The following is a 226149-nucleotide window of genomic DNA, read 5'->3' on the forward strand; positions in this document are numbered from 1 at the left end:
GCGACAGCGCCACCGCGGCGAGCGTACCGATCAGCGTGGCGATCGTCGCGGACGCAACCGCGACCCGCAGGCTCATCCAGGACGCCTCGATCATGGCCCGGTCGCCAAAGAACTCGTGATACCAGCGCAGCGACCAGCCGCCCCACACGGTCACCAGTCGCGAGGCGTTGAAGGAATAGATGACGAGAATGAGGATCGGCAGGTAGAGGAAGGCGAGCCCGAGCGCGAGCGAGGCGATGTTGAAGCGGGACAGGCGAGAGATTTTGCGCATCTCACCGCTCCTCCAGCTGCCGCCGCTGCAGCCGCTCATAGAGCAGGAGCGGCAGCAGCAGCACCACGAGCAACACGATCGCCGCGGCAGACGCAACCGGCCAATCCTTGTTGGTGAAGAATTCGAGCCATAGCGTCTGGCCGATCATCAGCGAATTGGAGCCGGCGAGAAGATCCGGGATCACGAACTCGCCGACGATCGGGATGAAGCACAAGAGCACGCCGGCGCCGACGCCCGGCAGCGACAGCGGGAAAGTCACCAGCCAGAACACCTGCCATGGCGGTGCGCCGAGATCGCTGGCCGCCTCCTCCAGCGCCGGCTCCATCTTGGCGAGCGTGGCGTAGAGCGGCAGGATCATGAACGGCAGATAGGAATAGACGATGCCGATATACATCGCAGTGTCGGTGGACAGCCACACCACCGGCTCACTGACCAGATGCAGCGCCAGCAGGATCCGGTTGAGCAGGCCGTCGTGCTGGAGGATGTTGATCCAGGCATAGATGCGGATCAGGAACGAGGTCCAGAACGGCACGATCACCAGCACCATCGCGACCGCCTGCCGGCGCTTCGGCAGCCGCGCCATGCCGTACGCGATGGGATAGCCGATCAGCAGCAGCAACGCGGTCGCCGTCACCGCAACGGTGAGGCTGCGCAGATAGGCGAACACATAAAGGTCGTCGGAAGAGAGCAGCTTGAAATTGTCGATCCCCAGTGCGGCAAAGGCCGCCCGGATCGCCGTCCACCCGGCCGTCAGGTCGAACACCGGCTCGTAAGGCGGCTGCGCGATTGCCGTCTGCGACAGGCTGATCTTCAGCACGAAGCCGAACGGCACCAGGAAGAACAGCAGCATCCAGATGTAGGGCGCGATCGCGGCGAAGCGCGCCGGGCGCGCGAATATCCGGCGCGCGCTCATGACGGCAGCACCACGCAGTCGTCCGGCGAGAACCAGGCGACGATTTGCTGGTTCAGGCTATAGGCATCGACATCGAGGCGCGCGCTGTTGGCGACGGACGCCTGCACCACGCCGCCGGCATCGAGCTTCACCTTGTAGGTGGTGGTGCCGCCGAGATAGCAGATGTCGGCGATCACACCGTCCAGCCGGTTGATCGCGGTTTCATGGCCGGCCTCGCTCGCGGGACCACGACGCGACAGCTTGACCTTCTCGGGCCGGATCGCGACTGAAAACCTGCTCTCGCCGACGGGCTGGCGCGGCTCGGCCACCACCAGCGTGCCTGCATCGCGCGTGCCAATGACCAGGCGATGACCGTCGCGCAATTTGGACTCGGCGTCGAACAGATTGATGTCGCCGACGAACTGCGCGATCCAGCGCGAACGCGGCGCCTCGTAGAGCTCGCGGGGGCCAGCGACCTGGACGAGCTTGCCGGCATTCATCACGCCGATTCTATCAGCCATCGTCATCGCTTCTTCCTGGTCGTGGGTGACGATGATGAAGGTCATGCCGAGCCGGCGCTGCAGCTCCATCAGCTCGCCCTGCGTATTTTCGCGCAATTTCTTGTCGAGGGCTGCGAGCGGCTCGTCGAGCAGCAACAATTGCGGCCGCCGCGCCAGCGCGCGGGCCAGCGCGACACGCTGCCGCTGGCCGCCGGAGAGCTGGTCGGGCTTGCGCTTCTCGAGCCCGTCGAGCTTCACCAGCGCAACCATCTCCGCGACGCGCGTTGCGATGTCGGCACGCGCCATGCCGGCGCGCTTGAGGCCAAAGGCGATGTTGTCGCGCACCGAAAGATGCGGAAACAGCGCGTAGTTCTGGAACATCATGTTGATGGGGCGCTGATGCGGCAGCGCCTGCGCGATGTCCTTGCCGCCGAGCAGGATGCGCCCCTCGTCCGGCGCCTCGAAGCCCGCGAGCATGCGCAACAGCGTGGTCTTGCCGCAACCACTGGGGCCAAGCAGCGCCAAAAACTCACCGGCCTTGATGTCGAGCGATACGCCGTCGACCGCGCGGAACGTCCCGAACGTCTTGGCCACGCCCTCGATGCGCAGCAGCGGTTCGCCCGCGGCCGGATGCGCATCTCCAGCCGCATTGGCCGCGGTATCCGTCCTGGGCAACTCGTCAGTCATCGTCCCTGCCAACCCCAATGCCGCCGCACGCTAGCGGCGGATCGGCCTTTGCTCAACCGGTTCGATGCGGATCCACCATGAACGCAGCCAGCGCCTCACGGTCCGCGGCCGGCATGGTCAGGCCGAGCTTGGAGCGGCGCCACAGGACGTCCTCCGGGAAGCGCGCCCATTCGCGGCCCATGAGATAGCGTACCTCGGCGCCGGTCAGGTCGGGGCCAAAGGCCGGTCCCAGCTCATCGCGCGTCTTCGCCTCGCCCAGCACGGCCGGCAATCGCGAGCCATAGGCCGCAACCAAGCGCCGGGCCTGCGGCTCGGAGAGAAACCGCCAGCGGTGGCGCGCGAGGTCGATTTCGGTCTCGAAACGATCCCAGGCAAAATCTCCGCCGGGCAGCGCTGCTCTGGCGGTCCAACGCGGCGACATCGGATAGAACGGCGTCAGCCGCGTCACCGCCAGCTCGGCGCGCAGCCGCGCGGTGGTGACGTCGCCGCCGAACATCGTGAGCAGCGGCGCCTTGCGCCGGCGTGCGTGGAACAGCGTCGTGCCGTCGCGTCGCCGAGCGGAAGCGGGCGTCAAATTGACGCCCGAGACCGTGCGCACCACGTCGGTCGGAGCAACGCGCTCGCGGAAATAGCGGCTCACGGCCTCGCAGAGATAGCTGACATCGGCGCCCGACATCGCGACGATTGCGGGATCGCCGGTGAAATCGTGCGTGACCGTGCCGACCAGCGTGAAATCACGCTCGAACGGGCCGACAAAAATCAGCCGTCCGTCGCTGTTCTGGAACACATAGACGTTATCGGACTCGAACAGCCTGGGCACGACGATCTGGCTCATCTGCATGGCCGCCATGGCCGGCTGCGGCTGCCGCAGCACGGTCTCTGCGACCATCGACGTCCAGCCGCCGGTGGCATTGGCCAGCGCGCGTGCCGTGACGACGCGGCGATGCCCGCGATCAATCAGCGCGAGCCGCCAGATGTCGGTCCTGTCGGCGCGCACGCAACGTGCCCCGGTCCGGATCGCGGCGCCGCGCTCGGCGGCATCCAGCGCCGTGAGCACCACCAGGCGTGAATCGTCGACGACGCAGTCGGAATATTCGAACGCGACGCCGAACGGCCGTTTCAGCGCGTTGCCGACCGGATGATGCGTGATGTCGAGGGTGGTCGATCCGGGCAGGCCGCCGCGGTTCGTGAGAGCGTCATAAACATACAAGCCCGCGCGCAACAGCCATGGCGGGCGTTCGTCAGAATGGGCGGGGATCACAAAACTCATCGGCCGCACCAGATGCGGCGCGATCCGGAGCCAGGTCGCCCGCTCTGCCAATGCCCGGCGCACCCGCCAGAAGCGACGCCGCTCCAGCACAGACAAATCGCCATGGATCAATCGCGGTGTCGCCGACGAGGCAGCACCGGCGAGATCGCCCTGCTCGACCAGGATCACCCGCAGCCCCCGGCCTGCGGCATCGCGCGCGAGGCTGACACCGTTCAGGCCGCCACCAATGATCGCGAGGTCGTAATCCGCCATGAAGCCGTCGAGTGGAAGCGAAGCAAACGCGCCACATCACTAGCCGGTCTTGAGCGCAAGCTCCATGGCCTCGACGCGGCCGACGAGGCCGGCATATTTCCCGATGGGCAACGGCTTGCCGAGCAAATAGCCCTGCACGCCGTCACAGCCTTCCCTGGCAAGGAAAGCGAGCTGATCGATGGTCTCGACGCCCTCGGCGATGATCGACATTTCGAGGCCGTGACCGAGGTCGATCACGGCGCGAACGATCGCGGCCGATTGCGGATTGCGACCGAGATTGATGATGAAGGCGCGGTCGATCTTGATCTTGTCGAACGGGAACGCCTGGAGATAGCTCAGCGAGGAATAGCCGCTGCCGAAATCGTCCATCGAGATACGGACGCCCAGCGCCTTCAGGCGGCGCAGCAGTGCCAGGCCGCGATCGAAGTCCTCGATCAGCACGCCCTCGGTGATTTCGAGCTCGAGCCGGCCGGGGGCAAGCCCGGTCTCGATCAGGATCGCATGGACGAGCCCGACCACGTCGCCGTGCATGAACTGCGCCGGCGACAGATTGACCGCAACCTGCATCGGCTTCGGCCACGACGCAGCCTCGCGGCAGGCCTCGCGCAGGATCCATTCGCCCATCTCGACGATCAGGCCGCTTTCTTCCGCGATCGGGATGAATTCGGCCGGCGAGACCTGGCCACGCACCGGATGCGCCCAGCGCGCCAGGGCCTCGAAGCCGATGATCTCGCTCTCGGCGACGCTGTTGCGCGCGATGCCCTGGGGCTGGAAGGCCAGCGACAGCTCGCCGTTCTTGATCGCCTTCGACAGATCCTGGTGCAGCACGCGGCGGTCGCGGATCTGCTGGTCCATCTCGGGCTGATAGAGGCTGATCGTGCCGCGCGATTTCTGCTTGGCGCGGAACAGGGCGGCGCCGGCATTGGCGAGCAGCGAGGCACCGTCGGGGCCGTTGTGCGGGAAGATCGACATGCCGGTGGTGATGCCGGCGCGGACCGCGCGGCCGTCGATGTGGAATTCGGGCGCGAGCGCCTCTCCGAGCTGCTGCGCCAGCGCGAGGCCGGCGTCGGGCTGCTTGCCGTCGATGATCAGGCCGAATTCGTCGCCGGAGAGGCGCGCCACCAGGCCGCCACGCGCGGTGTCCTGGAACCGCTGGGCCACCTCGATCAGCAGCTTGTCGCCAAGCGCATGGCCGAACACGTCGTTGACTTCCTTGAGGCCGTCGAGATCGACGCAAAGGACCGCAAATTCCTCGTCGGTCCCCTCGCAGGCCTCGATCATCTGGTTCAGCGCCTGAAGGAAGGCGGCGCGGTTCGGCAAATCGGTGAGGCCGTCATGATAGGCCATGTGCGCCATCCGCGACTCGGTCTGCCGGCGGTTGGTGACGTCCTCGTGGGTCTTGATCAGATATTGCGGCTCGCCGGCGTCGTTGAGCACCGTGGCGCGCCGGGTCAGGAACAGGCGCAGGCCGTCCTTGGTGGAGATCGGATGCTCCTCGGTGATCATCCCGCGCTTCTTGATCGCGGCCTCGTCGCGCGCGATGATCAGCTTTGCTTCCTTGGCATTGAAGATGTCGGAGGCGGTCAGGCCGGTGGCTTCCTCCCGCCTGCGGTTGAGGATCGTCTCGGCACTGCGGTTGGCGAGCAGATAGCGGCCATCCTTGACCTGCTCCACGATCAGCGCCACCGGGATGTTGTCGACCACGAGCTCGAGGAATTTCTTGGTGCTTTCCAGCTCCATCGACAGCGATTGCCGATCGGTGATGTCCTCGAACACCACCAGCAGGAATTCCGGCTTGTTGCTCTCGTTGCGGACCACGATGCGGATCGAGGCCACCATGCGCCGGGCCTGATCGCGCTGGACGTCGACCTCGAATTCGTTGCGATACTGTCCTTCCGGCGCCAGCAGCGCGGCCCGGTCGGTCGCCTCGATGCTCGCCGCCGATTTCGGGCCGAACAGCTCGCGCGCATTCTTGCCGACGACCTGGTCGCGCGAAAAGCCCCAGAACCGCTCATAGGCGCGATTGGCGAAGATGTAGCGGCCGTCCTCGATGTTCTTCGCGGCCACGCAGGCCGGCACGTTGTCCAGCACCGTTTCCAGGAATTGCTTGGTCGAGGCCAGCTGCCGCGACAGCTTGCGCTGCTCGCTGACGTCGAGGTGGGTCGCCACCGAGCCGCCGTTCGGCAGAATGAAATATTTGACCAGGATGGCGCGGCCGTCCGGCAGTTCGCTGATCAGGCCGTTGGAGCTTGACGCCTTCTCGTAGAAGTCGTCGTCGGAGACGGCGAGGACGCCGCGCTGGCGCCGCAGCTCGAGGATGTCGTAGCCGGTCATGCCGGTCCACAGGTCCGAGCGCGTCAAGCCGTAGATCTCAAGATAGCGGTCGTTGCAGAAGATGATGCGCCGCTGCGCATCCGTCATCACCACGCCCTGGTTGAGATTGTTCATGGCGGAGGAGACGAAGGCGTTGCGCCGCAACTGCGAACGCTTGCTCCGGCGCAGCGCGGAATGGATCCACAGCGCGATGGCGGCCAGGAACGCGCAGACGACAATGCCGCCGATCAGGACTTCCCAGATCAGATTGGGGTCGAGATTGCCAAGATAGCTCGGCGGAATAAGGCTGTCCGCGTGGGCACGCGAAGGCGCGACCGCGCTGGCCAGGCACACGACGGCCTGCACAGCAATCGGAAGCATGCTGCCTTCGTGCCAGTTCTTCTCAGCCATCAGCCACCCGCGATTTCAACTGCGGATTGTCTGGCTTCGTGGGTTTGGATCGAGTAAACGCCTGTACGCCCAACAGAAAAATGTGATGCGAAATACGGCAATTGCCCTGACATGATAAATGCTTCCTTAACGGACAACGACTGCGCGACGCGTTTCCCAGGCAAACCGGCCCCCTCTGCAACTTCAACGGGACGTCTGCACGACCATGGATAGGGTCGACTGCGTCGTCATCGGAGCCGGCGTGGTCGGGCTCGCGGTGGCCCGGAAGCTGGCCCAGGCCGGGCGCGAGGTGATCGTGCTCGAGGAAGCCGAGGCCATCGGCACCATCACCTCCTCGCGCAACAGCGAGGTGATTCATGCCGGGATCTACTACCGCGCCGGAAGCTGGATGGCGCGCATGTGCGTCAGCGGCAAGCACGCGCTCTACCGCTATTGCGGCGAGCGCGGCATCCCGCACAAGAATTGCGGCAAGCTGATCGTCGCGACCAATGCCAGGGAAACCGAGAAGCTGCAATCGATCAAGGCGCACGCCGAGGCCAACGGCGTACTCGACATGCAGTTGCTCTCGGGCGAAGCCGCGCGCGCGCTGGAGCCGGCGCTGGCCTGCGACGCCGCGCTGCTCTCGCCGTCGACCGGCATCATCGACAGCCATGCCTACATGCTCTCGCTGCGCGGCGAGGCCGAGGCAGCCGGCGCAGCCTTTGCGTTTCACACGCCGCTGATCCGCGCCAAGGCAGAAACCGGAATGATCGAGATCGAAGCCGGCGGCGAAGCGCCGATGACGCTGCAATGCGGCCTGCTCGTCAACGCTGCCGGGCTGTCGGCGACGACCGTGGCGCGGCACATCGACGGCATGCCGATCGACCGGATTCCACCGGCCTATCTCGCCAAGGGAAACTATTTCAGCTGCAACGCGCGCGCGCCGTTCTCGCGCCTGATCTATCCCGTGCCCGAGCCCGGCGGGCTCGGCGTGCATCTCACGTTGGACATGGCAGGACAGGCGCGCTTCGGCCCCGACGTCGAATGGATCGAGACGATCGACTATGAGGTCGATCCGTCGCGCGCCGAGCGCTTCTATCCCGCGATCCGCAAATACTGGCCAACGCTTCCCGACGGCGCGTTGATGCCGAGCTATTCGGGCATCCGCCCGAAGATCGTGCCGCCGGCCGTGGCAACGCAGGATTTCTTGATGCAGGGTCCGCGCGACCATGGCGTCGCGGGTTTGATCAATCTGTTCGGTATCGAATCGCCGGGACTGACATCGTCGCTCGCGATCGCAGACCACGTCGCGGAGCTCGCAGAAATCTAGATCGTTTTCGAGCGACGTGGATATCGGTTCGCGTCAAGCAAACGCGTCCAAGCAAAAGCTGACGCCCGCGCAATTGCGCGGCGGACACCTGACAGCAGGGATGAGCGCAAAGGCTCTCATCCCTGGCTGAAAGGATACGATCAAACTCTACACTGTTACGGGGTTTACTAGTGAAGCGTGTCGCCGGTGTGCTTCAGTCGCTCGATCTGGTCCTTGACCAGCAACTTCCGGCGCTTCAACTCAACAATTTGCAGGTCGTCTGTTGAAAGGTGCACGAGAGCTTCGTGCAATTCGTGTTCGAGAGTTTTGTGCTTCCGTTCCAATTCAACCAGATGTGCCTGAATTGTCATTCGAAACCTCCTCGGTAGGGGTAAACCTTGGATTCGATCCGGGCGACGAAGTCTACATCACCGATTCGTTCTGTCGATGGGTATCCGTCGTCGCACCGTCATTTTTGAAAATTCATATGTAACGAAGCGTGAGTAAGGAACCACGCGGTGAAAAATCCATGATATCAATGTGATTGCGCTACACCGCTGCGAATCGTTCACATATCTTGCGAGAGAGCGGTGCGCGAAGGTCGCAGATCGCTTGCGATCACGCCGCGCAAGGACGATAATTTCCACAGGGCATCCACAGCCTTAATCTCAGCCTATCGGTTTTCGGCCACCGCAAACATGACCAATGAAGACGAGCGTGAGCTCGAAGCCGAGCTCACCCGGTTGCAGCAGGAACACCGAGATCTCGATGCGGCGATCGATGCACTGCATCAATCGCCCGCCCCCGACCTGTTGCGGTTACAGCGGTTGAAGAAACGCAAGCTGTTGTTGCGCGACCGTATCGCCTTCATCGAAGACCAGATCACGCCCGACATCATCGCCTGACCCGCGAGCAGTCGCGGGTCGCCGCGCATGAATCCGCTTGACTCAAAAAGAACAAAAGAGGAACATTAGTCCCGCCGCCGACGCCCCCCAGGAAACGTCCAGGGAAACGCCCAAGGACAACCCGCAAGGACACCGCAGATGTCAGTCCCCACCCTTCTCGACAACAGCCATTATGAACAGGCCTGCGATCAGGCGATCGCGATGTGCGACGGCAATCTGCGCAGCACCATCAAGGCGCTGATCATGGCCAACGAATATCTCGAAGCCGAGCTGGAAGAATTGAAGGCGGCGATTTCGGCCGGCTGCATTCCCGAGACCTCGCGCAGCAAGATGCGGAGCAAAAGTAGCGCCGCTTGAGCTCAACACTGGAGCAACGCCATGTCGGACGTGACCTACTACGTTGCAATGCCCTTCCTGATCGATGCCGACGGATCGCCTGTCGCGGGCGCCGCCGAGGAATGCCAGAGCTCGACAGCCGCACTGCGGCGCGCCGAGGCGCTGGCGCATGGTGCCGGCCATATCGGCGCGGTCGCATTCAGCCGCAGCGGCGATCCCATGACCGGCGAATTCGGTGACGCTACGCTGCTGTGCAAATTCGGCAACGTGCCGGAAGATCTCGCCACGCTCTAAGTCAGCTGCTGACAAGCCTGATTCCGCGGCTCGTGCCGCCGGTGCGCCTTGCGCACATACATGGCAGCGTCGGCTTCCTCCAGCGCGCGGACCGCATCGGACTGCGCACCGAGCAGCGCGACACCGGCGGAGGCGCCGGCGCTCACCTGCTGGCCGCGAAAGACGAACGACAAATCGTCGATCGCCTGCTCGAAGATAACAGCCTTCGCCTTGGCATCGGTCTCGCTGAGATTCCACAACAGCAGGGCAAACTCGTCACCGCCGAGACGGCCGACCACGTCGGAGGCGCGGATCTGCCGTGTCAGCGTCGCGGCGATCACCTTCAGCACCTCGTCGCCGGCGCCATGACCGAAGGAATCGTTGATCGGCTTCAACCGGTCGACGTCGAGCACGATCAGCGCGCCGCTGGCGCGGTAGCGTTTCATGTAGGCGATGGCGCGCTGGAGCTCGCGCTCGAAGCCGCGCCGGTTGGGTATGTCCAGCAGGAAATCGGTGTCGGCCGCCGCCTCGAGCTCGGCGACGCGCCGCAGCGCCTGCGTGAGCTTGGTCCGCAGGCCGCGGATGGTCGCCTTGCTGTCCTTGCTCGTTTCTTTGGCGGCGCGAACTGCGGGCGCGCGGCGCGGCGGCGCAGCCGCCGCCCGCTTGGGTGCAGTTTTCGTTCGGCGCCCGCTGGCTTTTCGGCCTTTTTTGGCCTTCGCAGCGGTCGCCCTTCTTGGTTTCTTCATGGGCATCCTGCTCAATGAAGGCTTGCGGGGATTCACCAAGACAGGATAGTGCATTCGCTTCTCCTTGCCACCGCCTTGCGAGCCGCCGGCCGGAACCGTTAATCTGGCCTATCCTTCTGTTTTCCGAGCACAATTGACGTCATGACCGCGCCGATCGCCATCATCATGGGAAGCCAGTCGGACTGGGAGACGATGCGGCACGCCGCCGACACGCTCACAGCGCTTGGTGTCACCTTCGACGCCCGCATCATTTCGGCCCACCGCACCCCCGACCGGCTCTTTAGCTTCGCCAAGGGCGCCAAGGCGGCCGGTTTCAAGGTCATCATCGCCGGCGCCGGGGGCGCCGCACATCTGCCCGGCATGGCCGCGGCGCTGACGGAACTGCCGGTGTTCGGCGTGCCCGTCGAGTCCAGGACGCTGAAGGGCATCGATTCGCTCTATTCGATCGTTCAGATGCCCGCCGGCATTCCGGTCGGCACGCTCGCGATCGGCAAGGCCGGCGCGATCAACGCGGCTCTGCTCGCGGCGTCCGTGCTGGCGCTGTCCGATCCAGCCCTGTCCGACCGCCTGGCGACCTGGCGCAAGGCTCAGACCGAGGCGGTTGCCGAGCGCCCGGAGGACAAGGCGTGACTGACGCAAAGCAGGTGAAGCTGAAGCCCGGCGACACCATCGGAATCCTCGGCGGCGGACAACTCGGACGGATGCTGGCCATGGCAGCGGCGCGGCTCGGCCTGCGTTGCCAGGTGTTCTCGCCCGATCCGGATTCGCCGGCCTTCGACGTCGTGCTGAACGCAACCTGCGCTGAATATGCCGACGTCGAGGCGCTCGAGCTGTTCGCCCACGACGTCGACGTCATCACCTACGAATTCGAGAACGTGCCGGCCGCGGCCGCCATGGTGCTTGACGCGCGCCGTCCGGTGCTGCCCAACCGCAAGGTCCTCGAGACCACCCAGGACCGACTGGCCGAGAAGGATTTCGTGACGCGGCTCGGCATCGGCACCGCGGCTTACGCCGACGTCACCTCGGTCGCATCGCTGCGCGAGGCGATCGCCAGGATCGGCCTCCCCGCCGTGCTGAAGACCCGCCGCTTCGGCTATGACGGCAAGGGCCAGGTCATGATCCGCGATGGCGACGACATCGCGAAGATCTGGACCAGCCTCGCAACCAAATCGGCGATTCTGGAAGCCTTCGTGCCGTTCGAGCGCGAGATCTCCGTGATCGCCGCACGCTCGGCCGCCGGCCAGGTCGAATGCTTCGACGTCACCGAAAACGAGCATCGCGACCACATTCTGAAGATTTCCCGCGCGCCTGCGCCGATCCCGGACGCGCTGGCCGAAGAGGCGCGCAGCATCGCCGGCAAGATCGCGACTGCGCTCGACTATGTCGGCGTGCTCGCCGTCGAGATGTTCGTGCTTGCCAACGGCACCGGGCCGAAGGTGCTGGTCAACGAGATCGCTCCGCGCGTGCACAATTCCGGACACTGGACGCTCGACGGCGCGTCGGTCTCCCAGTTCGAGCAGCACATCCGCGCCATTGCCGGCTGGCCCCTCGGCAAGCCGGTGCGCCACGGCGAAATCGTCACCATGACCAATCTGATCGGCGACGAGATCAACGATTACGAGAGCTGGCTGAGCGTGCCGGGCGCGACCGTCCACATCTACGGCAAGGGCGCACCGCGCCCCGGCCGCAAGATGGGCCACGTCACAGAAGTCAGATCTTCAAGAAGCAAGTGAAGGGACCGCAGCAAAGCTGCGATCCCGTTTTTTGGTTAGGCCGTCTTCACGCCCGCGACGGTGCCTGAGGGCTCCTCGCTGAGCCAGCGATAGATCACCCCGCCGAGCGCGCCACCGATCAACGGTGCGACCCAGAACAGCCAGAGCTGCGAAAGCGCCCAGCCGCCGACGAACAGCGCGGGGCCGGTGCTGCGCGCCGGATTCACCGACGTGTTGGTGACGGGGATGCTGACGAGATGGATCATCACCAGCGCAAGTCCGATCGCGAGCGGCGCAAAGCCAGCGGGCGCGCGGCCGTGAGTCGAGCCCATGATGACGAACAGGAACATCATGGTCATCACCACCTCGGTGACGAAGCAGACGACCATGCTGTACTGGCCGGGCGAATGCGCGCCATAGCCGTTGGAGGCGAAGCCCTTGGCGAGGTCGAATCCGGGCGCGCCGCTGGCGATCACATAGAGCAGTTCGGCGGCGACAATCGCTCCGCAGACCTGCGCGATCACGTAAGGCAGGATCTGGCCTGGCGGAAAGCGTCCTCCGGCGGCAAGGCCGACCGTGACGGCCGGATTGAGATGGCAGCCCGAGATATGGCCGATCGCATAGGCCATGGTGACGACGCTCAAGCCGAAGGCCAGGGACACGCCGACCAGGCCGATGCCGACTTGCGGAAAGCCGGCCGCGATGACCGCGCTGCCGCAGCCTGCGAATGTGAGCCAGAACGTGCCGATGGCCTCGGCAGCGTATTTCTTCATATCCATGTAGCGTCTCCCCTGATTTCCAAAGATTCCGGAACTATGTCCGTCGCGGCCCCCGTCCTGGCGCCGAATCTCCCAAATCGGGGCCGCGAGAGAGCATTTTCGCCGCATTTAGTGGCTGAACTTGGCCCGAAATCCCGCTTGGCCGGTGGACATCGTGGGTTTTGTCTGATACATCCGCGCGCTCAAGGTTAAGGGCTTGCGCTTTTTGCCGTCCCCCATGGCCTACCAGAATTCAAATCCGATCCACTGAAGAGGATGCCGCGTGCAGGTTCTCGTTCGCGATAACAATGTCGACCAAGCCCTCAAGGCGCTGAAGAAGAAGATGCAGCGCGAGGGTATTTTCCGCGAGATGAAGCTCCGCGGTCACTACGAGAAGCCCTCCGAGAAGAAGGCTCGCGAAAAGGCCGAAGCCGTGCGCCGTGCGCGCAAGCTGGCCCGCAAGAAGCTGCAGCGTGAAGGCCTGTTGCCGATGAAGCCGAAGCCGGTGTTCGGCGCCGGCCCCGGCGGCGATCGTGGCGGCCGCAGCGGCCCGGGTGCAGGTGCAGGTCCGCGCGGACCGCGCTGATCTTGCCGAAGTTGCAGGACTGAGTTTTCAATGACGCGGGCCCCCGGCCCGCGTTATTATTTTGTGAGCAGTGCCTTTCTGGGATGGGGCACTACAGATGCGGCACCAGCGCGAGCGAACCGTAGATGGCCTCCCCTTTCCCCGAGCCCGGCTTGGCGCGGTTGCGCCGGATCTGGCGCCAGCCGCTTGCGCTGACCTTGGTGGGGATCGCATTATGCGGCTGCTCCTTCGACCTGGGCTCGCTGATGCCCGAGAAGGACAAGCCACAGGAAGCGCCCACGGCGGCGGCCACCCCGGATAGCGCAGTCAGCGCCGCCAACGTCACCGAAGCCCAGACCCACACGACAAAAGCCCAGGCACTGGCCAAGTCGGGCGAGACGCAGGCAGCGCTCGACGAGTTCAATCGCGCGGTCGCACTCGATCCCTACAATGCCCAGGCCCTTTATGGCCGCGCCCTGCTCTATCAGAGCAACAATGAGCACGACTTCGCGATCGCCGATTTCGGTGCCGCAAGTGGGCTCAATCCGCAGAAGGCCGAACCGCTGCTCGGCCGCGCCGTCAGCTATCTTGCCATCGGCAAGGTCAAGGAGGCGGCGGCCGATCTCGACGAGGCCTCCGAGGCCGATCCGCACAACGCCCAGGTCTGGACGATTCGGGGGCAGGCCTATGAACGGCTAGGCGACAAGACCAAGGCGGCGACGTCCTACAACAAGGCAGTCAGCCTGCGCCCACACGATGACGCCGCTCGCAGCGGCTTGGCCCGCGTCGGCGGCTGACGGTCTCTTGGAGCTAATCGGGCGTGGCGCTCTTCGGCAGAACGGCGTGGAACATCGACTTCATGCCCGAGAGCATTTCGTCGGCGACATTGGTCTTCGGCCGTGGCGTGGTCGCGCCGGCATCGGCGCGCAGATCGAGCGGCGGCGCGATCATCGGGACCGGAATATCGGCCGGCGGCGTCAGCCGATTCGGGTCGTCATTGCCGACCGAGGCCGTGTAAGAGGGATTCGCCTGCGACGCGCCGCCATTGCCATAGGCCTCAGGTGACGGCGTCGACACATTGATCGGCGGCGGCAACGGGCGCACCATCGACGGCACCGCAGTCACAACGCGGGGCGCTTCCGGCGTGCGGGAGGCTTCCTGGACGGCAGGCTCTGGCGTCCTCTCGGTCGCCTTGGTTTCAGAAGCCTTGGTTTCAGAAGACTTGGTTTCAGAAGACCTGGTTTCAGAAGACCTGGCCTCGACGGGCTTGATTTCGGAAGATTTGGCCTCTGCGGCCTTCTCAGCAGCCTTGCCCTCAGGCGACTTGCGCAGGCGCTCGATGGCGGCCCGTGCCAGATCGTTGGCATCGGGAGTCGCTGCCGGGGAAGCCGCAGCCGGCGCCGAATTGGCCTCGACCACCGGCGCGGCGGTCGGCGCAGCCGGGGTGGACTTGGCCACTGCCTTCTCATGGGCCGCGGTACGGCTGTGCGAAGCGGTCTCGCCGGGCGCCACGTCCGCAGCCTTGGACTCGGCAGGTTTGGTCTCGGCAGGCTTCTCTGCCGCCGGCTTGTCCGACGCGCCCTTGTCGGAAATGCTCTTCTCGGAGACGCCCTTGGCCTTGACGCCGGGGGCCGGGAGGTTGGCCACATCGGCGGGTTTGCCGCTCTTGCCGGCATCGGCAGGCGCCATCACCGAGGCTGGCGTATCCGCCGCCGGCCTGGCGTTGATGTAATGATTGACGATGTAGGCCCCGATGATCGTCGCGAGCACCGAGGGGAAAATATCCATCGAAATTTTAGCGAGGTATTTCAACATTTCTCGGCCACTCCCCGCGCGATCTGATGCGGGAACTTTGGGGCATTGTAAGGGATCAACTGCGACGGATCGATGGCAAAGGTTACGCGTACCTTGGCTTCAGCTCAATCTCAAGAAACACGATCTCGGTTGCGGTTTCGTTAAGCACGTCGTGTTGGACGCCGGCCTTGCGGAAATAGGATTTTCCGGCCGCAAGCTGCGCCTTGGAGCGCTCCCCATTGGGCGCCACGATGGTCATTTCGCCGGCCACGACGGGAACGATCACGTAGTCCATTCCGTGGGTGTGATGCCCGGTCGCACTGCCAGGGGCAAGCCGCCATTCGGTCACCCGGACCTCGTCATTGTCGACCTGAACCTCGGACTTGGCCTCGGACTTGGCGGCAAGCATCGGAACCCTCCTGGGGAATCGGGTCAGGGTACGAAAACCATGAACACGTAGACCGCAAATACCACCATATGGACCAGCCCGAACAGGACATTGGTCCTGCCGGTGCCGAAGGTCAGCATGCTCAACAGGAATGTCAGGAACAGCAGCGCCGTGTTCGCGGGGTTCAAGCCCAGCACGAGTTGCTTGTCGAGCGCGTAGGTGGCGATCCCGACCGCCGGGATGGTCAGGCCGATCGTGGCCAGCGAAGAACCGAGCGCCAGGTTAATGCTCTTCTGGAGGTCGTTCTTGCGGGCCGCGGCGATCGCGGAGACGCCCTCCGGCATCAAGATCAGAAGCGCGACCAGAAGGCCCGCAAACGCCGGCGGCGCGCCGATCCTGTCGGCGACGGCGTCCACCACCAGCGAAAACTTCTTGGCGAGGAGAACGACGGCCAGCAGCGAGATCAGCAGCAGCGCGATGCTGAGGGCCAGCATCTTGCCCGACAGATGGGCGGTCCCGCTCTCGCCGTCCACCCGCTCGTGAACGAAGTAGTCCTTGTGCAGGACGGTCTGGGTATAGAGAAACACGCCATACAGCACGATCGTGACGACATCGACAAAGCCGAGCTGAAGCGCCGAATAGACCGGGCCGGGCGTCGTGAGCGTGTAATTGGGCATGACCAGTGTGATGGTCGCCAGTGCAATCAGCCCACTGAGATAGACGTTGGCGCCGGAGACCTGAAAGCCCTGCTCGCGGTAGCGAAGTCCGCCGATGAAGACGCAGAGGCCGACGAGGCCGTTGCAGACGATCATCACCACCGCGAAGACGGTGTCGCGCGCAAGCTCCGGCGCCGGCTTGTCGCCCAGCATGATGGTGGTGATCAGCGCGACCTCGATGATGGTGACCGCGAGCGTGAGCAGCAGCGTGCCGAACGGCTCGCCGATCCGCTCGGCGATCACCTCGGAATGATGCACGGCCGCGAACACGGTGCCGAACAGGATCACCAGCAGGACGATCGCGAACAGGCCGCCGCCGGCCGTCAGGGTGAAGCCGTAGCCGGTGGCGGTGACGATCAGGAATAGCAGCACCGCGAGGGCGGGGAAGATCCAGGACGACCGCGGCATCGGTCCGTGTGCGCTCATGCCAACAATTCCTTCAAGCAATTGGGGGCAGAGTATGCGCGAGAAGATCGCGCGCGTCAGCCCTCAACCGCCGTTGACGAATTGCCGCGCCGTTTCCAACGCCCCGAAATCATCGAGATTTTCGTGTCCCCCGCCGGGAAACCGCACCAGCTGCTTGGGGCCGCGGGCGAGCGCAAACAATTGCTCTCCGAATCTGATGGGAATCACCTGATCGCTGGTGCCATGCATGATCAGAAGCGGCACCGCGACGCGTGCGATGCGCTCATCGGAGTGAAACTGATCGCGCATCAGGAGACGAACCGGGATGAAGCGAAACAGCGGCGCGGCGATGTCGACCGTCGAGGTGTAGGGCGCCTCCAGGATCAATTTGCCGACTGGATGCTCAGATGCGATTGCGACCGCAACGCCGGTCCCGAGCGAGAACCCCCACGCCACGATCCGCGCTGCGTCATAGCGCTCTGTCGCAAAGGCATAGGCGGCCGCGGCGTCCCGCAGCAGGCCCTGCTCGCTCGGCGCGCCGGTCGAGCCGGCATAACCGCGATAGGACAGCGCGACGAGACCGGTGCCGTCGGCAATGATGCCCTTGAAGCGGCTGACGCGTCCGGCGAGGAAATCGCCGTTGCCGGGAAAGAACAGCACCACGCGACGGCCAGACCTGGCCGGCGCGTGCCAGACGATGACCTTCTCGCCGTCGGATGTGGTAAGAACGTGCTCCTCAGCCTCCGGAAGCCCCGCAGCGGCCGGCGCCTTGCGCTCGGTCGTCGCGATCGGAAACAGCATGTCGCGCTGCTTCACGTAGAGCAGGACGAGACCTGCGAGATAGCCGGCGGCAACGACGATGGCGATCCATTTCAGGACTGTCATCGCTGCGCCGGCTCTCCGGCTTACATCGCCTTGACGATGTTCTCGGTAACCTTCTTGGCGTCGCCGAGCAGCATCATGGTGTTGTCGCGGTAGAACAGCGGATTGTCGATACCGGCATAACCCGACGCCAGTGACCGCTTGATGAACATCACCGTGCCGGCCTTCCAGACCTGGAGCACGGGCATGCCGTAGATCGGCGAGGTCTTGTCCTCTTCGGCCGCCGGGTTGGTGACGTCGTTGGCGCCGATCACGAAGGCGATATCGGCCTGCGCGAATTCGGAGTTGATGTCCTCGAGCTCGAACACCTCGTCATAGGGCACGTTGGCCTCGGCCAGCAGCACGTTCATGTGGCCGGGCATGCGGCCCGCGACGGGATGAATGGCGTACTTCACCTCAACGCCTTCCTTCTTCAGGATGTCGCCCATTTCCCGCAGCGCATGCTGGGCCTGCGCCACCGCCATGCCATAGCCGGGCACGATGATGACCTTCTGCGCGTTCTTCATGATGAAGGCCGCGTCATCCGCCGAGCCGAGCTTGGCGGGCTTCTGCTCGCCCGAGCCACCGCCACCAGCGGCTGCCGTCTCGCCGCCAAAACCACCAAGGATGACCGAGATGAAGGAGCGGTTCATCGCGTGGCACATGATGTAGGACAGGATCGCGCCGGAGGAACCCACAAGCGCGCCGGTGATGATCAGCGCGGAGTTGCCCAGCGTGAAGCCGATGCCGGCCGCGGCCCAGCCCGAGTAGGAGTTCAGCATCGAGATCACGACCGGCATGTCGGCGCCGCCAATCGGGATGATCATGAGCACGCCGAGCGCCAGCGCCAGGATGACGATCATCCAGAAGTCGAACGCGCTGCCGGTTAAGACCAGACCGACGATGAAGAACACCAGCGCCGCGGCGAGCGCGATGTTGATGATGTGGCGGAACGGCAGGATGATCGGGGCGCCGCTCATACGCGCGGACAGCTTCAGGAACGCGATCACCGAGCCGGTGAAGGTCAGCGCACCGATGGCGACGCCGAGCGACATTTCGACCAGGCTCTGCGCATGGATGTTGCCGGGCGTGCCGATGTCGAAGGCCTCGGGCGCGTAGAATGCGCCGGCGGCGACCAGCACCGCCGCCATGCCGACCAGCGAGTGGAAGGCTGCGACCAGTTCCGGCATCGACGTCATCGGCACGCGACGCGCGATCACCGCGCCGATCGCACCACCGATGGCGATGCCGACGATGACGAGTACCCAGGCGAGACCGTCCGCGGGCGGATGGTTGGCCAGCGTGGTGGCGACCGCGATCGCCATGCCGATCATGCCGAACAGATTGCCCTGGCGCGACGAAGCGGGGCTCGACAGCCCGCGCAGCGACAGGATGAACAGCACTCCCGCCACGAGATACAAAAATGCAGAGAGGTTAGCGCTCATCTCAGGTCCCCATTGATCCCATCAGCCCGAGGTGGCCGCTTACTTCGACTTCTTCTTGTACATCGCCAGCATGCGCTGGGTGACAAGGAAGCCGCCGAAGATGTTGATGCAGGCAAAGATCAGCGCGACGAAGCCGAAGGCGCGCGCCCAGCCCGAACCGCTCGATACGTTGGCGACGCCGCCGGCAAGCAGCGCGCCGACCACGATCACCGAGGAGATCGCATTGGTCACGCTCATCAGCGGCGTGTGCAGCGCCGGTGTCACCGACCACACCACGAAATAGCCGACGAAGACGGCGAGGACGAAAATCGACAGCCGGAAGACGAAGGGGTCGACGACCTGTGCAACATGCTCCATGGCGGCTCTCCTTAAACCCGATTAAGATGATTTGGGCTGGAAGTTCGGGTGGATCACGGCGCCGTCCTTGGTCAGCGCGGTGGCCTTGACGAGCTCGTCGTCCCAGTTCACGGCCAGGGCCTTGCTACCCTTGTCGACCATGGTTTCGATGAAATTGAACAAATTTCGCGCATAGAGACTGGAAGCGGACGCCGCCACGCGCCCGGCGACGTTGGTGTAGCCGACGATCTTGATGCCATCGAGGTCGACGACCTCGCCGGCCTTGGCACCTTCGACATTGCCGCCGCGCTCGACGGCGAGATCGACCAGCACCGAACCCGGTTTCATCGACTTGACCATCTCGGCCGAGACGAGCCTCGGCGCGGGCCGGCCCGGGATCAGGGCGGTGGTGATGACGATGTCCTGCTTCTTGATGTGCTCGGCGGTCAGTGCGGCCTGCTTGGCCTGGTACTCTTTCGACATTTCCTTGGCATAGCCGCCGGCGGTCTGTGCGTTCTTGAACTCCTCGTCCTCGACGGCGAGGAATTTTGCGCCGAGCGATTCGACCTGCTCCTTGGTCGCGGGCCGCACGTCGGTGGCCGTGACGATGGCGCCGAGACGGCGCGCGGTCGCGATCGCCTGGAGACCGGCGACGCCGACGCCCATCACGAACACCTTGGCAGCAGGCACGGTGCCGGCGGCGGTCATCATCATCGGGAAGGCGCGGCCGAAGGCCTCGGCGCCCTCGATCACGGCGCGGTAGCCGGCGAGGTTGGCCTGCGACGACAGCACGTCCATCACCTGCGCGCGGGTGATGCGCGGCATCAATTCCATCGCGAAAGCGGACACGCCGGCATCGGCGATCGTCTTCAGCGCGGCCTCGTTGCCATAGGGATCCATGATGGCGATGACGAGCGCGCCGCGCTTGTACTGCGAAAGCTCGGACGCCTCGGGGCGCTTCACCTTGATGATGATGTCGGCGTCAACAAGCGCATCGGCGCTGACCGTGGCGCCCACGGCGGTGAACTCGGAATCCGGCAGGCCCGATTTGAGGCCGGCGCCCGGCTCGACGGCGATCTCGGCGCCTAGCGCCTTAAACTTCTTCACCGTATCAGGCGAAGCGGCAACACGCGGCTCCGACGGATCGATTTCCTTGGCAACGGCGATCTTCATAGGCCCTCCGGCGACGCGTGAAAAAGCGCGCGCGCAAACTTAGCGTTACTCCCGCAACGTTGGATACCGGTTTTGGGACCGGCTTGGATGCAAATTTTATGGGCACCGGCAACGCTGGCGATGCGGCAGGCGGTGGATCAGGTCAGGAAGATCGCCATCAGGATGACGATGAGCGCGACCGAAGCCGTGCCGTACTTCACCAGCTTGATGAAGCCCTCATAGGTCTGCTCGTGGGCAACATAGTCGTTGCCGTCGGCCGTGGTGTAGGCCACTTCGCTATGGTCAGCCATGGATCGTCCCCAGTCGAAAGTCGAATTCAAGGCTGGCAATAGCGCAAACAATCGGGCAGGGCAACGGCACGGAAGAGCGGTTTTCCCGCAAATCAGGTCATTTGGAATCCAGATTGTCGCGGATCCAGCGCGCAAGACTCTGCTCGCTGACCTCGCCGGCGGCGAGGGAGAGGATGATGGTCGTCGCTTGCGCTGGATCGGGACCGAAGGCCACTCCATTCTTGTGAAGGAAGACCATCATCGCCATGAAGGCGATGCGCTTGTTTCCATCGACGAATGCATGATTTTTCGCGAGGCCGAATGCGTAGGCGGCAGCGATCTCATCAAGCGGCGCCTTCTCATAGCCCCATTTGTTGATGGGCCGCTCCAACGCCGAGCGCAGCATGCCCTCATCACGCAGTCCCGGCGCACCGCCAAAACGACGCAGTTGCCGGCTGTGAATTGCGATAGCCTGCTCGTACGTGACCCAGAGCGGCTCTTGGGGCTCGCTCATTACTTCGCGAGCGTGGCAAGCGTGTCGCGGTACTTGTCCATGATCTCGTCGGCGATCTCCATCGTCCGCTCGAAGTCAGGATCGTATGGCAGCGCCTGAAAGCCGCCGCCCGGCAATTCCACGATGTGCAATTGCTGTCCGCGCTTGAGATCGAGCCGCTGCATCAACTCACGCGGCAGCAGCACACCATCCGAATTGCCAATCTTCTTGATCTCAATCTTCATGGCCCACCCACCGAACGGTCATCCAATGATCTGCGTTGTACATATGTATAACACAGATCGGATGGCAGTTCAACGGATGTTTTACATCGATTCATCCGCAAAAACGGCGTTCCGCCGCCTCAGCCCATTGCCTCCAGCTCGTCGATCATCCCGGCGATGACCGAAAGCCCGCCGTCCCAGAACTTCGGGTCCTTGGCGTCGAGCCCGAACGGGCGCAGCAGCTCGGAGTAGTGCTTGGTGCCGCCGGCGGCGAGCATGTCGAGATAGCGCTCGGCAAAACCTTCGGCCGCGTTCTCGTAAACGGCATAGAGCGAGTTCACGAGGCAGTCGCCGAAGGCATAGGCGTAGACATAGAACGGCGAGTGAATGAAGTGCGGGATGTACATCCAATAGTTCTCGTAGCCCGCCTTGATCTCGATCGCCGGCCCCAGGCTCTCGCCCTGCACCGATAGCCAGAGCTCGCCGAGCCGCGTCGCCGTGAGTTCGCCGTTCTTGCGCTCGGTGTGGACCGCGCGCTCGAACGAATAGAACGCGATTTGCCGCACCACAGTATTGATCATGTCCTCGACCTTGCCGGCGAGCAGCGCCTGGCGCTGCTTTGCGCTCTTGGTCTGCGCCAGCAGCCGCCGGAAGGTCAGCATCTCGCCAAACACGCTGGCGGTCTCGGCCAGTGTCAGCGGCGTCGGCGCCATCAGCGCGCCGTTCTTCGCCGCCAGCACCTGGTGCACGCCGTGGCCGAGCTCGTGGGCGAGCGTCATCACGTCGCGCGGCTTGCCCTGGTAGTTCATCAGCACGTAAGGGTGTGCCGACGGCGTGGTCGGATGCGAGAACGCGCCCGGCGCCTTGCCCGGGCGCACCGGCGCGTCGATCCAGCGGTCGGTGAAGAAGCGCTCGGCGATATCGGCCATTTTTGGCGAGAAGCCGCGATAGGCCGACAGCACCATGTTGCGCGCATCGGGCCAGCCGATGGTATCGGTCGCGGCGAACGGCAGCGGCGCGTTGCGGTCCCAATAAGCCAGTCGCTTCTTGCCGAACCACTTCGCCTTCAGCGCGTAGTAGCGATGCGACAGTTTTGGATAGGCCGCGCGGACCGAGGCGACCAGCGCATCCACCACCTCGCGCTCGACGCGGTTGTTCAAGTGGCGGGAGTCCGCGACATCCTTGAAGCCGCGCCAGCGGTCGGAGATGTCCTTGTCCTTGGTGAGCGTGTTGGTGATCAGCGCGAATGTGCGCTCATTGGCCTTGAAGGTTTTCGCAAGCGCTTCCGCCGCCGCCTTGCGCTTGGCACCGTCGCGGTCCTGCAGGAGGTTCAGCGTCGGCTCGATCGCGAGCTCCTTGGGCCCGACCTTGAAGCGCAGGCTGGAGATGGTCTGGTCGAACAGCCGGTTGAAGGCCGAATAGCCGGTTTGCGCCTTCTCGAGGAAGAGCTGCTCGAGCTTGTCGTCGAGCTGATACGGCTTCTCCTTGCGCAGATCCTCGATCCACGGACGGTAGTGCGCGAGCTCGGCGGCTTGCATCGCGCGGTTCAAAATATCGTCATCGACGCGGTTGAGCTCGAGCGCGAAGAACAGAAGATGCGTCGATGCCGCCGTCAGCCGCTCGGAAACGTCGCCGTAAAACTTTGAAATCGCAGGGTCCACGCTGTCGCCGGCGTGGACGAGGCCGGCATAGGAGCCGAGACGGCCGGCGAGATCGTCGATCGCCTCATAGCGTCGCACGGCTTCCGCGAGCCATTTTCCGCCATCTTCGTTTGCTGTGCCTGTTGCGAGCTTGCCTTTGTAGTCCGTCTCGAAGGCGACGCAATCGGCATCCATCGTTTCGAGATCGCGCGCCACTTCCGGCGCATCGATCCCGGAATAGAGATCGGCAAGGTTCCACTCCGGAAGCTTGCCGGTCTTGCCCGCAGACTTTGCGGGCGAAGATTTGGAGGGCTTTGCCTTGACGGCAGATTTCTTGGCAGCGGATTGCTTGGTGGCTGGTTTGCGAAGAGCAGTCTTTTTAAGAGCGGTCTTGCTAAGGGCGGTCTTGTTAAGGGCGGTCTTGGAGCGCGAAGTCATTGTGTGGGAAACCTGTGTTCAACAAACGCTGCGGCGGGCGAGGGCATCAAGGTTTAAGAGTGCGTTAATCGGCTTCGGCCAGAGTGACCCGATTCGAGACAGATAGTAGTAGCGTGCGGGGAGCACCATGGCTGCCAGTATTTTGATCGCCGACGACGACGCCGTGGCCCGCCGTCTGGTCGAGAACATGGTGCAGAAATGCGGCTATGAGACGATCGTCGTCGAGTCCGGCGACGCCGCGATCGCAGCCCTCACCGCGCCCGATGCACCCGTTATCGACGCCGTGATCCTCGATCTCGTCATGCCCGGCCTCGATGGCATGGGCGTACTGGCGAAAATCCGCGAGGCGGGCCTCAGCGTCCCTGTCGTCGTGCAGACCGCCCATGGCGGCATTGACAACGTGATCTCGGCGATGCGCGCCGGCGCTGCCGATTTCGTGGTCAAGCCCGTCGGCCTCGAGCGGCTTCAGGTCTCGTTGCGCAACGCGCTCAACGCCTCCGCACTCAAGGGCGAATTGCAACGCATCCGTCACAGCCGCGAGGGCCGGCTGACCTTCTCCGACATCATCACGCGCGCCGAAGCGATGGCGAGCGTGATGCGCGCGGCCCAGAAGGCGGCGAACTCCTCGATCCCGGTGCTGATCGAAGGCGAGTCCGGCGTCGGCAAGGAGATGTTCGCACGCGCCATTCACGGCAGCGGCGAGCGCAAGGCAAAGCCGTTCGTCGCAGTCAATTGCGGCGCGATCCCCGACAACCTCGTCGAGTCCATCCTGTTCGGCCACGAGAAGGGCGCGTTCACCGGCGCGACCGAGCGGCATACCGGCAAATTCCTCGAGGCCCATGGCGGCACGCTGTTCCTGGACGAGGTCAGCGAGCTGCCGCTGACCGCACAGGTCAAATTGCTCCGCGCACTGCAGGAAGGCGCAGTCGAGGCGGTCGGCGGCCGCAAGCCCGTGAAGGTCGACGTCCGCATCATCTCCGCGACCAATCGCAAGCTTCTGGACCGGGTGAAGCAGGGACATTTCCGGGAGGATTTGTTCTACCGCCTGCATGTGCTGCCGCTGACGATCCCTTCACTCAGGGCCCGGCGCGAGGACATCCCGCATCTGCTGCGGCATTTCCTGGCGCGCTTTGCCGCCGAGGAGAACCGCCCCATCTCCGGCGTTAGCGGCGAGGCCATGGCGCATCTCGCCCAGCTCGACTGGCCTGGCAACATCCGCCAGCTCGAAAATGCGGTCTACCGCGCGGTGGTGATGAGCGAGAGCGACCAGCTCGGTCTCGACGATTTCCCGTTGCTAGCCTCGCATCCGCCCACCGCAACGGAAATTCCGACCGCGCCGCTGATGATCGAGCCGACCGCAGCGCCCTCGCTGGTCTCGGGTAATGAAATACCGATCGTGCCGCTGCCGCTGGCGGGGTCTCTCTCGATGTTGACCCCCACCGGCGATGTCCGACCATTGGAGGACATGGAGAACGAGATCATCCGCTTCGCGATCTCGCACTACCGCGGACAGATGTCCGAGGTGGCGCGTCGTCTCAAAATCGGCAGGTCCACGCTCTACCGCAAACTCGACGAAGCCGGGGTTCCCGGCCATGGCGGAAAAAGCGGCGAGGAGACGCACTGAACCTCATGCGAACGGAGGTTCGCGCGGCCAGACATTGTGTCCGCAACCCGTTGAATTACGGCAAAATTCGGCAGCAAGCCAAACCGTGACTTGGAAGTGACAGAGACCGGGAAAAGCACGCGATGAAGCCGCACAATCCGTTGCAAACAGGCTTCCTTGACGTCAGTTTGTCGTGAGTTGTCCCGGGTAGCGCTGGCCGCAAAAACGGGGCCCGTATATCGTCTGCGTAGGAATCGTTGCGTGCAGGCGTGCGACTTTCGAGAGGCCGGCGCGATTCAGCCGAAACTCAATCAGGCGATAACGAAAGCTGTTCCACGAGGGGCAGTTCACCCAAGGGGTGCGACACAATGCGTGACTGTTTGAACCACCGTGCAGGCTTCGACCGTGTCTTGATGACGGTCGCGGCGACCTTCTTCACGGTATCGGCCGGCTCGGCGCTGGCACAGGATCAGGCGCGCAGCAGCGCCGCCGAGCTCGCGATCGAAGCCGCGATCCCGCGCCCCGAGCCTGCAAACGTGCCGCCCCCGACCGCATCCGACATCAAGCTCGACGCCACCGCCACCGTCCAGGACGCGCCGAAGGAAGCCACCAAGGAAACTGCGAAGGAGCCCGCGAAGGCCGAAGCCGCTCCGGCCCCCGGGAAGGTCGAGACCAAGCCGTCCGACGTCGCCACGACGCCCGCAGCCGACGCTCCGAAGAGCGAGACGGCCAAGACCGAATCCGCAAAGACCGAATCCGTAAAGACCGAACCCGCGAAGGCCGAGCCCGCCAAATCTGAAGCCGCCCAATCCGAGCCGGCCAAATCTGAACCTGCCGAACCTGAATCTGCCAAACCTGAATCTGCCAAGTCTGATACCGCAGCAGCACCGGCGGCCACCCCCGCTGCACCTGCGGCGGCAGCAGCGACCCCGGCCGCCGAGCCCGTGAAGGCCGCGAGCAACATTCCCGCTGCCGACCAGCCGGTCGCCGACAAGCTCAAGGACGCCTTGGGCGCCAAGACTTCGCGCTATCTCGACCGCAAGAACGAGCGCGCCGCCGTCGAGAAGTTCTACGGCGCCCGTGACTTCGCGCCGGTCTGGACCCAAGCCGGCAACCTCACTGCTGCGGCCAAGGGCGTGATCGCACGGCTGAAGGATGCAGCCTCCGACGGTCTTAATCCCGCCGACTATCCGGTGCCGGATTTCGCCGCCGCCACGACGCCCGATGCGCTCGCCGATGCCGAGCTGAAGCTCACCGCCAGCATGTTCGACTATGCGCGCCAGGCGCAGAGCGGCCGCATGCACTGGTCCCAGGTCAGCGCCGACATCCTCTATCCCGAGCATCCGGTCGATCCGAACGAAGTGCTGACCAGGGTTTCGACGGCAGCCGACGCCTCCGCCGCGCTCGACAGCTACAACCCGCCGCAAAAGCTCTACAAGGAGCTGAAGGCGAAGCTCGCGCAGCTGCGTGGCCAGGGCGACGGCCCGGTGATCGAGATCACCGACGGCCCGGCGCTGAAGTACACGCCCGCCAAGGGCAAGAAGCAGGCGGAAGCCGTGATGCAGGATCCGCGCGTGCCGCAGCTGCGCGCCAAGCTCGGTATCAGCGAGAACGCCAACGACGATCACTACGACGCCACGGTCGCCGAAGCCGTGCGAAAGTTCCAGGACGGCGCCGAGATCAAGGCCACCGGCGTGCTCGATGCGCCGACCGTGAAGGCGATGAACAGCCCGAAGCGCGACAAGCAGATCGACACCGTGCTGGTGAACATGGAGCGCTGGCGCTGGCTGCCGCGCGACCTCGGCGCGCCCTCGCTGGGCGATGCCTATGTCATCCTCAACATTCCCGACTACACGCTGAAGGTGATGCAGCGCGGCCAGCAGCTCTGGACCACCCGCGTCGTCACCGGCAAGCCGGGCCAGCACGCGACGCCGCTGCTGACCGAGACGATGAAGTACATCACGGTCAACCCGACCTGGAACGTCCCGCCGTCGATCGTCTATGGCGAATATCTGCCGGCGCTGCAGCAGGACCCGACCGTGCTACAGCGCATGGGCCTGAAGCTCGAGCAGAACCGTGACGGCTCGGTGCACATTTCGCAGCCGCCCGGTGAAGCCAACGCGCTCGGCCGCATCCGCTTCAACTTCCCGAACAAGTTCCTGGTCTATCAGCACGACACGCCGGACAAGAACCTGTTCGCCAGGGAAGATCGCGCCTTCAGCCATGGCTGCATGCGCGTGCAGAATCCGGATCAGTACGCCTCCGTGCTGCTCAACATCACCATGCCGGGCGAGAAGTACACGCCGGAGCGCGTGCGCAGCATGTACGGCTCGGGTGAGGTGGACCTGAAATTCCCGACCCCGATCCCGGTCAACATCACCTACCAGACCGCCTTCGTGGATGACGGCGGCAAGCTGCAATTCCGCAAGGACGTCTATGGCCGCGACGCGACCATGATCAACATCTTGAAGAACGGCCGCGGCAAGGACCTCGAAAACGTCGTGGCGCACTCGCAGCCGAGCTATTCGCGCCCGGCGACGACGCTGCCGGCCGGCGTGGCGGTGGCCAATAATGGCGGCGGGTTCGGCTCGTCCGGTCCGAACTTCTTCGAGCGGCTGTTCGGGGCCCCGACCCCGCCGCCGGCTCCGGTCGGCCGCCGGCCCCAGCAACAGCGGGTGTTCACCCGCTGAGCTGCCTCAGCACATAAAATTCTTCAATGAGATCAACGACCCCGTCCCCTGGATGGGGTCGTTTAACGTTAACCATTCGCCACCCGGGTTCGGGCAGCGGGCGTTTTTTCGCCACACTGAGCCGGTTAGGATCGCAACCTGACTTGGTTTTGGGGGCGGGAAGGTCAACCTCGAATTAACCTTCTCGCTTTAACAAAGCGTTCATCCTCTTTCGCGCGCTAACGGGGTTGGCGGGAGAGTCCATTTTGAACGCTCGTCGACTGGGTGGGCTCATACGTGCTGGCTGGTTTCGCACGCCAATTCGCTGCGGTGTCGTTGTCCCATGCGGGAGTGAAGGTCGGATCTCGGATCGGCCTCGCCTCGCTGGTGCTGCTTGCGGCTGCCGGTTCGGTCCATAACGCCGCCGCGCTGAACGAGACCAAGACGCTCTCCTTCCACCACACCCACTCCGGCGAAGATCTCACCGTCACCTTCAAGCGCGATGGCCGCTATGACGAAGCCGCGCTGAAGACGCTCAACCATTTCCTGCGCGACTGGCGCACCCAGGACGAGACGGTCATGGACCGTCACCTCTTCGATATCCTCTGGGAAGTCTATCGCGACGTCGACGGCAAGCAGCCGATCCAGATCATCTCCTCCTATCGCTCCCCCGCCACCAACGCCATGCTCCGCCGGCGCTCCTCGGGCGTGGCGCGCTTCAGCCAGCACATGCTGGGCCATGCGATGGACTTCTACATTCCGGGCGTGCCGCTGGAGCAGATCCGCTTTGCCGGCCTGCGCCTCCAGCGCGGCGGCGTCGGCTTCTATCCGACCTCCGGCTCGCCCTTCGTGCATCTCGACACCGGCAGCATCCGGCACTGGCCGCGCATGACGCATGACCAGCTCGCCCGCGTCTTCCCGGACGGCCGTACGGTCCACGTCCCGACCGACGGCAGCCCGCTGAAGGGTTACGAGCTCGCCAAGGCCGACATCGAGCGGCGCGGCAGCGGTGACAACGCCGCGACCATCGGCAAGCCCAGCTTCCTCGCCGCCTTGTTCAAGGGCAAGTCGGCCCCCGCCAGCAGCGACGAGGACGACGAGGGCGCGGCCGAGAAGCCCGCGGCACCCACCGTGGTCGCAGCCGCCGCCAAGCCGGCCGATCCGGTCCCGACGCCCCGCGCCAAGCCGTCAGTCGCCGCCACGATCCAGCTCGCTTCGGCCGATGCGCAGCTCGTTGCGCCGCCCAAGCCGAAGCCCGCGCCCGTCGCTGACAAGCCGGCTGCCGGCAAATCTTCTGACGGAAAGCCCGAGACTCCGGCCGACATCATCAATGCCCGCGGCTTCTGGGATGCACCCGCCACGCCGCAGCAGGCGACGCCCGCCCAGGTCGCAGCCCTGAGGGCGCGCCAGGCGCTTGCCGCCGCCACCGATCCGCAGCCGACCGCGAGCGTCTCCAACGCCGCCTATCAGGCACTGGCCTATGCGCCGGCTTTCGCCTCCCCGGTCGACCGCGCCAACGTCGTCGCCGCCTCTGCGCCGATCCCGCGGGGCGTGCGCCCGGTGTCCGCGGCCCGCAACGCCGCGCCGGCCACCGAGATCAACACGGTCGTCGGCAAGAGCACCGGCGGCATGATCGCCACCGCGACCCGGCTCTCCGCCGCCAAGGGCGAGAGCATCTGGCTCAAGATCGTGATGCTGTCGCCAAGCGCCAGCCGCGCGATGTCGGTGACGCTGATGGGCGAGCTCGATACGGTTGCGTTGCGCGGTTATTTCGTGAAGCCGCAGGCCGTGATCGCGATGGGTTTCAGCGACGATCCCATGCAGGGCCTGTCCAGCGACAGTTTCTCGGGCAGCGCCACCGCCAAGCTCGAGACGACGTCCTTCGTCGTCCGCACCGCCGCGTTGCGCTGAGACTGACAGCCTAGCGCGCCTTCTTTTTTCCTCGCCGATCCAGATGATAGGTCAGCGCCAGCGACAGGCAGGCTGATAGTTCCTGCTTCGGCAGCTTGCCGGACAATGGCAGCAACAGCGCCCGGGTCTGCCGATATTCGAACTGATCGGGAAAACGCTCGCGAAACGTATCGACCAGCGTCGTCTTGCAGTTGAACAGAATCGCGGCGTGGTCGGAGTCCTTGAGGCGGCCAAGCCGGATCGTGGAGCCGCTGCCGGTCTGCTCCGTGAGATAGGCAGGCTCGCCCCATTTCAGCGTTTCGGTGAGCCGGCCGACTTCGGCATGCGCCTTGGCCGTCGCCAAGATGAGCTTGCGCACGTCGAGAAGGCGCCGGCGGATCGGCGGCGGAAAAGCCTCGAAGACTCGGCTCACCTCGCGCGGCAACGGCGGTTCGCTCACGGATTCCTCCTGGATGGATCGAGGATCAGGCGGGCAGGCTTGCTCCCAGAAGGCCTGCCTCGTAGCGCTGACGGTCGACGTCGCGCTTATAATGCTGGGTGGAGAGATGATTGGCCACCGAAAATGCCGGCTCGCGCTTGAGAACCTCGGCTGCATGAGCGCGGGCCGCAATCGCGTTGCCCATCTGCGCAAAGATCGCGGCGAGGAACGCGTGATGGGTGTGATCGGGGCGCGTGATCCGTGAGATGGCCTCGGCAGCTTCGGCGTATTTCTCGGCACAATAATAGGCACGTCCGAGATGGCTCCAGAAGCGTTCGGGGTGATACGGGTTGAGCCGCATCGCCTTCCTGATCCAGTCGATGCCCTCTTCAGGCCGGCCCAGCCAGGTCAGCAGTTCGCCCTGCTGCACCACCACGAGGTCGTAGTTCGGGTTGAGCGCGAGCGCCCGCTCCTGATGGTAGGTGGCCTTGTCATGGTCGTCGCGGTTCAGATTGAGCGCCGCGAGAATACGGTGAACGTCGCTGTCATTGTCGTCGAGGGCCAGCGCGGTCTCCAGCTCCGAAGCCACCTGCTGGAAGGTGGCATCGCGATCCGCGCACCAGCCATAGACCCAGGTCTGGCCCAGGACGCACGCCTTCCACGCGTGCGCGTGAGCATAGTTCGCATCGAGTTCGACCGCCCGGTCGAGCAGAAGTTGCGCCCGCGCATTGTCTTCGCGATTGGAGCGATGGTGCAAGACCTTTGCGGCCAGCACGCATTCATAAGCCGCCATGTTGTCCGTGGGCTTGCGGTTCGCCCGATCGTGCGTGGCCGCCTCGACGCGGCCGGGCAACGTGGCCGCGATCGCCCGGGTCATCTCGTCCTGGATGGCGAAGATGTCCTTGAGCTCGCCGTCGTAGCGTTCGGCCCAAATGTGCCGGTCGGTTTCCGCATCGATCAGCTGCACGGTGACGCGGACGCGATCTCCGGCCTTTCGCACACTGCCCTCGATGACATAATCGACGCCGAATTCGCGGCCGACGTCCTGCACCTTGACCGCCTTGCCCTTGTACACAAAGGTGGAGTTGCGGGAGATCACCAACAGGTCGTGGAAACGAGAAAGCTCGGTGATGATGTCTTCGGTCAGGCCATCCGCAAAGAACTCCTGCTCCGGGTCGCCGCTCATGTTGGCGAAGGGCAGCACGGCGATGGACGGCTTCTTCGACTTGCCGGTCGCCTTCGCAGCGCCCCTCGTGCCGTCAGATGCGCTTGCCGGACTCTCCTCCAGTCGTATCCGGTAGACGCGGATCGCACGGACGATGTTCTTGACGTTCTGCTCGCCGATATCCTCGAATGCAACGCCATCAAGGCGCTCGCCGAGCTGGTCGCGCACCGCGCTCGAGATGCAGATGCCTCCAGGCTCGGCCAGAGCCTCCAGCCGTGCCGCGACGTTGACGCCGTCGCCGAAAATATCGTTCTGGTCGACGATCACGTCGCCCAGATTGATGCCGATGCGGAATTGTATCCATCGCGGCGGCGGGACGTCGGCATTGCGTCGCCCCATCCGGTTCTGAATTTCCGCAGCGCACAGCACCGCGTCGACGACGCTATGGAATTCGACGAGCATGCCGTCGCCCGTCGTCTTGATGATGCGGCCGCGATTTTTGGCAATGGCCGGATCGATCAGCTCGATCCGGTGGGTCTTGAGGCGCGCAAGCGTGCCAGCCTCATCGGCCTCCATGAGCCGACTAAAGCCGACCATGTCAGCCGCGAGGACCGCTGCGAGCCTGCGCTCAGGTCCAGGCACATCCATTGCTCGGTCCCTTCACCGAGCACTCTAGCAGACGAGCGGACTTTGCCCAAGCTCGGTGCCCTGCAAATTGCGGCGGGACGAGGTACTCCTACCGCCGACCGGCGGCCTCATCTCCTCAGATCATCCCAAGCGCCTGCATATAGGTCTCGAGAATCGTCTCGGCCTCTGCGCGCTCGTTCGGGTCCTGCTTGCGCATGCGTACGATGGTGCGCAGCGCCTTGACGTCGTAGCCGTTGCCCTTGGCTTCGGCGAAGACGTCGCGGATGTCGTCGGAGATCGCCTTCTTCTCTTCCTCCAGCCGCTCGATGCGCTCGATGATGGATTTGAGCTGGTCCTTGGCAAATTTCGTCGCGGGCTCGTCGTCGCGGACGGCGGCGGAGGTGGCCATCTTGGTACTCCCAATGGAACTGGCAAAACGAGGTGACGCCGGCATCCTCACCGCGCGTGCTGGTGAGACCCTTAGGGTTGGCGCCGATTGCGTTCAAGCGAGCATCGCGCTCGTCCACAGCGCGCCCACACCTTCCTGCGGGGAGGCGAAGAAAGCTGTTGTGTGGTGCGACTCAAGCCGCGGGCCCCGGACAGTCCGCTCAATGGCTGTTGGAATGGACTTTCTTCATCGCCTCGAGCTGCTCAGGGCTGGTCGTGCCCTGGTGCTTCGCCTTCCAGGTCTCGTAGGGCATGCCGTAGACGGCCTCGCGGCTCTCGTCCTTGCTTAAGCTTACGCCCTGGGCGTCGGCAGCGTCCTTGAGCCAGTTGGACAGGCAGTTGCGGCAGAAGCCGGCCAGATTCATCAGATCGATGTTCTGGACGTCCGTCCGCGTCTTCAGATGGTCGACCAGGCGCCGGAAAGCGGCCGCCTCGAGCTCCGTTCTGGTTTTGTCGTCGATTGCCATGGCTGAATCCCCTTGGCCTTTCTCTTGGCTCTGATCTTGATGGTGGTCACCCTTTACGGGATCAGGTGGGGTCCCGTCACAGATTTTGCCATATCGCGGCGCAAACGGCCTCGAAGCAGCCCAGGGGCAGTTCCCCGGCTCTACGCCAAATCGTCAATCATCTGGTATACGTTCCGCGACAATGATCGCCGAATCTCCCCGCTCCGCCCTTCGCCTGCTCGCCCGGTTGGTCCCGGCGCTGGCGGTTGCTTTGCTGTGCCTCTGGGCCAGCCCGGCCTCGGCCGATTTCCGGCTTTGCAACAACACCTCGAGCCGGGTCGGCATTACGCTTGGCTACAAGGACGCCGACGGCTGGACCACGGAAGGCTGGTGGAACATCTCGTCCCGCTCCTGCGAGACCCTGCTGCGGGGAACGCTGGTCGCCCGCTACTATTACATCTACGCGATCGACTATGACCGCGGCGGCGAATGGTCGGGGCAGGCCTTCATGTGCTCGCGCGACAAGGAATTCACAATTCGCGGCACCGAGGACTGCCTGGCGCGCGGCTATGACCGGACCGGCTATTTCGAGGTCGATACCGGCGAGCAGCGGGCCTGGACGGTACAGCTCACCGATGCCAACGAGCAGCCCGCCCAGCAACGTGTCCCCGGGATGCCCGGCCCTGTTGGCCCTGGTGGCGGCGTTCCAGGTTTGCCCAATAGCCCGCCCGGTGGTACGCCCCCCGCCGCGCCTGGCCTTCCGCCAGCCCCCTCACCACCGTCTGGAAATAAGCCATGAGGCGTCTTCGCCGTATCAAGATTCTCGCGACGCTCGGACCCGCTTCTTCTGACCTCGCGATGATCCGCCGCCTGTTCGAGGCCGGCGCCGACGTTTTCCGCATCAATATGAGCCACACCCCGCATGACAAGATGCGGGAGCTGGTGGCGACGATCCGCAATGTCGAGAGCAGCTACGGCCGCCCGATCGGCATCCTGGTCGACCTGCAGGGCCCGAAGCTCCGGCTTGGCGCCTTCGCGGAAGGCGCGGTCCAGCTCCAGAACGGCCAGATCTTCACGCTGGATTCCGACAAGAGCCCGGGCGATACCACCCGCGTCAATCTCCCGCATCCGGAGATACTTGCTGCGCTGCGGCCCGGCCATGCCCTGCTGCTCGACGACGGCAAGGTACGTCTGATTGCAGAGGAGACCACGAAGGAGCACGCGGTGACGCGCGTCGTGGTCGGCGGCAAGATGTCCGATCGCAAGGGCGTCAGCCTTCCGGATACGGACCTGCCGGTCTCGGCGATGACGCCGAAGGACCGCGCCGACCTCGAGGCCGCGCTGGTTACCGGCGTCGACTGGATTGCGCTCTCCTTCGTGCAGCGCGCCGACGACGTGATCGAGGCCAAGAAGATGATCCGCGGCCGGGCCGCGGTCATGGCCAAGATCGAGAAGCCGCAGGCGATCGACCGCCTCGCCGACATCATCGAGGCCTCCGACGCCCTGATGGTGGCGCGCGGCGACCTCGGCGTCGAGCTGCCGCTGGAGCGCGTGCCGAGCCTTCAAAAGCAAATGACGCGCATGGCGCGCCGCGCCGGCAAGCCGGTGGTGATCGCGACCCAGATGCTGGAATCGATGATCCAATCGCCGGTGCCGACCCGCGCCGAAGTCTCCGACGTCGCCACCGCGGTCTACGAGGGCGCCGACGCCATCATGCTGTCGGCGGAATCGGCGGCCGGCAAATTCCCGGTTGAGGCGGTCTCGACCATGAACCGCATCGGCGAGGAGGTCGAGCGCGACCCGATTTACCGCTCCGTGTTGACGGCCCAGCGCCCCGCACCGGAATCCACCGCCGGCGACGCCATCGCCGATGCCGCACGGCAGATCGCCGAAACGCTCGACCTGCCCGCCCTGATCTGCTGGACCAGCTCGGGCTCGACCGCGGTGCGCGTGGCGCGCGAGCGGCCGAAGCCGCCGGTCGTGGCGATCACGCCGAACATCCAGGCCGGACGGCGGCTCGCGGTCGTGTGGGGCGTGCATTGCGTGGTGGCGGAAGACGCGCGCGACCAGGACGACATGGTCAGCCGCGCCGGCCAGATCGCCTTCCGCGACGGTTTCGTCCGCGCCGGCCAGCGCGTGATCATCGTTGCCGGCGTGCCGCTCGGCATTCCCGGCACCACCAACATGGTGCGCATCGCCTCGGTCGGCCCCGAGGGCAATTCGGATATCTAGGTCCGCCATCGCCGGACCAACAAAAACGCCGAAAACAACCCCATGCACAGTAGCCGGCCGATCCGGCGGGCGTGCTCGGGTTTCTCGAAAAAGCGTGCTCAGGCAATGGCTTGGGTACGATCAGGTCGCAGCCCCGATCGCACCGGCATTTCAGGCCCCGACCAGCGCCTTGGCCGTCGGCAGCAGCGTCTGCTGCACCACCAGACCGCGGGCGCGGGCGTCCATGACGCCGACGGCGCGCAGCGCAAGCAGCGTCACGGTCTGCACCGCATCGCGCATCTTGACGGGATCTTCGAGATTGTCGGGCGCAAGCGGCCCGACCAGCGCCTCGTGCAGCGCACCCAGCAGCGCGGTCGCGGCCAGCGCGGTGTCCTGTGCCGGCAGATGACCGGCGCGCACGGCAGCGTCGATCCGGGCAGCGATCTCGCCGGCAATCTCACGGCGGCTGGCAAGCCTGGAGGCGCTGACATCGACATCGACAGGCTCGGCCAGGATGCCCCAGGCGAGGCGCCGCTGCGACAGCGTATGGACGGCCACCGTAGTCACGGCCGCCGCCAGCGCGGAGGACGGGCCAGGCGCGGCATCGGCCGCGCGCCGGATCGCCGCGAGCTCGTCGCGGGAGACCTCGGAGATCAATTCGGAGATCAGCTCGGCCTTGGAGGGGAAGTAGCGATAGACGGTGCCGGCCGCGACATTGGCCCGGACCGCGACCGGTGCGATCTGCACCGCCGCCATGCCCCCTTCGGCTGCGGCTTCCCTTGCCGCCGCCAGGATGGCGCTGCGCCGAGCCGCAAGGCGCTTAACCACTTGATGCGTTCGCCGATAAACCATGGCGCGCTTCCTGTCCCACACGCTTGCCGCACGCCCGCGGCCGAACGCTTCGTCACTGCAATTGCAAATCGCCCCGCAAGGACTGAACAACTATTCAGGGGGGATGACAAGAAGCAAATGCGTGATGCCGGTTTTCGCGCTTTCCGGCACAGATTCATGCAACTTTAACTGGCCGCCCTTAGTCCTACGGTGTCCATCGGAATCGGCAATGCGCGCCACCAGCGTACTTTCTGCGTCACGCCCCGTTTTCGGAAGAGGCTGCGACCATCAGCTCATGGCGCCTTGATGCTGCAACGCGCGACAACCGCCGCTGACTTGCCCGAAGCCATGTCCATGCCGGCGGCCGGAGGTTTGCTGCGATCATCGATGGCGAACCTGCGCGGCAAGGCGCTTGTACCCCTCGCCGTTGTCGTCTGCTCGATGCTGGCGGGCGCGATTTACACCTTCGCGATGGGCGAGGATGTCAACTGGGATTGGCAGAACTACCACGAATACAATGTCTGGGCCGTGCTCAACGGCCGCTATGGCGTCGATGCGGTGCCGCCGGGCTTTCAAACCTACTTCAATCCGATCGTCTATTTCCCCGTCTATTACCTTCGCCACTATCTGCCGTCGCCGTATGGGCTGATGATCATCGGCGCAATTCACAGCCTCAACCTCGCGCTCATTTGGCTGTTTGCACGCCTGGTGCTGGGACGAACCACGACCTTCGTTGCGATCGCGGCGGCGGTCGCAATCGCGGCCTCGGGTCCGATGACGCTCTCGGAAGTCGGCACGAGCTTTTCCGACGTGCTGCTGGCATTGCCCGTGATCGGCGGTTTCCTTCTGATCCTGGTTGCGGATCGCCGGCCCGCGGTCCGCTATCTGCTGGCCGGGCTCCTGATCGGCGCCGCGGTCGGGCTGAAGCTGACCAATGTCGTCTACGCGATCGGCGCAGCCGCAGCACTGCTCGCCGCCGCGCGTCCGCTTCGGGCGACCATCCTGCTTGGGCTCGGCGGCATTGTCGGCGCGGCGCTCACCGGCGGGGAATGGTGCCTGATCGCCTGGCGCGACACCGGCAATCCGATCTTCCCGCTGTTCAATGCCGTCTTCCAGTCAGGCGAGGTCGCGGCCGTCAATCTGATGGACGCGCAGTTCATGCCGCACAGCGTGTCCGACGCGCTGGCCTATCCGTTCTACTGGCTGATGGGCGACCACAGAGGCGCGGAGCACCCGTTCCGCGACGCGCGCTTCGCGGTCGTGGCGGTCCTGCTCGTGCTCGGCCTGCTTGTGCGCATGACGCGCGACAGCGCGATCCTCACCCGACGTGACGTGCAGCTCATAGTGCTGTTTGCAGTCTCGTACCTGGCGTGGCTCGGCCTGTTCTCGATCCAGCGCTATGCGGTGGTTCTGGAATTGTTGTGCGGCCCGATCATCGTTCTGCTGCTCGCGCGCCTCGCTGCGAGCGCGAGGCCGGCATGGCCCGCGACGTCCTCGGCTCCACTGAACGCGCTGATGTTGACGGTTGCGGTAGGGATCGCACTGTGGTCACAGCCGGCGGATTGGTGGCACCGCCCCTGGTCAGAGACCTACCGGCCGAAGATCGCCGGCGAGCTCGATCAGCCCGCGACCTACTTTATCCTCGGCAAGCCACTCGCCTATATCGCGCCGCAGCTTCCGCCGCAGTCGCGCTTCTACCTGCTCGCCGATATCGGTGTGCCCATCGTCCCCGGCGGCATCTTTGACCAGCGCATCCGCGCCGGGCTGAAGGCTCCCCTGCCCGGCGGTCTCCGCGAATTGCACATGCGCGGCGAACCGGACCGCAGCGCACTGCTGGATCGCTACGCGCTTGCCATCGACCCCACCAAACCCTGTGTCGCCATCGAGGGCGCCCGCCCCGGCACTATCCTCGAAAGCTGCCCGCTCATTGAACGGGCCTCGCGTTAGTTCAGTTCGTTGATGTTGCCGCGAGCTGCATCGATGCAGCCTCGGCAGCCCGCCAGGCTGCGCAGCGGCCGAGGATCAGCCCGAACACGATGAGGATCGCCGGGAAGCCCACCGGCTGCCCGAGAAACAGGAAGGTCGCAAGCAGCGCGAACACAAGGGCCAAGGCCATCACCTCATGGCGCGCGAAACCTTCATCGAGGCCGGCGCGGATGAGAAAGGCCACCGCGATGCCCAGCACAACCAGATCATACATGAAGAGATAGGGCGTCGTGAGCAGCGTTGCCGCCGCGAGCATCGCCGCCTTCAGCGCGTAGGGCAGCCTGCTCCGCCACATCACGACCAGCACGAGGGCAACCGCGGCCGTCAACACCCACTGGAAGATCCATCCGAGCTGCTCGGTGCCGCCGACATAGCGCACCAGCGCGAAGATGCTCTGCATCTTGAACCAGGGCGCCCGTCCTTCGGTCAGGAAGGCCTGCGAGAACATCGGAATCCAGTGGAAGAAGGCCTGCCAGCTGTCGGTCCCGAATGCGAGCCAGGATGCCCCCGCGATCGTCACGGTGACGATGGCGGCGGTGAAAAGCACCGTCCACTCGGCGGCGGCGATCAGCACCAGTGGAAACAGCAGTCCATATTGGGGTTTGTAGCTCAGAAGGCCCAGGCAGATTCCAGCCAGCACCGGCCGCGTCGGCAGCAGATAAAGCATGCCGCCGATCAGGGACGCCGTGAGGAAACCATTCTGCCCGACCAGGATGTTGAGGAAGGCGGCGGGAAATCCAATCGCAAGCACCAGGCCCGCATTGCGCCCGATGATGGCGCGCATCACGGCGAGATAGGGCACCATGCTGAACGCGGCCCAGCCGATGAAGGCCACCGCATAGGGAAACTGCGCGAGGAGAGAGGCGACGAACAGGAAGGGCGGCGGATAGTGCCAGGCGAAATGGCCGACAAAATCCTGCCTGAGCAGCGCAAGCTCGACCTGCTTCTGGATGTCCCAATCCCAGGCCTGCGCGGGATGGCCCTCGAGCGCCAGTTTTCCGGCCGCCCAGACATTGACGAAGTCCGTCGGGATGCCGCGTCCGTCCGCGCCGAAGATCCACACATGCGTGAGATAGGCCGTCGGAAAATACGCCAGCGTGACGATCGCCAGCACGAACGAGATGTTGAGGAGGGTCGCAGGGAGTACGCCGTGACGAGCAACAGCAGGCGGGGCGGACGAAGCTTCGGCCATGCGGCTTCCTTTGACGCAATACGGTGACGCGGATGCGTTCAAGCCATACACCCGAGGGGCTTGAAGGAGGCTTAAGCCTGATCGTCGAATGCCCCGCGGGCAACGCAAAAGAGCCCCGTCGATGACGGGGCTCTTCGCTATTCCGTTGATCGTCCGGCTTACTTGAGGCTGGACGAGATCGAGCCGAACTTGGCGTTCAGCGTGGTGCCGAGGTTGTTGACGACGGTGATGATCGCCAGCGCGATGCCGGCGGCGATCAGGCCGTATTCGATGGCGGTGGCGCCGGATTCGTCCTTCACGAAACGCGAAATGAGGTTCTTCATAGACTGCTCCAAAGGATACACGTGGCTTCAACTGGTCTGGTCTTTTCGGCTTCCCAGCGCCGCCCGACCATGGAACCCAACGTAAGGGCAAAGACTTGCGCCGCAGTTAATTCGACTGCGGAAATACGGAACCGTTTGTATGTATTCGCCGATGGTAAATCGAAATTGAAAACAATCGGTTAAATTGCCGGGACACAAAGCCGCGCCAAACGCTCCAGTTGCACCGATTTACGGGAAGTTATGACCGCCATGGTCAAATGCCGCCCACTCGGTCAATCCGACAAGAACAAGACGAGGCGGCATGTCCCTATCCTTCACCAACAGCATTGCGGTGCAGAGCCGCGCGCGGGCGCTGGTGCCGCTGTGTGTCGGCGCGGGCGCCTATCTCTTCTTCCTCTATATCGGCGACACGCTGCTTCAGGACTCCGACTCGTTCTGGCAGATCAAGATCGGGCAGTGGATCCTCGATCACCACACCCTGCCCTATACCGACTTCTATTCCTTCACGCGGTCCGGCGAGCCCTGGATCTCGACGTCCTGGCTGTCGCAAATCCTGTTCGCGGCCTCCTACGCGCAATGGGACTGGGCCGGACCGGTGGTCCTCACCGCGGTCGCGATTGCGGCGTCGGCTGCGATCTTGGTCTATCTCCTCGATGCGCATCTCGAAATTCCGCGCTCGGTGCTGTTCGCGATGCTGGCCGTGCTGCTGTCGCTGCACCACATCCTGGCGCGGCCGCACATGCTGGCGCTGCCGGTGATGATCGCGTGGGTCGGCATTCTCATGAATGCGGCCGACCGCAAGGTCACGCCGTCCTGGGTCTGGCTGCCGCTGATGTCGCTGTGGGCCAACCTTCATGGCGGCTTCGTGCTCGGCCTCGCGCTGATCGGCCCGATGGCGCTCGAAGCAATCTGGACGCTCGAGTCCGGCAAACAGATACGGCTGCTCGCGCGCTGGTTCCTGTTCGGCGTCGCCGCGATGCTCGCTGCCTGCGTCACGCCCTATGGCTGGCGCACGCTGCTGGGCGCGACCAACATCCTCAATCTCGGCGAGCTGCTGTCGGTCATCTCGGAATGGATGCCGGCGAATTTCGCCTCGTTCTCCGCCTTCGAAGGCGCGATCCTCGGCCTCATCGCAATCGGCCTGTTTCGCGGCCTCACGCTGTCGCCGCCGCGCATCCTGCTGATCCTGCTCTTCACCTGGATGGGGCTCACCCATGTCAGGAGCATCGAGGCCTTTGCCTTCCTGGTGCCGCTGGTGCTGGCCAAGCCGCTCGGTGAGACATCGCCGCTGCCGCAGATTGACGCGCAAACCAGCGAGAGCTGGGCAGCGCGCTACGTCACCATCACCGGCGCGCTGATGATCGCGGCCGCGGCCTGGACCACGACCTCGATCTACATGTCGCATCACCGCTTCACCTTCACGATGGACCAGACACCGGTCGCCGCCGTCGACCTGCTGCAGCAACGCAAGGCGCAGCGGATCTTCAACGCCTACCAGTTCGGCGGCTATCTGATCTCGCGCGACATCCCGGTCTTCGTCGACGGCCGCGCCGAGCTCTATGGCGAGAAGTTCGTGATGGACTTCTTCAAAGGGGTCGAGGCCAAGAAGCTCGATAACCTGACGCGGCTGCTGGACGAGTACAAGATCGACGCCACGCTGATGGTCGCCGACAGCCCGGCCGCCCAGGTGCTCGATCATATCAAGGGCTGGAAGCGGCTCTATGCCGACAACGTCGCCGTGATCCACGTGCGGGATGGCGTGGGCGATCCGGCCGCGCCGGCCAGGCCATGACCATCGCGGCCAGCCTCCCGATCGCGCGAGCCCGGCGCAATCTGGCGCCGCTGTGCGTCACGGCCGCGACCTTTCTGCTGTTGCTGGTGAGCGGCGACAGCCTGCTGCACGATCCCGACACGCTCTGGCAGATCAAGGTCGGCGCGTGGATCCTCGACCATCGCGCCGTGCCCTGGACCGACCTCTATTCGTTGACGCGCCAGGGTGATGTCTGGCTCTCGACCTCATGGCTGTCGCAAGTCTTGTTCGCGACCGCCTATTCGCATTGGGGATGGGCCGGGCCCGTCGTGCTGACCGCGGCCGCGATCGCGCTGGCGATGGGATTGCTGCTGACCTTCCTGCAGCGGCATCTCGAGCTGCCCTATGCGCTGGTGTTCTGCCTGCTGGCGATGACGCTGTCCGCGCCGCATCTGCTGGCCCGCCCGCACGTGCTCGCATTGCCGGTCATGGTTGCCTGGACCGGCGGCTTGATGGCTATGGCCGATCGCAGCCGCGCGCCCTCCTTCCTGCTGCTGCCGCTGATGGTCCTGTGGGCCAATCTTCACGGCGGCTTCGTGCTCGGGCTCGCCTTGATTGGCGCAATCGGCCTCGAAGCGCTCTGGCGCGCGGCGCCGGCGCGGCGGCTGACGCTCGCATTGCGCTGGGCCGCGTTCGGGCTCGGCGCCCTGGCGGCGAGCTGCTGCACGCCCTATGGCCTCGACACGCTGCTCGGTGCCGCCCGCATCCTCAGCCTCGGCAAATCCTTCTCCATCATCGCCGAATGGCGTCCGGCCGATTTCAGCTCGTTCAGCCCGTTCGCGGGCGCGCTGCTCGGCCTGCTCGGTCTCGGCCTCATACGCGGCCTGACCCTATCGCCGCCGCGCGTGCTGCTGATCCTCGGCGCCACCTGGATGGCGCTGGCGCATGTCCGCAGCATCGAGACCTTTGGCGTGCTGGTGCCTCTGGTGCTGGCGCAGCCGCTGAGCGGCTGGATCAGGCCCGCGTCGGACGCACCGCGCGGCTTGCGGATGGCTCCCGGCGCCCCGGCGGCGCTGGCCGCGGTGGCCATCGTGCTCGCGACCGCAAGCGCGACCGCGACCTTTGCGGCGCGTCACACCTTCGAATTCTCCACGGCGCAGACGCCGGTTGCGGCAGTCGATTTGCTGGCTGAGCGCAAGGCCGCGCGCATCTTCAACTCCTATGGTTTTGGCGGCTACCTCATCGTCCGCGACATCAGGCCTTTCGTCGACGGACGGTCGGAGCTATATGGCGAAAAATTCCTGATGGACTATTTCGCCGCCGAAGATGGCCGCAACGTCTCCGGCCTGCTGCGGATGCTCGACGACAACGGGATCGACGCAACGCTGCTGACGCCGGATTCGCCGGCGGCCCAGATTCTGGATCACATCAAGGGCTGGAAGCGGGTGTATGGCGACAAGATCGCGGTTGTCCATGTGCGTGACGATACGGAAGGCGCAGCCGCTGTGCCATCGAAGTGAAGACACAGCAGCTCCAGGAGAGCCGGTCATTCATCTTCGATCACGAAAACAGAAACGTCCCGATCAGCAGGCCCGCAGCGAACGCGAGAAGCCCCAAGGTGGAGGCTGAAACGATGCGGATGAGGATGCGAACCTGCTCCTCGTACTCCTGTTCTGCGGTCTTGTGGGACTGAGCCGCCATTACAACTGCCCTGCCATCGCCCAGATCGGGCGAATGTACGCGCGAGATTATGGCCAACGCGAGGCAAGTTTGGCCCCGTCGCGATGCCCTGTTCGTGATGTGGCCGGCATTTGTTCTACGGGGAGTATGGTTGAAGCCTCCTTTGAGGTTCGTTCGCCGGACGCTTATCGGACTGAATTTGCTCAGTTTGTGTTTTCGCGTTTTGATTCAAGCTGTCATGAAGCCGCGCGACCAGCTAGAGGTGCCGGAAGGCCAAATCGCAGAACTGCTCGCACTAAGAGCTTGGGCTTGCAAGCCCGCTGAGCGGCCGGTTCAACTCGTAGAGGTGATAGATGAGCGCTGCAGGTGTATTCGGCGGCGCATGTCCCGCATAGACCTCTCGCGCCGTCCAGCCCTCACCTCGAAGGCCCTCAACGAAATGGAATCTCTCGTCCCAATCCTGTAGCACCAGCAGATATTGCGGCTGGAATGCTTCCGCGATCTCTGCGACCGCTCTGGAGCGTTGCAGACCGACGCTCGGGTAAGTCGTTCGCTTGTGAAAATCCATCGAGGCAGGCGTCTTGAGTCCCACCAAATCGACCAGCGCAGTATGACCGGCGTAGGCGACGTAGCCGGCGTCGTGAACCATGACCATTGGCCGATCCGGCAAATTTGCATTCATCCATCTCACCACATCGGCAAGGCTTTCCCGGAAGCCGACGATATGGGTTCTGTAGTCCTCGAGTTGCGCCACAAATCCCTGCGGCAGGAACAAGATCGAAATCGCGACCATGCAAAGCGTTTGCTTGCGAAACGCCGAGGTGAGGCCACACGCAGTGCCAAACAGTACGAGCGGCGCCAGAACATACAGATAGCGTCCGCCATTGTGCACCAGGCCACTCGGAAATCTCCAGAAATAGGCACCAAGAAAGACGGCAACAAAGAGCGCAAGCATACGTCCAACCGCAACCGGTCGCATGAAGCGGAGACACAGGAAGAGAGGAAAGCTCATCAGGGCGCCTTGAGAAACTGCTGAAAGCATCAACAAGGATTTGTCCGACCAAGCCAGGTATCGTTCGGCGAAAAAGAACATCTTCGCGCTGATGGTGTTGGGCACCAATGAGCCGGTATCGATCCAATACCAGAGCAGGAAGGGCAGAGAAGTCAGGGCTGCGACCGCCGCGGCGGCAATTTTGAAGCCATTGGCAGCATCCTTTTCCCAGAACACGATGAGCATTGACGCAGCCGACAGCAAGCTGAGTTCCGGCCGAACAAACGGCATGACGCCGCATAGAGCCGGAAGCCAGAAGGTGCGCCTTTTGTCCGTAAGCAGTTTGATGTCCCACGCCACCGCGGCCATTGCCAGTCCGGTGTCCATCCCATTCAGGACTTGAAACAACGTACCGGCGAACACGAGACTGCCCAAGGCAATCAGCGCCGCTTCGAGCCGAGGACATCCGATGTTGAGGCACATATAGAATACGCCGAGCACATAGGTGACCGCACTGAGCGAGCTGAGCACATACAGCGCGGCAGTATCGGGATGCACCAGTTGCTCGAAAACCAGAAGCAGTGCGAGATGCGCGCCGCTCGTCGCCCCGACAAGAGCCGGCACTCCCTCATAATTCTGGTCTCGGCCAAGACGCAGAACCTGAGCGTTGTGCAGGTTGATGAAGGCATCGTCTGTCGGAAATGCCGCGCCTCCGTTCACGTAGTAGACGATCGCAAAGATGGCGATTGTGATGAGCGCGCAGGCTCCAGCATCGGTCCAGCGGCTCCTCAGTTCGCTCGTCATATGTCAGGCGATCCCGTTACCCTCTGTGGCCTGACTACAATCTAAGGTAAAACATTCTGTTAATACACCAATTGCTCCTCAGGTGATGAGCCCGCAAATCGGGGATCTAAGTTAGTGATGGAAGGCTTGGAGCGGCCGCGAAGTGAGACATCGTAGGGTGGGCAAAGCGACAGCGTGCCCACCACTTCTATCGCGATGCCGAGAGATGGTGGGCACGGCACAAGCGCGCCTTTGCCCGCCCTACGAGGCGGCACCAAGTTATTCGAGCTCATCAGCAGCGCGCGTCCCTCGCGTGTCCCGGACGCGCTGCAACGCTCTTGGCGTTGCTGCGCAGAGCCGGGACCCAGAAGGCCACGCGAACCGCTGCGGTATGGGCCCCGGCTCTGCAGCGCACCGTCAAAGAGGCGCTGCGCTGCGTCCGGGGCACGAGACCCGCCCAACAAAAAACGCGGCGTTTCCGCCGCGTTTTTCAATTCGATCTGCCGCTCGGAATTACGCCTGCGGCTGCGGCTCCAGGCCGGGATCCGGATCGGGCCGCGGGCGCGGCTTGCCGGCCGGGGGCACGGCGGAGGCGCGCGGCGTGGCCGGCTCGAGCACGGACTCGCGGTTCGGCTTCTTGCCCTTGAGCAGGTCGATGATCTCATCGCCGCTCAGCGTCTCGAACTCGAGCAGGCCCTTGGCCAGCGCCTCGAGGTCACCGTGCTTCTCGGTGAGGATGCGGGTCGCTTCCTTGTAGCCTTCCTCGACCAGGCGGCGGATCTCGGAGTCGATCTTCTGGACCGTCGCCTCGGAGGCATTCTGCGTCCGCGACACCGACATGCCCAGGAACACCTCGTCCTGGTTCTCGCCATAGGAGACAGTGCCGAGCTCTTCCGACAGGCCCCAGCGCGTCACCATCATGCGGGCAAGGCGGGTGGCCTGCTCGATGTCGGAGGCCGCACCGGACGTCACCTTCTCGCGGCCGAAGATCAGCTCTTCGGCGACGCGGCCGCCCATCATGATGGCGAGGCGCGAGGTCATCTGCTCCAGAGACATCGACAGCTTGTCGCGCTCGGGGAGCTGCATGACCATGCCGAGTGCACGGCCGCGCGGGATGATGGTCGCCTTGTGGATCGGATCGGTCGCGGGCACGTTGAGGCCGACGATGGCGTGGCCGCCTTCGTGATAGGCCGTCAGCAGCTTCTCTTCCTCGGTCATGACGAGCGACTTGCGCTCGGCGCCCATCATCACCTTGTCCTTGGCTTCCTCGAACTCGGCCTGGGTCACCATGCGCTTGTTGCGGCGCGCAGCGGTGAGGGCGGCTTCGTTGACGAGGTTCATCAGGTCGGCGCCGGAGAAACCGGGTGTGCCGCGCGCGATGGTCTTGAGGTTGATATCCGGCGCCAGCGGCACCTTGCGGACGTGAACCTTGAGGATCTGCTCGCGGCCGACGACGTCGGGATTCGGCACCACGACCTGGCGGTCGAAGCGGCCCGGACGCAGCAGCGCGGGATCGAGCACGTCGGGACGGTTGGTCGCGGCGATCAGGATCACGCCCTCGTTCGCCTCGAAGCCGTCCATCTCGACCAGCAGCTGGTTCAGCGTCTGCTCGCGCTCGTCATTGCCGCCGCCGAGACCGGCGCCGCGGTGACGACCGACCGCGTCGATTTCGTCGATGAAGATGATGCAGGGCGCGTTCTTCTTGGCCTGCTCGAACATGTCGCGGACACGGCTGGCGCCGACGCCGACGAACATCTCGACGAAGTCAGAACCGGAGATGGTGAAGAATGGCACGTTGGCTTCGCCCGCGACCGCGCGCGCGATCAGGGTCTTGCCGGTGCCGGGAGGGCCGACCAGCAGCACGCCGCGCGGAATGCGGCCGCCGAGGCGCTGGAATTTGCCGGGATCGCGCAGGAATTCGACGATCTCCTGCAGGTCCTGCTTGGCTTCGTCGACGCCGGCGACGTCCTCGAAAGTGACGCGGCCATGGGCCTCGGTCAGCATCTTCGCACGCGACTTGCCAAAGCCCATCGCCTTGCCGGCGCCGCCCTGCATCTGCCGCGACAGGAAGATCCAGACGCCGATCAGCGCAATGAACGGGAGCCAGGAGACCAGCAGCGAGACGAACCACGGCACGTTGTCGCCGGGCGGCTTCGCGGTGATCTGGACCTTGCTGTCGTACAGGCGCTTCACCAGCGTCGGGTCGTTCGGCGCATAGGTCTGGAAGCTGGAGCCGTTGGTGAAGGTGCCGTGGATGTCGGGACCCTGGATCACGACGTCGCGGACTCGGCCCTGGTCAACCTCGCTCAACAGCTGCGAGAAGGCGATGTCCTGCGAGGAGGCCCGCTGGCCCGGATTCTGGAAGAGCGTGAACAACGCCAACAGCAGCAAAACAATGATGACCCAGAGGGCGAAATTGCGCAGATTGGCGTTCATCGATCTTCCTTCGTGGTCGCGCGGATCGCGGCCTCATCCTTGGGCAGACTAGAGAAAATCCCCAAGGAATCCTCTCGGTTGGACGTATACAATTTAGGTGCCGCCCCCGTCGCTGCCAAGGGAACGAGATGGGACTATTTATCCCATCTTAGGCCGATTCCCGCTGAAATAATGGCGTCGAGGCCGGGGTTTTTCCTGCCTGGTTAAGGTGTCCTGACGGCGGGCGGTCGAAACGGCCGGTGTCATGATCCGCTCTTGTGCGCCCCTCTGCGCCGCCGGACCGGCGCCGGCGCGACGTGGATACGCCCTCCGGCAAGGCTGATCAAGGCTCCCGCCAGCGTCTGCTTCAGGATGGGACGGCCATTTCTGGATGCACGGGCGCCCACTGCAACGGCCTGATCAAGCGCGGCCAAGAGAGTTTCGACCTTGCCGAGTTCCGCCGGGCCCTCATGCCCGAGCGCGTCGATAGCCCGCAGCAGGAGCCGCAGCCGGACTTCTTCCGGCAGGCTCGCGAAGGCCGCAGCCTCGAAGCTGCGAACGCCCGGCTGTGGCGCATCGCCGCGATCCCGCAAACGGAGGAAGCGCTCGGCGCCGTCGGCCAGCACCTCGACTGCCGCGTTCGCCCGGGCGAGCCGCGCCGAAAGACGGACCAGCGTGCGGGCGTCGCCGCCCTCGGCTGCGAGCTGCGGCAGCAGCGCCCGCAGTCGCGGCCGCGTGAAGGCCGCGTCGCGGTTGGTGGGATCGTCCGCAAAGCCGATCCTGGCCCGCTTCAGCGTCGCGATGAGCTGCGACTTCGGCACGTCGAGCAGCGGGCGCGCCAACACGAGGCCGTCGCGCGTCGAAAGGCGCGCCATCGCCGACAGCCCGGCGATGCCGCTGCCGCGGAGCAGCCGCATCAACAGGGTCTCGGCCTGGTCGTCGCGGGTGTGGGCGGTCAGCACATGGCTCGCGCCGGCCGAGCGCGCGGCCTGCGCAAGCAGGCGGTAGCGGGCTTCGCGCGCTGCCGCTGGCAATCCTGTTGTCGGCTTTGCACCGCGCCAGCGCAGGGTCCGGTGCGTCAATCCGAGCTCAGAGGCGAGCCGCTTGACCTCGCGCGCCTCGCGCGCCGCCTCTGCCCGCAAGCCATGATCGACGGTGACGACGGTGAGCTCCGGGCCGCGCGCGAGGCTGCGCCGCCAGCGCGCGGCGAGCCACATCAGCGCGATCGAGTCGGGCCCGCCGGAGACCGCGAGCACCAGTGCGGGCGCAGCTTTCAGCTCGGCGAAGAGCCGCTTCGCCGCGCGTGCGGAGATCGGAGAATTGTCGTCGTCGGACATGACACTGCCTGGCAATCGTCAGACCGTTTAGCGCAGCACGATCCACCTTGTCAGCGTGTGGTGCGGCGCCTCAGCACTTCACCCGCTTCTGCTCGCGATCGACGGCGGCTTTGACACCGGCGGAGGCGCGCGGATATTTGCGGCCGACCTCGCCGAAGGCGGCGCAGGCGGCTTCCTTCTCCTTCAGCGCGGCGAGCGACTGGCCGAGCCGCAGCAGCGCATCCGGCGCCTTGGCCGATTTGTCGTACTTGGTGGTGACAGCGAGGAAGGCTTCGGCGGAATCGCGATATTGCTGGCGCTGGAAATAGCTTTCGCCGAGCCAGTATTGCGCGTCGCCGAGCAGCGGGTCACCAGGATACTTCGCCGCAAAATTCTTCATGGTCTGCTCGGCGAGCGCGTAGTCCTTGCGCTGCATGTAGCCGATGCCGAGGTCGAACTCGTCGCGCGGCGTCGCCGAGGGCGGCAGTGTCGCGAGCCCGGTGCCGCCGGCTTGCGGCGGATAACCCTGTTGCGCCGGTGGAGAGCCGGGCTGGGCCGGTGCCGCTGCCTGCGGATAGCGCCCGCCGTTGTTGGAGAGATCGAGCGGCGCCCCCGCCGGCATCGGCTGCTGACCGCCACCGAGCGCGCGCGGCGCGCCGGGCGCATTCGGTGTCTGGCTCGGGTCGAACGCATCACCACGGCGGCGCATGCTGGGCGCGCCGGGGCCCGGCTGCTCCTGAACGATCGGCGCGGGAGCCGCGATCTGCGGCTGCTCGTAATTCGGCTGCGCGGCCTGCTGCTGCGGAGGCTGCTGGCGATAGGCCGGCGCGACCTGGGCCGGCGGCACCGCCGCGGCGTTGGGCTGTGCCGGCGCCTGTCCGGGCGCGCCCTGCGCGCCGCCCTCGAGCGCCCGCAGCCGGTCTTCGAGCTGGCGGTTGCGATATTGCAGCTCTTCGTTCTGGCCGGTGAGCTGGCGCAGCTGGTTCTCCAGCCGCTCGATCCGCATCTCGGGGTCGCCGTCGTCCGACTGGGCGAATACGGGCGAGCATAAAGAGAGCAGCGCGGCGATCGCCACGGTGCCGTTAATTGCCTTGAATTTGGATGACATCTTGCCCTGACGACGAAAACAAAATCTGCGACGGAACACGCGACGCGCCACACTTTGAAAGGCAGTACGCCAAAAATGTGACTGGCACCACGGGGTTTCTGTCACAGATCGCTGAAACGAAACCGGCGCCCGAGAGGGCGCCGGCATATTCGGTTTCCAAAGATGAACGGCTGCTGACTAAGTGTCAGGAGCTCGCGTTCAGCACGGTCACGGCGCGACGGTTCTGCGACCAGCAGGAGATGTCGTTACACACGGCCACCGGGCGCTCCTTGCCGTAGGAGATCGTGCGCATGCGGTTGGCATCGATGCCGCGCGAGGCGAGGAACGAGCGCACCGACTGGGCGCGGCGGGCGCCGAGCGCGATGTTGTATTCGCGGGTGCCGCGCTCGTCGGCGTGACCTTCGATGGTGAAGGAGTAGCGCGGATAGGTCTGGAGCCACTGCGCCTGCTTCTCCAGCGTCACGATCGCCTGCGGGGTCAGATCGGTCTGGTCGCTCTCGAAGAACACGCGGTCGCCCACGTTCACGACGAAGTCCTGCTGGCTGCCCGGCGTCGCCGCGCTCGCATTCGCGTCCATGCCCACGTTCTTGTTGGCGCAGGCGCCCATTGACAGAGCGATGGCAAGCACCGCGGCCAGCTTCAATCCCTGGAGGATACGCATAGGATATTTCATTCCGGAGCCTCCACGCTCACGTTCGTCCACTGCTGTCCGGTCTACAGGGGGTTGGTTAAGCGAACGTTCCGTCAACCTTGACGGAACCTTGCCTCAGCCGGTCAAATGCCCCCAACCAGCGAAAAGCACCCATTGTGGTTAATGGGTTGTAAATGTGGCGCGAGGGTGAAGGCAAGCCGTGTTAGCCGGCAAAATCCCCGGCTCCGCTGGAATTTTGGGCGCGGGGACTCCGGCGGGAACCGGCGTGGCCCGATCAGGCCACGGTAATGGCCGGAACGAGCACCGGCCGGGACACGGCCTGGGTCTGGGCGGCACGGTCGAACAGCATCCTTCGCTCAAAGGCGCTCGAGCGCATGATGGGAAAGCGGGTCAGGACCCGCTCCCGGAGTTTTGCGAAATCGGAGGCCATCAGGACCACCTTCCTCGAATGCCAGCCCGGGAACGGACGCGGCTCGGTGAGGGTCTCGTGCAGGAAGATCCGGCGATAAAACGCCTGGTGGTCAGTACGCACCATCGCCAGTCCGAGATCGGCATTGAAATGATCGCAGGCGAGATAGGCCAGCCGCAGCGTCAGATAAGGGAGCTCGTGAAACCGCTGGCTCGTGTCCGGATCTGCTGCAAAACGCGCGGGATCGACGAAAACTTCGCCTCGATCGAGGCGAGAGTTGAGAACATCGCCGAACAATTCCGTGGTGTAGGACATCCGCCGTTCTGACGTCAGGACGTGAAGGCGCAGAGAACTGCAGAGTTCTCCGTCGAGATAGATCCCGAAGATCCAGGCGTTGGGTGCATCGTCGTAAGTGTCGATGATCCGTTGAGATGCCGATGGTGAGATCAGCCCGCCGTGCAGATACGCCCTGTAGCGCATCGCGTAGACGGCATCACGGTCCTCGGGAGTTTCGATGAGGCGATAGTCGAGGCGGTCGAACAACCCCGCCCCTCGCATTTCGAGCGGCGCGCGCGGCTCGGCTCCTGACTTCATCTCATACTCCCGCCCACTCAGGGCAACTTCCGCGAGTGTGGGCGAGATTAATGACTCCTTAACCGAATTGCAAAGGGTTCGAACCGTTAGGGTTAAGGATCATCGCCCGCAAAACTCCGGGGAAATACAGGGAAACATGGAGGAAATGGCGACGGCCGGGAGCGCGACGCTAGCCAAACGACCGCGAGGAGATCGAGACGATCTGAGCGTCTCCGATGCGGCGACCATGCGAGGCGTCGAGCAATTGACGGATCCGGACCGCCGGAACGGGCCGGCTGAACAGGTAGCCCTGCCCTTCGGAGACCGTGCCGTCGGCGCTCACGAGTTCGAGCTGCTCGTTGGTCTCGATGCCCTCGACGACGACCGCCATGCCGAGGTCGGCCGACAGCCGCGCCACGCCGCGGAGCAGCGTCAGCGGGCGGTCGGTGTCGATGCCCTCGAGGAAGGAGCGGTCGATCTTGACCTTCTGCATCGGGAAGTTGTGCAGGTAGCTGAGGCTCGAATAGCCGGTGCCGAAATCGTCCAGCGAGATGCGCACGCCGAGCGCGTGCAGCTGCGACAGGATATCATGGGTGAGCTGGGTATTGCGCAGCAGCGAGGATTCGGTGATCTCGATCTCGAGGCGGTGCGCGGGCAGGCCCGAGACTTCGAGCGCGTAGCGGATCTCGCTCAGCACGTCGCGCTGGTGGAATTGCTGCGGCGAGAAGTTGACGGCGACGCTGACGCCATCCGGCCACTTCATGCATTCCATGCAGGCGCGGCGCAAGATCCAGCGACCGAGATCGACGATCAGGCCCATGTCCTCGGCGACCGGGATGATGTCGACCGGCGAGACCGTGCCGCGCACCGGATGATTCCAGCGCAGCAGCGCTTCGCAGGTGGAGATCTTGCCGGTCTTCAGATTGACCAGCGGCTGGTAGAACAGCTCGAACTCCTCGTTGGCGAGCGCCTTGCGCAGGTCGAGCTCGAGGATGCGCCGGGCCTCGACGGTGGCCGCCATCTCGTCGCGGAAGAAGCAGAACGTGCCGCGGCCGTCGGCCTTGGCGCGGTAGAGCGCCATGTCGGCGTTCTTCAAAAGCGTGTCGGCGCTGACGCCCTCCGGCGAGGTCAGCGCGATGCCGACGCTGGCGCCGATCTCGACCAGATGATTGTCGATGCGGTAGCGCTCGCTCAGCCGTTCGACGATGCGGCGGGCAAGGCTGGCGGCATCCTCGGCCGCATTGATGTTCTGCTGGAACACGACGAACTCGTCGCCACCGAAGCGGGCGACGAAATCCTCCGGCCGCAGCATCTCGCGCAGCCGGTTGGCCACCGCGCAGAGCAGCTGGTCGCCGCAGGGATGACCGAGCGTATCGTTGACCTGCTTGAACTGGTCGAGGTCCACGAACAGCAGCGCGGAGAGCCGGTCGGAATGACGCGAGGCCGCCAGCAAGGAATCGATCTCGTTGCGGAAATGGACGCGGTTGGGGAGCGCGGTCAATTCGTCGTAACGGGCAAGATGGGTGATCTTGGCCTCGGCATTGCACCGCTCGGTCACGTCTTCGAGCAGCAGCACTGCGCCGCCGTCGGCCATCGGCTGGACCGTCCAGGACAATGACCGATTTCTCTCCGCGTCCGGATCGACGGTCACGATCTCGTTCGCGTGCGAATTCTCGATCTCGGTGACGATCATCTCGCCGCTCGCGGCCGAGATCGAGCCCGAGCTGACGCACGCGGCCAGGATATCACGCGCGCTGATGCCGTTCCGGGCGAGATCGCTGGGGAGGTCCAGCATCTCGCTGAAGCGGTGATTCATCACCGCGAGCTGCCTGTCGACGCGGAACATGCACAGACCGTGCGGCATGTTGTTCAGGGCGGTATCGAACTGGCCCGCAAGCGCCGCTTCGCGCTCCCGAGCCACGACCGCGCGCATGAATATTCTGTGCAGATTGGCCGAGAGCTGCATGATCGCCAGCAGGAATGCGGCGCTCACGAGGGCCATGGCGATGTAGTAGGGCGTACCGTGCGACGCGAGCGCGATGACGGCGGGACCGAACATCAGGCCGGCCTGCAGATGGTATATCGATGGCCGTCCGTAGGCTCGTCCAGCGCCTCCCCCGACGATCCCGGTGGTGATGGAGAGGGCGATCATGTGGACGACGGCGTCGTCAGTGCTCACCAAAGCGAGCCCGCACCATGTTCCAATTGCACCGGCCTGGATCAGCGCGCCGATCAGGTAGCGCCTTTGCCAGAGCACGGCTTCTTCGGCGGTCAGGGTGGCTTTGCGCGGCAGGAAGCGTCGCAGATCGAACAACCGGAGAGCTCCGGCCAGGATGATCAGTGCCACCGTCGCCCAGGTCAGGTTTTGTCCGGTCCTCAGCGCCGTGATGGCGGCCCCGATGGCGACGAAGACGATACCCGCAAGCAACGGACCGGGCGCTTCGAACAGGGAATCATTCAGCGCCGCCGACACCGGGGGCGCCGTCTGTCCTCGATCGGATTTTCCGGTCTGGTTTGCGAACTGCATTTTGGTTTTGTACGCGCGTCCTGTTTGACGGGTACTTTTACCCAGACCAGATGAAGCCTTTCTGAGGGAACATCGTTAAAGTCGAGTTGTTTTTCGGCAATAGCGAAACTGTTTCTGCTGGAATATCAAGCAACTAGGCAAGCCTTGCCGGGCTCAAGGTGAATGAAAGCTTGCCGCGCACGCAGAAACCCGAAAAATCGGCGCTTCTTTTCGAAAAACATCGCGCGTTGCGGGACGCGCGCGATCTATTGACCTGCAGTCGCGGACAGCAGCGGCGACCACGCCGGATCGGAGGCGAAGCCCGGCGTCGGCACCTTCAACTCGTTGCGGCCGGAGATGTCGACGGAGAACAGCGACGGCCCGCCATTGCCGCCGGGGTCGCGGAAGAACATCAGCACGCGGCCGTTCGGCGAGAAGGTCGGGCCCTCATTGTGATAGCCGGAGGTGAGGAGCCGCTCGCCGGAGCCGTCCGGCTTCATGACGCCGATCGAGAACTGCCCGCCGCCCTGCCTGGTGAAGGCGATGTAATCGCCGCGCGGCGACCATACCGGCGTCGAGTAGGTGGCGTTGTTGTCGTCCTTGGAGAAGGAGATGCGCTGCGCCTGTCCGCCGCCCGCCGCCATCACATAAATCTGCGACCTGCCGCCGCGATCGGACTCGAAGCAGATGCGGGTGCCGTCCGGCGAGTAGGACGGAGACGTGTCGATCGCCGGCGTGTCGGTGAGGCGCGTGGTCGAGCGCGAGCGCAAATCCATCACGAACAGGTTGGAATTGCCGCCCTGCTGCAGGCTCATAATGACGCGCTGGCCGTCCGGCGAGAATCTTGGGGCAAAGGTCATGCCCGGGAAATTGCCGACGATCTCGCGCTGGCCGGTCTCGATGTTGAACAGATAGACCTTCGGATCGCCCTGGCCGAACTCCATATAGGTGATCTCTTGCGAGTTCGGCGAGAAGCGCGGCGTCAGCACGAGGTCGGCGCCACGTGTCAGATAGCGCACATTGGCGCCGTCCTGGTCCATCATCGCGAGCCGCTTGACGCGGCGCTCCTTCGGCCCGGACTCGTCGACGAACACGACGCGGCTGTCGAAATAGCCTTTCTCGCCGGTCATCTGCTCGTAGATCTGGTCGGAGATGATGTGGGCGATCCGGCGCCAATATTCCGGCGAGGTGAAATATTGCTGGCCGGCGAGCTGCTGGCCGGTGACCACGTCCCACAGGCGGAATTCGGCCTTGAGCCGGCCGTCCGGCTGCCGCGTCATGCGGCCGGTGACGAGAGCCTGCGCGTTGAGGGTCTTCCAGTTCTGGAATTGCGGCGCGACGTCGATGTTGCTGATGCGCTCGATGAAGGCGGCCTGGTCGATCGGAGCGAACAGGCCCGAGCGCTTCAGATTGTTGGTGATGACCTGCGTGACGCCGTTGCTGACATCGCCGTCGGCTGGCGAGCCCGCCACGAAACCGGTGATCGCGATCGGGATCGGACGAAACTCCGTGGGATCGATGCGGAGCCGCCCCTGCGGAGCTTGGGCGAAGGCACGTCCGCCCCCGAGCATCGCAAGCCCCGATCCGGTCAGGGTCATGAAGCGGCGGCGGTTGATCGGTCGGACGTCATTCATCGGAAAATTCTTTTGTTCGGATATCACAGCGTATCGTTGAGGGTGAAAGTCGTCTCGATCTTCTTCCAGGTTTCGTACTGCTGCTTCGGCAAGAACGAATAGACCTGACACTGCACGATGGCACGCTTCGCGCTTTCGGCAATGGCCTGGGCAATCGACCGCGACGGTCCCCTCACCGCAACGATGATCGGCTCTGACGCCAGCGTTCCGTCGATCTTCATGGGAATGTCGATGTCAGCCGCATACTGATCTGCGTCCTGCCCGTTGTACGTGGAGTTGAAGCAACGTCTGACCGCCGTCATGAACGCGCCCCGCCAGGTCGCGACGTTGTTGTTGGCGGTTCCGGTTGTCGACCCAAGGGAAGCCGACGCGTTCAGCGCTGTCCCCGTGAGCTCGTGCCGCGTCGAATCGCGCTTGTCGAGGTCGCGAGCAATCTGTGCAGGATCGAACGTGCGTTCCTTGGGCTTTGGCTGCTGCTGCGGCTGCACGGCCGCGACCTTGGGTTGCGGCGGCTTGGGCGGCGGCTTTTTTGTCTCCAGTTTCTTCTGGAGCTCGGCGATCGGATCTTCCTTGGCCGGATCAGGCTTCTTTTCTTCCGGCTTCGGCTCTTCCTTTGGTTTGGCCTCGGCAACGGGTTTCGGCGGCTCGGGCTTCTTCTCGACCGGCTTCTCGACGGGTTTTGGCGGCGGCTCCGGCGTCGAATTGGTCTTGATCAGCTCTTTCTTCTCGGTGACCTTGCCGACGGCGTCTTCCTCGGGCTTGGCCTCGGCGATCTTCTCGACCTTGGGCTTCGGCTCTTCCTTCTTGCCGGTCTTCTGCCCATTGGTGATTTGCGCCAGCTGATCGCTAGAGATGATGTCGATCGGAAGCGACTCTTCCGCCGGTGCGAAAGCGCTGCTGCTAAAGGTGATTAACCCCCATCCAAACACGAGGACGTGGAGGGCAATCGACGCAACGAGTGTCTTGTCGACGTTCACCTTCACCGGCTTAGGACCCCTGATCCGCCTCGGTGACGAGCGCCAGCTTCTTGAAGCCCGCGCCCGACAACAAGCCCATCACCCTCGCCACCGTGCCGTAATCCGCCTTCTTGTCGGCACGCAGGTAGATGCGTTCCTCGAGCCCGCCGCGCGCGTCCGTGATCGCCTTCAGCTTCGGGATCAGATCGGTCAGCGCCACCTCGGCGTCGTTGATGAACACCTTGCCCTTGATGTCGACCGACATCTGCAGCGGCTTCTGGTCGTTCTGGTCGAGGCTCTTGGCCTGGGTCTGCGGCAGGTCGAGCGGCACGCCCACGGTCAAGAGCGGCGCCGACACCATGAAGATGATGAGCAGCACCAGCATCACGTCGACCATCGGCGTGACGTTGATCTCGGCCATGACCGGCTTGCGCCGGCCGCGGCGTCCGCCGCCTCCGGACGAACTGGCTACGTTCATGCCCATGGCTTGGTGCCCAATCTCGCCTTCACACTATACATACCGTCCGTCAGCCCCGCTCGTCGATCTGACGCGACAGAATGGCCGAAAATTCATCAGCGAAGCCCTCGAGCCGCTGGGCCTGCCGGTTCACCTCGGAGGTGAACTTATTGTAGAAAATAGTGGCAGGAATGGCGGCGATAAGGCCGACCGCGGTCGCAAACAGCGCCTCCGCGATGCCGGGCGCCACCACCGCCAGAGAGGTATTTTTCGACGCCGCGATCGACTGGAAGCTCGACATGATGCCCCAGACCGTGCCGAACAGGCCCACGAAGGGGCCGGCGGAGCCGACGGTCGCGAGCACGAGGAGCCGGCGTTCCAGCCGTTCCACCTCACGGGCGATCGAGACGTTCATGACCTTGTCGATGCGCATCTGCAGGCCCGCGACCGAGCGGGCGTGGCTTTCGAAAGAGCGCTTCCATTCGCGCATCGCGGCGACGAAACAGGCCGCCATGGAATGGGTCGGCTTGGCCGAGAGCGTGCGATAAAGCTCCTCGATCGACTCGCCGGACCAGAACGCCTGCTCGAACCGGTCCATCGAACGCCGGGTGCGCGCGTAAAGAAAGATCTTGTCGATCGCGATGGCCCAGACCCAGACCGAGCAGGACAGCAGGCCCAGCATGACGCATTTCACGATCCAGTGAGCCTGCCAGAACAGCGCGATCAGCGACACGTCGGCGGAGGCGGCAACCGGAAGGGCGGACTGAGCCACGTCGGCCGGATTCATCAGCAGTATCCTCTCAAGGCGATCGTTACCTATGCCCCGGTGAGCCGAATGGCGGCCGGTTCCCCAACAGCCGCGCTAGCACCGGCGCGGCCGGCAAGCCCGTTCAAAGCCTTGTCTTTCTGGGGTGCAGGGGCTTGTCCAAAGCCGTCGCCTGCATTCCCCGCCAAGATGTCAAAACTAAGGGCCTCGACTAAGCCTTTGGGCGCGACTTACCGGCTTTTACCTGACCCCGACGATGGTTAATGCGGAGTTACCGGGACCGCATTTGGCTGCGAGAAAGGTAGGCAATGCAGCGGTTTGGCAAGCTGCGGGCGCGGCGGTTGCTCACACCACGGCTTGGAGGAACCAGCTCTCGCCCCGGTGGATTATCCGGACGTTCATTTTTGGCGAGGTTTTGCCATGACCATCAACCCCAAGACGACCGCCGCCATCGGCGAGCACCCGCTCCACCCCATGCTCATCCCGTTTCCTGTGGCCTTCCTGGTCGCCGCGCCCATCGCGGACCTGGCCTTCATTGGAACCGGCGACGGCTTCTGGGCCAGGGCCGCAATGTGGCTGATCGGCGCCGGTATCGTCATGGCGCTGGCTGCCGCCGTCGCCGGCTTTACCGACTTCTTGAGCGATTCCCGCATTCGCAACCTCAACGATGCCTGGTACCACATGGCCGGCAATCTCACCGCGGTCGTGCTGGCCCTGATCAATTTCTATCTCCGCTACGCGCAAGGCGCCGAGGCCGCGATCAAGCCGTGGGGCGTGGTGCTCTCGCTGATCGTCGTCGGTATCCTCCTGTTCACGGGATGGAAGGGCTGGGAGATGGTCTACCGGCATCACGTTGCCGTCGTGGACGCCCCGGGCCAGACCAGTTCGGAGCCGGTCACGCCGCACCATGGCGGCGAGAGCCATCGGCGCGCGGCTTGAGCGAGCGGGACGTCAACGGCAGAACCGCAAACCCGGTCCCTCACCACTTCTCCTTCGAGGTCCGGACGTCGAGCTCGAACGACCAGGCCCGCTCGGGCTGGCGGTAGAGGAATTCGAAGGCATCGACGATGCCCGCGATGCTGATCAGGCTGTCCTCGCGGCCTGCGGCGTCGGGAAAGCGCGAGAAGATCTTGTCGCCGGCGATCGCGCCGTCGACCACGACATGGCCGACATGGATGCCGTCGGGCGCATATTCCTTGGCCATGGCCTGCGCCAGCGTGCGCACGCCTGCCTTGGCCGAGTTGAACGCGCCGTAGCCGGAGCGTCCGCGCAGCGAGGCGCTGGCGCCGGTGAAGAGCAATGTGCCGGTCTTCTTCGGCACCATGCGGCGCACCGCCTCGCGGCCGAACAGAAAGCCGCCGAAACAGACCACGCGCCAGGCATTCTCGAAATAATCGGCGTCCATCTCGATGATCTTTCCCGGCGTGTTGTTGCCGGCGTTGTAGATCGCGAGGTCGAGGTCTTCGCCGGCGGCATCGAACAAGGCGGTGATGTCGCTCTCTTTGGTCGCGTCCGCGACGACAGGCGTGGCCACACCGCCGGCCTTTGCGATGTCGTCCACGACCGCCTGCAACGCCGACGGCGTCCGGCCCGCGACGATCACTCTGAGCCCCTCGGCAGCAAAACGCTTGCAGAGCTGGGCGCCAAGGCCGCGGTCCGGTCCGACGCCGATCACGATTGCTGTCTTCATTGCACGCTCCGACGATTGAACGCTGATGAGGAGGTGACTGGCTCAGGCTGGGGTGAATGGCTCACGCCGCAGAAGCAGGGTCGGGACAGTTCGTCGCACGCTGCGCCTGGTCGCGTATCGTCTGCCAGAGACTGTTGTTGGTCGCCGTCGCAGCCGCCATCATCGCCGCCTCCGGTACTTTACGTACAGATCGAATATAGGCCGTGGGCAAGCCGCGCGCCACGCCACGTCAGCGGAACTGTCGCTATCCGAGCACCATGCCGCAGGTCCCCGTGAGGCTACGTGCTTGCAAGCCAGGCATCCGGGACCATATAATCGTTGAATTGTCGGCCGACGCAGCTTTGGCCGGGGGATGTTGACGCAAAAGCATCTCTTTTCGAGACCCCGCGGTGGTCAGCCATCCGCGGGTTTTTCGTACCCGGCGGCCCTCGCTGCCGACACGAGACCCCTCACCCAAGGTCACGCCTAGACATGTCGCCCAACGCGCCCGCCGACGACCAACACGACGACATCATGTACCCCTCCGCCGTGCCGTTCCTGCTGGTCCATCTCGGCTGCATTGCGGCCATCTGGTCGGGCGTCACCTGGCAGGCTCTCACGATCTGCGGCTCGCTGTATGTCGTGCGGATGTTTGGAATTGGCGCAGGTTACCACCGCTATTTCTCGCACAAGGCCTTTGCGACCGGCCGGGTGTTTCAGTTCATCCTGGCCTGTCTTGCGCAAAGTACCGCGCAGAAGAGCGTGTTGTGGTGGGCGGCCAAGCATCGGCACCATCATCTGCATTCCGATACTGAGCACGATGTGCATTCACCGCGTCAGCGCGGGTTCCTGTACAGCCATCTCGGCTGGATCTTTGACCGGCGGCACGACACGACCGACCTGGTGAAAGTCGGCGATCTCGCGGTCTATCCGGAGCTGATGTGGCTGCATCGGCTTGAGCTTCTGCCGGCCGTTGCGCTTGCGGTGCTCTGCTTCCTGGTTGCGGGCTGGTCGGGTCTGGTCGTCGGTTTCGTGTGGAGCACGGTGCTGGTCTATCACGCGACCTTCTGCATCAATTCCCTCGCGCACGTGCATGGACGCAAGCGCTACGTGACGGGCGACGATTCCCGCAACAACTGGCTGCTGGCGCTGCTCACTTTGGGCGAGGGCTGGCACAACAATCACCACGCCTACCAGAGCAGCGTGCGACAAGGCTTTCGCTGGTGGGAAATCGACGTGACCTATTACGTCCTGAAGGTGCTGTCCTGGTTCGGAATCGTCTGGAACATGAAGACGCCACCCGAGCTGGTGCTGCGCAACGAGCAGCCGCTTGGCGCACGTGTCATCAATCGTGCGGCCCGCGAGCTTGCCGGGCGGTTCGATGCGCACGCTCTCGCGCACGCGATCTCGTCCGCGCTACAGCGGGCCGAACTGGCCGCGTTGCAACTGCCGACGCTGCAGGACATCCTCGTTCGTGCGCATGACGGCGTCGATGCGCTGACACACCTGCATCTGCCGAGGATTCCGACCCGCGACGAGTTTCTCGCTGAAGCCAAGGCGATGTTCGCGCGGACCCGATCACTCAACGAGATCGTCGACCACGCCTACGAGCACTTCCTGACGTCGGTCCGCGCGCAGCTCGTGACAGTGCGCTGAAGCTCGCGGGGCCGCGTGGGAAGGGGTTCTATGGCGCCGCGCGGTCCTGAGCGTGGCTGTGGACGACACCGCAGACCTGGCGGCCGCAGGTGCGGAGATGACAGTCGGGATCGACGGCACAGCTGCCATAAACGAAGCCGATATAGCCGAGCACCGCGAAGGCGGTCACGCCGAGCAATAGGCGGGTGGCGAGGTCCATAAGCGCCATCCAGACATCAGCAGCGCGCCTCAATGAGACGGCGCGCGCAAGTCTTAGTGCCGGATGAAGGGATCCAGGTTCTAGCCGGCCGTTAAAACCAAACCGCCCGCCTGCGGGATGCGCAGGCGGGCGGCTCGGGCCATCAGGACTTTGGGGGCATGCGCCTGAAGGCTTTGAGAGGTGTCGGCCCCGGGCTTAGCCTTGCGGCTGGTCGGTCGGCGGCGGCGGGGTCGGACGCGTCTTGTGCTGGGCCATGAACTGGTCGAACTCTTCCTTGTCCTTGGCGTGGCGCAGACGATCGAGGAAGTTCTTGAATTCGACCTGCTCCTCCTCGAGCCGCTGCAGCGTCTCGGTGCGGTATTCGTCGAAGGCGCGGTTGCCGGAGGACGGCGGGCCGAAGCCGAAGCCGAAACCACGGCGCTCCATGCGGCCGCGCATGCGGTCCATCTTGTACTGCATCCGCTCCATCTTGTTCTGCCAGCGATCCTGGTTGCTCCAGCACGACATTCTTCTGCTCCCGAGTGTGAAAAAGAGAAGGGCGAGTCCGATCGGCCACCAGATGATGAAGCCGAGGATGGTCACGGCAATCCAGCCGGGATGCCATGGCGTATCGAGCATGTGGGGCCGCTCATACTGTTGCTGTTGGTCCGAGGGGCCGCGCCAGCGATTGACATCAGCGGTGTAGGCCATTTCCCTTCTCCATCACGGCATCTGCCGTTGTGAATGTAAATAACATTTACATAGCTAGACCATCCCGCGATTTTGTCAAGCCGGCGGCCCGACAGGTCCGCGGAATTATTTGCGCAACTTTATTTCGGCTTGCCCCAAGGACCAGCTGGAGCACCGCCGGGCGGCACGGCAGAACCGGAGGATGCCTCCGGCGGGACCGGCGGCGGCTCTGCGCTTTTCGCCTGCGGCCGGCGGTCGGTCGGGAAGCCGAGGCCGCGCAGATAGATCAGCAGCTCGGCTTCGAGCAGCTCATCCGGGGACATCGGCAGTTTTCGGCGCGCGGCATCGCCACGCGAGAACAACGAGGCCACGCCATGCGCCATCGACCAGATGTGCAGCGCCATCATCATCGCCGGCGGACGCGGCGTGCCGGGCGGGGCGAGCGCCGCCAGCCGCTCCGCGGCAGCGCGAATAACGTTAAAAGCGCGCTCGCTTGCGGCCTGCAGCGCTGCATTGGCATCGACCGGCAGGCCGGATTCGAACATTGCGTTGTAGAAAGCCGGCTCCTCGCGGGCGAAGGCGAGATAGGCCCGGCCGACCCGCTCGAACGCGGTGACGGTGTCGGGGCGCCCGTCGTCCCAGGCTGCCGTGAGACGCGATTCGAACTGCTCAAAACCGCGCTGGGCGATCGAGGACAGCAGCTCGTCGCGGTCGCGAAAATGCCGGTAAGGCGCGGCAGCACTGACGCCGGCCATGCGCGCGGCATCGGCGAAGGTGAAGCCGGCCGCGCCCTTCTCGGCGATCAGCCCGAGGGCAGCCTGCAACAGGGCTTCCTTCAGATTGCCGTGGTGATAGCCGCGCTCGGCGCGGCCCTGCTCCTTGCGCCAGCTCATGTGAACGACCTTTACATGAGCCGGCGGTCAAGGTCACTAGCGGCGATGGGGCTTGATCAACCCGTACTTCCACGGTCAGGCCAGGGCCGATGCGGCAGCATCGCGCCCGGACACGACGTTCTCGGACCTACATCTGCGGGAGGGCCAGCACGGGCATGACCTCGACGGCCTCGCCGGGAAAGATCGCGAAGTGCGGATGGTTCTCGAACAGTTTTGCAGCAGCCTCCTGCGAGGCAGCCCGCACCACCGTGAAACCGGTCAGCGCATTGCTGACCTCGGTGATGCCGCTCGCATCGATCTTGCGGGTCTTGCCGAGCGGGCCGCCGATCTCGACGATGACGTCCTTGTGCTTCTCGACCCAGCCATGCCAGGCGGCCATGCCCTCGCGCTCCCTGGCCTTCCGTTCGGCCTCGGGAAGCGCGTTCCAGGCCGCCATTTTCGACCCGCTCATGCTGCCGAGATAGACGGCGAGGAATTTGTGTTCGGCGGTCATCGGTTCTCTCCCTTGTTGATGAATGGACGACAGCCGCGCTTCCGGCGCGACCGCCGTGGTTAGGTCTTCAGATCGTCGAAACCGGCGGCGGCCGCCTGCACCTCCGGCGGAAAGTCGGACATTTCCTGCACCTGGCGGATCTCGATGATCTCATTGGCCGAGGCCGGGCACTTCTTCGCCCAGGCGATCGCCTCCTCGCGCGAGCCGACCTCGATCATCCAGTAGCCGCCCAGCACTTCCTTGGCCTCCGTGAAGGGGCCGTCGGTCACGATAGGCACGCCGGTCGCAAACGAGACGCGGGCGCCCGTCGACGGCGGATGCAGGCCGTCCAGCGTGATCAGCACGCCGGCATCCTTCAGCGCCTCGTTGTAGCGCATCATCGCGGCGACGCGTTCGGGATCGAGTTGCACATCCGCCGGCGCGGTCTCGTAGCCGAGCGGGATCATCAGCATCATGAATCGCATGCGGTTCCTCACTGAGGACATAAGCGGGCCGCATGGCCCGCGCTCCCTGGTAAGACGAACGAGCTTTGACCAAGCAGACAGGGCCGTGAAAATTATTCGGAGGTCATTGCGGCGCTAGCCCCATATTCTGATCGCTCATCGTGATCCCTTGCGCGGGACCGGCTAAACTGTCATGCCGCGGGTCCGAGCAAAGGACCACGTCATGACCTCCTCCCCCGCCAAAGTTGCCCTCATCACCGGCGCCGCGCGCGGGATTGGGCTGGCGACGGTGAAGCGCTTTCTCGCCGAAGGCTGGCGCGTGGTGCTGCTCGATATCGAGGGAGAGCTGCAGGCTGGCGCGACAGCGGCGTTGAACAATCCCGACAATACGCTGGCGATCACCTGCGACGTGTCGGACGCCGCCGCCGTGGGAGCTGCAATGGCCGCTATCATGAGCCGCTTCGGCCGGCTCGATGCGGTCGTCAACAATGCCGGCGTGGCCATGTTTGCGCCGGTGCTGGAGACCAGCGATGCCGACTGGAACAGGATCATGGCGGTCAACCTCACCGGCCCGTTCCTCTGCACCAAGGCGGCCGCCCCGCTGATGCGCGAGCAAGGCGGCGGCGCTATCGTCAACATCACCTCGATCTCAGCCGTGCGCGCCTCGACGCTGCGCTCGGCCTACGGCACCAGCAAGGCCGGGCTTGCGCACCTCACCAAGCAGCTCGCGGTCGAGCTCGCCTCGCTCAACATCCGCGTCAATGCGGTCGCACCAGGGCCGGTCGACACCGCGATGGCGAAGCAGGTGCACACCAGGGAAATCCGCGCCGACTATCACGACGCCATCCCGCTCAACCGCTACGGCCTGGAGGAGGAGCTCGCGGAAGCGATCTTCTTCCTGTGCTCGGAGCGTGCGAGCTACATCACCGGCCAAATTTTGGCCGTCGATGGGGGCTTCGATGCAGCCGGCATCGGCCTGCCGACGCTGCGCGGCGAGCGGCGGAACGGGTAAATCTTGCAGGGTGAGTTAGCCCTGCAGATGCGCGATGCGCATCTGCTCGGCGTAACCCACCTCTTCTCACGCGGCGACAAAAGTGGTGGGTTACGCCAGCGGACTGCGCTTCGCGCAGCCGCAGTGCTAACCCACCCTACCGGACCGCGGAACCGAGTTGGTGGAGACTTCATGCGACGCATTGCATTCGTCAAAGCCTGGATCTTCGCAACCGCCCTGCTCGCTTCTGTCCCGGCCAGGGCCGAGATCCGCATCATCCAGAGTCCCGGCGGAGAGGTCGGGCCGTTCCTCGATCTGTTCGAGAAGGTGCGCGAGAGCGGCGACCGCGTGGTGATCGACGGTCCCTGCCTGTCGGCCTGCACGCTGGTGCTCAGCATCGTGCCGCGCGAACGCATCTGCGTCACCAAGCGCGCCGTGCTCGGTTTCCATGCCGCGCGTTCGGTCGACCGGCGCGGCCTCTTCTATGCTGAGCCGGAAGCATCCGAAGCCGTGCTTGCGGCATATCCGGGCCCCGTTCGCGACTGGATCAGCCGTCGCGGCGGCCTCACCTCGCGGTTGCTGTTACTGAAGGGGCGCGACCTCGCCGCGATCTATCCGCGCTGCCGATGACAATTCGGTTGCAGGCGGCGGTGTGACCGCGATGAATCCTCCGCTGTCCGACGATTAGGCAATTCCCGGCGATTTCGGCCCTCCCGGAGCGAAATCCGCTCAGGTGCTTCGCAACGCGTGCACAATTTACGCGGTTTCCAGCTTTTTCCCAGCGCCTATGATGATGCAGGCCAGACCGAGGCCTACCCGGCTCGCGATGGCTGCGGGCCGTCATATCTCGGCAGCGGCGGCGGAATATGGTGGTTCCACTTTTTCGAGATCAGTCATTTTCAAATAGCATCCATATGGAGTCCATCGATTTTCGCTATCGCCTGTCGGATCAGGGACGGATCGTCCTCGGCCCGCTGAGCTCCGAAGAAACCCTCGAATTCGAGGAGCTGTCGCGGCGCGACCGCGAGGGCCTGATCGACCTGACGTCGGAACTGCGGCTGCTCGAGTTGTACGTCAAGTACACCGGCTCGGACGCCAAGGTCTCGCTCGCGCCGTCGGAGCCGGCTGCGCACGTGAGTGAGACGCCGCGACGACGAAGGCCATTGCCGCGACGACCGTCACGTCAGCGCGACTTTATTGTTCCCATGATGGTCGCGGTGGGCATGAGCTTCATGCTGATCGCGCTGTTCATCAGCTGATGCATGGCGTCATGCGCCGACAACCATACGCAGTGCACAGGGAGCCGTGGCCGTCTACTGAAAAACGACCTGCACCACCGGCGCGAGCTTCACGCTGGCGCAGATCAGCATTCCCCACAGAGCAAAATTGATTTGTAGCGCCGCCGCCATCGGTCGCTCCCTTCCAAGTCACGCCCCACCCTAATTTGTAGGTATTGTGAACAAAGTTAGCGATTCGGGCGCGAAGTTCACAGCCTAATCTTGCGCCAGTTGTTGTGCGATGCAATTCGCTTCATGTCACAAACCCGCTCGCGCTGTTCTCGCAAAGTGAATCGAGCGCACGAATCTCCTTTCGGCCATGCCGGTGTCGTCGTTTTCCCTTAAGTCCCGGGTAAGCGTCGCGATGCAAAGTTTTCCACGCGGATTTGCGTGGCGTAGCGCACGGCAGGTTCGGCATGGCTCGACATATTCTCGTCTTGCTCAGTTTTTGCGCAGCGCTCGCGGGATGCGCAAGCGCGCCGGCGGCGGAGCGTCGTCCGATCGCGTGGGACGGACTCGGTCAGGATCCCAATCGTTCTGCTGTCACAAAACGCCGCCTTGCGAATCACTCAGCACCTGAGAGCGATCCCAATGTTGAGCGGCAACGGGTGCTGGCCAGGCTGCGTCCCTATTCCGACGCATGGTGGGCCGTGCAAGACGAGATCGAGGCCGAGAACGACAGGCAACTCGGCTCGAAGCTCGTGATCTGCCGCAGCTGCGTGACGCAGCCGCCGGGAGAGGACGTGACCGGATCGATCCGCTGACGAGGCGCGCGCTCCCTCTCTCAAGACAATCGAGAGAGGAAGCGGCAGCCTAGGGAATCAGCCGGGCGTTGCGCTCACATTCCTTCGGCGGGGCAGTTCACCATCCAGGGAATGCCGAACTTGTCGACGCACATGCCAAAGCCCTTGGCCCAGAACGTCTTGCTGAAGGGCATGGTGACGGTGCCGCCGTCGGCAAGCGCGTTGAACTTGCGCTCGCCCTCCGCGGGGTCCGCGACCGTGACCGAGATCGAAAAGCCCTGCGGCTTTTGAACATGCTCGGGCGGCGAGTCTGAGGCCATCAACACGCTACCGTCGGGCAGCGACAGCCGCGCATGCATAATTGTCTTCTCGCGGCCGGGCGCGGCGGGCATGTCCGACGGCGCGTCCGACGCCCGCATCATGGCGTCGATCTTGCCGCCCAAGATCTTGGCGTAGAAGTTGAATGCCGCTTCGCAATTGTCCTGATAGAACAGATAGGGATTGAGCATCGTTTCTCTCCTCTTCGCTTGCTTGTCTTCGCTTCCTTGGCAGTTCCTTGGCAGTCCCTTGGGGCGGTGGCTGGTGCTACTTCTCGGTGAGCTTCTTCAGGCTGGCAAGGCCGGCCTCGAAGTCCTTGCCGATCATGGTGTCCATGTTGATGAAGACCTGCATCACCTTGGACATGAAGGGCGCCGGACCGTACATCGCCCACGTGACCAGTGTGGCATCGCCTTGCGGCATAAAGGTGAACTCGGCGGTGTTGTGGCCCTCGAAAGGCCGTTCGAAATCGAGCTTGATGCGGAGTTTCGACGGCGTGCTCGCCTCGAGGATCTCCATATGGCCGGCGCCGACATTGTTGTTGCCGTCCCAGGCATAGGTCGCGCCCTTTCCTGCCGCGGTTCCTCCGAAGGCGCGCTTCATGGCGGGGTCGCGCCCCTCATAGGGCGACCAGCTGGTCCAGAAGTGGAAATTGGAGACCAGCGGATAGATCGCCTCGGCCGGCGCCTTCAGCGCGAGCGAGCGCTCGACACGAAACGTGTCGGGTTTGGTGAGGGCGAAAACGAGGATACCCGCGATCCCAACCGCGAGCAGGACAGCGACGATAGCAATGGCTTTGCGCATGAAGGACTCCCTGGATACGGGATTAAGACGAAGGGAGACGGCGGGGACCGACAATCGGCGGGACGAAATTTTGGGCCGTCACTTTGACCGTCGCTTGGCCATCACTTGGCCTTCGCGCCCTGCCTGGCGCCGCCATTGGCTCCCTTCGGCTGGCTGTCCCGGATCAGGCGATCAATGTGCATGCGGATGTGGGCGGCCTCGGCCGAGGTGTTGGCCAGCGCGATGGCGCGGTCGAAGGCGATGCGGGCTTCGTCGTTGCGCCCGAGCTGCATCAGGAAAGCGCCGCGCACGCCGTAAAAATGAAAGTAGTTGGCAAGTTTTGGCGCCAGCGGCTCGATCAGGTCGAGCGCGGCCTGCGGCCCGCGCACCTTGGAGACCGCGACCGCGCGGTTGAGCGTCACCACCGGCGAGGGCTGCACCACTTCGAGCGCACCGTAGAGCAAGTCGATCTGGGTCCAGTCGGTCTCCTCCGGCGTCGACGCACGCGCATGCAGCGCGGCGATCGCGGCCTGGATCTGGTAGGGCCCGCTGTGGCGATGGCGCATCGCCTTGTCGATCAGCGCGAGGCCCTCCGCGATCATGGTGCGGTTCCACAGCGAGCGATCCTGGTCGTCCAGGAGAATGAGCGAGCCGTCCTTGGCGAAGCGCGCGGCGCTGCGCGCGTGCTGCAACAGGATCAGGGCAGTCAGGCCCATGATCTCGGGCTCGCCCTGGAACAAGCGCAGCAACAACCGCGCCAGCCGGATCGCTTCCTCGCACAACGGCTTGCGGATCTCGGCAGTGTCGCCGCTTGCCGAATAGCCCTCGTTGAAGATCAGATAGATCATCGCGGCGACACCGGCGAGGCGTTCGGAACGCTCGATCGCGCCGGGCGTTTCGAACGGCGTTCCGGCTTCCGCGACCTTCGCCTTGGCGCGGGTGATGCGCTGCTCCATCGCCGCATCCGAGACCAGGAAGGCGCGCGCGATCTGCTTCACGGTCAGGCCGGAGACGATGCGCAGCGCGAGCGCGATCTGCTGCGTCGCCGGCAATTGCGGATGGCAGCAGATGAACATCAGCCGCAAGATATCGTCGCGGTAGTGCGAGCCGTCGAGCCGTTCGGCGAGCGCCCCTTCGGCGTCGTCGAGATCCGAGATCGCCTGGTCGTCCTCGGGCAGCGGCTGCTGCTTGCGGGTACGGCGCACCTCGTCGATCGCGACGTTGCGGCCGACCATGATCAGCCAGGCTGCGGGATCGCGCGGCGGCCCGTTCTGCGGCCAGGTTTTCAGCGCGCGCAGGCATGCGTTCTGAAACGCCTCCTCGGCCGTATCGAGATCGCGAAAATAGCGCAGCAGCGCACCCACCGCCTGCGGACGCGCCGAGGTCAGCGCGGTCTCGATCCAGCCGGTATCGGCCTCGCTCACGCCGAAATTCCTCCGGGCCGGAATACGCCGACGGGCCGCACCTCGTAGGCGCCGCCGGGATTGGCCGCGCCGAGGTCGCGCGCGACGTCGAGCGCCTCGTCGAGGTTCTTGCAGTCGACGATGTAGAAGCCGAGCAATTGCTCCTTGGTCTCTGCATAGGGGCCGTCGAGCACCAGCGGCGGGTCTTCCTTGCGCAAGGTCGCCGCCGCCGTGGTCGGCAGCAGCCGGGCGACGGGCCCGAGCCGGCCCTGCTGCGTGAGCTTATCCTGCACCACGGCGAGCTTCTTCATCACGGCCTCGTCCTGGTCCTTGCTCCAGGAGCCGACGAAGTCCTCGTCGTGATAGCAAAGGATCGCATAAAGCATGGGCAGCACCTTCCCTGAACGCTTGTTTTAAAGACGATCCACTATGCCCCGCCCCGACAGGGCTGCGGAAAAAATTTGCGAGAAAAATCCGGCAGATCGTGCCAAGGAGAGCCTTCAAAAGCGGAACCTTATGAGGCACTTCGAATGACCCTGGGCATACTGGCCGTCCTGATCAACAGCACGCAGCAGAACTGGCTGCCGGAGCGCTGGAAGGCCCGATTCGACGCGGTCTGCGGCGGCCGCCGCGTGGTGCTGCTGCCGGATGCCGGGCTCGATCCGGCCGAGATACACTATGCCGCAGTGTGGAAGCCGGTACCGGGCGACCTCGGCTCTTTCCCCAATCTGCGGGCGATCTTCAATCTCGGCGCCGGTGTCGATGCGCTGATGGCGGACAAGAGCCTGCCCAACGTGCCGCTTGTGCGTGTCGCCGTGCCCGACCTCACCAACCGCATGACCGAATATGTCGTGCTGCACGTGCTGATGCACCACCGCCAGGAGCTCTACCTGCGGGACTCGCAGCGCGCGAAACGCTGGGAGCCGAAATATCAGTGGCCGGCGAGCGCGGTCACGGTCGGCGTCATGGGCCTCGGCACGCTCGGCGCAGACGCGGCCGATGTGCTGCGGCAGCTCGGCTTTCGCGTCGCCGGCTGGAGCCGCAGCCCGCGCTCGATCGAGGGCGTCGAGTGCTTCCACGGCACGGCCGGAATGGATGCGTTCCTGCGCAAGACCGACATCCTGGTGTCGCTATTGCCGCTGACGCCTGACACAAACGGCATCCTCAACCGTGACGTCTTCACAAAGCTCAACCGTGCGAGCCCGCTCGGCGCGCCGGTGCTCATCAATGCCGGCCGCGGCGGCTTGCAGAACGAAGCCGACATCCTGGCCTGCCTCGACGACGGCACGCTGGGTGCGGCCTCGCTCGATGTCTTCGTCCAGGAGCCGCAGCCGAACGACAGCCGGTTCTGGACCCATCCCAAGGTCATGCTGACCCCGCACAACGCCGCCGACACCGACGCGGATGCGATCTCGGCCTATGTCGCCGAGCAGATCGCGCGGTTCGAGGCGGGTGGCGCGCTGGAGAATGTCGTGGATCTGGGGCGGGGGTATTAGGGCTCCTCAGCGTCCCTACCGCACAACTACCCCGTTCTCCACCTCGTTCACGCTCTCTTAGCGAGAAGTTGATAGGCATTGTTAATCAACGCTCAACGAACGAGTCGGACATGCGCGCGAGCCTCGGCCTCAGGATGCGGATTACGGTTGCGCTGGCGCTGACGGCGGCGGCGACCGCGCTGATTGCCGTACTCGGGGCCATGTGGATCATCGCGGGCATCATCGACCGCGCCGACCAGCGCGAGCTGCGCAGCCATTATGATGCGCTGCTGTCGCGGATCGCGGAAGAGTCCCATCGCGCCGCCGCCATGAGCGCCGTCGTGGCCGCGATGCCGGCGACGCAGGAGGCGATGGCCAAGCAGGATCGCGAGGCGCTGGTGCGCTTGTTCGGGCCGGTGTTTGCCGCCACCAAGTCGGAATACGGCGTCGAGCAGTTCCAGTTCCATACGCCGCCTGCGACCTCCTTCCTGCGCGTGCACCAGCCGGCGAAGTTCGGCGACGACCTCTCGAGCTTCCGCAAGACCGTCGTCGACGCCAATCAGGACCACAAGGTCGTGATCGGCCTCGAAGGCGGCGTCGCCGGGCTCGGCATCCGCGGGGTGGTGCCGATTGCACAAGCCGGCAAACATCTCGGTTCGGTGGAATTCGGCCTGAGCTTCGGGCAGTCCTTCCTCGACGATTTCAAGCTCAACCGCCATGTCGACATCACCTTCCATCTCGCCGACGGCGCGGGCTTCAAGCTGTTCGGCGGCACGCTGAGGGGCAAGGGCTTCTTCGACGCGGCAGATTATGGCCGCGCCGCCGGCGGCGGGTTCACCGTGAAGCAGGGTAAGCTCGACGCGACGCCGATCGCCGCGCTGCTCGGGCCGATCAAGGACTTCTCCGGAAAACCGCTCGGCGCCGTCGAGCTGGTGATGGACAACGCCGATTACGTGGCCTCCGCCGACCGTGCGTGGATGCTCGCAATCGCCATCGCCGCGCTCGGGCTCGTGCTGGCTGCGATCGTCGGCTATCTCATTGCCCGCGGCATCTCGCGGCCGATCCTCTCCATCACCAGCGTGATGCGCGAGCTCGCCGACGGCCGGCTCGACGTCGCGGTCCCCGAAAGCAAGGCGAACGACGAGGTCGGCGCGATGGTGAAGGCGGTCGCGGTATTCCGTGACAACGCCGTCAATTTCAGCAAGCTCCAGGCCGATCAGCTCGAGGCCAAGGCGCAGTCCGAGGCCGAGAAGCGGCGCGCCTTTGCAGCGCTCGCCAACAATTTCGAGGCCAGCATCCGCGACGTCGTCACCACGGTGTCCTCGGCCGCGGTCGAGATGGAGCACACCGCGCGCTCGATGTCCGATATCGTCGAGCAGTCGCGCAATCGGACCCGTGCGGTGTCGTCGGCCTCGGCGCTCGCCTCGGAGAACGTGCAGACGGTGGCGGCCGCAGCGGAGGAATTGTCCTCGTCGATGACCGAGATCAGCCGCCGCCTTGCCCATGCGACCGAAGTGGTGGGCAAGGCCGCCAGCGACGGGCGGCAGTCCAACGAACGGGTGCAGAGCCTGGCAGAGGCCGCGCAAAAAATCGGTGACGTCGTCTCCTTCATCAATGGCATCGCCGGGCAGACCAATCTGCTGGCGCTGAATGCGACGATCGAGGCGGCGCGCGCGGGCGAAGCCGGTCGCGGCTTTGCGGTGGTCGCCTCCGAGGTCAAGGCGCTCGCGACCCAGACCGCGAAGGCGACGGAAGAGATCGGCGCGCAGGTGACGGCCGTTCAGGGCGAAACCACCGGCGCCGTCGAGGGCATCCAGTCGATCTGCGCGACGATCCAGCAAGTCGACGAAATCTCCGCCGCGATCGCGGCAGCCGTCGGCCAGCAAGGTACGGCGACGCAGGAGATCGCGCAGAACGTCCAGCAGGCCGCTGCGCGCACCGGCGAGGTCTCGCAGAACATCGCCGGCGTCACCGACGGCATCGCCGCCACGGGCACGGCCGCGGAAGAGGTACTGGTCTCGGCGATCGAGCTGTCAAAGCAGTCGCAGCGCCTGCGCGACGAGGTGGATCGTTTCCTCGCACAGATCCGGGCAGCGTAACGGGGCTAAGGCTTAAGCTTGGCTCCCACCATCACATCAATTGCGCCATTCACAATGGCCTCCAGCTCCTTGCGCGAGACGCGCGCGCGGGAGCGGATAGCAATCGAGTGCACAGTTGCGGATGCAAGCTGCGCCAGCACGACCGGATCGGCACTCTCCGGCAGCTCGCCCTTCTCCCTGGCGCGGCGAAAGCAATTCGCAAAAGCCTTGTCGAGATCGGTCAGCCCCTCCAGCACCATGGCGCGAATCTCGGGATCGCCGACCGCTTCGGAGGCCGCCGTCACCACGGTAAAGCAGCCGCGAGGACCGGTTTCGCCGGAGAGATAGATGTTCAGCGCGCATGCGAAGATGCCCTCCAGGCGCTGACGCACCGGCATCTCCTCGCGAAAGATCTCGGCCATCGAGGCGCGCGCGTCGTCGCGGTAGCGCTGGTAGCTCTTGATGTAGAGCTCGCGCTTGTCGCCGAAGGCGCCGTAAAGGCTCGGCCGGTTCATGCCGGTGGCCTCGCTGAGATCGTCGAGCGACGTCGCGGCAAAACCCTGCCTGCGAAACAGGTCGAGCGCCTTGCCGAGCGCGACATCGGGCTCGTAGGCGCGCGGCCGGCCGCGGCGCTTGGGTTCGCCGCGGCGCTCGGGCGCAGTGGCAGCAGCTGGCGGCTTCGATTTTTGTACCATGTCGCAAATTAATCCTTGACCGCACCCATAATATGCAAGATGGTACAAAAATCAATCTGGCCAGGTTGAGCGACACTCACAAAGAGAATTGCCCAAGGAGGCCCACGATGGATCTTTATTTCTCCCCGCTCGCCTGCTCCATGGCGACGCGCGTCGCGCTCTATGAAGCCGGCGCCGAGGCGAATTATCTCGAAGTCGATCCGCCGACCAAGAAGGTGCTCAACGACGGCTCCGACTTTCGCACCGTCAATCCGATCGGCCTGGTGCCGACGCTGCGCACCGACGAGGGCGTGGTGCTGACCGAGAACGCCGCGATCCTGCAATATGTCGCTGACCGATTTCCGCAGTCCGGCCTTGGCGCGGCGGCGGGCATCGATCGGACGCGCTTACATCAATGGCTCTGCTTCATCGGCACCGAGCTGCACAAGGGCCTGTTCATCCCCGTGCTCGACCGCAAGGCGCCGCAGGAGGTCAAGGCCTATGTGCTGGAGAAAAACCTGTCGCGGCTCGACTATCTCGATAACTACCTGAAGGGCCGCGACTACCTGCTCGACCATTTCAGCGTTGCCGACGCCTATCTCGTCACGGTCGTCAACTGGACCATGGCGACGCCGCCGATCGAGCTCGCCAAATGGCCGAACGTGAGGGCCTATTACGAGCGGCTACGGACGCGGCCCTCGATCGCGAAAGCGATCGCGGAGGAGTTCGAGCTGTACCAGGTCGAGCAGGCGCGGAAGAAGGCGGCGGCGTAAGCCAAAGCTCACATACCAGCGACGTCGTTCCCTGTCGGCCCGGGACGGCGTCGTTCTTTTGAGCCGTTCAGCTCCTCGGCGCTTGCAGCACGATCCCATAGCGACCGTATATCCGATCGATCGTGCCTTCGTTCCGCAGCCGTTCCAGCGCTCCGTCGATGGCTTCGCGCAACGCATCATCCGGACGGACCATGCCGACGGCGACATTCCAGTTGAGATCAGCCACGCTCTCGTCGCGATCCAGGATGCGGAGTGCCTTGTCCGGATGCGTCAGATTGAAATAGCTCGCCGCCGTGGGCGTGACCGCGGCAGCGTCGATCTCATGGTTCGACACGGCGTCGAGGCTGTCGCTCTCGAAGCCGAAGGTCGATGTGGGCACGTGCCGCTGACCGATGATCATGGCTGCGACGGATCCGACCTGCACCCCCACCTTGGTATGCTGGTTGAGGCCCTGGAACGAGGCGAGCGTGCTAGATGACGGCACGGCGAGTGCGACGCCCGTCCGATAATAGGGCTTGGAGATCCTCAAGCGGGTTTCGCCTTGCGCTTCACGGTCGGCGATAACGTCCAGAACAATGTCGCAGCCGGCGCTACGCATTTGGTACTGCGTGATGATCCAGTCGAGCCGCAGCGAGACACCGAGTTCGCGTGCCAGCGCCTGGCCCAACTCGACCTGAAAGCCGGGCGGATCGCCGGCCTTGCGCGCAAAGGGAAGCGAGTTGGGATGCGCGCATAGCCCGATCTCGCCACTCGAGCGGATCGCGTCCAGGGTTCGCGCCTGCGCCGGTCCCGATAGAACGATGGCGGCACACACGATGACCGGGACAATTGCCTTCATTACGCGTCCTCATTTGGATGGATAGGGTTCTCGGCGGCTCAGCCCTCGCGCGGCCTGAGTTGCCGGATGTATGTGATGATCTGGTCGATCTGCGCGTCGCTGAAGGTCTCGCCGAATGCGGGCATCGCACCTGGCTTACCGCTCTTGATGCGGCTGCGAAGATAATCATCGTCGTGGGTCGTATTCATGAGCTGCGGCCCCTTGCCGGCCGCGCGCCCCCCATCGGAATGACACCAGCCACAGGTCGTTGCAAACAACTGCCCGACGTCGAACGTCTCCTCGTTCGGCGCAGGAGTGGCGGACTGCGCATGGACCGGCACGGCACATGCCACCGAGACGGCCAGTGCCGCCGGCAGCAACGTCATTTTCCCCAAATTCGATTTCACGGGGTCCCGCTCCGTTTTTCGCAAAGCCTCATCAGGCACTGAAATGCGTGGGGAGCGGGAGTGTCCCCGCTCCCCGACAGGTCTTCCGAGCGACCTATTTCAAGCTGTAGACGATCAGCGCGCCATCGTCGCGCGGCATGCTCTTGTAGACGCCGCCGAAGGTCGGCGCGTAATCGTCCGATGCCATGCCGCCAAAGCCGGCGGTCACCGCGATATACTGCTTGCCGCCGGCGGAGTAGCTGATGATTCCGCCCTGATGGCCGGTGCCGTCAGAGTGATTCCACAGCTCGGTCCCGGATTCGGCATCGTAGGCATGAACTGTGCCCCGCGAATCCGGCACGAACACGAGATTGCCTCCGGTCGACAAGACGCTTCCGAGCGGTGGCTCAGGGAAGCGGACTTCCCACTTCTTGGCGCCGGTGATGGGGTCGCGCGCGTCGAGATGGCCATAGATTTCACCGCCAGGCGGTGGCGCGATCTTGAAGTCGGCGCCGATGTTGAGCTGAGCCTGAGGAGCAACGATCGGAGTCGTCTTCAGAACCTCGAGCGTCATGCACCATTCCTGGCCGAGCTTGTAATAGAGCCCCGTCTTCGGGTTGTACGACCCGGCGTTAAAGCTCACCCCACCGGAAATGTGCGGGCACAACGGCTCGGAAACCTTGCCGGCGGAGAAGTCGCGACGACCGATCAGCTCACCCGTCTTGGGATCAATGTCCTTCACAAAATTGCTGTTCTGGGTGATCCGCCAGACGTTCTTCAAACCGAGATTGCGGTCATAGACGAAGATGTAGCCGCTCTTGTTCGGATGAACCACGTACTTCTGGCCGTCGCGCTCGAGCATCACGAACTCGCCGACCGCGCTGTCGAAGTCCCAGGCGTCGTGCGGCAGTTCCTGATGGTAGAATTTCAGCTTGCCGGTATCGATATCGAGACCGATCACCGAACTCGTATAGAGATTGTCGCCGGGACGCGCACCTTGCGTCTTGTAATCAGCGCCTGACCAATCGTAGAGCGGCGCCGGGTTTGCGGTGCCCCACAGGATGGTGCTGGTCTCGGAATCGTAGGTGCCCGGCATCCAGCCGCCACCACCGCCGGTCCGCCAGGAATCGCTGCCCCAGGTCTTCATGGCCTCGTCGGTGCCTGCGACCGTCAGGAACTCCCACTTCTTCTTGCCGGTGGCGGCATCCACAGCGAAGATCGGGCCACGGCCCGGCCATTCACCACCTTGCGCGCCGATAATCACGCTCCCCTTCGCGTAAAGCGGCGCGCCGGTGAAGCCGACCGTGAGCTTCTGCGAGTCGATCAGCTTGGTGTCCCAGAGGACCTTTCCCGTCTTCGCATCCAGCCCGATGAGACGACCATCCATCGTACCGACGAAGACCTTGCCTTCACCGAGAGCTACGCCGCGGTTGTAAGGAGAGTGGGTCTGTCGGCTGATCAGCGCCTCATCCAGCTCCGGAAAGAACGACCAGATCACCTCGCCCGTCGTGCCGTTCAGCGCAAAGACACGGCTGTAAGAACCCGAGTAATAGAGCACGCCGTCGGCCACGAGCGGCATTGACTGCAGGCCACGCGTCGATCGTCCGGGAATGTGTATCCAGGCTACGCCCAGATTGCCGACATTGTTCGCATTGATCTGCGCGAGCGGGCTGTAGTGATAGGATTTGTATGAACCGTGATAGGTGAGCCAATCGTTCTGACCGCCGGCCTCGATCCGGGCCGTATCCACGGTTTGAGCGAACGCCGCCGACGCCGCAAGCGTCGCGCCGACAAGAACAGGTAAACCCGAGTTAAGCCACTGCTTCCTCATATGCACTTCCTCCCGCTTTCGTGTTTATGGATTGCGTGATGAGCGCCGCTGCGAGGGGCGTCTGCAGTTCAGTACGCGTCGATTGCTCTCCATCGGACATGATCTGCCAACGAATATCCCCGCCTTTCGGCGCATATCGCCAAAGGAGTTCGTTCAACGGAGTGATTGCTATTGCGCTTCTGCTCGCAGGCATAACGTACGCCGGAACGCAGGGAGTGCAAAGACGGAACGCATGCGCGGCGCGAATTCGACGCGCGAGGGCCCATTTGAAACGGCAGCGGCACTGACCGTTTCATCTCAATCCGCCAATCCCGGACTGACGCGGGTTAGCCGTAAAGCACTTTCGGCACCATCATGGCGATGCTCGGCCAGGTCGTCGGCAGCAGCACGAAGTCGATCATCATGCTGAGATAGAGCGGCGCGACACAGGCGATGGAGTCGAGTCACCTCACCCCGCACGCCCATAGATCGCAGCGGCATTGTCTGAAGACACCAATCCGCTTTCGAGGTCGTCGCGCACGCTTTCCGGCATACGCTCCCGGGGATCGCCGATCCCGGCGCCACCCGGCGTCATCACCACCAGGCGATCATCGCGCGGCACGGTCTGAAAGCCCTTGCCACGCATCTTCTGGCCGGACTTCAGGCCGACATAACCAGCCTCGCCGTTCTGGCCGCCATCGCGTCCGCGTGGCGGATGGTCGATGCGATCGAAGGCAGCGAGGATGTCGAAGGGCGCATCGATGCCGGTGCCGACCTCGATGATCTGGCCGAGGCCGCCGCGGGTGCGTCCTGCCCCGCCCGAATCCGGACGCAGCTCCTTGCGCCAGAAGATCAGCGGCGTCTGCGTCTCCGCGATCTCGACCGGCGTGCCGCGCACGCCGCTGGGATAGGCGGTGGCCGACAGCCCGTCCTTACCGAAGCGCGCGCCGGTGCCGCCGTTGCTGGTGACAGCCATCGAGAACCCGTAATTGCCGCCAGCCCCCGAGCGGGTCTGTCCGCGCACGTTGAGATTCCACAGGCACGAGGTACCTTCCGCCGGCACGCGCTCGGGAATGATCTGGCGTAGGCAGCCGAACACCACGTCGGGCAGCATCTGGCCGACGATGTGACGCGACGCCACGGGCGCCGGCTTCGGCGCATTGAGGATCGCGCCGGCAGGCGCCGACACCGTCAGCGGCGAGAGCGAGCCGGCATTGTTCGGGATCTGCGAGGCGACGACGCAACCGAGGCCGAACACGGTATAGGCCGTGGTGTAGGAGAGCGGCACGTTGATGCCGAACTTCGAGGCGGCCGAGGTGCCGTCGAAATCGACGTGAATGCCAGTATCCGAGATCGTCAGCGTCGCCGCCAGCGTGACCGGCGCGTCATAGCCGTCGACCACCATGCTGTTGCGCCACGTCCCCTTCGGCAGCTTCGCGATCTCTGCCAGCACCGCCTCGCGCGAGCGGTCGCAGATGTAGTCGCCGAGCTCGTCGAGCGTCTCGATCTCGAATTCGGTCATCATCTCGACCAGGCGCTCGCAGCCGACATCGTTGCAGCCGGCGAGCGAATAGGTGTCGCCCTCGGTATCGATCGGCAACCGCGTGTTGGTGCGGATCATCGCCATCAGCGTCTCGTTGACGACGCCCTGGTCGATCAGCTTCAACATGGGGATGTAGAGCCCCTCCATGAACACGTCGGTGGCATCAGGCCCGAAGCCGATGCCGCCGATGTCCATGAGATGGCTGGTGCAGGAGAACAGCGCGACGATTTTGCCGTCCTTGAAGCAGGGCGTGGTGACGACGAAGTCGTTGAGATGGCCGGTGCCCATCCAGGGATCGTTGGTGATGTAGGCGTCGCCTTCCTTCATCGTCTCCAGCGGGAAATGATTGATGAAGTGCTTGACCGATTCCGCCATCGAGTTGACGTGACCGGGCGTGCCCGTCACCGCCTGCGCCAGCATTCGCCCCCTGAGGTCGAACACGCCGGCGGAGAGATCGCCGCATTCGCGCACGATGGGGCTGAAGGCGGTGCGCAGCAGCACCTGCGCCTGCTCCTCAACCACGGCGATCAGCCGGTGCCACATGATCTGAAGGTCGATCAGGCTCGCGCCACTTGCCTTGCTCATGATCAGGCCGCCTTTCGTTCCATGACGATGCTGCCGGCACCGTCGATATGGGCGTCAAAACTGTTCGAGACGAAGGTGGAGGTCTCGTCCTCGGCGATCACGGCGGGGCCCGCAATCGTCGCGCCGGGCGCCATGTCCTCGCGGCGATAGAGCGGGATCTCGATCACCTCGCCTGCGCGGCCGTCGAAGAATTTGCGGCTGCCGGAGGCTTTACTTGCGGGCTTGCGTGTCACGGCCGCAACCGTGGGCGGATTGCGCGCTTCGGTGGTCGCGAGCACCGACCAGCTCAGCACCTCGATCGCCGCGCCCGGGATCGGACGCTCGAACATCGCCGAATAGTCCGCCTCGAATTTTTGGCGCAGGCCGGCGAGATCGGCTGATGTCAGCGGCCGGTTCGGCAGCTCGACGGTGATCTCGTGGCCCTGGCCGACATAGCGCATGAAGGCCGCGCGACGTTCGCGCACCAGTTGGCCGGCAGCGCCGGGCTCGACCAGCGCACGTGCTTCGGTCACCATCTCCTGAAGCAGGTCGGAGACCGCGCCCGTGTCGAAGTCATCGAGCCGGACGTGGCGGCTACGCACGAGTTCATAGGCGATGGGAGCCGCAAGGAATCCGACCGCCGAACCGACGCCGGCATTCGAGGGCACGATCACCCGGGAGACACCGATCTTCTCGGCGACGCGCGCGGCATGGAGCGGCGCGGCACCGCCAAAGGCGATCAGCGTGTGCTGGCCAACGATCTCGCCGCGTTCGACCGCGTGCACGCGCGCAGCGCTCGCCATGTTCTCGCAGACGACCTCGTGCACGGCATAGGCCGCAGTTTCCGCCGACAAGCCAAGCGGCTCGCCGACGCTGCGTAGCAGCGCTTGCTTCGAAAGCTCTGAATCTAGCTTGATCGTGCCGCCCGCAAAAGCATCGGGATCGATCATGCCGAGCGCAACGTCGGCATCAGTCACGGCCGGACGCTGGCCGCCGCGGCCGTAGCAGGCCGGTCCCGGTTCAGAAGACGCACTCTCGGGGCCGACGGTGACACGCTTCATGGCGTCAACATGGGCGATCGAGCCGCCACCGGCGCCGATCTCGACCATCTCGATCACGGGGATGCGCACCGGCAGGCCTGAGCCTTTCAGGAAGCGCGCGGCGCGATCGACCTCGAACACGCGCGAGGTCTCGGGTTGATATTTTTCGATCAGGCAGATCTTTGCGGTGGTGCCGCCCATGTCGAAGGACAGCACCTTGCTCTCGCCAAGACGCGCCGCGATCTGCGCCGCAAAAATCGCGCCGCCGGCAGGGCCGGATTCGACAAGACGCACCGGAAAGCGCCGCGCCGTCTCGATCGAGGTGACACCGCCGCCGGAGGTCACGAGATAGATGGCACCGCGATACTGCTCGACCTGCAAGGCATCGGACATGCGGGCGAGATAGCCGTCGATCAGCGGCTGCACATAGGCGTTGGCAACCGCAGTCGAGGTGCGCTCATATTCGCGGATTTCGGGGCACACGGCGGAGGACACCGTCACGGAGATGCCGGGCATCTCCTCACTGATGATCGCAGCCGTGCGGCGCTCGTGCTCGGGATTGGCATAGGAATGCAGGAATGCGATCGCGACGCTTTCGACATTCAGCTCACGCAATTTCGGCGCGAGCGCGCGCACGGCTGCTTCATCCAGCGGGAGGCGGACCGCGCCGTGCGCGTCGATGCGCTCTGGCACGGTGAAGCGCAGGCTGCGCGGCGCCAGCGGCTTCGGCTTGTCGATGCCGAGGTCATACTGGTCGTAACGGCTCTCGGTGCCGATATCGAGCACGTCGCGAAAACCGTCGGTCGCGATCAGCGCGGTCTTGGCGCCGCGCCGCTCGATGATGGCGTTGGTCGCGAGCGTCGTGCCGTGGATGAACACGTCGATGTCGCTGATATGCGCGCGCGCATCGGTAAGGATGAGCCGCATGCCATCCAGCACCGCCTGCTCCGGCCGCTGCGGCGTTGTCAGCAACTTGCGCGTTTTGCGCACCTCACCCACGTCCAGCACGATGTCGGTGAACGTGCCACCGATATCAACGGCAAGCCGCATTTCGGCTCCCTCAAACATTCCAAAATTCTCCGTGCTGATCGTCAAGATCGGGGTGAAAACGCAGCAAATTTCATGCCATCGAGCGTGCCGGCGACGCTGCGCCCGGTTATTCTGCTTGGCACCCATGCAATAGGCAAGACGTGTTCGCTTCGCGCGAGTTCAGAGCAGGAATGCAAGCGCCGCCTCGCAGCGCTCCTCGACCTTGAGCGTCAGCAGATCGTCGGCGCGGGTGCGTCCAAGATTGACCGCGGCGATCGGAATCTGACGATCTGCGGCAGCCTTCACGAAGCGGAAGCCGGAATAGACCATCAGCGATGAGCCGACGATCAGCATGGCGTCGGCCTGCGACAGATGATCCTGCGCGGTCGCGACCACGTCGCGCGGGACGTTCTCGCCGAAAAACACCACGTCGGGCTTGAGGATGCCGCCGCAGGCTTCGCAAGGAGGCACCTTGAACGACGAGAAATCCGCATGCTCAAGGTCGGCGTCGCCGTCAGGCGCGTCCGCCGCATCGAGCGTCAGCCATCCCGCATTGGCGCGGCCAAGCGCATCCTGGAATTCGTTGCGCGGCGTCTTAGCCCCGCAGCCCATGCAGCGGACGAGATCGAGCCGGCCATGCAAATCGATCACCTGCCGGTGGCCGGCGGATTGATGCAGCCGGTCGACATTCTGGGTCAGCAGCATCTCGCAACGCCCGCCCGCCTCAAGCCGCGCGAGCGCATGATGCGCATCGTTCGGCCGCGCCTGGCCGAACCGCCGCCAGCCGATCAGGCTGCGCGCCCAATAGCGCTGGCGCGTCTGCTCTTCCGACATGAAAGCCTGGAAGTTGACCGGCTGGGTCCGCTTCCAGTTGCCGTGGCTGTCTCGGTAATCGGGAATCCCCGAATTTGTGCTGCAGCCGGCGCCGGTCAGCACGAACAGATTTTCGTGGCGGCCGACGAAATCTTCGAGCGGACGGTTTGCCAGCGGAGGTTTTGCCATGGCGCAGATGTAGTCTGCGCAGGCCGGTTTTGCCAGATCAGCACCGTTCCGACGGCTCGAATCCCGCGATCAGCTTCACGAGCTCGCTCTGCCGCGCCGTGCCGGTCTTGCGGAAGACATTGTGGAGATGCGTCTTGACGGTGGCCTGCGTCAGCCCGAGGGCCTCGGCGAGGGCCTTCACCCCGCTCACCTTCATGACGCCATCGAGCACACGGATCTCGCTGGCCGTGAGATTGTAGAGCTTTGCCAGCGCTTCCAGCGGCGGCGGGGCTTGCAGGCGAGGTCTTGCGGACGAAGACGGCGGCCACCGCCGAATGCAGCGCCCCGGTGCGCCGGCGGTCGCCCGAGGTCAATGGCAGCACATCGACAAACCAGCGGCCCTGCGCGCTGACGATCGGAATCGAGCCGCCGTTGTCAGAGGTGGCATTGCCGTTCTCGGCGGCGAAAAGCGCCTCGCGCAGCGCACGCTGGGCGTCGGGCGCCGTCGCGGCCAAGGCTCCCTTCCGCTCGATGACCAGCCCGCCCTGATCGAGGATGAGCCGAGCCGGCTCATTGGTGAAGACAAGGCGTCCATTGGGACCGACCAGGAAGACCGCGGCCGCCACACTGTCGAGCGTCTGGGTCAGCACCGCCTGAGCCGACTTGCTCTGATCGAACAACCGCCCAATCGACACGGCTCGCTGGAAATGCGGCACGATCAGCGCAAAGCGGCGCCGATTGTCTGGATCGGCGAGGCCGTCCTTTTCATGCAGCCGGACGCTGACGATCGATGAATTGGTGGCCCCCTTCTCCAGATTCGACCCGAGCGCATCGATCATGTCCTGTGGCTTCATCCACTCTTCATAGAAGCGCGTCTCCGCCATTTCCTCGAACGGGACGAAATCGGTGGATGCATAGACGAGACCAGCCTCGCAGAAAGTGGCGGCTGGAAAGCACGGATTTAAGGGAAGATATTTCTCGAGATAGAGCCTTGTGTAGTGCGGCTCTTCATTGAAGAGGTGCAGCACCGCGGTTTGCTCGGTGGCTGCGTCGTGCCAGAACAAGGCGCCGGAGGAGCCGCCGACGAACAGGCAGGCCTGCTCCAGGGCACGGGGCCAAAGTGCAGGGTCGAGCGCGGCATCGTAAATCAGGCCGATCAGCTCTGACAGCAGAGCAGCTTCAGACGTCACAACCAGCTCTTCATCATTCCGAACAATTCGCAGGGCATTCGCGCCTTCAGTCGCACTGTACCACAAGGTGCATGACCGCTGCAAAACTCCGCATGCACGAATATTGAGAAGCGCGTTGCGCGATGAAGCGGCATGGCGCCGCCAGTTGGACTCAAGAGGCGGACCGCCCTGCTCCATCGTTGAGCAAAGCCGCGTCAGTTCCGTTCACCATCACTGCGTCGCGGACGGGGCCGGCTGTTTTGCAGGCACGCTCGGTTTCGGCGGCGTGGATTGCTTCTGCGAGACGACGGCCTTGCCCGGCGGAGCCTCAGGCGCCGGCGGCGCCACGGGGGCGGATTGGCCGACCGACAAGGAAACACCGAACACGCGCCATTGCCCTTCGACCGGCGCAAACAACAGCTCGAAGTTCACCTGCGACGGCACCGACGGAAAAAATCCTGCCATGTGCAGGAGACCGTTCGGCTCGATCTGCGGCAGCAGCGACAATTGCGGATCGATGACAGCGACGCCGGAGAGATCGAGCTTGTCGCCGCGCTGCTTGGCAAATATCTCCGCAAGCTTTGCGGCGGTGTTCGTCTGGAATCCGGGCGCGCTGAGATCGCGCAGCACGGTGTAGTTCCCGGTCTTGTTGGCGTGGCCGTCGCCGGGCCGCAGCGGGCGCGCCTGACGTCGGCGGCGGCGCCCGGTCCGGCGGTGGCGCGGCCGGCCTCAATGTTGATCTCGTCCGGGCGGCGGGTTAACGCGCTATAAGATCAGGTTGGATCGTCATGGCGTTTTCAGCTCCTTGTTGGAGCATGAAGTTTTCAGGAAGCCGCTTCACACTTTTTCGGATCACGCTCCGGGCCCCCATCACCAAGCGTATCGCACCACGCCCTTGCCGGCGTAGCTGTTGGTCACCTTCGAAAATTCGCCCTCGAAGGTCGCAGCCACCGACCAGCCGTTGCGCCATTTCAGTTCGGCTGAGGCAGTGGTCAGTGCGCTGTCGGAAGCCTGTGCCGCACCGTTGACGACGAAGCTCGCGCCGGGCAACGCCTGGAAGGTGGCGGCCACCGAACGGCTGGGATCGTAATCATGCGCCCAGCCAAAGCGGCTGCGCAGGGTCAGAATGCCATCGGCGAGCGCGTAGGATTTGTCGGTGCGGATGCCGAGTTCGCTCCTGACATCGGTGACGCTCCTGGCGCCATAGCCCAGTGCGAACGCGCCGCTGCCGGCCCGCACGCTTTCGGCATAGGCCGGCAGGTCGAAGGTAGTGAACTGGCCCGCGGCATACGGTGTGATCCCGATCCCGCCGGCCAACGGCGTCACGAAGCGATAGCCGCTTTCGACCCGACCTGAGTAGGCGTTGGCATCGAACTCGGCGCGCAGATGGCCGAAACCGCCAGCGGTGACGATACGATCGGTGGTGATGTCCTGCCAGCCATAGGCCAAAGCGGCCGTGATATAGGCCGCGCCTTCGGTGTGGCGGACATAGGCACCGGCCTGGAATAAATCCGAGCGGCCGCTGCCCGATCCGTTGACGCTGAAATTGGTGCCGCCACCGGCCAGCGCAAAACCCGCGACGGTGTTGGGTGAGAACAGATAGTCGGCGCCTACAGCAGTGCCGTAAACGCTGCTGGTGGTGTTGTTGGAGCCGAGTGCCAAATTGCCATCGGTGGTTTGCGATCCACCATAGCCCGCGGTCCACACGCTCCAGCGCTGTTCGAAGGAGGGCGCGAGCGGTGCCTTGGTGAACATCGCAAACGCATCGGTGTTCTTTTTGCGCGCGGCATAGGCGCTGGCGGCTTCCTCAGCATAGCCGGTGGCGCCCGCCGAGCCGGTGCCGCCGCCGCGGTTCATGAAGGGATCGGTCATCAGGCCCATGAACTGGTTCATCGCATTGAAGGTGGTCTGCTGCGATCCGGTCGCCACCTCACCGGAGGCTTGGGTCAGGCCCGTCGGTGTCAGCGCGCCAAACGCCATGGGAATGCTGCCGGCGGTGGTGAACGAATTGGTCAACGCGTTGGCGATGTTTTGTTGATTGCGGTTGAGTCCACTGCCGGACGGCGGCACGAAATTCAGCACCAGGTCGAGATAGGCATGCGTCGGATCGTAGCGCAGCGAACCCTGGAAGCCGGACGGCAGATTGCTGTTGACCTGCGAACCGAAGGTGCCGCTGACGCTGCCGGCGCTCAAAATGGTGTAGGTCTTTGATATATTTACAAACGGCCCCGCCGCGAACGCGACGTTGACCGAGGCGCCGCCGAGTGTCGCCGCGCCAGTGACGTTGGCGAACGACGCCGTCGCCGAATTGAGCGCGACCAGATAGATCGCGCCGGACTGGAACGCTAGATTACCCATGACCATCATCGACGAACCGGGCGTGCCGTTGCCCGGTGCGAAGCTGCCGCCGCTTGCGATCACCGTATTGCCGACGGTGCCGGTGCCGTCGAGTGCGCCGCCCGTGTTGACGGTAAGGCTCGTAGCGGATGCCAGATTGCCCTCGACAGACAAGGTGCCTGCGTTGACGTTCACGGGACCGGCGAAGGTGCTGGTGCCGGTCAGCGTCCAGGTGGAATCACCAACCTTGGCGAAGGAGGCAAAGCCCTGATATTGCGGCGCGCCGAGTTGCGAAATGTCAAAACTCGCGGCGGTGCCGCCACCGAGTTGGAAGGTGCCGTTGCCGGTCTGGTCGACGACGTTGCCGGTGAAACTGAATCCTGCTCGGAGTTCGAGGATGTTGGCGCCGCCGGTGAAGGTGACCGCGCTGGCGCGGGTCACGCCATCGCCGGAGAGGCCGCCGGAGATCGAACCGCTGTTGATGACGGTAATGTCGGTGCCGTAAACGCCAGCACCGCCGAGGCCAACGGCGCCAAGACTGCTGCCCATACCGCCGAGGCCACCAGCTCCGCCCGTGATATTGCCGGTGTTGGCGAGCACGCCGCCGCCTGCGAACATCACGCCGCTGCCGCCGCCGCCGCCAGCGCCGCCGATGTCGCTCTGGCCGGCGCTTCCGTTGCTGCGGCCGCCACCGCCACCCGTGCTCTGGCCGCCGTTGCCGCCTGCGCCGCCGATAATGCTCCCGATGTTGGAGAGTGTGCCGGCCCCCGCGAACATCACAGCGGTCCCACCGTTGCCGCCGGTGCCGCCATTGCTGCCGTTGCCGCCATTGCCGCCATTATCGCTGAAGCCGCCGCCTGCGCCGCCACCGCCGCCAGCGCTCTGGCCGCCGCTGCCGCCGGCACCCGCGGTAATGGTTCCTGTGTTGGAGAGTGTGCCGGCCCCGGCGAACATGACGGCGATGCCACCGTTGCCGGCGTTGCCGCCGGCGCTGCCGTCGCCACCGTTGCCGCCGTTGCCGGCACCCACGCCGCCGGTGCCGCCAATGCTGTCGCCGCCGGTGCCGCCAACGCCACCGAGAATGGTCCCGGTGTTAGACAGCGCGCCAGTCGCCGCGAACATGACGGCAATGCCGCCATCGCCGCCGTTGCTGCCGCCGCGGACGATACCGCCGTGTCCCCCCGCGCCGTCGATGCCACCACCGCCGCCGATGTCGAAGCCACCGATGCCGCCGAAGCCGCCGTGGCCGCCCACGGCCAGGCCGGCGCCGCCTCCGGCGCCAGCGGTAATTGTGCCGGTGTTGAAGAGCGTGCCGGCCGCCGCGAACATCACAGCGATGCCGCCAGTCCCCCCGGCGCCGCCAGCGTCGCCGAAGCCGCCGAAGCCGCCGTCACCGCCATTGCCACCCTTGCCGGGTGGGCCGCCAGGACCGCCTTGGCCACCGACGCCACCGTCGCCACCGGTACCGCCGAAGGTGCTACCGCCGCTGCCACCATTGCCGCCGATGATGCTGCCTGCGTTGGTCAACGTGGCGGTAGCCATGAACGTGACACCAAGACCGCCCGCGGCGCCTGCGCCGCCAACGCCGGTGGGATCACCACTGAAGCCAGTGCCGCCATTGCCGCCGGGGTTACCGGCAGGGCCCAGATTGCCGTTCCTACCCGGGCCAGCCATCGCCTCGAAGCTGATGCCGCCACTACCGCCCGCACCGCCAGCGACGGTCCTGCCCGCGATGATAGTCACGTTGGCGTCGACCGTGTTTAGTCCAGCGCTGAAGCCGGCGCCGCCGCTACCGCCCGCACCGCCTACTCCTCGGGAGGAGCCACCGCCGCCGCCACCGCCGCCGATGGCATTCGCGTCGATGGTGATTGCAGGCGCGGCACTGCCGGCTCCGGGTGCGAGCGCGAGCCCGATGCCCCCGGAACCGCCTTGCGCCCCAATGCTTTGTCGATCATTTCCGCCATCGCCCCCATCACCGCCCGCGCCGCCGGTAACGGTTGACGAGAGCGTGCCGAGATTGCCGCCGCCAGTGACGACCGCGCCCCAGCCGCCAGCCCCGCCGCCGCCGGCACCGTCTGCGGAGTTGGAGATATCCCCGTTGCCTCCGCGGCCGCCGGCGCCACCGCTGACATTGCCGATTGGAACTCCTGCCTGGACAGAGCCGTGGGCGCCGCCACCGCCGCCGCCGCCGCCGCCGTTGATGCCGCCACCAAGGTAGGAGGCACCATTTGCGCCGGCCGCCCCTGGCGCAGCTCCTCCGGCTCCTCCCAATACAGGTGGACCACCCAGGAAAGTGCTGGCCGTCGACGTGCCGCCCTTGCCTCCGGTGGTTCCGGCGCCGCCGCCACCGCCACCTTGGGCGTTATCGCCTCCAGCGCCGCCGGTGCTCGTTGCGCTATCGATGCCGCCTGCGCCACCACTGAAGGGGGGACTAGCGCCTCCGCCACCACCATCTGCGCGTGCCGGCGCAACCGCGATCGCCATGATAAGAATAACGGCGGTGCCGCCTAATAGTCCGGCCCGAGACATCCGGCGCGGACGGGTGCGGTGGCGGAGGTCGTCATCCTCTAGGTTCCGAAACCCCGCGCCTGATCCACCGCTTTGAGATCCATATTGCCGGTTAGCGGTGCGACAACGCCGCGACGACGGTTCGCCGGATTTCGTCTCGATTCCATTATTCGCACGCACCGCAATTCCCACTGTTGCACGGAGACGCGAATCCCCGTTCGAATACTTCGCTCTGCGCTGCGAGGCTCGCCGCGGATGCGACGCCGGCCATGCGATAGGTGTTGCTCGCCGTCCCGATCGCAACCTGATTGGCGGCGGTGGCCGCTGCGCCGGCACCGACCGCGGTGGAGTTGGTAAAACCAGCCGAGGCTCCTGCACCGATCGCGGTCGCATTGAGCGCGGACGCGGTCGCGCCGTTGCCGAAGGCAGAACTGCCGGCGGCGGCACTTGCCTTCGCGCCGTCGCCGACGGCTGTGTTGCCGAACGCTGCGGCCGAATCTGCGCCGACTGCGATCGATCCGGTCGAGACGGCGCCCGTGCCGATCGCAATCGCATTGGCGCCCGTGCCAGCGGTTGCGCCATCGCCGATCGCGACAGCGCTCGCCCCGGTGGCGTGGGAGTTGTTGCCGGCCGCGAAGGAATTGCCGCCGCTTGCCGTCACCGCGTTGCCCAGGGCGAGGGCGTTTGTTGTGCTGGCGCTGGCTCCGCTCCCGATCGCGGTGGCAGATGCCCCCGTCGCAACGCTAGTCAGGCCGATCGCGATCGATTTGTCGCCGTTGGAATGCGCGCCTACGCCGGCGGCTCCGTCGCCGCCACCTCCGATCGCGACGCTATAATTCCCGGACGCGGAGGCACCCGTTTCAACGCCACCAATGAACTCGCCGCCGCCCATCGCGGTGCTGCCGACGCCCGCCGCGGCGCTGTAGCCGCCGGTCGACGTGCTGTAGTCAGCGGCTGCTAGGCTTTCGATACCGGTCGCCGTGCTGTAGACTCCAGACGCCGTGCTGCCGAACCCGCTTGCCGTCACGCCCGTTCCGTCCGCCTTGCTGGCCCCACCGACTGCCGTGCTGGCGGTACCCGCTGCCTGACTTTGGCCGATCGCCACGCTGCCGTTACCGGTCGCTTGGCCGCCACAAGCGACGGCGCCGGCGCCAGGCGCAGAACCGAGCGCAGTGCCTGTTACCGCCGCGCCGCAGACCCCTTGCGCGGCGGCGGGCGCCAGATCAAGCGTCAAGACGAACATGGCGAGCACCACGGCTGCAGCCAAGGCTTTGATCAAACAAAACATCGATCAAACAAAACATCGCGTTAGGGATCGCACGAAGCATTTGCGCTCTCAGGTCCAGAGGTCCGGGTCTATCCCGATCGTTGGCCGGCTACGGCCGCCGCGAACGTGGGTCAAGACGACGGGCCGGACATCAACCGTTCGGTTGAATTCGCCTGTGCATGCAACGCCGACGGCCCGGTTTTTTCCGACTGTTGCTGGATTGCATCGCGATGTTTGGGCTAGCTCGCCCAGTTCTCCCGGAACTCGGGGAACAGCGTCAAGCCACCGCAGGCATAGATGGTCTGGCCGGTGATGTAGCTCGCATCGTCCGATGCGAGGAAGGCAAATACGGCGGCGATCTCTTCTGGGGCCCCGACGCGCCCGAGCGGGATGTGGCTCGCGACGTTGGCCCGCTTTTCAGCCTCGCCGGTCCAGGCTGCATTGATCGGCGTGTCGATCGCGCCGGGACCGACCGCATTGACGCGGATGCCGCGACCGGCAAATTCAAGCGCCAGCGTGCGCGTCAGATTGGCCATGCCGCCCTTGCTGATCGAATAAGCGAGATAGCCCGGCTTCGGGACGATCTGGTGGACGCTGGAGCAGTTGATGATGCTGCCGCCAGCGCCGCGCGCGACGAAATGCGCCAGCGCCTTCTGCGCGCAGAGCACGGCGCCATTGAGATTGACATCGATGATGCGGCGATAGGTTTCGATGTCGAGCGCCTCGCTTGGCGATTCGCGCTGGAAGCCGGCATTGTTGACGAGACAGTCGAGGCGCTTCCAGCGCGCCAGGATCGTCTCGAACATCGCAGCCACCTCCTTGTCGTTGCTGACGTCGGCCTTGACGATGACATGGTCGAGCTTGCCGTGACCGCGATCGCCCGATCCCGTCCTTGCGAGCGCAAGCGTCTCCTCCGCCTTCTCGGGGTGATCGACATAATTGATGGCAACGGTCGCCCCTTCCTGGGCGAGCCTGATAGCAACGGCGCGGCCGATGCCCTGGGAGGCACCGGTCACCAGGGCATATCGGCCAACGAGGCGTGAGGGAAAAATGGTTGAGAGATCGGTCGTCGAGAGATCGGTCTGTGGCATGAGCTTTCTTTCTCCGGGATGCCTCATCATGGACGGAACCGGTGTTTTGTTCCATCCACTAGCGCATCCCTGCGATTCATTCCGCGCGGCGTGCGATCGGAGAGGTCAGGATCTGGTAGAGAATGATCGCGCCGAAGGTGGCGGTGCCGATTCCGCCGATGGTGAACGCGCCGAATTTCAGCGTGAGGTCGCCGGCACCTGCGGTCAGCGCGACGGCGACGGTGATCAGGTTCGCAGGGTTTGCGAAATCGACCTTGTTCTCGACCCAGATCCGGCCCGCCATCGCCGCGATCAAACCGAACAGCACGATCGAAAGGCCGCCGATAACAGGACCGGGGATCGACAGGATCAGCGCACCGAATTTCGGCGAGAAGCCGAGCAGCAGCGACACGGTCGCGGCGAAGGCAAACAGCAGACTCGAATAGACCTTCGTCGCCGCCATGACGCCGATGTTCTCGGCATAGGTGGTTACGCCAGTGCCGCCGCCGCAAGCGGCGACGATCGTCGCGAGGCTGTCGGCAAACAAAGCGCGGCCGAGATAGCCATCGAGGCTGCGGCCGGTCATGGCGCCGACGGCCTTGATGTGACCGAGGTTCTCGGCGACGAGAATGACCGCAACCGGCGCGATCAGAAAGATCGCATCGGCATGGAAGGTCGGCGTCGTAAAGTTCGGCAGGCCGAACCACGGCGCGGCCGCGAGCTGCGTGAAGTCGATCGGCTTACCGAAGCCGAGGCCGTTCGCGAACAGCAGATACAACAGATATCCGCCGATTGCGCCGAGGATGATCGGCAGACGGCGCCACAGGCCGGGAGCCGCAACGGCGACCACGCCGATGATCAGAACGGTCGCGAGCCCGATCCAGGTCTCGAACGCGTTGGCGCTCACCGCCTTGACGGCCACGGGCGCGAGGTTGAGGCCGATCGCGGCGACCACGGCGCCGGTGACGGCCGGCGGCATCAGGCGCTCGACCCAACCGATGCCCGACCACATCACGATCAGCGCGATCACGCCGTACAACACACCAGCGCCGACGATGCCGCCGAGCGCAACCGACAGGTTCGGGTTCGGCCCGTGCCCGGCATAGCCGGTGGCGGCGATGACGACGGCGATGAACGCGAAGCTCGAGCCGAGATAGCTCGGCACGCGGCCCGCGACGATGACGAAGAAGATCAGCGTGCCGACGCCGGAGAACAGGACCGCAACGTTGGGATCGAACCCCATCAGCAGCGGCGCGATGATCGTCGACCCCGACATTGCAACGCAATGCTGGAGACCGGAAACAAAGGTCTGTCCCCATGACAGCCGCTCCTCCGGCATGATCACGCCCGAGGTCTTCAGCTTCCAACGCGGAAAATAGCTATGCGCCTGCTCGTCCGAGCCGGTTGCGTTCGACATGTTCCCCCGTTGCGGTGCAGCGATTGATGTTCGTGCGATCCGACAAAAATGTGATTGTTGCTTATGCGGCGAACATCACATGATGTAAATCATGCAAGATCAAGGCGTTCCGGGCCGAATAATATGACACAAGTCGCGATCCAGCCAGCCGTTCATCGTCGGCATCAACCCTGGTACAAGATCCTTTACATCCAGGTCCTGATCGCGATCGCGCTCGGCGTGCTGATCGGCTATTTCTACCCGGACCTCGGCAAGGCGCTGAAGCCGCTCGGCGACGGCTTCATTGCGCTGATCAAGATGATGATCGCGCCGGTGATCTTCTGCACCGTGGTGCACGGCATCTCCTCGATGGGCGACCTCAAGCGCGTCGGCCGGGTCGGACTGAAATCGCTGATCTATTTCGAGACCGTCTCAACCGTCGCGCTCGCCATCGGCCTCCTGGTCGGCGAGATTCTCCAGCCCGGGCACGGCTTCAACATCGATCCCGCCACGATCGACCCGAAGTCGGTCGCGACCTACGTCACCAAAGCCAAGGAGGAGGGTATCGTCGCCCATCTGATGGCGATCATCCCCGACAGCTATGTCGGCGCAATCGCGCGCGGCGACCTGTTGCAGGTGCTGCTGGTCTCGATCCTCTCCGGCTTCGCCATCGCCTTCCTCGGCAAGACCGGCGAGCCGATCGCGGAGGCGATCGACAAGGCCGCAAAGATGTTCTTCGGCATCATCCGCATCATCGTGCGCGTGGCGCCGATCGGCGCATTCGGCGCGATGGCGTTCACCGTCGGGGCCTACGGCCTCGGCTCGCTGCTCAACCTCGCCGCCCTGATCGGCACGTTCTATCTCACCAGCATCCTGTTCGTGCTGATCGTGCTGGGCTCGATCGCGCGGCTCTCTGGCTTCTCGATCCTGCGCTTCATCGCCTATATCAAGGACGAATTGCTGATCGTACTCGGCACCTCGTCGTCGGAGACGGTGCTGCCGCAGATGATCCAGAAGATGGAACATCTCGGCGCCTCGCGCTCGGTGGTCGGCCTCGTGATTCCGACCGGCTACAGCTTCAACCTCGACGGCACCAACATCTACATGACGCTGGCGACGCTGTTCCTCGCGCAGGCGACCAACACCCATCTGACCATCTGGCAGGAGCTCGGCATCTTGGGCATCGCCATGATCACCTCGAAGGGCGCATCGGGCGTGACCGGCGCCGGCTTCATCACGCTCGCCGCGACGCTCTCGATCGTGCCCGACATTCCGATCCAGTCGATCGCGATCCTGGTCGGCATCGACAAGTTCATGAGTGAGTGCCGCGCGCTGACCAACCTCATCGGTAACGGCGTCGCCTGCGTCGTCATCAGCATCTCGGAAGGAGAGCTCGACCGCGACGCGCTGCACGAGGCGATGGCGCATCCACTGGAGATGGGCGAAGCGCTGGAGCCTGGCGGCAGCGCTTAGACGCCGCGACGAACAGGCAGTCGCAGCCTGGTTCCGATGCGGTAGTTTCCCGGAGTGGTCAATTGGTGCAGCAAGCGTCACAACAACGGCATTGGGATCACCGATTGATACTCATTCATTCCACCCGACGCGCTGGGGGCAGAGCGTCGGGTTTTTGAGAATATATCCGAACGATCGGGCGGGATCAGATGATCCGCCATTGGCGCGCAACTGCCCTTTTCCCGCGAAGGATAATCAGCCGCGGGTCGGCATCATTGCTCTACCGCGCCGAACAATTGCCGCGAGGTGGCAAGATCGACCCGGCGCGTGACGCCGATGGCCTGCAGGAACGCCTCGTCATGGCTGGCGACGAGCAGCGCGCCGTCATAGGCCCTCAAGCCGGCTTCGACGGCTTCGATGGACTCGAGGTCCAGATGATTGGTCGGCTCGTCCAGGATCAACAGTGACGGCGGCCTCGATCCGCCCAGCACGCGGGCGAGCCCCGCGCGAAACAGCTGGCCGCCGCTCAGGCTGCCGACGATCTGCAGGGCGGCATCGGCGCGAAACATGAAGCGCGCCAGCGCAGCATGGCACTCATTCGCGCCGGCCCTTGGATTGAGGCGCCCGAAATTGTCGAGGATCGAGATCGCGGGATCGAGCAGGCTGACCTTCTGGTCGAACAGCGCGAAGTCAGGCCTGACCCGCACGGTGCCCGAGACGGGGCGCATCTCGCCAGCAATGAGCTTCAACAGCGTCGTCTTGCCGGAGCCGTTCGGCCCGACAATCGCGACACGCTCCGGCCCAACAATGGTGAGCGATAGATTACGCAAGACCGGTCGCTCCGGCTGATAGCCAGCACTGACGCGATCGAGCCAGACCACCTCCCTCCCCGCCGGCAGCTGCGTCGAGGGCAGCTTTACGGACAGCGGCTGAAGGACCTCGATGCGCCGGCGCGCGGTGTCGACTGCATCGAGCGCTTCCGCGCGCCGCCGTTCAGTGATCTGCGCAGTCTTGCCACCGCTGTCCTCGCTGCGATCCCGACGTGCACCAGCGAGAATACGCGGCATGTCGCCCTTGGCGCGCTTCCTCTTGCCACCGCTGTCCTTGCGCGCTTTCCGCTCGGCCGCCTCCTGCGCCTTGCCGTCGATCTCGGACAGGTGCTTCTCGGCATGCGCGAGGTCGTGCCGGACCGCGGCGAGCTCGACGGACTTCTGCGCGCGATAGCTGCTCCAATTGCCGCCATAGCGCGTTGCTCCGAGCGAGGTCAGCTCGACGATAGCGTCCATCGTCTCGAGCAGCGCCCGGTCGTGGCTGACCACGATCGCGCCGCCGCGCCAGGCCGCCAGGAGATCGATCACGGCACGGCGCCCGTCCCGATCGAGATTGTTGGTGGGCTCGTCCAGCAGCAGGAAGTCCGGCCCGGTGAAAAGCAGCGCCGCGAGACGAACCCGCGTGACCTGCCCGCCCGACAAGCGGTCCAATTCCGTGTCGGGCGCGATATCGAACCCGACGCGAGCAAGGGCGGATGCGAGCCGCGTCTCGAGAGTCCAGTCGATTTCGGCGACATCCTCGGCCGATGCTTCGCCACGCTCGGCACGGCGCAGCAGGTCCAGGGCATCGCGCGCGCCGAAGAGGTCAACGACCGTCGCGCCCGCGCGGAGCTGGGCGTCCTGGCGCAGAAGCCCGACGGTTCCGTTTGCGATCACACGCCCCGACTGCGGAACGTGCTCGCCCATAATCGCGGCGAACAGAGTTGTCTTGCCGACGCCATTGCGGCCGACGAGCCCGGCTCGCTCAGTGCCGAAGGTCAGATCGATGTTGGAGGGAAGCGAGCGGCCGTCAGGCGTGGCCAGCGACAGGCGCGACAGGATGATTGAAGCAGGCATGGAATTCCCCGTGAGCAAAGCGGATCGGCGTTGCGGTCGGGGTAAAATCCATGGCTGCGAATATCCTTGTTGGGTGCCCGCTGATAATCCCGCCGGGCGCCAAGATCAAGCCTTGTCCTCGGCGAGACCCGCTAGGCGGCCAGCCTGTCGAACTGGACCTTGCCCGCCTTCATCACCAGCGGAATGCGCTCGCCCTGACCGAGCAGGCACGTCACGTCGCGCAACGGGTTGCCGTCGACCACCAGCAGATCCGCGAGAGCTTCGGGCACGATCCGGCCGAGCTTGCCTTCCATGCCGAGCACCTCGGCGCCGACCAATGTCGCGCTGGCGATGACCTCGCGTGCGCCCTGAATTTCGGCGCGGATGCGAAATTCGTCGCTCTGGAGGCGCTGCGACGGTCCAAGCAGATCGCTGCCATAGCCCATCTTCACCCCGGCCTTGCGATAGATCTCGAGCGAGCGCAGGCCGGCGTCGCGGACGTCGGCGATCTTGGCGACACTCTCCGGCGGCAGACCGTACTGCGCGCCCTCATTGGCAAGGGCTTCATAGGTCACGAGCGTCGGCACCACATAGGCGTCCTTCTCGGCCATCAGGCGCGCGGTCGGCTCGTCGACGAGATTGCCGTGCTCGATGGTGCGCACGCCGCAGCGGACCGCGCGCGCGATTGCCGCGGCGGTATAGGCATGGGCGAGCACATAAGTCTGCCGGCCTCGCGCCTCCTCGACGATGGCGCGGATCTCGTCCTCGGAGTAGCCAAAGGCGCCGACCGGATCGGTCGGAGAAGCAACGCCGCCGGACGCCATGATCTTGATCTGGTCGGCACCCATCTGGAGCTCTTCGCGCACCGCCTTGCGCACGCCGTCGACACCGTCGGCAACACGCGCCAGCGCGCCGACGCGCACGCAGCAGGGACAGAGCGCGTCGCTGGCGAGGTAGTCCGAACGCGCCCGCATGTCGCCGTGGCCGCCTGTCTGGCTCAGCGCTCGGCCGGACACGAACAGCCGCGGACCGTCGGTCAGGCCGGTCTCGATCGCCTGCTTCATCGCGTGGCCGGCGCCGCCGGCATCACGGACGGTCGTAAAGCCGCGCCGCAGCATGCCGCGCAACAGAAGCGTCGAGCGTAGCGTCACCAGCACGTTGGGAATGTGGACCTGCTGCGCCAGGTTGAGCTCGATCGCGATGGTGTGCACGTGAAGATCGATCAGGCCGGGCATCAGCGTCTTGCCCTTCAGATCGATGGTTCGATCGGCGGCGACCTTGATCGGCCGATCCGAGACCTCCCTGACCAGATCGTTCTCGACCAATACGTCATGACCGCTCAGCAACTCCGCCTGGAGCGGGTCGAGCAGAGCGGCATTCTTGAAGAGGATGCTGGGCATGGTGGTTTCCTGTCAGGGCGCCTGCGCAAGCAGTGCCGGCAATGTGAGCTGGGCAAACGGGAGACAGGCGGCGACGTCGTCCTCGTCATACCAGCCCGCCTCGTGCAGCAGATTGAGCGAGCCGAGCGTGCGTCCGCGCCAGCGCACGGGCATGTTGAGCACGCTGGCGCAGCCAAGCGAGGTGATCAGCTCGTGGTCGGAAAATACGTTGCGCAAATCGTCCTGCGTACGGCCGATATAGGCCTCGCCGCGGTCGAGCACGGCCTCGGTCCATGGACCCGGCGCCAGGCGCTTGCGTCCGCCCGCGGGATAGGGTCCGGGAAGATTGGAATAGACCCGCGCCGCTTCGCCGCTGGCGTCGTCGTATGCCAGGATCGTGAACAGCTTGTGCCCGATCGCCGACTTCACGGCCTGGTCGAGCGCTGCGAACAACGCATTCGGCTGGTCCACGCTGCTCTGCGCTGCCGCGACGGCGCAGAGCCAGGGATCAGCCTTTGGTTTGATCCGCGTCATGCAACCTCGCCCGCCGCGATCTCTTCCAGCGACCGGCCGCGCGTCGGTACGCCCATCAGCACGACGGTGACCGCCCCCAGCAGCAGCACGGTGGTGGTAACGCCGAATACGCCGGCAAAGCCGAAATTGGGATAGAGGTAGCCGACCAGGATCGGCGAGACGATCGCACCGATGCGGCCGATCGCGGAAGCAAGCCCGGCGCCGGTGGTTCTGACCGCCGTCGGGAACACCTCGGCCGTGTAGGCATAGACGCCGGCATAGGTGCCGTTCATGAAGAACGACAGCAAGATTCCCGCGGCCATGATCTGCTGGTCGCTCTGCGCGAAGGCGAGGCCGAGTGCGCTGGCGCCGCCGAGCACCATGTACGTCGCGATCGTTGCCTGCCGCCCGATGCGCTCGTTGAAATACGCGGCGCTGAAATAGCCGGGAATCTGCGCGCAATAGATCGCGATCGAATAGGCGAAGCTCTTGGTGATGCTCATGCCGTTCTGGACCAGAAGACCTGGGATCCAGACGAAGAAGGAATAATAGCTGAAGGTGATCGCGAGCCACATGATCCAGGTCATGATGGTGATGCGCGCCTGGCGAGCCGCCAGAAGCGCTGCGAAATTGGCCAGCAGCGTTCCACCAGTACCGGTCGGTGTTGTGGCTTCGACGACCGGCGGCGGCAGGACAAGGCCCTCGCGCGCAAAGCGTGCCTCGATCCTGTCGAGGACGATTTCGGCTTCCTTCTCCCGTCCCCGGCTTTCGAGCCAGCGCGGCGATTCCGGCAAGGCCTTCCGCCACCACAGCAGCATGACGACCGGCACCGCCGTGATCACCAGTACGATGCGCCAGCCGTTATCATAGGCGGGCACGATGAAGTAACCGAGCAAGGCCGCGGCGACGAACCCAAAGGAGAAGAAGCCGGCCAGCGCGCCGGTAAAGCTGCCGCGGCAACGCCGCGCCACGAATTCGGCGAGATAGGGTGCAATGATCGCACTCTCCGCGCCGGTGCCCATGCCGGCGACAACGCGGGCTGCGAAGAAGGACGGCCAGCTATCCACCATCGCGCTGGCGATGGACGCCGCACAGTAAAGCGCCAGCGCCGACATCATCACCGCGCGGCGACCAATCAAATCGCCGAGCGTGCCGGCGAGCAATGCCCCGAACAGAAAGCCGATATAGGTGCTGCTGCCGAGCACACCGATCTGGACGCTCGACAAATTCCAGGCCGTGCGCAGCACCGGCAGGATGAAGGCGAGCACCGCCGCATCCATCGCGTCGAACGTGTAGCCGAGCCCGCCCATCAGCAGGAGATGCGCGTGGAAGCGCGCGAACGGAAGGCGCTCGATGCGCGCCGATATCATCGACATGAAAGTCCCCCTCGATCTGACGGCCCCGGCGCGCCGCGTGTCGTTCGGGAGGGAACCATAGACAAGGTGACATTATCGTCATAATTTATAATCATGATCTAACATATCACCATGGTGAATATCCGCCCGTGTCGTTCCGCGCGCTCGACCTCAACCTCCTGAAAGTGTTCGAGGCCCTGATGACCGAGGGCAGCGTCACGCGCGCCGCCAACGCGCTGACGATGACGCAGCCGGCCGTCAGCAACGCGCTCGCGCGTCTGCGCGACGCGCTCGGCGATCCTCTGTTCGTGCGGTCAGGCACCGGGATCAGTCCTACCCAGCGCGCCGTGGCGCTGTGGGAGCCGATCGGCGAGGCGCTCGAAAGCATGCGCGGCGCGCTCGACGAGCGGGTGTTCGATCCCGGCCGCGCGCAGATCGAGTTCAGCCTGTCGATGTCGGATTACGTGGCCTCGCTGGTCATGCCGAAGCTCGTGAACCATCTTGGCGAGATCGCGCCGAAGGCACGCGTCCATACCGTTCCCAACACCGTCATCGAGATCGCCGACCAGCTCGAGGACAACCGGGTGGACTGCGTGTTGAGCGTCTATGTCAACGAGGCGCAGCAGCCGGCCGCCATTCGCTCACGCTCACTTTGGACCGTCGACTATGCCTGCTTCATGCGGCGCGATCATCCGCTCGCCGCCGGAAAACGGCTGAGCACGCGCGCCTTCCTCAACGCGGGGCACGTCGATGTGAGCCTCGCCGGAAAGACGCTGCCGTCCTACGACCTCTTTCTCGCCTCGCGCGGGCTGTCGCGCAATCTGGTCGCGACCGTCAATCATTACAGCGCTGCCTACGAGATCGTGCGGCAGTCCGATCTCGTTGCGGTGCTGCCGCGCGATCTCCGCTCGCAGTCGCGCCACGCGCCGTTCCTGCATGCGATGCCGCTTCCGCTCCAGGCGCCGCCGCGCATCGTCAGCCTATTCTGGCACCAGCGTAACGATACCGTCCCCGCGCAACGCTGGCTGCGCGAGACTCTGGTCGGGATGTTTGCCCAATCTGACTGACCGGATCAGCCCTTGAGGGCGGTGACCACCACCTCGATCAGCGCGCCGCCGCCGAGATCGGCGACGCCGACGGTGGCGCGGGCCGGCAGATTGTCGCCGAAGAACTCGGTCCAGGCCGCATCCATCTCCTTTTTCCTGGAGAGATCCGTGACGAAGATCGAGGCGCTGACGATTCGGGTCTGGTCGGTGCCGGCCTCCTTCAGATAGCCGGCGATCTTGCCGAGGATGTTGCGGGTCTGGTCGCCCATCGAGACCGAGGTGTCGTCGGCAATGGTGCCGCCGACGAAGACGAAGCCGTTGGCTTCGACGGCGCGGTGCATGATGGGCGTGCGGATGCTGCGGGTGATGCTCATGATGTCCTCTTGTTCCTAGAGCGTGGAGGCATGGAAGCGGTCGATGCCGAGATCGCTGACGCGGGTCTGGGTGCCGCCATTGACGATCAGCTCCGCCATCACGGCGCCGGCGCCGGGGCCGAGCTGGAAGCCGTGCAGAGAGAAGCCGAACTGGTGATAGAGCCCTTTGTGGCGGCTGCTCGGGCCGAACACAGGGATGTCGTCCTTCATCTTCGCCTCGATGCCGGCCCAGGCACGGACGATGGTGGCGCTGCGCATCACCGGGAACAGCTCGAACACGGTGCGCGCGCTGGTCGCGAGGCTCTTCCAGTCCAGCACCGTCTCGTTGCGGTCCTGATAGGGCGTAGCCAGATGGCCGCCGCCGATCAGCACGGTCCCGTTGGAGAATTGCTTGAAGGAGAGCTTTCGCCCGCGCAGGATCACGACGGGGTCGATGAAATGCGGCACGCGCGAGGTGATCATCAGCATCGGCGCCACGGTCTCGACCGGCACCGGCTCGCCAAGCGCAGCCGCGATCTTGCCGGCCCAGGCGCCGGCGGCGTTGACGAGGACCGGCGCAGCAAAGGTTTCAGGGCCGACATCGACATGCCAGAGACCGTCGCTGTAGCGGATGTTGCTGGCGGCTACGCCCTCGCGCACGGTCGCGCCGAGCTGCTCGGCCTTGCGACGGAATGCCGTCGTCGTCTGCGCCGGATTGGCCGCGCCGTCACGGCGCGAAACCACGCCGCCGGGGCAGGTTTCGGCGACAGCCGGCACCAGCCGCCGCAGCTCGGTCGCGTCGATCAGCTCTTCGTGGGTAAAGCCGAGTGCGTTGAGCTCGGCGACGCGCGCGCGGCAGACGGCGAGCTCCTCCTCGTTCTCGGCTACCAGGACCTGGCCGTAGCTCTCAAAGCTGCAATCATCGTCGAGTAGGTCAGTAATCTTCTCCCAGATCCCCATCGAGCGGATCGAGAGCGGGATCTCGGGGATGTGCCGCGCGAGCTGACGCACGCCGCCTGCGTTGACGCCGGAGGCGTGGCGGCCGGCATAGTCCTTCTCAATCAGCAGCGGCTTCAAGCCGGCAAGGCACAGATGCAGCGTCGTCGAGCATCCATGGATGCCGCCGCCGACGACGATCGCATCCACGTTTTGGGTCATCCGCGCACCACCGCCTTGACGTCGTCCTCGCCCTTCGGAACGGCGGCGAGCTCGGCGAGCGTGATCGGCTTCACCGGCGCGCGCAGCCGGTAATAGCCGATCTCCTGCGGGCTCTTGCCACGCGCCTGCGCCATCAGCTCGGTGACGGTGAGGCCGCAGAGCCGGCCCTGGCACGGGCCCATGCCGGTGCGGCGATAGGCCTTGAGCTGGTTCGGCCCGGTCGCGCCGATCGCAACGGAATCGAGAACGTCCTTTGCGGTGACCTCTTCGCATCGGCAGACGATGGTGTCACCCGAGGGAATGCGGAACTGCAGCGACGGGCGGAACAGCGTGTCGAGGAAGACGCGGCCGCGCTCGGCCCTGGCGAGATCGGCGCGGAGCGTGGCCATCGCGGGAAGCTTCGCAGCAGCGGCGGGCGTCAGTGCTTCCACCGCCGCGCGCGCCGCGATGCGACCGCGCACCACGGCAGCATTCGCGCCGCCGATGCCGGCGCCGTCACCGGCGATCGCGATTCCAGCGACCGACGAATTGCCGCTGGCGTCGAGCACGGGCGACCAGCACAGCTGCAAATCGTCCCAGCGATGCTTAACGTCTGCGGACATCGCAAGGTTGACGTTGGGCACGACGCCCTGATGCAACAGCAGGAGATCCGCAGGGATGGTCTCGCGCTTGCCACCGGCGATATAGCTGACGCCCGCGAGCTGGCCGTCACCCGCGCCAGCAAGCTCAGTGACGCCGGAGACGACCTGCACTTTCGCTCTCACCTCGCGCATCATCGACAGGCCCTTGGCAAAATAGGGCGAGGTCAGGAAGGCGAAGGCGTGCGGGAGCGCGGCGAGGTAGTTGGCGCGCCCGGTCGTGTCGAGGATGCGGTCGATGCGGCCGCCGAGGCGCAATATCTGCGCGGCAAGCAGCCAGAGCAGCGGCCCCTGCCCCGCGATCACGGTGCGGCCATCAGGCACCAGCGCCGACGATTTCAGCATCGTCTGCGCGGCGCCTGCCGTCATCACGCCCGGCAATGTCCAGCCGGGAATCGGAAATGGCCGCTCCAGCGCGCCGGTCGCGAGGATGACACGCTTCGCCTTGACGAAGGCCGAGGCGCCCCCGATCGAGACCGCGATGTCGAGGTTGCGGTCGAGGCTCCAGACCGTGGCACGGTGGATGACCTCGGCGCTACTCGCGCGGAGCGACTGCACGAGATCGGCACCGACCCAATAGTCGGCACCAAGCTGGCTGCGCTCGGTCACCGGCGTCGAGGAGATGGCACGAAACACCTGGCCGCCGGGACCGATGTTCTCGTCGAGCAGCAACGTCGACAGGCCCGCTTCGGCGGATGTCGCGGCGGCCGCGAGGCCCGCTGGCCCGGCGCCGATCACCACGACGTCATAATCTTCGCGCTTGGGAGCCACAGTCATCTTCCGATCTCCCGCTTGCCCTTCTGGATTTCGATCTGCATGCCCTCGGCGACCGGCACGAGGCAGCCCTGGCGATTTCCGACGCCGTCGATGGTGACGAGGCAGTCGAAGCACACGCCCATCATGCAATAGGGCAGACGCGGCGCGCCGCTCACCGCCGTGGAACGTCGCGCGTCCTGGCCGGATGCCAGCAGCGCGGCGGAGACGGTGTCGCCCTGGCGTGCAGCGACGGCAACGCCGTCGACGAAGATCTGCACTTGTGGGCGCTTGTCCTGTTCGGATCGTCTAAACATGGGATGCCTCTTGGCTCCTTGATATCTCTAATAGCCGCTGGTGTTCGCAGCGCCCGCGCCGCCGAAGCGGCTCGCCGAGAACGCGCCGACCAGCTCCGGCTCAAGCGCGCCTTGCGCCACCATCCGCGCGATCTCGAAGGCGTGGTTGGAGGCGAGCGTCACGCCGGAATGACAGCAGGCGACGAAAGCGCCGCGATGCGTCTCCGACTGGTCGTAGATCGGAAAGCCGTCCTGCGGCATGACGCGAATGCCGGCCCAGCTCCTGACCACGTTGAGCCGCGCCAGATGCGGAAACATCCGCTGCGCGCGATCGGTCATCACCGCGCTGATCGAGTGCTTGAGCGCGCGGTCGTCGAGCTCGTCCTCCTTGCTGTCGCCGATCATCACCGTGCCCTCGTCGGTCTGGCGGATCGTGGTCAGCGGATGCGGCAGGAACGGCATGGTGCGTTCGGTCACCACGATCTGGCCGCGGGTCGGGCCCATCGGCGCATAGAGGCCGACCATCGGCGCCAGCGTCTGATTGGCATTGCCGGCTGCGAGCACGATCTTGGCGGCGCGAAGCTCGCCCTTCGGCGTGGTCAGGCGGAATTCGCCGCCATTCTTGCTGATCGCCGAGACCGGCTGCTCCGGGAAATAATCGATACCGAATTCCCTGAAGCCGGTGTGGAAGGCGCGAAAGGTGCGCAGCGAATTAACGTGGCCATCGAGCGGACAATAGCTGCCGCCCGAAACCTCCGGCCCTATCAGCGGCAGCGACTTCTTCACCTCGGAGGCGGACAGCATCTCCATGTTGTAGTCGGCAGCACCCGCCTGGTTGTGCATGCGCTTGACCAGCTCGGCGCGCTGGCCGAATTCGTCCTCGCCGAGGGTGAGATGAAAGCCGCCGTTCTGCTGAAGCGCGACGTCGAGACCGGTCTGTTGCTTCAATTCGGAGGCCAGCCGGCCCCAAGCTTGCGACGCCTGCACGGTCCACACCGTATAGGCGGGCATGCCGAGCCCCTTGCTCTGGACCCAGACCAGCGCAAAGTTCGCGCGTGAGGCGCGCTTGGTGATGTCGCCTTCGTCCAGCACGGCCACGCTCTTGCCAAGCCGGCCCAGGCCCCAGGCAATGGCGGAGCCGAGCAATCCGCCGCCGACGACGGCGACGTCGTATTCTCCTGACATGAGTTCTCCTATCGTCCCGGATCGCCCTTGCCGGCGAGCACGCGGTCGAGCCCGTAGAAGCGGTCGAGCAGAATGAGGGCGGTCATGGTGATCGCGATCACGCAGGCCGAGACCGACGTCACCAGCGGATCGATGTTGTCCTGGATATAAAGGAACATGCGCACCGGCAACGTCTCGGTGCCGGGCGCTGCGAGGAAGACGGTCATGGTCAGATCGTCGAAGGATTGGATGAAGGCGAGCGCCCAGCCGCTGATGACGCCGGGCAGGATCAGCGGCAAGGTCACACGGCGAAACAGCGTCCAGCCGCCGGCGCCGAGCGAGACCGCCGCCATCTCGACCGAAAGGTCCATGCCGGTTGCCGCTGCCAGCGTCAGCCGCAGCGCGAACGGAAACACGATGATGACATGGGCGATGATCAGAGCCGTAAAACTGCCGCCGAGCCCGGCCGAGGTGAAGAAGCGCAGGAAGGCGATGCCGAGCACGACATGCGGGATCATCAGCGGCGACAGGAACAACGCCGCCAGCGCGTCGCGACCGCGGAAGCGATAGCGCGCTATCGCGAGCGCCGCCGGCACCGCGAACAGCAGCGCTACGAAGGAAGACAGCGCCCCTAACCCAAGGCTGACCCAGAAGGCGTGGATGAATTCGGGATAGTTGGCGATCGCCCTGAACCAGCGCAGCGAAAAGCCGTTGGTCGGCAGCGACAGAAAACCTTCGGGGGTGAAGGCGACGAGGCACACCACCAGGATCGGCGCCACCATCACGACAACGAAGATGGTGTGAAAGATCAGCGCCAACGGGCCGTTCCGTCTCATCGGAACACCTCGGCGTAGCGGCGTTCGATCAGCGCGTTGCTGCCGACCACGATCAGCACCAGCGCCACCAGCAGCAGCGTGGCGACGGCTGCGCCGAGCGGCCAGTTCAGCGTGTTGAGGAATTCGTCATAGGCGAGCGTCGCCGCGACCTTGAGGCGGCGGCCGCCGATGATCGCGGGTGTCGCGAAGGCGCTGGCCGAGAGCGAGAACACGATGATCGCCCCCGACAGCACGCCCGGCATGATCTGCGGCATGATGATGCGGCGGATGATAGTCACGGGACCAGCACCGAGCGACATCGCGGCGTTCTCGATCTGCGGATCGAGCCGTTGCAGTGCGGCCCAGACCGACAGCACCATGAACGGCATCATCACATGCGCGAGCGCGACGACCATGCCGGTCTCGGTGAACATGAAGGGAATGGGGAAGCGAATCACCCCGGCCGACATCAAGAGCTTGTTGACGAGGCCGTTGTTGCCGCCGAACAGCAGCGCCCAACCGAGCGTGCGCGCCACCACAGAGATCAGCAGCGGCCCGAGGATCACGAGCAGGAAAAAGCTCTTCCAGCGTGCGTCCATGCGGTTGAGGATGTAGGCTTCGGGCGCGCCGAGCAGAGCGGTGAGCAGCGTGGTCAGGATCGCGATCCGAAACGTCCGCCAGAACATTTCTGCGTAATAGGGATCGGTGGCGATCTCCTGCCAGTTCTTCAGGATGAAGACCGGCTCGATGCCCTTGTACTGGCCCCAATCGTGGAACGACAGCATCACGGTCATCGCGAGCGGGATCAGCAGCACACCGACGAACAGCATCAGGGCAGGCGCCGTCAGCCCCCAAGGTGCACGCGCGTTGCGCTCCTCGGCGACCCCGCTCATGTGACGGTCCTTGCACGCACGCTCATGTCCTCGGGGCGCCAAGTGAGACGAACGGCGTCGCCTTCGGCTGGCTGCCTCTCACCATCATTCTGGCGGATCACGATCGCCGGGCCGCATTCGCTGTCGCACTGGAACAGCCAGTGATTGCCCTGGAAGATACGCGTGACGATCTTTGCGCCGAGGCCCTCATCGCCAAAGCCGATACGTTCAGGACGAATGCTGACGGTGACAGGGCCACTGAGCCCGGGCGGCGCCGGCGCGCTCCAGGAGCCCGCCACCAACCGCGCCGGAATTGCAGTCCGATCGATCGTCCCGGCAAAATCGTTGGTCTTGCCCAAAAACTGCGAGACGAAGGCCGAGACCGGCTTCTCATAAGTCTCCTGCGGTGTGCCGATCTGCTCGATCTTGCCCTGGCTCATGACCACGATACGGTCGGACAGCGACATCGCCTCGTTCTGATCGTGGGTGACGAGGATCGTGGTGGTGCCGATGGTGCGCTGGATCTGGCGCAGCTCGATCTGCATCTCCTCGCGCAATTTTGCGTCGAGGTTCGACAGCGGCTCGTCGAGCAGCAGCACGCTCGGCTTGATTACCAGCGCACGCGCCAGCGCGACGCGCTGCTGCTGGCCGCCGGACATGCGGCGCGGATGGCGCTCCTCGTAACCGGCAAGGCCCACCATTGCGAGCGCGGCACGCACGCGCTCGGCCAGCTCGTTACGCGGGACGTTGCGCATCTCGAGGCCAAAGGCAACGTTCTCCGCCGCCGTCATGTGCGGAAACAGCGCGTAGCTCTGGAACACGATGCCGAGCCCGCGCTTGGCCGGATGGATCGCGGTCAGGTCCTTGTCCTCCAGGCGGATCGCGCCGCGTGTGGGATCGAGGAAGCCCGCGATCATCTGCAACGTCGTGGTCTTGCCGCAGCCGGAGGGGCCAAGGAACGAGATGAACTCCCCCTTGCCGACCGCGAGACTGAAGTCGTCGACCACAGTCTGCGCGCCGAACTGTTTTGCCACCCGACTGAGCTCGAGATAGGCCATGAGCTGTCTCCGCTGCGGACGATCAGATCAGCGCTCGACCTCACGGTTCCAGCGCTTGGTCCACTCCTCGCGCTTGTCGTTGATAGTGGTCCAGTCTGGATTGTAGAGCTTTGCCGCGCGTTCGCCGATCGGGGCCATCTTGCCGAGCTCCGGTGGTACCACCAGCGATTTCAGCACCGGGCCGTAGCCGTAGTCCTTGAGCATCACGAGCTGAATCTTGGGATCAAGCAGCATCTTGACGAAGTTTGAGGCCAGCGGCGAGGCGTTCGGCTTGGCGATCGGACACGCCGTCGTCAGCAGCGTCGCTGCACCTTCCTTGGGATAAACAAAGTCGACGGGGAAGCCGGTGTTGGCAAAGCTCTGGACGCGGCCGGTGCCCCACACCGCGATCACGGCCTGGCCGGACTGGAACAGCTCGGTCATCTTGCCCGGCGACGGTTCATAGGCGAGCACGTTCGGATTGATCTGTTCCTTGAAGATCTTGAAGCCGGAGTCGACATTGGACTCGCCGCCGCCGTTCATCTTCGACAGCATCACCAGCGCTTCGAGGCCATAGGTGTTGTTGATCGGCGGAATGACCAGCTGCTTAGCGTATTTCGTGTCCTTCAGATCATTCCACGAGGTCGGCGGCGCCCAGCCTTTCTCCGCAAACACCTTGGTGTTGTACATCAGACCGGTCGCGACGATGCCGATCGCAACGGCACGATCGTCCTTGAAGCGCGCAGTGTCGTAGAGATCGGCAGCCGGCAAGCCATCGAGCTTGCCACAGAAGCCGAGCTGGATCGCCTGGTACATCGGGCCGTCGTCGACGATGGCGACGTCGATCTGCTGATTGCCCTTCTGCGCCTGCAGCTTGGCCAGCGTGTCGGTGGAATTGCCGGCGACGTATTCGACCTTGACGCCGTTCTCCTTCTCGAAGGTCGGGATCACCTCATCACGAATGGTCTTCTCGAACGAGCCGCCATAGCCGGCGACATAGAGCGTTTTCTGCTGGGCCAAGGCGGCCGACGGAAGGACGGCGAGCGCCGCGATGCTGACCGCTGTCAGAAGGCGAAAAGTCTTCATGTGGTCCGATCTCCAATCTGCCGAAAAAACGGGCTGTCTCCAGCTTTGATGAAAAAGATCGCAAAGCCGAGCTTCCATCGTCCAATGAATAATGGCACCCTCTGCATGCCTAAATATTATGAATGGGAACTGGGATGGCGCGGATCAATTCGCGGCAGGTGGAGGCCTTCCGCGCGACGATGCTGACCGGCAGCGTCACCGAGGCCGCGGCACTGATGACAGTGACGCAGCCGGCGGTGAGCCGGTTGCTGCGCGACCTCCAGGCGCTGCTGAAAATGGAGCTGTTCGAGCGGCGCGGCACTGGCCTCGTGCCGACAGCGGCAGCGATGGCGCTCTATACCGAAGTGGAGCGCTCCTTCGTCGGCCTCGAGCGCATCACCGCCGCGGCGGAAGAAATTCGCGGCCGCCGCACCGGCTCGCTGCGGATCGCAGCACTGCCGGCGCTGTCGAACGGCTACCTGCCGCGGCTGACCGGTCACTTTCTGAAGGAGCGGCCGAATCTCAACCTCGCCTTTTTCGGCGTGATCTCGCCGATCGTGGTCGACTGGGTGCTGAACAATCAGTGCGACGTCGGCTTCGCCGAGGTGCCGATCGCACATTCCGGCCTGCCGACCTTGAGGTTGCCGGCGCCCGCGCGCGTCGCGGTGCTGCCGACGGGGCATCGCCTCACGGAAAAGGACGTCCTGGAGCCGCGCGATTTCGAAGGCGAGACGTTCATCTCGCTGTCGGCGGGATCGTCGAGCCGGCATCTCGTCGACCAGGTCTTCCATCGCCACGATGTCCGCCGCGTGCTTCGGGTCGAGACCGCGCTGTCGGAGATCATGTGCGGCATGGTGTCGTCGGGGCTCGGCGTTGCGATCTGCGATCCCTTTACCGCGCAGGAATTTTCCACCCGCGGCGTCGTCGTGCGCCGCTTCCTGCCGCGCATCGACTTCGAGTTCTCCGCGGTGTTTCCCGCGCAGCGCAGCCCTTCGCCGGTGGCGCTCGATCTCGTCGAGACCATGCGCAAGTCGCTTGCTGCGTTTGATAGCTAACCGTTGAACGCGGCCTGCGCCTCCGGCAGGTCCCAGATCTTGCCGATGGCGGCGGTTCCTGCCGCCGTGATCGCCGCCTCGTCGGCGCCGAGATAGCATCCCGCATCGACCAGCACGCGGCCGTCGACCATGACCTGGTCGATATTGGCGCGGTTGGCGAGTGCGATCAGCGCGCGGCGCGGGTCGAACAGCGGCTGAAGATGCGGATGGGTGAGATCGACCACGGTGAGGTCGGCGGTGGCGCCCGGCTCGATGCGGCCGAGGTCCGGCCGCTTGATGACGTCGGCCGCGACCGCCGTGTTGGCCTCGATCAACTCGGGCGAATTGGCGACATCGGCACGCTGCGACGTGACCTTGGAGATCAGCGATGCCGCATTGAGCTCGCCGAGCAGGTCCATGTTGTAGCCGTCGGTGCCGACCACGGTGCGGACGCCATGCTCGGCGAACCGGCTGAAGGCGGCAGTGACGCCGGCGCGCGCGAAAACGCGCGGGCAGTTGAGCACGGTCATGCCGCGCGCGGCCATCAGCTTGAGGTCATTGTCCGAGCTGAACATGCAATGCGCCGCCATCAGATCGGGCGCCAGCAGGCCGAGCCAGTCCAGATATTGCGTCGGCGTACGGCCGCCATAGCGCTTGCCGATGGTCTCGACCTCGGCGCGGCTCTGCGCCATGTGAGTCGTGATGGGCACGCCGAGCTCGCGCGCCCGCGTGGCGCAGGCCTGCAAGAGATCGGGGCCACAGGTGTCGGTGGCATGCGGGCTCATCGCAAGATTGATGCGGCCGTCGCCGCGATTGTTCCAGCGCTGATAGAGCGCATCCCACGTCGCCATGTCGGCGGTGCCGTCGTCGCCGGAATATTGGACCACACCATCGGGGCCGGCCTTGGCGTCCGACGTCGAGAACAGATACGGCGCGCCGTAGAAGCGGATGCCCATTTCCTCCGCGGCGTCGAACATCTCGGGGATCGAGTTGCGGAACGGCTCCATCACCGTGGTGGCGCCGCCCTTGAGGAGCTGGAGAATGCCGAGCCGCGCCACCGCAAGCCGCTCTTCCGCCGACAAGATATCGGCGCCGCGCTTGGTCAGCGGCAGCAGCACCGTGTAGACGATGCTCTGGTTGTTGTGGCGGCCGTTACCATCCTCGCTGTGGCTGCGCGCCACGGCCTCGGAGAAGCAGTGATTGTGCAGATTGAGCAGGCCCGGCAGGACGAAGCGGCCGGGACGATCGTAGACCTCGTCGGCGCTCGGCCTGTCGCGCGTGACTGCGGCGATCTTCTTGCCCTCGACCAGGACCCAATGGTCGCGCAGCACATCCTGCGTGCCGTCCTTGCGTGACAGCACATAGCTGCCGAAGATTGCTGAGGTGCTCATGCGGGGCGTACGTTCCAGAAGACGGCGGTGCCGTCGAGAATGCCGGTGATGTCCTTGCGATAGGCGGTCGGCTGCTTGTACAGGCCGATCGGAATATAGGGGATTTCCTCGAAGGCGACTGCCTGGATCTCGCGGCAGATGCGCTGTTGCTCCGCGAGCTCGGACGCCGCCAGCCATTGGCTGCGCAAGGGCCCCATCTTCTCGCTCGCGTACCAGCCGGCGACCTTGCCTTCGCCGCGAATGTTGGTGTTGCCGGCCGGGTTGAGCCAGTCGATGCCCTGCCAATTGCCGACCGCGGCGCTCCAACCGCCCCGCGGAATCGGGTCTTTCTTGAGCTGGCGCTGCAACACCACAGCGAAATCGAGCCCGGCATATTCGACGTTCATGCCGGCCTTGCGCAGGCTATCGACTGCGATCTCGCCGAGCGGCTTCTGCGCCAGCGAATTGGTGGGGACGAGCACCGCGATCTTCTCGCCATTGTAGCCGGCGGCTTTCAGATCGGCCTTGACCTTGTCGTAGTCGCGCGGACCGCGGAACACGCCGAGGCCGACATCGCTCGCCATCGGCGTGCCGGGCGCGAAGAAGCCGATCGGCGAGACCTGGAAGGCCGGATCGGTGCCAGCGACCGCGGTCATGAAAGCGGACTGGTCGATTGCGCCCAAAAGCGCGCGGCGGATGGCGGGATTGTCGAACGGCGGCTGCAGGTGGTTGAGCCGAAGCATGCAGGCATAACCGCGTGGATCGAGGATACGCGTCTCGATGTCGCCGGCGGCCTTGATGATCGGCAACAGATCGTGCGGCGTGGTCTCCTGCCAGTCCTGCTCGCCGGTCTGGAGCGCGGCAACGCCGGTGCCGGCATCGGGCGTGGTGGTCCAGACGACGCGGTCGTAGTGCACGATCTTCGGCCCCGCGGTCCAGTCCGGCTTGCCGTCGGTGCGGGGTTGGTAGCGGTCGAATTTGGCATAGGCGTTGCGGGCGCCCTGCACGCGCTCATCGGCGAGATAGCGGAACGGACCGCTGCCGATGACTTCGGTCAGTGGCTTGAACGGGTCCTGGCTCGCCAGCCGCTCCGGCATCATGAAGCAGGGATTAATCGCGGCCTTGCCGAGCGCCTGCGGCAACAGCGGGAACGGGCGCTTGAGACGGAAGCGGATGGTACGGTCGTCGGCGGCTGACAACTCGTCGGTCGCCTCCATCAGCTCGCCGCCAAAGCCGTCGCGCGCGGCCCAGCGGCGGATGCTGGCGACGCAATCGCGCGCCAGCACATGCTCACCGTCGTGCCAGAACAAGCCGTCGCGCAAGCTGAGGTCCCATTGCAGTCCGTCGCCGGAGATGGCCTGCCCCGACAGCATCTGCGGCGAGAGCTGGAGCGAGGAGCTCATGCCATAGAGCGTGTCGTAGACCATGAAGCCGTGGTTCCGCGACACCTGCGCGGTCGAATAAATGGGATCGACGAAGGCGAGATCGATGACGGGGATGAAGCGCAGCGTGCGCTGGGATTCGGCTCGCACGATGCCCGGCATAGAGAGTGTCGGCACTGTTGCGGCAGCCTTGAGGAGCGAGCGGCGGGAGATGGGCATTACAAGAGGTTCCTGAGGGTATCTTACGTATTCAACAAGACCGCGCCGATCGCAGCCGCGACCGCCTGCTGCGCAGGTTCGATCACGGGCACGCCGATCGCCTCCGCGATCGCCGCGCGGTGAGACGCCATACCGGCACAGCCCATCACCACGACGTCGGCGCGACATTGCTTGACCAGCGCGCGGCCGGCTTCGATCAACCGCCCGCGGATGTCGGCGCCTGCCGTCTCCGCCGCGCTTGCGCCGACCGACCAGCTTCCGGCGTAGCGGCCGTCGACGCCCATCACCCGTGCCATGCGCTGCTGGCGGCGGATGCTCGATGGCGACAGCGCGATGATGCCGAAACGTTCGCCCAGCATCAGCGCGCGAAAGATGCCGCATTCGGCGATGCCCAGCACCGGCCGGCCGCCGGCCGCCTCGCGCACCGCATGCAGCCCGGGATCGCTGAAGCACGCGAGCACGAAGGCATCCGCATCGTCACGCGCCACGCGATTGACCAGCGGCATCACCACACTGTCGGCATCGCGCTGCGAGCTGATCCCGGGCGGCCCCTCAGCGAGGCCGACCACCTCGATGTCAGGCCCGCCGATGATCCGCAGCGGTGCCACCGCGTCGTCGATCGCCGCGGTCACCGACGCCGAGGAGTTGGGGTTGATGACGAGGATGCGGCGACGGGTCATGGCATGGCTCAACGGTTGGCGGCCTCGTGGCGCAGGAAGTTTTCAGCGATCTTCTCGCCGGTGGTGATCCAGACGTCCGGGCACGACTTTGCGTAGGTCAGGAACTCGCGCAGCAGGCGCAGCCGCATCGGACGGCCGCTGCACTGCGGATGCAGCACGGTCGTGACCATCGCGCCCCAGTCGCGGGTTTCGTCGAGTTCGTCCTTCCAGATCGAGAGCACGTGCTCCCTCGGGAAGATCGAGCGCGGGCTGAAGCGCGCCGAGAGACCGTGCATCCAGTCGTCATAGCTCGCCGTCACCGGCAGCTCGATCGTGCCGGGCTTACCGTCAGCGAGACGATGGCGATAGGGCCGCACGTCGTCGCGGAACGAGGACGTGTAGACGATGCCGTGACGCACGAGTGCGACGCGCAGCTCCTCGGTGAACTCACCGTAAGGAGCCCGATAGCCGGTCGGCCTGACGCCGAGCCTGCGCTTCAGCGCTTCGAAACCGCGCTCAAGCTCCTCCTCGATCCAGGGATCGCCGGGATCGGGCAGCAAATGGTGATAGCCGTGATGGCCGATCTCGTGGCCGGCCTTGAGAATCGACTCCGCCATCGCCGGATGCGCATCGACCGACCATCCCGTGACGAAGAACGTCGCCTTGAGATCGAGCTGGTCGAGCAGCTCCAGCAGCTTCGGTGTGCCGACGCGCGCCTCGTAACCGCCATAGCTCATGGTAATGAGCCGCTGCGCGTGCACCGCGTCCTTGCTGGTCCACGCGCTCTCCGCGTCGACGTCGAAGGACAGGAACATCGCCGACTTGTACCGCTTGGGCCAAGGGTATTCCGGCGCGGGATCTGCGGTGTTGGCTGGGGTGAGCGGGATGCTCTGGAGGGCCTTACTGTCCAGCATTGATGGTTGCCTTTTCGAGTGCGTTGTCTGTCAGTTTCCACTTCGCAAGCAGGGTTTTGTAGGTGCCGTCGACGATCAGCGCATCGACAGCCTCGATCATTGCCTGCTGTAACGCCTTTTCCTTGACCGGCAGCGCAATGCCCGTGAACTGCGTTGCGAACGGATCGCCGACCGGCGCATAGGTGCCCGGCTCGATATCCATCAGATAGGGCAGCGTCTCGTTGCCTTGAACGGCAGCGTCGATGCGGCCCTGCCTGAGCTGCGTGCGCGCATCTGCCGAGCCGTCGGTGCCGACGAACTGGATCGGATTGCTGCCGCAATTCTTCTGGCTCCACTTATCGATCTCGGCCGGAAACATGGTCCGGCGGCTGGCGCCGACCTTCTTGCCGCACAGCGCAGCCATGTCCTTGAACTCGGACACACGGGATTGCTGCACGAAGAATTTTGGACCGCTGCGCAAATAATCGACGAAGGAGGCAATGTCGTGTCGGCTCGCATAGTCGGTGAAGCCGGACAGGATGGCATCCACCCGGCCCGTCGAAATCGAGGGCATGAACTCGGCAAAGCTGGTTTCAGTCCATTCGATCTTGACCCCGAGCTTGCGCCCGATCGCCTCGCCGAGATCGATGTCCAAGCCCGACAGCGTGTTGGTGGCGGGATCGCGGAACTCCATCGGCGGATAATTCGGCACCAGCGCGATCTTGATGCTGCCGCGCTTGGCGATCTCCGGCGGCAACTCGATCGCCCAAGCCTGAACACTTAGAGCCGAAACGGTCATGGCACCGAAAAGCGCCGCCGCAACCAAAACTCTCTTCATCAACACGCCCCCATTTCAGATCACTGCCGAAAGAAATGCCTTGGTCCGCTCCTCGCGCGGCGCGCCCAGCACGTCCGAGGCGCGGCCCTGCTCGACAATCGCGCCCTGGTCCATGTAGACGACGCGGTCGGCGACCTCGCGGGCGAAGCCGAGCTCGTGCGTCACCACCAGCATGGTCATGCCGCTCTTCGCCAGCTCCTTCATCACCGCGAGCACCTCGCCGACGAGCTCCGGGTCGAGTGCGCTGGTCGGCTCGTCGAACAGCATCAGCATCGGTTTCATCGCAAGTGACCGCGCAATCGCCACACGCTGCTGCTGGCCACCGGAGAGCTGCGCTGGATACGAATTGGCCTTCGCCAACAGCCCGACGCGCCGGAGCAGCTCGAGCGCCTCGGCGCGCATCTCGTCGGCTTTGCGGCCCTGCACCTGGAGCGGACCTTCGATGATGTTTTCCAGCGCGGTCTTGTGCGGAAACAGGTTGAAGCGCTGGAACACCATACCAGTCTTCAGACGCTGCCGCCCGATCTCGCGCTCGCTGAGGCGATGGAGCCGCCCGTTTTGCTCGCGCACGCCCAAGAGCTCGCCGTCGAGCCAGATGCCGCCGCTATCGATGGCGGCGAGCTGGTTGATGCAGCGGAGCAGCGTGGTCTTGCCCGAGCCGGAGGCGCCGATCAGACACATCACCTCGCCGGGCCAGACGTCGAGCGAGACGTTTTTGAGAGCCTGGAACTCTCCAAAACTCTTGGCTACAGAGCGGATCGCGACGAGGGGCTTTGTCATCGCGCAAATCGCAATGTGCCGCGTGCAAAACGGCGTTCGAGCAGCATCTGGAGCGGCGTCAGGATCGAGACAACGACCAGATACCAGAGCCCGGCGACGATCAGGAGCTCGATCACGCGCGAGTTCGCGTAGTAGATGTTTTCGGCGTTGTGCAGCACTTCCGGATATTGGATGACGCTCGCAAGCGAGGTCGCCTTCACCATGCCGATGAACTCGTTGCCGAGCGGCGGGATCACCACGCGCATCGCCTGCGGCAGGATGATCCGGCGCAGCGCACGCAGCCGTCCCATGCCGATCGCCTGCGCCGCTTCATATTGCCCGATGTCGACCGACAACATGCCCGCGCGCACCACTTCGGACGTGTAGGCGCCCTGGTTGATGCCGAGCCCGAGCAGTGCGGCGAGGAACGGCGTCATGACATCGACGGCGCGCGCACTCCAGAGGCCGGGAATACCGATGGTCGGAAACACCAGCGCGAGGTTGAACCAGAGCAGCAATTGCAGGATCAGCGGTGTGCCGCGGAACAGCCAGGTGTAGCCGGCCGCCACCGTCTTCAGCACTGGATTGGGCGACAGCCGCATGATCGCGACGACAACGCCGAGAAAGATGCCGAGCGCCATCGCCAGCACCGCCATCACCATGGTGTTGACGATGCCTTCGAGGATCACCTTTGCGGTGATGAAGCGACTGACATAGGACCATTCGATCTGCCCATTGGCGAAGGCGCGCGCGATCGCCGCCAGCACCAGGACGATCAGTGCCACGCTGAGCCAGCGAAACCAGTGCGGCTCGCGCGCGATCCGCATCCCCGACAAATCGGGAAAACCTTCCGCGAGTGCCGGCGCCGGCCTCATTGCGGCGCCGCGTTCAGCATGGGCTGGGTCACTGCATTCGCGCCCAGGCCCCATTTGTCGAGAACCGCCTTGTAGGAGCCGTCGGCGATCATGGCCGTGAGCTTTTCCGTCACGACGTCACGGAGTACGGAATCGTCCTTGCGGAACATGATGCCTTGATATCCCGTGGACAACTGCCCGCCAACGATGCGGTATTTGCCGGCTTCCTGAGCTTGCGCATAGGGCAAGGTCTCACTGCCCTGGACTGCGGCATCGATGCGGCCTTGCTTGAGCTGGTTGCGGACGTCGATCGAGTTCTCACCGGGAACATACTGGATGGCAGGCTTGCCGGCCGGCTCGCAATTCTGCTTGCTCCACTTATCGATCTCGAGTGGAAACGCCGTGCTGCGCGTCGTGCCGACCTTCTTGCCGCAAAGATCGGTGGCGCCCTTGGCGTCGCTCTCCGTGAGCACGAAGAATTGCGGGCCGGTGGTGAGATAGTCGACGAAGTCCGCCGTCTCGCGCCGTGAGCTGCGATCCTGAATGCCGCTAATGATGAAATCGGCGCGCTTGGTCTGGAGCGAGGGAATCAGCTCGGCGAATGGCGTCTCGCTCCAGACAATCTTGAGGCCGCCGAGCCGCTTGGCGAGCTCGTTGGCGAGATCGATGTCGAGTCCCACCAGCTCATTGCTGGCGGGATCGCGATATTCCATTGGCGCGTAGGTCGAATTGACCGTGAGTTTCAGAGCGCCCGCTTGCTTGATCTCGGCAGGAAGCTCGGCGGCTTGCGCTGTGGCAATGGCCGCCAGCGCGGCAAGACCGAGAGAAAGCGAGAGGCGTATCATGTCAGCTCCTTTGCCAGTGTCTTGCCAACGCCGTGCCAATCGTCAGTCCGCGTCGAGAACGGCCGGCTCGATGACGCCGGCGCGCTCGGTGATCACCCTGTATTGCTCGGGCCGCCGGTGGGCGTCGAAATTGAACATCTTGTCCTTGCCCTGGCGGCAGAGGTCGAGATCGATATCGGCGACGATCACCTCGTCGGTCAAGGTCGCAGCCTGCGCGACGATGCGGCCGTTGGGATCGACGATGCAGGAACCGCCGATCAGCCCCGAGCCGTCCTCTTCGCCGGCCTTGGCCACCGAAATCGCCCAGGTCGCGTTCATGTAGGCATTGGCCTGCGTCACCAGCGTCGAATGGAAGGTGCGCAAGGATGCATCTTCTGTGCTGCCGCCGTTGGGATCGTAGGCCGCCGAATTGTAGCCGATGCAAACGAGCTCGACGCCCTGCAGGCCGAGCACGCGCCAGGACTCCGGCCAGCGACGATCGTTGCAGATCATCATGCCCATGATGGCATGCGCCCAGGCCGAGCCGGCGCGGAACGCGGGAAAGCCGAGATCGCCATATTCGAAATAGCGCTTCTCAAGCTGCTGATAGCGCTCGCCCGGCCGCGGCTCGACCGAGCCCGGCAGATGCACCTTGCGATAGCGGCCGAGGATCTCGCCGTCGCGATCGACCAGGATGGCGCAATTGTAGCGGCGGCCTTCGGCGGTCTGCTCGGCATAGCCGACATAAAAGCCGACACGCAGCGCCCGCGCGCGATCGAACAGCTTTGCCACGGCCGGGTTCGGCATGCCGTGCTCGAAAAACTTGTCGAGCGCTTCACCTTCGAGCAGCCAGCGCGGAAAAAAGGTGGTGAAGGCGAGCTCGGGAAACACCACGAGGCTGGCGCCGCGGTTCGCCGCTTCCTCCAGCATAGCAAGCATCCGCGATAGCGTATGCTCACGCGTATCGGCTTTTTGCGTCGGCCCCATCTGGGCGGCGGCGGCGCGAAGGACACGAACCAAGACTGCCTCCAATCTGTGCGCAATGCCGCCTCAATGGGCGAATGAACCCTTTGATCCAGCATGCAAATCCGCGACCATTAGGCGCAAGGAGGGCTGCAAAAGCAATTCATCGTGCTATGATGTTTTGGCCCTGAGTATAATCGGCAGTGATATGAACCTGCGCCAGCTCGAGATCCTGCGTGCCGTCATCCGCCATCGCACCACGGTGGCGGCGGCCGATGAGCTGGCGCTGTCGCAGCCCGCCGTCAGCAACGCGCTGAAGACGATGGAAGCGCAGGCGGGCTTTGCGCTGTTCGAGCGCGTCAACAACCGGCTGTTTCCGACCGCGGAGGCGATGGCGCTCTACAAGGAGAGCGAAGCGATCTTCGCGCTTCACGCCAAGCTCGAGAACCGCGTGCGCGACCTGCGTGAGAACCGCTCAGGACATCTCGCGATCGTGGCGACGCCGCCGCTCGCCTACAGCATCATTCCCTCCGCTCTATCAGCCTTCCTGCGCTGCCGCCCGGAGACACGCGTGTTCTTCGACGTCAGGCGCTATGAGGGCATCATCGAGGGCGTGCTCAGCCGCGTCGCAGAGCTCGGCTTCGCGCTCGGGCTGACGCACCATCCCGGCATCGCGCATGAGGTGGTGCACACCGGCGAAATGGTCTGCGTACTGCCGCCGCAGCATCCGCTCGCCGACAGACCGGTGATCTCGGCCGCGGATCTGTCCGGCCTGCCCTTCATCGGGCTCGAACGCGGCACCCGGCTTGGCGAAGCCGTGCGCGACAGTTTCGCCCGCGCCGGCGCGCCGTTCCAGCCGACCGTCGAGGTGCGCTATTGCAACACGGCCTGCGTGCTCGCAGCCGCCGGCGTCGGTGCCGCCGTGGTCGATCCCTTCTCGCCGCACCAGAACGCCGGCCACGGTCTGGTCGTCCGGCCGTTCACGCCGACGACCCGCGCCGTCGCCTACATGCTATGGTCGGAGGCGGAGCCGCTGTCGCGTCTGGCCAAGGCCTTTCTCGGCGAGATCCGCAAGGAGAGTGCGCTGTTGGACCGCACAGCGCCACACCAGCAACATGGGGCAGGAAGCGACTGAGCTTCGCAACCTTTGACCTGAGGGGCACTTGGCACGCATCACCATCATCGAGACCGGACAGGTTCCGCCAAAATACCGCGAACAGCACGGCTCCTTTCCGGACATGTTCGAGCGCATGGTCCGCGCCGAGGATCCGACAGCCACGGTCGACGTCGTCAGCATCCCGAATGGCGATGCGCTGCCCGATCCGAGCAAGCTCGAGGCCGTGCTGATCACCGGTGCTGCCGCCGGCGTCTATGACGGGCTCGACTGGATCGCGCCGCTGGAAGATTTCGTGCGCACGGCTTACGCCAACAAGACGCCGATGGTCGGCGTCTGCTTCGGCCACCAGCTGATCGCGCAGGCGCTCGGCGGCACCGTGCGCAAGTCTGAGAACGGCTGGGGCATCGGCCGGCACGTCTATCAGGTGCTGCCGGAGAACGGCGTCGTCGACGGCGAAGCGGTCGCCATCGCCGCCTCACATCAAGACCAGGTGATCGAGCCACCGAACGACGCGCTGACGATCCTCTCGTCCAAATTCACACCGCATGCCGGCCTGCTCTACGCCAACGGCGCAACGCTGACAGTGCAGCCACATCCGGAGTTCGACGTGGAGTTTGCGCAAGTGTGCTGCGAGTTGCGCGACGGCAAGGCGCCGGAGGATGTCGTGGCAACGGCAAGGGATTCGCTGGCGCAACCGTTGGACAACGCGAAGCTCGGCGGCGCGATTACGAGGTTCTTGGCGCGACGCTGATTTCACCTCACCCCGCTTGCGGAAGCAATTCAGAACGGATCCGTTCCAGGCCCTGGCACATCCGCCGGGCGCGGTCCCGGCGCCGCCCAGTGAAAGCGGCGATCCTTCTCCGCAATCGCGATGTCGTTGATCGAGGCCTCGCGCCGCCGCATCAGGCCGTGCGCGTCGAACTCCCACTGCTCGTTGCCGTACGAGCGATACCATTGGCCGCTCGCGTCGTGCCATTCGTACTGGAAGCGCACCGCGATGCGATTTTCGTCGAAGGCCCAGAGATCCTTGATCAGGCGGTACTCCTGCTCCTTCTCCCATTTACGGGTGAGGAATGCGACGATCGCTTCGCGGCCCTGAAACACTTCCGCGCGATTGCGCCAGCGGCTGTCCTCGGTATAGGCGAGCGAGACGCGCACCGGATCGCGCGAGTTCCAGGCGTCCTCGGCCATGCGCGCCTTCTGCGCAGCGGTCTCTCGGGTGAAAGGCGGAAGCGGCGGGCGCGACATGATGGCCTCATCGGTTGGTTTGGGGCGCAATCTATCCGCGCACGCGATGGAGTCGAGAGGCCATCGCCTATCGACCGATCACGAAATCAGATCGGCCTTCATCAGCGTGCGGATCGACTTGGGGATCGGTTGAGCCCTGCCGCCGCTGATGAAAGCGACGCGCACCTCGGCCTTGACCAGCACGTCCTCACCGCGCCGCACCTCCTGCGCCAGCATGATGGAGGCGCCCTTCACCGCAACCGGCCAGGTCACGATATCGAGCACGTCGTCCATCCGCGCCGGCTTGAGGAAATCCAGATGCATCGAGCGCACGACGAAGGCAAAGCCTGCGCCTTCCGTCTCGGCCTGCTCGAACAGCGCCTGCTGCTGAGCGCCCATCAGCCGCAGATGATTGGTGCGCCCACGTTCCATGTAGCGCAGATAATTGGCGTGATAGACGATGCCTGAAAAATCCGTGTCCTCGTAATAGACGCGGACCTGCATGTGGTGGCGGCCGTCGCGGATCTCGCCGTCGAGATGAGACATCAAGCTACAACTCGCTGAATATCAGGGACGGCGCCGTGGCGAAGCATGGGCATCAGACTGGGTCCCCCCGGCGCGCGCAAGACGGCGTGCGGCCTCCATCTGGACGAACGCCCTCAATGCTTGCTCGACAACGGCAGATGTCTCTGCAACGCCGACAAACTGTCGTGCCTGTGCGAAAAGCTCATCGTCAATTGAAATCGTGGCTATCATGAGCGCTCCTCTACACCAGATGTAGCATTATCTGATGTAGGTTTCACGCCCCGTCGTCACGCCACCACCGGCGCCCGCCCCAGCGTCACCTCGACGATCTCCGGCGGCACGCCGACGCGGACCGGCATGATGCTGCAACCGAGGCCGCCGGAGATGATGACGTCGCACTTCAGCCGCAGATGGCCGTAGGCGAGCGGAATGCCGTGTTGCGGCGGAAGCGCAGGCGACCAGCCGAACAGGCGGACCTGACCGCCATGGGTGTGGCCGGAAAGCTGGAGCGCGACACGCGCGGGCACGCGCGTCGCGATATACGGCTCATGCGCGAGCAGGACGATTGGAGCGTCGTCCGTAACCTTTGCGAGCGTCGCGGTCAGATCGTCGACACCGAAGCGCTGAGCGCGGCCGTAGCGCTGCGACGGCGCATAGGCGAGCTGATCGCCGAGGCCGGCGAGCCAGAACGGGCGACCATCCTTGGTGAGACGCACGACGTCGTTCTCGTAGACGGGAATGCCAGCCGCCTCCAGCGCACGATGGGCGACCGTCGGCCCGCGCCCGGCCCGCTGCACGACCTTGTCGTCCCAATAGTCGTGGTTGCCCATGACGGCATGAACGCCGAGTGGCGCCTTGAGGCCAGTCAGCACTCCCGCCCATTCATCGGCCGGGATGATGCGCGTGACATGGTGATGACCGGCGACATAGTCCCCGAGCAGCACGATGAGATCGGGACTGAGAGCGTTGGTGCGATCGACGATGGCCTCGATCCGATCCAGCGACATCCAGGGATCGCAGGCATGGATGTCGGCGACGACGGCGATCTTCAGCGGAAAATCCGCTGGCCATTGCCGCGGCATTGGATGATAGCGAGTAACGCGCAGCCGCAACACCGGCTCGACACCAACGCCGTAAGCCGCGGTCGAGACGCCGAGGGCGGAGAGACCGCCGATGGAACGGATGAGATGACGCCGATTGATCATGGAAGTCCGATAGTGATGCGGCCTCTTGATGCGATCCGATTGGAGCGGAATTGGGGTGCGTTCGTGCAGAGTGTCTGCACAGAGATTACCGGAAGTTCATGACACCAGGGCAATGCGCGCCGGCGCAAATCAGTCGTCGCTCTCGTCCGTACCGAACAGGCCGAACTGGGCCGCCGCATCGCGCGAAGGCTCTGCGATGCCGAGATGGCGGAAGGCGTGCGAGGTGAGCAGGCGGCCGCGCGGGGTGCGCTGGAGATAGCCGCACTGAATGAGATACGGCTCGATGATGTCCTCGATCGCATCGCGCGGCTCCGACAGCGCGGCGGCCATCGTCTCGACGCCGACCGGGCCACCACCATAGTTCGTCGCGATGGTCGTGAGGTAGCGGCGGTCCATGGCGTCAAGGCCGGCGGCATCGACCTCGAGCGCGCTCAGCGCGTGATCGGCGATCTTGCGGTCGATCCGGTCGGCATCGGCGGCCGAGGCGAAATCACGCACGCGACGCAACAGGCGGCCGGCGATGCGCGGCGTGCCGCGGGCGCGCCGCGCGATCTCGTTGGCGCCATCCGCGCTCATGCCGACATTGAGCACGCGCGCACCGCGAGTGACGATGCTCTCCAGCTCCTCGATCGTATAGAAATTGAGCCGGATCGGAATGCCGAAGCGATCGCGCAGGGGATTGGTGAGCAGGCCGGCGCGCGTGGTGGCGCCGACGAGAGTGAATTTTGACAGCTCGATCTTGACCGAACGCGCTGCCGGGCCTTCGCCGATGATGAGGTCGAGCTGAAAATCCTCCATCGCGGGATAGAGCACCTCTTCCACCGCGGGACTGAGGCGATGGATTTCGTCGATGAAGAGCACGTCGCGCTCTTCGAGATTGGTGAGGAGTGCTGCGAGATCGCCGGCCTTGGCGATCACCGGGCCTGACGTGGCGCGAAAACCGACGCCGAGCTCCTTGGCCACGATCTGCGCCAGCGTGGTCTTGCCAAGGCCCGGGGGACCTACGAACAGCACGTGATCCAGCGCCTCGCCGCGCTTCCGCGCCGCCTCGATGAAGATCGAGAGATTCTTGCGCGCCTGCGCCTGGCCGACGAAATCGGACAGCGATTGCGGCCGCAGCGCGGTGTCGCCGACATCATCGCTGCGGCGCTCGGGCGTGACCATGCGGTTGGCCTTGGGATCGCTCACTTCGCGAGCTCCTTCAACCCAAGCCGGATGAGCTGCGCCGTTTCGGCGTTCTCACCCGCGCTGCGCGATGCCAAGGCGATGGCCGCAGCGGCCTGCGGCTGGCCGTAGCCGAGATTGACCAGCGCGGAGATCGCGTCCGCGACGGGGCGCGGCGCGCGCTGCTCGTCGACGGCACCGGCGAGATGCACGACGGCGGGATCGACATTGGCGAAGGCCGGCGCCTTGTCCTTCAACTCGGTGACAATGCGCTCGGCCACCTTGGGCCCGACGCCGGGGGTGCGCGCCACGGCAGCCTTGTCGCGCAGAGCAATCGCATTGGCGAGATCGGCTGGCGCGAGCGTGCCGAGCACGGCGAGCGCGACCTTGGCACCGACACCCTGTACGGTCTGGAGCAGGCGAAACCATTCGCGCTCCTGGTCGGTGCGGAAGCCGAACAGTTTTATTTGATCCTCACGGACATAGGTTTCGATCGAGAGCACCGCTGCGTCGCCGGGCGAGGGAAGATGCTGCAGCGTCCGCGCCGAGCAATGCACCTGATAGCCGACGCCGCCGACGTCGAGGAGCACATAATCCTCGCCGTAGGAATCGATCAGGCCCTTGAGCTTGCCGATCATAGTCCCACCACCTTCAGCCTGAGCGCCGTGGTCTGGCGGTGATGGGCGTGGGTGATGGCGATGGCAAGCGCGTCGGCGGCGTCGGCCGACGGCGGCTCGGCCTTGGGCAGCAATATCTTCAGCATCATCGCGATCTGCTGCTTGTCGGCGTGACCGGCGCCGACCACCGTCTTCTTCACCTGGTTCGGGGCGTATTCGGCGACAGGGATGCCGAACATTGCGGGCGCCAGCATGGCGACGCCGCGGGCCTGGCCGAGCTTCAGCGTCGCGACGCCGTCCTTGTTCACGAAGGTCTGCTCGACCGCCGCTTCCATCGGATTGTGATTGGAGAGAACCGCCGTGAGCCCCTCATGGATCGCGAGCAGCCGGCTCGACAGCGGCAAATCGTCCGGCGGTTCCACCGAACCGCAGGCGACGTAGATCAGGCGATTGCCGTCGGCCTCAATCACGCCCCAGCCGGTGCGGCGCAGGCCGGGGTCGATGCCGATGATGCGGACGGGTTGGCGAATCGGGAGCGCGGTCATGGGCCAGTGATAGCGGTTGGCCCATGATAGCGAAACAGAAACAGAACAGAAGTCCCCGGAGAAAGGCCGTCGCGTCGGTGAGCGCCGCTCCGAGCCCTCAACCACCCATCTTCGCGACCAGCGCGTCCGAAATCTCGAAATTGGCGTAGACGTGCTGGACGTCGTCGTGCTCGTTGAGCAGGTCCATCAGCTTCAACAGCTTCTCGCCGGTCTCGTCGTCGACCGCGACCGTATTCTGCGGCTTCCAGATCAGCGCGGCCTTGCGCGGCTCGCCGAACTTGGCCTCCAGCGCCTTTGCGACGTCGCGATAGCTTTCGGTCGAGGCATAGATTTCGTGGCCGCCCTCGCCCGAGACCACGTCGTCGGCGCCGGCCTCGATCGCGGCATCGAGCACCGCGTCGTCATCGGCGACGCCGCGGTCGTATTCGATGATGCCGGTGCGGTCGAACATGAAGGACACCGAGCCGGTTTCGCCGAGATTGCCGCCGGATTTGGTGAAGAAGGAGCGGATGTCGGAGGCGGCGCGGTTGCGGTTGTCGGTCAGCGCCTCGACGATGACGGCGACGCCGCCGGGGCCATAGCCCTCGTAGCGAATCTCGTCATAGTTCTCGCCATCGCTGCCGAGCGCCTTCTTGATGGCACGCTCAATATTGTCCTTCGGCATGTTCTCCTGGCGCGCCGCGATGATGGCCGCGCGCAGGCGCGGGTTCATGTTGGGATCGGGCGTCCCCAGCTTGGCGGCAACGGTGATTTCCCGCGCCAGCTTGCCGAACAGCTTCGACTTCTGGGCATCCTGCCGCCCCTTGCGGTGCATGATGTTCTTGAATTGGGAATGTCCGGCCATGCGTGATCTTCTCTAGAGAATCGTGCGCCAAAGGTGAGCGTGGGGAAGCGCGGCCTTATAGGCCGCCAACCCACCGGAATGAAAGAGCCTCTCATACTTTAAGGTAATAGCGTAGGGACCCGTGCCCAGAAGTCAGGCACCGTTAACCCTGATTTCATTCCGGCCTGAGAAAATAGCGTCCGCCCATCTCCCGACAAGAGTAGACCCAATGGCGTTCGCATTATTTCGGAAGCGCCGGCCGGACATGGCCGCACCAGCGGCAGCCGCGCAGCCGGCGGCAGCGCCCGCTCCGGCCGTCGAGGTCGATTCGGCCCGGGAAATCCTGGAACTGCTGGAACTCGAGCTCGGCGCCATGATCCGCCAGCTCGAGCGCGCCGCCAATTCGGTGGCGGGCGGCGCCGAGGCCACCGCGGCGACACTTGCCGACATCCGTCAGCGCACCGACGCATTGACCGGGCGGACCAATGCCGCCCAGTCGAACGCCTCGGGCTTTGCCCATGCCGCCGACAAGTTCACCCAGTCCGCGCAAGGCATCGGCGCGCAGGTCCGCGAGGCCGGCAAGCTAGCCGACGAGGCCAGCGCCGCCGCGCAGGAGGCGCGCGCCAATGTCGACCGCCTGCGTGAATCCTCCGCCGCGATCGGCAATGTCGTCAATCTGATCGCGCAGATCGCGCGGCAGACCACCCTGCTCGCACTCAACTCCACCATCGAGGCCGCGCGCGCCGGCGCCGCCGGCAAAGGCTTTGCGGTCGTCGCCACCGAGGTCAAGGCGCTTGCGGTACAGACCCAGGGCGCCACCGAGGAGATCTCCAAAAAGATCGACGCGCTCCAGCGCGACGCCGCCGGCTCCGCGGACGCGGTGCACCGGATCTCGCAGGCGATCGAGGCGATCCGCCCGGTGTTCGACACCGTCAATGGCGCGGTCGCCGAGCAGAACGCCACGACCAGCGAGGTCTCCGGCAACGCGGCCAGCGCATCGCAGTTCATCATCTCGGTCGGCGAAAGCGCGGCCGAGATCGACGCCGCCACCAAGGCAGCCGAGACCCATGGCGAGAACGTCGCCAGCGCCGGCAAGGCCGTGACGACCTTCGCCCGGAAGCTGAAATCGCGCTGCGCAGTGTTGCTCCGTCAGAGCGAGCACGACGATCGCCGCAAGACCGAGCGGCTGCCCTGCCACCTCAAATTCGAGAGCGCGCGCGGCGTGCTGCCGGTCTATGAGATCGCGATGGACGGCGTCTTGATCGGTGGTGCGGAAGCAAGCCGGCTCGCGCCGCAGGCGATCATCGACGGCACCCTCGAGGACGTCGGGGCCTGCCGACTGCGCGTGGTCGAGCAGTCCAAGGCCGGCGCCCGCACGCAATTCGTCAACCCCGATGCCGCGCAGCGCGAGAAGGTCGAAGACAAGCTCTGGTCGATCCACGAGGAGAACACCGAGTTCGTCACCCGCGCGATGGAGGCCGGCACCGCGCTGACCCGGATTTTCGAGCAAGCGGTCGCACGCGGCGAGGTCAAGATCGATGATCTCTTCGACACCGACTACGCCGAGATCGCCGGCACCAATCCGCAGCAATACCGCACAAAATACCTGGACTGGGCCGACCGCGCGCTGCCGCCGTTCCAGGAAGCCTTTCTCGCCAAGGAACCGCGCATGGCGTTCTGCGCCATGGTCGACCGCAACGGCTTCCTGCCGGTCCACAACAAGATCTATTCGCATCCGCAGCGGCCGGGCGATGCCGCATGGAACATGGCCAATTGCCGCAACCGCCGCATCTTCAACGATCCGGCGGGGCTGGCTGCCGCGCACAATTTGCGCTCGTACCTGATCCAGAGCTATGCGCGCGACATGGGCAACGGCAACACCGTGATGATGCGCGAGATCGACGTCCCGATCCGCGTGCAGGGCCGGCACTGGGGCGGATTTCGCACGGCCTACAAGCTGTAGTGCACGCTCAGGCAAGACGCCGGGCGCGAATCACGTCTTTAGGTGAAGTTGGAATGGGAATGCCGCGGAGGGCCGGCGAACGGCTCTGACTTGAGGAAGCCCCGTACATGTCCTTCGCCCAGCTTGCAGTCATGGACACTGGATCCAACCGGACGCTCGCCGAGCGGCTGATCGACCAGCTTGCCGACCGCATCGGCGGCCTTGGCGTCGAGCTTGCCGACATCGCCGGTAATGTGCAGGAGGTCGCCAACCGCGTCGCCAACCAGTCGGAGCGGTTCCATCACCTCCAGAAGACGGCTGAGACCATGGTCTCGGCCAACCACGACATCGCCAACGCATCACAGGCGGTGCAATCGACCGCATCGGCGGCGGTCGGCGAGATCGCGCAGTCGCGCGGTGCGGTCGACACCGCGGTCAGCCATATCTCCGAGCTCGTTGCTGCCGTGGAGCGGATCGAGGCGCGGCTGAGCGCCGTCGGCTCGGCGCTGGCGCAGGTCGCAAAAGTCTCCGGCTCGATCGAGGCGATCGCCAAGCAGACCAATCTGCTTGCGTTGAACGCGACGATCGAGGCCGCGCGGGCCGGCAATGCCGGACGCGGGTTTGCGGTGGTCGCAAGCGAGGTCAAGAACCTCGCGGAGGCCACCCGGCAGGCCACGCACCAGATCGCCGACACCGTGCGCGATCTCGATGGCCAGATCGAAGGCCTGATCGGCGAGAGCAGCGATGCGTCCCGGCGCGCCAAGACCGCGGGCGAAGGCGCCCAGCAGATCTCCGGCATCATCTCGCGCGTCCAGCAGGGCTTCGCCTCCGTGGAAGCGGAGATCGACAGCGTCACGCGTGCGGCGACCTCCAATCTCGGCCACTGCGACACCGTCATCAACGAGCTCAACGAGCTCGCCAAGGGCGTCGACCTTTCCTCACGCGATCTCAGGAGCGCCGACCAGCGCGTGACGAAGCTGCTCGACACCTCCGAAGGCTTGATCGCGCTGATCGCCGACAGCGGCGTGGAGACATCCGATGCGCCGCTGATCCGCGCCGTCGTCGACACCGCCAAACGCATCTCGGCCGAGTTCGAGGCCGCGATCGATCGCGGCGAGATCACGCTCGACCAGCTCATGGACGAGAGCTACCGGGAGATCGCCGGCACCGACCCCAAGCAGTATCTCACCAAATATGTCGAGTTCACCGATCGCGTGCTGCCTGCGATCCAGGACCCGATCCAGAAGTCCGATCCCCGCATCGTGTTCTGCGTCGCCTGGGCGAGGAGCGGCTATCTGCCGACGCACAATCCGAACTACCGGCTACCGCAGGGCAAGGACCCGGTCTGGAACAACGCCAATTGCCGCAACCGCCGCCTGTTCACTGATCGCGCCGTGAAGAAGGTCGCGGCCAACACAAAACCCTTCCTGCTGCAGACCTATCGCCGCGACATGGGCGGCGGGCAGTTCGTGCTGATGAAGGACCTGTCCTCGCCGATCATGGTCCGCGGCAAGCACTGGGGCGCGTTCCGGATGGGTTTTCGGCAGGGCTGAATCAAAGACCTCGAAAACAACCCCATGCACAGTAGCGGGGCTGCGCGGAATCAATGGCTTAGCGGGATGAAATGAGGCTTGGCTGGTTGCCAAGGAGAAGGTGCGCGACCTCTCCCGCTTGCGGGGGACGTTGAGCAAATTCCGAATGTCCCAGTTGACCCGTCGGGCAAAACAGGAGCACGATGCCATCATCGGGCACGTCGGCTTTTGCGCCATTGGAACTGATTCCTTCAGACGCGCACCGTGCCCGCCCTCACCCGACTTTCACAATCGCACGACTTTCGTCTTGGCATGGTTTTGCGCATTCGCACGCTGATGCGCGGAGGTCGACACCGCATAGGATGCAAAAGCGTCAGAAAATGATGCTTATCATATCAATTAGCCCAAAAGCGCCGCACGGATCGCCGCACAAATTCGTGAACGTCATGGCCTGATGCTCTGAGCACGCAAATATGCATCGCAAGAAATTTCAACGCTTCATCGTTTCACACCGGTATGATTATTGTCGCGCACGAGTTCGCCACCTAGATCGCCGTAAGCGATCTGGCGAAGAAGGGAATGCATATGGCAACTATTCTCACCATCAACGGCGAAACGAAATCCTTCGACGCGCCACCGGAAATGCCGTTGCTGTGGGTGCTGCGCGACATTCTCGGAATGACCGGCACCAAGTTCGGCTGCGGCATTGCCCAATGCGGTGCCTGCACGGTGCATGTCGACGGCAAGGCGGTGCGCTCCTGCGTGCTGCCGGTCAGCGCGGTCGAAAATCGCGCCATCACCACCATCGAACATGTCGGCAGCACGCCGTCGGGCGCGAAGGTGCAGAAGTCCTGGCTCGATGCCGAGGTGATCCAGTGCGGCTATTGCCAGTCCGGCCAGATCATGTCGGCCGCGGCACTTCTGGCGACAACGCCCAACCCTGACGATGCCGACATCGATGCGGCGATGGCCGGCAACATCTGCCGCTGCGGCACCTATGTGCGCATCCGCGAGGCCATCAAGCAGGCCGCCAACGGCCGTCAGTCGTGAGGTCCGCCATGTTCACCGACAAGAATCTTCCGAACGTCTCCCGCCGCGCGCTGCTGACCGGCGGTCTCGCCACCGGCTTCCTGCTCGCCTTTCATCTGCCGCTGCGCGCAGCCGCCAACGAACCAGAGCAGAAGGATACGACCGACGGCAGGTTCGCCCCCAACGCTTTTATCCGCATCGACGAGACCGGCCGCACCGTCCTGATGATGCCGCAGGTCGAGATGGGCCAGGGCGTCTATACCTCGATTGCGATGATCCTGGCTGAGGAGCTCGATGCCGACTGGGCCAAGGTCGAGGTCCAGCACGCGCCGCCCAACGACAAGCTCTACGCCAATCCCGTGTTCGGCTTGCAGGCAACCGGTGGCTCGACCTCGATCCGCGCCTGGTGGAAACCGCTGCGCGCCGCCGGCGCCAGCGCGCGGGCCATGCTGGTGCAGGCCGCAGCGGCGCAATGGCAGGTCGATCCTGCCAGCTGCACGGCGTCGAAAGGCGAGGTCGTGCACGCCGCGAGCAGCCGCAAGATCGGTTATGGCGAACTGGCATTGGCCGCACAGAGCCAAACGCCGCCGAAGGACGTTGCGGTCAAGGACCCCAAGGACTTCGTCATCATCGGGCAGCCGCTGAAGCGGCTCGACACGCCGGACAAGGTCAACGGCAAGGTCGTCTACGGCATCGATGCGATCCTGCCGAACATGAAGATCGCGGTGATCGCCAATTGTCCGGTGTTCGGCGGCAAGGTCGGCAAGGTCGACGACACTGGGGCGATGAAAGTCGCCGGCGTGCGCAAGATCGTGGTGCTCGAGGATACGGTCGCGGTGATCGGCGACCACACATGGGCCGCCAAAAAAGGTCTCGAAGCGCTCAAGATCGAATGGAACGAGGGACCGAACGCAAAAATCAGCACCAAGGACATCTGGCAGGACCTGCGCGCCGCCAGCGAGAAGGACGGCGCGATCGCAAAATCAGTCGGCGACATCGCCAAGGGGCTGGCGAGCGGCGACAGATTCGAGGCGAGCTTCGAATTGCCGTTCCTGGCGCATGCCTCGATGGAGCCGATCAACGCCACTGTCCACGTCAGGCCGGACGCCTGTGAGATCTGGACCGGCACGCAGATCATGACGCGCGTGCAGGCGGAGGCGGCGAAGGCCGCCGGCGTTCCCATCGACAAGGTGATCGTCAACCAGCATCTGCTTGGCGGCGGCTTCGGCCGCAAGCTCGAGCCCGACATGGTGGTCGCGGCGGTGAAGATCGCCAAGCAGGTCGACTATCCCGTCAAGGTGATCTGGACTCGCGAGGAGGACATCCAGCACGACGTCTACCGCCCGGTTTATCGCGACCAGGTCACCGCGACACTGGTCGATGGCAAGGTGTCGGCCTGGAAATACAAGATCGCCGGCTCGGCGGTGATTGCACGCTGGCTGCCGCCGGCGTTCCAGAAGGGCATCGATATCGACGCGGTCGATGCCGCGGCGGACATGCCCTACGACTTTCCCAACTTCCAGGTCGAATATGTCCGCGCCGAACCGCCTGCGGTGCCGACCGGCTTCTGGCGCGGCGTCGGCCCGAACAACAACGTGTTCGCGTTCGAATGCGCGATGGACGAGCTGGCGCGCAAGGCCGGCAAGGACCCGGTCGAATTTCGCCGCGCCCATCTGACAAAGAACCCGCGCGCGCTGGCTGTGCTGAATCTGGTCGCGGAAAAATCCGGCTGGGGTGAGAGGCTGCCGCCACGCGTCGGCCGCGGCGTCTGCGTGCAGCCGTCGTTTGCCAGCTACCTCGCGACCGTGGTGGAAGCCGAGATCGACGACATCGGCGAGATCGTGCTCCGCCGCATCACTTCGGTGGTCGACACCGGCATCGCTGTGAACCCTGACACGGTGAAGGCGCAGATCGAGGGCGGGCTGATCTTCGGCCTCACCGCCGCGCTCTATGGCGAGATCACCATCGACAAGGGCCGCGTGCAGCAATCGAACTTCCACGACTACCGCATGATGCGCATCAACGAGATCCCGAAGATCGAGGTCATCGTGGTCAAGAGCGGCGAGGCGCCCGGCGGCATTGGCGAGGCCGGCGTCAATGCCGGACCGCCGGCGTTACGCAATGCGATTCTTGCCGCAACCGGCGTGGCGCTGCGGCGCCTGCCGATCGATCGGAAACTGCTGGCTGCGGGGAGGAAGGCATGAGCCGGACAATGCGTATCCTTGCAAGCCTGGTCGTGATCGCCATCGTCGCGGTGGCGCTCGGCGTCTTCATCATCCGCGGACCCGGTCCGCTGGATTTCGCTGGCGGCACCAAGGTGGCGCTGGCCGATTATCGCGCCGGCAAGCCCACGGGCGTGCCGGCCAGGCTCGAAAAAGCAAACCTGGTCGAGCGCGGCGAATATCTGGCGAAGGCGGCCGACTGCATGGTCTGCCACACCAGTCCGGGCGGGAAGGACTATTCCGGCGGGCTCGGCTTCAAGCTGCCGTTCGGCACGCTCTACTCGACCAACATCACGCCCGACAAAGAGACCGGCATCGGCAATTACAGCGACCAGGACTTCCTCGACGCGGTCCAGCGCGGCAAGCGGCACGACGGCGCCCGGCTCTATCCTGCGATGCCCTACACGTCCTACACCTACATGAGCGACGAGGACGTGCTGGCGGTGAAGGCCTATCTGTTCAGCCTGCCGGCGGTGCGCGCCAAGGCGCCGGAGAACACGCTGTCGTTCCCGTTCAACCAGCGCTGGGCGATGTTGTTCTGGTCCGCCGTGTTCAACCCGGACACTCGGTTTGCGCCCGACACCTCGAAGAGCCCGGAGTGGAATCGTGGTGCGTATCTGGCGGAAGCACTGGCGCATTGCGGCGAGTGCCACACGCCGCGCAATCTCGGCTTTGCGCTGGACAACCGCAAGAAGTTCGCGGGCGCGATCACCGCCGGCTGGCACGCCTTCAACATCTCCTCCGACAAGGCCACCGGCCTCGGCAATTGGCGTGACGAGGATCTGATCGCGTATCTGTCGCTCGGCCATACGCCGGGCCACGGCGCGGCCTCGGGTCCGATGGGCGAAGCCGTCGACCACAGTTTTAGCCAGTTCGCACCCGAAGACATCCGCAGCATCGTTGCATACTTGCGCAGCGTGCCGCCGGTGCCCTCGCCCGACCTGCCGGCCACCACGGCGCCGATTGCACCCGCCTCGCACAAGGACGGCGTCACCGCGGATGCCCGCGGCAAGAAGGTGTTCGCCAGCGCCTGCGCCAGCTGCCACGGCTGGAGCGGCGAGAGCCCGGTGTCGCCGATGGCGACGCTCACCGGCACCTGGGCCGTCAACGACCCCGCCGCCACCAACGTCGCGCAGATCGTGCTGTCAGGCACCAGGCGCCACACGCCCGACGGCGCGCTGTCGATGCCGGCGTTCGGCAATGCGTACAGCGACGACGAGATCGCGGCGGTGGCGAACTATGTGACGGCGCGGTTTGGTGCGAAGGGCTCGAAGCTGACGGCGAAAGATGTGGCGGAGTTACGGGAGCAGACGGCGGATTAATCTCGCGCGAACGCTGCTGCCCCTTCGCCCCTTATGGGAGAACGCGGGTCTATGTAACGCGTTGAGACAGCTACGTAAATTAAATCTTGCGTTCATCTAGCGTCCCTTCCACGTGGTTCCATGCGCTCGTGCTACCATCGCTGCATGACGAATCCCTCGATGAAGATACTGCTGGGGCTGCTGACGCTCGCGATCATGACGAGGGCAGCGTCAGCGCTAGATTCGGTTGCCGACGCCAAACAATGCAGCGAAGCCGCGTTGGCGAGCTACGCCTTGACCAGCGCCGAACCCGCCGAAAAAATTGCCGAAATGGCTTTTCGGAGATGCTCCGACAAATGGCGCGAAGCCTTTGACCCTGTTGGCCGAGAGATGGATGCAAGTCCGACACTCAAAGAGGCGCAGGAAAACTGCATCAAACGGCTTGGCCCGTCGTCCTGCCCAGCGCCGCTGCCGTCCATCGTCGTTCTAATGAACGCCGCACAGCGAACCTTCCAATCTGATGCCGTGACCAAGGTCTTCGATATCCGTGCCAAGGTCGCCGGGAAATAGCGGTTTTTTGCACTAGGAATTTTTATGCCAAGACAACCGTTCTTACCGAGCCACTCGAAGGCCGATCTTATTTACGGCATCGGACATATTTCTAAAAAACCAAAGATTGCCGAAGCAACAGGCCGATGCATAATGGCTTGGTCGTATGTGGACTGGCAAATGGCGGTCTTGTTGGCCGCTCTGATGAAGGCAAACTCAGAAGCTTCGGTCGCGATCTTCCTCACGCTCAGAAATGCGCGGGCTCAACGCGATGTCCTCGTTGCCGCCGCAGAGATGACACTTGCGGAATCAGACCGCGAAATATTTGACGCGATCATGCTGATCTATGCGAGCCTTCAAACCCAACGCGCTGACATAGCACACGGAATTTTTGGTTCTATTCCTGACGGCAAAGAGGATGAAATCCCGTGGATCGAAACCAAGAATCTTTCCAAAGACTGGATCGAGAGATTCCACAAGCCAAAAAAAGAAGACTCACCGAAACAGCAAGACGAGAAGCTCGCTCAAAAATGCTGCACTTACATTTACAAACTAGCCGATCTTGAACGCCTCGAAGCCGAGATAGTCCAGCTCTGGGGTGTTGCATTCACCTTCACATCGTACCTGAACCATCCCGGCTTGCCGGTGGCTGTAGAGGCACTCAAGAAGCAATGCGCCGACTCGCCTCTTATGACGCAAGCGTTAGAACGGATGCGGAAATCGAAAGAGTAACATTCGGATTTATGAGGTTTTTTGCTTGCGCATCATGCTGGACAGCAACGTACACGACTTAATTGCGGCCGATCAGGCTGTCCTTCGCGTGCTTCGAGAGCGCATCGCTGAAGGCTCGATTAAACTTGTCAGCACCCACGTTCAGCGCGATGAACTGTCACGGGCTCCGGAGCCGAAGCGAGCCGCGTTGATGGCGATCTATGGGTTGACCGAAAATGTATCGACGGCTGGCGCAGTTTGGGACGTCTCTAGTTGGGATGAATGCAGTTGGGGCAGCGACGAAGGGAACGCCTCTATCGCGGCGCTAACGGGGGGAAATGCAAAGCACGCGGAGGATGCGCTGATAGCAGCAACAGCTTCGTGCGAGGCTGATGTTCTTGTAACAAACGAAACCCGGCTTGCCGCCAAAATCCGGCGCGCCAATATTTCGGTAAAGGTATGGTCGTGGGGCGAGTTCGTCGCCTCGCTCCGTTGATGGAAATCAGAGCGCCTTGCGCCGTAGCCTGCCGTAAGCAACGTGAATCCACAGAAGGACTGCTTTGCGATGGTATCTCTGCTGCCATCGCCCGATGTCGCCGCACGATCAGCAGCGCTTCGCGAAAATGAGCTCTGACTTGACGATCGCTGCGGATTCGAGCCGCCGCTTCATCTGGTCACCATCGACGCAAGCGCTCGACCAGTGTCGTGCGCTACGGTCCGCGAAGCATCGAACAGGTCTGCTCCGGAACATCTCGGATCAACCGGCTCAAAATGCTGGTGGTGACGTGCATCAGCGCGGAGGGTATGGGCCGGTGGCGCGAAGCGCCGGATGAGGGGTCTGTCTCCGCGAGTGCGGCTCAGAGTGAGACTCGCGGAGAGAGACCCCTCACCCGTCTCGCCGCTTACGCGGCGAGCCACCCTCTCCCACAAGGGGCGAGGGTGCAGCGGCGTCTGCCGCGCTAAAATTCAGCTTAACCAGAACTTCGGCGTCGCCGGCTCCAGCCGGCCGCCCGCACGCACCGGAGCAATCCGAAGCGCGAGGCCCGTCGCATCATCGGTCTCCACCGCCACACCGCTGAGCGTCGCGGCCCCTGCGGCCGGCTCGAACCGGCCTGACGGAATCCCCGACGTGAACCTCCGCAGCGGCTCTTCCTTTTGCATGCCGATGATGGAGTCGTAATCGCCGGTCATGCCGGCGTCGGTCATGTAGGCGGTGCCGCCTGACAGGATCTGATGGTCGGCGGTCGGGACATGGGTGTGGGTGCCGACGACGAGGCTGGCGCGGCCGTCGCAGAAGAAGCCGATGCCCTGCTTCTCGCTGCTCGCCTCGCAATGGAAGTCGACCACGATGGCGTCCGCAGCAATGCCGAGCGGACAGGCGCCGAGCTCGCGCTCGAGCGCTGCAAAGGGATCGTCGAACGGGGTCATGAAGACGCGCCCCAAAGCATTGACGACGAGCGCATGCCTGCCGTTCTTGGCCTCGACCAGGGCGGCGCCGCGGCCGGGCGTGCCGCGCGGATAGTTCGCCGGCCGCACCAGTCGCTCGGCGCGCTCGATGAAGACGAGCGCCTCGCGCTGGTCCCAGGAGTGATTGCCGAGCGTCACCGCATCGGCACCGGCATCGAGAAATTCCTGATAGATCGCTTCCGTGATGCCGAAGCCTCCCGCCGAATTCTCGCCGTTGACGACGACGAAATCGAGCGACCAGTCCTTGATCATGCCGGGCAGATATTCGGCGATGGCGTTGCGGCCGCTACGGCCGACGACATCACCCACGAACAGAATGCGCAACTTCAGAACTCCGGAAATCGAAAACGTCCGATTCCGTTAGCACATAATCCAGCGCCACGTCGTGGGCTAGTGCCGGAACCGCCTTGATCTCCTGCGCTGCAAAAGCGAGCCCGATGCCGACGATCTGCTTCGTCTTGCGGAGGTGCGCGAAGGTGTGGTCGTAGTGCCCCGCGCCATAGCCGATGCGATGGCCGAGACGGTCGAAGGCGGCGAGTGGCGTCAGCATGATGTCGGGGATGACTTCGGCGGCCGCCGGCGACGGCTCGGGAATGCCGAGCGGGCCGAGCATCAGGCGGTCGTTCGGATGGAAGATGCGGAAGACCAGCGACTGGCCGCGCGCCGTGACGCAGGGCAGCGCCAGCCTGGCGCCCTCTTCAGTGAGCTTCTTCAGCAGCGGCATCGGATCGATCTCGCTGCGGATCGGAGAGTAGCCGGAGACGATGCTGCCGGGCAGCAGCTCGAACGGCAGCCCGCGCTGGGCAAGCTTGGCGGCCGCGGCGATGCGCTTCTTCTCGCTCAGAGCATCACGCGCCGCGAGGGCTTTGGCACGGAGCTCGGATTTGGTGTTGGTCATGTGCTTCGGTCCCGAGGCAGAGCTGTCTGTCGTCATCACCCGCGAAGGCGGGTGATCCAGTATTCCAGAGACGCCAGTGCTTGAACTTCGACGCCGCGGCGTACTGGATGCCCCGCTTTCGCGGGGCATGACACCGAGACTTGGATTGAACCGCAAGCGTGTCGGGGACGCAATTTTCGAGAGGCACGAGCCGGAAGCAAACACAAAAGTGCGAAGCCGCAAACGCCGTTGAAGCACTCGATCCCGGAGTTCCCTACGAAAGTAGGTGGGCACCATATGTCCGGGCCCACGGGCCCGGCCAGGGACAGTTCCCTAAAGGATCGATAAGGCCCCGGGGATATATGGCTCCGGACGCGCGTCGCAGCCTCGCCTGCGCAATGTAACAACGATACTGACGAATCACCAGAGCGATCGCACGTGGCCACCGAACGCGGCGAGAGAACTTGGCCTGCATGGTTCGAGACGCCCGCTTTGGGCGGGCTCCTCACCATGAGGGTTTAAGATTTCACCGCGAAACAAGACCTCATCCTGAGGAGCCCGCCGCAGCGGGCGTCTCGAAGGATGGCCACAAGGGAAACGCCAAAATCAACCGATCGCGATGCCGTTGCCGACGGTGCGGTTCAGGACCTGGGTCGACTTCTCGATGCGCTCGGCGGCAGAGTTCAGCGCGTTGACCACGGCGGTCTGGGTCATCCGGGCACGCTCGACGGCAGCGTTGCGGAAATCCCGCAGTTCGGTCAGCTCCTGCTCCATGGTGCGGATGCGGTTGCCGGCGTCGACCAACTCGTCGCAGACGGTCAGCGCCGCCATCACGGTGAGCCTGGCATCGCCGATCTCGCCGAATTTTCCGCGCAGCGACTGAATCCGCGTCTCCAGGCCTTCGGCAAGCTTCAACAGCCGCACCTCCTGGCCCTCCTCGCAGGCCATGCGGTATTGCCGGGCGTTGATGGTGACGTTGATGTGGCTCATCCGTCCTCTCCGGTATCAAGTACCGAACGTATCGTGACGATTGCGGACTCCAGCCGATCGGAGATCTCGCGATTGGTGCGCTCGAGCTTGCGCGCTTTCACCAGTGCACCGTCGAGCTCGTCGGCAAGCCGCGAACGATCGGCGCCCAGCGCCTGGATTCGCGTCGCAAGCTCATTCTCGTCGCGGTCAGCATCGCGCCTTCGCTCGACCGCGCTTTCAAGCGCGTCGAGCGCCGCCGTGAGCCTGCGGGTCGCGATCTCGATCTCGACGGCGGAGGACTCCGTCATGGCAGCGCTGTTGGATACGCGATCGTTCATGCAGTCAGCGGCGGAACCTGTGGGCTTGACCCGTGGCCTTTACCTGGGAGCTTGCCGTCCGGCAAAAGACTCGGTTCGGCAAGCGGTTAGAAGCAGAAATTTACGTGGCAAGCTAGCCAAGCGCAACGCCGCCGCGAAACTATGCACTGCTAAGCAACTTTTACGGCCAAACCGGCGTTTGACTGCCTTGGCCTGCCGGAACCGAGATGCTATCCCAGCCGCGCCCCCAGCGGCCGAAAGGCTCTTTCCGGCGCGGCGAATTCTGCCACAAGCGCCTCATTTCAGACGGATTTCAGACATGACGCAGGTCGATCCCAACCGTATGGCCAACGCGATCCGCGGCCTCTCGATGGATGCCGTCGAGAAGGCAAAGTCGGGTCATCCGGGCCTACCGATGGGCGCCGCCGACATGGCCACGGTGCTGTTCACGCAGTTCCTCAAATACGATGCTACCGCAATCGACTGGCCGGACCGCGACCGCTTCGTGCTCTCCGCCGGTCACGGCTCGATGCTGCTCTATTCGCTGCTGCACCTGACCGGCAACGCCGACATGACGCTGGACCAGCTCAAGCAATTCCGCCAGCTCGGCGGATTGACGCCGGGTCACCCCGAGAACTTCCACACCAAGGGCATCGAGACCACCACCGGCCCGCTCGGCCAGGGCATCTCGACCGCGGTCGGCATGGCGCTCGCCGAGAAGATGCTCGCCGCCGAGTTCGGCAAGAAGATCGTCGACCACCACACCTACGTGCTCGCCTCCGACGGCGACCTGATGGAAGGCGTCTCGCAGGAAGCGATCGCGATGGCCGGGCACTGGAAGCTCGGCAAGCTGATCGTGCTCTACGACGACAACGGCATCTCGATTGACGGCCCGACCTCGATCTCCGATTCGGTCGACCAGGTGAAGCGCTTCAAGGCGTGCGGCTGGGCCGCCGAGAAAATCGACGGCCATGACCAGGCCGCGATCGCTGCCGCGATCACCCGTGCGCAAAAATCCAACAAGCCGACACTGATCGCCTGCCGCACCACCATCGGCTTCGGCGCGCCGCACAAGGCCGGCACCGCCAAGGCGCATGGCGAGGCGCTCGGCGCCGACGAGCTCAAGGCCGCCAAGGAAAATCTCGGCATCTCGCTCGAGCCGTTCTCGGTGCCGGATGACGTGCTGAAGGCCTGGCGCGCAGCGGGCTCGCGCGGCGCTGCGGCACGACAGGAATGGGAGGGACGGCTCGGCGAGCTCGGCAGCCGCAAGCGCGCCGAGTTCGAGCGCCGCGTGCGCCACGAGCGTCCGGCTTCGCTGGCGAAGGCCGTGCGCACGTACAAGAAGGAGCTGCTGGAGAAGCCGATGACCGCGGCCACCCGCAAGTCGTCGGAAGCCGTGATCGAGGTGATTGCCGGTGCGATGCCGATGGAATTCCTCGCGGGCTCCGCCGACCTCACCGGCTCCAACAACAACAAGGCGAAGTCGGCAACCGCCTTCTCCGCCAAGACGCCGAAAGGCCGCTTCATCCATTACGGCATCCGCGAGCACGGCATGTGTGCCGCGATGAACGGCATCTTCCTGCACGGCGGCTTCGCACCGAACGGTGCGACCTTCCTCGTGTTCACCGACTATGCGCGTCCGGCGATGCGCCTGGCGGCGCTGATGGGCACCGGTGTGGTCTACGTGATGACGCACGATTCCATCGGCCTTGGCGAGGACGGCCCGACCCATCAGCCGGTCGAGCATCTCGCCGCGCTTCGCGCCATCCCGAACATGCGCGTGTTCCGCCCCTGCGATTCCGTCGAGGTCGCCGAGTGCTGGGAGCTGGCGCTGAATCGTATCGACGGCCCGACGGTGCTGGCGCTGACGCGGCAGAACCTGCCGCAGCTCCGCACCACCGCACCGAACGAGAATCCCTGCGCCCAGGGCGCCTACGAGCTGGTGGCCGCGCAAGGGGAAGCCAAGGCGACGCTGTTCGCATCCGGCTCCGAGGTTGAGATCGCGGTGGCCGCCCAGAAGCAGCTCGTCGAGCGCGGCATCCCGTCGCGGGTGGTCTCGGTGCCCTCGCTCGAGCTGTTGTTAGCGCAACCAGAGGCCAAGCGTGCCGCCATCATCGGCAACGCGCCGGTGAAGGTCGCGATCGAGGCCGCCGTGCGCTGGGGCTGGGATGCCGTGATCGGCCAGGATGGCGAATTTATCGGCATGCATTCCTTCGGCGCGAGCGCGCCGGCCAAGGATCTTTACAAGCATTTCGGCATTACCGCCGAGGCCGCGGTTAACGCCGTGCTGAAGCGCGTATCCTGAGAGTTGAGCTTGCCAAAAAAAAGGACTACGTAATCTCTCATATGATCAAGCACCGCCCGGCTGAACCGGGCGTCCGCCCCTAAAAAACCCTCGCAGGCGCGTATAGCGCGTTGTGCGGGAAGACTAGGCGTTATCGAGCCCGTCATTGAACGGTCATAAGGAGATGAAACATGGCAGTCCGCGTCGGAATTAACGGTTTTGGCCGCATCGGCCGCAACATCCTGCGGGCTATCGCCGAGTCCGGCCGCAAGGACATCGAGGTCGTCGGCATCAACGACCTCGGCCCGGTCGAGACCAACGCCCACCTCCTCCGCTTCGACAGCGTCCATGGCCGCTTCCCCGGCACCGTGACCGTCGACGGCGACTCGATCAGCCTCGGCAACGGCAAGATCAAGGTGACCGCCGAGCGCGATCCCTCGAAGCTGCCCTGGAAAGATCTCGGCGTCGACATCGCGATGGAATGCACCGGCATCTTCACCGCGAAGGACAAGGCATCCGCGCATCTGACCGCCGGCGCCAAGCGCGTGCTGGTCTCCGCGCCTGCCGACGGCGCCGACGCCACCATCGTCTACGGCGTCAACCACGACACGCTGACCAAGGACCACATGGTGGTCTCGAACGGCTCGTGCACCACCAACTGCCTCGCGCCGGTCGCCAAGGTGCTGAACGATCTCGTCGGCATCGAGACCGGCTTCATGACCACGATCCACGCCTATACCGGCGACCAGCCGACGCTGGACACGCTGCACAAGGATCTCTACCGCGGCCGTGCGGCTGCGATGTCGATGATCCCGACCTCGACCGGTGCCGCCAAGGCGATCGGCCTCGTGCTGCCCGAGCTGAAGGGCAAGCTCGACGGCGTCTCGATCCGCGTGCCGTCGCCGAACGTCTCGGTGATCGACCTCAAGATCGTCGCCAAGCGCGCCGCCGATCCGAAGGAAATCAACGAGGCGATGAAGCGCGCCTCCGAGCAGCAGCTCAAGGGCATCCTCGGCTACACCAACGCGCCGAACGTCTCGATCGACTTCAATCACGATCCGCACTCGGCCACCTTCCACATGGACCAGACCAAGGTGCAGAACGGCACGCTGGTGCGCGTGATGGCCTGGTACGACAACGAGTGGGGTTTCTCGAACCGCATGGCGGACACCGCCGTCGCGTTCGCGAAGGTGATCTAAGCGTTTACTCTCGTGTCCCGGACGCGGTGCAGCGCGCTTGCGCTGCTCCGCAGAGCCGGGACCCATTCAACTGCGGGACTCGCTGCAATGTGGGTCCCGGTTCTGCACAGCAGCGCTTCGCGCCGCAGTGCGCCCGGGACAAGAGCGCCCGGGACAAGAGAGAGTATCCGATGGCGAACAAATTCCGCACCCTCGACGACGTCGACGTGAAGGGCAAGCGCGTGCTGCTGCGCGTCGATCTCAACGTGCCCATGGACAATGGCCGCGTCAGTGACGCGACCCGGCTCGAGCGCGTCGCGCCGACCATCACCGAAATCTCGGACAAGGGCGGCAAGGTCATCCTGCTCGCGCATTTCGGCCGGCCGAAGGGCCGCGATGCCAAGGACTCACTGAGGCCGGTCGCCGAAGCGCTGTCGAAGGTCGTGAAGAAGCCCGTCGCGTTCGCTGACGATTGCATCGGCGAGCCCGCGGCCAAGGCTGTGGCGACCCTAGAGGATGGCGACATCCTCTGTCTGGAAAACACCCGCTTCCACAAAGAGGAAGAGAAGAACGATCCGGCCTTCGTCGCGGAGCTCGCAAAGCTCGGCGACATCTGGGTCAGCGATGCCTTCTCGGCCGCGCACCGCGCCCACGCCTCGACCGAAGGTCTCGGCCACAAGCTGCCGGCCTATGCCGGCCGCACCATGCAGGCCGAGCTCGACGCGCTGGAGAAGGCGCTGGGTTCGCCGACCAAGCCTGTCATCGCGATCATCGGCGGCGCAAAGGTCTCGACCAAGATCGACCTGCTCGAGAACCTCGTGGGCAAGGTCGACGCGCTCGTGATCGGCGGCGGCATGGCCAACACCTTCCTGCACGCCCAGGGCGTCGGCATCGGCAAGTCGCTGGCCGAGAAGGATCTCGCCGCCACTGCGTTGCGCATCGTGGAGAAGGCCTCGGCCGCCAACTGCGCCATCATCCTCCCGGTCGATGCCACCGTCGCCTATCATTTCGCCGCCAACGCGCCGTCGCATGCCTATGGGCTCGATGCGATCCCGGCCGACGGCATGATCCTCGACGTCGGCCCACAATCGATCGCACGCATCCACGCCGCCATCGACGACGCCGCCACGCTGGTCTGGAACGGACCGCTCGGCGCGTTCGAGATGCAGCCGTTCGACCGTGGCACGATGGCAGCCGCCAAGCACGCCGCCGCGCGCACCAAGGCCAAGAAGCTGATCTCGATCGCGGGCGGCGGCGACACGGTCGCGGCCCTCAACCAGGCCCATGTGGCCGGTGATTTCACCTATGTCTCGACCGCCGGTGGCGCATTTCTTGAATGGATGGAGGGCAAGCCCCTGCCCGGCGTCGAAGTTCTGCGCATCAAGTAATCAGACGGCAAGAAACCGGCAAGAAACAAGCGGCCCTGAGGCCCGAACGGAGAAAAAGACAGATGGCTCGGATCACGTTGCGTCAATTGCTCGACCATGCGGCGGAACACGATTACGGCGTCCCGGCCTTCAACATCAACAACATGGAGCAGGCGCTGGCGATCATGGACGCGGCCAACCAGGTCGACGCGCCCGTCATCATCCAGGCCTCGCGCGGCGCGCGCTCCTACGCCAACGACGTCATGCTCAAGCACATGATGGACGCGGTCACCGAGATCTACCCGCACATTCCGGTCTGCGTGCATCTCGACCACGGCAACGAGGCCGCCACCTGCATGACCGCGATCCAGGCCGGCTTCACCTCGGTGATGATGGACGGCTCGCTCAAGGCCGACGGCAAGACCCCCGGCGACTGGACCTACAATGTCGGCGTCACCAAGACCGTGACCGACATGGCCCATCTCGGCGGCATCTCGGTCGAGGGCGAGCTCGGCGTGCTCGGCTCGCTCGAAACCGGCATGGGCGACAAGGAAGACGGCCACGGCGCCGAAGGCAAGCTGAGCCACGACCAGCTCCTGACCAATCCGGACGAGGCCGTGAAGTTCGTCCAGGAGACCAAGGTCGACGCGCTCGCGATCGCAATGGGGACGTCTCACGGTGCTTACAAATTTACCCGCAAGCCGGACGGCGACATCCTCGCCATGAACGTGATCGAGGAGATCCATCGCAAGCTGCCCAACACGCATCTCGTGATGCACGGCTCCTCGTCGGTGCCGCAGGACCTCCAGGACATCATCAACGCCCATGGCGGCAAGATGAAGCCGACCTGGGGCGTGCCGGTTGCCGAGATCCAGCGCGGCATCAAGCACGGCGTGCGCAAGATCAACATCGACACCGACAACCGCATGGCCATGACCGGCCAGATCCGGAAAGTGCTCAAGGACAATCCGGAAGAGTTCGATCCGCGCAAGTATCTGAAGCCGGCGATGGAAGCCATGACCAAGCTGTGCAAGCAGCGGCTCCAGGAGTTCAACACCGCCGGCCAAGCCTCCAAGTTCAAGAAGATCCTGACCCCCGCCGACATGGCCAGGCGCTACGCCAAGGGCGAACTCGACCCCAAGGTGGCGTAAGGACCGCGCGAGGGCGTGAAGCCCGGCACGCTCTATCGTCTCCCTCGCCCCGCCCTTCGCGGGGAGAGGGCGGGGTGAGGGGCTGCTTCCGCAGAGGCGGTGACAGACGGACTCGCGGAGGCCCCCCTCACCCGGTCGCTTCGCGACCGACCTCTCCCCGCAAGCGGGGCGAGGAGAACCGTCGCCAGCCGCTCATTTGCGGCCCTCCCCGCCCCCCTTACCCTGCGACGAACGTTAACTCGGCAATTGCCCGAGAACCGTCTATTTTCACAGGCAAGGGCAGAATCGTTTTGGGAGGACCTCTCGATGAATCTGACTGAGCTCAACAAAATCGCGACCGCCATGGTCGCGCCCGGCAAGGGCATCCTTGCCGCCGACGAATCCTCCGGCACCATCAAGAAGCGCTTTGACGCGATCGGCGTGGAATCGACCGAAGGCAACCGCCGCGACTACCGCGAGATGCTGTTCCGCTCGAGAGAGGCCATGAGCCAGTACATCTCGGGCGTGATCCTCTATGACGAGACGATCTGGCAGGCGGCAGGTGACGGCACGCCACTGGTCAAGCTGATCGAGAGTAGCGGCGCCATTCCCGGCATCAAGGTCGACGAGGGCACGCAAGCCCTGCCGATGTGCCCGGGCGAAACAGTCACCGTCGGGCTGGACAAGCTTGCCGAGCGGCTGAAGAAATATTACGAGCGCGGCGCCCGCTTCGCCAAATGGCGCGCGGTGATCGATATCGGCAGCGACGTTCCCTCGATGACCGCGATCAGCGTCAATGCCCATGCGCTGGCGCGCTATGCCGCGCTGTGCCAGGCCGCGCAGATCGTGCCGATCGTCGAGCCGGAGGTGCTGATGGATGGTGATCACGACATCGACCGCTGCTATGAGGTCACGAGCCGCGTGCTCAACGAGACGTTCCAGGAATTGCGCGTGCAGCGCGTCGCGCTCGAAGGCATGGTATTGAAGCCGAACATGGCGATCTCGGGCAAGAAATGCGCAAAGCAGGCTTCCGTCGAGGAGGTCGCGGAGAAGACAATCCGGCTGCTGAAGGCGTGCGTGCCGGCGGCGGTGCCCGGCATCGCCTTCCTCTCCGGCGGCCAGGCGGACGAGGAGGCGACTGCGCACCTCAACGCCATGCACAAGCTTGGCAGGCTACCCTGGGGCCTGACCTTCTCGTACGGCCGCGCGCTGCAGGCCGCGCCGCAGAAGGCCTGGTCGGGCAAGGCCGAGAACGTCGCGGCCGGACAAAATGCATTCAGTCATCGTGCACGCATGAATGGCCTCGCCTCCAAGGGCGAATGGCAAAGCAGCCTGGAAAAGAAGGCAGCCTAGATCTTGTCGAACAAATCGCCTCCGCCGCGCCCGGCGCCGCGTCTTTATCTCGCGACGCCTGTTGTCGACGATCCCGCCGCGCTCCTCGCCGAGTTGCCCGCTCTGCTCGCAGCCGTCGATGTCGCAGCCGTGCTGGTGCGGCTGAAGGAGACCGACCAGCGCACCATGATCTCGCGGATCAAGGCTTTGGCGCCGATGGTGCAGAACGCCGGCGCGGCCCTGCTCGTCGACGGCCATCCCGAGATCGTCGCACGCGGCGGCGCCGATGGCGCGCATCTCGCAGGCATCGCCGCGCTGGAAGAGGCGATGCCCTCGCTCAAGCCCGATCGCATCGCCGGTGTCGGCGGGCTCGAGACGCGGCACGAATCCATGAATGCGGGCGAGATGGGTGCTGATTACGTGCTGTTCGGCGAGCCCGATGCGAAGGGCCAGCGCCCGTCGTCCCAGGCGATCGCCGAACGGCTGGACTGGTGGGCCGAGTTGTTCGAGCCGCCCTGCGTCGGCTTTGCGATGTCGTTCGAGGAAGCCCACGACTTCGCCGCCAGCGGCGCCGATTTCGTGCTGGTCGGCGATCTCGTCTGGGCGGATTCGCGCGGGCCGAAGGCCGCGCTGATCGAGGCCGATGCCGCGATCAAGAGGGCCTTCACGGCTGTTGCCGCGGGCCAGGGCTAGCGCCCCGCCATGACACTCCTGCGCATCATGCTTCTCACCACGCTGCTGCTGGCGGCGCCTGCGGCCGCGCAGCTCCAGATCACGCCGCCGGCGACGATCCCGAGCCCTGCGCCCGAAAAGCAGAAGCCCAAGGAAACGGCAAAGGAAACGGCAAAGGAAAAGCCAAAGGTCGCGCCGCACACGATCACCAGGAAGAAGGAGGCCGCACCGGCGCCAAAGCCGTCGGCCTCGCCGAGCCCGACGCTGCCGGCCACCGTGATCCCCGCGCCGCCGACCGACAATTCCAACGTCGACCTGGTGTTCGGCGCCTATCAGCGCGGCCAGTACAAGACCGCCTTCGACCTCGCCAGCGCGCGCGCCAAGACCGGTGATGCCAAGGCCATGACCATGCTGGGCGAGCTCTATTCCAACGCCATGGGCATCAGGCGCGACTACGCCAAGGCGATCGAATGGTACAAGCGCGCCTCCGACGCCGGCGACCGCGAGGCGATGTTTGCGCTCGCCATGCTGCGCATCGCCGGCCGCGGCGGCCCCGTCGACAAGGGCGAGGCGGTCAAGCTGATGGCCTCCGCCGCCAAGCTCGGCGAGCCCAGGGCGGCCTATAACCTTGCCCTGCTTTATCTGGACGGCCAGACCCTGCCGCAGGACGTCAACCGCTCCGCCGAGCTGTTGCGCCAGGCGGCCGATGCCGGACTGCCCGAGGCGCAATACGCCCTCGCGACCTTCTACAAGGAAGGCACCGGCGTGCCGAAGGACCCCGATCGGTCGGTGCGGCTGCTGCAGGCAGCCTCGCTGGCCGACAATGTCGATGCCGAGGTTGAATATGCCATCGCCATGTTCAACGGCGCCGGCACGCCGAAGAACCAGCCCGCAGCCGTGGCGTTGCTGCGCAAGGCCTCCCGCCAGGGCAGCGCGATCGCGCAGAACCGCCTCGCCTGGGTCCTGATCAACGGCATGGGCACATCCGTAGACAAGGTCGAGGGGTTCAAATGGCATCTGGTGGCCAAAACCTCCGGCAAGGGCGACCCGGAGCTCGACAAGCAGCTGGCCGATCTGCCTGCCGACGACCGCGCCAAGGCGGAGGCCGCCGCCAAAAAATGGCTCGGAAACAAATGACCTGACGCCAAATGCCCTGCAAATGACCTGAACGACTTGACGTTTGGCCCCTCGCGGGGCACCCAATCCCCTCAAATGGCGCGGTTCTGCGCCTCCTCCCCCGATCAAGACCAGAGCTCATGCTGTATTCCGCCACTATCAATGTCATGGTCAAGGCCGCGCGCCGCGCCGGCCGCAGCCTCAAGCGCGATCTCGGCGAGATCGAGCATTTGCAAGTCTCGCTGAAGGGGCCGGCCAATTTCGTCTCGCTCGCCGACAAGCGTGCCGAAGAAATTCTCTACCAGGACCTCGCCAAGGCGCGGCCGGGTTACGGCTTCATCGGCGAGGAAGGCGGCACGCGGGAAGGCTCCGACAAGAGCCACACCTGGATCGTCGACCCGCTCGACGGCACCACCAACTTCCTGCACGGCATCCCGCAATTCGCGATCTCGATCGGTCTGGTGCGCGAGGGCACCATCATCGCCGGCGTGATCTACAACCCCGCCAATGACGAGCTCTACATCGCCGAGCGCGGCAAGGGCGTCTTCCTCAACGACCAGCGCCTGCGCGTCGCCGGCCGCCGCCAGCTCAACGAATGCGTGGTGGCCTGCGGCCTGCCCCATATCGGCCGCGGCGACCACGAGGAATTCCGCCGCGAGATGACCGCGATCCAGGACCGCGTCGCCGGCCTGCGCCGCTTCGGCGCCGCCTCCCTCGACCTCGCCTTCGTCGCCGCCGGCCGCCTCGACGGCTACTGGGAACGCAATCTGCAATCCTGGGACATCGCCGCCGGCATGCTGATGGTGCGCGAGGCCGGCGGGACGGTGAGCGATATCAACACGCCGGGCGATGCGCTCGTCACGGGCGACGTCGTGTGCGGGAACGAGTTCGTGCACGGCGAGCTGGTGAAGATTTTGAGGAAGGCAGCGTAGGCCGAGGCCACACCTTACACACTGCGGTCATCGTCCGCGAAGGCGGACGATCCAGTACTCACCGGCATGCGCGGCGATTAGACTCATGAGGCGTCTTGAGCGCGCCACGTAGCACTGCTCAAACCAGCTCATCAATGCGGTCCGCGACGCTGACGAATGTTGGCCGGTCATCCGATCCTGGGGGATGGTTGAAGGCCACGACCCGGCCAATGCTATCGTAGCATCCGCATTACTAGGGCGTGGACTCGCTACGGGCAGCGAGCCATAGCCGGATGGATGCGATCTGGACGAAGGCAAGATAGTTGGCGGCAAGCTTATCGTAGCGTGTAGCGATCCGACGACGTTGCCTGATCCGGTTGGATCTTGGCTTATTTCGGCGGCTCACGGCCGGATTGCTCGGCCACCACGTATTCGGCATACCAATCCGGCCAATTTTCATCATGCGTGCCGGTCCGCTTCTCGTGCTCGCCATGCGCGGCGGCGGCGCGACGAAGTGCTGCGGCAAGCTCAGCCGGCGAGGAGAACGCCGTGTCGTCGGAGTCCACGCGCCCGGGCAATCGCGCGGTGATCTCCTGCAGGAGCCAGGTGTTTCCGTCGGGGTCGCTCAAAGAGGCGAACGAGACATAACTGCGCCCCGCCGGATCGCGTCCGCTCAGAGGCGGCTGCCCCGGTCCGGCGCGGTGGAATACATCGCTCACCTGGGCGCCACGTGCGATGAGTTCGGCGTGGGCTGCTTCGATGTCGGATACGATCAGGTAGATATTCTGTGCTGCGCCGGGTGTTGCGGACGTTAGCCCCTTGCCGAAATGGACCGAGGCTGGTGAACCGGGAGGCGTGAACTGCACCACGCGAAACGCGTCGCCGACGGCGAAATCTGCGTCGAGCCGCCAGCCAAGGCTGCCGTAGAAAGACTTTGAACGATCGACATCCGATACGGGTATGACGACGGCCTCAAGCTTGAAGTTCACCTTCTTTGCATCCGGATGCCTGGACGCGGCTCCCCTCTGCTCCTGGATTGTGCTCATGCCTAACTCCTCTATGGTGCGAAGTATTCTCTCATAGCGTTCTGCCCCGCCGGCCGGTTTGCGTTCGTCACTGCAAGAACGATTCGACGTGTATCTTCGCCGTCGCCAAATTTACAGTGGCGAGCCCCCAAATCTGCCTCGTGTTGACCCAATCATACTTCGGAGCTGCGGTGGTAAGACGCACGTTGGCAACGAGGTCCATCATCGGTTCATTCGCTCGCGGCGTCGCAACGCCCTCAATACGCATGGCGATGCGATGGCCGTCTTCAGTTTCAATTGTGGCTCTGCCGTCGAGATCAGTGCGTCCATCGGCACGCAGCTGGAGGTATTCGACGCCACTACGTACTTTGCCCGTGATCCGACCTTTGATGTCTCCCTCGAAAGCCACATCAATTCGTGCTCCCTGCAGGGGCACCTTTTCTTTGCCGCTTAGGAGTGCATCCAGCGTCACGCCGTAGTCGGTCACTCCGGTGATATTGAAGTCGCACTCGTAAATCTTTTCGCCTCGCATTTTCTGAACCTCGGCCATCATTCTCTCCTTTGGTGGTCGTTGTGCCGGATGGTGGCACTTCGCTCTCACTGCGAAAAGTGGAGGCGACACTCGACATTGCCAACTGACGGATGCGGAAGGAGCCCTACCAAACCACGGAGGGTCTATAGGTTCGACGTCCCCGGGCTCTTGCCCTCGAGCGAAGAAGCCCCGCAAGCCCAAGGGCTTATTACTTGTGTTCTTTAGCGACGACTTCCGAAATCCGCGGTTACGTGGCACAATCGGAACCTATCCTTCCGAATTTTGGAAGAGGATGCGATGGATCGCCTGGACGCCATGTCAACCTTTCTTGCGGTCGTCGAGGCTGGCAGCCTGTCGGCTGCGGCGCGTCAGATGAAGACGCCCCTTACAACAGTTAGCCGCAAGATCTCCGAACTTGAATCTCATCTGCGGGTCAAGCTGTTCAACCGGTCAAGTCGCCAACTCGTCCTCACCGACGCTGGCAGCTCCTATCTGCTTGCGTGCAAGCGCATTCTTGCGGATGTTACGGAATCCGAGCGCATGGCCTCTGGAGAGTTTACCGCGCCAACCGGCGAATTGACGGTTACGGCTCCGGAGAGTCTTGGGCGCACTCACCTCATCCCGATCCTTGCCGACTTCCTCAAGACCTTTCCTGACATCAGGACGAACTTGATTCTTACAGATCGTGTGGAGAGCCTGTTTCAAGAGCAGGTCGACATCGGCCTGCGCATTGGCGCGTTACCGGATAGCAGTCTGATAGCGGTGCCTGTGGGAACAACGCGAAGCGTAGTTTGCGCCAATCCCACCTATCTGGCGACGCGCGGAACGCCCCGCAAGCCGGAAGATCTGGCCGGTCATGACTGCATAAGCTATCCGGCCATCATGGCGCCCGATGTTTGGACATTTGCGGTAGGCAAGACGACGGTTGCGATACCTATGCGTCCACGGCTCGTTGTCAGCAACGCCGAGGCCGCGTGTGAAGCGGCGTGCGCGGGCGTGGGAATTACGATCGCTCTCTCGTATCATTTCCATTCCGGACTAAAGTGCGGATCGTTAACAACTCTACTGGATGAGTTTCGTCCGCCCACGATGCCGGTCAACTTCGTCTATACGGCCGATAAATTTCTTCCGATCAAAGTGCGAGCTTTCCTCGATTTCGCAGCCCCGCGGCTAAAACGAGTTCTGGCAGAGTTTAATAGTTAGGCCGCACGACCCTGCTCGACCGTTTCGCGAGATCTCGAAAGACTGTTTCGAGCCTCGATCGCCTCGATCGAGCGGTCAAACGCGCTTTCTAAAACATGCCTGCCAACCGTGCCTAGTACGGCACCTAGCACCCAGCCTTTGAAATTCTTTCCATCGCGAACGACAGTCACGTCGATTTCGGTCATGCCGTCAGGACGCCGAGTGAAGCTGTAGGTGTGACCTGACGCGCCTCCCCAAACATTGGAATCTGTCGTCGAGAGGATTACCCGATTGGGATGAGACCAATCGTAGTGCAAGCGTTCCCAGATGCCACCTGACCCCTCCGTGACGTCGGCCTCCGAAATACCCTTGTGATGCACCTTCAGGTACTCGTCCGCGCTGTTACCAAAAAGCTCCGAACGACCCGGCCCGAAGTCGGTGAGCCCAGCAATATACTGTTCAGGTGTTGACGTGGTCGTTCGGTGGATATGGATCGTAGACATGCTCAGCTCCCAATCTTCAGAATACGCGGACCAATCAAACTTCAGTCGACGGTGGAGCTCGCGTTGCGGACAATTACGCGATCGCGTTGCCGGCTGATTTCAAGCCCGGTCTTCCGGCTTGTCGTCGACAGGACCACGTGCTGGCCAGGTGCAAGAACTGACACAACACGGATTGGCGTTCCCGCCTCGCCTTGGGCCAGGGTTGTGACGACATGAAAACCGTCGCCCTCGATCGTGTAGTAAGTGACGCCCGATACGTCGCCGAGATCAATGCTCTTGGCTTGGATCGGACGCAGGCTTTCGGCATGGGCTGTACCAAGGGTAGCTGTGAGGAATGCAATCGTGAAAAGAGCGCTTCGGATCGACATGGTGACCTCCTTTGGATTCGTTCGAAGTGGATAGATGGTGGTGTGCGCTTTGGTGCTGTGTTTTAGGGGCGGGTATCGCCACGACGAGCATCTACGGTTGATGCCCCGTCGCTTCGCCCACCGATGACATCAGACGGGAAAACGCTGTCATAGATCGCCCGGGCTTCTTGAATCAGGCGGAGCCGTTCGCGTTCGGCCTTTGGAACAAACCGGATAACCTCACCCATATTCGCCTCCATCTGTAAGCTGTCGCGCTCGGGCGGCGCCGTTGGGTGAAAGTGGAGCGAAAACTGTCGGTGCAACAGACGGGAAAACTGAGAAGTCTCCTTCCGAAACGCGGAAGGCTTCGAGCGATTTCGTCGGGGTGCGGGGCCGAAACGGCGCCGTTCGCAATCGCTTTCAAGCGGGCGGCGTTGCCGCTACACTCGCCAAATGTCACCAAGAAGCAGGCATAGGGTTGCAGCCATCCAAGGAGCCGTCCACCATGCATGCAATTCGCAAACTGCGTGAGTCGGGCCACGCCACTGTTGCTGACTACGAAAAGCTTCTCGCTCCAAATGTTGTTTTTCACAGTCCCGTGTTGATACGAACTGCAGAAGGTCGTGCGGTAGTTGCGAAGATTTTCGCGACGTCGACCACGCTACGGGAGGGTGCCTATACGGGTGAATGGAAGCTAGACGACCGAAGAACCCTACTGAGATGGAAGGGAAAAATTCAGGGCCACGAGCTGGAAAGCTTCGATCTTATCGAAGAAAACGACGAGGGATTCATCGTCGATCGCACAATAGCTTTTCGTCCAATGCCCGCAGCGAGGCTTTTGCGGGATGCCATGCGGGCTGCCATGGGAAGCTCTATTCCGGACGATTTCTGGGAATATTCAGATTAGAACAGCGGTGGATCGGCGATATCGTTCCGCGGCGATGTCGTTCGATTGGGAGGCCATTCGCACGGGGAACTGGTGAAGATTTTGCGGAAGTAGCCGTCGCACGACGGCACGACCTGCAACGACTAAGAGTCGTCTTCGTCGGATTCCTCGTCCCGATATTCACCGCCGATGGTCAGGCCCTCGATGGTCGTGGCTCCTTTCGGCTTGATCACCCGGCGAAGCGGGACCGAGCTCTCGCTTCGCAATGCCTCCATCAGTTGTTCCGAATGCGTGACAATCCAGATGTCCGCGCGACGTGACGCCTTGGCGACCAGCCGCGCCAATGGCGCCAGCAGCGACGGATGCAGGCTGGTCTCCGGTTCGTTCAGCGCGATGAAGGGCGGCAGCCGATAGCCCATGAAGACTGCGAGCAGGCAGATGTATTTCAGCGTCCCATCGGACAGTTCATGAGCCCTAAACGGCCGCGGCATATCCGCCAGCTGTAAATCAAATTCACACCAACCATTTTCTTCCCATGCGCGGAGCTCAGCGCCCGGGAATGCATCCTGGATCGCGTCCTGCAAGTCGGTGGCATCTTCCCGAATGGAATAGAGCGTCGCCAGGGCGGCAGCCAAATCGGTTCCGTCGGCACTGAGCGAGGGCGTCGTGATCGCCAGACACGGCTTTCGTATCGGCGACGCCGGATCGGTGCGAAAATCATGATAGAATCGCCAGCCCAGCATCGCGTTTCTGATCAGGTCGATTTCAGGGCATTCCTTGCCATCGGAAAAACCCGCAAGCGCCGTCTCTGACGGCAGCACCGCATCCTTGTGGCTAACCCAGGCACCGCTCTGGCCGCGGAGGCTGACGAGCGAATTTTTCCGTTCCATCAACAGGACCTTTCGTTTGCCCTGCGTCGCTTCGATGCTTTCAGCCTTGATCATCGGCTCGCCGGAAAATGCCGCCTCAACCGGGCCGGGAAATCCGAGCTCAATGGAATATCTGAGATTATCGAATTTGGCCGACAAACGCAGTCGACCATCTTCTCCTCGCTTGCGAAGGCCGGACCAACAGACGGAATTTAATCCGCCCTCCTCGGCGATCGTGCGCGTGATTCGACCTGCCGCCGCGTCGCGCAACAGCGACAAGGACTTGTAGAGATTGGATTTGCCGACACCATTCTCACCCACAAACACGGACAAGGGGTGGATGGGTATCGAGAGCTGCCGAATGGAGCGATAGTTGGAAATCGCAACGTCGGTCGGACGCATCACACGCTCTCAATCGGCGGGTTGGCTGTGCATTCGCGCTGCGGTGCGAATACATGCTATTTCAATTCAGGGATGTAGTCTGGATTGACCACCCCGAGAAAGCAAGCCGCCCGATCCCGCGTTCAGTGGCCTGCCCTCATGCCGCCGATAAAGGGAGGCCGCAAATCGCGGCCTCCGGTCTCAAATCGTGCGTATTACCACGCCACCCATTTGCGGCCGTGCCAGTAGCCGCGTCCCTCGTGCTCCCTAAAAGCAAACTTTTCGCGCGGCCCCCACTTCCAATTGTCCTCATGGACGACGACGCTCGCCTCGTGGGGAAACTCATAGGCTTCCTGCGTGTGCCAGCAGGTGTGGCCCTGGCACACGATCGCCGCCGATGCGGTGAAGGTCGACATCATCAGCACGCCGCTGCCGACAGCGGCAGCGGAAAGGATCTTCTTCAACATTTGGACGGTTTCTCCGTGGAACCCCTAACCCCGCGGGCAAACACATTTGCCCGCGCGCGGTTCCGTCAGAAAACATGAAGCTTTCGTAGGAATCCTCGCACGGAGTGCGGCGATTGTGACCTTGATCCAGAAGAAAGGCAAAGTTGCTTGGGCTCACAAGAACGTCGTCATGACGCTTGTGGAACGCGGCGGCTCTGCCCGCAGCTTCCACGTTGATGGCGTGCGCACTGGCGATCTGCCTCCCATCATTCGCGGCAACCTCAGCCGTGAGGCGCGCCTGATGACGGACGAGGCTGCATCCTACAAAATCATTTCCGATATCGAGTCTGGACCATGCCAGCGTCAAGCCTAGCAAGGACGAATACGTTCGCTATGAAAGCGATGAAGTAATCTCAACCAATACGGTCGAAGGCTACTACTTGATCTTCAAGCGTGGCATGAAGGGTGTCTATCAGCACTGCGGCGAGATGCACTTGCATCGTTACCTTGCGGGGTTCGATTTCCGCTATAGCAACCGCGTCGCACTTGGCGTTGACGACTACGCCCACGCTGAGATCGCGGCGAAAGGTATCGTTGGCAAGCGTCTGACCTATCGACGGCCTAACAGCAAAAAAAGACGCTGCGTCGAATTAAGCTCCTGGCACGCCGCTTCCTGCGCTGGCTCGCCACGGTAGCGAGGACGTGACCATGCCCGTATATTCACGGAATCGACTCTCGCGTGCGAGACTGATCCCATCCGTCCTAGTACGCGAAATGATTCGTTGCATCAATGGAAAGGGCCAGACCCGGCAAGGTCCAGCCCTCCATTTTTTTCACGGCAACAGCCCTGAAAAGCTTGCGGCGCAGTCCGATAACAAATTCACACTACGTGGATTCGACTCGCTGTCAAGTTTTTCAGGATTCCTCATAAGGAACTGAAAATATGACTGTGTACTGGCTTACTTTTCGAATCCATGAAGCCACTGTCGGTGGCCGCACCTACGAAAAACGCTATGAAGCGCTCAATGATGCAGTCCGGACAAACTGCACTCAATGGTGGAAAGACCCAACATCTTTTATCGCCTTCGAGTCAGCAAGTACGATCAAATCGCTAATAAATGCCCTAGCGGGTGCCGTGGCTGAATCTCATGACATGTTCCTAATTCGAGAGATGGATACAAAATCGGCCGGCATCTATGGCAAGATCGTGGATCAAGACATCTTCAAGCTGATGCCTTACTTGCAGAAGTATTCCTGATGCACATCGATCGGCACCCGCAATAGTCGGGCTACCAAACGAACTACACGGCTCCTCACAAACCTGATCTGTCGTTTCGTGGCGGATACCTCAAACATAAACCCGGCTTACTTGCCGGGTTTTTCCAAATCCTTCGTCTTGTTCGGCATACTTTTTGAGACGCCGATATCTTTTACCTTGCCTTCACGATGCTGCGTTGGGCTTTTACCAACTACCTCAGCCGCGCGCTCGAAGCGCTCCCATGCGCCGGGATGTAGATCGATCTGCTCTTCAATAGTGCGTTTTTTCTCTGCCATCTTCCTGACCGTAAACAGGATACCCAATGCCGCACGATCCAGCTTTCATAGCACCGACCTACGAGACATGCATCGTATGCGGCGGAAAGCCACTCACGGAAACTCATATCTGGCCGCGCTGGCTCAAGAAGGTTCTTCCACGACAAAAGAACCACAGGACCACCCGCATTATAACACAGCACGGCCCTGGCTCGCGGACTTCCCAGCAACGGCAGGTATCTCAGAAGTTCAAACGAGACTCGTTTTTGCTTGCGCCGTATTTGGCATGCTCTGACTGCAATGGCGTCTGGATGAAGCAGTTCGAAGATGAAGTCGTGCTATTTCTGAAAGATGCCTTGGAAGACAAACTCGACAAAGCCCTAACCGAGCAAGAACAGGTCTCTCTGGCCGGATGGTTAGCTCTCATCACAATACTTGCCGAGTACGCCGACAACGCCCCTCCGACAACAGGCCAGAAAGCGCTACTAGCGTTACAAAAGACTAGGCTGCCACCAGACGGATTCCACATCTACGTAAGCAGATCCAAAGGACCAAAGTGGAACCAGTGGTACGTCTACCACAACTTCCACTTTAATGATGCTGGCCTATCGCATGTGCGAATCATGCGTGACGGACGTCCCCGCTACAACACGCAAGTCACCACCATGGGGATCGGCAACCTTTTGGCGCATGTGTTTAGCGGCCCAGATACAACTACGCTGCAAAGTTACAGCATCGCGGTAGAGGGCTCGAAGCTTGAACGGATTTGGCCACCCAAGGAATCTTTTTGGGTGAAGCAGGCCCTGTGGCTCCGGCCACAAACGCTTTTGAAGTTCCCGATGAAATCGGAATTCTCTGATAACGAGGCGGATGCACTCGCCGCCACCCTCAAGCAGCGAATAGCGGCGATGAACCGACAACCTCGAACGTGATTCGGGCGCGCCAGAAACCCCAAACCTCCGGAGCGCGCCCGCCTCTATGGCTTCACGGGCGCCGGCGGACCATACGCTTCGCCGCCTTTTGCCGTCACCTTCTCCCGATCCCCGCCCAGCACGCGCTGCACCGAGACGAAGAACACCGGCACCATCAGCAGCGCCAGGATCACCACCGCGATCATGCCGCCCATCACCACGGTGCCGAGGGATTGCTGGCTGGCGCCGCCGGCGCCGTGAGCGATCGCCATCGGCAGCACGCCGCAGATAAAGGCGAGACCGGTCATCAGGATCGGGCGAAAACGGAGACGGCAGGCCTCGATGGTGGCCTCCACCAGCGGCTTGCCTTCCTTCCGCAGGTCCTTGGCGAACTCGATGATGAGGATCGCGTCCTTGGCCGCGAGCCCGATGATGGTGATGAGGCCGACGGTGAAATAGACGTCGTTGGGCAGACCGCGCAGCATGGCCGCAACCACGGCACCGACGATGCCGAGCGGCACGGTGAGCAGCACCGCGAGCGGGATGGTCCAGCTCTCGTAGAGTGCGGCCAGACACAGGAACACCACGAACACGGAGAGCGCGAGCAGGAACGGCGCCTGCGAGCCCGACAGCTTTTCCTGAAGCGACTGTCCGGTCCATTCATAGCCGAAGCCACGCGGCAGTTTTCCGGCGAGCCGCTCCATCTCGGCGATCGCGTCGCCCGAGGTGAAGCCGGGTTTCGCCTCGCCCGAGATGCGCACGGCGGGATAGTAGTTGAAGCCGGCGATCTGGGTCGGACCGCGCGACCATTCTACCGTCGCAAAGGAGGAGAACGGCACAAGCTGGCCGTGGGAGTTCTTGACGTTGTAGTTGAGGATGTCCTCGGTCCTCATGCGGTCGCGGCTGTCGGCCTGCACCACGACGCGCTGCATGCGGCCGCGGTTCGGGAAGTCGTTGATGTAGTTCGAGCCGAGGTTGGTCGAGATGGTGTTGTTGATATCCTCGAAGGTGACGCCGAAGGCGCCCGCCTTCTCGCGGTCGATCACGAGATTGACGACGCCGGCCTCGGGCAGACCCTCGACATAGACCTTCTGCAGCACCAGGCTCGCATTGGCCTCCGCGATCAACTGGTCGGCGGCGCGCATCAGGGCCGGATAGCCCTTCTGGCCGCGATCCTGGAGACGGAACGAGAAGCCGGACGAGTTGCCGAGATTGTCGATCGGCGGCGGCTGCAGCGCCGAGATCTTGGCGTCGCGGATCGACGACGACAGATCGCGGTTGGTGTCGTTGACGATCGCGGCAGCGGACTCCGTCGGTCCACGCTCCGACCAGTCCTTCAGCGTGATGAAGGCCTGCGCGGTGTTCATGCCCTGGCCGGAGAAGCTGAAGCCGGTGAGGAAGGTGACGTCTTTCACGCCCGGTCGCTCGGCGAGATATTTCTCGACCTTCTCGATCACAGCCTCGGTACGGCCGTAGGACGAATCCGACGGCGTCTGCACGTCCGTAGTCACAAAACCCTGGTCGTCGACGGGCAGGAAGCCGCCCGGCAGATTGACGAAGGCCCAGGACAGGCCGGCGAGCAGCGCGACATAAACCAGCATCAAGCGGCCGGTGCGCTTCAGCGAGAAGACGACGGTGCGGGAATAGCCCTCCTTGCCGCCTTCGAGCATGCGATTGAACCAGCCGAACACGCCCTTCTTCGCATGGCCGTGACCGGCCGCGACGGGCTTGAGCAGCGTCGCGCACAGCGCCGGCGTCAGCGACAGCGCAAGGAAGGCGGAGAAGCCGATCGCCGCGACCATGGTCACCGAGAACTGACGGTAGATGATGCCGACCGAGCCCGGGAAGAACGCCATCGGCACGAACACGGCCATCAGCACCAGCGTGATGCCGATGATGGCGCCTGATATCTGCGACATCGCTTTCCGCGTCGCTTCCTTCGGCGGCAGGCCCTCCTCGCTCATGATGCGCTCGACATTCTCGACCACGACGATGGCGTCGTCGACGAGGATGCCGACCGCGAGCACCATGCCGAACATCGAGAGCATGTTGATGGAGTAGCCGGCGAGCAGCAGCGTGGTACAGGCGCCGAGCAGCGCCACCGGCACCACGATGGTCGGAATGATGGTGTAGCGGATGTTCTGCAGGAACAGGAACATCACCACGAACACCAGCACCACGGCTTCGACCAGCGTCGTCAGCACCTTCTTGATCGAGGCCTCGACCACGGGCGTGATATTGTAGGGGATCTCATAGGAGATGTTGGCCGGGAAGAAGCGCGACAGCTCCTTCATCTTCTCCTCGACCGCGCTTGCGGTCGCCAGCGCATTTCCGGTCGGCGACATCAGCACGGAGAGACCGGCCGTCGGCTTGCCGTTCAGGCGGGTGTTGAACTGGTAGCTGAGGCCGCCGACCTCGACCCGCGCGACGTCGCGCAGCCGCACGGTCGAGCCGTCGGCATTGGCACGCAGGATGATGGCGCCGAACTCGTCCGGCGACGACAACTGGCCCTTGACCAGCACCAGCGCAGAGGTGCGCTGGCTGTCGGTCGACGGCTCTGCGCCGATGCTGCCCGAGGCGACCTGCGCGTTCTGCGCCGATATCGCCTTGTTGACGTCATCGGCGGTCAGCCCATAGCCGACCAGCTTTGCCGGATCGACCCAGACGCGAAGGCTGCGCTCGGTCGAATAGAGCGTGGCGCGGCCGACGCCGGGAATGCGGCGGATTTCACCGAGCACGTTGCGGATCATGAAGTCGCCGAGGCCAACCTCGTCGAGGCTGCCGTCGGTCGAATTGAGCGTGATGATCTGAAGCACCGCGCTGGATGCTTCCTCGATCAAGATGCCCTGCTGCATGACCGCGCGCGGCAGCCGTGCCTCGATGCGCTTGATGCGGTTCTGCACCTCGACGGACGCAGCGCTGGTATCGGTGCCCGGCTGGAAATTGGCGATGATCTCGACCTGACCGAGCGAATCGCTGGTCGATTCGAAATTAAGAATGCCGGAGGCGCCGTTGAGCTCCTCCTCGATCAGCCGGGTGACGCTGTTGTAGAGGTTTTCGGGCGACGCACCGGGATAGCTGGTCGAGACCGAGATCGAGGGCGGCGCGATGATCGGATATTGCGCGATCGGCAGCAGCGGGACCGAGATCGCGCCGATCAGACAGATGAACAGCGCGACGACCCAGGCGAAGATCGGCCTGTCGATGAAGAAGCTGGCCATGGTGCGTTACCGCGTGACCTTGAGGGCGTGCCGGTTGTCCGCGCTCGCCTCGGCCTCGGACCAGGATTGTGGATTGACCTTGTCGCCGGCCGCAAACTTTTGGAAGCCTTCGACCACCACCTTGTCGCCGGCCTTGAGGCCCTCGGTGACGAACCAGATTCCGTCCTGCACCGAGCCGGTGCGGATCTGCTGCACGGCGATGCGGTTGTCGTCCTTGACGACGAACACCTCGCTGCCACCGCCGCCATTACGCTGGACCGCCTGCTGCGGCACCGCGATCGCGTCGGAGTCCAGGCCCTGGTCGAGGCGGACGCGGACATACATGCCCGGCAGCAGCTCGCGCCTGGGATTGCGGAACTCGCCACGCAGCGTCACCTGGCCGGTATGGGCATCGACCTTGGCGTCCGAGAACAGAAGCTTGCCGTCGAGCGCATAGATGGTGTTGTCGTCGAGCACGAGGCGCACCTTGACGGCATCGGCCTCGATGCGATCGAGATCGCCGCTCTCGAAAGCGCGACGCAGCTGGTTGAGCTCGGTCACCGACTGGGTGAAGTCGGCATAGATCGGATCGAGCTGCTGCACGGTGGCAAGATTGGTCTCGTTCTGCACGACGAGCGCGCCTTCGCTGACCAGCGCCGCACCGACCACACCGTCGATCGGCGCGCGCACGGTGGCGTAGTCGAGATTGAGTTTTGCCCGCGCGAGATCGGCCTTGCGGCCCTCGACCTCGGCCTGGGCCTGGCGCTCGGCGGCGATGGTCTTCTCGTTCTCGGCTTCCGGCGCGGCGCGCTGGCTGGTGAGCGTCGCGATGCGGCGCGCCTGCTGCTGCGCCTGCATCAACGCGGCCTCGGCCTTGGCGACCGCCGCGTCGTTGGCCATCACCTCGACCTCGAACGGGCGCGGATCGATGCGGTACAGCGCATCGCCCGCCTTCACTTCGCTGCCCTGGCGGAACAGGCGCTCGACCACGATGCCGGACACGCGCGGCCGCACCTCGGAGACGCGCGTCGGCGAAATGCGGCCGGGCAGCTCGCGCACCACGGCGCGGGCCTGCTGCTTGACGACGACGACGCTGACATCGGGGTCGATGGGTTGGGCGGCGGAGACGGCGGAAGAGGATTCGTCGCAAGCGCCTAGCAGCGGCGCAAAGGCCGCGAGCATCATTGCAACGCATGCCGATCGCGCTCGAAGTCCTGACATGAAGTGGGGTGCCCCAAAATTGTTGAAACTGATCACGCTTCTCGCGCAGCGCCCGTCCCGGGCAATTTCTGCGCGCCTGATGCGATCAAGATAGAATGGACTTGCTGCGGCGCAACGCATGTGGCGGGCGGCTCAATGTCACATGAGCTATCGCGCTGACTTCAGGCTTATTTTTGGGACTCACCGGATTGTGAGTCGGGTTCCGTCGTCGCGCGCTGCGACAGAACATCGCAAGGGACTGGGGCCACGATGAATTCTGTCAGCTTCATAAGATGGGTTGAGCTCTTGCGAAACCCATCGCCCTGACGGGCAGACGCAGCGTCTGCTCGTGGTTTTCAGCTCGATGTCACTGCGCGGACGGAGTTTGATGGGGTTCGCTTCCGCCTTCGCTCTTCGAGCTACGGCGGACAAGTCGCTCTACCTACGAACTACTGGGCTTGATCGCAGGCCTGCAGGATCCGAACAAAATCAGCCATGCTGGATCGATCTCGATTGTCAGCCATGGCCGCAACCTGAGTATTGGACGCGGGCTGGCTTCCCTGCCAGAGCCGCATGAGGAGATCGGCGATGTTTCCGGCGATGTTTCTCATGGCGTACTCGCTGCACCACCTGTGACAGTAAGCATCGGTTGAGCGGCAAAGCGCCGCTAGATCGGGAGAAAGGCCGGTGGGCGCTACGCCGCCGGCCTTGTCCCGCAACTGCCGGCTCGGAGGGCCGGTTCCGTTGCTTTTCTCACTCTGGATGTATCGGTACCACCAACACTTGGTCGCTGCCATCGCGCGCAGGTATGAAGTGACCATACTTAGGTAGGCTTTCTTAGGTAGGCTTTGGACTACGGCGCCCGCCGGTGAAGAAAGCTGCTCGAAGAAAGCCGCGGGCATTTCGTAGTGCTGGACGTTTGGGGCGTCCGGATATTCGGCGATTGGCCGCAACATCACCTGCCCTCCAAAAACAGCATCATCCATTACGTGACCGCCGCGCGACCCCGCGCTGGCGATGATGCCGTCGCGGGGCCTGCAGAACGGTAGCGACCTTATCGCTTGGCTGGCGGACCGCTCTTGTTGCCCGGCAATCCCTTGACGTTCGCCGGATCCTGCTCCTGCACCGATTGATTTTGAGACGCCGAGCCAACCGTGCCGGTACCAGCCGGCGGCCCGTTCTTGTTGCCGGGAGCGCCCGCAATTCCTGCGCCTGAGTTCTGCGCACTCGGCGCGGTTGCCGCGCTGCCGGACTCGGCGCGAGGAGGGCTACCCGGGATTTGAGCCGCCGACCCGGGCTTCTCCTGTTCCGAGACGTAACCCGATGCACCGGAGTTCTGAGTCTTGATGCCTTTGTCGGCTTCATTCTGGAGATTGTGCGATGGCGAGGCCTGCTGCGCCATCGCCGGTGCCGTGAAGCCGGCCACCAGAGCAATTGCCGCGAGTGCGAGATGTCGCATGGTGTTTCCTCCTCAGGGTCTTACGCCGATAACCGCCGAGGAGCTCGACGTTTCCGATCACCGCCGGAATTGTTTGCAAGCAGGGACCGCTGCTTCGTCCCCGGCGCACGATTGATCCGTAGGCGCCCTAATCTGCGGCTCTCATGCGATAGTGGCTGACGCCCCATTCGGTTCCGTCGGCGTAGCCGAACAGGCCGGCGGTGGCGAGGAAGAACCAGCGCCAGCGCCGCATCCACAACGCGGTGTCCCCGCCATAGACGTTCCGCAATGAAACTTCGATCGTGTCGCGACGTGCATCGAAATTGGCGAGCCAGTCAATTGCGGTGCGCTGATAATGCGTGCCGCTCCAGCGCCATTCCTTCTCGATGGCGAAGATATCGTCATACTGCCTGACGAGTTGATGGCTCGGCATCACGCCGCCGGTGAAGAAATGCTGCGCGATCCAGTCCTCGCGATTGGCGCGGTCGAACGCGTAGGAGCCGGCGCGATGGGTGAAGATGTGCATGAAGAAGCGCCCCTCCGGCGCAAGCCACGCGAGCACCCGGGTCATCAGCTTGCGCCAGTTCATCATATGCTCGAACATCTCGACCGAGACGATGCGATCGAACTGGCCCTCCGGCGCGAACACGTTCATGTCGGCGGTGACGACGCGCAAATTGCACAGGCCGCGGCTCTGCGCCATCTCCTCGATATAGGCGCGCTGCGACTGCGAGTTCGACACCGCGGTCACCTTCGCATGCGGAAATTGCCGAGCGATCCACAGCGACAGCGAACCCCAGCCGCAGCCGAGCTCGAGGACGGTCTGCCCGTCGGCGATCCCCGCATGCTCGACGGCCTGGCGCAGCGCTTCCTCCTCAGCCTCCCGCAAGGTGGTCGCATCGGTCTTGTAGAAGCAGGAGGAGTATTTGCGGTTCGGGCCCAGCACCTGCGCGAAGAAGCTTTGCGGCACTTCGTAATGCTGGCTGTTGGCCGTCTCGGTGTGCTCGGCGATCGGCCTTATCATCATGCGGCCGGCGAAAGCGGCATCGTCGGCTGCGGTGTGCGCGGCGAGGCGCGTTGCGGTGCGCGAGCACAGCCGCTGGATCGCGGCGCGGACCACGAGGTCCGGCAGCGGCACGCGTTCGGCAGTCCCGATGATCGCGGAGACGACGCTCATGCGGCCATTCCCTCTCTGGGTGGCAGGGGAAAGAACATGCTGGTTCGGGATTGATGGGCAGGCGCAAGCAGACGGGCCCAGGCCCACGGATAGACCGCCGAGAGTGCGATGGCCGTCAGTCCCCTAGGAAACGTCGCCATGCCAAGAATCCGACCTAAGTGTGTGGAATACCGAAGTTTTACAAAATACGTGTATCAAAGCCGGGTTTCAGCTTTGGGTTCCCCGATCCCCTCCCGAAATCCGCACATCCGGCGCTTTTTTTGGGCGAGCGCTGTGCCATAGTGCGGATGCAAGCAAGCTTTCGTAACGGATGATACCGGCCATGCCGTCAGGCGCCTCGCCCCGCTCCTCCCTCGACATCGAGTACACCAAGCTCTCCTCGCCCAGCGTCTTCCTGGTGCGGATGCTGGTCTTCCTGGTGCTCTGCACCCTGGTGGGGGTGGTGCTCTACAAGCAGATCATCCAGGCCTTCTTCGCCAATCCCGGGCTGAACGCCCTGATCGGGGCCGTGCTGTTCATCGGCATCGTGCTGGCCTTCCGCCAGGTGATCCGGCTCTATCCCGAGGTGTCCTGGGTCAACAATTTCCGCATCGCCGATCCCGGCCTGGCGCCGGCCCGGCACCCCAAACTGCTGGCACCGATGGCGATGATCCTGGGCGGCGAGCGCACCGGGCGGATGTCGATCACCCAGACCACCATGCGACATCTGCTCGATTCGATCGCGACCCGCCTGGACGAGGCCCGCGACATCTCCCGCTACATGACCGGCCTGCTGGTCTTCCTCGGCCTGCTCGGCACCTTCTGGGGCCTGATCGAGACGGTCGGCTCGGTCGGCAAGGTGATCGACGGCCTCAAGGTCGGCGGCGATGCCGGCGCACTGTTCGACACGCTGAAGGAGGGCCTGGCCGCCCCGCTCGGCGGCATGGGCATCTCGTTCTCGAGCTCCCTGTTCGGCCTCGCCGGCTCGCTGATCCTCGGCTTCCTCGACCTGCAATCGAGCCAGGCGCAGAACCGCTTCTACACCGACCTCGAGGACTGGCTCGCCACCACCGTGCGCGAATATGGCAGCGGCGAGGTGGCCGTCGCATCGAGCGGCGGCGGGGTTGCCAGCGGCGAACTCCAGGCGGCCGTCGAGCGGCTGCGCTCCGTGCTCGAGGAAGGCACCGCCAGCCGCAGCACCACCGCGTCGATGGCGAGCCTTGCCGAAGCGATCCAGGCGCTGGTCTCGCATATGCGCACCGAGCAGCAGATGATTCGCGAATGGGCCGACGGCCAGGGCGAGCAGAACCGCGAGATCCGTCGCCTGCTGGAGCGCATCGCGCGCCAGCCCGAGAAGAGTTAGACGCTCGCGTGCCCCGGACGCGACGCAGCACGAAGTGATGCGTCGCTGAGCCGGGGCCCAGAAAAAACGAGGAATGGGTCCCGGCTCTGCGGAGCAGCGTTGCACGCTGCACCGCGTCCGGGACACGGAACGGGAGACCGACGACAATGGCTCTAGCCCGCGGCCGCCGCAGCGATGGCGCCTTCAACTACTGGCCCGGATTCGTCGACGCGCTGTCGACGCTGGTGCTATCGATCGTGTTCCTGCTGTCGGTGTTCCTGGTCGTGCAGTTCTTCCTGTCGCAGGAGGTGACCGGCAAGGACAAGGCGCTGGAGCAGCTCAACGCCAAGATCGCCCAGCTCAACGAGCTGCTATCGCTGGAGAAGCTCGGCAAGCTCTCGCTCGACGACCAGGTCTCGCAGCTGAAGGCGGGCCTCGCCTCGGCCGAGAGCGAGCGCGACCGCATCAAGGGCCTCTATGAGGGGCTCGCCGCCGCCGGCAACGACGCGCAGGGCAAGACCTCCGAGCTCGGCAAGGCGCTCGACTCCGAGAAAGCGGTCTCGGCGCGGGCGCTGGCGCAGATCGAGGTGCTGAACCAGCAGATCAGCGCGCTGCGGCGGCAATTGGCGGCACTCGAAGAGGCGCTCGACGCCAGCGAGAAGCGCGACAAGGAATCGCAGAACCGCATCGCCGATCTGGGGTCTCGTCTGAATGTTGCCTTGGCGCAGCGCGTGCAGGAATTGTCGCGCTACCGCTCGGAATTCTTCGGCCGCTTGCGCGCCATTCTCGGCAACCGTCCTGATATTCGCGTGGTCGGTGACCGCTTCGTGTTCCAGTCGGAAGTGTTCTTTGACACCGGACAGGCAACGCTGCTGCCCGAGGGCCGCGCCGAGCTCGACACCGTGGCGGCCGCGCTGATCGAGCTCGACAAGAAGATCCCGAACGAGATCGCCTGGGTGCTGCGCGTCGACGGCCACACCGACGTGCGGCCGGTGAGCGGTCCGAACTTCAAATCCAACTGGGACCTGTCGGCCGCCCGTTCGATCTCGGTCGTGCAGTACCTGATCTCGCTGGGCGTGCCGGCCCAGCGCCTCGTCGCCGCCGGCTTCGGTGAATTCCAGCCGCTCGACAGCGCCAACACCGAGGACGCCTACAAGCGCAACCGCCGAATCGAGCTGAAGCTGACGGAGCGGTAGTGAGCACGCTCCACCTCCGCCCCTACCTGGCCGCCGACGAAGCGGCGACGATCGAGCTGTGGCGTCGCACCTGGCAGCAGGCCTATCCGCAGATCGATTTTGCCGCGCGGGTGGACTGGTGGCGCGAGCGCTGGCGCAGCGAGCTGGTGCCGAACGCCGCGATCGTGGTTGCCGAACAGGACGGCGTGCTGACCGGCTTCGTCACCATCGATGGTGAAGGCTATCTCGACCAGCTCGTGGTCGATCCTGATCATTGGGGCTCGGACGCGGCACGGCTGCTGGTTGACGAGGCCAAGCGCCTGTCACCATCGGGCGTCACGCTGCTGGTCAACAAGGACAACAGCCGCGCCATCCGCTTCTACGAGCGCAACGGCTTTGCCCATGCCGGCGAGGATGTGAACCCGACGTCGGGACGGCCGGTGCTGAAGATGGCGTGGCGGCCGTGACGGCAAGCAGATGGAGAGGATCGATGCGGCTGAGCGATCTGGCCAAGGGGTCTTCGGTGTTTCTGGCCGTCATCGTCGCCGGCTATGTGTCGACGATCTATGTCGACCAGCGCCTCGCGCCGCCGCCCAAGACGGCGAATGAGACGGCGAGTGAGCCGGCGTCGACGAGCACTCCCGCTCCGACAGACAGCCCGGCTCCGGCCAATGGCGGGTCGGCCTGCATCGGCGAGGGCGGCAGCTGGAAGAACTGGCCGTGGCCGAACGTGCCAATGGGCTCGCCGAAGTGCCCGTGAACGCGGCCGCCTCAACCAAAATGACGAAAACAACCCCATGCACAGTAGCCGATGATAAGATAGCGGGCCCTCACGGGCGCCTAACGCCAGTTCACACTTGGGGCTAATCAGAGCGCTGTCCACTTCCGGTACGCGCCATCATTCTTCGGCCGTAGCCGGCGTCGCGAGCAACAGCGACCGCTTGGGCGCGGCTGTTTGCTCCGAGTTTCCCCAAGACAGCCGAGACATGATTGCGGACAGTCTTTGCCGAGATCTTCAGCCGGACAGAGATATCGGCATTGCTCATACCGTGAGCAAGAAGTTCGACGACATCGCGCTCCCGCGCTGTCAATTCGTCGAATGGCTCGGTCGCGCCGTCATGAGAGGTACAGGGAAGGAATTCGTCGAGCTCGTACACGAACTGCTTCCAGGCCGGCTCGGTGCCCAACAGAATGTGATTGCGGCTCTCGAGGGGCACAAATCGCGCGTCTGGAATTAGCGCGGCGACCCTGCGACCATCATCAAAGGGCAACACCGCGCTCTGACGGGAATGAAAGACAAGCGTTGGACAGCGCAGGTTCGGCAGCAGGTCCTGCATATCACTCTCCACGAGGGTGCGCAGCAGCGCGACCGCGTTTGCGGCAGAAGTTGTCAAGCGTAGCAGCTCATTGAAAGAGCGAGCCTGCTCCGCAGTCGCGTCTGGAATGTGCAGAGATGTCAGGAAGGTCCCAAATCCGGGAATGTCCTGCGGCCAACCCAACTCGAACGCCTTGAGCTGTACCTGCATATTTTCGACCCGCTCAGGCGGGGCCTTTGCCGTCAATGGCCCCGCCGGCGATGTGCCATACAGCACGAGCCGGCTGACGCGATCAGGATTCTGCACGGCAAAGGGGAGAACGATCCGCGCGCCACCGGACATGGCCAGGAGTGCGAAATTGCGGACTCCAGACGCGTTGACGACGGCTTCAAAATCCTCAACGAGCTTTTCGAAGGTGAACTCGACACCCGAACGATCGGACAGGCCGGTCCCGCGAAAATCGTAGCGGATCAGGGTGTGCCGCTTTGCCAGCGCCGAGATCCAAGGCCGCCAGACCGGGCTGTCCCAATCAAAATTGAGGTGGTGGACAAAATGCGCGACCCACACCAGCGGAGGTCCGCTGCCACATATTCCATAAGCGATGCGTGTGCCATCGCGGCTGGCGCAAAAACGAATCTGCTGCGTTGGAGGCAACACGGGGACCCACGGGGGTGTGCGGCTCTAGCACGATCTATGGCATCAAGTTACCATGTCCATGACTAGACCGTCGAGGGCCACGCGCCAATGCTGCCGGGTCCGTATTCCCTTAGAAGTGTATCAATCGGAGGCCGTGTGCCCCCGCCTGTGGGTTCGAGATATTGGCCCAAGCGACGGCCGCGCGCGACAAGTTCTCTGCCCGCATGCTTTCGGCGGCGCTCGTAGGCGAGCAATGCGCCGCCAATGTCACCTTTGGCAAGCTCATCGGCAAGCGCCCAGGCGTCCTGCGCAGCCTTGGTGACGCTGGTGCCGACATGCGGTCGAGCGACGAAAGCCGCGTCGCCAACGAGGACGACACGAGCGAACGTCATGCACGTCGTTTCGAGGTCGAAGATCGCAGAAAGAATCGGTTGTTGATTGCCGGCGACCAACTCGGCGAGCTGAGGAGCCAGCAATCCGCGAGCGCTCAGCTTGAGTTCGGCGATGACCTCTTTTCGAATGAGAGGCGGCGGTATCGAATCTCCGTGACAATACCCCGTCGCATCGGTGCACCATTCCCGCAGCGTGGAATCGAAGTCGGCCGGACGAAACCAGACAAACATGCATCTGCGGCCGCCAGCCGCATCACGATCTGCGATCGGGATGGAAAACGCGAGTTCACCGTTCGGCAGGCAGAATACCATGTCCTGGAGTGTGCTGGCGCGCCATTGCGGCGAGATGCTGTTTTCCTCGACGATGCCTCGCCATGCCACATAGCCGGCATAGCGCGGGGCGATTTCAGGCATGTACTGCCGACGCACCGTTGAACGAATACCATCCGCCCCAATCAGTAGATCAGCTTCGACCCGCGCCCCATTTTCGAACAAGGCAACAACACTGCGCTCCTTCTCTTCGCAGCGGATGAGCGTCATTCCCCCATGGTAGGGTCCGGTCGAGAACGTTTCCCTGAGAGACTGGTAGACCCGATCCCATGCCGTAGTCACTTCTCGCACCGGCAGTTCGCAAATCGACTCGCCGCTCCGGGCGAGGCAGACGTGCGAGCGCACCTCCGTCCACATCGACCTGTCGATACGGATTCCAATCTGCCGCATGACCATGAACAAGTCGGCTTGCGCGCCAAGTCCGGCCCCCCGCCCGGCGAGATCTCCACGTGCGCGTTCGAAAATATCGGCATGCCACCCGATGGATCGTAGCAGGTTCGCCGTGAGCAGTCCGCTCAGGGAGCCACCGATGACCAGGGCGCGGGGTTTGCTCATCTCAGGGGCTCTGGCCTGACGCGGTGTCAGTTGATCTTGAGGCCGGTCGTGTCGATCAGCTCCCTCCAGCGGGCGCTTTCGGCCTTGATGAAGGCGGCGGATTCATCCGGATTGCTGCCGACCGGAACCGCTGCGAGATCGGCCAGGCGTCCGGCAACATCGGGAAGCGCCAGGACTTCTCTGATCGCTGCGGAAAGCTTTGCGGCGATAGCATCCGGCGTCTTTGGTGGAGCGACGATCGCAAACCATTCCTCGTGAGCAAATCCCGGCACTGCCTCGGAAATGCTCGGAACGGCAGGCTCCTGTTGCAGTCGTGCTGGCGTTGTAACAGCGAGAAGCCTGAGCTTGCCCTCCTTGATGTTGCCTGCGACGTTGCCGTAGAGGTCGATCATCATGTCGATATGACCACCGATCAGGTCATTCATCGCCGGCGCCATGCCTTGATAAGGCACATGGACCAGGCGAATGTCGGCGGCCTTCATCAATTGCTCGGTGGCGAGATGCGGCGTGCTACCCGTTCCTGGCGATCCGAATGTGAGTTTGCCGGGATTGGCCTTGGCATAGGCAAGCAACTCTTGGAGATTTGAGGCCGGCACCTTCGGATTGATGACGAGCACCGTCGGAAGTCTGACCAGCAGGCTCACCGGCACGAACGCGTCCGGATCAAAGTTCAACTTGCTCCGAAGATGACCGCTGACAACGAGCGGCCCCGGGGGCGAGGCCAAGAGCGTGTATCCGTCGGGATCCGATCTGGCCACGGCTTCAGCACCGAGGTTCTGAGCCGCCCCGGGTCGGTTCTCGATGATGACGGCGACGCCCCATTTCGCTGACAGCTTCTCGGCGACAATCCGGGGTACGACATCCAACAACGGTCCCGGCGGCACGGGTACGACGATCTTGATCGTGCGATGGGGAAAGTCCTCGGCCGCAGCCAACCCGCTGACCGCGGCCGCAGTCGTACAAACAGCCGCGATAAGACAAATCGCAATTGAAGAACGGGCGAGATATTTCACTGATTGCCTCCTCCAAGCAGCCATCAGGCCGCAACCAATGGAGGAACAGTGATGTCAAATTCGAAAGTTGTCATGGGGCCGATGTCCCGGAGAGCGTTCAAGGTGCGAACCTTGGCGTCCTGAAAATCGGGACTTTGCGCTGATGCGACGAAGCAATCCAGAGTCCCTCCGCGGAAAGATTCTGGCTTGCTTCGCTGCGCTCGCAATGACGAGAGAATGAGGCCCCGCCTCACGCCCCCTCGAACTGCAACCTTGCCAGCCTGGCATAAAGCCCGTTCACCGCAACCAGCTCGGCATGCGTGCCCTGCTCGACGATCTTGCCCTGGTCCATCACCAGGATGCGATCGCAGGACAGCACGGTGGCGAGGCGATGCGCGATCACCAGGGTGGTGCGGTGGCTCATCAGCTCTTCGAGCGCGGTCTGCACCAGCGTTTCGCTTTCGGCGTCGAGTGCGGAGGTGGCTTCATCGAGCAGCAAGAGCGGTGCATCGCGCAGGATGGCGCGCGCGATCGCGATGCGCTGGCGCTGGCCGCCGGACAGCGTCACGCCGCGCTCGCCGAGCGGGGTGTCGAAACCTTCGGGCAGGCGGCGGATGAACTCGGTGGCATGCGCGAGCTCGGCGGCGCGCTCGACCTCGGCATCGGTCGCATCGGGCCGGCCGAAACGGATGTTCTCGCGCGCGCTCGCGGCAAACACGTTGGATTCCTGCGGGACCAATGCGATGTGTGAACGGAAGTCACGCGGATCGGCAGCCTTCACCGGCACGCCGTCGAGCGAGATTGCACCACCCCGCGGGTCGTAGAAGCGCAGCAGCAGATGGAAGATGGTGCTCTTGCCGGCGCCGGACGGGCCGACGATCGCAACCTTCTCGCCGGGCCGCACCGCAAACGACACCGCGTCGAGCACGTTGACATCGGGTCGCGCGGGATAGGAGAAGCTGACGCGATCGAAGCCGACCTCGCCGCGCCCGGGCACCGGCAGCGCGCGCGGCGACGCCGGCGCCCTGATGTCGGGCTGCACGTGCAAAATCTCGAACAGGCGTTCGGCAGCGCCGGATGCGGCCGAGACCTCGCCCCAGACCTCGCTGAGCTGGCCGAGGCCCGCGGCCGCGAAGGCCGCATAGAGCACGAACTGGCCGAGCCGGCCCGGCGTGATTGCCCCTGTGAGCACGTCATGCGAGCCAATCCAGAGGATCCCGACCACGCTTGCGAACACGATGAAGATGACGATGGCGGTGAGAACCGCGCGGGCCTGCGTGGACGTGCGCGCCGCCTCATAGGCCTGCTCGACCTCGCCGCCGAAACGCTTCGCCGCCAGGCCTTCGCTGGTATAGGCTTGCACGGTGCGGATCGCGCCAATCAGCTCGCCCGCATAGGCGGACGCATCGGCCAGCGTATCCTGCGCGTTGCGCGACAGCCGCCGCACCCAGCGCCCGAAGGCGACCAGCGGCAGCACGATCAGGGGAATGGCCAGCAGCACGAAGCCGGACAGACGTGGGCTAGTGATCACCATCATCGCCGCCGCGCCAAAGAACATCATCAGATTGCGCAGCGCGATCGACACGGAGGCGCCGACGGCGGATTTGATTTGCGTGGTGTCGGCTGTAAGTCGCGACACCAGCTCGCCGCTGCGCGCCGAATCGAAGAACGCCGGCGACAGCGAGAGCAGATGCGCAAACACATCGCGCCTGAGATCGGCGACGATGCGCTCGCCGATCGTCATCACGAGGTAGTAGCGGGCCGCGCTCGCGAGCGCGAGCACGGCGACCACCGCGATCATCACCGAGAAGTAGCTGTTGATCAGCGCGATGCCTTCCGGCGTCAGGCCGAAATCGATCATCCGGCGCACCGCGACCGGCACCAGCAGCGTGGTCAGGGCTGCGACCGTCAGCGCGACAAAGGCGAGCGCCGCCCGGCCGCGATAGCGGGCCACGTAAGGCGCGAGCGCCACCAGCGGCCGCAGCCTGGCGCGGCCCTTCTCGGGCTGCTCGATCAGCTCGACTTCGATCGACGGGGCTTCTGCCGGCCCGGTTTCAAGCCGTTCTACTGCGCTCATGAGATCCGACCAAAAGAGATAAGTCTGCTCCAGATAGGCCGGGGGACCGGCCGTGGCAAATCCGGGATGTCCCTTAGGGGACCGCCCGGTTCTGCTGTGCCCACAATGGCTTGTTTTGAGGGGGTCTCTGGGGTATAGACCCGGCAAATCCGTCATTCGATAGCCACTCAAGCAAGGCGCCGGGCGCCCCAGGAATTGCCATGAAAGCCGAGATTCATCCGAATTATCATACGATTAAGGTCGTGATGACCGACGGAACCGAGTACCTGACCCGCTCCACCTGGGGCAAGGAAGGCGACACGCTGAACCTCGACATCGACCCGAAGTCGCACCCGGCCTGGACCGGCGGCAACGCCCAGCTGATGGACCGCGGCGGCCGCGTCTCGCGCTTCCAGAAGAAGTTTTCGGGCTTCCTCAAAAAGGATTGATCCTGGCCGCAAGGCTGGAGACCGAAAACGCCCCCGGACAGCCGGGGGCGTTTTTGTTTTGGGGGAGATCGTCATTGCGAGGAGCTCTTGCGACGAAGCAATCCAGGCTGCCTCTGCGGAGGCTTCCTGGATTGCTTCGCTTCGCTCGCAATGACGGGCTGTTGGAGCTTTACCGCTCGAACGCGGCCTTCAGGGCGTTGAGCTGCGGCACCAGCGGATTGCCGATCGAAGGGTAATCGACGGGCGGGGTGTGGATGGTGGTGTCGAGGCGGCGCACGCGGGTCTGCAGGCTCATCGAGCGATGGATCAGCTCCTGGAGCTGCGACGGCAGCTTCTCGATCGTGTCGGCGGGGCCGGGATCGGCGGCGGAGAGCTTGACCTTGGTCTTCTCGCGGTTGGCCTGGCCCAGCGTCATCTCGCCTTCCTTCACCGCGCGATGCAGCAACAGCCACGAGGCGAGCTGCATCAGGCGGGTGGTGAGGCGCATGCTCTCGGTCGCGTAGGTGAGGCTGACGGCGCGATCGAGCGCCTTGGCCTCGTTGCGGCCGGCGCCGTCGAGATAGGCGGCGGTCTCTTCGACGAGATCCATGCCTTCGCGGAACAGGGCGCCGAACGCCGCAGAATTGGTGAACCGCTCGCTGAGTTGAACGAGAGCGCCGTCGGCTTGCAAACGTTCCATGGTTAACGCCCCTTACGCAACTGTTTACCCGTCCGGCTTTGGCGCCGGCTTATGATGAACAAATCATTGCGCGTAGGGATCGCTGAGTCCAGCGACAAGCGCGGATATGGTTTCCGCGGGTCATTCCCCCGAATTCAACCGGAACGAGACGCAAAAAAGAGCCGCCGGAAAACCGGCGGCTTTGAAAGTTGATAACAGGGAGGCGTCAAACAGAGTGGACAGGAGCCACTCGGTGTCCAAACGAGGACAGTTCCAGTCATAAAGCGAAAAGCTTAATGTGGAGTAAACGAGCGAATTTTTTGAGGGTTCGTTAGCCATGTCGGTCAGTGGCCGAGGGAGTTTGCCGAACAATCTGCCCGTCATGGCCGGGCTTGTCCCGCCTGCGCGGCCGAAGCCGCTTCGGCGAGGCGAAGGCCCGGGCATCCACGTTCTTTCTGTCGGCGAAAGATCAAGTACGTGGATGGCCGGGACAAGCCCGGCCATGACGCCGTAGAAACGCTTGCGCTCCTCCTTCGAATTCTTACGACTTGAAGACGCTGTTCGCCGCATCGCGCGAGGCGCGCTTTTTCGTGGCGGCTTCTTCCAGTCTTGCGATTTCGGTCTTCAGCAGGGTGACGCGCTCGGTCAGTTCCTCGACCGACAACAGTGAGAGATCCTGCCCGATCTCGTGGGTGACCTTCTTGCGCGGGCGGTCGTCGTCTTCCGTCGGCATCGTCGTTCCTCCTGCGTTCGCGCCACCTGCGGCTGGGGCGGTTGCCAGCCCGGACTGCGCTGGCTAATCAAAGGCCTCGTCCCCTCTCGCACCTTTGCTCAAGGACACATCATGGACAAGCTGCCCGCGCAAATGACCGTGGTCGCCATCTCCAAGCCCGGCGGACCGGAGGTCCTGGTGCCGGAACAACGCACCGTTCCGCAGCCCGGTCCCGACGAGATCCTGGTCAAGGTGCAGGCCGCCGGCGTGAACCGGCCCGACATCGCCCAGCGGTCCGGCGCCTATCCGCCGCCGCCCGGCGCCAGCGACCTGCCCGGCCTTGAGATTGCCGGCGAAGTGGTCGCCGTCGGCAGCAATGCCAAGCGGCACAAGATCGGCGACAAGGTGATGTCGCTAGTCGCCGGCGGCGGCTATGCGCAGTACTGCATCGCGCAGGACGCCCAGGCGATGAGCGTGCCGCCGGCGCTGTCGATCAAGGAAGCCGGCGCGTTGCCGGAAACCCTGATGACGGTCTGGCACAATGTGTTCGAGCGCGGCGGGCTCAAGGCCGGCGAGACGCTGCTGATCCATGGCGGCTCCTCCGGCATCGGCACCATGGCAATCCAGCTTGCGAAAGCGTTCGGCGCAAAGGTGTTCGTCACCGTGGGATCACAGGACAAGATCGATGCCTGCCTCAAGCTGGGTGCCGACCGCGCCATCAACTACAAGAACGAGGACTTCGTCGCCGTGGTCAAGGAAGCGACCGACAAGGCCGGCGTCAACCTGATCCTCGACATGGTCGCCGGCGACTACGTCGACCGCAACTACGATGCCGCCGCCGTCGATGGCCGCATCGTGCAGATCGCAACCCTCAACGGGCCCAAGGTCAGCGTCAACATCGCCAAGGTGATGGTGAAGCGGTTGACCCATACCGGCTCGACCTTGCGTCCCCGTAGTAATGCGGACAAGGCGGCGATGGTGGCTGCGATTGAAGCGAAAGTGATGCCGCTGCTGCGCGAAGGCCGGGTCAAACCGCTGATGGACAGCTCTTTCCCGCTGGAAAAGGCATCCGACGCACATCGGCGCATGGAGACCTCGGCACATATTGGCAAAATTGTGTTGGAGCTCTAGGCCGCTGGCCCACCGGGCAGGGCGGAAACCCTTTGATTTTCCTCGCTTTCGTGGCATCTATCGCGACGCGCCGAACCATCTCGTTCTGTTCGGAAATCGCCTTGCACTGAAGAGTTTGCGTCGAACGCGGAGAACTCACCTTGCGTCTAATCAGGTGCCTCGCGCCCATCGCGCTGGGCCTCATGATTCTTGTCGCCGCGTCCCCTGCACGCGCGCTTGACGCTGTCAGCGTCCGCGGCGACGCGCCCGCCATCGACCTCACCGGCGTGCTCGAGCATCAGCGCAGCGACGCCGACCGCATCCAGGTCTCAACCGCACCTGCCACCGACGGCATCGTCCGCCGCATCGAGGTGCGCGCCCGCGAGGGCGGCCAGAACTGGGTGGTGTTCGCGCTCGCCAACAATACCGACGACCAGCTCGACCGTCTGATCGTCGCCCCGCATTACCGCATCGTGTCCTCGGGGCTGTTGTGGCCCGACCTCGGGCTGTCACGCATCGCGACCATCACGCCCTCGACCGGCGACCGGCCGGAGCGCCAGGAAAGCCCGACCGCCGACGTCTTCCGCATCACGCTCGATCCCGGCGCCGTCATCACCTTTGTCGCGGAACTGCGCACCGACAAGCTGCCGCAGCTCTATCTGTGGGAACCGGAAGCCTACAAGGACAAGGTCAACTCGTTCACGCTGTACCAGGGCATCGTGATCGGCATCTCCGGGCTCCTGGCGCTCGTGCTCACGATTCTGTTCGTGGTGAAGGGCAGCATCATGTTCCCGGCGGCCGCGGCGCTGGCCTGGGCGGTGCTCGTCTATATCGGCGTCGACTTCGGCTTCTGGGGCAAGGTGCTCGACATGTCGAACAACGCCGAGCGCATCTGGCGCGCGGCGGGCGAAGCGATCCTGGCGGCGACGCTGCTGGTGTTCCTGTTCGCCTATCTCAATCTCAGTCGATGGCATGTGCGCTATTCCCACATCACGGTGGGCTGGCTCGCCTTCCTCGGTTCGCTGGTCGCGCTCGCGCTGTTCGACCCGGCCGTGGCCTCCGGCATCGCGCGCATCTCGCTGGTGCTGATCGCCTTCGCCGGCTTCGCGCTGATCGTCTATCTCTCGACCCACGGCTTCGACCGCGCGGTGCTGCTGATCCCGACCTGGTTCCTCCTCGTGGTCTGGGTGGTCGCGGCCGGTATGACCGTTGCCGGTTCCGTCACCAACGACATCGTCGGCCCGGCACTGCTCGGCGGCCTCGTGCTGATCGTGATGCTGATCGGCTTCACGGTCATGCAGCACGCCTTCGCCGGCGGCGGCGCCACCACCGGCGTGGTGTCCGATATCGAGCGGAGAGCCCTGGCGCTGGCCGGTTCCGGCGATCTGATCTGGGACTGGGACGTTTCCGCCGACAAGGTGTTCACCAGCCCCGAGACCGAAGCCCTGCTCGGCCTTAAGCGCGGCACGCTGGAAGGCCCGGCGGCCTCCTGGCTCGAGGTGCTGCATCCGCTCGACCAGGACCGTTTCCGCGCCGCGCTGGACAGCGTGCTCGACCAGCGCCGCGGCCGCCTCGTGCAGGATTTCCGCCTGCGCACGCCAGACGGCCACTTCATGTGGTTCGCGCTGAAGGCGCGCCCGGTGGTCGGCTCGGACGGCGAAGTCTCACGCGTGGTCGGCACGCTCACCGACGTCACTGAGCTGCGCAACGCCGAGGAACGCCTGCTCCACGATTCCGTGCATGACAATTTGACCGGCCTGCCCAACCGCAAGCTGTTCATGGACCGGCTCGGCGCAGTCGCGCATTTCGCCAAGACCATGCCGACGCTGCGGCCGACCCTGATGGTGATCGACCTCGACCGCTTCAAGCAGGTCAACGATTCCGTCGGCATCGCGGTCGGCGATTCCATCCTGCTGACGCTGGCCCGGCGCCTCACCCGCATCCTGAAGCCGCAGGACACGCTGGCGCGGCTCGCCGGCGACCAGTTCGGGCTGATCCTGCTGTCGGAGCAGGATCCCGCCCGCATCACCGCTTTTGCCGAAACCATCCGCAAGACCATCCGCGCGCCGATCGCGTTCAACGAGCGCGAGATCTTCCTGACCGCCTCGATCGGGCTGGCCCTTTCCGATCCGCAAGTTCAGCTGACGGACGAGATCATCAAGGACGCCGAGCTTGCGATGTACCATTCCAAGCGCATCGGCGGCGACCGCATCGACGTCTACAAGCCCGCGATGCGGGCGCGAAAGACCGATCGCCTGACGCTGGAGAGCGAGCTGCGCCGCGCCATCGAGCGGCAGGAGCTGACGATCCTGTACCAGCCGATCGTCCGGCTGGAGGACCGTTCGGTCGCGGGCTTCGAGGCGCTGGTGCGCTGGGATCACCCGAAACTCGGGCGCATGGCGCCGTCGGAATTCATCACCATCGCGGAAGAGACCGGCCTGATCGTCGATCTCGGCATGTTCGTGCTCGACCAGACCGCAAAGCAGCTCTCGATCTGGCAGCGCGCGATGCGCTCGCGCGAGCCGATCTTCGCCAGCGTCAACGTCTCCTCGCGGCAGCTTTTGCGCCATGACCTCATCCACGACATCCGCACCGTGCTGTCGCGCTCGTCGGTGGCGCGCGGCACGCTGAAGCTGGAGCTGACGGAATCGCTGGTGATGGAGAATCCGGAGCACGCCGCCCAAATGCTGACGCGGATCCGCGAGCTCGGAACTGGATTATCGCTCGACGATTTCGGCACCGGCCATTCGTCGCTGGCCTATCTCCAGCGCTTCCCGTTCGACACCATCAAGATCGACCAGTCGTTCGTCCGCACCACCAATCGCGGCACGCGGCCGGTGATCCTGAAGTCGATCATCGCGCTCGCGCATGATCTCGGCATGGACGTGGTGGCGGAAGGCGCCGAGACCGATTCCGACGCGGTCGAGCTGTATCAATTGGGCTGCGAATACGCGCAGGGCTTCGCCTTCGGCGAGCCGATGGACGCCGACGCGGCGATGCGGCTGTTGACCGAAGTGCGGCTCGAAGCGGCGAGCTAGTCGCTCTTGGCCGTTGGCCGCCGCAGGTCACTCTTCTGCTTCGTGAACCGCACGGTCTGGCCGTCCGGCATCCGGGTGGCCTTGAAGCCCGCGGCGATACAGGCTTCGCGCTGCGGCATCTTGATATCCGGGCTGCGCGAGGTGTCCCACCAGGAGGCGCGATTCGCCGCACGCGGCAGGGCCGCGCCGATGATCTCCTCGATCTCCTCAAAGCTCAGCACGAACTCCGTCTGCTTCTGCCGCAGCAGGTAATCGCGTAGCGCGTCGTAATCGTTCACCGCCGTCCTCTATCCCCTTGTCCGCGGTCTGACCTGCTCAAAAGCGATACCGGCGGAAACCAATCCTTAACTGATTGCAGCAGCGCCGTCGCGGCTTAAACACTACGCAAGATTTCGGGCGCATCCACTAGGTTCGGGAGCAAAGGATGCTGTCTGCATGGCGCGACGCCACGGCCCGCCGGCCCTGGCGCATTTCGGCGAAGCTGCTGATCATCTCGTCCGTCGTGACGGTGATCGGCTTTTCCGCCATTTGCGTCAACGTCATGCTCGACATGCGCCGCGGCGAGGAGGCGCTGGCCCGCCAGACGCTAAAAAACCTGGCCACGTCGATCGACGCCGACATCAGCCGCAACATCGATATCTACGACCTGTCCCTCAAGGCGGTCGCCAGCAACATGCTGCTGCCCGAGATCAACACGGTCTCCAAGCCGATCCGCCAGCTCATCCTGTTCGACCACGCCACCACCGCAAAGCATTTCGGCGCCATCCAGGTGTTCGATGCGGACGGCAATCTGACCATCGATGCCTCGACGCTCGACCCGGTGCCCGACAACCGCGGCACTGAGGACTATTTCTCGGTCCATCGCGACAATCCCAACGTCGGCCTGTTCATCAGCCGCCCGATGCTGTTTCGTAGCGCCTATTCGATCGTGCTGAGCCGGCGTCTCAGCGATACCGACGGCGGCTTCATGGGTGTCGTCGCGGGCTCGATCCGCTTCACCTATTTCCACGAATTGTTCGAGCGGCTGAGCCTCGACCCCGAGGACACCATCACCGTGCTCAAGCGCGACCGCACCATCATGATGCGGCGACCGTTCGATCTCGACATCATCGGCAGGAACCTGAACGACAGCCAGCGCTGGAAGGCCGACAATCTCCGCGTCGGCGGCTCGTTTGCCGGACAGGGCCCGGTCGATCCGACCGCGCGGCTCTATGTGCGCAGCAGCGACACCGGCCCGCTGTTCGTGGTGGCGGGCAAGCCGCTGAGCGCGGTGTTCGCGCTGTGGCAGAAGGAAGCGCTTCGGATCGGCGGCGTGGTTCTGGTGCTGGCACTGTTCGTGCTGGGCTCGGCGATCGTGCTCGCCCGCGAGATCGGCCGGCGGGCGGATGCCGAAAGCAAGCTCGAGGAGATGGCGACGACCGACGCGCTCACGGGCCTGCGCAACCGCCGCAAGTTCGACCATGTCATCGACATCGAATGGCGCCGCGCCATGCGCCAGAAGACGCAGGTGGCGCTGCTGATGATCGATGCCGATCACTTCAAGGCCTACAACGACACCTTCGGCCACCAGGCCGGCGACCAGGTGCTGGTCGGCATCGCCATCTGCATCTCCGATTCGGTGCGCCGCCCCGGCGACTGCGCCGCGCGCTATGGCGGCGAGGAATTCGCCGTGCTGCTGCCGAACACCTCGGCCACCGACGCCTTCAAGGTCGCCGAAACCATCCGGGCCAAGGTGCTGGGCTGGTCCGACGGCGGGGCGGGATCGACCGTCTCCTGCGGCATCGCCAGCCTCGCGCCGACAAGCGGCATGGACTCGGCCATCCTGGTCGCCGCCGCCGACAAGGCGCTCTATGCGGCAAAGGCCGGCGGGCGGAATCAGTCGGTGGTGGCGAGCCTGCCGAAGCTGTCGCTGGTGGCTTGAGGGCCTACTGCCCCAGATACTTCTTCATCTCCGCGATCAGCCCCTCGCGCAATTCCGGCCGCTTCAGCGCGTAGGCGATGTTGGCGCGGAGGAAGCCGGGCTTGGAGCCGCAATCATGGCGTTCGCCCTCGAACTCGACGCCGTAGAATTTTTGCGACTTGGCGAGGCCGATCATGGCGTCGGTGAGCTGGATCTCGCCGCCGGCACCGCGCTCCTGGGTCTCGAGGATCTTGAAGATCTCGGGCTGGAGAATGTAGCGGCCGGTGATCGAGAGGTTGGAGGGCGCGGTGCCCTTGGCCGGCTTCTCGACCATGCCGTCGACCTCGAACATCTTGCCGGTGCGTTTCCCGACGCCGCAGATGCCGTATTGATGGGTGAGATGGTCGGGCACCGCCTCGACCGCTATGACGTTGGATTTTTCGCCGAGCTTGCTTGCCGTCTCGATCATCTGCTTCAGGCAGCCGGGCGTGTTGAGCACCAGCTCGTCGGGCAGCACCACCGCGAACGGCTCGTTGCCGACGATGTCGCGCGCGCACCAGACCGCGTGACCGAGACCGAGCGGCGCCTGCTGGCGGGTGAAGCTGACGGCGCCGGCTTCTGGCTGGTTCTGCGCCAGGATCTCCTGCTCGGCCTTCTTGCCGCGCGCAGCGAGCGTCGCATCGAGCTCGAACATCTTGTCGAAATGATCTTCGATGACATTTTTGTTGCGGCCGGTGACGAAGATGAAGTGCTCGATGCCGGCTTCCCTCGCCTCGTCATAGACGTACTGGATCAGCGGCTTGTCGACGATGGTGAGCATTTCCTTCGGCATCGCCTTGGTGGCGGGCAAAACGCGGGTGCCGAGGCCGGCGACGGGGAACACAGCTTTGCGGATTTTCATGTGATTGATCGAATACCTTGAGGCACACGTGAAAGAAGCAATGGTATCTTGCTAGCCGTTTTGCAGCCGGTAACAAAGGCGGATGTAGGGCTCCCGCTCAATGAATTCGAGAAAAAGGTGACCGGCAAAATTTCACCTTTGTTAAGATATTGGCAACCGTAACGAGGCCTCCTGATGGCTGATTTTTGGCCGGACGGGTGAGACATGAGGCAATTGGTGACAGCGGTAACTCTATCTTTGACCGGCGCGACAATGCTCGCGGCCGCGCTCCTGTTCCCCATGTCCGCGCAGGCGCAAGGGCAACAAGCACAACAAGGGCAAAACGGCCTGTCGAACCTGTTCAGCGGTATTTTCTCCGGCCCGAATCCGGCGCCCTCGCAAGCCGCGCCCGGCCCCGGCGGTGCCCAAACGGGAGCTCAGCCTTGGAGCGGCGAGGACGGCGCCTCCGGCCATCCGCTGATGACGGCGGCCGCGATCCGCGAGGCGGCCGGCAATTTCGACAATTGCGTTGCCGGGATGTGGCCTGATGCCGCACGCCGCAACATCACGCAGGAGAATTTCCAGCGCTTCACCGCAGGGCTTTCGCCCGATCTGCGCATCATGGACCTGATGGACTCGCAGCCCGAATTCAGCAAATCGATCTGGGACTATCTCGACATCCTCGTGAACGATAACCGCCTCGCCAAGGGCAAGGAAGTCCTCGCCAAGTACAAGGCGCAGTTCGACGCGACCGAGAAGGCCTACGGCGTCGACCGCTATGTCATCGCCGCGATCTGGGGCATCGAGTCCAATTATTCGACCCAGATGGGCGACCGCAGCGTGCTGCAATCGACCGCTACGCTCGCCTGCGTCGGCCGCCGCCAGGCCTACTTCAAGGACGAATTCCTCTCCGCGCTGGAGATCCTCAACCGCGGCGATCTGCGCCCGGAGCAGATGCGCGGCTCCTGGGCCGGCGCCTTCGGCCCGACCCAGTTCATGCCGACCGCGTTCAAGCGCTTTGCCGTGGACGGCGACGGTGACGGACGGCGCGACGTCGTCGACAACGCAAGCGACCTGATCGCCTCCACCGCCAACAATCTGAAGAAGGACGGCTGGCAGAGCGGCCAGACCTGGGGCTTTGAGGTCTTGGTGTCCGAGGGCTTCAACTACATGCTGGCCGATCGCGCCAAGGCGATGACGATCGCGCAATGGGAAAAGCTCGGGCTCAAGCGCGCGACCAACCAGCCCTTCCCGCATCCGGCGGAAAAGGCCTACCTGCTGGCGCCGGCCGGCGCGCAGGGGCCCGGCTTCCTGATGCTGCAGAATTTCCGGGTCATCATGAAGTACAATCCGGCCGAGGCCTATGCGATGGCGATCGGCCATTTCGCCGACCGGCTGCGCGGCGGCCAGCCCTTCGTGCAGCCGTGGCCGCGGCAGGAGCGGGAATTGTCCCGGACCGAGCGGCTGGAACTCCAGCAATTGCTGGTCCAACGCGGCTTCTACAAGGGCACCCCGGACGGCCAGTTCGGCGGCCAGACCCGGGACGCGCTGCGCAACTTCCAGGCCTCGATCGGGGCGCCCGCCGACGGGTTTGCCTCCTCCGACGTGCTGGACCGACTGCGCGGGCGGTAAAATCGCGCCGAAAGTAACCCTGAAGCGGGATTTTGGCCGATCTCCGTTATTGCCCCAAAGAATCTGCAAGAGAATTTGCCCGTTTGGCGCCCGATTCCGTTATTATATCGAGACACATCCAGACCCTGTTGCGCGCGCCCGAGATCGCATGTCGAAGCCAAAATCTTTCTTCAAGGCGCTGACCGAGACCGGCCCGTTGATCGCGCTGGGGACGGCGCTTGCGATCATGGTCGGGGTCGCGGCACCGGCTTCGGCGCAGTTCTTCAACTTCCCCGGCTTCGGTGGCCCGCCGCAGCGCCAGGCCCCGCCGCGCAGTGGGGGCGGTTGGTTCGGCGGCGATTTCTTCCAACCGTTCCAGCAGCAGCAACAGCAGGCCCCGCGCCAGGATTTTTCGCGGGCGCCTTCGCCCGCCAAGCGCGACACGATCCCCGACAAGAACGTGCTGGTGATCGGCGACGCCATGGCCGACTGGCTCGCCTACGGCCTGGAAGACGCCTACACCGAGCAGCCCGACATGGGCGTGATCCGCAAGCACAAGACGACGTCCGGCCTGATCAAATACCAGCCGAAGGGTGAGCCCTCGGATTGGACGGCTGCTGCGAAGGGAATCCTCGAGACCGAAAAGCCCGAAATCATCGTCGTCATGCTCGGCCTCAACGACCGCATCTCGATCCGCGAGCCTGTCGCAGACAAATCCGACAAGGCGACCGACAAGGACAAGAAGAACGACAAGGGCGCAAAGGCCAAGCCGCCGGCCAAGCCCGGCGACGCCAAGCCCGACACCGCCGCCAAGCCTGACGACAAGCCAGTGGACACCGACCTGCCGCAGGACGATGCCGATAACGCCGATGCGCCGGCCGCCGCGCCCGAAAAGACCGCGCGCAATCCGAACGGCCTCTACGAATTCCGCGACGACCACTGGGTCGAGCTCTACGGCAAGAAGATCGAGGAGCTCGCCAACGTCCTCAAGGCCAAGGGCGTGCCGGTGCTCTGGGTCGGCCTGCCCGCGATCCGCGGACCGAAGGGCACCGCGGACATGCTGTTCCTGGATTCGCTCTATCGCGAGGGCGCGGCCAAGGCCGGCATCACCTATGTCGATGTCTGGGACGGCTTTGTCGACGAAGCCGGCCGCTTCCTGCAGAAGGGCCCGGATTTCGAAGGCCAAATCCGCCAGCTGCGCAGCGGTGACGGCGTCTACTTCACCAAGCCGGGTGCGCGAAAGCTCGCCCATTATGTCGAACGCGAGATCACGCGCCTGCTGGCGGGACGCTCCGGCCCGATCGCGCTGCCGAGCGAGCCGGGGACGCCGGACACCAGCGCCGAACCCGGCAAGCCCGCGCCGCGGCCGCTCGCAGGCCCGATCGTGCCACTGGTCGCGGCCTCGATCTCGACCGATCAATTGCTGGGTGGACCGGGGACGCGCCCCGCCGCCGTCGATGCACTCGCTGCGAAGACGTTGGTGAAGGGCGAGCCGCTGGCAGCGCCCGCAGGCCGCGCCGACGATTATGCTTGGCCGCGCCGCGAAGTTGGTCGCGAGCAGGCCAAGGGCGATACGCCGATGGCGGCGACGACGCCTGAGGGTGGTGCTTCGGCTCCCGGCACGCCGGGCGCTGCCGCTGCAATCGCACCGCCCAAGCTCGCACCGAAGAAGCCGGCGCCGCAGCAGCAGCCGGCTCAGGCGACGCCGTCAATTCGCGATTTCTTCGGCTTCGGCGCGCCGCAGCCACCGCCGCGGCAATTCGCGCCGGCCCCGCGCAATCCGAATCCCAATCCCGCGATCCCGCGTCCGCCCGGTAACGTCGGGCGTTCGGCGGAAGTGTTTCGCTAGTCGCTGTCATTCCGGCACGCTGCTTGGCGCGAACCCGGAATCCATCGTGCCACAATCAATGTCGATACATGGATTCCGGGCTCGCGCCCAAAGGCGCGCCCCGGAATGCCGGCTCAGCCGTAATAGCGCCAGCGTGGCGGCGGGCGACGGGCGGGACGCGACATCAGCAGCGCGAGCGCGAAGCCGATGCCGCCGGCGACGAGCAGCGCGCCGAGCGGGTTGTCGTGCACCTTCTGCGCGATCGCCTGCGAGCCATCGCGGAACGTGTCCTGGCCTGCTTCATAGGCCTCCTTGGCGTAGTTCGCGGCGGTGTCCGTAGCATCGCGCGCCGCATCTTTCGCCTGACCGTACAGGTTCTGCACGGTGCCGGCGGCCTCGCGCGCCTTCCCTGAAGCCTGGGTCTTCGCGTCTCCGGCCATCTCGCCCACAGTGCCTTCCACGCCGCCCGCCATTTCCTTGGCTGATCCGATAATCCGATCCGCGTCCATGATAATCCTCCTCGGTGATCAGCCGGAGTAACCGATCAGAAGCAACGCGGTTCCGTTGCATGCCTAGAGAATGAGCCCGCCATCGACGACCAGTGTCTGGCCGATAATGTACGACGACAATGGCGACGCCAGGAACAGCGCCGCCCCTGCCATGTCGGCCGGCGTGCCCAATCGCCGCAGCGGAATGCGCGCCAGCGCGCCTTCGAGCCGCTTGGGATTGTCGGTCGTCACCTTCGTCATCTTGGTGTCGACGAGACCGGGCGCGATGCCGTTGACGCGGATGCCGTCCTCGGCCCAGGCCTCGCCCAGCGTCCGCGTCAATCCGACCGCGCCGGTCTTCGAGGCGTTGTAGGCGGGATTGCCCATGGTGGAATGATAGGCCGCTGTCGACGACACCATGATCAGCGCGCCCTTCGCATCCCGCAACATGGAATGAAATCGCGTCGCGCACGCCATCAGGCTCATCAGGTTGACCTCGACGACCGTGCGAAAGCCCGCCATCTCGAACTCGCCGCGGCGATAGATCACCGCACCTTGCGCGAGCACCAGAATATCGAGCCGGTCGAACGACGGCTTGAACGCTTCGATCGCGCTCGCATTGCTGACGTCGAGCTGCGCATACGCGAGGCCGGTGAGATCGGAGCCCTCCTCCGCCGAATATTCCGTGGGCCGAGCACGCGTGCCGCACACCGCAACATCCGCGCCCCTCGTGCGAAAGGCTTGCGCGATGCCGTTGCCGATTCCGCTGGAACCGCCGACGACAAGAACCCGCTTGCCTGAGAAATCGAGCTCGTTCGCCATCGCGGCCTCCCCTTTTGTTTTGCTCGTTTGAACTGCCTGCGGATCGATGCAAGCCTTGTCGATCTCGGAACAAGAAACAAGAGCCCAAGGCCGGCAACGTGATCCCTGGTCGACGGCGGGTTGATGGCGCGGAACGCGTAAGAGCCATGCACGGCCGGCGTTGACATCAACCGGCCTCCGAGTAGCTTTTTCACCGACAGAGCGGGGCCAACCGCTCGCGGTTCGCGGGAGAGACGCCATGACGATCGCCATCCGGCAGCTTCAGAAGCATTTTGTCGGCGAGGTTTCCGGCCTCGACCTGCGACAGCCTCTCACACCGGATGAGGCCCGCGAGGTCGAGGCCGCCATGGACAAATACGCGGTGCTGGTCTTCCACGACCAGGACATCAACGATGAGCAGCAGATGGCCTTCGCGCTCAACTTCGGTCAACGCGAGGATGCACGCGGCGGCACGGTGACGAAGGAAAAAGACTACCGGCTGCAATCCGGCCTCAACGACGTCTCCAATCTCGGCAAGGACGGCAAGCCGCTGGCAAAAGACAGCCGCGCGCACCTGTTCAATCTCGGCAACTGCCTGTGGCATTCCGACAGCTCGTTCCGCCCGATCCCGGCCAAATTCTCGCTGCTGTCGGCGCGCGTGGTGAACCCGAAGGGCGGCAACACCGAATTCGCCGACATGCGCGCGGCCTACGACGCGCTCGACGACGAAACCAAGACCGAGATCGACGACCTCGTCTGCGAGCACTCGCTGATGTACTCGCGCGGATCGCTCGGCTTCACCGAATATACCGACGACGAGAAAGCGATGTTCAAGCCGGTGCTGCAGCGGCTGGTGCGGACCCATCCCGTGCATCGCCGCAAGTCGCTGTATCTCTCATCGCATGCCGGCAAGATCGTCAGCATGAGCGTGCCGGAGGGACGGCTCTTGCTGCGCGATCTCAACGAGCACGCGACGCAAGCAGAATTCGTCCACGTCCACAAATGGAAGCTGCATGATCTCGTGATGTGGGACAACCGCCAGACTATGCACCGCGTCCGCCGTTACGACCAGTCGCAGCCGCGCGACATGCGCCGCGCGACGGTGGCGGGGACCGAGCCGACGGTGCAGCAGCAGGCGGCGGAGTAGGCGCGCGTCAACAACTGCTGTCATCGCCCGGCTTGACCGGGCGATCCAGTACTCCGAGACGGTTGCGAGAATCGATAGGCCGCGGCGTGCTGGATGCCCCGCCTTCGCGGGGCATGACAGCGGAGAATGAGGCTACGCGTGCCCGGCCTCGTTCGACAGCATGCCGGGATCGATGCCGATCTTGCGCAAGGCGCGGCCGTATTTCTCGTCGACGTCGTCGCCGAAGATCAGATCCGCATCCGCGTCGCAGTGCAGCCAGCCATTGCTCTGGATCTCGGTCTCGAGCTGGCCCGGCGCCCAGCCGGCGTAGCCGAGCGCGAGGATGGCGTGCTTGGGGCCGGAGCCATTGGCGATCGCGCGCAGGATGTCGACGGTCGCGGTGAGGCAGACGCCGTCATCGATCCGCAGCGTCGCGTGCTCGATGTAGAAATCGCTGGAATGCAGCACGAAGCCGCGGCCGGTGTCGACCGGGCCGCCGGCCAGCACCTTCATGCTTTCGGCATTTTGCGGCAGCTTGATGTGCTCGCCCTTCTTGACGATGCCGAGCTGCTCCAGCAGCTCCGGGAAATCGATGCTGCCGGCCGGATGATTGACGATGATGCCCATCGCACCCTCGGCCGAATGCGCACAAAGGTAAATCACCGAGCGCTCGAAGCGGGAGTCGCCCATGACAGGCATCGCGATCAGGAGCCGGCCGTCGAGATAGCCGGCCGAATTGGGGGGCGCAGGGCCCGCCCCGCGGGTGCTTTCGCCCGTCCTCTTGCCTGTGGGAGCCATGGATAAAGCACTCCGGGTTCAATTCCTATCCTGATGTCGGGCCGACCTGCTGTCAAATCAAGGCTTGCAGAGACCTGAATCAAGTGCATCCATCACAAGCAATTCAATGGTTTGCCCCGGAACGACCCTGTAAAGACGTGCCATGCTGACAAGAGTTCCCCTGCATGCGGCGATTGGCGTCGCGACAACCTTGCTTGCGTCGTCGCTGGCGATGGGTGCCCATGCCGGCGATGCTTCACCGTGGCAGCGCGACGGCCATTCCGCGGTGCGGTTGCTCGCGGGATCGCGCAGCGGCGCGGTCCTGCTCGGCGGTATCGCTTTCCAGCTCCAGCCCGGCTGGAAGACCTATTGGCGCATGCCGGGCGATTCCGGCGTACCGCCGCGGTTCGACTTCTCCAAGTCGGACAATGTCGAAACGGTGACCGTGATGTGGCCGGCGCCGCTGAAGTTCGACGACGGCGCGGGCGGCCATTCGATCGGCTATCACGACCAGATCGTGCTGCCCTTGCGCATCGTCGCCAAGGCCGCCGACAAGCCGGTGACGCTGCGCGCCGAGATCAACTACGCGGTCTGCGAAAAGCTCTGCATTCCCGTCGAGGCCAATGTCGAGCTCGGCTTCAACAACGTCGCCTCGACCGAGGATGCCAATCTGCGCGCGGCGCTCGACACCGTGCCGAAGCCCGCCACGATCGGCGATGCCAATCCGCTGACCATCCGCGACGTCAAGCGCGACGGTCCCAAGAACGTGGTGGTCGACGTCGTTGCGCCTGAGAACAGCAACGTCAATCTGTTCGTGGAAGGGCCGACGCCCGAGTGGTCGTTGCCCATTCCTGATCCGGTCGCGCACAGCCCGCCCGGCGTGAAGCGATTTTCCTTCGAGCTCGACGACTTGCCACCGGGCGCCAAGCCCGACGGTGCAGCGTTGAAGTTCACGCTGGTGGGGGCGGAGAAATCCTACGAGTTCAATACGAAGTTGGAGTGAGTCTGAGCTGTCGTCCCGGATCTGCGCTCCGCGCCGGACAACGCTACGCGTTGCCAGGAGCTACACTTGTCGAGGACATCGAGGATGGGACGCACACCCAACCGAATCTTAACGAATCCTTGCTAATCCCCGGGACCACCGCATCAAGCCTGCCGGAGCATGCGGGACGCCCGGGGATCTCGACGTGGCCGTGATGGATGCAGAACCCGCAACGACCAGACCGGCCGGGCTGATCGCGCGGCTGCGCGCCAGGCTGACGGGCGGCTCGAGCGAAGCGTCGCTGACGCGGCGGCTGGCCGGCACCATCTTCATCATACGCGTCATCAGCGCGGGCCTCGCCTATTTCTCGCAGATCCTGCTCGCACGCTGGATGGGGACCTCCGACTACGGCATCTATGTCTATGTCTGGACCTGGGTGCTGCTGCTCGGCAGCATGATGGATTTCGGCATCTCGGCTTCCGCGCAAAAGATCATTCCCGAATATCGCGCCAGCGGTGACCATGCGCTATTGCGCGGCTTTCTCTCCGGCAGTCGCTGGCTCACCTTCGCCGTCTCCACGCTGGTCTCGCTCGGCCTTGCCGGAATTGTCAAACTGCTGTCGCCCTGGATCGATCCGGCCGAGGAGCTGCCGCTCTATATCGGTTGCATGACGCTGCCCGCTTTCGTCGTCGCCAACACCCAGGACGGCATCGCGCGCTCGCACGACTGGATGCAGCTTGGGTTGATGCCGCAATTCATCATCCGCCAGGCGCTGATCATCGGCATCACGGCCTGCGCCTTCCTGCTCGGCTATCATCTCGGCGCGATCGCCGCGATGGTGGCGAGCGCCGGCGCCGTGTGGATCGCGATGACCGGGCAGATGGTGGTGCTGAACCGCGCGCTCGCCGATCACGTCGCGCCCGGCCCCAAGGCCTATGACATCAGCGGCTGGCTCGCGGTCTCGCTGCCGATCCTGCTGGTCGAAAGCTTCTACCTGCTCTTGTCCTACACCGACGTGCTGGTGCTGCAGCAGTTCCGCCCGTCCGACGAGGTCGGCGTCTACTTTGCCGTGGTGAAGACGCTGGCGCTGGTGTCCTTTATCCACTACGCGATGTCGGCAACGACGGCGCATCGCTTCGCCGAATACAATGCGCTCGGAGACAAGGCGCGGCTGTCGGCCTATGTCGCGCACGCCATCAACTGGACGTTCTGGCCGTCGCTGGCGGCGACCGCCGTGCTGCTGGCGCTGGGCAAGCCGCTGCTCTGGCTGTTCGGGCCACAATTCGTGGTCGGCTACGACATCATGTTCGTCGCCGCGATCGGCCTCGTGGTGCGCGCCGCGATCGGCCCGGTTGAGCGCCTGCTCAACATGCTCGGGCAACAGAAGATCTGCGCGCTGGCCTACGCGCTGGCCTTCGCAATGAATGTCGTGCTCTGCATCGCGCTGGTGCCGCGCTTCGGCGGCCACGGCGCCGCGGCCGCGACCTCGATCTCGCTCACCTTCGAGACAGTGCTGCTGTTCTGGATCGTGCGGCAGCGCCTGGGGCTGCACGTGCTGGCGTTTGGTAAATAGGTACGACGCGCTCGTCCTGGGCCGCCCCCTCGGGGAATGGCTGTTTCGCAACGACCCCAAGGACAGCGCGAAACACCTGCCGATTTCCAGCTCGGAGCACAATTTTTCTTATTCCACCCAAGCAGTTGCGCCCTGGGGGAAATTTATTCTACGTCGTATTGCCCAACTGACGAGATAAATCTAGATTCCCCCAGACCATGATTGACCCGCTTTACGTCGCCTCGGGATTCGGCGTCGGCCTGCTTGTCGGGCTGACCGGCGTGGGAGGCGGCTCGTTGATGACGCCGCTGCTGATCCTGCTGTTCGGCATCCACCCGACCACCGCCGTCGGCACCGACCTGCTCTATGCCGCCGCCACCAAGACCGGCGGCAGCGTGGTGCATGGCTGGTCGCGCAGCGTGCACTGGCCGGCCGTGCTGCGGCTTGCCTGTGGCAGCATCCCGGCGAGCGCATTAACGCTGCTGGTGCTGTGGAAGCTCGATCTCAGGGGCGATGCCGAGCGCAATCTCGTCAATCTGGTGCTGTGCTTTGCGCTGATCCTGACCGCGACATCGCTGATCTTCCGCAAGTCGATCATGGAGCGGTATCGCCGGCGCACGGAGCAGGTCAGCGAGCGCACCACCCTGATTGCGACCGTCGTGACCGGGGTCGTGCTCGGCGTACTGGTCTCGATTTCGTCCGTCGGTGCCGGTGCGGTCGGCGTGACCGTGCTGCTGCTGCTCTACCCGCGCCTGCCGATGGCAACCATCATCGGCTCCGACATCGCGCACGCGGTGCCGCTGACGCTGGTGGCCGGCATCGGACACTGGATGCTCGGTTCGGTCGACTGGGCCTTGATGGGCGTGCTGCTGCTGGGCTCGCTGCCCGGCATCATCCTCGGCAGCTACAGCGCGACGCGCGTGCCGGAGACGGTGTTGCGTGTGGCGCTCGCCAGCGTCCTCGTCGTGGTCGCCGGCAAGATCATGTTCGCGGAGCTGAACCTGCAATCGGCGATCGTGACGGCTTTGGCCTGGAGCCATTGAGGCCCGACCAAGGGACGGAATCGTAGGGTGGGCAAAGCGAAGCGTGCCCACCACTTTTTTCGATCGGAGAAAGATGGTGGGCACGGCGCTGGCGCGCCTTTGCCCACCCTACAGGTGTGTCGTCCGGGACAAGGAGTGCGCCGTTACTCCGCGGTCCAGCCGCCATCGATCGAGAGATTGGTGCCGGTGATCTGCGCGGCATCGTCGCTGCACAGGAACAGCGCAAGGGCCGCAACCTGTTCCGACGTCACGAACTCCTTGGTCGGCTGGGCATCGAGCAGCACGTCGTTGATGACCTGCTCGCGGGTGAGGTTGCGGGCCTTCATCGTATCCGGGATCTGCTTCTCCACCAGCGGCGTCCAGACATAGCCGGGGCTGATGCAGTTGCAGGTGATCTTGTTGGTCGCGACTTCCAGCGCCACGGTCTTGGTCAGGCCGGCGATGCCGTGCTTGGCCGACACATAGGCCGACTTGAAGGGCGAGGCGACCAGCGAGTGCGCCGACGCGGTGTTGATGATGCGGCCCCAGCCCTTCTTCTTCATGCCGGGGACGGCGGCGCGAATGGCGTGGAAGGCCGAGGACAGGTTGATCGCGATGATCTGGTCCCACTTCTCCGGCGGGAATTCCTCGATCGGCGAGACGAACTGGATGCCGGCATTGTTGACGAGGATGTCGACCGAGCCGAAAGACTTCTCGCCGAGCGCGATCATCCCGGCGATCTCGGCCGGCTTGGTCATGTCGGCGGGCGAATAGACCGCCTTCACGCCGAAATCGGACTCGATCTTGGAGCGCTCCTTCTCGATGTCCTCCGGCGAGCCGAACCCGTTGATAACGACATTGGCGCCGGCAGCCGCAAAGGCGCGCGCATAGGCGAGCCCGATGCCGCTGGTCGAACCGGTCACGACGGCGTTCTTGCCTGACAGAGTACCCATATTATTCGCTCCTTTTTGGCGGGGGCGCGGTGACGTCCCCCGTGAGATCGTAGGTCACCATGGTCTCGCCGGACTGCGGCTTCTCGAGCCAGTCCTTGTGGCGCATCGACAGATGCACGTCGCGCACGCCGCTTTCCCAATGCTCGACCATCGCGACATGCGAGAAGTCATAGTCCTTGGACGAGGATTCGTAATTCTTGCTGCGATAGATCAGGTGCACCACGGTGACGGTGCTTTCGCGCGAGACCTTCGCGAGGAACTCGACGGACGGGTCGTTCTTCAGATAGTCCGGCAATTTGCCGATCAGGTCGCGCACGGCCCGGCGGGCGTTGTGGATCTGCTTGTTCTTGTCGGTGTTCATCCGCGTTCGGCTGGAGAAACGGATGTCCTTCTCGCGCTCGGTGGCCTCGATCAGCGAATTCGGCAGATCGCCGCGCGCGCTGAACAGGTCGACCTGGAAGATCAGCATGTCGCGATCGACCTCGGCATCGAGCACGAAGTCGAGCGGCGTGTTGGAGGCGATGCCGCCGTCCCAATAATGCTCGCCCTCGATCACGACCGACGGAAAGCCCGGCGGCAGCGCGCCGGAGGCCATGATGTGCTCGGGGCCGATTTTCTTGCCGAGCTTCTTGAACTCGTAATTGTCGAAATATTTGAAGTTGCCGGAGCTGACTCCGACGGCCCCGACCGACAGGCGGGTCTTCAGGTCGTTGATGCGGTCGAAATCGACCAGCCGCTCCAGCGTCTTCTTCAGCGGCGCGGTGTCGTAATAGCTTTCGGCCTGCGGGCTGCCCGGCGGCCAGAGCGGCGCTGGAGGGATGCGCGGTGTAAAGAAGCCGGGCACGCCGAAGGTGGCGATCAGCGCGGCGCTGGTCGAATTGAACAGTTCGCGGCTGTGGTCGCTCTTGCCGATCGGCTTCCACGGCACCGGCGCGGAAACCATCTCCCAGAATTCCTTGAGCCGCTTGACGCGGGTGTGGCCCTCATTGCCGGCGATGATGGCGGCATTGACCGCGCCGATCGAGATGCCGGCAACCCATTCGGGCTCAAAATCGAAATGGCACAGCGCCTGATAGGCGCCGGCCTGATAGGGGCCGAGCGCGCCACCGCCCTGGAGAACCAGGACACGTTGCGCCTTCGCGGGGACTGTTGCGACTTCCGGGCTATGATCGGTCATTCGGGAACATTAGCAGAAGGCGAGCCACCGTGGCGACAGTCTGCCGCGACTTCAATGCATCCCGGGATCAAGTCTGGCTTATCGGGGATCGGTCGATGCCAGGATCATGGTCCAGAACACCTTGTATTTGGTGCCCGGAGCATAGCTCGCCGCTATGCCCAATTTTGTGACACCGCCCTTGAGCATGTTGGCGCGGTGCGGAGGCGAGTCGCGCCAGCCGGAAAACGCTTCTGCCAGTGTATGATAGCCGGCCGAGATGTTCTCGACCGCCACGGTCGCGGGATAGCCGCCGGCGACAAGGCGCTTGGCGAGCGGCGCGCGGACGTCGTGGTCCATCTTGTTGGCTGCAGCCATGGCGTTGGACTGGGATTCGGCGAGCCGCATCAGATCGGGGTCGACGATGACGGTGCCGAGAGCGTTGTTCTGGCGGTACTGCGAGATCATGATCGCGGCCGCCGGCGCATCGAGCTTGGCGCCCGGGACCGACATGTCGGCATACATCGACGGCTGCTGGACCGGCGCTTCATTGCCGGCGCAGCCGGCGAGAAGCAAAGTGATGAGAATTGCGGCCGCAGCACGCATGAATCGGGGCCCCCAAATGAGGGGCCGTTGTTGCATACCAACCGTGGCTGAAAGGTGAATTTTGAGGAAAATTCGACCTGTCGGGACCCGCTCAGGTGCCCGCAAATATGCGATAGCGGCGGGGCTCGAGGCCGATCGTGTCGCCGGCGCGCAGTTCCCGGTCGCGGGGAGCGTCGATCTCGATGGTCTCGCCGCCTGACAATGCGACCTCGGCTCGCTGCACGGGGCCGAAATTCCGGACATGCTGAACCGCCCCCTCGAAGGCGCCCGAACCGGGCGGACCGACCAGCATGTCGTGTCGCCGTACGAACAGTTTTGACGCGCCAGGCGCAAGCCCGTCTGCGACAAGCCGCAGCGGCCGGTCGCCGAGCCTGATGACGCCGCCCTCGACCTGGATCGGCAGCTCGATGGATTCGCCGATGAAGCCGTGCACGAAGGCGGTCGCCGGCGTCTCGTAGACGTCGTCGGGCGAGCCGATCTGCTCGATCCTGCCCTTGTCCATCACCACGACGCGGTTGGCGACTTCGAGCGCCTCTTCCTGGTCGTGGGTGACGAAGATCGAGGTGACGTTGATCTCATGATGCAGCGAGCGCAGCCATTTGCGCAGCTCTTTCCGCACCTTCGCATCGAGCGCGCCGAAGGGCTCGTCGAGCAGCAGGATGCGCGGCTCGATCGCAAGCGCGCGAGCGAGCGCGATGCGCTGGCGCTGGCCGCCGGAGAGCTGGCTCGGATAGCGGTCGGCGAGCCAGTCGAGCTGCACGAGATCGAGCAGCTCCTTGACCCGGGCGCGGATCGTCGCCTCGTCCTTGCGAACCGCGCGCGGCTGCACGCGCAGGCCGAAGGCGACGTTCTCAAACACGCTCATGTGGCGGAACAGCGCGTAGTGCTGGAATACGAAGCCGACATGGCGCTCGCGCGCGCCCTGCGCCAGCGCATCCTCGCCGTTGAAGGCGACTTCGCCTGAGTCCGGCCAGTCGAGGCCGGCGATGATCCGCAGCAGCGTGGTCTTGCCCGAGCCGGAGGGGCCGAGCAGAGCGAGCAGCTCGCCGTCATTGACCTTGAGGTCGACGCCGTCGAGCGCCGCAAAGCTGCCGAACTTCTTGACGAGATTTTTGACTTCAATGGTCATTGACGTCGTGTCCTTCGTCGAGATGACGTTCGAGAATGGTCTTGGCGATCAGCGTGATCAGCGCCAGCATCGCCAGCAGCGAGGCGATCGCGAACGCGGCGACGAACTGGTACTCGTTGTAGAGAATCTCGACCAGCAGCGGCATGGTGTTGGTCTCGCCGCGGATGTGGCCGGAGACGACGGAGACCGCACCGAACTCGCCCATCGCGCGCGCGTTGCAGAGCAGGACGCCATACAGCACGCCCCATTTGATGTTGGGCAGCGTGACGCGGAAGAAGGTTTGCAAACCGGAGGCGCCGAGCGAGATCGCAGCCTCTTCCTCTTGCGTGCCCTGCTCCTGCATCAACGGGATCAGTGCGCGCGCCACGAACGGGAAGGTCACGAAGGTGGTAGCGAGCGCGATGCCGGGCACCGCGAACAGGATCTGGATGTCGTGATCCCTCAACCAGCCGCCGAAATAGCCTTGCGCGCCGAACAGCAGCACGAAGACGAGGCCGGAGATGACCGGGCTCACCGAGAACGGCAGGTCGATCAGCGTGATCAGGAAGGTTTTTCCTCTAAACTCGAACTTGGCGATCGCCCAGGCGGCGACGAGGCCGAACACGAGGTTGAGGACGACCGAGATCGCCGCGACCAGCAGCGTCAGCTTGATCGCAGCCAGTGCCTCCGGCTCGGCGAGCGCGTCGAAATAGGCCAGAATACCCTTCGAGAAGGCCTGCGCGAACACCAGCACCAGCGGCAGCACGACGAAAACGGAGAGAAATAATATCGCCAGCGTGATGATGGCGATGCGCACCGCCTTGGGCTCGGTGCGGAGATTGTTGCGCGCGGCTGCGGCGTGCGCGCGCGCCTTTGCCTCGGGTGAAGACAGCGAAACGGAATCGGCGATCTGCATCGTCATCGCATCCCGCCTCAATGCACCGGGACCCGGTTCTGCGCCCAGCGCTGCAACCGGTTGACCGCGAAGATGACGACGAAGGAGACGATGAGCATGACGACGGCGATCGCGGTCGCGTCGGCATAGCGGAACTCGGACAGCCGGATCACGATCAAGAGCGGCGCGATCTCGGAGACGTTGGGCAGATTGCCGGCGATGAAGATCACCGAACCGTATTCGCCGACCGCGCGCGCAAAGGCGAGTGCGAGCCCCGTGAGCAGCGCCGGCGCAAGCGAAGGCAGGATCACGCGGATGATGGTCTGCCAGCGGCTGGCGCCGAGGCTACCGGCTGCCTCCTCGATCTCGGGGTCGAGATCCTGCAGCACCGGCTGCACGGTGCGGACCACGAAGGGAATGCCGATGAAGATCATGGCGACGAAGATGCCGAGCGGCGTGAACGCGACCTTGATGCCGAGCGCGGCAAGCGGCGCGCCCAGCCAGCCCTTCTCGGCAAACAGGGAGGTCAGCGCGACACCGGCGACGGCGGTCGGCAAGGCGAACGGCACATCGACGATGGCGTCGAACAGCCGCCGGCCCGGGAAGCGGTACCGCACCAACGCCCAGACGATGATGCTGCCCATCACAAGATTGACGCAGGCCGCCGCAAACGCAAGCCCGAAGGAGACGCGGAGCGCGTTCAGGGTGCGGCGGCTCGAGAGGATGTTCCAGAATTGCTCGGGGCTGAGCTCGAGCGACTTCAGGAACAGCCCCGCGAGCGGAATCAGGATGATGACGGACAGCCAGGTCAGCGTCAGTCCCATCGTGAGACCGAAGCCCGGCAATGTCCGGCGTCGTGCTGCGATTGCGCTCACCAGGCCCCCTGTTCAAACCCCTCCGACAGCGCCCGATCAGTTCTTGTAGATCTGATCGAAGACGCCGCCGTCGGCAAAATGTTCCTTCTGCGCCCTGGTCCAGCCGCCGAACACATCGTCGATCGTGAACAGCTCGACCTTTGCGAAGGAGTTTTCATACTTTTTAGCAGTCTCGGGATCGCGCGGACGGTAGAAGTTGCGCGCGGCGATCTCCTGCCCTTCCTTGGTGTACCAGTACTGGAGATAGGCATCGGCGACGTTGCGGGTGCCCTTCTTGTCGGCCACCTTGTCGACGATCGCGACCGGCGGCTCTGCCAGGATCGATTGCGGCGGCGCCACGATCTCGAATTTCTCCGGGCCGAATTCCTTCAGTGCGAGATAGGCCTCGTTCTCCCAGGCCAGCAGCACGTCGCCGACGCCGCGCTCGACGAAGGTCACGGTGGCGCCGCGCGCGCCGGTGTCGAGCACCGGCACCTGCTGATAGAGCTTTCCGATGAAATCCTTGGCCTTGTCGACTGATCCGTATTTCTTCTGCGCGAAGCCCCAAGCCGCCAGATAATTCCAGCGCGCGCCGCCGGAGGTCTTCGGGTTCGGCGTGATCACGGCGACGCCCGGCTTGAGCAGATCGTCCCAGTCCCTGATGCCTTTCGGATTGCCCTTGCGCACCAGGAACACGATGGTCGACGTGTAGGGCGATGAATTCTGCGGCAGCCGCTTCTGCCAATCAGCTGCAGTGAGGCCCTTGCCGGCGATGGCGTCGATGTCATAGGCGAGCGCGAGCGTCACCACGTCGGCCTGCAACCCGTCAATCACGGCGCGCGCCTGCGAGCCGCTGCCGCCATGCGACTGCTTGATCTCGACGCTCTTGCCGGTTTCCTTCTGATAGGCGTTCGCGAACGCCTTGTTGAAATCGACATAGAGTTCACGCGTCGGATCATACGACACGTTCAAGAGGTTGATGTCAGCGGCGAGAGCCGAGCTTGCCAAGAATCCTGTCACGAGCAGTCCTGCCGCGAGCGGAACGATACGACGCATCATGTCCATCTCCATTCACCTCGACGACGTCACTGTCGGCGAAGGCATGCAGGCGAAACTCGTGGCGAAACGCGCTCAAGTCAACGGAACCGGATTTTCTTGTTCGCAGCCGGGCAGCTTGCCTGTGCTACGAAGTCTTCATCGTGTGGATGCCGCATTCTGTCTTGGTGCGGCCGCGCCAGCGACCCGCGCGCTCGTCCTCGCCCTCGGTCGTTCTGCTGGTGCAAGGCATACACCCAACCGACATGAAACCCGACGCTTGAAGCGGATGCTGCGGCAATTTGGCACGCGCGTAGATGTCCTTGATCTCCTCGCGCGAGACATTGGCAAAAGGATTGAACTTCAGCCGCCCGCCATCCACCTCGACGACCGGAATGTCGGCGCGCACGCCGCCCTGAAACCGCTTGCGGCCATTGACCCACGCTGAAAACGGCTTCAGCGCCCGCGCCAGCGGCTCGACCTTGCGGATACGGCAGCAGGCATCGGGATTGGAGAACCAGAGCTCCTGATCGGGATCGTCCCGCTTCAGCGCCTCCTCCAGCGGCTTGATCGAACGAACATCTCTCAAGCCAAGCTTGGCGATCAGCATGTCGCGATAGGCAAGCGTCTCCTCGAACAGCCAGCCGGTATCGAGGAAGATCACCGGAATCGCCGGATCGACATCAGCCATCACCTTCAACAGCGCGGCCGACTCCGTTCCGAACGACGACACCACGGCGAGCTGATCGCGGCCGACGGTCTTCAGCGCGGCAGCAATGATTTCGGCCGGAGCGGCATCGCGCAGCGCGCGGTCGAGCTCAGCCGCGGTCGGCAGCACCGAGGTGGATTGGGATGCAAATTGACCAGCCATGGCGTTCACGTACCGACTCCTTCGGAGTGACGCAGCTGCATGCGCCGGTGCAGCGCCGTGATCCGGCCGTCGCCGGTCGGCTGGTAGAACACCGAGTAGCGCTTCGCGGTCTGCATGAAGGCTTCCGCGTCCGCCTGCTTCTTGACCTCGAAGGAATCGAAGCCGGCGCGCAGCATGAACACGAACTGGTCGCGCAGGATCTGGCCCGTCGCGCGCAATTCGCTGCGATAATTGTAACGCTCGCGCAGCAGCCGCGCCTGGCTGTAGGCGCGTCCGTCGCGGAAGGTCGGGAACACCAGCGCGACGACGGCGACCTTGCCGAGATAAGGCACGAGCTCGGCGATGTCGCGATTGTTCGGCCAGATCACACCGATCTTGCCGCCGCGCTTGAGCAGCGCGTCCGCATCGCCCAGGAACCGCTCGGCGGGCACCAGGATGTCGCCGCTCTCTGGCAGCGGCGTGTCGACGGCCAGCTTGACGAAACTGTCGTCGGCGATTTTTCCGCCGTTAACGAGTGGCATAGACGCGCTCCTTGAAAGGTTCGACGCCGAGGCGCTTCACCGTGTCGATGAACAGCTCTTCGGGCCGCTCGCGCAGCGCAAGATAGGCTTCCACGACGTCTTCGATCACGTCGGCGACCTCGTCGAACTTGACGCCGGGCCCGATCAGATTGCCCAGCGCAGCACCCTCGTCGGCACGACCGCCGATGGTGATCTGGTAAACCTCCTCGCCGTTCTTCTCGACGCCGAGAATGCCGATATGGCCGACGTGGTGGTGACCGCAGGCATTGATGCAGCCCGAGATGTTGATGTGCAGCCGGCCGATCAGATTGGCGAGCTCATGATTGGCAAAGCGCCGTGTCAGCTCCTGCGCGATCGGAATCGAGCGTGCATTGGCCAGCGAGCAATAGTCGAGACCCGGACAGGCGATGATGTCGGTGATCAGATTGACGTTCGGCGTCGCCAGCCCAAGCTTGTCGAGCGCCTTCCACAACGCCGGCAGGTCGCGCTTGGCGACATGGGGCAGCGCCAGGTTCTGCTCGTGGCCGACGCGGATCTCCCCGAAGGAATATTTGTCGGCGAGATCGGCCAGCGCATCCATCTGTTCGGCCGTGGCATCGCCCGGAGGCGCGCCGATCGGCTTCAGCGAGATCGTGACGATCGAGTAGCCCTGCACCTTGTGCGGCGAGACCGAGTTCTTGCGCCACGCCTCAAAGTCGCCATCGGCCGCGGCCTGGCGCAGCTCGTCCGGCATGTGCGGCAGCTTCTCGTAGTTCGGATAGGTGAAGCGCGAGCGGATGTCCTCGATCACCTCGTCGTCGATCTGGAGCGAGGAGTTACGGATGTGCTGCCACTCCTCCTCGACCTCGCGTGAGAATTTTTCGATGCCGAGCTCGTGCACCAGGATCTTGATGCGCGCCTTGTAGATGTTGTCGCGGCGGCCGTACTGGTTGTAGACGCGCAGGATCGCCTCGATATAGCTGAGGATATCGCGGCCATGGACGAAGTGCTTGATGGTCTTGCCGATGAACGGGGTACGGCCGAGACCGCCGCCGACGAGCACCTCGAAGCCGGTCTCGCCCTTCTCGTTCTTGATCAGCTTCAATCCGATGTCGTGAATCTTGATCGCGGCACGATCATGGTCCGACGCGGTGATCGCGATCTTGAACTTGCGTGGCAGGAACGAGAATTCCGGATGCAGCGTGGTGTGCTGGCGGATCAGCTCCGACCAGATGCGCGGGTCCTCGATCTCGCCGGGCGCGACGCCGGCCCACTGGTCCGAGGTGACGTTGCGCATGTTGTTGCCGGAGGTCTGCATCGCATGGATGCCGACCTCGGCGAGATCGGCGAGCGCATCCGGCAGCTCGGCGAGCTTGATCCAGTTGAACTGGATGTTCTGCCGCGTGGTGAAGTGGCCGTAGCCACGGTCGTACTTGCGCGCGACATGGGCAAGCGCCCGCAGCTGGTTCGTCGCCAGCGTGCCGTAAGGAATGGCGACGCGGAACATATAGGCGTGCAGTTGCAGATAGACGCCGTTCTGGAGCCGCAGGATCTTGAACTCATCCTCCGTCAGCTCGCCCGAGAGGCGGCGCTTCACCTGGTCGCGGAACTCCGAGACGCGCTCGTTGACGAGCGTGCGATCGATTTCGTCGTAAGCGTACATAAGAGAATGCCTTAAACCTGGGCCGGCTGTCCGACGGTCACACCGGTGCGGCGGATCTGTTCGCGCAGATTGCCGGGTTCGATCTTGCCATCCGCTCCGACCTGCACCGGGGCGATATAGGGACCGATCGCGCCGACGTCATCGGCGACCGACTCCGCAAGCAACGCTTTCGCCTCGTCCGAGTTGCGCACGATCGCGGCTTCCGACAGGTCCGCGGACCAGCTCTTGGCGGCGGTGCGATACACCACGATGCCATCCCAGGTGCGGTTGGCGGTTACGACCGAGGGGCCGGCGATTTTGATCTTCTTCTGTTCAAGCGGGGAGGTCATTCGGCTGCATCCAGTAGGTCAGAGATGATTTGGTTGGGTGTTTGACGGCGAAGCGAACCGGCATGCCGGACCACGTCGCCGATGATGAGAATGGCGGGACCGCCATTGGTCTGCCGCACGAGCTCGGGCAGGTCGCGCAATGTGCCGATCGCGCTTTGCGCATCCGGCCGCGTGACGCGGGCGAACACGCCGACCGGCGTCTCCGGCGAGCGGCCGGCGGCGAACAAACCAGCGCGAACGGCCGGCGCAGCGGTCATGCCCATGTAGACCACAACAGTCATTTTGGTGTCCGTCAGCGTCGACCAGTCCACCGTCTCTGCGTCGCGCGCCTTATGCGCGGTGAGGAAGGTGATGCGGGTCGCTTCGTGACGGTAAGTGAGCGGCACCTCGAAATCAGCGGCGCCGCCGAGGCCTGCGGTGATGCCGGGAATGATCGAATAAGCAATGCCGGCGGCGCGCAGCGCTTCCACCTCTTCGCCGCCGCGGCCGAACACGAAGGGATCGCCACCCTTCAGCCGCACCACGCGCTGGCCAGCTTGCGCGGCCTCGATCATGCGCCTGTTGATGGCGTCCTGGCCGATGCCGGGCTTGCCGACACGACGGCCAACGGCAATGCGCGCGGTGTCGCGACGGATGCGGTCAAGAATTTCGGGCGAGACCAACTCGTCATGGAAGACGATGTCAGCATCCTGCAGCGCGCGCAGCGCCTTGATGGTGAGGAGATCGGGATCGCCGGGGCCGGCGCCAACCAGCGCCACCGAGCCGTCCGGCTTGTCGGCGCGCGCGAACGCGGACGGATCGGAAATCTGCTTGAGTGCTGCGTCAGCCTCGTCCTTGCGGCCGGCCAACACGGCGGCGCCGATCGGACCGTCGATGACGCGTTCCCAGAAGCGGCGGCGCAGCGGAAACTCGGCGATACGTTCGTTGATGGACTTGCGGAAGCCGCCGATGAACTCGGCGAGCTCGCCGATGCGCGCGGGCAGCAGCGCCTCGATCTTCTCCCGCACGCGCCGCGCCACCACCGGCGAGGTGCCGCCGGTGCCGACCGCGACCACGACATCGCCGCGATCGACGATTGCCGGGAAGATGAAGCTGGAATGTTCGAGATCGTCCATGACGTTGACGGGCAGGCCAAGCGACTTCGCCCGCGCCGACATCGCCACGCCGACATCGCCCGCGCCTGCGCAGACGATGGCAATGACACCGGCGAGATCGGCGGTGAGCGGATCGCCCGTCGCGATCTCGATACGCGCCGCGTCATCGGAGCTCAGACCCAGGTCCTGATTGCCGTCGATCGCATGCACGCGGATGCGCGCACCGGCAGCGGCGAGCACGCGCAGTTTTGCGCGCAAAAGCTCGCCCGCGCCGATGAGGACCACCGGACCGGCCTTGAGATCGAGGAACACCGGCAAGAACCGCATGCGATACTCGCTTCCCCCACATCCGGGGTTGACTGGAATTATTTTCTATATATGTGTCGTTTCTGACGCGCAAAGAGAAAATTTTTTCTTCTCTTCTGCAGCGCAACTATAGAAAATTCGCCTCCAAACGCAAAGTGGCAGAGATGCATCTTCTCAGGACCGATTCGGGTGCAGATGGACGGGACCTCCGCGCCCCGGCTTCCGAGCAAATTCCCGTCGCGCTGACCGCCCCCAGCATGGACCATCTCGACCAGCTGGAAGCCCAGAGCATCTACATCTTCCGCGAGGCCTTTGCCCGCCTGAAGAAGATCGCCCTGCTGTGGTCGCTCGGCAAGGACTCCAACGTCATGATCTGGCTGGCGCGGAAAGCCTTCTTCGGCCGCCTGCCGTTCCCGGCCCTTCACGTCGACACCGGCAAGAAGTTTCCGGAGATGTATCGCTTCCGCGATCACTACGGGAAGCAGTGGGAGCTCGACCTGCGCGTCGAGCCCTGCCCGCCCATCGATGCCGTCGACCCAACGCTGCCGCCGGCCGCCCGTTCCGCCGCGCGCAAGACCGAAGGCCTCAAGATGGCGCTGGCGAAATACGGCTTCGACGGCCTGATCGCCGGCATCCGCCGTGACGAGGAAGCGACGCGCGCCAAGGAGCGCGTGTTCTCGCCGCGCGGCCTCGAAGGCAATTGGGACGTGCGCGACCAGCCGCCGGAGTTCTGGGATCATTTCAACGCATCGCCGCCGCAAGGCGCGCATTTGCGCATCCACCCGATCCTGCATTGGACCGAGGCCGACATCTGGGCCTATACCAAGCGCGAGAACATCCCGATCATCCCGCTCTATCTTTCGCACAATGGCAAGCGCTATCGCTCGCTGGGTGATCAGGACATCACCAATCCGGTCGCATCGAGCGCGTCGAATATCGACGAGATCCTGGCCGAGCTCGAGCAGACCAAGGTGCCGGAGCGCGCGGGCCGTGCGCTCGACCACGAGACCGAGGACGCTTTCGAGCGCCTGCGCGTCGCCGGCTATCTCTGATCAAGGACGCGCAGTCGTATGAACATGATCGTCACTCCCGCTTCGCCCGCCACGCCGAACGACACCAGTTCGATGCCGAATGGCACGACGCGACCGCAGGTCCGCATCGTCATCGTCGGCCATGTCGACCACGGCAAGTCGACGCTGGTCGGCCGCCTCCTGCACGAAACCGGCAGCCTGCCCGACGGCAAGCTCGAGATGCTCAAAGCCGTCAGCGCCCGGCGCGGCATGCCGTTCGAATGGTCGTTCCTGCTCGACGCGCTGCAGACCGAGCGCGACCAGGGCATCACCATCGACACCACGCAGATCCGCTTCCGCACCAATTCGCGCGACATCGTGCTGATCGACGCGCCCGGCCATGCCGAATTCCTGCGCAACATGATCACCGGCGCCTCGCAGGCCGACGGCGCGGTGCTGATCATCGACGCGCTCGAAGGCGTGCGCGACCAGACCCGCCGTCACGGCTATCTGCTGCATCTGCTCGGCGTGAAGCAGGTCGCGGTCGTCGTCAACAAGATGGACCGCGTCGATTTCTCCGCCGACCGCTTCAAGGAGATCAGCGACGAGATCTCGGTGCATCTCAAGGGCCTCGGCGTGACTCCAACCGCGGTGATCCCGATTTCCGCGCGCGACGGCGACGGTGTCGCGGAGCGCACCGACCGCACCGGCTGGTACAAGGGCCCGACCGTGGTCGAGGCGCTGGATCGGCTCGAGCCGGCGCGGCCGCTGGAAGCGCTGGCACTGCGCCTGCCGGTACAGGCGATCTACAAGTTCGACGACCGCCGCATCGTCGCGGGCCGCATCGAATCCGGCAGCCTGATTGCCGGCGACGAGATCGTGATCATGCCGGCCGGCAAGATTGCCAGGATCAAGACGGTCGAGAGCTGGCCGGTGACCCCGATCGCGGGACGGCAAGGCGCCGGCCGCTCGGTCGGCATCACGCTCGACCGCGAATTGTTCATCGAGCGCGGCGACATCATCGCGCATACGGACACCGCCCCGCGCGAGACGCGGCGGCTGCGCGCGCGCATTTTCTGGCTGCACGACAAGCCACTCGCCAAGGGCGATCAGCTCCTGGTCCGCTGCGGGCCGAAGGAGAGCCGCGCCACCGTCGTCGCCATAGAGAAGGCGGTCGATCCTGGCGAGCTCTCGAGCATCGAGAACAAGGCGATCGGCCGCAACCATGTCGGCGAGATCGACATCTCCCTGTCCAATCCGATCGCAACCGATCCCTACACCGAGAATCCGCGCACCGGCCGTCTCGTGATCGAGGTCTCCGGGCGCATCGCCGGCGGCGGCCTGGTGCTGTCGGTCGATGCCGGCCAGCGCGCCGTGCCGGTCGATATCGTGCCGGTGGAATCGGCGCTGCGGCCCGACGAGCGCTCGGCGCGCTATCAGCACAACGGTGCCGTGGTCTGGCTCACGGGTCTGCCGGCCTCCGGCAAGTCGACGCTGGCGAAGGCGCTGGAGCGGCGTCTCTTCACCAATGGCGGCTCGCCGATCCTGCTCGACGGCGACACGCTGCGGGCCGGGCTCAATGGCGATCTCGGCTTCTCCGCAGCCGATCGCAGCGAGAATATCCGCAGGCTCGCCGAGGTCGCAACCCATCTCGCCCGCAACGGCCACATCGCCATCGTCGCCGCCGTCTCACCGGCCCGCGAGGACCGCGCCACTGCACGTCGCATCGCTGACGCCGCGTTTCGCGAGATCCATGTCGCGACACCGGCCGAAATCTGCGAGGAGCGCGATCCCAAGGGCCATTACAAGAAGGCCCGCGCCGGCGCCCTTGCCTCTTTCACGGGCATCGGCAACGACTACGAGCGGCCCGAGGCCGCCGAGCTCGTGATCGACACGTCGACGCGGACGGTTGCTGACGCGGCCGACGAGATCGAGCAGATGCTGAAGACCACCGGCGTGCTGTTCGACGAAGTCGTGGACCTCGCCGCGAATATTTGAGCTGATCGCATTTCCGCACCTGTCGTCGCCCGGCTTGACCGGGCGCCCAGTATTCCAGAGACAGCGTTGGGATACGGAAAAGCTGCGGCGTACTGGATTCCCCGCCTTCGCGGGGAATGACGGCGGCGCGCGGCAGCCGCCACCTCTCATTGACATTTTGACAGACGTCGGGGGTCTTCTCACCGCCCCGATTTTGGGGCTAATAGGTCCCGAAAGCCGCCCCACGCGGGCGCATTTTGCTGCTGTCGGGTCAAAGCAGCCAAAAACAGCCATTTCCAACAAGAAAGACCATCATGAAACGCGTTGACGCCCACGGATTGAAGATCGCCCCCGTCCTTTTCGACTTCATTGCCAAGGAAGCCGCCCCGAAAACGGGGATCGCGCCGGATGCGTTCTGGGCCGGGGTGGCCGCCATCATCAAGGAGCTGGGGCCGAAGAACCGGTCGCTGCTCGCCTTCCGTGACGCGCTGCAGGCCAAGATCGACGACTGGCACCGCGCCAACAAGGGCAAGGCGTTCGACCTCGGCGCCTACACCGCCTTCCTGAAAGAGATCGGCTATCTCGTCCCCGAGCCCGCGACGCAGAAAGTCGAGACCGCTGATGTCGACGAGGAGATCGGCAAGATCTGCGGCCCGCAGCTGGTCGTGCCGCTGACCAACGCGCGCTACGCGCTGAACGCGGCGAATGCGCGCTGGGGCTCGCTCTATGACGCCTTCTACGGCACCGACGCGATCCCGTACGATCCGTCGGAAAGCGGCAAGGGTTACAACAAGGCACGCGGCGACAAGGTGATCGCGAAAGCAAAAGCCTTCCTCGATGCCGCCGTGCCGCTCGCGACCGGCAGCCATACCGACGTGACCGCCTACAGCGTCGTCGCAGGCCAGCTCGCGGTGAAGCTGAAGAGCGGCAACGCCACCGCGCTGAAGAACGCCGCGCAATTCGCCGGCTTCCAGGGCGATGCGACCGCGCCGAGCGCGGTGCTGCTCGCCAACAACGGCTTGCACGTCGAGGTCAAGATCGATCGCAACAGCGCGATCGGCAAGGACGATCCGGCCGGCGTTTCCGACATGATCATGGAATCGGCCGTGTCGACCATTCTCGACATGGAGGACTCGGTCGCGGCGGTCGATGCCGAGGACAAGGTACTGGTCTATCGCAACACGCTCGGCCTGATGAACGGCACGCTGTCGGCGGACTTCGAAAAAGGCGGCAAGACGCTGACGCGCTCACTCAACGCCGACCGCTCCTACAAGACGCCGGACGGCAAGAGCGAGGTCAAGCTGCACGGCCGCAGCCTGCTGCTGATGCGCAATTGCGGTCACCACATGTTCACTGATGCGGTGCTGGACGAGACCGGCGAGGAAGTCCCGGAAGGCCTGCTCGATGCCGCGGTCTCCGGACTTCTTGCCATTCATGACTTGAAAGGCAACTCCAAGGTCAAGAACAGCCGCACGGGATCTGCCTATATCGTCAAGCCGAAGATGCATGGGCCGGACGAGGTCTCGTTCACCTGCGAGATCTTCGACCGCGTCGAGACGATGCTGGGCCTGCCTGAGAACACGCTCAAGGTCGGCATCATGGACGAGGAACGACGCACCACGGTCAACCTCAAGGCCTGCATCCAGCGCGCCTCCAAGCGCATCATGTTCATCAACACCGGCTTCCTCGACCGCACCGGCGACGAGATCCATACCTCGATGGAAGCGGGTCCGATGATCCGCAAGAACGAGATGAAGGCGCAGGCCTGGATCAAGGCCTATGAGGACTGGAACGTCGACATGGGCCTGACCTGTGGCCTGCCCGGCCATGCCCAGATCGGCAAGGGCATGTGGGCCGCGCCCGACAAGATGGCGGACATGCTTGTGCAGAAGCTGGCGCATCCCCAGGCCGGCGCCACCACTGCGTGGGTGCCCTCCCCGACCGCGGCAACGCTGCACGCGCTGCACTATCACCAGGTCGACGTCACGGCGCGCCAGCAGGAGCTGACCAAGGGCGGTCCGCGCGCAAAACTCTCGGACATCCTCACCATTCCGGTGTCGAAGTCGAACTGGGCGCCCGACGACGTCAAGCAGGAGATCGACAACAATTGCCAGGGCATTCTCGGCTACGTCGTGCGCTGGATCGACCAGGGCGTCGGCTGCTCCAAGGTGCCTGATATCCACGATGTCGGCCTGATGGAAGACCGCGCGACCTTGCGCATCTCCAGCCAGCATCTCGCCAACTGGCTGCACCAGGGTGTCATCACCGAGGCCCAGGTGATGGAGTCGCTCAAGCGCATGGCCGTCGTCGTCGACAAGCAGAACGCCGGCGATGCGATCTACAAGCCGATGGCGCCCGCCTTCGACGGCGTCGCCTTCAAGGCGGCTAGCGACCTCATCTTTAAGGGCCGCGAGCAGCCGAACGGCTACACCGAATACATCCTCACCGCGCGCCGCCGCGAGGCCAAGGCGCTTGGCTAGGAAGGCGACGGGCTGACAAGGCCGCTCGAACATCAAAAGCCCCGGCTGACGCCGGGGCTTTTTTGTTGGAGATCGGAAGCCCCGCTAAAACACCGTCAGATATTTCAGCAGCGACACGATGCCGATGATGATGACGACGACGCGTGCGATCTGCTTGGCGCGGCCGTCCATCGGCAGCATGTTAATGAGATAAAGCACGAGTATGACGACGAGAAAGGTGACGAGTACGCCGACAAGCATCGCAAGGCCCCCTTCAAGACAAATTGCTAACGAGATCCTAACGCCTGTCTCGCGCGCCGGTTCCATGCACGCAACCCACTGCAACTTCTGGTAAATGCGTAATTCTACCTGCAGGCTGAGCGCCTAAAACTTTACCCTTTTCGTTTCAGATGCAGAAACCGTACGGGCCCGCGTGCCGCGAACGGTATGTAATTGCCGATGCTGCCGCCCCCGTTCTCTCGATTTTGCCGGGGCGTCTTTGCCGAACTTTGAAATGGGAATTTGGGGGACTTCGATGCTCAATCGCCTGACCGTGTCCGCACTGTTGAAAACGGTGATCGCGATCACGTCGATCTGCGTGGTGATCGCACTTTCGCTCACCGCCTACGAGTCCTGGGACCGCCTCAAGACCGCCAACCGCATCTCGGCGATCGCCGACGCCTCCGCCGACCTGTTCAAGGCGATGCACAACCTGCGCACCGACCGCTCGACCACGACGCGCCTCCTCAACGCGACCGAGCCGATGGATTCCGAGATCGAGAAATACCTGCGTGCGCTGCGCGACGCGCAGATGCCGGCGATGGCACGCGCGCTCGAGCTGCTGCCGAGCATGGACTTCCCGCGGTCCGGCACGCTGGTGCCGGAGCTCGCGCGCCTCAACAAATTGCTGATCGAGGAGCAGAAGCAATTCTGGGAGGACGTCACCAAGTCCAAGGATCAGCGCCGCGCGGGCTTGCCAAAGGAATACATGGAGACGACGCAGGGCCTGCTCGACGTGCTCGATAATCTCGGGAACACACTGGCCGCCACCGTCAACCACCAGGATGCCGAGATCGACCAGCTGCTGTCGATCAAGCAGAACGCCTGGTTGCTACGCAACACCGCGGGCGAAGCTTCGCTGATCGTCTCGATCGGCCTTAACGCCGGCAAAATCTCGCCCGAGAGCCGCTATGCCTATACCCAATATGTCGGCGGCACGAGCGCGATGTGGAAGGCGCTGGAATTGTCGACCTCGGGCATGCAATTGCCGCAGGCGCTCGCCTCCGCCATGGCCGGCGCCAAGACCGCCTATTTCGAGCCGCAATATCTGACCCTGCGTGACCGCCTCGCGGACACGCTGGTCAAGGGCGAGAAGGCCGAGCTGACCGCCAACCAGTGGAGCCCGCTCACCGTCGGCCGCATGGCGAGCGCGGTCGCGGTGGCCGAAGCCGCCCTCGACGCCGCCAGGGCGCACACACTCGACCAGCGCGGCGCTGCGCAGCGCGCGCTGATCGTGCAGCTCGTGCTGCTCGCGCTTGCGATCGGCCTTGCCGTCGGCGCGATCATGCTGGTCAGCCGCCGCGTCATCAATCCGCTCAACACCATCCGTGACGCCATGCTCAAGCTAGCCGGCGGCGATCTCGCCGTCGACAGCGGCTATCTCGATCGCCAGGACGAGATCGGTGCCCTTGCCGGCGCGCTGGAAACCTTCAAGCAGCAGGCCACCGAAAAGCTCAAGATCGAGGAGCACGAGCGCGAGCGCAACGTCGGAGCCGCCGTGCGCCAGCGCGCACTGGAAGCCTATGTCGGAGAGTTCGAGGGCGCGGTGCGCAAGACGCTGGGTGAGCTGAACGATGCCTCGGGGCAGATGCGCAAGACCTCGGGCGATCTCTCCGCAGTCTCGCGCCAGACCAACGACCGCGTCCAGGTCGCCGGCAAGGCCTCCAACGATGCCTCCATGAGCGTCGACAGCGTCGCGGCGGCTGCGGAAGAGCTCTCGGCCTCGATCAACGACATCAGCCAGCAGGCGGCGCACGCTGCGGGCATCGCCAGCCGCGCCGTCACCCAGGCGCGCGAGACCGACGGCACCGTGCAGGGCCTGCAGAAGTCCGCAAGCCGCATCGGCGAGGTCGTCGGCCTGATCAACACCATCGCGCAGCAGACAAACCTGCTCGCGCTCAACGCCACCATCGAGGCCGCCCGCGCCGGCGAAGCCGGCCGCGGCTTTGCCGTCGTCGCCTCCGAGGTGAAATCGCTCGCGAGCCAGACGGCGAAGGCGACGGAAGAAATCTCCGAGCAGATCGCCGACATCCAGAAGGTCGCGGGCGATGCCATCAACGCGATCCAGACCATTGGCGGCATCATCGGCGAGGTCAACGAGGTCGCGACCGCGATTGCGGCCGCCGTGCAGGAGCAGGGCGCGGCGACCCAGGAGATCACGCGCAGCACCCAATATGCGGCGCAGGGCACCAAGAACGTCTCGGACAACATCACCGGCGTGAAAGCCGATGCCGATGCTGCAGCCGCGGCCGCGGACAACGTGAAGAGCGCCTCCGAGATGCTCGAAACCCAGAGCAACCAGCTCGGCCACGAGGTCAGCGACTTCCTCGGCAAGATCCGCGCGGCATAGCGCACTCTCACCGTCGTCCTGGCTTCGCCAGGACGACACCCGAGATGCCTACGTAATTTTACGGCAGGCACACTGTCTAAGTTTTTACCCTTTTCAGGCCAAATGCGCTCCAAGCGCCGGCCTTGGGCAGGCGCGTCTGTTGCGCGCATCCCTCTGGTTTCGAAGTTCGTGGGGGTTGCCGTTCTGGGGCACGAACTTCGAAACGCGTACCGGGGTGTCCGATGCTCAACCGCTTGACCGTATCCACGCTGCTGAAGGCGGTGATTCTCTCCACCGCACTCGTCGTCGTCATCGGCTTCTCGATCAGCGCATGGAGCTCGTGGACCCGGCTGCAGCAGGCCAACCGCATCGTTGCGGTCGCGGCAGCCTCGGCCGACGTGTTCAAGGCCATGGCCAACATCCGGGCCGATCGCTCGACCACCAACCGGCAATTGACCAGCGACATCAGGATCGATGCGGATATCGAAAAGTACATCCGCGGCATTCGTGACGAATTGATGCCGGCGCTTGCTCGCGCGATCGACATCCTGCCCTCGATCGATATTCCGCAGCGTGACGCGATCGTCGCCGATCTCACCCGACTCAACAGGGCGCTGCTGGCGCAACAGGCCGAGTTCTGGACTGAGGTCGCCAAGCCCAAAGCCTCGCGCCGCACGGCGCTCGCCACCGAGTATCTCGAGAGCGAGGACGGGCTGATGGCGATACTCGATAAGCTCTCCCCCGTGCTGACGGCCAGCGTCAACCATCAGGATGCCACCATCGACCAGCTCCTGGCCATCAAGCAGATGGCCTGGCTGCTGCGTCAGAACGCCGGCGAATCCTCGCTCATCGTCGGCAACGCACTGAACAGCGGCAAGGTCACGCCCGAAACCCAGTCCGCCTTCACCAGGTTCGTCGGCGCCACCGATGCCGCCTGGAGCGCGATCGAGCTTACCGCCACCGGCATGCAAATGCCCCAGGCGCTGTCCGCCGCCATGACCGAGACCAAGTCGGTCTATTTCGATCCGCACTATACCGGTACGCGTGACGGCATCATCGCGGTGATCGCCAAGGGCGAGAAGCCGGCGATGACGGCCAATCAGTGGAGCCCGTTCTCGGTTGGCCGTATGGCGATCGTGGTCAAGCTCGCCGACACCGCCCTGCAAGCCGCCAAGGATCATGCCGCCGTCCAATGCGCCGGCGCGCTGCAATCGCTGCTCGTCCAGCTGGCGCTTCTGATCGCGGCCATCATCCTGACCGGCGCCGCGATGCTCGCCGTCAGCCGCCGCGTGATCACGCCCCTGCATCGGATCCGCGACGCCATGCTCAAGGTCGCCGGCGGCGATCTCACCGTCGACAGCGGCTATCTCGATCGCCAGGACGAGATTGGCGCCCTTGCCGGCGCGCTGGAAACCTTCAAGCAGCAGGCGATCGACAAGCTCAAGATCGAGGAGCAGGAGCGCGAGCGCAATGCCGGCGCGGCCGCGCGCCAGCGCGCCATGGAGACCTATGTCGGCGAGTTCGAGGGCGTGGTGCGCAAGTCGCTCGGCGAATTGAGCGACGCCTCGGCCGAGATGCGCAAGACCTCGGGCGATCTCTCCGCGGTGTCGCGCCAGACCAACGAGCGCGTCGAGGTCGCCGGCAAGGCCTCCAACGACGCGTCCATGAGCGTCGACAGCGTCGCGGCCGCCGCCGAGGAGCTCTCGGCCTCGATCAACGATATCAGCCAGCAGGCCGCGCACGCCGCGGGCATTGCCAGCCGCGCCGTCAATCAAGCGCGCGAGACCGACGGCACCGTGCAGGGGCTGGCTCAATCCGCAGGCCGCATCGGCGAGGTCGTCGGCCTGATCAACACCATCGCGGCGCAGACCAATCTGCTCGCCCTCAACGCCACGATCGAGGCTGCGCGTGCCGGCGAAGCCGGGCGTGGTTTTGCGGTTGTCGCCTCCGAGGTGAAATCGCTGGCGAGCCAGACAGCGAAGGCGACCGAGGAGATTTCGGAGCAGATCGCCGACATCCAGAAGGTCGCGGGCGATGCCATCAACGCAATCCAGGCGATTGGCGGCATCATCGGCGAGGTCAACGAGGTCGCCACTGCGATTGCCGCCGCCGTGCAGGAGCAGGGCGCGGCGACGCAGGAGATCACCCGCAGCACGCAATATGCCGCGGAGGGCACCAAGAACGTGTCCGACAACATCACCGGCGTGAAGGCCGACGCCGACACCGCAGCCGGTGCCGCCGACAATGTCAAGCAGGCCTCACAGATGCTGGAGACCCAGAGCCGCCAGCTCGGCGATCAGGTCAGCGATTTCCTCGGCAAGATCCGGGCGGCGTAGGGGACTTCGCCGCCCTACTCCTTCGCCACCACCGGCACCTGGCGGAATTTTGCGCGGATCGAGTCCGGCAATGGCGAGAAGTTCATCGCGACGCCGCGGCGATCGTTGGCGTTGCGGTTGGCGACGACGAGGCCGTCGCTCCCTGCAACGATATCGCCCTTGCGCAAGGTCGGATCGTCCTCGGGCTTGAGCGAAGCGAGACCGGCCGGGTCCTTGCCGTTGCAGGTACACCCGGACACGATCTCGTTGCGATAGCGGAAGGCGTTCGGCAGGTCGGAATAAGACTTGCCGCTGTCGGTCGTGGCGTCGTCGATATTGCTGCCATAAACCAGCGAGGTTTCTGACGCCGGGCAGAAGCTCTTGCAGGATTGCGCCTTGCTCTCGGCATCGCTGCCTTGCGCCGGGAAATAGCGCCCGTCACAGCCGCGGACGCAATAGGCCGTGCCGCCGCCATAGAACGCGCGCTGGCGCGGCGCGTCGTAGCGCGGCATTTCGTCATTGGGGAACGGCATCCGGATCTGTGGCGGCCGCGCTCCGAACGCACCGAACAGCGCCGAGAAGAAATCCTCCGCATGCGCGGAAGGCGCCAGCGCGAGGCCGAGGGAAGCGATCGTGACGAACGCGGCCCTTCCGCAAGCCAACGTGCTGATCGAACGTCTCATCATGTGACCTCACTCAGCTCCTCAATCCACCGACGACGCCGGGATGTTCAGCGCTTGGCGTCCCGAGGGCAGCGTCGTCATGGCGGGCCGCTTGCGTACGGGATCACCGCCGCGCGCCATCAACGGCGCATTCTTCGGCAGCACCACGACCTTGGCGCCGACATTGACGCGGCTGAACAGGTCGCTGACGTCCTCATTGGTCAGGCGGACGCAGCCGGAGGAGACGAACTTGCCGATCGTGGTCGGGTCGTTTGTGCCGTGGATGCGGTATTGGCTGGAGCCAAGATACATCGCGCGCGCACCCAGCGGATTGCCAGGGCCGCCGGCGACGAAGCGCGGCAGATAGGGCTGGCGTGCGATCATCTCTGCCGGCGGATGCCAATCCGGCCACTCCGCCTTGCGGGTGATGCTCTGCACACCCGACCAGGTGAAACCTTCGCGGCCGACGCCGACGCCGTAGCGCATGGCGCGCCCGTTACCCAGCACATAGTAGAGATAGGTGTTGGCGGTATCGATGACGATGGTGCCAGCCGGTTCGTTGCGGTCGAAGCTCACGATCTGCCGGCGCAGCCGATCCGGTAATGCCGCATCCTCGTCGGCGACCGGCGGCGCCTCGCTTGTGTAGCCCCGCGAATAGGTCTGGTCATGCGGATAGGCCTGCGGCTGCATCGGCGCATACCCGAGCGTTTGAGCTTGTGCTGCGAACGGCACCGTCAGTAAAGCTGTCGCAAAGGCAAAAGCAGTGACGACGCGCGGCGAGAAGCTGCGACCGACTACGACGAATTTTGTCATGTGCTGCCCCGTGTGATGTCTGCATCTTGGGTGATGCGGCTTCCCAAGAACGCAGCAGAACCGACTCAAGTTCCGATGGCGCGTGCGACAGCGACGTCACAGTCAAGCGAGCACAACTTCACGAAGTCGCGACGGAACCGTAACGGCCCTTAGGCGTTTTCTGATGACCAACGGGCCCCCGGACACCTCCGTGCGGGAGGGAAATTGTGCGCGTCCTTCCCAGTGAACGTCTGATTGCCGGCAACGACGAAGGTACTCCGCTTCCCGACAGCCATACCGAACTGCCTCCGGTGATCCGGCGCACCGAGTTTGTTGCCTTTGCGCTTGCCGGTCTGCTTCTGATCGCCGTCGTCGCCGTGCTTTACGTCGCCAAGGCGTTCTTTCTCCCGGTCGTGATGGCCGTCGTCGCCGGTACCATGCTGTCGCCGGCCGCCACCTTTCTCGAAGAGCGGCGGGTGCCGCGAGCCCTCGGCGCCGTGCTGATCGTGATCGCGGTGACGACGGTGGTCGCCTTCGTTGTCGCACTGATCGCGGCGCCCGCAATGGAATGGAGCTCACGCCTCCCGGAGCTAGGAGCGCAGTTGAGGGAGAAGGCGCATGTGTTCGACCGACCGCTCGCGCTGTGGAAGGAGCTGCAAACCATTGTCGGCGGCTCCGATGGCCTGCCGACCGTCGCCCTGCCGAAAGCGGAATGGGTGCAGCCGACGCTGGAATTCGTGTCGCCAACTTTCGCTGAATTCCTGCTGTTCTTCGCCACTCTGATCCTGTTCATCGCAAGCTGGCGCGATCTGCGACGCGCCATGATCATGAATTTCGGCGACCACGACGCGCGGCTGCGCACGCTCCGGATCCTCAACGAGATCGAGGTGCATCTCGGCAATTATCTGCTGACGGTCACGGCCATCAATATTGGCGTCGGCATCGCCACCGGCATCGTCTGCGCGGTCACCGGCATGCCCAACCCGGCCGGGCTCGGCGCGCTTGCCGCTGCGCTCAACTTCATTCCGATTATCGGACCGGTCGCCATGTTCGTCATGCTGGCCGTGGTCGGCCTGGTCGCATTCCCGACTATCGGCGGCGGCCTGATGGCTGCACTCGCCTTCGGCGGTATCACCTTCATGGAGGGGCACTTCGTCACGCCGATCATCATCGGCCGCAGGCTATCGTTGAACGCGCTCGCCGTTTTTATCGCGCTGGCGTTCTGGACCTGGCTGTGGGGACCGATGGGCGCTTTTCTGTCGTCTCCGCTCCTCATCGTGGGGCTGATCCTGAAGGAGCATCTGTTGCCGGAGAATTCGCCGCAATTGCCGCAGGGATGACGGGCTCCGCAAACGGAACTTCCACTGCAACGAAACGTTTTCTGCCCATCTCGCCGCCAATAGTTCGGAGCTTGTGATGTCAATAACCGATGGCGAAGCCAGGATGAGAGACTGGGCCGACAAAGCCACCGCAGAACGCATCGAGAAGGATGTAGCAGCCGTGAAAAGCGATATCGCCGCCCTCACCGACCAGATCACCGACGCCCTCAACACGTTCGCCAACGCCACGGGCAAGCAGGCCCGACGCGGCTACAAGCAGGCGCGCGACAACGTGGATTCGACGCTCGACGACTTCTCGGAGCGCGGTGGCGCGATGATGGACGCGGCGCAGGATGCCTACGGCTCGATCGAGGAGACGCTGGAGGACGCGATCACGCATCGGCCGCTCGCGACCGTCGGCATCGCGCTCGGCATCGGCTTCCTGATCGGCGCGGCCTGGCGTCGCTAGGCGCGCGGTGAAATTTGAGGTCACGACGCCCGCCGCTGTGACCGGCACGTGACGAATTGGCTTGTGGAGACCTGAGGAGGGAGCAAGAACGTGTTTCAGCGCATCATCGACGGCATCAGCGCATCGACGGGAACGACTGTGCGGCTGACCTCGCTGGCGGCGGGCGCAGCGTTCGCGCTCTTCATCACCACATGCTTCCTCTGCGCGGCGGTCTTCATCGCCGTGCTGGAAAAGTACGGCCCCGTGCAGGCTTGCCTTGCCGGTGCCGGGATCTTCTTCCTGCTGACGCTTGCCGCCGCAGGGAGCTATTGGGGCTACAAGCGCGAGATGCGGACACGTGCCCGCATCGCCGCCGAGCAAGCCGCGAAGGCGGCCCCGAGCATGCTCGCCGATCCTATGCTGATCGCGACGGGCCTGCAGATCGTCCGTGCCATCGGGGTCAAGCGGCTGTTACCGATCCTGGCCATCGGCGGCGTCGCGCTCGGTATCATGGCAAGCCGCGCCGGCGCGGCCGATGAGGGATCAGTCGAGCCGGCCGAGTAAGGTCGAAACCGCAATCAAGAAAGTTGCGCTGCCGAGCCGACGGGCGGGTTCGCGGGAATTCGACGGCCCTTCTCTGCGCAATTTTTCATCAGCCGCGCTACAATCGGCCCTCCTTCACGCAAACGCTACTCGGACAGGCAGGCGGTTGCCGCTAAAAGCATCGCCCTGATTCCAAGTGAAATAATTAGCAATGAAGCCGTCTGTTAGGGCCAACCTCTCCGCATTCGACCACGACGCAAGGCTGTATTTGACACTCGGCATTGCGACCTGGTCGGTCTTTGTCGATCACATCCCGAACAATGTCGTCAATCTGCTGACGCTACGCAACTTCGGCTTCAGCGGCGCTGCCGACCTGTTCGTGTTCGTGGTGGGCTATGGCGTCGCCATCATCCACGGCAAGATAGCGCTGGAGCGCGGCTATGTCGTCGCCGCGACGCGCATCTTCCGCCGCGTCTGGCGACTCTATGCCGCCTATGTCGTGCTGTTCGTGATCTACATCGACACCATCGCCTATGTCGCCTCGCAATCGATGGCGCCGGAGATCATCAGCGACTACAACATCTCAGGCATTCTTGAACATCCGCTTCGCATCCTGGTCCGCGGCCTCGTGCTGCAGGAGGAGCCGCTGAACCTCGACCTGCTGAAATTGATGATCCCGCTGATGGCCTTCTTTCCGTTTGCCTTGTGGGGGCTATTGCGGCGGCCGAACGTGACGCTGGCGCTCTCTGTCGCGTTCTATTTCGCCGCGCGCTGGTTCGAGTGGGGTTTCCGGACCTATCCGGACCAGGAATGGACGTTCAATCCGTTCTGCTGGCAGATGCTGATGGTGCTGGGCGGCTGGTTCGCCGTCACCGGCGCGTCGGGCCGCGCCTTGCGCAACCTGCCCTGGCTCCGCGTGCTGGCGGGCGCCTATCTGGTGTCGGCGATGGCTATCACCCTGATGCGCCATTCGCCGACATTGTCCGCCTATTTGCCGGATGTCGTGCTCAACGGCATCTCGCCGACCGACAAGGAAAACCTCGCGCCCTATCGCGTGCTCCATTTCCTCGCGCTCGCTTTCATCGCGACCCACCTCATCCCGCCGGACCATCCGGGGTTGCAATGGAAGCCGCTCCAGATGGTGATCAAAAGCGGCGAGGAATGGCTCGCCGTGTTCTGCGTCGGCGTATTCCTGTCCTTCGCCGGCCATCTCATCCTGATCACCGGCGCCAATCTGGTCGTGATGCAGATCGGGGTGAGCCTTGCCGGTTTCGCGGCGATGACGGCGGTGGCCTATTATATCTCCTGGTCGAAGCGTCAGGACGAGCCGGCGGCTGTGCGGCAGCGAGCCTAGCCAAGGCTCTCGCGCGATTTCGCTAGGCCGGAGAGATCGATGCCGTCGCACGCCACTCCAACGTCTCCAGGATGACGATCTACAAATGCGGAGGATCTCTACGACGCCATCTATGGCAGCCTGTTTTACCGCTACGTCTTCGGCATCGCCGCCGATCACGCCGGCCTATGCACGCAACCTGGTCGATCTGGTGTTGCGGCCGAAGAGCTAGCGCGCCGGCTTCACCGGCTGCGACAGCTTTTCCGTGCGGTCGCGCTCGGTCATGTCCACGACCGTCTCCATCGGCGCGGTCAATTCATAGACATAGGAGACATCCGTGAAGTAGCGCTTGGCGATGCCGCCGAGCGCTTCGGGCGCGACGCGGTCGAGCAGGATCAGGCCGAAATCCGAATCCGCCCGGCGCGTCGCCTCGCTCGTGTTGAACTCCTCCCAGCGGAAATGAAACACCGTCTCGTTCTCCTCGCCCGTCACCGTCCAGTTCGCGGTGATGTGCGGATGCTTGCCGACCAGCGACAGGCCCTCGTCGGAATGCGAGGCAAGCTCGAAGAACAGCAGCGACAGGCTCTGGGCGGCACGCGCGCTGACCGCGATATCCGGGCCGCTGACGGCGATACGATCGGCATGCGGAATGGCGCGCGCTTCGAACAGGCCCTTCAGCTTGACACCCTGCCACTGGCTCTCGCTGAGCAGCGAGACCACGTTGGACATGGCGTGGATGCGGCCGATCAGGAGCTCGCGCGCGACATCGATGTCCGAGCCGTGGCGCAGCGTGCGCGTCACAATCGACTGGATCACCGCAAGGATGTTCTTGACCCGGTGGTTGAGCTCGTCGATGACAGCCGTCAACCGCCGCTCGAAGCCGATCCGCACCTGGATTTCGCGGCTCAGCCTCAAGTTATTGTAGGCGACGTAGCCGAACAGGCCGCAGACCATCGCGGTGATGGCGAAGCCGATCGCCGCGACGATGATTGCGGTCTGCTCGGCGCGCCGTGCCGAATTGGACTTGGCGTAATAACCGAGCTGCCAGTCGCGGCCGCCGAAGCTGATGGTGCGCGTCGCCGACGGAGCCGGCCCGTCCGGCGTCGTCATGCGGGTGGAGACGACGCCCTGGTCGTTGGCAACGAGCTCGCCGCCGTCCTTGCGCGGGTCCTTGAGCGCGACCGAGAACAACGACAGATCGTCATTGGTCAGCATCAGCGAAGCCAGCTCGTAGGAAAAGGTGACGAAGCCGACCGGCTCGGTGGCGCCCTCGGGAATGACGGGGGCGGCCACGATGACGCCGATCGGCCCGTTGTCGCTCGAGAGCGGTACGGGGTCGGAAGCAACCGACCGCTTCTCGACCCTGGCGCGCGCCAACATGGCGTTGCGAACCGGGTCGCTATCGTAGCTGCGGCCCGGCAGCGCCTTGGTCTCGTCGCTGCGCGGCTCGAGGTCCATCAGCACGTCGATCGGCTGGGTCAGGCTTGCCGCGGCGATCGGCTTGTCGCTGTAGTCGCGGATCTGCGGTTTCGGAAAGCCGGCGGCCGCAATCGCGGTTTGCGCCGCGGCGAGCTCGTTCGGCTGCAGCCGGGCGACCCAGCCGGCCACCACGAAATCGGTCTTGAAGGCGTAGATCGCCGAGCGCAACGGCTCCAGCATGTTGGGCTTCAGCACCGACGGCGCGCGGAACAGGCCTGAGGCGACGCGCGCCAGCAGCTCACGTTCGGTCGACCTGTCCTGGACGAGGCTCGCATGAACGTCGATCGCGCGGGCCAGCGCAATCCGGTCCAGCGCCAGCTCCTGGTCGTGGACACGATAGGCCGCAAGCCCGGAGAGCAAGGCTCCGAGCAGAGCGATGAAGCCGATGATGAAACCCAGCCGGACCACGCGACTACTCAGGCGAGGGCAGGAGGTCGGCAATAAACACGGAGCATATCAACGCCGCTCGAACGGCCATGTGCCGAAACAGGGTGGACCCCAGTGGCAGGGATAATGACGGAGGAGGCATCTGTACGCAACTTCGGTCGCCGAAAAAGCTTAATCCGCCCGGCCGATCGTCTGGCCAACAGCTGCTCTGCTCCGGGCACCAGGGGAGATAATCGCCGTGTCCGAAATTTGTTCCGTAAACGCGGCTTTGCCTCAGACGTTAACGGCGCAAAATGCCTGTGCCATGTCGCCGCGCCCTTTCACCCCACCCGTTTCAGTCCGCACGTTTCAACCCGCCTTTGGTCTCGATGAACCCCACGATACGGTCGAGCCCCTCGCTCTTCTTTAGGTTGGTCATGACGAAGGGGCGCTCACCGCGCATGCGTCTGGCATCCGTGTCCATCTTCTCCAGCGACGCACCGACATGGGGCGCAAGGTCGATCTTGTTGATGACCAGAAGGTCGGAGCGGGTGATGCCGGGGCCGCCCTTGGACGGAATCTTGTCGCCGGCCGCAACGTCGATGACATAGATGGTGAGGTCGGCAAGCTCCGGCGAGAAGGTCGCCGCCAGATTGTCGCCGCCGGATTCGATCAGCACGAGATCCAGCCCGGGGAATTTAGCGCGCATGTCGGCCACCGCGGCGAGATTCATCGAAGCGTCCTCGCGGATCGCGGTGTGCGGGCAGCCGCCGGTCTCGACGCCGGCGATGCGGTCCGGCGTCAGCGAGCCCGAGCGCACGAGGAATTCGGCATCCCACTTGGTGTAGATGTCGTTGGTGATCGCGGCGATGTCGTAGCGCTCGCGCATGGTCTTGCAGAGCAGATCCATCAGCGCGGTCTTGCCCGATCCAACGGGGCCGCCGACGCCGACACGCAAGGGGCCGTGAGAAGTTGCCATGTCACTCGCTCTCTCTTGATCGGTTGAAGGCTGTACCGCTCACGAGCGAAACAGCCGCGTATATTGTGTCTCGTGCCGCAGGCTGGCGAGATCGGCGCGGAACGTCGCACTGCCGAGGTCGTCCTGTGTCGCGTTCAGCGCCCGATTGGCGGTTACGGCGACGGCGGCTTCCAATTTCACCAGCACGCGCTGGCTGTCGGTCTGGCCGAGCGGAATGAGCCGGCTGGCCGCCGAGATCCAGTTCGAGACCAGCGCGTGCAGGAAGGCGTGCAGCGTCGGCGCCAGTGGCACGCCGTGCAGCGCGGCGACGACGCCAACGGCGACGGGATAGACCAGTGGTGTGCGGCACGCCGCGACCATGGCATCCAGGCCGTCGGCATTCCACGCGGCGCGGGAGATCTCGATGAAGGCGCGGCCTTGCGAGGTCGTCTCGAGCTGCCGTTCGCGCGACGGCACGAAGGCGGCAGCGAGCTCGGCGATATCATTCAAGCCGGCGTCTTCACCGGCCTCGGCGGCGCGATAGGCGTGGACAAGAAACGTCGCATCGCAAAAGCCGGAGCCGTCGCCAAGCATGGCATCCAGCCAGTCGGCCAGCGTCACGATGTCGGCGACGTCCCCCGCTTCGACCGCCCACTCGATGCCGCTGGAATAAGAGAACCCGCCGACGGGAAACGCCGGCGACAGCCACGTCATCAGCCGGTACAGCGCCGCCGCCTCGCTCCCGGCGAGATCACCGACCTTGACCGGCTCATTTGTGGTCATGAGCATGCTTGTGGCCGTGGTGATGGTCCGGATGATCGCAATGCTCGTCGTGGTGATGATCATGCCCATGGTCATGCGCGGCATGATGGTGGTCGTGGCCGTGATGATCATGGTGATCCTGGTGTCCGTGGTCGTCATGCGCGTGCGCATGGCCGGCCTCGGCATAGGCCCCGCCTTCGGGATCGAACGGCGCCTCGATCTCGACCGCCCGCGCGCCAAGCCCCTTCACCATGGTTTCGATGACGTGGTCGCGGCGAATGCGCAAGGCTTTGGCCATGAGCTGCGTTGGCAGATGGCGGTTGCCGAGATGCCAGGCAACGCGGATGAGGTGGTGCGGGTCGCGGCCGCGGATCTCGAGCAGCGGCTCGGGTGCCGCGACCACTTCGACCAGTCGTCCGTCCTCCAGCACCAGCGCATCGCCGCCGCGCAACGCAACGGCATTCTCCAGGTCGAGCAGGAAATTCAGCCCCCGCGTCCCCGTCATCGCCACGCGGCGGCGGTGCCGATCGTCGAAATCGAGCACGACCGTATCCGCCGGCGTTTCCGTGAAGCGGTGCTGTCCCTTAACCTGCGTCGCCCGGATCATGCGCTGTTACCTCGTCTCGACCTTCTCGGGCGTGATGACTTCGATCTTCGGCGGCGCCGTGAAGCATTTCACCGCGACACGGCCAAACGTCTTCATGTGATCCTGGCCGCGATGCGGCACCAGCGCCTCGGCATTCTCCCACTGCTCGACGAACACCATCTTGGAGGGATCGGTGACGCTCTCATGCAGATCGTAGGCGATATTGCCGGGTTCTTTCCGCGTCTCCTTGATGCAGGCGGTGGCGGCTGCAATGAATTCGGCGCGGGTTTCAGGCTTGATGGTCAGGGTGGCAACGACATAGATCACGAGAAATCCTCCCGGCTTTTCTTCTGAAGGTTACGATACCGGGCGGGACATTAGACCAGCCGGGATCGAACGCAAAACCGGAAAAAGCCGCCCCCGGGACATGCAATCGGGACATGCGCCGGGGGACATGTGTTGAGGCGCTATTTCAGTACATGAAATATCGCTGCGCCATCGGCAGCACCTCGGCGGGCGCGCAGGTGAGCAGCTCGCCATCGGCGCGCACCTCGTAGGTCTCCGGATCGACCTCGATATTGGGCGTGGTGTCGTTGTGGATCATGCTCTTCTTCGAGATCTTGCTGCGGGTGTTCTGGACCGCATAGAGCTTCTTCTCGATGCCGAGTTTTCGCGCGAGGCCGCCGGTGATGGCTGCCTTTGAAGTAAACACCACCGAGGACGCCGTGCGCGCCTTGCCGAAGGCGCCGAACATCGGCTGGTAGTGTACCGGCTGCGGCGTCGGGATCGAGGCGTTCGGATCGCCCATGGGTGCTGCCACGATCGTGCCGCCCTTGACGATGCAGTCCGGCTTGACGCCGAAGAAGGCCGGCGACCACAGCACGAGATCGGCCATCTTACCCTTCTCGACCGAGCCGATCAGCTTCGACACGCCGTGCGCAATCGCGGGATTGATGGTGTATTTGGCGATGTAGCGCTTGACCCGAAAATTGTCGTTGCCCTTGTCCTGCGGCAGCGATCCGCGCTGCTTCTTCATCTTGTCGGCAGTCTGCCAAGTCCGGATGATGACCTCGCCGAGACGGCCCATGGCCTGTGAGTCCGAGGACATCATCGAGAGCGCGCCGAGATCGTGCAGGATGTCTTCGGCCGCAATGGTCTCCTTGCGGATGCGGCTTTCCGCGAACGCCAGATCCTCCGCGATCGAGGGATCAAGGTGGTGACACACCATCAGCATGTCGAGATGCTCGTCGATGGTGTTGCGGGTGAACGGCCGCGTCGGATTGGTCGAGGACGGCAGCACGTTCTTCAAGCCGGCGACCTTGATGATATCAGGGGCGTGACCACCGCCCGCGCCCTCGGTGTGGAAAGCGTGGATGGTGCGGCCCTTGAACGCCTTGATCGTGTCCTCGACGAAGCCGGATTCGTTCAGCGTGTCGGAATGCAGCATGACCTGGACGTCGTAATCATCGGCAACCGACAGGCAATTGTCGATCGCGGCCGGCGTGGTGCCCCAATCCTCGTGCAGCTTCAGCGCGCAGGCACCGCCCTTGATCATCTCGACCAGCGCCGCGGGCCGCGAGGCATTGCCCTTGCCGGAAATGCCGAGATTGACCGGGAAAGCATCGAACGACTGGATCATCCGCCCCATGTGCCAGGGGCCGGGCGTACATGTTGTGGCGAAGGTACCGTGCGAGGGACCGGTGCCGCCACCGAGCATCGAGGTGACGCCGGACATCAGCGCGTGCTCGATCTGCTGCGGGCAAATGAAATGGATATGGCTGTCGAAGCCGCCGGCGGTGAGGATTTTCCCCTCACCTGCGATCACGTCGGTGCCGGGGCCGATGATGATGGTCACGCCCGGCTGGATGTCGGGATTGCCGGCCTTGCCGATGCCTGCGATCATGCCCTCCTTGATCGCGACGTCGGCCTTGACGATGCCCCAGTGGTCGACGATCAGCGCATTGGTGATGACGGTGTCGGCCGCGCCCTGCTTGTTGGTGACCTGCGACTGCCCCATGCCGTCACGGATCACCTTGCCGCCGCCGAACTTCACCTCCTCGCCGTAGGTGGTGAAATCCTTCTCGACCTCGATGATGAGATCAGTGTCGGCGAGCCGCACCTTGTCGCCGGTCGTCGGGCCGAACATGTCGGCATAGACGGAACGCTTTATCTTGACGGACATCACAAGCCCCGTTTGTATTTGAATATTGGGTTGGTGCTCACAGCGAGGCCCTCGCTGTGAGCACGATGTTATCGAATTCCGTGTCGAGCCAGGCGCTGCCGCCGCGGCAACCGGCGACGACCTGCTCGGCCCAGCCTGTATATTCGGCGAGGTCGTCACGCTCCTCGGCGGTCTGATCGGAATGGATGCGTGCGCCAATGTTGCTGATCTTGTCGGCGATCTTGATCAGCCTGGCGCCGGGCGACTTGTTGGGTGCGTCGATCACCTGCCGGCGCCGGCGCTCCGGCTTCGGCAGGTTCATATCGTCCGTGCATTCGGCGACGAGAGAAGCGACACGCTCGGAGAATTTCTCCGCGAGTTCCTCGCGCGTGGTGTCGGTGTCCTCGATCGCATCGTGCAGCCAGCCGGCCGCGACCAGCTCGGCATCGGACCCATCGGTCGCGGTCGCAAGCAGGTTCGCGACCTCGGCGAGATGGTTGATGTAGGGATCATGTGCGCGCCCCTTGCGCGCCATGCCGTTGTGGCGGTGCGCGGCGAGTTCGGCGGCTTCGGAGATGAGGCGGACTGGCGACAGCATGGCAAAGACCTCCATTTCCGCCTCAACCGCGCCGCGCTGCGCTCGTTCCTGTGCTCACAGCTTTCCCATGACGTCGCCGCGGAAACCGTAGATGGTTTTCTTGCCGGCAAGCGCGACGAGCTGGACGTTGCGGGTCTGGCCGGGTTCGAAGCGGACGGCGGTGCCGGCGGCGATGTCGAGGCGCATGCCGCGGGACTTCTTGCGGTCGAACTTCAGCGCAGGGTTGGTCTCGAAGAAATGGTAGTGCGAGCCGACCTGGATCGGGCGGTCGCCGGTGTTGGCCACCGTCAGCGTCACGGTCTTGCGGCCGGCATTGAGCTCGATCTCGCCGTCCTGGATGAAGAGTTCGCCGGGGATCATCATGCGCTCCTATCGGATCGGTTCGTGAACGGTGACGAGCTTGGTGCCATCAGGGAACGTCGCCTCGACCTGGATGTCGTGGATCATCTCGGGGATGCCGGGCATCACTTGGTCGCGGGTCAGCACCTGCGCGCCGGATTGCATCAGCTCGGCGACGGTACGGCCGTCGCGAGCGCCCTCGAGGATGAAATCGGAGATGATCGCGATCGCTTCGGGATGATTGAGCTTGACGCCGCGGTCGAGCCTGCGGCGCGCCACGATCGCCGCCATCGAGATCAGAAGCTTGTCCTTTTCGCGGGGAGACAGGTTCATGCGAAATCTCTTCCGTTCAGCTCTTCAATTCGGCCAGCCGTCAATTCAGCCAGAGTCGCGGCTGCGCCATGCCGGTGCGCGCCAGCACGGCCATCATGTCGGTGCGCAAGTGCGCCGCATCTTGGGCACAGAACCGCGCCATTGCAAACCCATTCCAGGCCGAGATTCCGACCTCGCCGGCAAACGAGTCCGATGCCTCACGAATGCGCTCGACCAGGGCCTCGTCGCCGGGCACGATCAGGGCCGTACCGATCGCGGCACCCGCCTTGGCGACCGCCGATCGCGCGAGCTTTGCGCCGATATTGCCGTCGAGCCTGATGGTCTCGGCAAAGACCAGCCTGCTGCCACGGCGCAACCGCCAGCGGTCGACGAATTCGCCCTGCTCCATCCGTTCGCCCATGGCGGTGCGGCCGAATACGACAATTTCACAAAGCAGGAGCGAGGCGGCATCATCGAGCTCGATGTCGAAGCGGCGGTGGACCCGGGCGCGATCGAACAGGATCGTCTCCTGCGGCAGCCAGCCGAGATGCGCGCCTGCGGCAACCTTCAAGGCGATATTGAGCTGCGCCGCCGCGCCCGGCGCCCGATAAACCTTCTCGGCGGCCGCCGTTGTCAACGTCAAACGCGTAGCATTGGCGGCCGAGATCTCGATGTCGAAGCGATCGCCGCCGGCGACACCGCCGGCGGTGTTGACGAACACGCCGGAGAGCCCTTCACCTTCCGGCGAAGGAAAGCGCACGCGGAGGGAGCCGGACTCATGCAAAACGCCGCGCCGCGTCACGCCGTCGCGGGCGTGCACGTCGAAGCGCACCGCGCCGCGGGCACGATTGGCTTCGAACACCGAAGATGTCGCCAAAGAGGCGTCGCTGCGCATCCGTCTCCCCCAGCCGGCCGCGGCAGGCTTTTTTGGCTTACAATTTCCCCGCTTACAGCGCCATCTGGCGGCTGATCTCGCTGGCGTCGAGAGTGGAGCGGTCGCAGGTGAACTTCACGGCGCCGCGATCCATCACCGCGAAACTGTCGCCAAGCTCGCAGGCAAAGTCGAGATATTGTTCGACCAGCACGATGGCGA

At 64.3% G+C, this 226149-nt stretch carries 216 protein-coding genes, 1 other RNA gene and 4 pseudogenes (2 of these 221 running past the window's edge); 75 read left to right on the forward strand and 146 right to left on the reverse strand.

Translation table 11 applies throughout. From position 1 onward, the window contains the following. The 5 genes in view from ABID58_RS08285 to ABID58_RS08305 are tightly spaced (at most 52 nt apart) and all read right to left on the reverse strand, a layout consistent with a single transcriptional unit that may run on beyond the window. Positions 1-271: the 5' end (the start) of an ABC transporter permease gene (locus ABID58_RS08285; protein WP_148753960.1), read on the reverse strand. The gene continues 542 nt to the left of window position 1, outside the view; only the first 271 of its 813 coding nucleotides appear in the window; its start codon is at positions 269-271; the stop codon falls past the left edge of the window. A gap of 1 nt (position 272) precedes the next feature. Continuing rightward, a complete protein-coding gene (locus ABID58_RS08290; protein WP_354032278.1) occupies positions 273-1184 on the reverse strand; it encodes an ABC transporter permease in 912 nt (303 codons plus the stop codon). After that, positions 1181-2350: an ABC transporter ATP-binding protein gene (locus ABID58_RS08295; protein WP_354032279.1), complete on the reverse strand. Its 1170-nt coding sequence runs from the start codon at positions 2348-2350 to the stop codon at positions 1181-1183. Before ABID58_RS08295 ends, ABID58_RS08290 begins: the two co-directional genes overlap by 4 nt. A 52-nt stretch (positions 2351-2402) precedes the next feature. Next, positions 2403-3872 carry a glycerol-3-phosphate dehydrogenase gene (locus tag ABID58_RS08300; protein WP_354032280.1) on the reverse strand — a complete coding sequence of 490 codons (1470 nt, stop codon included), beginning with the start codon at positions 3870-3872 and terminating at the stop codon, positions 2403-2405. A gap of 39 nt (positions 3873-3911) precedes the next feature. Continuing rightward, positions 3912-6596 carry a sensor domain-containing protein gene (locus ABID58_RS08305; protein ID WP_354032281.1) on the reverse strand — a complete coding sequence of 895 codons (2685 nt, stop codon included), beginning with the start codon at positions 6594-6596 and terminating at the stop codon, positions 3912-3914. A gap of 205 nt (positions 6597-6801) precedes the next feature. On the opposite strand from ABID58_RS08305, the gene ABID58_RS08310 reads away from it, so the two are divergent. After that, positions 6802-7905 (forward strand): NAD(P)/FAD-dependent oxidoreductase, encoded by a 1104-nt coding sequence (locus ABID58_RS08310; RefSeq protein ID WP_354032282.1) that lies wholly within the window; start codon positions 6802-6804, stop codon positions 7903-7905. Positions 7906-8072: 167 nt separating this feature from the next. Here the strand turns inward: ABID58_RS08310 and ABID58_RS08315 are convergent, their stop codons facing one another. Beyond that, positions 8073-8255, reverse strand: coding sequence for a YdcH family protein (locus ABID58_RS08315; protein ID WP_148753966.1), 183 nt, complete (start codon positions 8253-8255; stop codon positions 8073-8075). Between the two features lie 327 nt (positions 8256-8582). Between ABID58_RS08315 and ABID58_RS08320 the strand changes: the two genes are divergently transcribed. The 3 genes from ABID58_RS08320 to ABID58_RS08330 all read left to right on the forward strand — a co-directional run bounded on the left by ABID58_RS08320 (position 8583) and on the right by ABID58_RS08330 (position 9419). Further along, entirely contained in the window at positions 8583-8789 is a 207-nt protein-coding gene (locus tag ABID58_RS08320) for a YdcH family protein (protein WP_008546179.1), read from the forward strand. 138 nt (positions 8790-8927) lie between these two features. Then, positions 8928-9146, forward strand: a complete 219-nt coding sequence (locus ABID58_RS08325) for a hypothetical protein (RefSeq protein ID WP_148753967.1) — start codon at positions 8928-8930, stop codon at positions 9144-9146. Positions 9147-9167: 21 nt separating this feature from the next. Beyond that, positions 9168-9419: a hypothetical protein gene (locus ABID58_RS08330; RefSeq protein ID WP_354032283.1), complete on the forward strand. Its 252-nt coding sequence runs from the start codon at positions 9168-9170 to the stop codon at positions 9417-9419. 1 nt (position 9420) lies between these two features. Here the strand turns inward: ABID58_RS08330 and ABID58_RS08335 are convergent. Then, positions 9421-10144, reverse strand: a pseudogene (locus ABID58_RS08335) (GGDEF domain-containing protein). A 141-nt stretch (positions 10145-10285) separates the two neighbouring features. On the opposite strand from ABID58_RS08335, the gene purE reads away from it, so the two are divergent. Together purE and ABID58_RS08345 are read left to right on the forward strand one after the other, a co-directional pair. Then, positions 10286-10774 carry a 5-(carboxyamino)imidazole ribonucleotide mutase gene (purE, locus tag ABID58_RS08340; RefSeq protein ID WP_354032285.1) on the forward strand — a complete coding sequence of 163 codons (489 nt, stop codon included), beginning with the start codon at positions 10286-10288 and terminating at the stop codon, positions 10772-10774. After that, positions 10771-11877 carry a 5-(carboxyamino)imidazole ribonucleotide synthase gene (locus tag ABID58_RS08345; protein WP_148753971.1) on the forward strand — a complete coding sequence of 369 codons (1107 nt, stop codon included), beginning with the start codon at positions 10771-10773 and terminating at the stop codon, positions 11875-11877. Before purE ends, ABID58_RS08345 begins: the two co-directional genes overlap by 4 nt. 35 nt (positions 11878-11912) lie before the next feature. Here ABID58_RS08345 and aqpZ read toward each other — a convergent pair whose 3' ends face one another. Next, positions 11913-12635, reverse strand: coding sequence for an aquaporin Z (gene aqpZ, locus ABID58_RS08350; RefSeq protein WP_354032286.1), 723 nt, complete (start codon positions 12633-12635; stop codon positions 11913-11915). A 262-nt stretch (positions 12636-12897) separates the two neighbouring features. On the opposite strand from aqpZ, the gene rpsU reads away from it, so the two are divergent. Next, entirely contained in the window at positions 12898-13200 is a 303-nt protein-coding gene (gene rpsU / locus ABID58_RS08355) for a 30S ribosomal protein S21 (RefSeq protein ID WP_071909764.1), read from the forward strand. Between the two features lie 125 nt (positions 13201-13325). Further along, positions 13326-13976 (forward strand): tetratricopeptide repeat protein, encoded by a 651-nt coding sequence (locus ABID58_RS08360; protein WP_354032287.1) that lies wholly within the window; start codon positions 13326-13328, stop codon positions 13974-13976. A 13-nt stretch (positions 13977-13989) separates the two neighbouring features. On the opposite strand, the gene ABID58_RS08365 is transcribed toward ABID58_RS08360, so the two are convergent. The 11 genes from ABID58_RS08365 to ABID58_RS08415 all read right to left on the reverse strand — a co-directional run bounded on the left by ABID58_RS08365 (position 13990) and on the right by ABID58_RS08415 (position 23361). Then, on the reverse strand, positions 13990-14994 hold the full coding sequence (locus tag ABID58_RS08365; protein WP_354032288.1) for a hypothetical protein: 1005 nt from the start codon (positions 14992-14994) through the stop codon (positions 13990-13992). Between the two features lie 82 nt (positions 14995-15076). Further along, a complete protein-coding gene (locus tag ABID58_RS08370) occupies positions 15077-15382 on the reverse strand; it encodes a cupin domain-containing protein (protein WP_148753975.1) in 306 nt (101 codons plus the stop codon). A gap of 23 nt (positions 15383-15405) precedes the next feature. Continuing rightward, positions 15406-16503: a calcium:cation antiporter gene (locus tag ABID58_RS08375; RefSeq protein ID WP_354032289.1), complete on the reverse strand. Its 1098-nt coding sequence runs from the start codon at positions 16501-16503 to the stop codon at positions 15406-15408. Positions 16504-16566: 63 nt separating this feature from the next. Further along, on the reverse strand, positions 16567-17367 hold the full coding sequence (locus ABID58_RS08380) for an alpha/beta hydrolase (RefSeq protein ID WP_354032290.1): 801 nt from the start codon (positions 17365-17367) through the stop codon (positions 16567-16569). 20 nt (positions 17368-17387) lie between these two features. Continuing rightward, positions 17388-18788 carry an NAD(P)(+) transhydrogenase (Re/Si-specific) subunit beta gene (locus ABID58_RS08385; protein WP_148753978.1) on the reverse strand — a complete coding sequence of 467 codons (1401 nt, stop codon included), beginning with the start codon at positions 18786-18788 and terminating at the stop codon, positions 17388-17390. A gap of 39 nt (positions 18789-18827) precedes the next feature. Then, entirely contained in the window at positions 18828-19145 is a 318-nt protein-coding gene (locus ABID58_RS08390; RefSeq protein ID WP_063981116.1) for a proton-translocating transhydrogenase family protein, read from the reverse strand. A gap of 21 nt (positions 19146-19166) precedes the next feature. Beyond that, on the reverse strand, positions 19167-20297 hold the full coding sequence (locus tag ABID58_RS08395; protein WP_354032291.1) for a Re/Si-specific NAD(P)(+) transhydrogenase subunit alpha: 1131 nt from the start codon (positions 20295-20297) through the stop codon (positions 19167-19169). Between the two features lie 137 nt (positions 20298-20434). After that, positions 20435-20587: an aa3-type cytochrome c oxidase subunit IV gene (locus ABID58_RS08400; protein WP_008136857.1), complete on the reverse strand. Its 153-nt coding sequence runs from the start codon at positions 20585-20587 to the stop codon at positions 20435-20437. 97 nt (positions 20588-20684) lie between these two features. Further along, entirely contained in the window at positions 20685-21080 is a 396-nt protein-coding gene (locus tag ABID58_RS08405) for a type II toxin-antitoxin system death-on-curing family toxin (RefSeq protein WP_354032292.1), read from the reverse strand. Then, complete coding sequence (locus ABID58_RS08410) at positions 21080-21304, reverse strand: AbrB/MazE/SpoVT family DNA-binding domain-containing protein (protein WP_354032293.1); 225 nt, start codon at positions 21302-21304, stop codon at positions 21080-21082. The genes ABID58_RS08405 and ABID58_RS08410 overlap by 1 nt, the downstream gene beginning before the upstream one ends. Before the next feature lie 119 nt (positions 21305-21423). Next, the gene (locus ABID58_RS08415) at positions 21424-23361 is read right to left on the reverse strand and encodes a M3 family oligoendopeptidase (RefSeq protein ID WP_354032294.1); all 1938 of its coding nucleotides are present in this window, start codon (positions 23359-23361) and stop codon (positions 21424-21426) included. A 127-nt stretch (positions 23362-23488) separates the two neighbouring features. Between ABID58_RS08415 and ABID58_RS08420 the strand changes: the two genes are divergently transcribed. The 3 genes from ABID58_RS08420 to ABID58_RS08430 all read left to right on the forward strand — a co-directional run bounded on the left by ABID58_RS08420 (position 23489) and on the right by ABID58_RS08430 (position 29544). Further along, a complete protein-coding gene (locus ABID58_RS08420) occupies positions 23489-24985 on the forward strand; it encodes a sigma-54-dependent transcriptional regulator (RefSeq protein WP_354032295.1) in 1497 nt (498 codons plus the stop codon). Positions 24986-25332: 347 nt separating this feature from the next. Further along, positions 25333-27654, forward strand: a complete 2322-nt coding sequence (locus ABID58_RS08425) for a L,D-transpeptidase scaffold domain-containing protein (RefSeq protein WP_354032296.1) — start codon at positions 25333-25335, stop codon at positions 27652-27654. A gap of 276 nt (positions 27655-27930) precedes the next feature. Beyond that, positions 27931-29544 carry a peptidoglycan L,D-endopeptidase MepK gene (locus tag ABID58_RS08430; RefSeq protein ID WP_354032297.1) on the forward strand — a complete coding sequence of 538 codons (1614 nt, stop codon included), beginning with the start codon at positions 27931-27933 and terminating at the stop codon, positions 29542-29544. A 10-nt stretch (positions 29545-29554) separates the two neighbouring features. On the opposite strand, the gene ABID58_RS08435 is transcribed toward ABID58_RS08430, so the two are convergent. The 4 genes from ABID58_RS08435 to ABID58_RS08450 form a co-directional block, all read right to left on the reverse strand. Continuing rightward, the gene (locus tag ABID58_RS08435; RefSeq protein WP_354032298.1) at positions 29555-29983 is read right to left on the reverse strand and encodes a DUF1801 domain-containing protein; all 429 of its coding nucleotides are present in this window, start codon (positions 29981-29983) and stop codon (positions 29555-29557) included. Positions 29984-30008: 25 nt separating this feature from the next. After that, positions 30009-31775 carry an adenylate/guanylate cyclase domain-containing protein gene (locus tag ABID58_RS08440; protein ID WP_148753987.1) on the reverse strand — a complete coding sequence of 589 codons (1767 nt, stop codon included), beginning with the start codon at positions 31773-31775 and terminating at the stop codon, positions 30009-30011. A 115-nt stretch (positions 31776-31890) separates the two neighbouring features. Next, positions 31891-32163: a DUF2312 domain-containing protein gene (locus ABID58_RS08445; protein WP_007596286.1), complete on the reverse strand. Its 273-nt coding sequence runs from the start codon at positions 32161-32163 to the stop codon at positions 31891-31893. 199 nt (positions 32164-32362) lie between these two features. Next, positions 32363-32668 (reverse strand): DUF1244 domain-containing protein, encoded by a 306-nt coding sequence (locus ABID58_RS08450; protein WP_354032299.1) that lies wholly within the window; start codon positions 32666-32668, stop codon positions 32363-32365. A 181-nt stretch (positions 32669-32849) separates the two neighbouring features. Between ABID58_RS08450 and ABID58_RS08455 the strand changes: the two genes are divergently transcribed. Next, positions 32850-33446: a DUF1036 domain-containing protein gene (locus ABID58_RS08455; protein ID WP_354032300.1), complete on the forward strand. Its 597-nt coding sequence runs from the start codon at positions 32850-32852 to the stop codon at positions 33444-33446. Continuing rightward, on the forward strand, positions 33443-34879 hold the full coding sequence (pyk, locus tag ABID58_RS08460) for a pyruvate kinase (protein ID WP_148753990.1): 1437 nt from the start codon (positions 33443-33445) through the stop codon (positions 34877-34879). Before ABID58_RS08455 ends, pyk begins: the two co-directional genes overlap by 4 nt. Positions 34880-35029: 150 nt before the next feature. Here pyk and ABID58_RS08465 read toward each other — a convergent pair whose 3' ends face one another. Then, positions 35030-35710, reverse strand: coding sequence for a TetR/AcrR family transcriptional regulator (locus ABID58_RS08465; protein WP_148753991.1), 681 nt, complete (start codon positions 35708-35710; stop codon positions 35030-35032). A gap of 366 nt (positions 35711-36076) precedes the next feature. On the opposite strand from ABID58_RS08465, the gene ABID58_RS08470 reads away from it, so the two are divergent. After that, the gene (locus ABID58_RS08470; protein ID WP_354032301.1) at positions 36077-37636 is read left to right on the forward strand and encodes a glycosyltransferase 87 family protein; all 1560 of its coding nucleotides are present in this window, start codon (positions 36077-36079) and stop codon (positions 37634-37636) included. Between the two features lies 1 nt (position 37637). Here ABID58_RS08470 and ABID58_RS08475 read toward each other — a convergent pair whose 3' ends face one another. Together ABID58_RS08475 and ABID58_RS08480 are read right to left on the reverse strand one after the other, a co-directional pair. Continuing rightward, positions 37638-38867: a glycosyltransferase family 87 protein gene (locus ABID58_RS08475; RefSeq protein WP_354032302.1), complete on the reverse strand. Its 1230-nt coding sequence runs from the start codon at positions 38865-38867 to the stop codon at positions 37638-37640. 158 nt (positions 38868-39025) lie between these two features. After that, complete coding sequence (locus ABID58_RS08480; RefSeq protein WP_148753994.1) at positions 39026-39190, reverse strand: Flp family type IVb pilin; 165 nt, start codon at positions 39188-39190, stop codon at positions 39026-39028. Positions 39191-39491: 301 nt separating this feature from the next. Here ABID58_RS08480 and ABID58_RS08485 point away from each other — a divergent pair, with 301 nt between their 5' ends. Further along, positions 39492-40982 carry a hypothetical protein gene (locus ABID58_RS08485; RefSeq protein ID WP_354032303.1) on the forward strand — a complete coding sequence of 497 codons (1491 nt, stop codon included), beginning with the start codon at positions 39492-39494 and terminating at the stop codon, positions 40980-40982. Continuing rightward, the gene (locus ABID58_RS08490) at positions 40979-42460 is read left to right on the forward strand and encodes a hypothetical protein (RefSeq protein WP_354032304.1); all 1482 of its coding nucleotides are present in this window, start codon (positions 40979-40981) and stop codon (positions 42458-42460) included. The genes ABID58_RS08485 and ABID58_RS08490 overlap by 4 nt, the downstream gene beginning before the upstream one ends. Before the next feature lie 40 nt (positions 42461-42500). On the opposite strand, the gene ABID58_RS08495 is transcribed toward ABID58_RS08490, so the two are convergent. The 12 genes from ABID58_RS08495 to tolQ form a co-directional block, all read right to left on the reverse strand. Then, positions 42501-42641, reverse strand: coding sequence for a hypothetical protein (locus ABID58_RS08495; protein ID WP_187435172.1), 141 nt, complete (start codon positions 42639-42641; stop codon positions 42501-42503). 274 nt (positions 42642-42915) lie between these two features. Next, positions 42916-44415 carry a DUF8728 domain-containing protein gene (locus tag ABID58_RS08500; protein ID WP_354032305.1) on the reverse strand — a complete coding sequence of 500 codons (1500 nt, stop codon included), beginning with the start codon at positions 44413-44415 and terminating at the stop codon, positions 42916-42918. 492 nt (positions 44416-44907) lie between these two features. Continuing rightward, complete coding sequence (gene ftsH, locus ABID58_RS08505; RefSeq protein ID WP_148753998.1) at positions 44908-46830, reverse strand: ATP-dependent zinc metalloprotease FtsH; 1923 nt, start codon at positions 46828-46830, stop codon at positions 44908-44910. A gap of 242 nt (positions 46831-47072) precedes the next feature. Continuing rightward, on the reverse strand, positions 47073-48146 hold the full coding sequence (tilS, locus tag ABID58_RS08510; RefSeq protein WP_354032306.1) for a tRNA lysidine(34) synthetase TilS: 1074 nt from the start codon (positions 48144-48146) through the stop codon (positions 47073-47075). Positions 48147-48216: 70 nt separating this feature from the next. After that, entirely contained in the window at positions 48217-49233 is a 1017-nt protein-coding gene (ybgF, locus tag ABID58_RS08515; RefSeq protein WP_354032307.1) for a tol-pal system protein YbgF, read from the reverse strand. A 184-nt stretch (positions 49234-49417) separates the two neighbouring features. Beyond that, on the reverse strand, positions 49418-49906 hold the full coding sequence (gene pal / locus ABID58_RS08520; RefSeq protein WP_148754001.1) for a peptidoglycan-associated lipoprotein Pal: 489 nt from the start codon (positions 49904-49906) through the stop codon (positions 49418-49420). 253 nt (positions 49907-50159) lie between these two features. After that, positions 50160-50888, reverse strand: coding sequence for an N-acyl amino acid synthase FeeM domain-containing protein (locus tag ABID58_RS08525; RefSeq protein ID WP_148754002.1), 729 nt, complete (start codon positions 50886-50888; stop codon positions 50160-50162). Between the two features lie 169 nt (positions 50889-51057). After that, positions 51058-53394 (reverse strand): putative bifunctional diguanylate cyclase/phosphodiesterase, encoded by a 2337-nt coding sequence (locus tag ABID58_RS08530; RefSeq protein WP_148754003.1) that lies wholly within the window; start codon positions 53392-53394, stop codon positions 51058-51060. 245 nt (positions 53395-53639) lie between these two features. Next, entirely contained in the window at positions 53640-55007 is a 1368-nt protein-coding gene (gene tolB / locus ABID58_RS08535; protein WP_187435174.1) for a Tol-Pal system beta propeller repeat protein TolB, read from the reverse strand. 23 nt (positions 55008-55030) lie between these two features. Beyond that, a complete protein-coding gene (gene tolA / locus ABID58_RS08540) occupies positions 55031-55990 on the reverse strand; it encodes a cell envelope integrity protein TolA (protein WP_148754005.1) in 960 nt (319 codons plus the stop codon). 4 nt (positions 55991-55994) lie between these two features. After that, positions 55995-56447: a protein TolR gene (gene tolR, locus ABID58_RS08545; protein ID WP_148754006.1), complete on the reverse strand. Its 453-nt coding sequence runs from the start codon at positions 56445-56447 to the stop codon at positions 55995-55997. A 43-nt stretch (positions 56448-56490) separates the two neighbouring features. Next, entirely contained in the window at positions 56491-57207 is a 717-nt protein-coding gene (gene tolQ, locus ABID58_RS08550) for a protein TolQ (protein WP_027532430.1), read from the reverse strand. A 399-nt stretch (positions 57208-57606) separates the two neighbouring features. Between tolQ and ABID58_RS08555 the strand changes: the two genes are divergently transcribed. After that, a complete protein-coding gene (locus ABID58_RS08555) occupies positions 57607-58125 on the forward strand; it encodes a DUF2231 domain-containing protein (protein WP_354032308.1) in 519 nt (172 codons plus the stop codon). 40 nt (positions 58126-58165) lie between these two features. Here ABID58_RS08555 and ABID58_RS08560 read toward each other — a convergent pair whose 3' ends face one another. Then, positions 58166-58876, reverse strand: a complete 711-nt coding sequence (locus ABID58_RS08560) for an SDR family NAD(P)-dependent oxidoreductase (protein ID WP_148754008.1) — start codon at positions 58874-58876, stop codon at positions 58166-58168. Between the two features lie 471 nt (positions 58877-59347). Here ABID58_RS08560 and ABID58_RS08565 point away from each other — a divergent pair, with 471 nt between their 5' ends. After that, complete coding sequence (locus tag ABID58_RS08565) at positions 59348-60511, forward strand: acyl-CoA desaturase (protein WP_354032309.1); 1164 nt, start codon at positions 59348-59350, stop codon at positions 60509-60511. A 28-nt stretch (positions 60512-60539) separates the two neighbouring features. Here ABID58_RS08565 and ABID58_RS08570 read toward each other — a convergent pair whose 3' ends face one another. The 5 genes from ABID58_RS08570 to ABID58_RS08590 form a co-directional block, all read right to left on the reverse strand. Next, on the reverse strand, positions 60540-60719 hold the full coding sequence (locus tag ABID58_RS08570; RefSeq protein ID WP_354032310.1) for a hypothetical protein: 180 nt from the start codon (positions 60717-60719) through the stop codon (positions 60540-60542). Positions 60720-60905: 186 nt separating this feature from the next. Beyond that, complete coding sequence (locus tag ABID58_RS08575; protein ID WP_148754010.1) at positions 60906-61400, reverse strand: DUF2852 domain-containing protein; 495 nt, start codon at positions 61398-61400, stop codon at positions 60906-60908. A gap of 119 nt (positions 61401-61519) precedes the next feature. Next, entirely contained in the window at positions 61520-62272 is a 753-nt protein-coding gene (locus ABID58_RS08580; protein WP_354032311.1) for a TetR/AcrR family transcriptional regulator, read from the reverse strand. Positions 62273-62399: 127 nt separating this feature from the next. After that, positions 62400-62765: a hypothetical protein gene (locus ABID58_RS08585; RefSeq protein ID WP_354032312.1), complete on the reverse strand. Its 366-nt coding sequence runs from the start codon at positions 62763-62765 to the stop codon at positions 62400-62402. 59 nt (positions 62766-62824) lie between these two features. Then, positions 62825-63229, reverse strand: a complete 405-nt coding sequence (locus tag ABID58_RS08590) for a YciI family protein (protein WP_148754013.1) — start codon at positions 63227-63229, stop codon at positions 62825-62827. Positions 63230-63431: 202 nt separating this feature from the next. Here ABID58_RS08590 and ABID58_RS08595 point away from each other — a divergent pair, with 202 nt between their 5' ends. The 4 genes from ABID58_RS08595 to ABID58_RS08610 all read left to right on the forward strand — a co-directional run bounded on the left by ABID58_RS08595 (position 63432) and on the right by ABID58_RS08610 (position 66240). Beyond that, positions 63432-64220, forward strand: a complete 789-nt coding sequence (locus tag ABID58_RS08595) for an SDR family NAD(P)-dependent oxidoreductase (protein ID WP_354032313.1) — start codon at positions 63432-63434, stop codon at positions 64218-64220. A 171-nt stretch (positions 64221-64391) separates the two neighbouring features. Beyond that, positions 64392-64829, forward strand: coding sequence for a hypothetical protein (locus ABID58_RS08600; RefSeq protein WP_148754015.1), 438 nt, complete (start codon positions 64392-64394; stop codon positions 64827-64829). Positions 64830-65113: 284 nt separating this feature from the next. Continuing rightward, positions 65114-65458 (forward strand): hypothetical protein, encoded by a 345-nt coding sequence (locus tag ABID58_RS08605; RefSeq protein ID WP_148754061.1) that lies wholly within the window; start codon positions 65114-65116, stop codon positions 65456-65458. Between the two features lie 626 nt (positions 65459-66084). Then, the gene (locus tag ABID58_RS08610; RefSeq protein ID WP_347340241.1) at positions 66085-66240 is read left to right on the forward strand and encodes a hypothetical protein; all 156 of its coding nucleotides are present in this window, start codon (positions 66085-66087) and stop codon (positions 66238-66240) included. A gap of 74 nt (positions 66241-66314) precedes the next feature. Here the strand turns inward: ABID58_RS08610 and ABID58_RS08615 are convergent, their stop codons facing one another. The 4 genes from ABID58_RS08615 to ABID58_RS08630 form a co-directional block, all read right to left on the reverse strand. Next, complete coding sequence (locus ABID58_RS08615; protein ID WP_148754017.1) at positions 66315-66728, reverse strand: VOC family protein; 414 nt, start codon at positions 66726-66728, stop codon at positions 66315-66317. Positions 66729-66804: 76 nt separating this feature from the next. Beyond that, the gene (locus ABID58_RS08620) at positions 66805-67341 is read right to left on the reverse strand and encodes an SRPBCC family protein (protein WP_148754018.1); all 537 of its coding nucleotides are present in this window, start codon (positions 67339-67341) and stop codon (positions 66805-66807) included. Positions 67342-67442: 101 nt separating this feature from the next. Next, positions 67443-68744, reverse strand: coding sequence for an RNA polymerase sigma factor (locus ABID58_RS08625; protein ID WP_354032314.1), 1302 nt, complete (start codon positions 68742-68744; stop codon positions 67443-67445). Beyond that, positions 68741-69109 carry a YciI family protein gene (locus ABID58_RS08630; RefSeq protein WP_014492384.1) on the reverse strand — a complete coding sequence of 123 codons (369 nt, stop codon included), beginning with the start codon at positions 69107-69109 and terminating at the stop codon, positions 68741-68743. The genes ABID58_RS08625 and ABID58_RS08630 overlap by 4 nt, the downstream gene beginning before the upstream one ends. A 144-nt stretch (positions 69110-69253) precedes the next feature. Between ABID58_RS08630 and ABID58_RS08635 the strand changes: the two genes are divergently transcribed. Both ABID58_RS08635 and ABID58_RS08640 read left to right on the forward strand, forming a co-directional pair. After that, positions 69254-70219, forward strand: coding sequence for a 2-hydroxyacid dehydrogenase (locus ABID58_RS08635; RefSeq protein WP_148754020.1), 966 nt, complete (start codon positions 69254-69256; stop codon positions 70217-70219). A gap of 110 nt (positions 70220-70329) precedes the next feature. Next, entirely contained in the window at positions 70330-72297 is a 1968-nt protein-coding gene (locus ABID58_RS08640; RefSeq protein WP_354032315.1) for a methyl-accepting chemotaxis protein, read from the forward strand. Positions 72298-72302: 5 nt separating this feature from the next. Here the strand turns inward: ABID58_RS08640 and ABID58_RS08645 are convergent, their stop codons facing one another. Further along, positions 72303-72971 carry a TetR/AcrR family transcriptional regulator gene (locus tag ABID58_RS08645; RefSeq protein ID WP_354032316.1) on the reverse strand — a complete coding sequence of 223 codons (669 nt, stop codon included), beginning with the start codon at positions 72969-72971 and terminating at the stop codon, positions 72303-72305. 107 nt (positions 72972-73078) lie between these two features. On the opposite strand from ABID58_RS08645, the gene ABID58_RS08650 reads away from it, so the two are divergent. Then, complete coding sequence (locus ABID58_RS08650; protein ID WP_354032317.1) at positions 73079-73723, forward strand: glutathione binding-like protein; 645 nt, start codon at positions 73079-73081, stop codon at positions 73721-73723. A 67-nt stretch (positions 73724-73790) separates the two neighbouring features. Here the strand turns inward: ABID58_RS08650 and ABID58_RS08655 are convergent, their stop codons facing one another. From ABID58_RS08655 to ABID58_RS08715, 12 genes are all read right to left on the reverse strand, one after another. Further along, complete coding sequence (locus ABID58_RS08655) at positions 73791-74561, reverse strand: substrate-binding periplasmic protein (RefSeq protein WP_354032318.1); 771 nt, start codon at positions 74559-74561, stop codon at positions 73791-73793. Positions 74562-74599: 38 nt separating this feature from the next. Further along, entirely contained in the window at positions 74600-74947 is a 348-nt protein-coding gene (locus ABID58_RS08660) for a c-type cytochrome (protein WP_354032319.1), read from the reverse strand. 94 nt (positions 74948-75041) lie between these two features. Beyond that, entirely contained in the window at positions 75042-76757 is a 1716-nt protein-coding gene (locus ABID58_RS08665) for a pyrroloquinoline quinone-dependent dehydrogenase (RefSeq protein WP_354032320.1), read from the reverse strand. Positions 76758-77205: 448 nt separating this feature from the next. Further along, positions 77206-78864 (reverse strand): hydantoinase B/oxoprolinase family protein, encoded by a 1659-nt coding sequence (locus ABID58_RS08670; protein WP_148754026.1) that lies wholly within the window; start codon positions 78862-78864, stop codon positions 77206-77208. 2 nt (positions 78865-78866) lie between these two features. Continuing rightward, entirely contained in the window at positions 78867-80951 is a 2085-nt protein-coding gene (locus ABID58_RS08675; protein ID WP_354032321.1) for a hydantoinase/oxoprolinase family protein, read from the reverse strand. A gap of 141 nt (positions 80952-81092) precedes the next feature. Then, a complete protein-coding gene (locus tag ABID58_RS08680) occupies positions 81093-81914 on the reverse strand; it encodes an NAD-dependent protein deacetylase (protein ID WP_354032322.1) in 822 nt (273 codons plus the stop codon). After that, positions 81842-83260, reverse strand: a complete 1419-nt coding sequence (locus tag ABID58_RS37375; RefSeq protein WP_502916391.1) for a hypothetical protein — start codon at positions 83258-83260, stop codon at positions 81842-81844. Before ABID58_RS37375 ends, ABID58_RS08680 begins: the two co-directional genes overlap by 73 nt. 33 nt (positions 83261-83293) lie before the next feature. Next, positions 83294-83692, reverse strand: coding sequence for a hypothetical protein (locus ABID58_RS08695; RefSeq protein ID WP_430640192.1), 399 nt, complete (start codon positions 83690-83692; stop codon positions 83294-83296). A gap of 240 nt (positions 83693-83932) precedes the next feature. Further along, entirely contained in the window at positions 83933-87883 is a 3951-nt protein-coding gene (locus ABID58_RS08700; RefSeq protein ID WP_354032324.1) for an autotransporter family protein, read from the reverse strand. A gap of 190 nt (positions 87884-88073) precedes the next feature. Continuing rightward, positions 88074-89186, reverse strand: a complete 1113-nt coding sequence (locus tag ABID58_RS08705) for a hypothetical protein (RefSeq protein ID WP_354032325.1) — start codon at positions 89184-89186, stop codon at positions 88074-88076. A 227-nt stretch (positions 89187-89413) separates the two neighbouring features. Then, on the reverse strand, positions 89414-90265 hold the full coding sequence (locus tag ABID58_RS08710; RefSeq protein ID WP_148754030.1) for an SDR family oxidoreductase: 852 nt from the start codon (positions 90263-90265) through the stop codon (positions 89414-89416). A gap of 76 nt (positions 90266-90341) precedes the next feature. Then, a complete protein-coding gene (locus tag ABID58_RS08715; RefSeq protein ID WP_354032326.1) occupies positions 90342-91661 on the reverse strand; it encodes a solute carrier family 23 protein in 1320 nt (439 codons plus the stop codon). Positions 91662-91784: 123 nt separating this feature from the next. On the opposite strand from ABID58_RS08715, the gene ABID58_RS08720 reads away from it, so the two are divergent. Further along, positions 91785-93113, forward strand: a complete 1329-nt coding sequence (locus ABID58_RS08720; protein ID WP_148754031.1) for a dicarboxylate/amino acid:cation symporter — start codon at positions 91785-91787, stop codon at positions 93111-93113. A gap of 251 nt (positions 93114-93364) precedes the next feature. On the opposite strand, the gene ABID58_RS08725 is transcribed toward ABID58_RS08720, so the two are convergent. From ABID58_RS08725 to ABID58_RS08740, 4 genes are all read right to left on the reverse strand, one after another. Next, positions 93365-94978: an ABC-F family ATP-binding cassette domain-containing protein gene (locus ABID58_RS08725; protein ID WP_354032327.1), complete on the reverse strand. Its 1614-nt coding sequence runs from the start codon at positions 94976-94978 to the stop codon at positions 93365-93367. A gap of 131 nt (positions 94979-95109) precedes the next feature. Then, complete coding sequence (locus ABID58_RS08730; protein WP_354032328.1) at positions 95110-96357, reverse strand: metal-dependent hydrolase family protein; 1248 nt, start codon at positions 96355-96357, stop codon at positions 95110-95112. A gap of 12 nt (positions 96358-96369) precedes the next feature. Then, a complete protein-coding gene (locus tag ABID58_RS08735) occupies positions 96370-96870 on the reverse strand; it encodes a GAF domain-containing protein (protein ID WP_354032329.1) in 501 nt (166 codons plus the stop codon). Beyond that, positions 96867-98225: an MFS transporter gene (locus ABID58_RS08740; protein ID WP_354032330.1), complete on the reverse strand. Its 1359-nt coding sequence runs from the start codon at positions 98223-98225 to the stop codon at positions 96867-96869. The genes ABID58_RS08735 and ABID58_RS08740 overlap by 4 nt, the downstream gene beginning before the upstream one ends. A gap of 128 nt (positions 98226-98353) precedes the next feature. Between ABID58_RS08740 and ABID58_RS08745 the strand changes: the two genes are divergently transcribed. Continuing rightward, positions 98354-99271, forward strand: a complete 918-nt coding sequence (locus tag ABID58_RS08745) for a LysR family transcriptional regulator (RefSeq protein WP_148754036.1) — start codon at positions 98354-98356, stop codon at positions 99269-99271. Positions 99272-99276: 5 nt separating this feature from the next. Here the strand turns inward: ABID58_RS08745 and ABID58_RS08750 are convergent, their stop codons facing one another. From ABID58_RS08750 to ABID58_RS08790, 9 genes are read right to left on the reverse strand one after another with little or no spacing between them, the layout of a single operon-like run. Then, complete coding sequence (locus ABID58_RS08750) at positions 99277-99624, reverse strand: RidA family protein (protein WP_354032331.1); 348 nt, start codon at positions 99622-99624, stop codon at positions 99277-99279. A 15-nt stretch (positions 99625-99639) separates the two neighbouring features. Next, positions 99640-100761 carry an NAD(P)/FAD-dependent oxidoreductase gene (locus ABID58_RS08755; RefSeq protein ID WP_354032332.1) on the reverse strand — a complete coding sequence of 374 codons (1122 nt, stop codon included), beginning with the start codon at positions 100759-100761 and terminating at the stop codon, positions 99640-99642. Beyond that, positions 100758-102176 carry an FAD-dependent oxidoreductase gene (locus ABID58_RS08760; protein ID WP_354032333.1) on the reverse strand — a complete coding sequence of 473 codons (1419 nt, stop codon included), beginning with the start codon at positions 102174-102176 and terminating at the stop codon, positions 100758-100760. Before ABID58_RS08760 ends, ABID58_RS08755 begins: the two co-directional genes overlap by 4 nt. Beyond that, positions 102173-102469, reverse strand: coding sequence for a (2Fe-2S)-binding protein (locus ABID58_RS08765; protein WP_018641635.1), 297 nt, complete (start codon positions 102467-102469; stop codon positions 102173-102175). Before ABID58_RS08765 ends, ABID58_RS08760 begins: the two co-directional genes overlap by 4 nt. 27 nt (positions 102470-102496) lie before the next feature. After that, positions 102497-103633, reverse strand: coding sequence for an NAD(P)/FAD-dependent oxidoreductase (locus ABID58_RS08770; protein WP_354032334.1), 1137 nt, complete (start codon positions 103631-103633; stop codon positions 102497-102499). 8 nt (positions 103634-103641) lie between these two features. Continuing rightward, complete coding sequence (locus ABID58_RS08775) at positions 103642-104448, reverse strand: ABC transporter permease (protein ID WP_354032335.1); 807 nt, start codon at positions 104446-104448, stop codon at positions 103642-103644. Beyond that, entirely contained in the window at positions 104445-105320 is an 876-nt protein-coding gene (locus ABID58_RS08780; RefSeq protein ID WP_354032336.1) for an ABC transporter permease, read from the reverse strand. Before ABID58_RS08780 ends, ABID58_RS08775 begins: the two co-directional genes overlap by 4 nt. Beyond that, positions 105317-106357: an ABC transporter ATP-binding protein gene (locus tag ABID58_RS08785; RefSeq protein ID WP_354032337.1), complete on the reverse strand. Its 1041-nt coding sequence runs from the start codon at positions 106355-106357 to the stop codon at positions 105317-105319. The genes ABID58_RS08780 and ABID58_RS08785 overlap by 4 nt, the downstream gene beginning before the upstream one ends. A gap of 27 nt (positions 106358-106384) precedes the next feature. After that, entirely contained in the window at positions 106385-107422 is a 1038-nt protein-coding gene (locus ABID58_RS08790; RefSeq protein WP_354032338.1) for an ABC transporter substrate-binding protein, read from the reverse strand. A gap of 134 nt (positions 107423-107556) precedes the next feature. Here ABID58_RS08790 and ABID58_RS08795 point away from each other — a divergent pair, with 134 nt between their 5' ends. After that, positions 107557-108456: a LysR substrate-binding domain-containing protein gene (locus tag ABID58_RS08795; protein ID WP_354032339.1), complete on the forward strand. Its 900-nt coding sequence runs from the start codon at positions 107557-107559 to the stop codon at positions 108454-108456. Here the strand turns inward: ABID58_RS08795 and ABID58_RS08800 are convergent. The 9 genes from ABID58_RS08800 to ABID58_RS08840 are packed head-to-tail and all read right to left on the reverse strand — an operon-like array spanning position 108453 to position 117253. Beyond that, a complete protein-coding gene (locus ABID58_RS08800) occupies positions 108453-109826 on the reverse strand; it encodes an amidohydrolase family protein (protein ID WP_354032340.1) in 1374 nt (457 codons plus the stop codon). The genes ABID58_RS08795 and ABID58_RS08800 overlap by 4 nt on opposite strands. Continuing rightward, positions 109823-111406, reverse strand: a complete 1584-nt coding sequence (locus tag ABID58_RS08805) for an ABC transporter substrate-binding protein (RefSeq protein WP_354032341.1) — start codon at positions 111404-111406, stop codon at positions 109823-109825. The genes ABID58_RS08800 and ABID58_RS08805 overlap by 4 nt, the downstream gene beginning before the upstream one ends. 23 nt (positions 111407-111429) lie before the next feature. Next, complete coding sequence (locus tag ABID58_RS08810; protein ID WP_354032342.1) at positions 111430-112086, reverse strand: aspartate/glutamate racemase family protein; 657 nt, start codon at positions 112084-112086, stop codon at positions 111430-111432. Between the two features lie 8 nt (positions 112087-112094). After that, positions 112095-112979 carry a polysaccharide deacetylase family protein gene (locus ABID58_RS08815; protein WP_354032343.1) on the reverse strand — a complete coding sequence of 295 codons (885 nt, stop codon included), beginning with the start codon at positions 112977-112979 and terminating at the stop codon, positions 112095-112097. Next, positions 112966-113796 (reverse strand): ABC transporter substrate-binding protein, encoded by an 831-nt coding sequence (locus tag ABID58_RS08820; protein WP_354032344.1) that lies wholly within the window; start codon positions 113794-113796, stop codon positions 112966-112968. The genes ABID58_RS08815 and ABID58_RS08820 overlap by 14 nt, the downstream gene beginning before the upstream one ends. Before the next feature lie 15 nt (positions 113797-113811). Further along, positions 113812-114576: an amino acid ABC transporter ATP-binding protein gene (locus ABID58_RS08825; protein ID WP_354032345.1), complete on the reverse strand. Its 765-nt coding sequence runs from the start codon at positions 114574-114576 to the stop codon at positions 113812-113814. Then, positions 114573-115430, reverse strand: a complete 858-nt coding sequence (locus ABID58_RS08830; protein WP_354032346.1) for an amino acid ABC transporter permease — start codon at positions 115428-115430, stop codon at positions 114573-114575. Before ABID58_RS08830 ends, ABID58_RS08825 begins: the two co-directional genes overlap by 4 nt. Continuing rightward, the gene (locus ABID58_RS08835) at positions 115427-116254 is read right to left on the reverse strand and encodes an ABC transporter substrate-binding protein (RefSeq protein WP_354032347.1); all 828 of its coding nucleotides are present in this window, start codon (positions 116252-116254) and stop codon (positions 115427-115429) included. Before ABID58_RS08835 ends, ABID58_RS08830 begins: the two co-directional genes overlap by 4 nt. Before the next feature lie 42 nt (positions 116255-116296). Next, the gene (locus tag ABID58_RS08840; protein WP_354032348.1) at positions 116297-117253 is read right to left on the reverse strand and encodes an N-carbamoyl-D-amino-acid hydrolase; all 957 of its coding nucleotides are present in this window, start codon (positions 117251-117253) and stop codon (positions 116297-116299) included. Positions 117254-117404: 151 nt separating this feature from the next. On the opposite strand from ABID58_RS08840, the gene ABID58_RS08845 reads away from it, so the two are divergent. Both ABID58_RS08845 and ABID58_RS08850 read left to right on the forward strand, forming a co-directional pair. Then, the gene (locus tag ABID58_RS08845; protein WP_148754055.1) at positions 117405-118331 is read left to right on the forward strand and encodes a LysR family transcriptional regulator; all 927 of its coding nucleotides are present in this window, start codon (positions 117405-117407) and stop codon (positions 118329-118331) included. Positions 118332-118359: 28 nt separating this feature from the next. Further along, the gene (locus ABID58_RS08850; protein ID WP_148754056.1) at positions 118360-119064 is read left to right on the forward strand and encodes a type 1 glutamine amidotransferase; all 705 of its coding nucleotides are present in this window, start codon (positions 118360-118362) and stop codon (positions 119062-119064) included. Positions 119065-119093: 29 nt separating this feature from the next. Here ABID58_RS08850 and ABID58_RS08855 read toward each other — a convergent pair whose 3' ends face one another. The 8 genes from ABID58_RS08855 to ABID58_RS08890 form a co-directional block, all read right to left on the reverse strand. Beyond that, a complete protein-coding gene (locus ABID58_RS08855) occupies positions 119094-119561 on the reverse strand; it encodes a nuclear transport factor 2 family protein (protein WP_148754057.1) in 468 nt (155 codons plus the stop codon). 78 nt (positions 119562-119639) lie between these two features. After that, the gene (gene ybgC, locus ABID58_RS08860; protein ID WP_354032349.1) at positions 119640-120086 is read right to left on the reverse strand and encodes a tol-pal system-associated acyl-CoA thioesterase; all 447 of its coding nucleotides are present in this window, start codon (positions 120084-120086) and stop codon (positions 119640-119642) included. A gap of 21 nt (positions 120087-120107) precedes the next feature. Then, positions 120108-120296: a type II toxin-antitoxin system VapB family antitoxin gene (locus tag ABID58_RS08865; protein WP_354032350.1), complete on the reverse strand. Its 189-nt coding sequence runs from the start codon at positions 120294-120296 to the stop codon at positions 120108-120110. Between the two features lie 56 nt (positions 120297-120352). Then, positions 120353-121270: a metallophosphoesterase gene (locus tag ABID58_RS08870; RefSeq protein ID WP_354032351.1), complete on the reverse strand. Its 918-nt coding sequence runs from the start codon at positions 121268-121270 to the stop codon at positions 120353-120355. Between the two features lie 129 nt (positions 121271-121399). Next, on the reverse strand, positions 121400-122434 hold the full coding sequence (gene ruvB / locus ABID58_RS08875) for a Holliday junction branch migration DNA helicase RuvB (RefSeq protein ID WP_354032553.1): 1035 nt from the start codon (positions 122432-122434) through the stop codon (positions 121400-121402). Between the two features lie 20 nt (positions 122435-122454). After that, a complete protein-coding gene (gene ruvA, locus ABID58_RS08880; protein ID WP_354032352.1) occupies positions 122455-123072 on the reverse strand; it encodes a Holliday junction branch migration protein RuvA in 618 nt (205 codons plus the stop codon). Then, a complete protein-coding gene (gene ruvC / locus ABID58_RS08885) occupies positions 123069-123596 on the reverse strand; it encodes a crossover junction endodeoxyribonuclease RuvC (RefSeq protein WP_354032353.1) in 528 nt (175 codons plus the stop codon). The genes ruvA and ruvC overlap by 4 nt, the downstream gene beginning before the upstream one ends. Before the next feature lie 97 nt (positions 123597-123693). Beyond that, a complete protein-coding gene (locus tag ABID58_RS08890) occupies positions 123694-124440 on the reverse strand; it encodes a YebC/PmpR family DNA-binding transcriptional regulator (RefSeq protein WP_354032354.1) in 747 nt (248 codons plus the stop codon). Positions 124441-124648: 208 nt separating this feature from the next. On the opposite strand from ABID58_RS08890, the gene ABID58_RS08895 reads away from it, so the two are divergent. From ABID58_RS08895 to ABID58_RS08930, 8 genes are all read left to right on the forward strand, one after another. Further along, positions 124649-126382: a methyl-accepting chemotaxis protein gene (locus ABID58_RS08895; protein WP_354032355.1), complete on the forward strand. Its 1734-nt coding sequence runs from the start codon at positions 124649-124651 to the stop codon at positions 126380-126382. Between the two features lie 107 nt (positions 126383-126489). Then, a complete protein-coding gene (locus ABID58_RS08900; RefSeq protein WP_354032356.1) occupies positions 126490-127914 on the forward strand; it encodes a methyl-accepting chemotaxis protein in 1425 nt (474 codons plus the stop codon). Positions 127915-128478: 564 nt separating this feature from the next. Beyond that, the gene (locus ABID58_RS08905; RefSeq protein ID WP_354032357.1) at positions 128479-128943 is read left to right on the forward strand and encodes a (2Fe-2S)-binding protein; all 465 of its coding nucleotides are present in this window, start codon (positions 128479-128481) and stop codon (positions 128941-128943) included. Between the two features lie 8 nt (positions 128944-128951). After that, complete coding sequence (locus tag ABID58_RS08910) at positions 128952-131126, forward strand: xanthine dehydrogenase family protein molybdopterin-binding subunit (RefSeq protein ID WP_354032358.1); 2175 nt, start codon at positions 128952-128954, stop codon at positions 131124-131126. After that, complete coding sequence (locus ABID58_RS08915; protein ID WP_354032359.1) at positions 131123-132466, forward strand: c-type cytochrome; 1344 nt, start codon at positions 131123-131125, stop codon at positions 132464-132466. The genes ABID58_RS08910 and ABID58_RS08915 overlap by 4 nt, the downstream gene beginning before the upstream one ends. Before the next feature lie 159 nt (positions 132467-132625). After that, positions 132626-133015: a hypothetical protein gene (locus ABID58_RS08920; protein WP_354032360.1), complete on the forward strand. Its 390-nt coding sequence runs from the start codon at positions 132626-132628 to the stop codon at positions 133013-133015. 24 nt (positions 133016-133039) lie between these two features. Beyond that, complete coding sequence (locus tag ABID58_RS08925; protein ID WP_354032361.1) at positions 133040-133726, forward strand: hypothetical protein; 687 nt, start codon at positions 133040-133042, stop codon at positions 133724-133726. 25 nt (positions 133727-133751) lie between these two features. Then, positions 133752-134201: a hypothetical protein gene (locus tag ABID58_RS08930; RefSeq protein WP_148756422.1), complete on the forward strand. Its 450-nt coding sequence runs from the start codon at positions 133752-133754 to the stop codon at positions 134199-134201. A 470-nt stretch (positions 134202-134671) separates the two neighbouring features. On the opposite strand, the gene ABID58_RS08935 is transcribed toward ABID58_RS08930, so the two are convergent. From ABID58_RS08935 to ABID58_RS08955, 5 genes are all read right to left on the reverse strand, one after another. Then, positions 134672-135496, reverse strand: coding sequence for a TIGR00282 family metallophosphoesterase (locus tag ABID58_RS08935; RefSeq protein WP_354032362.1), 825 nt, complete (start codon positions 135494-135496; stop codon positions 134672-134674). Next, complete coding sequence (locus tag ABID58_RS08940; RefSeq protein ID WP_354032363.1) at positions 135474-136070, reverse strand: 5-formyltetrahydrofolate cyclo-ligase; 597 nt, start codon at positions 136068-136070, stop codon at positions 135474-135476. Before ABID58_RS08940 ends, ABID58_RS08935 begins: the two co-directional genes overlap by 23 nt. Before the next feature lie 209 nt (positions 136071-136279). Beyond that, positions 136280-136440: non-coding RNA, 6S RNA (ssrS, locus tag ABID58_RS08945), on the reverse strand. 215 nt (positions 136441-136655) lie between these two features. Beyond that, complete coding sequence (locus ABID58_RS08950) at positions 136656-137039, reverse strand: cell division protein ZapA (RefSeq protein ID WP_148756420.1); 384 nt, start codon at positions 137037-137039, stop codon at positions 136656-136658. Then, positions 137036-137356: a DUF4164 domain-containing protein gene (locus ABID58_RS08955; protein ID WP_187435489.1), complete on the reverse strand. Its 321-nt coding sequence runs from the start codon at positions 137354-137356 to the stop codon at positions 137036-137038. The genes ABID58_RS08950 and ABID58_RS08955 overlap by 4 nt, the downstream gene beginning before the upstream one ends. A 289-nt stretch (positions 137357-137645) precedes the next feature. Between ABID58_RS08955 and tkt the strand changes: the two genes are divergently transcribed. From tkt to ABID58_RS08995, 8 genes are all read left to right on the forward strand, one after another. Further along, entirely contained in the window at positions 137646-139640 is a 1995-nt protein-coding gene (gene tkt, locus ABID58_RS08960) for a transketolase (protein ID WP_354032554.1), read from the forward strand. A 170-nt stretch (positions 139641-139810) separates the two neighbouring features. Further along, positions 139811-140818, forward strand: a complete 1008-nt coding sequence (gap, locus tag ABID58_RS08965; RefSeq protein ID WP_148756418.1) for a type I glyceraldehyde-3-phosphate dehydrogenase — start codon at positions 139811-139813, stop codon at positions 140816-140818. A 170-nt stretch (positions 140819-140988) separates the two neighbouring features. After that, complete coding sequence (locus tag ABID58_RS08970) at positions 140989-142185, forward strand: phosphoglycerate kinase (protein ID WP_354032364.1); 1197 nt, start codon at positions 140989-140991, stop codon at positions 142183-142185. 62 nt (positions 142186-142247) lie between these two features. After that, complete coding sequence (fba, locus tag ABID58_RS08975; RefSeq protein WP_354032365.1) at positions 142248-143315, forward strand: class II fructose-bisphosphate aldolase; 1068 nt, start codon at positions 142248-142250, stop codon at positions 143313-143315. Positions 143316-143621: 306 nt separating this feature from the next. Further along, positions 143622-144647: a class I fructose-bisphosphate aldolase gene (locus tag ABID58_RS08980; protein WP_354032366.1), complete on the forward strand. Its 1026-nt coding sequence runs from the start codon at positions 143622-143624 to the stop codon at positions 144645-144647. A 3-nt stretch (positions 144648-144650) separates the two neighbouring features. Then, positions 144651-145319 (forward strand): thiamine phosphate synthase, encoded by a 669-nt coding sequence (locus tag ABID58_RS08985; protein ID WP_354032367.1) that lies wholly within the window; start codon positions 144651-144653, stop codon positions 145317-145319. Between the two features lie 9 nt (positions 145320-145328). Next, positions 145329-146435, forward strand: coding sequence for a tetratricopeptide repeat protein (locus ABID58_RS08990; RefSeq protein ID WP_354032368.1), 1107 nt, complete (start codon positions 145329-145331; stop codon positions 146433-146435). 119 nt (positions 146436-146554) lie between these two features. Beyond that, positions 146555-147346: an inositol monophosphatase family protein gene (locus ABID58_RS08995; RefSeq protein ID WP_148756412.1), complete on the forward strand. Its 792-nt coding sequence runs from the start codon at positions 146555-146557 to the stop codon at positions 147344-147346. 232 nt (positions 147347-147578) lie between these two features. Here ABID58_RS08995 and ABID58_RS09000 read toward each other — a convergent pair. The 3 genes and pseudogenes from ABID58_RS09000 to ABID58_RS09010 all read right to left on the reverse strand — a co-directional run. Next, a pseudogene (locus tag ABID58_RS09000) lies at positions 147579-147704 on the reverse strand (IS5/IS1182 family transposase); the annotation flags it as partial. A gap of 10 nt (positions 147705-147714) precedes the next feature. After that, on the reverse strand, positions 147715-148371 hold the full coding sequence (locus ABID58_RS09005) for a VOC family protein (RefSeq protein WP_148756411.1): 657 nt from the start codon (positions 148369-148371) through the stop codon (positions 147715-147717). A gap of 67 nt (positions 148372-148438) precedes the next feature. Next, positions 148439-148903, reverse strand: coding sequence for a DUF3237 family protein (locus tag ABID58_RS09010; RefSeq protein WP_354032369.1), 465 nt, complete (start codon positions 148901-148903; stop codon positions 148439-148441). A 276-nt stretch (positions 148904-149179) separates the two neighbouring features. Here ABID58_RS09010 and ABID58_RS09015 point away from each other — a divergent pair, with 276 nt between their 5' ends. Continuing rightward, positions 149180-150085 (forward strand): LysR family transcriptional regulator, encoded by a 906-nt coding sequence (locus tag ABID58_RS09015; protein WP_354032370.1) that lies wholly within the window; start codon positions 149180-149182, stop codon positions 150083-150085. Here the strand turns inward: ABID58_RS09015 and ABID58_RS09020 are convergent. Together ABID58_RS09020 and ABID58_RS09025 are read right to left on the reverse strand one after the other, a co-directional pair. Then, the gene (locus ABID58_RS09020; protein WP_354032371.1) at positions 150082-150567 is read right to left on the reverse strand and encodes a hypothetical protein; all 486 of its coding nucleotides are present in this window, start codon (positions 150565-150567) and stop codon (positions 150082-150084) included. The genes ABID58_RS09015 and ABID58_RS09020 overlap by 4 nt on opposite strands. Before the next feature lie 41 nt (positions 150568-150608). After that, on the reverse strand, positions 150609-150935 hold the full coding sequence (locus ABID58_RS09025) for a hypothetical protein (protein WP_148756408.1): 327 nt from the start codon (positions 150933-150935) through the stop codon (positions 150609-150611). A 484-nt stretch (positions 150936-151419) separates the two neighbouring features. Here ABID58_RS09025 and ABID58_RS09030 point away from each other — a divergent pair, with 484 nt between their 5' ends. Beyond that, positions 151420-151821: a hypothetical protein gene (locus tag ABID58_RS09030; RefSeq protein ID WP_354032372.1), complete on the forward strand. Its 402-nt coding sequence runs from the start codon at positions 151420-151422 to the stop codon at positions 151819-151821. Between the two features lie 122 nt (positions 151822-151943). Here ABID58_RS09030 and ABID58_RS09035 read toward each other — a convergent pair whose 3' ends face one another. Next, entirely contained in the window at positions 151944-153071 is a 1128-nt protein-coding gene (locus ABID58_RS09035) for an AAA family ATPase (RefSeq protein ID WP_354032373.1), read from the reverse strand. A gap of 194 nt (positions 153072-153265) precedes the next feature. Next, positions 153266-153517 (reverse strand): hypothetical protein, encoded by a 252-nt coding sequence (locus ABID58_RS09040; RefSeq protein ID WP_354032374.1) that lies wholly within the window; start codon positions 153515-153517, stop codon positions 153266-153268. 64 nt (positions 153518-153581) lie between these two features. Here ABID58_RS09040 and ABID58_RS09045 point away from each other — a divergent pair. Together ABID58_RS09045 and ABID58_RS09050 are read left to right on the forward strand one after the other, a co-directional pair. Next, a pseudogene (locus ABID58_RS09045) lies at positions 153582-154191 on the forward strand (IS1595 family transposase); the annotation flags it as partial. A gap of 248 nt (positions 154192-154439) precedes the next feature. Beyond that, entirely contained in the window at positions 154440-154754 is a 315-nt protein-coding gene (locus ABID58_RS09050) for a hypothetical protein (protein ID WP_354032375.1), read from the forward strand. 107 nt (positions 154755-154861) lie between these two features. On the opposite strand, the gene ABID58_RS09055 is transcribed toward ABID58_RS09050, so the two are convergent. Then, the gene (locus tag ABID58_RS09055; protein ID WP_354032376.1) at positions 154862-155077 is read right to left on the reverse strand and encodes a hypothetical protein; all 216 of its coding nucleotides are present in this window, start codon (positions 155075-155077) and stop codon (positions 154862-154864) included. Positions 155078-155340: 263 nt separating this feature from the next. Between ABID58_RS09055 and ABID58_RS09060 the strand changes: the two genes are divergently transcribed. Then, positions 155341-155961 carry a hypothetical protein gene (locus tag ABID58_RS09060; RefSeq protein WP_354032377.1) on the forward strand — a complete coding sequence of 207 codons (621 nt, stop codon included), beginning with the start codon at positions 155341-155343 and terminating at the stop codon, positions 155959-155961. A gap of 44 nt (positions 155962-156005) precedes the next feature. Here the strand turns inward: ABID58_RS09060 and ABID58_RS09065 are convergent, their stop codons facing one another. From ABID58_RS09065 to ABID58_RS09085, 5 genes are all read right to left on the reverse strand, one after another. Further along, entirely contained in the window at positions 156006-159161 is a 3156-nt protein-coding gene (locus ABID58_RS09065; protein WP_354032378.1) for a multidrug efflux RND transporter permease subunit, read from the reverse strand. Between the two features lie 6 nt (positions 159162-159167). After that, a complete protein-coding gene (locus tag ABID58_RS09070) occupies positions 159168-160361 on the reverse strand; it encodes an efflux RND transporter periplasmic adaptor subunit (protein WP_148756404.1) in 1194 nt (397 codons plus the stop codon). Between the two features lie 428 nt (positions 160362-160789). Further along, complete coding sequence (locus tag ABID58_RS09075) at positions 160790-161326, reverse strand: hypothetical protein (RefSeq protein ID WP_354032379.1); 537 nt, start codon at positions 161324-161326, stop codon at positions 160790-160792. 68 nt (positions 161327-161394) lie between these two features. Further along, on the reverse strand, positions 161395-161619 hold the full coding sequence (locus tag ABID58_RS09080) for a hypothetical protein (protein WP_354032555.1): 225 nt from the start codon (positions 161617-161619) through the stop codon (positions 161395-161397). A 307-nt stretch (positions 161620-161926) separates the two neighbouring features. Next, complete coding sequence (locus ABID58_RS09085) at positions 161927-162955, reverse strand: SAM-dependent methyltransferase (protein WP_354032380.1); 1029 nt, start codon at positions 162953-162955, stop codon at positions 161927-161929. A 322-nt stretch (positions 162956-163277) separates the two neighbouring features. Here ABID58_RS09085 and ABID58_RS09090 point away from each other — a divergent pair, with 322 nt between their 5' ends. The 4 genes from ABID58_RS09090 to ABID58_RS09105 all read left to right on the forward strand — a co-directional run bounded on the left by ABID58_RS09090 (position 163278) and on the right by ABID58_RS09105 (position 166211). Next, positions 163278-164297, forward strand: coding sequence for a flagellar motor protein MotA (locus ABID58_RS09090; protein WP_187435487.1), 1020 nt, complete (start codon positions 163278-163280; stop codon positions 164295-164297). A gap of 146 nt (positions 164298-164443) precedes the next feature. Continuing rightward, positions 164444-165472 carry a peptidoglycan -binding protein gene (locus ABID58_RS09095; protein WP_148756398.1) on the forward strand — a complete coding sequence of 343 codons (1029 nt, stop codon included), beginning with the start codon at positions 164444-164446 and terminating at the stop codon, positions 165470-165472. Continuing rightward, positions 165472-165918 carry a GNAT family N-acetyltransferase gene (locus ABID58_RS09100; protein WP_148756397.1) on the forward strand — a complete coding sequence of 149 codons (447 nt, stop codon included), beginning with the start codon at positions 165472-165474 and terminating at the stop codon, positions 165916-165918. The genes ABID58_RS09095 and ABID58_RS09100 overlap by 1 nt, the downstream gene beginning before the upstream one ends. Positions 165919-165941: 23 nt before the next feature. Then, the gene (locus ABID58_RS09105) at positions 165942-166211 is read left to right on the forward strand and encodes a hypothetical protein (protein WP_148756396.1); all 270 of its coding nucleotides are present in this window, start codon (positions 165942-165944) and stop codon (positions 166209-166211) included. A gap of 103 nt (positions 166212-166314) precedes the next feature. On the opposite strand, the gene ABID58_RS09110 is transcribed toward ABID58_RS09105, so the two are convergent. The 4 genes from ABID58_RS09110 to ABID58_RS09125 all read right to left on the reverse strand — a co-directional run bounded on the left by ABID58_RS09110 (position 166315) and on the right by ABID58_RS09125 (position 171749). Further along, on the reverse strand, positions 166315-167334 hold the full coding sequence (locus ABID58_RS09110; RefSeq protein WP_354032381.1) for an alpha/beta fold hydrolase: 1020 nt from the start codon (positions 167332-167334) through the stop codon (positions 166315-166317). A 152-nt stretch (positions 167335-167486) separates the two neighbouring features. Continuing rightward, positions 167487-168680 (reverse strand): FAD binding domain-containing protein, encoded by a 1194-nt coding sequence (locus ABID58_RS09115; protein WP_354032382.1) that lies wholly within the window; start codon positions 168678-168680, stop codon positions 167487-167489. A gap of 26 nt (positions 168681-168706) precedes the next feature. Continuing rightward, the gene (locus ABID58_RS09120) at positions 168707-169693 is read right to left on the reverse strand and encodes a Bug family tripartite tricarboxylate transporter substrate binding protein (protein WP_354032383.1); all 987 of its coding nucleotides are present in this window, start codon (positions 169691-169693) and stop codon (positions 168707-168709) included. 229 nt (positions 169694-169922) lie between these two features. Beyond that, positions 169923-171749 (reverse strand): ABC transporter ATP-binding protein/permease, encoded by a 1827-nt coding sequence (locus ABID58_RS09125; protein WP_354032384.1) that lies wholly within the window; start codon positions 171747-171749, stop codon positions 169923-169925. A 200-nt stretch (positions 171750-171949) separates the two neighbouring features. Between ABID58_RS09125 and rpmE the strand changes: the two genes are divergently transcribed. Further along, positions 171950-172177, forward strand: coding sequence for a 50S ribosomal protein L31 (rpmE, locus tag ABID58_RS09130; protein ID WP_007599895.1), 228 nt, complete (start codon positions 171950-171952; stop codon positions 172175-172177). Between the two features lie 169 nt (positions 172178-172346). On the opposite strand, the gene rcdA is transcribed toward rpmE, so the two are convergent. Both rcdA and ABID58_RS09140 read right to left on the reverse strand, forming a co-directional pair. After that, on the reverse strand, positions 172347-172856 hold the full coding sequence (gene rcdA, locus ABID58_RS09135) for a protease adaptor protein RcdA (RefSeq protein ID WP_148756365.1): 510 nt from the start codon (positions 172854-172856) through the stop codon (positions 172347-172349). A 520-nt stretch (positions 172857-173376) separates the two neighbouring features. Beyond that, on the reverse strand, positions 173377-173568 hold the full coding sequence (locus ABID58_RS09140) for a DUF1192 domain-containing protein (RefSeq protein WP_148756366.1): 192 nt from the start codon (positions 173566-173568) through the stop codon (positions 173377-173379). 111 nt (positions 173569-173679) lie between these two features. Between ABID58_RS09140 and ABID58_RS09145 the strand changes: the two genes are divergently transcribed. Together ABID58_RS09145 and ABID58_RS09150 are read left to right on the forward strand one after the other, a co-directional pair. Beyond that, positions 173680-174678, forward strand: a complete 999-nt coding sequence (locus tag ABID58_RS09145) for an NAD(P)H-quinone oxidoreductase (protein ID WP_148756367.1) — start codon at positions 173680-173682, stop codon at positions 174676-174678. Positions 174679-174818: 140 nt separating this feature from the next. After that, on the forward strand, positions 174819-177695 hold the full coding sequence (locus ABID58_RS09150; protein WP_354032385.1) for an EAL domain-containing protein: 2877 nt from the start codon (positions 174819-174821) through the stop codon (positions 177693-177695). Here ABID58_RS09150 and ABID58_RS09155 read toward each other — a convergent pair. After that, the gene (locus ABID58_RS09155) at positions 177692-177973 is read right to left on the reverse strand and encodes a DUF7662 domain-containing protein (RefSeq protein ID WP_354032386.1); all 282 of its coding nucleotides are present in this window, start codon (positions 177971-177973) and stop codon (positions 177692-177694) included. The genes ABID58_RS09150 and ABID58_RS09155 overlap by 4 nt on opposite strands. Positions 177974-178119: 146 nt before the next feature. Between ABID58_RS09155 and ABID58_RS09160 the strand changes: the two genes are divergently transcribed. Next, positions 178120-179616 (forward strand): GGDEF domain-containing protein, encoded by a 1497-nt coding sequence (locus ABID58_RS09160; RefSeq protein WP_354032387.1) that lies wholly within the window; start codon positions 178120-178122, stop codon positions 179614-179616. Positions 179617-179620: 4 nt separating this feature from the next. Here ABID58_RS09160 and galU read toward each other — a convergent pair whose 3' ends face one another. Beyond that, positions 179621-180496 (reverse strand): UTP--glucose-1-phosphate uridylyltransferase GalU, encoded by an 876-nt coding sequence (gene galU, locus ABID58_RS09165; RefSeq protein WP_148756370.1) that lies wholly within the window; start codon positions 180494-180496, stop codon positions 179621-179623. Between the two features lie 252 nt (positions 180497-180748). On the opposite strand from galU, the gene ABID58_RS09170 reads away from it, so the two are divergent. Continuing rightward, positions 180749-182107 (forward strand): lytic murein transglycosylase, encoded by a 1359-nt coding sequence (locus ABID58_RS09170; RefSeq protein WP_502916396.1) that lies wholly within the window; start codon positions 180749-180751, stop codon positions 182105-182107. A gap of 148 nt (positions 182108-182255) precedes the next feature. Then, a complete protein-coding gene (locus ABID58_RS09175; protein ID WP_354032389.1) occupies positions 182256-183935 on the forward strand; it encodes an SGNH/GDSL hydrolase family protein in 1680 nt (559 codons plus the stop codon). Positions 183936-184048: 113 nt separating this feature from the next. On the opposite strand, the gene ABID58_RS09180 is transcribed toward ABID58_RS09175, so the two are convergent. Next, a complete protein-coding gene (locus ABID58_RS09180; RefSeq protein WP_354032390.1) occupies positions 184049-184423 on the reverse strand; it encodes a CsbD family protein in 375 nt (124 codons plus the stop codon). Positions 184424-184486: 63 nt separating this feature from the next. Beyond that, positions 184487-185224 carry an SDR family NAD(P)-dependent oxidoreductase gene (locus ABID58_RS09185; protein WP_354032391.1) on the reverse strand — a complete coding sequence of 246 codons (738 nt, stop codon included), beginning with the start codon at positions 185222-185224 and terminating at the stop codon, positions 184487-184489. 238 nt (positions 185225-185462) lie between these two features. Between ABID58_RS09185 and ABID58_RS09190 the strand changes: the two genes are divergently transcribed. Beyond that, on the forward strand, positions 185463-186350 hold the full coding sequence (locus ABID58_RS09190) for a TauD/TfdA dioxygenase family protein (RefSeq protein WP_354032392.1): 888 nt from the start codon (positions 185463-185465) through the stop codon (positions 186348-186350). 132 nt (positions 186351-186482) lie between these two features. Here the strand turns inward: ABID58_RS09190 and ABID58_RS09195 are convergent, their stop codons facing one another. Continuing rightward, a complete protein-coding gene (locus ABID58_RS09195; RefSeq protein ID WP_148755234.1) occupies positions 186483-187127 on the reverse strand; it encodes a YqgE/AlgH family protein in 645 nt (214 codons plus the stop codon). 142 nt (positions 187128-187269) lie between these two features. On the opposite strand from ABID58_RS09195, the gene ABID58_RS09200 reads away from it, so the two are divergent. The 3 genes from ABID58_RS09200 to ABID58_RS09210 all read left to right on the forward strand — a co-directional run bounded on the left by ABID58_RS09200 (position 187270) and on the right by ABID58_RS09210 (position 190683). Continuing rightward, on the forward strand, positions 187270-188109 hold the full coding sequence (locus tag ABID58_RS09200; RefSeq protein WP_354032393.1) for a protein-disulfide reductase DsbD domain-containing protein: 840 nt from the start codon (positions 187270-187272) through the stop codon (positions 188107-188109). A 184-nt stretch (positions 188110-188293) separates the two neighbouring features. After that, a complete protein-coding gene (locus ABID58_RS09205) occupies positions 188294-189661 on the forward strand; it encodes an oligosaccharide flippase family protein (RefSeq protein ID WP_502916392.1) in 1368 nt (455 codons plus the stop codon). 197 nt (positions 189662-189858) lie between these two features. Then, positions 189859-190683 (forward strand): sulfite exporter TauE/SafE family protein, encoded by an 825-nt coding sequence (locus ABID58_RS09210; RefSeq protein ID WP_148755237.1) that lies wholly within the window; start codon positions 189859-189861, stop codon positions 190681-190683. Between the two features lie 143 nt (positions 190684-190826). Here ABID58_RS09210 and ABID58_RS09215 read toward each other — a convergent pair whose 3' ends face one another. The 12 genes from ABID58_RS09215 to cysG form a co-directional block, all read right to left on the reverse strand. Then, complete coding sequence (locus ABID58_RS09215; protein ID WP_148755238.1) at positions 190827-191615, reverse strand: 3-hydroxybutyrate dehydrogenase; 789 nt, start codon at positions 191613-191615, stop codon at positions 190827-190829. 1 nt (position 191616) lies between these two features. Then, positions 191617-192792, reverse strand: coding sequence for a DUF3734 domain-containing protein (locus ABID58_RS09220; protein ID WP_354032394.1), 1176 nt, complete (start codon positions 192790-192792; stop codon positions 191617-191619). A 78-nt stretch (positions 192793-192870) separates the two neighbouring features. Then, positions 192871-193374 (reverse strand): CAP domain-containing protein, encoded by a 504-nt coding sequence (locus ABID58_RS09225; RefSeq protein ID WP_354032395.1) that lies wholly within the window; start codon positions 193372-193374, stop codon positions 192871-192873. A gap of 91 nt (positions 193375-193465) precedes the next feature. Further along, entirely contained in the window at positions 193466-194503 is a 1038-nt protein-coding gene (locus tag ABID58_RS09230; RefSeq protein ID WP_354032396.1) for a sulfate/molybdate ABC transporter ATP-binding protein, read from the reverse strand. Continuing rightward, complete coding sequence (gene cysW, locus ABID58_RS09235) at positions 194493-195404, reverse strand: sulfate ABC transporter permease subunit CysW (protein ID WP_148755242.1); 912 nt, start codon at positions 195402-195404, stop codon at positions 194493-194495. The genes ABID58_RS09230 and cysW overlap by 11 nt, the downstream gene beginning before the upstream one ends. An 11-nt stretch (positions 195405-195415) precedes the next feature. Beyond that, positions 195416-196252, reverse strand: a complete 837-nt coding sequence (cysT, locus tag ABID58_RS09240; protein ID WP_187435321.1) for a sulfate ABC transporter permease subunit CysT — start codon at positions 196250-196252, stop codon at positions 195416-195418. A gap of 36 nt (positions 196253-196288) precedes the next feature. Beyond that, positions 196289-197302, reverse strand: coding sequence for a sulfate ABC transporter substrate-binding protein (locus ABID58_RS09245; protein ID WP_354032397.1), 1014 nt, complete (start codon positions 197300-197302; stop codon positions 196289-196291). Positions 197303-197414: 112 nt separating this feature from the next. Beyond that, entirely contained in the window at positions 197415-198137 is a 723-nt protein-coding gene (locus tag ABID58_RS09250) for a phosphoadenylyl-sulfate reductase (protein ID WP_502916397.1), read from the reverse strand. A gap of 5 nt (positions 198138-198142) precedes the next feature. Further along, positions 198143-198658 carry a DUF934 domain-containing protein gene (locus tag ABID58_RS09255; protein WP_148755246.1) on the reverse strand — a complete coding sequence of 172 codons (516 nt, stop codon included), beginning with the start codon at positions 198656-198658 and terminating at the stop codon, positions 198143-198145. Next, positions 198645-200300: a nitrite/sulfite reductase gene (locus tag ABID58_RS09260; RefSeq protein ID WP_354032399.1), complete on the reverse strand. Its 1656-nt coding sequence runs from the start codon at positions 200298-200300 to the stop codon at positions 198645-198647. Before ABID58_RS09260 ends, ABID58_RS09255 begins: the two co-directional genes overlap by 14 nt. Positions 200301-200311: 11 nt before the next feature. Then, positions 200312-200629: a DUF2849 domain-containing protein gene (locus ABID58_RS09265; protein ID WP_354032400.1), complete on the reverse strand. Its 318-nt coding sequence runs from the start codon at positions 200627-200629 to the stop codon at positions 200312-200314. Next, a complete protein-coding gene (gene cysG, locus ABID58_RS09270) occupies positions 200626-202050 on the reverse strand; it encodes a siroheme synthase CysG (protein WP_354032401.1) in 1425 nt (474 codons plus the stop codon). The genes ABID58_RS09265 and cysG overlap by 4 nt, the downstream gene beginning before the upstream one ends. 236 nt (positions 202051-202286) lie before the next feature. Here cysG and cysD point away from each other — a divergent pair, with 236 nt between their 5' ends. The 3 genes from cysD to ABID58_RS09285 all read left to right on the forward strand — a co-directional run bounded on the left by cysD (position 202287) and on the right by ABID58_RS09285 (position 207496). After that, positions 202287-203081: a sulfate adenylyltransferase subunit CysD gene (gene cysD / locus ABID58_RS09275; protein WP_148755250.1), complete on the forward strand. Its 795-nt coding sequence runs from the start codon at positions 202287-202289 to the stop codon at positions 203079-203081. An 18-nt stretch (positions 203082-203099) separates the two neighbouring features. Continuing rightward, positions 203100-205037 (forward strand): adenylyl-sulfate kinase, encoded by a 1938-nt coding sequence (gene cysC, locus ABID58_RS09280; protein ID WP_354032402.1) that lies wholly within the window; start codon positions 203100-203102, stop codon positions 205035-205037. A 293-nt stretch (positions 205038-205330) separates the two neighbouring features. Further along, entirely contained in the window at positions 205331-207496 is a 2166-nt protein-coding gene (locus ABID58_RS09285) for a malate synthase G (protein ID WP_354032403.1), read from the forward strand. An 84-nt stretch (positions 207497-207580) separates the two neighbouring features. Here ABID58_RS09285 and ABID58_RS09290 read toward each other — a convergent pair whose 3' ends face one another. After that, positions 207581-207736: a Thivi_2564 family membrane protein gene (locus ABID58_RS09290; protein WP_354032404.1), complete on the reverse strand. Its 156-nt coding sequence runs from the start codon at positions 207734-207736 to the stop codon at positions 207581-207583. 274 nt (positions 207737-208010) lie between these two features. Between ABID58_RS09290 and ABID58_RS09295 the strand changes: the two genes are divergently transcribed. After that, on the forward strand, positions 208011-210104 hold the full coding sequence (locus ABID58_RS09295; RefSeq protein WP_354032405.1) for a methyl-accepting chemotaxis protein: 2094 nt from the start codon (positions 208011-208013) through the stop codon (positions 210102-210104). A gap of 221 nt (positions 210105-210325) precedes the next feature. After that, on the forward strand, positions 210326-212419 hold the full coding sequence (locus tag ABID58_RS09300; protein ID WP_354032406.1) for a methyl-accepting chemotaxis protein: 2094 nt from the start codon (positions 210326-210328) through the stop codon (positions 212417-212419). Between the two features lie 14 nt (positions 212420-212433). Here the strand turns inward: ABID58_RS09300 and ABID58_RS09305 are convergent, their stop codons facing one another. Beyond that, a complete protein-coding gene (locus ABID58_RS09305) occupies positions 212434-213084 on the reverse strand; it encodes a DUF2865 domain-containing protein (RefSeq protein ID WP_354032407.1) in 651 nt (216 codons plus the stop codon). Between the two features lie 18 nt (positions 213085-213102). Beyond that, on the reverse strand, positions 213103-213873 hold the full coding sequence (locus ABID58_RS09310; RefSeq protein ID WP_354032408.1) for a L,D-transpeptidase: 771 nt from the start codon (positions 213871-213873) through the stop codon (positions 213103-213105). 206 nt (positions 213874-214079) lie between these two features. Between ABID58_RS09310 and ABID58_RS09315 the strand changes: the two genes are divergently transcribed. The 5 genes and pseudogenes from ABID58_RS09315 to ABID58_RS09335 form a co-directional block, all read left to right on the forward strand. Continuing rightward, positions 214080-215192, forward strand: coding sequence for an AI-2E family transporter (locus ABID58_RS09315; protein WP_148755257.1), 1113 nt, complete (start codon positions 214080-214082; stop codon positions 215190-215192). Between the two features lie 76 nt (positions 215193-215268). Continuing rightward, on the forward strand, positions 215269-215640 hold the full coding sequence (locus tag ABID58_RS09320; protein WP_187435324.1) for an ElaB/YgaM/YqjD family protein: 372 nt from the start codon (positions 215269-215271) through the stop codon (positions 215638-215640). Positions 215641-215730: 90 nt separating this feature from the next. Further along, on the forward strand, positions 215731-216183 hold the full coding sequence (locus tag ABID58_RS09325) for a hypothetical protein (RefSeq protein WP_354032409.1): 453 nt from the start codon (positions 215731-215733) through the stop codon (positions 216181-216183). Positions 216184-216373: 190 nt separating this feature from the next. Then, the gene (locus ABID58_RS09330) at positions 216374-217516 is read left to right on the forward strand and encodes an OpgC domain-containing protein (RefSeq protein ID WP_148755260.1); all 1143 of its coding nucleotides are present in this window, start codon (positions 216374-216376) and stop codon (positions 217514-217516) included. A 90-nt stretch (positions 217517-217606) separates the two neighbouring features. Further along, positions 217607-217727, forward strand: a pseudogene (locus ABID58_RS09335) (TetR family transcriptional regulator); the annotation flags it as partial. On the opposite strand, the gene ABID58_RS09340 reads toward ABID58_RS09335, so the two are convergent. The 11 genes from ABID58_RS09340 to urtE form a co-directional block, all read right to left on the reverse strand. Then, on the reverse strand, positions 217724-219382 hold the full coding sequence (locus tag ABID58_RS09340; RefSeq protein ID WP_354032410.1) for a CHASE domain-containing protein: 1659 nt from the start codon (positions 219380-219382) through the stop codon (positions 217724-217726). The pseudogene ABID58_RS09335 and the gene ABID58_RS09340 overlap by 4 nt on opposite strands. A gap of 313 nt (positions 219383-219695) precedes the next feature. Beyond that, positions 219696-220319, reverse strand: a complete 624-nt coding sequence (ureG, locus tag ABID58_RS09345) for an urease accessory protein UreG (protein WP_148755262.1) — start codon at positions 220317-220319, stop codon at positions 219696-219698. A gap of 39 nt (positions 220320-220358) precedes the next feature. Then, the gene (locus tag ABID58_RS09350; protein ID WP_354032557.1) at positions 220359-221087 is read right to left on the reverse strand and encodes an urease accessory protein UreF; all 729 of its coding nucleotides are present in this window, start codon (positions 221085-221087) and stop codon (positions 220359-220361) included. Next, positions 221068-221667, reverse strand: a complete 600-nt coding sequence (gene ureE, locus ABID58_RS09355) for an urease accessory protein UreE (RefSeq protein ID WP_354032411.1) — start codon at positions 221665-221667, stop codon at positions 221068-221070. The genes ABID58_RS09350 and ureE overlap by 20 nt, the downstream gene beginning before the upstream one ends. Before the next feature lie 6 nt (positions 221668-221673). Then, on the reverse strand, positions 221674-221973 hold the full coding sequence (locus ABID58_RS09360) for a putative quinol monooxygenase (protein WP_354032412.1): 300 nt from the start codon (positions 221971-221973) through the stop codon (positions 221674-221676). A gap of 145 nt (positions 221974-222118) precedes the next feature. Continuing rightward, positions 222119-223828 carry an urease subunit alpha gene (gene ureC / locus ABID58_RS09365; protein ID WP_354032413.1) on the reverse strand — a complete coding sequence of 570 codons (1710 nt, stop codon included), beginning with the start codon at positions 223826-223828 and terminating at the stop codon, positions 222119-222121. A gap of 37 nt (positions 223829-223865) precedes the next feature. Beyond that, a complete protein-coding gene (locus tag ABID58_RS09370) occupies positions 223866-224405 on the reverse strand; it encodes an HD domain-containing protein (RefSeq protein ID WP_354032414.1) in 540 nt (179 codons plus the stop codon). A gap of 54 nt (positions 224406-224459) precedes the next feature. Next, entirely contained in the window at positions 224460-224765 is a 306-nt protein-coding gene (locus tag ABID58_RS09375) for an urease subunit beta (RefSeq protein ID WP_148755346.1), read from the reverse strand. Between the two features lie 9 nt (positions 224766-224774). After that, positions 224775-225077: an urease subunit gamma gene (locus ABID58_RS09380; RefSeq protein ID WP_007605424.1), complete on the reverse strand. Its 303-nt coding sequence runs from the start codon at positions 225075-225077 to the stop codon at positions 224775-224777. Positions 225078-225117: 40 nt separating this feature from the next. Continuing rightward, the gene (locus ABID58_RS09385; protein WP_148755269.1) at positions 225118-225951 is read right to left on the reverse strand and encodes an urease accessory protein UreD; all 834 of its coding nucleotides are present in this window, start codon (positions 225949-225951) and stop codon (positions 225118-225120) included. 52 nt (positions 225952-226003) lie between these two features. Then, a protein-coding gene (urtE, locus tag ABID58_RS09390) for an urea ABC transporter ATP-binding subunit UrtE (protein WP_148755270.1) crosses the window boundary here: on the reverse strand, positions 226004-226149 show its final stretch. Its footprint extends 550 nt past the window's final position; only the last 146 of its 696 coding nucleotides appear in the window; the start codon falls outside the window, past its right edge; the stop codon is at positions 226004-226006.

Source organism: Bradyrhizobium sp. S3.2.6, from assembly GCF_040546885.1.
GTDB classification, from domain to species: domain Bacteria; phylum Pseudomonadota; class Alphaproteobacteria; order Rhizobiales; family Xanthobacteraceae; genus Bradyrhizobium; species Bradyrhizobium cytisi.

Coding starts and splice junctions, on each gene's coding strand:
- ABID58_RS09250 (WP_502916397.1), bottom strand. CDS start 198,137: ATGGCTGGTCAATTTGCATCCCAATCCACCTCGGTGCTGCCGACCGCG.
- ABID58_RS08575 (WP_148754010.1), bottom strand. CDS start 61,400: ATGGCCTACACCGCTGATGTCAATCGCTGGCGCGGCCCCTCGGACCAA.
- ABID58_RS08650 (WP_354032317.1), top strand. CDS start 73,079: ATGGATCTTTATTTCTCCCCGCTCGCCTGCTCCATGGCGACGCGCGTC.
- ABID58_RS08835 (WP_354032347.1), bottom strand. CDS start 116,254: ATGATACGCCTCTCGCTTTCTCTCGGTCTTGCCGCGCTGGCGGCCATT.
- ABID58_RS08970 (WP_354032364.1), top strand. CDS start 140,989: ATGGCGAACAAATTCCGCACCCTCGACGACGTCGACGTGAAGGGCAAG.
- ABID58_RS09220 (WP_354032394.1), bottom strand. CDS start 192,792: ATGACCGATCATAGCCCGGAAGTCGCAACAGTCCCCGCGAAGGCGCAA.
- ABID58_RS08415 (WP_354032294.1), bottom strand. CDS start 23,361: ATGACTTCGCGCTCCAAGACCGCCCTTAACAAGACCGCCCTTAGCAAG.
- ABID58_RS09295 (WP_354032405.1), top strand. CDS start 208,011: ATGCTCAATCGCCTGACCGTGTCCGCACTGTTGAAAACGGTGATCGCG.
- rcdA (WP_148756365.1), bottom strand. CDS start 172,856: ATGGAACGTTTGCAAGCCGACGGCGCTCTCGTTCAACTCAGCGAGCGG.
- ABID58_RS08395 (WP_354032291.1), bottom strand. CDS start 20,297: ATGAAGATCGCCGTTGCCAAGGAAATCGATCCGTCGGAGCCGCGTGTT.
- ruvA (WP_354032352.1), bottom strand. CDS start 123,072: ATGATCGGCAAGCTCAAGGGCCTGATCGATTCCTACGGCGAGGATTAT.
- ABID58_RS08680 (WP_354032322.1), bottom strand. CDS start 81,914: ATGGCAAAACCTCCGCTGGCAAACCGTCCGCTCGAAGATTTCGTCGGC.
- rpmE (WP_007599895.1), top strand. CDS start 171,950: ATGAAAGCCGAGATTCATCCGAATTATCATACGATTAAGGTCGTGATG.
- ABID58_RS08565 (WP_354032309.1), top strand. CDS start 59,348: ATGTCGCCCAACGCGCCCGCCGACGACCAACACGACGACATCATGTAC.
- ABID58_RS08905 (WP_354032357.1), top strand. CDS start 128,479: ATGGCAACTATTCTCACCATCAACGGCGAAACGAAATCCTTCGACGCG.
- ABID58_RS08405 (WP_354032292.1), bottom strand. CDS start 21,080: ATGAGCGAGCCCCAAGAGCCGCTCTGGGTCACGTACGAGCAGGCTATC.
- ABID58_RS08785 (WP_354032337.1), bottom strand. CDS start 106,357: ATGGCCTATCTCGAGCTCAGTCGGGTGGCAAAACAGTTCGGCGCGCAG.
- ABID58_RS09030 (WP_354032372.1), top strand. CDS start 151,420: ATGCATGCAATTCGCAAACTGCGTGAGTCGGGCCACGCCACTGTTGCT.
- ABID58_RS09075 (WP_354032379.1), bottom strand. CDS start 161,326: ATGGATGATGCTGTTTTTGGAGGGCAGGTGATGTTGCGGCCAATCGCC.
- ABID58_RS08795 (WP_354032339.1), top strand. CDS start 107,557: ATGGCGCGGATCAATTCGCGGCAGGTGGAGGCCTTCCGCGCGACGATG.
- ABID58_RS08305 (WP_354032281.1), bottom strand. CDS start 6,596: ATGGCTGAGAAGAACTGGCACGAAGGCAGCATGCTTCCGATTGCTGTG.
- ABID58_RS09035 (WP_354032373.1), bottom strand. CDS start 153,071: ATGCGTCCGACCGACGTTGCGATTTCCAACTATCGCTCCATTCGGCAG.
- ABID58_RS08555 (WP_354032308.1), top strand. CDS start 57,607: ATGACCATCAACCCCAAGACGACCGCCGCCATCGGCGAGCACCCGCTC.
- ABID58_RS08300 (WP_354032280.1), bottom strand. CDS start 3,872: ATGGCGGATTACGACCTCGCGATCATTGGTGGCGGCCTGAACGGTGTC.
- tilS (WP_354032306.1), bottom strand. CDS start 48,146: ATGTCCGACGACGACAATTCTCCGATCTCCGCACGCGCGGCGAAGCGG.
- ABID58_RS08955 (WP_187435489.1), bottom strand. CDS start 137,356: ATGAACGATCGCGTATCCAACAGCGCTGCCATGACGGAGTCCTCCGCC.
- ABID58_RS09070 (WP_148756404.1), bottom strand. CDS start 160,361: ATGTCAGGACTTCGAGCGCGATCGGCATGCGTTGCAATGATGCTCGCG.
- ABID58_RS08925 (WP_354032361.1), top strand. CDS start 133,040: ATGCCAAGACAACCGTTCTTACCGAGCCACTCGAAGGCCGATCTTATT.
- ABID58_RS08800 (WP_354032340.1), bottom strand. CDS start 109,826: ATGAGCACCTCAGCAATCTTCGGCAGCTATGTGCTGTCACGCAAGGAC.
- ABID58_RS09020 (WP_354032371.1), bottom strand. CDS start 150,567: ATGTCTACGATCCATATCCACCGAACGACCACGTCAACACCTGAACAG.
- ABID58_RS09380 (WP_007605424.1), bottom strand. CDS start 225,077: ATGAACCTGTCTCCCCGCGAAAAGGACAAGCTTCTGATCTCGATGGCG.
- ABID58_RS08600 (WP_148754015.1), top strand. CDS start 64,392: ATGCGACGCATTGCATTCGTCAAAGCCTGGATCTTCGCAACCGCCCTG.
- ABID58_RS09170 (WP_502916396.1), top strand. CDS start 180,749: ATGCTCGCGGCCGCGCTCCTGTTCCCCATGTCCGCGCAGGCGCAAGGG.
- ABID58_RS09305 (WP_354032407.1), bottom strand. CDS start 213,084: ATGATGAGACGTTCGATCAGCACGTTGGCTTGCGGAAGGGCCGCGTTC.
- tolB (WP_187435174.1), bottom strand. CDS start 55,007: ATGAATGACGTCCGACCGATCAACCGCCGCCGCTTCATGACCCTGACC.
- ABID58_RS08295 (WP_354032279.1), bottom strand. CDS start 2,350: ATGACTGACGAGTTGCCCAGGACGGATACCGCGGCCAATGCGGCTGGA.
- ABID58_RS08665 (WP_354032320.1), bottom strand. CDS start 76,757: ATGAGGAAGCAGTGGCTTAACTCGGGTTTACCTGTTCTTGTCGGCGCG.
- ABID58_RS08995 (WP_148756412.1), top strand. CDS start 146,555: ATGCTGTATTCCGCCACTATCAATGTCATGGTCAAGGCCGCGCGCCGC.
- ABID58_RS09180 (WP_354032390.1), bottom strand. CDS start 184,423: ATGGACGCGGATCGGATTATCGGATCAGCCAAGGAAATGGCGGGCGGC.
- ABID58_RS08830 (WP_354032346.1), bottom strand. CDS start 115,430: ATGAGGCCGGCGCCGGCACTCGCGGAAGGTTTTCCCGATTTGTCGGGG.
- ABID58_RS37375 (WP_502916391.1), bottom strand. CDS start 83,260: ATGGAGCAGGGCGGTCCGCCTCTTGAGTCCAACTGGCGGCGCCATGCC.
- ABID58_RS08755 (WP_354032332.1), bottom strand. CDS start 100,761: ATGACCCAAAACGTGGATGCGATCGTCGTCGGCGGCGGCATCCATGGA.
- tolQ (WP_027532430.1), bottom strand. CDS start 57,207: ATGAATCCGGCCGACGTGGCTCAGTCCGCCCTTCCGGTTGCCGCCTCC.
- ABID58_RS08810 (WP_354032342.1), bottom strand. CDS start 112,086: ATGACCCGTCGCCGCATCCTCGTCATCAACCCCAACTCCTCGGCGTCG.
- ABID58_RS08325 (WP_148753967.1), top strand. CDS start 8,928: ATGTCAGTCCCCACCCTTCTCGACAACAGCCATTATGAACAGGCCTGC.
- ABID58_RS08675 (WP_354032321.1), bottom strand. CDS start 80,951: ATGTTTGAGGGAGCCGAAATGCGGCTTGCCGTTGATATCGGTGGCACG.
- ABID58_RS09320 (WP_187435324.1), top strand. CDS start 215,269: ATGTCAATAACCGATGGCGAAGCCAGGATGAGAGACTGGGCCGACAAA.
- ABID58_RS08410 (WP_354032293.1), bottom strand. CDS start 21,304: ATGAAGATTGAGATCAAGAAGATTGGCAATTCGGATGGTGTGCTGCTG.
- cysW (WP_148755242.1), bottom strand. CDS start 195,404: ATGACGATGCAGATCGCCGATTCCGTTTCGCTGTCTTCACCCGAGGCA.
- ABID58_RS09265 (WP_354032400.1), bottom strand. CDS start 200,629: ATGACCTCCCCGCTTGAACAGAAGAAGATCAAAATCGCCGGCCCCTCG.
- ABID58_RS09245 (WP_354032397.1), bottom strand. CDS start 197,302: ATGGAGATGGACATGATGCGTCGTATCGTTCCGCTCGCGGCAGGACTG.
- ABID58_RS08370 (WP_148753975.1), bottom strand. CDS start 15,382: ATGCTTGCCGCCAAGTCCGAGGCCAAGTCCGAGGTTCAGGTCGACAAT.
- ABID58_RS09230 (WP_354032396.1), bottom strand. CDS start 194,503: ATGACCATTGAAGTCAAAAATCTCGTCAAGAAGTTCGGCAGCTTTGCG.
- ABID58_RS09060 (WP_354032377.1), top strand. CDS start 155,341: ATGAAGCAGTTCGAAGATGAAGTCGTGCTATTTCTGAAAGATGCCTTG.
- ABID58_RS09160 (WP_354032387.1), top strand. CDS start 178,120: ATGCTGTCTGCATGGCGCGACGCCACGGCCCGCCGGCCCTGGCGCATT.
- ABID58_RS08730 (WP_354032328.1), bottom strand. CDS start 96,357: ATGCCCAGCATCCTCTTCAAGAATGCCGCTCTGCTCGACCCGCTCCAG.
- ABID58_RS09290 (WP_354032404.1), bottom strand. CDS start 207,736: ATGCTTGTCGGCGTACTCGTCACCTTTCTCGTCGTCATACTCGTGCTT.
- ABID58_RS08380 (WP_354032290.1), bottom strand. CDS start 17,367: ATGACAGTCCTGAAATGGATCGCCATCGTCGTTGCCGCCGGCTATCTC.
- ABID58_RS08425 (WP_354032296.1), top strand. CDS start 25,333: ATGCGTGACTGTTTGAACCACCGTGCAGGCTTCGACCGTGTCTTGATG.
- tolR (WP_148754006.1), bottom strand. CDS start 56,447: ATGGGCATGAACGTAGCCAGTTCGTCCGGAGGCGGCGGACGCCGCGGC.
- ABID58_RS09330 (WP_148755260.1), top strand. CDS start 216,374: ATGAAGCCGTCTGTTAGGGCCAACCTCTCCGCATTCGACCACGACGCA.
- ABID58_RS09025 (WP_148756408.1), bottom strand. CDS start 150,935: ATGTCGATCCGAAGCGCTCTTTTCACGATTGCATTCCTCACAGCTACC.
- ABID58_RS08950 (WP_148756420.1), bottom strand. CDS start 137,039: ATGAGCCACATCAACGTCACCATCAACGCCCGGCAATACCGCATGGCC.
- ABID58_RS09350 (WP_354032557.1), bottom strand. CDS start 221,087: ATGCTCATGACCACAAATGAGCCGGTCAAGGTCGGTGATCTCGCCGGG.
- ABID58_RS09185 (WP_354032391.1), bottom strand. CDS start 185,224: ATGGCGAACGAGCTCGATTTCTCAGGCAAGCGGGTTCTTGTCGTCGGC.
- ABID58_RS08865 (WP_354032350.1), bottom strand. CDS start 120,296: ATGATAGCCACGATTTCAATTGACGATGAGCTTTTCGCACAGGCACGA.
- ABID58_RS08640 (WP_354032315.1), top strand. CDS start 70,330: ATGCGCGCGAGCCTCGGCCTCAGGATGCGGATTACGGTTGCGCTGGCG.
- ABID58_RS08440 (WP_148753987.1), bottom strand. CDS start 31,775: ATGGATGTGCCTGGACCTGAGCGCAGGCTCGCAGCGGTCCTCGCGGCT.
- pal (WP_148754001.1), bottom strand. CDS start 49,906: ATGAAATATCCTATGCGTATCCTCCAGGGATTGAAGCTGGCCGCGGTG.
- purE (WP_354032285.1), top strand. CDS start 10,286: ATGACCGCGCCGATCGCCATCATCATGGGAAGCCAGTCGGACTGGGAG.
- ABID58_RS08595 (WP_354032313.1), top strand. CDS start 63,432: ATGACCTCCTCCCCCGCCAAAGTTGCCCTCATCACCGGCGCCGCGCGC.
- ABID58_RS08740 (WP_354032330.1), bottom strand. CDS start 98,225: ATGTCGATGATATCGGCGCGCATCGAGCGCCTTCCGTTCGCGCGCTTC.
- ABID58_RS08915 (WP_354032359.1), top strand. CDS start 131,123: ATGAGCCGGACAATGCGTATCCTTGCAAGCCTGGTCGTGATCGCCATC.
- ABID58_RS09115 (WP_354032382.1), bottom strand. CDS start 168,680: ATGAGCAAACCCCGCGCCCTGGTCATCGGTGGCTCCCTGAGCGGACTG.
- ABID58_RS08750 (WP_354032331.1), bottom strand. CDS start 99,624: ATGAGCATCACCCGCAGCATCCGCACGCCCATCATGCACCGCGCCGTC.
- ABID58_RS08605 (WP_148754061.1), top strand. CDS start 65,114: ATGGAGTCCATCGATTTTCGCTATCGCCTGTCGGATCAGGGACGGATC.
- ABID58_RS09090 (WP_187435487.1), top strand. CDS start 163,278: ATGCCGTCAGGCGCCTCGCCCCGCTCCTCCCTCGACATCGAGTACACC.
- ABID58_RS08620 (WP_148754018.1), bottom strand. CDS start 67,341: ATGCGCAAAGCCATTGCTATCGTCGCTGTCCTGCTCGCGGTTGGGATC.
- ABID58_RS08825 (WP_354032345.1), bottom strand. CDS start 114,576: ATGACAAAGCCCCTCGTCGCGATCCGCTCTGTAGCCAAGAGTTTTGGA.
- ABID58_RS08320 (WP_008546179.1), top strand. CDS start 8,583: ATGACCAATGAAGACGAGCGTGAGCTCGAAGCCGAGCTCACCCGGTTG.
- ftsH (WP_148753998.1), bottom strand. CDS start 46,830: ATGAACGCCAATCTGCGCAATTTCGCCCTCTGGGTCATCATTGTTTTG.
- ABID58_RS08570 (WP_354032310.1), bottom strand. CDS start 60,719: ATGGCGCTTATGGACCTCGCCACCCGCCTATTGCTCGGCGTGACCGCC.
- ABID58_RS09105 (WP_148756396.1), top strand. CDS start 165,942: ATGCGGCTGAGCGATCTGGCCAAGGGGTCTTCGGTGTTTCTGGCCGTC.
- ABID58_RS08375 (WP_354032289.1), bottom strand. CDS start 16,503: ATGAGCGCACACGGACCGATGCCGCGGTCGTCCTGGATCTTCCCCGCC.
- ureG (WP_148755262.1), bottom strand. CDS start 220,319: ATGGCAACTTCTCACGGCCCCTTGCGTGTCGGCGTCGGCGGCCCCGTT.
- ABID58_RS08870 (WP_354032351.1), bottom strand. CDS start 121,270: ATGATCAATCGGCGTCATCTCATCCGTTCCATCGGCGGTCTCTCCGCC.
- ABID58_RS09040 (WP_354032374.1), bottom strand. CDS start 153,517: ATGTTGAAGAAGATCCTTTCCGCTGCCGCTGTCGGCAGCGGCGTGCTG.
- ABID58_RS09225 (WP_354032395.1), bottom strand. CDS start 193,374: ATGCGTGCTGCGGCCGCAATTCTCATCACTTTGCTTCTCGCCGGCTGC.
- ABID58_RS08500 (WP_354032305.1), bottom strand. CDS start 44,415: ATGACGAGCGAACTGAGGAGCCGCTGGACCGATGCTGGAGCCTGCGCG.
- ABID58_RS09095 (WP_148756398.1), top strand. CDS start 164,444: ATGGCTCTAGCCCGCGGCCGCCGCAGCGATGGCGCCTTCAACTACTGG.
- ABID58_RS08450 (WP_354032299.1), bottom strand. CDS start 32,668: ATGGCAATCGACGACAAAACCAGAACGGAGCTCGAGGCGGCCGCTTTC.
- ABID58_RS08445 (WP_007596286.1), bottom strand. CDS start 32,163: ATGGCCACCTCCGCCGCCGTCCGCGACGACGAGCCCGCGACGAAATTT.
- ABID58_RS09260 (WP_354032399.1), bottom strand. CDS start 200,300: ATGTACGCTTACGACGAAATCGATCGCACGCTCGTCAACGAGCGCGTC.
- ABID58_RS09300 (WP_354032406.1), top strand. CDS start 210,326: ATGCTCAACCGCTTGACCGTATCCACGCTGCTGAAGGCGGTGATTCTC.
- ABID58_RS08420 (WP_354032295.1), top strand. CDS start 23,489: ATGGCTGCCAGTATTTTGATCGCCGACGACGACGCCGTGGCCCGCCGT.
- ABID58_RS09005 (WP_148756411.1), bottom strand. CDS start 148,371: ATGAGCACAATCCAGGAGCAGAGGGGAGCCGCGTCCAGGCATCCGGAT.
- ABID58_RS08465 (WP_148753991.1), bottom strand. CDS start 35,710: ATGGTTTATCGGCGAACGCATCAAGTGGTTAAGCGCCTTGCGGCTCGG.
- ybgC (WP_354032349.1), bottom strand. CDS start 120,086: ATGTCTCATCTCGACGGCGAGATCCGCGACGGCCGCCACCACATGCAG.
- ABID58_RS09125 (WP_354032384.1), bottom strand. CDS start 171,749: ATGAGCGCAGTAGAACGGCTTGAAACCGGGCCGGCAGAAGCCCCGTCG.
- ABID58_RS08480 (WP_148753994.1), bottom strand. CDS start 39,190: ATGAAGAACCTCATTTCGCGTTTCGTGAAGGACGAATCCGGCGCCACC.
- ABID58_RS09255 (WP_148755246.1), bottom strand. CDS start 198,658: ATGCCACTCGTTAACGGCGGAAAAATCGCCGACGACAGTTTCGTCAAG.
- ABID58_RS08715 (WP_354032326.1), bottom strand. CDS start 91,661: ATGTCGAACGCAACCGGCTCGGACGAGCAGGCGCATAGCTATTTTCCG.
- ABID58_RS08290 (WP_354032278.1), bottom strand. CDS start 1,184: ATGAGCGCGCGCCGGATATTCGCGCGCCCGGCGCGCTTCGCCGCGATC.
- ABID58_RS08585 (WP_354032312.1), bottom strand. CDS start 62,765: ATGACCGCCGAACACAAATTCCTCGCCGTCTATCTCGGCAGCATGAGC.
- ABID58_RS08765 (WP_018641635.1), bottom strand. CDS start 102,469: ATGTTTAGACGATCCGAACAGGACAAGCGCCCACAAGTGCAGATCTTC.
- ABID58_RS08470 (WP_354032301.1), top strand. CDS start 36,077: ATGGCGAACCTGCGCGGCAAGGCGCTTGTACCCCTCGCCGTTGTCGTC.
- ABID58_RS09200 (WP_354032393.1), top strand. CDS start 187,270: ATGCTGACAAGAGTTCCCCTGCATGCGGCGATTGGCGTCGCGACAACC.
- ABID58_RS08805 (WP_354032341.1), bottom strand. CDS start 111,406: ATGCCCATCTCCCGCCGCTCGCTCCTCAAGGCTGCCGCAACAGTGCCG.
- galU (WP_148756370.1), bottom strand. CDS start 180,496: ATGAAAATCCGCAAAGCTGTGTTCCCCGTCGCCGGCCTCGGCACCCGC.
- ABID58_RS08655 (WP_354032318.1), bottom strand. CDS start 74,561: ATGAAGGCAATTGTCCCGGTCATCGTGTGTGCCGCCATCGTTCTATCG.
- ABID58_RS08700 (WP_354032324.1), bottom strand. CDS start 87,883: ATGGCGATCGCGGTTGCGCCGGCACGCGCAGATGGTGGTGGCGGAGGC.
- ABID58_RS08315 (WP_148753966.1), bottom strand. CDS start 8,255: ATGACAATTCAGGCACATCTGGTTGAATTGGAACGGAAGCACAAAACT.
- ABID58_RS08530 (WP_148754003.1), bottom strand. CDS start 53,394: ATGCAGTTCGCAAACCAGACCGGAAAATCCGATCGAGGACAGACGGCG.
- ABID58_RS08815 (WP_354032343.1), bottom strand. CDS start 112,979: ATGCTGGACAGTAAGGCCCTCCAGAGCATCCCGCTCACCCCAGCCAAC.
- ABID58_RS09015 (WP_354032370.1), top strand. CDS start 149,180: ATGGATCGCCTGGACGCCATGTCAACCTTTCTTGCGGTCGTCGAGGCT.
- ABID58_RS08330 (WP_354032283.1), top strand. CDS start 9,168: ATGTCGGACGTGACCTACTACGTTGCAATGCCCTTCCTGATCGATGCC.
- ABID58_RS09195 (WP_148755234.1), bottom strand. CDS start 187,127: ATGGCTCCCACAGGCAAGAGGACGGGCGAAAGCACCCGCGGGGCGGGC.
- ABID58_RS08895 (WP_354032355.1), top strand. CDS start 124,649: ATGGCGTTCGCATTATTTCGGAAGCGCCGGCCGGACATGGCCGCACCA.
- gap (WP_148756418.1), top strand. CDS start 139,811: ATGGCAGTCCGCGTCGGAATTAACGGTTTTGGCCGCATCGGCCGCAAC.
- ABID58_RS08920 (WP_354032360.1), top strand. CDS start 132,626: ATGAAGATACTGCTGGGGCTGCTGACGCTCGCGATCATGACGAGGGCA.
- ABID58_RS08635 (WP_148754020.1), top strand. CDS start 69,254: ATGACCCTGGGCATACTGGCCGTCCTGATCAACAGCACGCAGCAGAAC.
- ABID58_RS08790 (WP_354032338.1), bottom strand. CDS start 107,422: ATGAAGACTTTTCGCCTTCTGACAGCGGTCAGCATCGCGGCGCTCGCC.
- ABID58_RS08855 (WP_148754057.1), bottom strand. CDS start 119,561: ATGTCGCGCCCGCCGCTTCCGCCTTTCACCCGAGAGACCGCTGCGCAG.
- ABID58_RS09065 (WP_354032378.1), bottom strand. CDS start 159,161: ATGGCCAGCTTCTTCATCGACAGGCCGATCTTCGCCTGGGTCGTCGCG.
- ABID58_RS08645 (WP_354032316.1), bottom strand. CDS start 72,971: ATGGTACAAAAATCGAAGCCGCCAGCTGCTGCCACTGCGCCCGAGCGC.
- ABID58_RS08385 (WP_148753978.1), bottom strand. CDS start 18,788: ATGAGCGCTAACCTCTCTGCATTTTTGTATCTCGTGGCGGGAGTGCTG.
- ABID58_RS08615 (WP_148754017.1), bottom strand. CDS start 66,728: ATGCTCAATCCCTATCTGTTCTATCAGGACAATTGCGAAGCGGCATTC.
- ABID58_RS09050 (WP_354032375.1), top strand. CDS start 154,440: ATGACTGTGTACTGGCTTACTTTTCGAATCCATGAAGCCACTGTCGGT.
- ABID58_RS08490 (WP_354032304.1), top strand. CDS start 40,979: ATGACCATCGCGGCCAGCCTCCCGATCGCGCGAGCCCGGCGCAATCTG.
- ABID58_RS08580 (WP_354032311.1), bottom strand. CDS start 62,272: ATGAGCTGGCGCAAGGAGCAGGGCCGCGCCGAGCGCGGCTATCACCAC.
- ABID58_RS08390 (WP_063981116.1), bottom strand. CDS start 19,145: ATGGAGCATGTTGCACAGGTCGTCGACCCCTTCGTCTTCCGGCTGTCG.
- ABID58_RS09210 (WP_148755237.1), top strand. CDS start 189,859: ATGATTGACCCGCTTTACGTCGCCTCGGGATTCGGCGTCGGCCTGCTT.
- ABID58_RS09175 (WP_354032389.1), top strand. CDS start 182,256: ATGTCGAAGCCAAAATCTTTCTTCAAGGCGCTGACCGAGACCGGCCCG.
- ABID58_RS08845 (WP_148754055.1), top strand. CDS start 117,405: ATGAACCTGCGCCAGCTCGAGATCCTGCGTGCCGTCATCCGCCATCGC.
- ABID58_RS08360 (WP_354032287.1), top strand. CDS start 13,326: ATGGCCTCCCCTTTCCCCGAGCCCGGCTTGGCGCGGTTGCGCCGGATC.
- ABID58_RS08365 (WP_354032288.1), bottom strand. CDS start 14,994: ATGTTGAAATACCTCGCTAAAATTTCGATGGATATTTTCCCCTCGGTG.
- ABID58_RS08720 (WP_148754031.1), top strand. CDS start 91,785: ATGACACAAGTCGCGATCCAGCCAGCCGTTCATCGTCGGCATCAACCC.
- ABID58_RS08455 (WP_354032300.1), top strand. CDS start 32,850: ATGATCGCCGAATCTCCCCGCTCCGCCCTTCGCCTGCTCGCCCGGTTG.
- ABID58_RS08400 (WP_008136857.1), bottom strand. CDS start 20,587: ATGGCTGACCATAGCGAAGTGGCCTACACCACGGCCGACGGCAACGAC.
- ABID58_RS08775 (WP_354032335.1), bottom strand. CDS start 104,448: ATGAGACGGAACGGCCCGTTGGCGCTGATCTTTCACACCATCTTCGTT.
- ABID58_RS08525 (WP_148754002.1), bottom strand. CDS start 50,888: ATGAAGTCAGGAGCCGAGCCGCGCGCGCCGCTCGAAATGCGAGGGGCG.
- ABID58_RS09145 (WP_148756367.1), top strand. CDS start 173,680: ATGGACAAGCTGCCCGCGCAAATGACCGTGGTCGCCATCTCCAAGCCC.
- aqpZ (WP_354032286.1), bottom strand. CDS start 12,635: ATGGATATGAAGAAATACGCTGCCGAGGCCATCGGCACGTTCTGGCTC.
- ABID58_RS08760 (WP_354032333.1), bottom strand. CDS start 102,176: ATGACTGTGGCTCCCAAGCGCGAAGATTATGACGTCGTGGTGATCGGC.
- cysG (WP_354032401.1), bottom strand. CDS start 202,050: ATGCGGTTCTTGCCGGTGTTCCTCGATCTCAAGGCCGGTCCGGTGGTC.
- fba (WP_354032365.1), top strand. CDS start 142,248: ATGGCTCGGATCACGTTGCGTCAATTGCTCGACCATGCGGCGGAACAC.
- ABID58_RS09285 (WP_354032403.1), top strand. CDS start 205,331: ATGAAACGCGTTGACGCCCACGGATTGAAGATCGCCCCCGTCCTTTTC.
- ABID58_RS08820 (WP_354032344.1), bottom strand. CDS start 113,796: ATGAAGAGAGTTTTGGTTGCGGCGGCGCTTTTCGGTGCCATGACCGTT.
- ABID58_RS08485 (WP_354032303.1), top strand. CDS start 39,492: ATGTCCCTATCCTTCACCAACAGCATTGCGGTGCAGAGCCGCGCGCGG.
- ABID58_RS08890 (WP_354032354.1), bottom strand. CDS start 124,440: ATGGCCGGACATTCCCAATTCAAGAACATCATGCACCGCAAGGGGCGG.
- ABID58_RS08475 (WP_354032302.1), bottom strand. CDS start 38,867: ATGGCCGAAGCTTCGTCCGCCCCGCCTGCTGTTGCTCGTCACGGCGTA.
- ruvB (WP_354032553.1), bottom strand. CDS start 122,434: ATGGTCACGCCCGAGCGCCGCAGCGATGATGTCGGCGACACCGCGCTG.
- ABID58_RS08310 (WP_354032282.1), top strand. CDS start 6,802: ATGGATAGGGTCGACTGCGTCGTCATCGGAGCCGGCGTGGTCGGGCTC.
- ABID58_RS08590 (WP_148754013.1), bottom strand. CDS start 63,229: ATGCGATTCATGATGCTGATGATCCCGCTCGGCTACGAGACCGCGCCG.
- ABID58_RS08630 (WP_014492384.1), bottom strand. CDS start 69,109: ATGCTTTATGCGATCCTTTGCTATCACGACGAGGACTTCGTCGGCTCC.
- ABID58_RS08940 (WP_354032363.1), bottom strand. CDS start 136,070: ATGACCAACACCAAATCCGAGCTCCGTGCCAAAGCCCTCGCGGCGCGT.
- ABID58_RS08735 (WP_354032329.1), bottom strand. CDS start 96,870: ATGACGCGGATCAAACCAAAGGCTGATCCCTGGCTCTGCGCCGTCGCG.
- ybgF (WP_354032307.1), bottom strand. CDS start 49,233: ATGTCATCCAAATTCAAGGCAATTAACGGCACCGTGGCGATCGCCGCG.
- ABID58_RS09370 (WP_354032414.1), bottom strand. CDS start 224,405: ATGCTGTCGCCAGTCCGCCTCATCTCCGAAGCCGCCGAACTCGCCGCG.
- ABID58_RS09140 (WP_148756366.1), bottom strand. CDS start 173,568: ATGCCGACGGAAGACGACGACCGCCCGCGCAAGAAGGTCACCCACGAG.
- ruvC (WP_354032353.1), bottom strand. CDS start 123,596: ATGACCGCGCTCCCGATTCGCCAACCCGTCCGCATCATCGGCATCGAC.
- ureE (WP_354032411.1), bottom strand. CDS start 221,667: ATGATCCGGGCGACGCAGGTTAAGGGACAGCACCGCTTCACGGAAACG.
- ABID58_RS08980 (WP_354032366.1), top strand. CDS start 143,622: ATGAATCTGACTGAGCTCAACAAAATCGCGACCGCCATGGTCGCGCCC.
- ABID58_RS08560 (WP_148754008.1), bottom strand. CDS start 58,876: ATGAAGACAGCAATCGTGATCGGCGTCGGACCGGACCGCGGCCTTGGC.
- cysC (WP_354032402.1), top strand. CDS start 203,100: ATGAACATGATCGTCACTCCCGCTTCGCCCGCCACGCCGAACGACACC.
- ABID58_RS08495 (WP_187435172.1), bottom strand. CDS start 42,641: ATGGCGGCTCAGTCCCACAAGACCGCAGAACAGGAGTACGAGGAGCAG.
- ABID58_RS09385 (WP_148755269.1), bottom strand. CDS start 225,951: ATGCGCAGCGACGCCTCTTTGGCGACATCTTCGGTGTTCGAAGCCAAT.
- ureC (WP_354032413.1), bottom strand. CDS start 223,828: ATGTCCGTCAAGATAAAGCGTTCCGTCTATGCCGACATGTTCGGCCCG.
- ABID58_RS08770 (WP_354032334.1), bottom strand. CDS start 103,633: ATGTCAGGAGAATACGACGTCGCCGTCGTCGGCGGCGGATTGCTCGGC.
- ABID58_RS08710 (WP_148754030.1), bottom strand. CDS start 90,265: ATGCCACAGACCGATCTCTCGACGACCGATCTCTCAACCATTTTTCCC.
- ABID58_RS08900 (WP_354032356.1), top strand. CDS start 126,490: ATGTCCTTCGCCCAGCTTGCAGTCATGGACACTGGATCCAACCGGACG.
- ABID58_RS08910 (WP_354032358.1), top strand. CDS start 128,952: ATGTTCACCGACAAGAATCTTCCGAACGTCTCCCGCCGCGCGCTGCTG.
- ABID58_RS09190 (WP_354032392.1), top strand. CDS start 185,463: ATGACGATCGCCATCCGGCAGCTTCAGAAGCATTTTGTCGGCGAGGTT.
- pyk (WP_148753990.1), top strand. CDS start 33,443: ATGAGGCGTCTTCGCCGTATCAAGATTCTCGCGACGCTCGGACCCGCT.
- ABID58_RS09085 (WP_354032380.1), bottom strand. CDS start 162,955: ATGAGCGTCGTCTCCGCGATCATCGGGACTGCCGAACGCGTGCCGCTG.
- ABID58_RS08670 (WP_148754026.1), bottom strand. CDS start 78,864: ATGAGCAAGGCAAGTGGCGCGAGCCTGATCGACCTTCAGATCATGTGG.
- ABID58_RS08780 (WP_354032336.1), bottom strand. CDS start 105,320: ATGAGCGGGGTCGCCGAGGAGCGCAACGCGCGTGCACCTTGGGGGCTG.
- cysD (WP_148755250.1), top strand. CDS start 202,287: ATGGACCATCTCGACCAGCTGGAAGCCCAGAGCATCTACATCTTCCGC.
- ABID58_RS09310 (WP_354032408.1), bottom strand. CDS start 213,873: ATGACAAAATTCGTCGTAGTCGGTCGCAGCTTCTCGCCGCGCGTCGTC.
- ABID58_RS08725 (WP_354032327.1), bottom strand. CDS start 94,978: ATGCCTGCTTCAATCATCCTGTCGCGCCTGTCGCTGGCCACGCCTGAC.
- ABID58_RS09010 (WP_354032369.1), bottom strand. CDS start 148,903: ATGATGGCCGAGGTTCAGAAAATGCGAGGCGAAAAGATTTACGAGTGC.
- ABID58_RS09375 (WP_148755346.1), bottom strand. CDS start 224,765: ATGATCCCCGGCGAACTCTTCATCCAGGACGGCGAGATCGAGCTCAAT.
- ABID58_RS09215 (WP_148755238.1), bottom strand. CDS start 191,615: ATGGGTACTCTGTCAGGCAAGAACGCCGTCGTGACCGGTTCGACCAGC.
- ABID58_RS08990 (WP_354032368.1), top strand. CDS start 145,329: ATGACACTCCTGCGCATCATGCTTCTCACCACGCTGCTGCTGGCGGCG.